The organism is Micromonospora sp. WMMA1949, from assembly GCF_027460145.1.
Lineage (GTDB): Bacteria > Actinomycetota > Actinomycetes > Mycobacteriales > Micromonosporaceae > Micromonospora.
In genome coordinates, this window is sequence record NZ_JAPZBG010000001.1 from 2,964,617 (window position 1) to 3,187,320 (window position 222,704).

A 222,704-nucleotide genomic window follows, 5' to 3' on the forward strand; every position below is an offset into this window, starting at 1 on the left:
CCGCGAGGCCCGGTACGAGGCGCTGATCGCGGCCGCCCACCGGTACGACGCAGCCGGGGTGCTGCTCGGGCACACGCGCGACGACCAGGCCGAGACCGTCCTGCTGGCGCTGGCCCGAGGTGCCGGACCGCGCGGGCTGTCCGGAATGCCGGAACGGCGCGACGTTGACGGGGTGCCACTGCTGCGTCCGCTGCTCGACGTCCCACGCGCCGACACCCGGGCCGCCTGCGTCGCGCTCGGACTCGACCCGTGGGCGGACCCGCACAACGCCGATCCGGCGTACGCCCGCGCCCGGGTCCGGGTCGACGCGCTGCCCGCACTCGTCGAGGCGCTGGGGCCGGGGGTGGTGGCCAACCTCGCCCGTACCGCTCACCTGCTCGCCGCCGACAACGCCGCGCTCGACGCGCTCGCCGACGCCGCGCTCGCCGACGTCCGCACCGCTGACGGCGCTCTCTGCGTCGCCGGGCTCGCCGGGTTGCCGGCCGCCGTGCGTACCCGGGTGCTGCACGCCTGGGCCCGCGAGCTGGGCGCGGCGCCGGCCGCGCTGTCCCACAGTCACGTGGCAGCGCTGGACGCCCTGGTCACAGCCTGGCACGGACAGGGCCCGGTGCATCTACCCGGCGGCCACCAGGTGAGCCGTCGCGCCAACCACCTGACCCCCTGACCGGTGATCCAACCGGTTCGCGCCGCCACGTCGGGGAGGTGGCGGCATCAACCACGCCCTGATGCCACCACTCCCGCCCCGCCTCGCCCACCCCGCCCGACCCGGCGGTGATCAAGGACTTTGTGTCCACTTCACACCGCCGGCAGCCCACAAACCCCTTGATCACGGGTGCGGCGCGGGGAGCGGGCACACCCGGGAGCGGTGATCATGAGGTTGGCGGGGAGGAAACGGACGAAAATCGCGGTCAACTTCATGATCGCCGGGGCGGGCCGGGGGTGGGGGGTCAGGCGGTTGTGCGTTCGCGGAAAGTGGTGCGGTAGGCCAGGGGGGTGGTGCCGACCCGGCGGGTGAAGTGGTGCCGCAGCGCCGCCGCGTCGCCGAAGCCGGCCTGCTCGGCGACGCCCTCCACGCTCAGCGTGGTGTCCTCCAGCAGCTGCCGGGCCAGCAGCACCCGCTGGTTGGTCAGCCAGTCGTGCGGGGTGGTGCCGGTCTCGGCGCGGAACCGGCGCGCGAACGTCCGCGGGGCCATCCCGGCGCGCGCGGCAAGCTCGTCCACTGTCAGCGGCCGGCGCAGGTGCCCCATCAACCACTCCAGCACCGGTTCCAGGGTGGCTGCCTCGGGCGCCTTGGGGATCGGCGCCTCGACGTACTGCGACTGGCCGCCGTCGCGGTGCGGCGGAACCACCATCCGGCGGGCCAGCCGGGTCGCCACCGCGGAGCCGTGCTCCTGGCGTACCAGATGCAGGCAGGCGTCGATGCCGGCGGCGGTCCCGGCGCTGGTGAGCAGCCGGTCGTCCTGTACGTAGAGCGAGTCGCACTGGACCCGGGCGGCCGGGAAGCGCCGCTGCAGTTCGTCGGTGTACCGCCAGTGGGTGGTGCAGTCCCGCCCGTCGAGGACGCCCGCCTCGCCGAGGACGAACGCGCCGGCGCAGACGCTGAGCAGCCAGGCGCCCCGGTCGGCGGCGCGGCGCAGGGCGGCGAGCACCGGTTCGGGTACCGGGGTGCCGTCGGCGTGCGCGGGTACCGCCACCAGGTCGGCGTCCCCGACCGGGCCGAGGTCGGCGGTGGGGGTGAGCAGGAACCCGGACCGGCTGCGGACCGCGCTGCCGTCGGCGGTGCACACGTCGAACCGGTATTCGGGGAAGCCGTCGGCGGTGCGGTCGGTGCCGAAGACCTCGGCGAGCACGCCGAGTTCAAACGCGGCGACCTCGTCCATGGCGATGACGGCGACCGTACGGAGCATGTGACGAGGGTAACCCGACAGGTGGCAGTAAATCGATGCCCGATGACTTTCCTGCCACTGTCCGCATCGGTCGGTGGCCCGCAGAATCAATGGTGTCCGGTGCGCACCGGCGGCGAAAACAGTCTCGACCACGCGAAAGTGAGCGCCGCCATGACCGTTCTGCTGCTCCTGCTCTTCCTGCTCCTCCTCGTCGGTGCCAGCGCTTTCGGGCTCACCGCCGACACCCGCGACTCGGCCGACTGGAAGCCGAGTGACGACGGGCAGCGCTGGCGCTCCCGTACCTGCTGAGGTGATTTATTCAGTTCGCGCCGAAAATCCCCGGCGGGACCGCGCCAAAAGGGGCGGCCCCGCCGACGGCGGCGTGGGGGCGTACGGCAGGCTAGGAGCATGGCTGACGGCTCCTGGTACGACGCCGACATCGACCACGTGATCATCTCGGAGGCGCAGATCCGCGACAAGACCGCGGAGCTGGCCAAGCAGGTCTCGGCGGACTACGCCCACGTCGAGGACGGCCTGCTGCTCGTGTGTGTGCTCAAGGGAGCGGTCATGTTCATGGCCGACTTCGCCCGCGCGCTGGGCCGCCAGGGCCCGCCCGCCGAGCTGGAGTTCATGGCCGTCTCGTCCTACGGCCAGGGCACCACCTCGTCCGGCGTGGTCCGCATCCTCAAGGACCTGGACCGGGACATCGCCGGCCGCCACGTGGTGGTTGTCGAGGACATCGTCGACTCCGGCCTGACGCTGTCCTGGCTGCTGCGCTACCTCGAGTCGCGCTCCGCGGCGAGCGTCGAGGTGGTGGCGCTGTTCCGCAAGCCGGACGCGGTCAAGGTGCAGGTCCCGGTCAAGTACGTCGGGTTCGACATCCCGACCGAGTTCGTCGTGGGCTACGGGCTCGACTTCGGTGAGCGGTACCGCGAGGTGCCCTACGTCGGGGTGCTCAAGCCCGAGGTGTACGCGCGGGCCTGACGTTGCCGAGCCCTTCGTCAGCTGACGTTCAGCGGGCTCTCAGCCTTCCGGTCTACGGTAGGGACCGGTGACGTGGAGGCACCCTCCACGCCCGGCCCCTCGAACCGCGTGACCGTGCGGTGTGGGCGGGCCGGGTGGGAGCTCCCCGCCACGCCGGCTCAAACCCGGGTTCGCCCTACGCGTAAGTGCCGGGCTCGCAAGCTCACGCATCGCGCGCGCCGAGGTTCCGAATGTGCGCGACTGCGGGGCTCGCAAGCTCACTCCTCGCGCGTACGGTGTACCGTCGAATGACCGTGGTGCGGCAGTTTGCGTGCCCCGGGGGTCGGGCCGGCCCGCACGGCGGCCCCGGCCGCCGCTCAAGGCGGCGACACCATTCAGACGGTCAGGACGTCGATCAGGAGGATGCGGGCGCCTCGGCACCCGACTACAGCATGGAACGTACGCGTTTCTTCCGCCGACCGGTGGTCTGGATCATCCTGGTCATCCTCGGCGCCGTTGTGCTCAGTCAACTGTTCACCGCTGGTCCCAGCTACCACCGGGTGGACACGTCCGTCGCGCTCGACCAGCTCAACAAGGGTGGCATCGAGAAGGTCGTCTTCCAGGACAAGGAGCAGACGCTCCAGCTCGACCTGAAGGACAAGGCCAAGTTCGACGGCGACACCACCACTGACAAGATCGAGGCGCAGTTCCCGTACGAGGTCGGCGGCCAGGTCTGGAACCAGGTGCGCGAGGCCGAGGCGGCGGACCGCATCACCGGCCCGGTCGACACCAAGGTGTCGTCGGACAGCATCTGGGTCAGCCTGCTGGTCAACCTGCTTCCCATCGCGCTGCTCGTGCTCCTGCTGCTGTTCTTCATGTCGCAGATGCAGGGCGGCGGCTCCCGGGTGCTCAACTTCGGCAAGTCCAAGGCGAAGATGATCACCAAGGACACGCCGAAGACCACCTTCGCGGACGTCGCGGGTGCCGAAGAGGCCGTCGAGGAACTGCACGAGATCAAGGACTTCCTGCAGAACCCGGCGAAGTACCAGGCCCTGGGCGCCAAGATCCCGAAGGGCGTGCTGCTGTTCGGCCCGCCCGGTACCGGTAAGACGCTGCTGGCCCGCGCGGTCGCCGGCGAGGCCGGGGTGCCCTTCTACTCCATCTCCGGCTCCGACTTCGTCGAGATGTTCGTCGGTGTCGGCGCCAGCCGCGTCCGCGACCTGTTCGAGCAGGCCAAGTCGAACGCCCCGGCGATCGTCTTCGTCGACGAGATCGACGCCGTCGGCCGCCACCGCGGCGCCGGCATGGGCGGCGGTCACGACGAGCGGGAGCAGACGCTCAACCAGCTGCTGGTCGAGATGGACGGCTTCGACACCAAGGGCGGCGTCATCCTGATCGCCGCCACCAACCGGCCGGACATCCTCGACCCGGCGCTGCTGCGCCCGGGCCGGTTCGACAGGCAGATCCCGGTCGACGCCCCCGACATGGAGGGCCGCAAGGCCATCCTGCGGGTGCACGCCAAGGGCAAGCCGTTCACGCCCGACGTCGACCTCGACGCGGTCGCCCGGCGTACCCCGGGCTTCAGCGGCGCCGACCTGGCCAACGTGATCAACGAGGCCGCGCTGCTCACCGCCCGTAAGGAGCAGCGGGCGATCACCAACGACTCCCTGGAGGAGTCGATCGACCGGGTGATCGCCGGCCCGCAGCGCCGGACCCGGGTGATGAGCGACCAGGAGAAGAAGATCACCGCGTACCACGAGGGTGGGCACGCGCTGGTCGCCTGGGCGCTGCCGCACGCCGCGCCGGTGCACAAGGTGACAATCCTGTCCCGGGGCCGCTCGCTGGGTCACACGCTCGTCCTCCCGACGGAGGACAAGTACACCCAGACGCGGGCCGAGATGATCGACACCCTGGCGTACGCGCTGGGTGGCCGGGCGGCCGAGGAGCTGGTCTTCCACGAGCCGACCACCGGCGCCGGCAACGACATCGAGAAGGCCACCCAGCTGGCCCGCGCGATGATCACGCAGTACGGCATGAGTTCCAAGCTCGGTGCGATCAAGTACGGCACCAGCGGCGACGAGCCGTTCCTCGGCCGCAACATGGGCCACGAGCGGGACTACTCCGACGCGGTGGCGGCCGAGATCGACGGCGAGATGCGCGCGCTGATCGAGCTGGCCCACGACGAGGCCTGGGAGATCCTGGTGGAATACCGGGACGTCCTGGACACCATGGTCCTGGAGCTGATGGAGAAGGAAACCCTCTCCACCGCCGACATGGCCCGCATCTGCGCCCGGGTCGTCAAGCGCCCGCCGATGGCCCCGTACCACGGCTTCGGCAAGCGTCAGCCCTCCACCGAGCCGCCGGTGCTCACCCCGGCCGAGAAGGAAGCGCTGGCCGCGCAGGCCCGCGCCGACGCCGCCGCCTCGATCGGTGGTTCCAGCAACAACTCGGACGGTACGCACTGAACAGCGATCCGACGACGGCCGGCTCCCCGCACAGGGAGTCGGCCGTCTCCGCGACCGAGCCCGACGGGGACGACGCGCTCGACTACGTGGCCGCGCGCCTGATCAGCGGCAAGCTCACCGGTGGCCCGGTGGAGGACACCGTCGACCTCGCCCGGATCGAGAAGGCGGTCCGCGAGATCCTCATCGCGGTCGGCGAGAACCCGGACCGCGACGGCCTCCAGCAGACGCCGGCCCGGGTGGCCCGCGCGTACGCCGAACTCTTCGCCGGCCTGCGGGTCGACCCGGCGCAGGTGCTCCGCACCACGTTCGAGGCCAACCACGAGGAACTGGTGCTCGTGCGGGACATCGACGTGATGAGCCTCTGCGAGCATCACCTGCTGCCGTTCCGGGGCAGCGCGCACATCGGCTACATCCCCGGCCCGGACGGCCGGATCACCGGCCTGTCGAAGCTGGCCCGGCTGGTCGAGGTGTTCGCCCGCCGGCCGCAGGTGCAGGAGCGGCTTACCTCGCAGATCGCCGACCTGCTGATGTCCAGCCTCGCCCCGCGCGGCGTGATCGTCGTGCTGGAGTGCGAGCACATGTGCATGGCGATGCGCGGCATCCAGAAGTCCGGCGCGAAGACCATCACGTCCGCCGTGCGCGGCGGCCTCCAGAACGACGCCAAGTCGCGAGCCGAGGCGATGGCACTGATCATGGCCCGCTGACCCCGACCACCACCGACGGCCGCGTCCTCCCGCCCGGGAGACGCGGCCGTCGTCAGTCCGGCAGCATGGCCAGCAGCAGCCCGGCGGCGGTGAGCACCGCCGGGACCAGGCAGACCAGGGCGCCGAAGCGGGGCGTCCGGTCCACCCGATCGGTCGGACGGGGGCGGAAGACGCGCCCCACCGCGAGCCAGCCCAGCATGAACGCCACGGCCGGCAGCGGCAGCCCCACGAGCAGGGCCAGCACCGTGACCGGCCCCAGACCGGCGACCGCGTACAGCACGAGCTGGAGCAGCGGCACCACGAGCGCCAGCGGCCCGTACACGAGCAGGTTGCGCGGACGGGCCGGCCACCGGGCCAGCCGCGGCAGGCCGCGCGCGCTCAACGTGTCGTCCGCCGCGTCCGCCCAGTCCCCGGCCGCGCGCAGCGCCGCCAGCACCGCCGACGGCCCACCCGCCATCGACCGGGCCGCCTCGGTCACCTCCGGCGGTGTCGGGACCAGCGACATCGCCGGTACGCCCAGCTCACGCAGCCGGGACTGCTGCGGCGCCAGCCGTTCCCGTACCGCTGTCAGCTCCTCGCGGGCCGCGGCCACCGACCGCGCCTGCTCCCCGGCGGCGGTCGCCGCCGCCCGGCGTACGCCGTCGAGCGCCCGCGCTGCCGCGACGTACTCCGCCCAGGCCGACTCGGCGGGGTCCGCCACAGTGTTCGGGCCACCCGAGCGGGGTCCCGGTACGGACGTGCCGGTCTCGCTCATGCGCCCCCCTCCCCGGTGCGGCCCGCCGCCTGCGGGTCCGGCTCGATCGACGCGCTCGCCGTGACCGCGGTGCCGAACGGTACGAAGACGGTGCCCTGCTCGTCCGGGCCGTCCCACAGCATCGCGCGACCGGGCCGGGGCCGCCACCAGACCGGACGGTCGAACAGCTGCTCCAACCGGCCGCCGGGCACGTCGGTGACCGCCACGGCGGTGAGCTTGTCCACCTCGCCCTCCGGGCCGAGCAGCCCGGCGAGCGGCGCCGGTGTCCGCCACCAGCCGAGCAGGTGCCGGCCGGCCGGCGGGCCCTCCAGCAGCAGCGTCCGCAGCAGGTCGGGCGGCAGCTCGCCGGCGTCCGGCACGTCCAGCCCGAACACCACCAGGTAACCCGGCTCGTCCGACTCCATGGCGGCCCGCAGGCCGGCCGCGTCGACGGTCTCCACCCGGTGGCGCCCGGACAACTCGGCGGCGAGTACCCCGGCCGGCTCGGCCGACCCGTTCGCCAGGGGCGCCAGCACGAACCGGGCGGCGCCCGGTTGCGCCGCCGCCGCGCTGCGCACCGCCGTGACCAGCAGGCGCTCGGCCTCCTCGTCCCGGCCCAGGACTGCCAGGTTCCGTCCCGCGCCCGGACCCAGGGGCACCGTCACCGTGGACCGCCGTACGTCCACCGCCCGGCCCAGTAACGCGGCGGGCGCGTGGGCCCGGCCGGCCAGGGCGGCCCGGTGCCGGGGATCGTTTGTGAGCAGCGGGCGGGCGTACCCGGCGAAGACCACCGGCGGTGTCACCGACTCGCCCCGCGCCTCCCAGAGCCGTCGCCGCAGGCCGGCCAGGACCTCGGGATCCTCGTACGGATCCGGGAAACGGATCATCCGCTCGTGCCCCCGGGTCGCGCCGCGCGGGCCGCCCAGGCCACCCGCCGTGTTCACCACCGCGCTGCCCACCGGCAGGCCGGCCGCCGAGTCGTTCGCCGGTTCCAGTACCGCCGAGCCGCCGGGCAGCGCCACCCGCACCGGGAACTGGCCGAGCAGCGGGTCACGCGGACCGCCGATGCCCAGGTCACCCTCGCCGGCCAGCACCAGGTGGATCCCGTACGACCGGCCGGCGCGGGCGAGCGCGTCCAGCCGGGCCAGCAGGTCGGCGGCGAGCCGGTCCCGCTCGCGCAACGCCAGCGGGAAGTTGTCGACCACGCAGACGATCCGGGGCAGCGGCTGGTGCTGGCGCAGCTCGGTGTAGCGCTGCCCACCGGCCCGCCGGGACGCCTCCTCGCGGCGGCGCAGCTCCGCCTCCAGCTCACCGAACAGGTCGGCCACGTACTCCCGGTCGGCGGCCATCCCGGCGGCGCGTACCTGCGGCACCCAGGAGCGGTCCCGTTCGGTCTGGAGGAACTCCACGAAGGACTCGCCGTCGGCCAGGTCGGCCAGGTAGAGCACCAGGTCGTCCGGGCCGTACCGGGCAGCGAGCCCGAACAACGCGTCGGTCAGGAACGCCGACCGGCCCGCCTGGCCCCGGCCGCTGACCAGCCAGTGCGGCGTCAGCTCGGTGAAGCCGAGGCTGACCGGGCGCCCCGCGGCGTCACCCACTGTGGTGCTCAGGCCGTCGGCCGAGCCGGCCGTCCAGAAACCGTCCGCCGGCAGCAGGTCACGCAGGGAGAGGCGGGAGCCGTCCTCGATCTGCCGGGCCAGCCGCGCGCACACCGCCGCGACCAGGTCGGCGGGCGGATCGTCGTCGAGGAACACCGGCGAGTTCAACCCGCCCGGCGGCTCCGCGCCGGGACTGCTGAAGCCGGCGCCGGGCGGGTCGCCGACCAGCGCGTACGCGGTGCGGACAGTGACCGCTGTGGCGTGCGGCAACGGGATGCCGTCCGGCCAGCCGGCGAGCACCAGATGCAGCCCGGCGCGGGGCCCGCCCTCGGCCAGTCCGGCGAGCCGGTCCAGGTCGGCGGTGGTCGTACCGTCCGGCAGCGCGGCGACCACGAGCAGCAGCGTCCGGTCGTGCCCACGCTGGCGGGCCGTTCCGGCGGCCACCCACTGCTCCGCCTCGGCCAGCACCGCCCGCATCCCGGCGAGGTCGGTGGCGGGCGGGGGCAGCAGGCCGGCGTCGGCGAGCGGTGCGTATTCGGCGAGCGTCGTACCGGAACCGCCGTCGACGGCGCGGGCCAGCAGCGCGCCCGCCGGAGTCGCGGCGAACACCCGCAGCAGCAGCGCGCGGAGAAGCCCGGCCACCCGGGCGTCCGAGGCGTCGGCGTCGAGGCACAGGTGACCGCTGCCGAGCAACGGCACCAGCGCGGGGAAGCGGGCGTCGTCGAGCGGCGACGCGGTACCGACCCGGACCAGCGGCGGCAGACCGTCACCCGGTGGAGTCGTCGCGGTCAGCGCGTCCAGCGGTGCGCCGGCCCAGCCGGGCGCCGCCAGCTCCGCCGCCGCCCGCAGGCGCTCGGCCAGCTCGTACTGCCGATGATGGTCGGCCGGTGCGGGCCGGATCTCGTCGAGGATGCCCGCCGCCGCCGTCGCGGCGGCCTCGGCCCGGCGGTGCAGCGCGGCGGCCCGACCGGCGCGCGCCTTCGGAGTCGCCACCGCGTCCACCTCTCTTTCCGAGGCCGACATGTCCTCCCCGAGGAGTGACGGTAACCCAGGCGGCGGCTGTCCACCGGGATGTCGGTCGGCGCGGTGAGCTGGTCGGCGGTGAGCAGCCTCACCCCGCCGCCGGGCGGCGTCCGCCCGGCGGTTCGCCACGATCCGCCGCTTCCAGGCATTGGGTACGCGAGGCGCAGCCGATAGCCTCAGGAGGTGGAATCAGTGCAGCCCCCCGCCGGTTCCCAGGTGTCCCGAGTACCGGCGCAGCGAACCCCGCCGGAGCAGTTGGCGCCCCCCGCCCCCGCTCCCGCCCCGGTACGCCCCAAGCGCCCGGTGCGCAGCGTGCTCGCTGTCGTCGCGGGGGTGGTGGCGCTGCTGTGCACTGTCGGCGGAGTGGTCGGGTTCGTGCTGTACGACCGCGCAACCGCCCCCGACCGGAGCGCCCCTGACGTCGTGGTGGACAACTACCTCCGGGCGTTCCTCGTGGACCGCAACGACACGAAGGCCGAGGAATTCGACTGCGCCGGAAGGGCTGACGCGGACGCATTGCGAGCGCTTCGCGACGACCTCGTAGCCCGGGAGCAGCGCTTCAACACGACAATCTCGGTGAGCTGGGGCCCGCTGGCCGTCCAGCAGTCCCGCGAATCCGCAGTCGTTGAGGTCGAACTCATCATCTCCGCCTCCGTCGAGGGCATCTCGCAGAGCGATCGCCAGAGGTGGCGTTTCGAAACGAGACGCGAGGACGGGTGGGGCGTCTGCTCGGCGCAGCGCGTCGGCTGACGTCGGCTACTCCAGCCAGAGCAGGTGCACCGGCACCTCCAACGTGGTCGGTGCCTGGCCGCGCCAGGCCCACCGGTACCACTCCAGCTCCGGGGCCACCCGCACGCAGATGTCGCCGTCCGCGCCGGAGTAGGTCTCGGTGACGGCACGCAGGTCGCGCCGTTCCACGCCGTTGTCCACGTGCACCACGCGCCGCCCGGTCACCGCGTCGGCCTCGAAGACCGGGGTGGGCGGCCGTCGTTCCGGCACGTCCAGCGAGACCAGCCGCAGTCCCGGGGCGGTCGCCCCGGTCGGCGTGCGTCGCTCGCCGATGGTCTCCACCCAGACCCGTTCCACGGGCACCAGCGGGGCGAAGACCTCGACCTGCTCGGCCTCGGCCCGGTACCACTCGTGTTCCGGGATCACCGGCACGTAGGTGCGGCTGCCCTGCACCACCCGCTCGTCGGCCCGCAGGTCGCCGCGCCAGCCGAGGCCGGGCAGACCGACGAGCACGCGGCGGCCGCGCAGGTCGGTCCCGCCCGTGGCGGGCACGGTCTCCACCGGCCTCGGCGGCAGCGGCGCCCAGTCCGGCCGGTCCGCGAAGGGGTCGGGGAGGGGATTGCTCATCCGCCCGGCCTTACCCGGTCTCGCCGAGGGGCGCGCCCCGCTTGCGCATGAAGGGCACCGGGTTGTCCGCGCCGTTGCTGGACCGGTCGCCGTTGCGGTGCACCTCGAAGTGCAGGTGCGGGCCGGACGAGTTGCCGCTGCTGCCGGAGAGCCCGATGACCTCGCCCGCCGCGACCGATTGGCCCGGCACCACCCTCGGTCTTTCGACCATGTGGCAGTAGCGGGTGATGAACCCGCCGGCGTGCAGGATGTCCACGAACCACCCGCAGCCACCCTTGTCCGGCCACCCGTCCCGGTCGCAGTCGCGCCGACCGGAGCGGTCGGGGTCGCAGCGGGCCACCAGCACCCGGCCCGCCGAGGCGGCGTGGATCGGGGTGCCCTTGTCGGCGGCCAGGTCCACGCCGTGGTGGCTGGGACGGGCGGTGGTGCGGAAGCCGGAGACCACGCCGCCGGGCAGCGGCGCGGTCCAGCCGGAGGCGGCGATCCGGTCTCCGGCCGCGGCGTCGCACACCGCCTTGCCGGCGATCTCCACGGTCCGGGCGGCGCCGCCGGCGAGCGCGTCGACGATGCGCCCGGCCAGCTCCTCGTGCTTGGCGTAGGCGTCGGGGTAGGCGCTGACCTGGACCTTCTGGGCGACCACCGTGAGCGGACGCTGCTGCCAGTTCGGCACCTTCTCCATCTTCTGGTAGAACTTGCGGGCCGCGTACGAGGGCGTCATCCGCTGCTCGACGCTGCCCCATCCGGGCCGCTGCTGGAACAGACCGAGCGAGTCGTGGTCGGCGCCCACGCCCTCGTGGGGGAGCGCGAGCGACGCCGGGACGGTGCTGTTGGCGAGGTTGCGCAGCGCTGATTCCTGCATCGCGGTGGCCAGCGCGATCACCCAGCCGCGAGCGGGGAGCTTCATGTCCTGGCCGACCTTGATGATGACCGCGGCGTTGCGCAGCTGACGCTCGCCGTACTCGGCGAAGCGCGGCATGTCGCCGGTCAGGTTCACCTGGTAGGCCGGGTCGCAGTTCAGGGCCGCGAGCTTCGGGTCGTCCTCGTCGCCGCCCAGTTCGGTGAGGAGGAAGGCACCGGCGCCGCCGACACAGCAGAGCAGGGCGAGCACGCTCGTGACGGCGGTGGCGACCACGCCCAGGCGCAGCTTCCGGCGCACCTGCCCGGCGACGGTCGGGCCGGCGGTCACGACCGCTCCCAGTCGATCGCGTCCACCAGCCAGGGCCCGTCCGGAGCGACGAGCTCGAGCCGGAGCGTGCCGTTGTCCAGCGGGACCAGCGCCTCCACGAAGGACTCGGTACGGGGCCGGAGCGTCGGAGCGCCTGTGGTCCTCCGGGCGGGCACGGTCTCCGGGTCGGCGCCGGTCATCTTCTCGGCCAGCGCCGGGGTGGAGAGCGGTCGCAGGCGGGCCTGCCAGGCGTCGCCGCTGCTGCCCGGTCCGCTCAGCCACGCGGTGGTGAACCGACCGGCGACCTCCTCCGGCGTGTCCTCGCCCGCTCGGGTCTTCGGAGCGACGGCGGTCGGCGGGCTGGCCAGCACGCCGTCGTCACCGGCCTCCGGGTCCGCGGTGCTGATCGGCTGGGTGGGTCGGCTGGTCAGGCCGAGGTTCGGATCGCCGGGTCCGGCGACCAGGCGGGCCGCGCCGATCACCCCGAAGACCAGCACGGCGATCACGAGGGCGACGCCGATCCGGGACCGGAGGATCCGGGTGAAGAGGAATTCCAGCGCGCGTCGCACCGGACTCACCGAGCCTCGGAGCGGATGCGCGGTGCCGGCCGGGCCGGGGCGGTGCCGCGGCCCGCCGAGTCCGGCCGGTAGACGGCGTAGGAGGGCGACTCCTCCGGCACGTCCGGCTCGGTCCAGGTCGACGGCGCGCGCCGGGGCCGGGGCGTGGCGGCGGGACTCCCACCCGGCCGCTCGGGTGTGGGCACCTCCGCCGGCCGTTCCCGCCCGTCCGGTCGTTCCCGTTCGGCGGGTGTGGCGCTGTGTGCCGGATCCTCGTGCCGAGCCTCCGGCCGGAGCCTGCGCTGGTCGGCCGCGACGGCGCGGCGCTTGCCGATGGCCGGTTCGTTGGTGCCGCCGGGCTCGGCCACGTCCAGCCGGGCGGCGATCCGCATGTCCCGGAAGAACCGGCGGTGCCAGGAGCCGGCCGAGCTGACCGCCTCGCTGCTGTCCTTCCCGCCAAGCTGGGTGATCCGGCGGTACGGCCGCAGCAGCAACCAGCCGACCACCCCGCAGAGCCAGACCAGGACCACCTGGAGCCAGCCGGGCAGCGTGGCGGTGTTCATGATCAGGTCGACGGCGAAGAGGTAGATGGCCGCGCCGGTGCCGAAGATGGCGATGTTGAAGACCGCGGCGACCACCGCGTTCGCCAGCCGCCGGAGGCCGGCGCTGGCCGGGCGCATCAGGCCGACGGTGCCGAGGATCGGCGCGGCGATCACCGCCCAGCGGAAGATCAGGAAGCCGAGCAGCACCAGCAGCGAGGCGGTGAGGTCGAACATGGCGAACAACACGGAAGCCAGCACCGCGATGAACCCGGCGCCGATCCGGTCCATGTCCTTGGTGCCCTTGAGGTACTCGTACGCCTCGGGGTCCTCGGTCTCGATCTGCTGGGCGACCCGTGCCCACTGCTGTTGCTTGGCCTTGATCGTGCCCTCGCGGGTCGCCGGGTTCTGACGGAGCTTCTCCGACTCCTCCCAGGTGAGGGACTTAGCGTCGTAGAGCGCTTGGCCGTACTTTTTCGCGGTCTCGCTGTCCGCCGAGCCGAGCACACCGCGCAGCCAGTTCCGGTAGAGCATCGTCTCGGTCGCCGTGTCACTGGCGCGGACGGCGGGTGGCCGCTTGTCGACGCAGGCGCTGGGGTTCGGCAGCACGCACTTGTCCGGCGGCACGGTCTTGGAGGAGGGGCCGACCGCGTCGTGTACCACGCCCAGCGTGGTGATCAGCGTGTTGTCGGCGATGTTCGCGGACTTCACCGGCCAGGCGGCCAGCGCGGTCACCGCCACCATCACCAGCAGCGCCCAGCCCGCGGTGGTCATCGCGTTGCTCATGTCCGACTGGCGGGAGCGCCAGAGCAGGTAGAGCCCGACCACGCAGACGGTGATGATGCCGAAGACGCTGAACACCTTCTGGTAGACGGCCTTCGTGGCCTGCTCCACCAGCGGGTCGGCCCAGCTCCACATCGTCCGCGGATCCCAGGCGCGCTCGCGCAGCGCGTTCGAGGCGCCGATCACCGCGTTGGCGAACATGAACTCGCCGTTGGCGACCATCGTGGTGAACCGGTAGTCCGGATGCAGCACCGAGGAGGCGCAGCCGCCGTCGACGTCGTACGTGTTGTAGCTGTAGCCGGCGTACCCGTAGTCGCTGTAGAGGCCCTTCGGGCCGGGCTCCTTCGCGGAGTCGGGCCGGGACGCGAACCAGCCGGCCAGGCCTGAGTCCGGCGCGGCGGGCACCGGTGCGTTGCGGCACTCGACCTGGTCCTCGCTGACCGCCTTGAGCTTGCCGACGCAGGACCGGAAGTCGGCCTGCCACTCCTTGGTGGTGCACAGCTCGGCGCGCGCCTGGGTGACCGGCGCGGCGGCGTACGCCGGTGTGGCCGCCCCGATCACCGGCCAGGAGATCGTGGCCCCGGCGAGTACGCCGAGCGCGAGGAGGAGCGCCGCAATCCGTGCCCGGGCCCTCGCCATGTCACGCCTCCAGATCAGCCAGGACGGTCGGCAGTATCCCGGCGGCCTGGGCGACCGCGGCGGGGGTGGTGTCCAGGTGCTCCAGCAGCCCGTCGACGTACGACACGTCGACCCGGACCTTCTGCACGCGCCCGTCGACGTCACGCATGACGAACTCGCGGAAGCCGAGCCGGTTGGCCGATCCGCTGTCCGCCTGGGAGAGCGAGGCGAGTGTCGCTTCGTAACCGTCATCGACGGGCACCCGCAGCAGGCGCAGCGCCTCGGAGGCGATCTCGCTGTCCTCGGCTATCCGGCCGACGAAGACGGTGGAGACGAGGTTCTGTACGTCGAGGCCGAGGATGTCCTTCGGGTTCTGCGAGGCGACGAGTGCGGCGAGGTTCCACTTGCGGGAGTCGCGGGCGAGCCGGACCAGGAACGAGCGCCCGGACCGCCAGCCCTCCATGAAGTGCGCCTCGTCGAGGCCGACCAGTTTCCGGGAGGACATCGACCCGCCGTAGCAGCGGCGTACGGCGAGCCGGTGCGCGGTGTGCAGCATCGGCAGCGCGAGCGCCTCCTCGGCCGACCAGTACTCCCGCTCGATCTTGAGGTCGGGAAGCCGCAGGCCGGCCATGGTGATGACGGTGAGCGCGGCGTCGGCGCCGAGCAGCCCTTCCGGCGGCCGGCCGAAGAAGAGCATGGCCAGCGGCATCTCGGCGGTGTCGAGCAGCAGGTGGGCCAGCTCGCGGCCGGCGTCGTCGTCGAGCCCCTGTAGGCAGGTCACCACGTCGTCGAGCGTGGAGGTCTCCTCGGCGGGCACCTGGCGTACGGCGTGCCGGAACAGCGTGGCGGTGGACGCCTCCCGGGCCACCTGCGGCGGCACCAGCATCATGCAGATGTCCTGCACCAGCATCCGGCGCTCGGCGCGGGCGTTCGACACGGCGATCTCGAACTCCCGGTCGCCTGCCGCCCCGGCGCCGAACTCGCTGCGCAGCGGCGTCGGGATCAGCGCGTACGGCGCCAGCGTGCCCTGTTCCGAGCCGGTCAGGTTGAGCACCCGGGAGTACGGGGCCAGCTCGGGCATGGCGCAGAGCCGGGCCAGCGGGCCGGACGGGTCGAGCAGCGTCACCTGCACGCCGCGCCGCGCGGCCAGGTAGCCGAGCGCGCCGAGCAGCGTCGACTTGCCACCGCCGGGCTCGGCGACGAAGACGGCGAGGCCGGAGCGCTCGCGTACCTCCATCGGGAAGTGCAGGTCGAGGAAGACCGGCCGGCGGCAGGTGCCGGCGGTACGCCCGATCAGGTCGCCGCGCCGGTCACCGACTGTGGACGCGGCCTGCGGCAGCGCGGCGGCGAGCAGGTTGACGGGCATGCGCCGGACGTAGCCGGTGTTGGCGATGGGCTCGCCGGGGATGAACTCGCGGGCCAGCCAGTCCTGGTTCTTCGGGTGCTGGAGCGAGATTCGCAGCTCGCGGGAGTAGAGCTGGATGAGCCGCCGGGCCCGTTCCAGGCACTCCTCCCGGGTACGGCCGCCGACCGCGATCCGGTGCCAGCCGTGTGCCCGGGCCGAGTCGACGGGCAGGCCGGTGGTCATCTCGTCGCCGATCACCAGCGCGCGCTTGGCCAGTCGTTCCAGCTCCGGCGGCGCGTCGATGCCGTGCTCGGCGTAGTCGAGCTGCTGCGAGCGGATCATCCGGAGCCGGTGTTCGAGGTTCCGGAACGAGTCGTTGGGGCCGAGGATGTCGACCCGGGTGGACAGCTCCATCGGCCACGGCAGCCGCTCGTGGAAGTGCAGCCAGGGCTCGTGCCGCTCGGGGATCTCCAGCGGCTCCATCCGGCCGACCGCGAGCACGGCGACGTGGCGTTCCTCGCCGGTCATCCGGTTGACCAGCTTCACGGTCGAGCCGTACGGGGTGCGGTAGCGCTCGACCTGCTCGGTGAGGGCCAGCAGGTCGCCGCGTTCCCACCGGCCGTTGGTGATCGGGGACAGGACGCCGGGTGGCGCCATGCACAGCGCCACCGAGCGGTAGAGCAGCCATTCCAGTTCGGGCGCGGTGACCCGCCGTCCGCGCATGCCGAACGCGCCGAGGACCTCGTCGAACTGCTCGACGGTACGGCTCAGCCGGCGCCGCTCGCCGTCGGCGGTGCCCCGGCCGAACGTACGCAGCAGGCGCTCGGTGAGCGAGTCGCCGAGCGACCGGCGGGCGAAGGTGACACCGAGGTACGTCTGGCCCTCGGCGTGGTTGACCGCCATCAGGTGCCGCTGGGCGGCGACCAGGTGATCGGCCCAGCCGGTGGTGCCCGGCACGTCGGGCAGCGGGGCGGCGGTGTGCGCGTCGATGGTGCGGGCCCACTCGTCGGCCGGGAAGGGCCGGGTGGTGCGGCGCAGGTGCAGCCGGAACCCGGCCAGTCCGGCGTACTGCTCGGAGATCGCCGAGAGCAGCGCCTCGCGTTCGGCGTCGGGCCGGAACGCCCACCGCACCTCGGGCAGCCAGTACCAGGCGGTGACCGTGTTCGGGGTGAAGGTGAGGTGGCCGGCGATCTCGGTGATGGCCAGCTCGACCGACGGGTCCCGGTCACCGAACTTGATCTTCGGGGCGCGGACCCGGACCGGCTTGGTCGGCCGGTTGCGGCGCTCCGGCGTGCGCTGCCGGGGCGGCGCCACCTCGCGCTGGGTGGCGCGGCCGACCTCACGGGACGGTGCCGCGCCGGACGCGATCGGCTCCGCGGGAGTGACATCCGGTTCCCGGTGGTCGGCGGGAGCGGGTACGGGTGCGGGGATCGGTGGTGGCGGCGGAAGCACCGGCTCGGGCTCGGCCGGGGGACGGACCGCGGGCAGCCGGTCGCCGGCCTGCTGCGGCACCCGGCTCCGGGAGGGCGGCGGCGGGGCGAGCGCGGCCGGCGGGTCGGGCAGGGCCGGCTCGACCGGCAGCGGTGCGGGCTCGGGCCGGGGACGGCCGACCGCGCGTACCCCTGGGGCCTGCTCGCGGACCGGTGGGTCCGGTTGGGGCCGGGGTGCCGGCTCGATCGGCACGGCGGGCTGGTGCGGGATCGGCAGGGGCTCGCGGCCGACGCCGCGGCGCGGCGGCGCCACCACCGGCTCGACCGGCGGGGGCGGCGTCGCGGCGGGTCGCCGCCGGGGCTGCGCGCCGCCGAACAGGTCGAGGAAGGGCGAGTCGATGTCGCCGTCGGGGCGTACCGGCTCGCGCGGGGTGATCGGTCGCGGCGGCTGGAAGACGCCGACGCGGCTGTGCCCGGGGCTGGTCACGAGCGCGCTGTCGAGGACGACCTCGTCCAGATCCTCGTCCGGTGGGTAGTCGAACGATCGCGCACGGTTACCGTTGGGCCCGGCCGGGCGCCCGGCCGGGGAACCCGGCGTGGAAGAGCGACTCATGCGACCGCCTCACCCGCGTCGTTCGTCTGCACGGTTGTCGTACGCCCGGTCATGCCAGTTCCTCCCGGATCCTGATCCGGCTCGCGACGAGCCGCGGGTCCCGCTGCTCGGTGGCCGGTTCCCGGGTGCGTCGCCAGTCGGTCAGCGCGGTCCGGATGACCATGCGCGCGGGCCGGTCCGGGTCGACGTACCGGAAGATGAACGAGGTCGTCACGATCGCCAGCGAGATCTCCCAGGCGGGGAACAGTTCGACCTGGAGCGTGAACAACCAGTGGATGAACATGTAGAGGGGTACGAGCAGCATGAACAGGCCGTACTGGGCGTACGGCAGGTGGACGGGAAGGGTGTACCCGGGCGGCCCCAGATAGACGAGGCGTGCCCGGTAGATGTCGTCGTCGGTGCGCAGCCGCATCGTCGCCCAACGCCCTACTCGAAGATCAGGTTGATCAGGTAGTCGCCGACGAAGAAGAGTGTGGCCGCACCGGCGATGAAGGCCAGGCCGATGATGGCGATGGCCGAGCTGGTCAGCACCTTCGAGATCTCACCACGGCTGGCACGGCCGATGAAGATCACGCCGAGGACCGCGAGCAGGATCGGCGCGATCTTGCTGGCGAAGAAGGTGACGACGTTGTCGGTGTCGATGCCCTTCGGGGCCGGCTCGGCGAGTGGAGTCGACGCCAGGGTGTGGAGCGCGTGGTCGACGGCACTGGACGCCGTAGCCATGAGCTCGATGGCGATCACTGGAAACCTCCCCAAGGTCGCGGCCGGCGGCGCCGCGTTGGTGCAAGTAGGCAAGCCTGGCGGGATGGTGCTCGTCAGAGACAGCGCCGTCAACGCTGAGTCCGTCACCCACCACGCAGAGTGGTGAGTTTTGGGGGGATTCTTCCCGCTTCGGCCCTCCCTCCAGGCTTCGCCATCTCGATGCTGGGCAATTCCAAAGCGTACGGCCCGGCCACCTTTGCGACAAGCCGCGAAGAGTGGACCTCCGATGACCCGGATGACCGATCGTACACCTGTTCCAATGCGCACGTCAGGGGTGCCGCGTCACGCGCTCGCCCGGCGGCCGGAAGCCCTGCCGGCGAACGGTACTGTCGGGTCCGTGACCGATCTGGTACGGGCGGAGACCCCGGTGGTGATGGGCGTCCTCAACGTCACGCCCGACTCCTTCTCCGACGGCGGCAGATACGCCGATCTGGACGCTGCCGTCGCACACGGGGTGCGACTGCGCGGAGAGGGTGCGGACCTGATCGACGTGGGTGGCGAGTCCACCCGGCCCGGCGCCGACCGGGTCGACGCGGAGACGGAGACCGCCCGCGTGCTGCCGGTGGTCCGCGAGCTGAGCGCCGCCGGCATCCCGGTCAGCATCGACACCAGCCGGGCCCGGGTCGCCGAGGCCGTGCTCGCCGCCGGGGCGTACGTGGTCAACGACGTCTCCGGCGGCCTCGCCGACCCGGACATGGCCCGGGTGGTCCGCGACGCCGGCTGCCCCTGGGTGCTCATGCACTGGCGGGGGCACTCCCGGGGGATGCGCGAGCTGGCCACGTACACCGACGTGGTGACCGAGGTCCGGGACGAGCTGAGCCGGCGCGTCGACATCGCGCTCGCCGCCGGGGTGGCCGCCGACCGGATCATCGTGGACCCGGGCCTTGGCTTCGCGAAGACCGCCGCCCACAACTGGGCGCTCAGCGCCCGCCTGACCGAGCTGGTCGACCTGGGCTTCCCGGTGCTGTTCGGGGCCAGCCGCAAGTCCTACCTGGGCCGGTTGCTCGCCGACCCGGCCGGCGAACCCCGGCCCACCGCCGGGCGGGAGGCCGCCACCGTCGCGACGAGCGTCCTCGCCGTCGCGGCCGGCGCCTGGGGGGTACGCGTGCACGACGTCCGTGCCACCGCCGACGCGCTCGCCGTCTGGCGCGCCACCGGCAGCCCTCGGCTCGCCGGCTCGACCGGCGCACGGCGTACGACAGCGCCGCCCACGGAAGCGGCCACCGGCGGCGCACGGCCGGCGGAAGCGACCACCGGCACGAGCGGAGACGACAGATGACCGACCGGATCGAACTGACCGGCCTGCGCGCGCACGGCCGCCACGGCGTCTACGACTTCGAGCGCGCCCAGGGACAGGAGTTCGTGGTCGACGCGGTGCTCGAACTCGACCTCGGCCCGGCCGCGCGCTCGGACGAGGTGACCGACACCGTGCACTACGGCGAACTGGCCGAACGTCTGGTCGCGGAGATCACCGGCGAGCCGGTGAACCTGATCGAGACGCTCGCCGACCGGCTGCTCGCGGTCTGCCTGGCCGAGCCGCTGGTGGCCGCCGCCACGGTGACCGTGCACAAGCCGGAGGCCCCGATCCCGCACGCCTTCCGGGACGTGGCGGTCACGATGCGGCGTACCCGATGACCCGGGCCGTGCTGTCGATCGGCAGCAACCTGGGCGACCGCCTCGGCCACCTGCGTGCCGCGGTCGCCGCCCTCGGCGACCGGGTGCTGCTGGTCTCCGGGGTCTACGAGACTCCACCGTGGGGGGACGCCGACCAGCCCGCGTACCTGAACGCGGTGGTGATGGTCGCGGACCCGGCGGCGGCGCCGGAGGACTGGCTGGCCCACGCCCGGGCCGCGGAGGCGGCGGCCGGGCGCGCCCGCGACCCCGAGCGGCGGTACGGGCCGCGCACGCTGGACGTGGACGTGATCGCCGTCTGGGACGACGCCGGCGAGCCGGTGCTGCGCGACGATCCCGAGCTGACCGTGCCGCACCCCCGGGCCCACCTGCGCGCCTTCGTGCTGCGCCCGTGGATCGACATCGAGCCGCACGGCCGGCTGCCCGGGCACGGCTGGCTGACCGACCTGCTCAACGCCGAGCCGCTGGCGGGGGACGCCCTGGAACTGAGCCCGCGACCCGATCTGACGCTAGAGTCGGAGACATGACCCGCTGGAGCGCGGCCGCGCAGTCGCGAGCTGAGGACCCGCGGTGAGCACCGCCCGCTCCCCGCAGGAGCCCGACCGCTTCCGGATGGGTCCGACCCGGGCCTCCACGCTGGTGGTGGCCGGCCTGGCCGCCGCCGCGGTGGCCTGGCTGCTGATCAGCGGCTTCTACTACGACTTCGCGCCCGACCTGCCCTGGCTGCCGGTGATCACGCTGGCCGGGCTCGCCGTGCTGGAGGGCTACGCGGCGGTGAACACCCGGGGCCGGATCGAGCGGCGGCCCGGCCGGGAGCCGGTCAATCCGCTGCTCGTCGCCCGGTTCGTGGTGCTGGCCAAGGCGTCCGCGCTGGCCGGGGCCATCTTCGCGGGTTTCTACGCCGGCCTGACCGGCTGGCTGTTCGTGGAGCGCACGAACGCGGCGGAGGGCGACCGGCCCGCCGCGCTCGGCGGCCTCGTCGCCGCGCTGGCGCTGGTCGCGGCCGCGCTCTGGCTGGAACGCTCCTGCCGGGTCCCGGAGCAGGAGGACGACGAGGACCGCGAGCCGGGCGACCGGGAGACGCCCCGCGGGCGTCTCTGAGGGTTCCCCCCACCCCGGCCCGGCGGTACCGTCCCTGGCGACCGGAGAGCGACGGCTGCCACGGTCCGCCCGCCCGTGGGCCGGACGCGGCCACCTGGGGAGGCGCGAGCCAATGGCGTACGACGATGCGGGCCGGACAGCGCCGCCGGAGACGTCCTCCGGAGTGCCCGCTGCCGTCCTGGAGAACGTCTTCGACGACCCGGCGCACGGCGAACCCGGCCGGGACCGGATCGCGGTGCACGTGGTCTGGGAGTTCGTGCTGCTGGCCGGCCTGGTCGCGATGGCCTGGCTGCTCTGGCGGGAGGACGCGGACGCGCTGCGCGGCGGTGCCCTGAAGACGCTGCTCGTCGACGTGGCGGCGCTCGGCCTGCTCACCCTCGCCGCCGGCCTGAGCCTGCGGGCCGGCGCGGTGAACCTGGCGATCGGCCCGGTGGCGCTGGCCGCCGCGCTGCACTTCGCCGAGCAGGGCGACCGGGGCATGCGGGAGGCGCTGCTGCCGGCGCTGGCGCTGGCGGCGGCGGCCGGGCTGGCGCTCGCCCTGGCCGTGGTGGTGCTGCACGTGCCCGGATGGGCGGCGAGCCTGGCCGGCGCCGCCGGGGTGATCGTCTACCTGGAGCGCCGGAGCGTGCCGGTGGCGGTCCAGAGCGACTACGACCCCCGCCGCAACGCGCTGTACTTCTTCGTCGGCTTCGCCGCGGTCGCCGTCCTCGGTGGTCTGTTCGCCGCGATGAAACCGGTACGCCGGCTGATCGGCCGGTTCCGCCCGGTCGCCGACCCGGCCCGGCGGCGCGGCGCGGTGGCCGCCACGGTGACCGCGTTGGCGCTCGTCGGGTCGACGGTGCTGGCGATGCTCGGCGGCGTGCTGATCGCGGCGAACGGGGACGGTGAGGTCACGCCCGGCACCGGGCTGGACTGGACCGTGCTGGCGGTCGGCACGGTGATGCTCGCCGGCACCAGCGCGTACGGGCGGCGCGGCGGCATCTTCGGCACCCTGTTCGCGGTCTGCCTGGTGGTGGTGTTCCTGGCCTGGACCGTCCCGCAGGGCTGGTCGGTCGGCCGGTGGGCGCTGGGCGGCGCGGTGCTCGGCGCCGGGCTGCTCGTCACCCGGCTGGTGGAGACGTTCGGCCGCCCCCGCCCGGCGCCCCCGGCGGCCGTGGCACCGGGCCCGGTCCGCCCGCTCCGCGACGGCGTGACGAGCGGCGGCTGGGGGATGACCCCGGCGCCCGAACCGGCCGACGCCTGGCCGTCGGTGCTGCCGGTACGCCAGCACGACACCCCGGTGGAGGCGTGGGAGGCGCCGCGCTGGGACAGCGAGCCCCGGCGCTGGGACTCCGACGACCGCTGACCCCGCCGATGGCCGTGCGTCCGGCGCGCCCGGGCTGATCTCTCCGGTTAGGCTCGGCGGCATGACCGATACTCCTGCCCCCGGCGGCCGCACCTTCGACGAGCTCGACAAGCTCTCCACCGAGGAGCTGCGCGAGCAGGCGTTCAACCTGGCGCGCGAGCGCCGCGACGTGGGCTTCTTCTGGTCGGTCCTGCGGCACCTGCCCAACGCCGACGAGGCCGCCGCGCTGGACGGCGCGCCGAACTCGATCGGCCCGACCATCGACGAGGCGAACGCGCTCTGGCGTGAGCTGACCGGGCACGGCTACGACGAGTCCGCGCCACTGCTGCGCGCCGCCTTCATCGACTACCTGATGAAGCACTGAGGTCGATGACCGCCCGTCGGCCGACGGCGGCCGACCGGTTGCGCAGGTTTGCCCGGCGGGACCGGCCGGGAACTGACCGCCGCATGGCTCTGAGCAACCGCCCCCGCACCGTCTCCCGGTACGGCTCGGCCGCCGGCACCGGCACGCTCGCCGCGTTCCTGCTCGTCGCCGTCGGCGGCAGTCCGATGTACGTGGACTGGGCGCAGCGCGGCACCGACCCGACCGGCGCCGGTGGCTGGTTCCTGCGGCTGCTCGCCTGGCCGTCCTGGCGGTGGCAGGCCGACGAGGGCGTGTTCGCCACCAACCTGCGGGCGATTCTGCTGCTCGTGCTGGCGGCGGCGCTGCTGTACCTGCTGCCCGGGCCGCAGACCGACCGGGTGACGTCCTCGGGCAGCCAGTTCCTGTCCGGCTGGGGTGCGTACGCGCTCGCGGGCGGGCTCAGTGCCCTGCTCGCCACGCTCCTCGGCCCGCACGGCTCGCTGTTCGCCGCGTTCCAGGCCGCCAGCACCGGCGTGACGTACGGCTTCTTCGCGGGCTGGATCGTCGGGCTGGCCAGCCTCGGCGGACGGGCCTGAGCTCAGTCCACAGCGCCCAGCGTCAGCACCCGGCTCCGGGCGAGCAGCCCCACCGCGCGGCCCTCCTCGGTCACCACCGCGTGTTCGGCGCCGGAGGTGAGCAGCGCGCCGAGCGCGTCGTACGCCGAGTCGCCGAGCGCCACAGTGGGCAGGCCGGTGCCGGCGTCGGCCGGGAGCGGGTCGAGCACCGCGTGGGTCACCGGGGTGACGGCGAGCCGCCGGATGCCCCGGTCGGCGCCGGCGAACTCCCGGACGAAGTCCGAGGCGGGCGCGCCGAGCAGCGCGGCGGGCGTGTCGTACTGCTCCAGCCGGCCGCCCTCGGACAGCACCGCGATCCGGTCGCCCAGCCGGACCGCCTCGTCGAGGTCGTGGGTGACCAGCACGATCGTCTTGCGCACCTCGGCCTGCAGCCGCAGGAACTCCTCCTGCAGGCGGGTCCGGACGATCGGGTCCACCGCCGAGAACGGCTCGTCCATCAGCAGCACCACCGGATCGGCGGCGAGCGCGCGGGCCACGCCGACCCGCTGCCGCTGCCCGCCGGACAGCTCGTGGGGGTACCGCCTGCCGAACTGCGCCGGGTCCAGACCGACGAGTTCCAGCAGCTCGCCGACCCGGTCCCGGGTCCGCTGCTTCGACCAGCCCAGCAGGCCGGGCACGGTCGCCACGTTCGCGGCGACGGTCTGGTGCGGGAAGAGGCCGACGTTCTGGATGACGTATCCGATGCGGCGGCGCAGCGCCACCGGGTCGACCCGTGTGACGTCGTCGTCGCCGAGCAGGATCCGCCCGTCGGTCGGCTCGATCAGCCGGTTGATCATCCGCAGGACCGTCGACTTGCCGCAGCCGGACGGGCCGATCAGCACCACCAGCTCGCCGGCCGCGACCTCCAGGCTCAGCTCGCGTACCGCCTCGGTGCCGTCCGGGTAGCGCTTGCGGATGCGCTCCAGGGTGATCGACGCCGCGCCGCCTCCGGCGGTGCTCCCCGGGGTACCGTCCACGTGTGTCCCTCCACCTGAGCTACCGGGCCGACCCGGGTAATCCGTGGTTCTCCTGGCAGTACGTGCGGGACAACTCTGACACGATCCTCGCCGCGCTGCGGGAGCACACCTGGCTGACCGCGCGGGCCGTGGTGATCGCCGCGCTGGTGGCGCTGCCGCTCGCGGTGCTCGCGTACTGGTTCCGGTCGCTGTCGGCACCGATCCTGGCGGTGACCGGGGTGCTCTACACCGTCCCGTCGCTGGCCCTGTTCGCGTTCCTGGCGCCGTACCTGGGCATCGGCGCGATCACCGTGCTCACCGTGGTCGCGCTGTACGCGTTGCTGGTCATCGTGCGCAACGCGCTGGCCGGGCTGAACCAGGTGCCGCCCGAGGTACGCGAGGCCGCCGAGGGCATGGGGTACGGCAGGTGGGGGCGGCTGTTCCGGATCGAGCTGCCGCTGGCGCTACCCGGCATCCTCACCGGCGTACGGCTGGCGACCGTGTCCACCGTCGCGCTCGTCACCGTCGGCGTGGTGGTCGGCCGGGGCGGGCTCGGTCAGCTCATCTTCGCCGGCTTCCAGAACAACTTCTACAAGGCACAGATCATGGCCGGCACGGTGCTGTGCGTGCTGCTGGCGCTGGTGCTCGACCTGGTGCTCGCCGGCGTGGGCCGCCTGCTCACCCCCTGGCTGCGCGGGAGGTCCGCCCGGTGAACCCCGTCGAGCAGGCAGTGGTCTGGCTGAACGACCCGCTGAACTGGACGAACCCCGGCGGCGTGCTGGACCGCCTCGGTGAACACCTGAGCATGTCCGCGCTGGCGGTGCTGCTGGGCTGCCTGGTGGCCTGGCCGATCGGGCTCTGGCTCGGGCACAGCGGCCGGGGCGGCGGGCTGGTGCTGCTGGTCTCCAACGTCACGCTGGCGATCCCGACGCTGGCGCTGCTGACCATCCTCCCGTTGACGTTCCTCGGCTTCGGCCGGCCGGCCGTGGTGGTGGCGCTCGCGGTCTTCGCGGTTCCGCCACTGCTGGCCAACGCGTACACCGGGGTGCGGCAGGCCGATCCGGAGGCCCGGGACGCGGCTCGGGGAATGGGCCTGTCCGGCGGGCAGGTGCTGCGCCGGGTGGAGCTGCCGCTCGCCGTGCCCTACCTGGCGGCCGGCTTCCGGACCGCGGCGGTGCAGGTGGTGGCCACCGCCGCGCTCGCCTCCTTCGTCAACGGCGGCGGGCTGGGCCAGATCATCCGGGCCGGGTTCGGGCTCGACATCGCCGCCGGCGGCGGTCAGATCATCGCGGGCGGGGTGCTGGTGGCCGGGTTGGCGCTGCTCGTCGAGGGGCTGCTCGCGATCGTGGAGCGGATGGTCACGCCGCGTCCGCTGCGCCGGGTCCGCCGCCGGGCGAGCCGCCGCGCGACGGCGGCGACGACCGGCGGTTGAGCCGCCGGTGACGATCGGGTGACGAAAACCGCTCCGAGTTTGTCGGTCGGGTCCGGAAGATATTGGCTGGAGTCGCGGGTGGCCGTCCGGATCGCCCGTCGGACACGCGGCCGGCCCGAGGGGGTCGCGCCGGGACACGGAAGGCGGGCACTGATGCGCGCGCGTACGACACTGGCCGCGGGGGCGCTCGGCGCACTCACCGCGGCTGTTCTCCTCACCGGCTGCGGCGACGCCGGCTCGTCCGGCACCGACGCGCCCGAGCAGGGCGCCTCGGGGGCGGGCTGCGCTCCGGTGGCGGGCGACCAGCTCGTCGTCCTGACCGACGACAAGAAGCTCCAGAACACCGACAACGTCATCCCCGCGATCAACGCGAAGGCGGCCACGCCGCAGCTCGTCGCCGCGCTGGACAAGGTCTCCGCGAAGCTCGACACCCCGAAGCTGATCCAGCTCAACCGGGCGGTCGACGTCGACCGCAAGACGCCGCAGGTCGCGGCGCAGGAGTTCGCCTCCGCCAACGGCGTGACCGACGGGATCGAGAAGGGTCCGGGCGGGCAGATCACCGTCGGCGCCGGCAACTTCAGCGAGAGCCAGACCATCGCCGAGCTCTACAAGATCGCGCTCACCGCGGCCGGCTACCAGGTCAAGGTGCAGACCATCGGCAACCGGGAGCTGTACGAGCCGGCCCTGGAGAAGGGGCAGATCCAGGTCGTCCCGGAGTACGCCGCCACCATGGCGGAGTTCCTGAACACCAAGGCCAACGGCAAGGACGCCCAGCCCGTCTCATCTCCGGAGCTGGACAAGACGGTCGCGGCGCTGAAGACCGAGGGTGACAAGGCTGGCCTGGTCTTCGGCCAGCCCTCCCAGGCGCAGGACCAGAACGCGTTCGCGGTCACCAAGGCGTTCGCCGACAAGTACGGCGTGTCCACGCTCTCCGAGCTGGCCGCCAAGTGCTCCGGGCAGGCCACCGTGCTGGCCGGGCCGCCGGAGTGCCCGCAGCGGCCGAAGTGCCAGGCCGGTCTGGTCGAGGTCTACGACTTCAAGGCCGGCTCGTTCAGCTCGCTGGATGCGGGCGGCCCGCAGACCAAGAACGCACTGAAGACCGGCTCGGCGAGCGTCGGCCTGGTCTTCTCCTCCGACGCCGCTCTGGCCACGAGCTGACGCGCCACCGCCGGCCGGCACGACGTGTGCCGGCCGGCGGCAGGGCGGCCCTGTTCGGCGGGCCGCGCATCGAATGGTGCCGACCCGTTCCCATCAGGGGGAACTCTCGGTAATCTGCTCAGCCATGCCCGCCCCGGTCGCGCCCGCCGACAAGAGCACGCCCGCCCTGCTCACCGTCCTGTTCTGGGTCGGTGTGGGGCTGGCGCCCCTGGCGGCGCTCATCCTGCTGATCGCCGACGGCAACGGCTCGCTCCGGTTCGGCGCCGTCCTGGCGATCCTCGCCGTCGTGCTGATCGGCCTGTCCATCGCGCTGCGACCGGAGAGCGGTTCCGGGGGCGCCGCCTCCGAGGAACTGCGCGAGGAGCTGGCGCAGCTCCGGCGGGAGTTGCGAGCCGAGATCGTGGCGGCGGCCCAGCGTGGCAACCAGGCGCTCGACCAGGCACGGCGTGCCGAGGAGGCGGCCGGCGCGGTCCGGCACCGGCTCGACGCGGCCGCCGCCGGACTGGCCTCCGCGCCCGTGTCCGCGTCCGCTGCGCCGGAGCGTCCGAGCGGTGCGGCCCGGGTGCCGGTCGCCGGCACGGCCGCCGCGGGGCGGGCGCACCCAGCCGGCCGGGACGAGGACGAACCGGCCCGGGCCGCGTACTCCGGCGGCCGCTACGGAACCGACCACGACGTCGACCTGCCCCGCGCGGGCGGCTACGACTCCGAGGTGTCCCGGTCGGGCCGTCACGACATCGATCCGCCCCGGACCGGCCGCTACGACGCCGAGCCCTCCCGAGCGGGTCGCTACGACGCCGACCCGCCTCAGGCGGGCCGCTACGACCTCGACCCGCCGCGAGCCGACCACGTCGACGCCGAGCTGCCCCGGGCCGGCCACTACGACGCGGACCCGGCACGGACCGGCCGGCACGACGCCGAGCCGGCGCGGGCCACCGTGCGTCCGGAGCGGCCCGCGAGCGGGGTGTACGGCGCGGCGCGGGTGTCCGAGCCGGTGGCCCGGCCGGAGACCCGGCCGGTGGGCGTGGTCCACCACACCGAGACGGTGCACGTCACCACCCGGCACACGATCGTCGGTGGCGGTGAGCCGGCCGGAACCCGGTACGGCGGATTCCCCGGTGGCTGGTCGGACGAGGACCGTTCCCGGGGCGCGGACCCGGCCGACCAGTGGCGCGCGGGACACCGCGAACCGGGCGACCGGCCGGGCCGTCGCGCCGCCTCGGACGACGGTGGCTGGGGCACCGGGCCGGGCGACGACGGGCACTCGTGGACCGACGCCGGGCGTCCGGGCACCGAACATCCGTGGGCGGGTGTCGCCCGGACCGCCGACGGCGAAGAGGGCTGGTCCGGGCGTACCGCCGGGGAACAGGGCTGGTCCGGGCGTACCTCCGGGGGTGGCTGGTCGGGCGACCGGAGCCGGACGGCGGCGGAGGAGCAGCGGCAGTGGCCCGGCGGCGGGGACGACCGGGCAGGCCGGTCGGCGAGCACCTGGCCGGCGGCGGGCGCACCGGACACCCCGGGAGGCCGGGCGGGCACCGACGGCGACCAGTGGCCCGAGATGCGTGCCGGCAACCGGTGGGCGGCGGTCCGCGACGACGGTGACGGCCGGGAGGTCCGGCTCGGGGAACGGCGGGCCGCGGTGCACGCCGACGGCGGCGGCACCGAGTACCGGGTCGAGGACCGGTGGGCATCGGTGCGCGCCGGTCGGCCGGACGCGAGCGCGCCGGACGGAACCGACGACCGCTGGTCCGGGGAGAGCCACCCGGCGCTGCCGGCCGGCGGGGTGCCGGTGCCGGACGAGTGGCGGCCGCCGACGCAGCGCAACGGCCAGCCGGAGTGGCGCCAACCGCCCCCGGAATGGCGTCAGCCCGAACCCGAGTGGCGTCAGCCGGAACCGGAGTGGCACCGATCGGAACCGGAGCGGCATCAGGCCGAGCCCCACTGGCGTCAGCCGGAGACGCGGCAGACCGAGTCGCAGTGGCGTCGGCCCGAGCCGGAATGGCGGCCGGCGGAGCCGGAGTGGCGCAGCCCGGAGCAGGGCGGACACGGCCGGCCGCACCGGGACACCGCCGCCGACCGCTGGCGCTGACCGCGCCCGTTCACCGCCGTCGGCCGCCCCGAGGGGACGGCCCCGATCACTTGTCGATGTCGCCGACCACGAAGAACATCGACCCGAGAATGGCGATCAGGTCGGGCACCAGGCAGCCGGGCAGCAGCGACGACAGCGCCTGCACGTTCGCGTACGAGGCGGTGCGCAGCTTCATCCGCCACGGCGTCTTCTCGCCCCGGGACACCAGGTAGTAGCCGTTGATGCCGAGCGGGTTCTCGGTCCAGGCGTACGTGTGCCCCTCCGGTGCCTTCAACACCTTCGGCAGGCGGGTGTTCACCGGCCCGCTGATCCGGTCCACCCGGTCCAGGCACTGCTCGGCGAGGTCGAGCGAGACGTACACCTGGTCGAGCAGCACCTCGAAGCGGGCGTGACAGTCACCGGCGGTCTTCGTCACCACCGGCACGTCGAGCTGGTCGTAGGCCAGGTAGGGCTCGTCGCGGCGCAGGTCGAGGTCGAGCCCGGAGGCGCGGGCGACCGGCCCGGACGCGCCGAACGCGGCGGCGTCGGCGGCGGACAGCACGCCGACCCCGACGGTACGGGCCAGGAAGATGTCGTTGCGCCGGATCAGGTTGTCGAGGTCCGGCATCCGGCGGCGTACCTCGGCGATGGCGGCGCGGGCGCGCCCGGTCCAGCCGGACGGCACCTCCTCCTTCAGGCCGCCGACCCGGTTGAACATGTAGTGGATCCGGCCGCCGGAGACCTCCTCCATCACGGCCTGGATGGTCTCCCGTTCCCGGAACGCGTAGAACATCGGCGTGATCGCGCCGATCTCCAGCGGGTACGAGCCGAGGAACATCAGGTGGTTGAGCACCCGGTTCAGCTCGGCCAGCGCCATCCGCAGCCAGGTGGCGCGTTCCGGCACCTCCATGCCCATCAGCCGTTCGACGGCGAGCACCACGCCCAGCTCGTTGGAGAACGCGGACAGCCAGTCGTGCCGGTTCGCCAGCACGATGATCTGCCGGTAGTCGCGTACCTCGAAGAGCTTCTCCGCCCCCCGGTGCATGTAGCCGACGATCGGCTCGGCGGCCACCACCCGCTCCCCGTCGAGCACCAGCTTCAGCCGCAGCACACCGTGCGTCGAGGGGTGTTGCGGCCCGATGTTCAGCACCATGTCGGTGCCGAGCTGCTCACCCCCGGCGCCGGTACCGACTGTCAGCTCGCGGAGGTCGGCGGCGTCCGTGGTCATGCCCGTCATCGTGCCACGACCGCGTCGAGCGCGACGCCGACCGGCTGCCGCAGCCACAGGTGCCCGCCGAGCCCGGCCGGGTCGGTCAGTTCGGCCGCCGCCGACGCCGCGGCGAGCGCCCGCAGGTAGCCGGCCGGGTCGCGGCCGGCCAGGCTCAGCGGCGGTCGCCCGCCGTCGGCCCCGAGCGCCCGCAGCGCCTCCCGCTGGGAGACCAGGGAGTACGCGCACCGCGCGACCCGCTCACCGGCGGAGGCGACCGAGTCCATGGCGACGTGCGCCGTCACGTCGCACGACCCGTCCGCAACCGGCGGCACCTGCCGCCCACCCCGGTACCCGGTGAGTGTCCCGTCCAGGGGACGCGAGTCCCGCAGATGCCCGTAGTCCACCGCGAGCGCCAGCCCGCGCGCGACCTTCCCCACGGCCTCCGCCCAGGCCCGATCCCGTCCCACCCCGATCTCCCCCCGCCCACCGGTCGCGCCCGCGCCCCCGACCTCGCCGACGGCGTTGATCAAGGAGTTTGTGTCCTGATCCGGGCCCTCCGCCGCCACAAACTCCTTGATCACCGGGGTGGGGGCCGGGGTGGGGGCCGGGGGCCACCAGGCGGTCAGCCAGGTGGTGTCGGTGGGGGACGGGGCCGGGCCCACCGTCTCCTCGCCGGTTTTCGGGTTCACCAGGAGGAGGCGCCAGCCTGCCGGGGTCTGGACCGCCACGTCGAGGGGGACGTTGTCCAGCCACTCGGTGGCCAGGAGCAGGCCGGTGATGCCGTCGGGGATGTCGGGGCGCCAGTCGATCTCCGGGGGCAGGTCCGGCGGGCGGGTGGCCCGCTCCACAGCTACCGGCCTGATCCGGGCGGCCAGTGCGGGTGCGGCCTGGGTCAGCAGGGCCCGGAGCAGCTCGCCCTGCCCCGCGCCCACGTCCACCACGTCCAGCCGGGCCGGGTGCCCCAGCGCCGCGTCCACCAGCTCGAGCTGCCGCGCCAGGCAGGCGGTGAAGACGGGTGAGGCGTGCACACTCGTGCGGAAGTGCGCGGCAGGCCCGGCGCCGGAGACGAAGAAGCCGTCCGGCCCGTACAGCGCCCGCTCCATCGCGTCGCGCCAGCGCAGCGGGGTGGTCACCGTGCCGACCCTACGGGACGTACCCGAAAGGGCGGTTTGCCCGCCACCGGGGCGACCGCTTCGGGCGGTCGGTGAAGGTTTTCACACCTTCTTGTTTCCGCTCTGTCACCCGGGCGCATACTTGCCATCGACCGGTACCCCCTTCGAGGACTGGATCGCTGCCATGAGCGCACCGCTGCGCCCCCGGGCCACCGCTGCCCCGCTCGTCTTCCCGCGTACCCTCGCCGTCGGCGTCCTCGGCGCCGGCCGGGTCGGCGCCGTGCTGGGCGCGGCCCTCGCCGCCGCCGGCCACCGGGTGGTCGCCGCGTCCGGCGCCTCGGGCGCGACAGGGGCCCGGCTGGCGCTGCTGCTGCCGCAGACCCCGCACCGCACCGCGTCCGAGGTGGCGCGTGCCGCCGCCGATCTGCTGATCGTCGCGGTCCCGGACGACGCACTGGCGGGCGTGGTCGCGGACCTGGCCGCGACCGGCGCGCTGCGTCCCGGCCAGGTGGTGGCGCACACCTCCGGCGCGCACGGGCTCGCCGCGCTGGCCCCGGCCGTCGAGGCGGGCGCCCGGCCGCTCGCGCTGCACCCGGCGATGACCTTCACCGGTACGCCGGACGACCTGTCCCGCCTGCCCGGCATCTCCTACGGGGTGACCGCCCCGGCTGAGCTGCGCCCGTTCGCGGCCCGGCTGGTGGCCGACCTGGGCGGCGTACCGGAGTGGGTCGGGGAGAACGACCGGCCGCTCTACCACGCGGCGCTGGCACACGGCGCGAACCACCTGGTCACGCTCGTCAACGAGGCGGCCGACCGGCTGCGCGACGCCGGGGTGGAGCGGCCGGAGAAGGTGCTCGCCCCGCTGCTGCGGGCGGCGCTGGAGAACGCGCTGCGGCTGGGCGACGACGCGCTGACCGGCCCGGTGTCGCGGGGTGACGCGGGCACCGTACGCCGGCATCTGGACCGGCTGGCGCGGACCGCGCCGGAATCCGTACCCGCGTATCTGGCGTTGGCACGACGGACGGCTGATCGTGCCGTCGCGGTCGGCCGCCTTCGCCCGGCGGACGCCGCCGTGCTGCGGAATGTGCTCGACGGAATCGAGGTGGCGGCCTGATGGCCGAGGTGCTGCACACGCGCAAGGAGCTGGCGGCGGCCCGGGAGGCGATGGCCGGCCGGGTCGGCGTGGTGATGACCATGGGCGCGCTGCACGCCGGGCACGAGGCGCTGCTGCGCGCCGCCCGCGAGCGCGCCGGCCACGTGATCGTCACGATCTTCGTGAACCCGCTGCAGTTCGGCCCGAACGAGGACTTCGACCGCTACCCGCGCACGCTCGACACCGACCTGGAGATCTGCCGCCGGGCCGGGGTGGACGTGGTGTTCGCGCCCTCGGTGACCGAGATGTACCCGGAGGGCCGCCCGACGGTACGGCTCGACCCGGGGCCGCTCGGCGAGGACCTGGAGGGCCTGAGCCGCCCCGGTTTCTTCCACGGGGTGCTCACCGTGGTCATGAAGCTGCTCCAGCTCACCCGCCCCGACCTGGCCTTCTTCGGCGAGAAGGACTACCAGCAGCTCACCCTGGTCCGCCGGATGGTCCGCGACCTCGACGTGCCGACCGAGATCGTCGGCGTGCCGACCGTCCGGGAGCCGGACGGGCTGGCCATGTCGAGCCGCAACCGCTACCTGTCGGCGCCCGAGCGGCAGACCGCGCTGAGCCTGTCCGCCGCGTTGCGGGCCGGTGCGGCGGCGGCCGAGCGGGGCGAGGACGCGGGTGCGGTGCTGGCCGCCGCGCACCGGGCCTTCGACGCGCCGGACGCCCGCCTGGACTACCTGGTGCTCACCGACACCGAGCTGGAACCCGGTCCGGTCGCCGGTCCGGCCCGGCTGCTGGTCGCGGCCTGGGTCGGCGCCACCCGCCTGATCGACAACACGGCGATCCACCTCGCGCCGCGTCCCTGAACCCCACCACGAATGCGGAAAGGCACCCCGATGTTCCGGACCATGCTCAAGTCGAAGATCCACCGCGCCACCGTGACCCAGGCCGACCTGCACTACGTCGGCTCGGTGACGGTGGACGAGGATCTGCTCGACGCGGCGGACCTGCTCCCCGGCGAGCAGGTGGCGATCGTGGACATCACCAACGGCGCCCGGCTGGAGACGTACGTGATCCCGGGGCGGCGGGGAAGCGGCGTGATCGGCATCAACGGCGCCGCCGCGCACCTGGTGCACCCGGGTGACCTGGTCATCCTGATCTCGTACGGGCAGATGGACGACGCCGAGGCCCGCGCGTACCGCCCGAAGGTGGTCCACGTCGACGCGGAGAACAAGGTCGTAGACCTCACCACGGACCCGACCACGGCCGCCCCCGGCACCGCAGGCGCCCCCATCCCCAACCCCCTGGCCGCCGCGCGCTGACCCTCCCGGCCGCCGCCGCCCCCCTCTCGCCGTTGATCTTGCACATTCGGCCCTCTGTGCGGGCGGTTCGCCCCTTTCGCCGGGGCAGCAAGTGCAAGATCGGCGGGGCGAGAGGGGGCCGCGGGCGGGGCGGACGGGCGGGGAACGCGGTCTGTCACCGGAAGGTCATTTTCGGCTACCCTGGGCGGACCGTCGGGGATCGACGGTCGTCGGCTGGGGGAGGCCGCGATGCGCCGTGCGATGAGCTTCCTGGTCGCCGCGATGGTCGCGAGCGCCGCCCTGACCGGCTGCGCCGGCACCGGCGGGCTGGACGGCGACCTCACCGACGACTGGTCCGTGATGTCCGCTCCCGTGCCGTTCACCCCGGCTGCCGGGGTCTGCCAGGTCGCCGACTTCACCGCGAGCGTCGGCCTGGCCGCGTACGCGCCGGTCGGTTGCGAGCTGCCGCACCGGGTGGAGACCGTGCACGTCGGTGCGTTCACCGCCGACCGGCCTGCCCCGCCACCGCTCGCCTCACCCGAGATGCGCGCCGCGTTCGCCGACTGCGACAAGCGGGCCACCGGGTACGTGGGTGACGACTGGCGTGCCGGGCGGCTCCGGCTGGCGGTGGCGGTGCCGACCGGCCTCGGCTGGACGGCCGGCTCCCGCTGGTACCGGTGCGACCTCACCGAGCTGACCACCGTCGAGGCGGCGGCCACCGTGGTCACCCGGACGGGCAGCCTGCGTGACGCGCTCAAGACGCCGTCCCCGCTGCGGCTGGGCTGCCAGCGCACCGGGCGGGACGCGGGCCGGGTGCAGAGGCTCACCCCGGTCGACTGCACTGTCGCGCACGACGCCGAGTTCGTCGGCGTGTGGGCCGCGCCGGACCGCCCGTACCCGAAGAAGCCGGAGGACTGGGTTCCCCTCTACGACGGCTGTTTCGGCGTGATCGCCCGCTACGCGGGGGTGCCCGCCGACGCGTTCCTGCGCTACCGCAGCGACGTGGTGGTCCGGCCGCCCGCCGCCGGCCGCTGGGCGGTCGGCGACCGGGGCGTGCGCTGCTACCTGTGGCTCAGCGACCGTACGGTGACCACCTCCCTGAAGGGCGCCGGACCGACCGCCCTCCCGCGCCGGACGAGGTAGCCGAGCGCACTCGTCACGCCCCCCGCGCCCGAGCCGAGTTCGCTTCGGGTTGACTGTGCTCATGGACGTACCGACCGTCGACCTGCCGGCGCTGCCCCGTCTGCTCGCCGCGCCCGCCCCCGGCTGGGTGGAGACGACAGACGTGATCGTGGTCGGCTCCGGCGTGGCCGGGCTGACCGCCGCGCTGCACCTGCGCGAGGCCGGCCTGCACGTCACGGTGGTCACCAAGGTCGACATGGACGAGGGCTCCACCCGCTGGGCGCAGGGCGGTATCGCCGCCGTACTGGACCCGGCGGACACGCCGGACGCGCACGCGTACGACACGGAGGTCGCCGGCGTCGGCCTGTGCGACCCGGCGGCGGTCCGCGCGCTCGTGGCCGAGGGACCGACCCGGCTGCGCGAGCTGATGCGGATCGGGGCGGAGTTCGACCGCAACCCGGACGGCTCGCTGATGCTGACCCGCGAGGGCGGCCACCGCGCCGACCGGATCGTGCACGCGGGCGGCGACGCCACCGGCGCGGAGGTGCAGCGGGCGCTGCACGACGCGGTCCGCCGCGACCCGTGGATCCGGCTGGTCGAGCACGCCCTGGTGCTGGACCTGCTGCGTGCCCCCGGCGACGGGCCGGGCGGGCTCGGCCCGGCCTGCGGCATCACGCTGCACGTGCTCGGCGAGGGCAGCGAGGACGGCGTCGGCGCGATCCTCGGCCGCGCGGTGGTGCTGGCCACCGGCGGGATGGGGCAGATCTTCGCCGCCACCACCAACCCGGCGGTCTCCACCGGCGACGGGGTGGCGCTGGCGTTGCGCGCGGGCGCGGCGGTCACCGACGTGGAGTTCGTACAGTTCCACCCGACCGCGCTGATCGTGCCGCCCGGCGGGCCGGGCGCGGGGCTGGCCCAGCAGCCGCTGGTCTCCGAGGCGCTGCGTGGCGAGGGCGCGCACCTGGTCGACGGCGACGGTAAGCGGTTCATGGTCGGTCAGCACGAACTGGCCGAGCTGGCGCCCCGGGACGTGGTCGCCAAGGGCATCCACCGGGTGCTGCTCGCCAGCGGCGCGGACCACGTGTTCCTGGACGCCCGGCACCTGGGCGGCGACTTCCTGGCCCGGCGGTTCCCCACCATCGTGGCGTCCTGCCTGGCCATCGGCGTGGACCCGGCGACCGATCTGATCCCGGTCGCGCCGGCCGCGCACTACGCCTCCGGCGGCGTCCGGACCGACCTGCGCGGCCGCACCTCCATCCCCGGCCTGTACGCGTGCGGCGAGGTCGCCTGCACCGGCGTGCACGGCGCGAACCGGCTGGCCAGCAACTCGCTGCTGGAAGGGCTGGTCTTCTCCCGCCGGATCGCCGAGGACATCGCCGCCGGACTGCCCGAGCAGGCCCGGCCGGCGGAGACCGGCGCCTGGGTGGGCGGGCCGGGCGCGCTGGTGCCGGCGACCGGTACGGCGGAGCTGCAACGGGCGATGACGCGCGGCGCGGGCGTGCTCCGGTCGGCGCGGACGCTGGAGGCCACCGCCGCCGCGCTCACCGGGCTGGGCGCGGGGCGGGGTGTGCCGCGTACCGCCGACTGGGAGGCGACGAACCTGCTGACGGTGGCGTCGACACTGGTCGCCGCCGCGTACGCGCGCCAGGAGACGCGGGGCTGCCACTGGCGGGAGGACTTCCCGACCGCCGACGAGCGGTGGCTGGGTCACCTGGTGGCCGAGGTGGGCACGGACGGCATCGTGGCGGAGCGCTGGGAGGAGATCAACCAATGAGGGAGTCGACGGAGCGGGCGTTGCGGGACGGCGGCCTGGACCCGGAGCGGGTCCGGCACGTCATCGTCGACACGCTGCACGAGGATCTCGGGCCCGACTTCCTCGACGTCACGAGCGTCGCCACCATCCCGGACGAGCAGCGGGACACGGCCGATCTGGTCGCGCGCGCCGACGGCGTGGTGGCCGGGCTGCCCGTCGCCGCCGCCGTGTTCGAGCTGGTCGGCGAGGTCACCGGCGCGGGCCGTACGGTCGAGGTGTCGCTGGTTGCAGGCGACGGGCAGCGGGTGGCGCGCGGCGACGTGCTGGCCACCGTGTCCGGGCCGACCCGGCTGCTGCTGACCGCCGAGCGGACGGCGCTGAACCTGCTGTCCCGCATGTCCGGGGTGGCGACGCACACCCGGGCCTGGGCCGACGCGCTGGCCGGCACGAAGGCGATGGTGCTGGACACCCGCAAGACCACGCCGGGCCTGCGGGCGCTGGAGAAGTACGCGGTCCGGGCCGGTGGCGGCACCAACAAGCGGATGGGCCTGTACGACGTCGCCATGATCAAGGACAACCACAAGGTCGCGGCGGGCGGGATCGGTGCCGCGTTCCGGCGGGTCCGGGAGGCGTTCCCCGACGTCGCGGTGCAGGTCGAGGTGGACACGCCGGCCGAGGCGGTGGAGGCGGTCGAGGCGGGGGCCCGGTTCCTGCTGCTGGACAACATGACCCCGGCGCAGCTGCGCGAGGTGGTGGCGTCGGTGGGCGACCGGGCGGAGCTGGAGGCCACCGGCGGGCTGACGCTGCCGATGGCGGCCGAGTACGGCGCGACGGGCGTCGACTTCCTCTCCGTCGGCGCGCTCACCCACTCCTCGCCGATCCTGGACATCGCCCTCGACCTGCGCGACGTCTAGGCTGCCGCTGTGCTGCTCTGCATCGACATCGGAAACACGAACACCGTGCTGGCGACCTTCGACGGCGACAAGCTGGTGCATTCGTGGCGGATCAAGACCGACGCCCGTTCCACAGCGGACGAGCTGGGTCTGATGTTCCGGGGACTGCTCGCCGGGGACGCCGTGGAGATCACCGGCGTGGCCGCCTGCTCGACAGTGCCGGCCGCGCTGCGCTCGCTGCGCACCATGCTCGACAGGTACTACGCCGACCTGCCCAGCGTGATCGTCGAGCCGGGTGTGCGGACCGGCGTGCAACTCGCCATCGACAACCCGAAGGAGGTGGGCGCGGACCGGGTGGTGAACACGCTGGCCGCGTACACCCTCTACGGCGGGCCGTCGATCGTCGTGGACTTCGGTACGACCACCAACTTCGACCTGGTCAGCAGCCGGGGGGAGTTCCTCGGCGGTGCGTTCGCGCCGGGCATCGAGATCTCCTTCGACGCGCTGGCGGCCCGGGCCGCCCAGCTGCGCAAGGTGGAGGCGACCCGGCCGCGCTCGGTGATCGGCAAGAACACCGTCGAGTGCCTCCAGGCCGGGCTCTACTTCGGCTTCGCCGGGCAGGTGGACCGGATCGTCGAGCGGATGTCCGAGGAGTTGGGCGGCGTGAAGGCGGTCATCGCCACCGGCGGCCTGGCCTCGCTGGTGCTCGGCGAGTGCCACACCATCACCCACCACGAGCCGATGATCACGCTGATCGGCCTGCGGATGGTCTACGACCGCAACGTCTGAGGTGCAAGGAAGGGCCCCCTGTTAACGCCTCCGGTAGAGGAGGGGCCCCTTCTCAACGCCGCCGGGCCCGGAGCACCATCGTTCGATACGGCAGCTCGACCGTCTCCCGGCCGGCCAGGTCGGGATGGGTCGCGAACAGTTCGGCCAGCTCCGCGTCGACCCGTCGCCGCTCGTCCGCGTCGGCGGTCAGCCAGAACGAGCGGGTGTGCAGCATGCTCACCACCCCGTCCGGCGTCAGCGTGGTGGCGTGCGCGAACTCGCCCACCTCGATTTCGGTGAAGGCGGCGCCGAAGTCCGCGTACCGCTGCGTCACGTCGCCCGCGTTGTCGCCGAGGTGGGCGATCCGGGTCAGCTCCGCCACCCAGCCGACCCGCTCGTCCCGGATGTTCCAGACCGGCGCGAACGTGCCGCCCGGGCGCAGCACGCGGGCCACCTCGGCGTGCGCCCGCTCCCTGTCGAACCAGTGGTAGGCCTGCCCGACCAGCACCGCGTCCGCCGACCCGTCCGGCAGCGGCACCGCCTCGGCGCTGCCGGCGAGCGCCGTCGTGCCCGGCGTCGCGTCGGCCAGTTGCGCGCGCATCCCCGGGTCGGGTTCCACGGGTACGACCTGAGCCACCGGCCCGGTCAGCGCCAGGAGCCCGCGGGTGAGGATGCCGGTGCCGGCGCCGAGATCGACCACCCGGGCGTCGTGCAGCCCGTCCAGCGCCCAGCGCAGCGCGGCCTCCGGATAGCGGGGACGGAACCGGTCGTAATCGGCCGCGGCGGCGCCGAACGACAGGGCCGCAGTGGGGTCGGTCATGGCGGGCAGGTTATCCCGTAACGGCCGCCACGGCGCTTGAGTACGCTCATGTGCTGACCCCGCCGATGTTCCCAAGGCCTGAGGAAGCGTGCCGTGACCGAGCAGAACGCCCTGCCAACAGACCCCGCCGACGACCTTCCCGAGCAGATGAAGGTCCGCCGGGAGAAGCGGGACCGGATGCTCGCCGAGGGCGTCGAGCCTTACCCGGTGGGTTTCCCGCGGACCACCACGCTCGCGCGGCTGCGGGAGCGCTACGCCGACCTGCCCACCGACACCGCCACCGGCGACCGGGTCTCGGTCACCGGCCGGGTGATCTTCATTCGCAACACCGGCAAGCTCTGCTTCGCGACGCTGCGAGACGGTGACGGCACCGAGGTCCAGGCGATGCTCTCGCTGGACCGGGTCGGCGCCGAGCGGCTGGCGGACTGGAAGCGCCTGGTCGACCTCGGTGACCACGTCGGCGTGACCGGCGAGGTGATCACCAGCCGGCGCGGCGAGCTGTCCGTTCTCGCCGAGGAGTGGGCGGTCACCGCGAAGGCGCTGCGCCCGCTGCCGGTGGCGCACAAGCCGCTCAGCGAGGAGTCCCGGGTCCGGCAGCGCTACGTGGACCTGGTGGTCCGGCCGCAGGCCCGGCAGATGGTACGCACCCGGGCCACCGCCGTCCGCAGTCTGCGCGACACCCTGCACGGGCAGGACTTCCTCGAGGTCGAGACGCCGATGCTGCAACTGCTGCACGGTGGCGCGGCGGCGCGCCCATTCGTGACCCACAGCAATGCGCTCGACACGGATCTGTATCTGCGAATCGCGCCGGAACTGTTTCTCAAGCGCGCGGTGGTCGGTGGCGTGGACCGGGTCTTCGAGATCAACCGCAACTTCCGTAATGAGGGGATCGACTCTTCGCACTCGCCCGAGTTCGCGATGCTGGAGGCGTACCAGGCGTACGGCGACTACCACACGATGGCGGAGCTGACCCGAAATCTCGTACAGCAGGCCGCAGTGGCGGTCGCCGGCTCGACGGTGGTGACCCACGCGGACGGGCGTGAGTTCGATCTGGGCGGCGAGTGGCGGTCGGTGTCGCTGTTCGGTGTTCTTTCCGAAGCGCTCGGTGAGGAGGTCACCGTCCGCACCGAAAGGGCACGCCTGGTCGAGTACGCGGACAAGGTCGGCCTCTCCGTCGACCCGAAGTGGGGACCGGGCAAGCTGGCCGAGGAGCTGTTCGAGGAACTGGTCGTGCCGTCGCTTCAGGCGCCCACGTTCGTCATGGACTACCCGGAGGAGACCAGCCCTCTCACCCGGGCCCACCGCAGTGAGCCGGGCCTGGCCGAGAAGTGGGATCTCTACGTGCTCGGATTCGAGCTGGGCACCGCGTACTCGGAACTGGTCGACCCGGTCGTCCAGCGCGAGCGGCTGGTGGCCCAGGCGCAGCTCGCGGCACGTGGCGACGACGAGGCGATGCGACTGGACGAGGATTTTCTCCGAGCGATGGAGTATGGAATGCCGCCGTCCGGTGGCATGGGAATGGGAATCGACCGGCTGCTGATGGCACTGACGGGGCTCGGAATTCGGGAAACCATCCTGTTCCCGTTGGTCCGGCCCGAGTAGGCGCTCCCCGCAAGCCTTCTCCGGCTCGTTACCCGGTCCTATTGACGGAACAAGCGCCGGACGGGTTATTGTGCTCGGTGTATTGCAGGTGTACAACCCTGCTCGAAAGGAATGTGGGACGTGGCCAAGCAGATCATTCACAAGCTGGTCGATGACCTGGACGGCGGGGACGCTGACGAGACCGTCAAGTTCGCGCTCGACGGGGTGCAGTACGAGATCGACCTCTCCGCATCCAACGCCGGGAAATTGCGCGACGTATTCGCGCCGTACATCGCGAGCGGAACGAAGGTCGGTCGCGGCGGCGTGGTCGTGGGTGGCCGGGCCGCTCGGGGCCGGGGCGGCGCGACCGCCGACCGCGAGCAGAACCGGGCCATCCGCGAGTGGGCCAAGAAGGCCGGCAAGGACATCTCCGACCGGGGCCGCATCCCGCAGGAGATCGTGGACGAGTACCACGCGAAGGCGGGGCACTGACCCGACCCTCGACACGGGCGACGCGACGCCGGACCGGAGTGCCATTCCGGGCCGGCGTCGCCGTATCCGCTCCGCCGTCCTGAGCGTGCTCGGTCGTGCCGGATGTCCGGTCCGGCCCACTCGGCGCGAGGGCCGCGGCAGTCGGGAAGAAATCCCCGCCCACGGCGGTTGTCCACAGGCGGTGGAGATTTCATCCACAGGCTGTGGACGACCCGGCGGACGCCTCGGTGCCGCCTCCGGTCCACTCGACCGGCCGTTCGGGTGCCGGTCGAATTTCGCTCTGCGCGTACAGGCAGGGGCCCCGGAACACCTCCTGAGCGTGGACGGTTGTCAGAAACGACGTCGGAACGGTCATTCGCGGGGGCACACGACCTCAGCAGAGACGGTCCGCGGCGATAGAGTAAGGAGGCACGGACGCCCGTCCCGGACGTCCGCGCACCGGCCCCGCCGAGATCTGACCATCAAGGCGCACGGCACGTGAGGAGCACGAGGGCATGTTCGAGCGGTTCACCGACCGAGCGCGACGGGTTGTCGTCCTGGCCCAAGAAGAGGCCCGGATGCTCAACCACAACTACATCGGTACGGAACACATCCTGCTGGGCCTGATCCACGAGGGTGAGGGTGTCGCGGCAAAGGCCCTGGAGAGCCTCGGCATCTCCCTGGAGGGCGTGCGTCAGCAGGTCGAGGAGATCATCGGCCAGGGCCAGCAGGCGCCGAGCGGGCACATCCCGTTCACGCCGCGGGCCAAGAAGGTGCTGGAGCTGTCGCTGCGCGAGGCGCTGCAGCTCGGCCACAACTACATCGGCACCGAGCACATCCTGCTCGGCCTGATCCGCGAGGGCGAGGGCGTCGCCGCCCAGGTCCTGGTGAAGCTGGGCGCCGACCTGAACCGGGTCCGCCAGCAGGTCATCCAGCTGCTCTCCGGCTACCAGGGCAAGGAGCCGGCCGCCGCCGGTGCCGCGCCGGGTGAGGCCGCGCCGTCGACCAGCCTCGTGCTGGACCAGTTCGGCCGCAACCTGACCCAGGCCGCCCGCGAGGGCAAGCTCGACCCGGTCATCGGGCGCGAGAAGGAGATCGAGCGGGTCATGCAGGTGCTGTCCCGCCGCACCAAGAACAACCCGGTGCTGATCGGCGAGCCCGGCGTCGGCAAGACCGCCGTGGTGGAGGGCCTGTCCCAGAAGATCATCAAGGGCGAGGTGCCCGAGACGCTGAAGGACAAGCAGCTCTACACGCTCGACCTCGGTGCCCTGGTCGCCGGTTCCCGCTACCGCGGTGACTTCGAGGAGCGCCTGAAGAAGGTGCTCAAGGAGATCCGCACCCGCGGCGACATCATCCTGTTCATCGACGAGATCCACACGCTCGTCGGTGCGGGCGCGGCCGAGGGCGCGATCGACGCCGCCAGCATCCTCAAGCCGATGCTGGCCCGCGGCGAGCTCCAGACCATCGGCGCCACCACGCTCGACGAGTACCGCAAGCACCTGGAGAAGGACGCCGCTCTGGAGCGTCGTTTCCAGCCGATCCAGGTGGGTGAGCCGTCGCTGGCCCACACCATCGAGATCCTCAAGGGCCTGCGGGACCGCTACGAGGCGCACCACCGCGTCTCCATCACCGACGCCGCACTGGTCGCCGCCGCGACGCTGGCCGACCGGTACATCTCCGACCGGTTCCTGCCGGACAAGGCGATCGACCTGATCGACGAGGCCGGCGCCCGGATGCGGATCCGCCGGATGACCGCGCCGCCGGACCTGCGCGACTTCGACGAGCGCATCGCCCAGGTGCGCCGCGACAAGGAGTCCGCGATCGACGCGCAGGACTTCGAGCGGGCCGCCCAGCTGCGCGACACCGAGAAGCAGCTGCTGGGCCAGAAGGCGCAGCGGGAGAAGGAGTGGAAGGCCGGTGACCTGGACGTCGTCAGCGAGGTCGACGACGAGCAGATCGCCGAGGTGCTCGGCAACTGGACCGGCATCCCGGTCTACAAGCTGACCGAGGAGGAGACCTCGCGCCTGCTGCGCATGGAGGACGAGCTGCACAAGCGCGTCATCGGCCAGGAGGACGCGGTCAAGGCGGTCTCGAAGGCGATCCGGCGTACCCGGGCCGGCCTGAAGGACCCGAAGCGCCCGTCCGGCTCGTTCATCTTCGCCGGCCCGTCCGGCGTCGGTAAGACCGAGCTGTCCAAGGCGCTCGCCGAGTTCCTGTTCGGCAGCGAGGACGCCCTCATCCAGCTCGACATGTCGGAGTTCCACGACCGGTACACGGTGTCCCGGCTCGTCGGTGCCCCTCCCGGCTACGTCGGCTACGACGAGGGCGGGCAGCTGACCGAGAAGGTGCGTCGCCGGCCGTTCTCGGTGGTCCTCTTCGACGAGATCGAGAAGGCCCACCCGGACGTGTTCAACACGCTCCTCCAGATCCTGGAGGACGGGCGCCTCACCGACGGCCAGGGCCGGATCGTGGACTTCAAGAACACGGTCATCATCCTGACCACCAACCTCGGTACGCGTGACGTCGCCAAGGCGGTGTCGCTGGGCTTCCAGGCCTCTGAGGACTCCGAGTCGAACTACGACCGGATGAAGCAGAAGGTCAACGACGAGCTCAAGCAGCACTTCCGGCCCGAGTTCCTGAACCGGATCGACGACACCATCGTCTTCCACCAGCTGCGTCAGAACGAGATCCTGTCGATCGTCGACATCATGATCGCCCGGATCGAGACCCAGCTGCGGAACAAGGACATGGGTCTGGAGCTGACCGACAACGCGAAGAAGTACCTCGCGAAGAAGGGCTTCGACCCGGTGCTGGGCGCGCGGCCGCTGCGTCGCACGATCCAGCGCGACATCGAGGACAACCTGTCCGAGCGGATCCTGTTCAACGAGCTGACCCCGGGGCAGATCGTGGTCGTGGACTGCGAGGGCGACCCGGAGGACATCGACAAGTCCAAGCTCGTCTTCCGGGGCGCGGACCGGCCGGACGCCGTGCCGGACGCGGTCCCGGCGGACCTCGGCGGCACCGCCGCCACCGGCGCGGACGACGCCGCGTAACTCCGCACAGTTCGAGGGCGACGGCCCCGGTAGGCGAAAGCCGCCGGGGTCGTCGCCTTTCCGTGCCCGCCGCCCCGGCCCTTGCCCCCGTTGATCATGAAGTTGACCGCACTTGGCGCCCCATTTGTCGCCGCTAACTTCATGATCAGCGGGGCGGGGCGGGGCGGGCGGGGGTGGGGCGGAGGCGGGAGGCGGGGCGCCGTCAGGGGAGGGGGACGGCGGGGCCGTCGCCGGCCAGGCGGAAGGACTCCTCGCCCACCGGTTCCACCAGGCCGTCGGTGACCAGGCCGGCCAGCGCACGGGCCCGCTGCACGTCGTCGTGCCACACCTGGTCCAGCCGCTGGTGCGGCACCGGGCCGGTCGACTCCCGCAGCACCGCGAGCAGCAGTCCGCGTACCTGCCGGTCGGTGCCGGCGTAGCGCTGCGGCCGTCGGGTCGGCCCCACCGGGGCGGCCTGCCCGGAAGCCCGCCAGGCGCAGCTCGACTCGACCGGGCAGATCGCGCAGCGCGGCGCGCGGGCGGTGCAGACGACGGCGCCGAGTTCCATGAACGCGGCGCTGGCAAGCGCGGCGGCGGCCGGCTCGATCGGCAGCAGTTCCTCGGTGGCGACCAGGTCGGCGGGGCGGGTGGTGGGGCCGGCGTCGGGTTCACCGGCGATCGCCCGGCACACCACGCGCCGGACGTTCGTGTCGACCACGGGGTGTCGCTGCCCGTACGCGAACGCGGCGACCGCGCGGGCCGTGTACGTGCCGACACCGGGTAGCGCCAGCAACTGGTCGAGCCGGTCGGGCACCACGCCGCCGTGGCGCTCCACGATCGCCGTCGCGCACTCGCGCAGGCGTACCGCCCGGCGGGGGTAGCCGAGCCGTCCCCACATCCGGATCGCCTCGGCCGGGGTGTCCTCGGCGAGCGCGCGCGGCTCGGGCCAGCGGGCCAGCCACGCCTCCCACGCGGGCACCACCCGGACCACGGGGGTCTGCTGGAGCATGACCTCGCTGACCAGGATCGCCCAGGCGCCGATGCCGGGCTTGCGCCAGGGCAGGTCGCGGGCGTTGCGCTCGTACCACCGGCTGACCTGGGTGGCGAATGTGGGCTCGGACATGGCGTCGCCGATCATGTCACGGCCGTCTTTCCCGCAGGATGGGCGGGCCGGGTGGCCGGGCGCGATCGATCATGGGCGACGGGGCAGAATGTCCGAATGAACGAGCTCGCGATCACCGTCATCGGCCGGGACCGGCCGGGCATCGTGGCCGACGTCGCGGAGGTTCTCGCCCGGCTCGGCGCGAACCTCACCGACTCCACGATGACCCGGCTTCGTGGACACTTCGCGATGACCCTGATCTGTGTGGGCCCGGCCGCCGCCGACGTGGAGGCCGCGCTGGCCCCGCTGGCCGCCGACGGGCACCTGCTGGCCACCGTACGCGCGGTCACGCCCGACGGCGGCAGCGAGCCGACAGGGGAGCCGTACGTGCTGGCGGTGCACGGCGCCGACCGGATGGGCATCGTCGCGGCCATGACCCGGGTGCTGACCGACGCGGGCGGGAACGTGACCGACCTGAGCACCCGGCTCACCGGTTCGCTCTACGTGGTGGTCGCCGAGGTCGAGTTGCCGCCGGGCGTGTCGGACGAGGTGGCCGGCCGGCTCACCCGCGTCGCCGCGGAGCTGGGTGTGGGGGTCAGCCTCCGCCCGGCGGACACGGATCTGCTGTGACCGGGCCGGAGTACGCGGGCCTGGGCGGCTGGACCCCGGAGAAGCTCGGTGTCCCCGGTGCGGTACGCCCGGTGGTCACCGCCCCGGAGCCGGTGCTGAGCCAGCCTGGTCCGGAGGTCGACCCCACGTCGGCGGAGGTGGTGCGGCTCGCCGCCGATCTGGTGGCCACGATGCGCGTCTCGCCCGGTTGCGTGGGCCTGGCGGCGCCGCAGGTCGGGGTGAGCGCGCAGGTGTTCGCGGTGGACGTGACGGGCCATCCGAAGGCGGTCACCGTGCACGGCACGTTCGTGCTCTGCAACGCTCGCGTGGTGGAGGCGTCCCGGTGGAAGGCCGGGCGGGAGGGCTGCATGTCGGTGCCGGACCTGACCGGCGACGTGAAGCGGGCCAGCCGCCTGGTGGTCGAAGGCGCGCTTCCCGGCAGCGGCGAGCCGGTCCGGCTGGTGACCGACGGCTTCGAGGCGCGGGCTCTCCAGCACGAGATCGACCACTGCGCCGGGCTGCTCTTCCTCGACCGGGTGGCCGGTGCGCACGCGATCTACCAGCGCAAGGTCTACCTCTGACGGTGGCGGCCGGAATCCAGTGTGGACGTATGCGGCCGTACGGCGGCGGGTTCCCGGCGCGTCGGACCGGCGAGCCGTGCGCCGCGCGGCTACGGTAGGCGCATCATGCGTCTGACGGTCGGCCCCCTGCCCCCTGCCGTGTACTGGCGGCGTCGTGCCGTCGTGCTCGGAGCAGGGCTGCTCTTCCTGATTGTCCTGCTGTATTCCTGCACCGGTACGGACCGCAACACCGGCGCTCCGGGCACGGACCCGTCCCCGAGCGGCTCCGCCGGCGCTCAGCCGGACCCGTCCGGCTCGGTGCTGACCCCGCAGTCGGGCAGCCCGTCACCGACACCGGGTGAGGCCGGCGGCGGTGGCGCGAACAACGGCGGCGGAAACACCGGCGGCGACGCCACCGGCGACGGCGGGAACACCGGCGGGGGCGCGAACAACGGGGGCGGCACCGGCAACGGCGGCGCCACCGGTCAGCCGGTCTCCGACGACGGCACCTGCACCGACTCCGAGCTGCTGGTGACGCCGGTCGCGGTGCCGCCCACCGCCCAGCGGGGCACAGTGGTCACGCTGCGCCTCAAGGTCAAGAACGTGTCGAACCGTACGTGCAGCCGTGACGTCGGCGCCGACCTGCAGGAGCTGTACGTCAAGTCGGGCGCGGAGAAGATCTGGTCGTCGGACACCTGCGGCACCGGCAAGGGCTCGGACGTGCAGTCGTTCACGCCGAACTTCGAGCGCTCCTACGAGCTGGGCTGGAACGGCAAGCTGGACAACAAGTGCGCGAGCGGGCTGGCGAACGGCGACTTTGCGGCGATCGGCGCGTACCAGGTGTTCGCCCGGGTCGGCACCAAGATCAGTGAGCCGGTGAAGCTGACCATCACCGGCTGAGCCGTCGCTCAGACGTACCGTTCGAGGATGCTCGCCTCGGCGAGCCGGGACAGGCCCTCGCGGACGCCACGGGCACGGGCGTCGCCCACACCCTCGACCGCCTGGAGGTCTTCCACAGTCGCGCCGAGCAGCCGCTGGAGGCTGCCGAAGTGCACCACCAGCCGGTCGACCACGGCGACCGGCAGCCGGGGCACCTTGGCCAGCAGGCGGAACCCGCGCGGGCTGACCGCCGCGTCGAGCGCGTCGGAGGCGGACGGGTAGCCGATCGCCTTCGCCACCGCCACGAGGTCGATGAGCTCGGTGGCGCTGAGCAGGTCGAGCTCCACGAGCGCCTCGTCGAGCGTGCGCGACTTGCGGCCGGTCGGCAGGTAGTCGCGGATGACCAGGGTGCGGTCGGCGTCCACGCCGGCCATCAGCTCGTCGAGCTGAAGTGCCAGCAGACGGCCGTCGGTGCCCAGCTCCACCACGTAGCCGGCGATCTCGTCGGCGATCCGCCGGACCATCTCCAGCCGCTGCACCACAGCGACCGCGTCGCGGACGGTGACCAGATCCTCGATCTCCAGCGCGGAGAGCGTGCCCGAGACCTCGTCCAGCCGCAGCTTGTAGCGCTCCAGCGTGGCGAGCGCCTGGTTGGCGCGGGACAGGATGGCCGCCGAGTCGTCCAGCACGTGCCGCTGGCCGTTGACGTAGAGGCTGATGATCCGCATCGACTGGCTGACCGAGATGACCGGGTAGCCGGTCTGCCGGGCCACCCGCTCGGCGGTGCGGTGCCGGGTGCCGGACTCCTCCGTCGGGATGGACGGGTCGGGCATCAGGTGTGCGCCGGCCTGCACGATGCGGGTGCCGTCACTGGAGAGCACCACCGCGCCGTCCATCTTGCACAGCTCGCGGACCCGGGTGGCGGAGAACTCCACGTCCATCGGGAAGCCGCCCGTGCAGATCTGCTCGACCACCTTGTCGTAGCCCAACACGATCAGCGCACCGGTGCGGCCGCGCAAGATCCGCTCCAGGCCGTCGCGCAGGGCGGTGCCGGGAGCCATCAGGGCGAGGTTGGCGCGCAACGGATCGGCACCGGCCCCGCCGCCGACGCTTCCGTTGACGCTCACGCTGATGGCACGAGCGGGGTTGCCGCTCACGGCGCCGGTACGGGCGTGCGGCGTCGCCGTTGCGGGCTTGGTGGCATCGCGGTCGATCGGCACGGGCACAGTCTACGGACTGCCATGCGGTGGGTGCTCTCGTGGTTACTGTGATGTGTCACGATGCCCGGCTCGGGAGGCCGATTGCGCCCTGCGTGGCCTGCCCCGAAACGCCCGGAGCCTCCCACCGTGTCACTCCGCCGACGCGCGGGCGGCCGCCTGGAGGGCGGCACGCACGTCAGTGACCTCGATCACGCGCATGTTCTCCGGCCCGGCGCCGCTGCTCTCCGGCCCGCAGCCGGGCGGCACGAGGGCCAGCCGGAAACCGAGCCGGGCGGCCTCGGCCAGCCGCCGGGGCACCGCACCGACCCGGCGGACCTCGCCGGTGAGCCCCACCTCGCCGATGGCCACCAGATGCGGGTTGAGTGCCAGGTTGAGCCCGCCGGAGGCGACCGCGAGCGCCACCGCCAGGTCGGCCGCTGGCTCCACCACCCGGATGCCGCCGACAGTGGCGGCGAAGACCTCCCGGTCGTGCAGCGTGAGCCGCTCGGTGCGGCGCTGGAGGACGGCGAGGACCATCGCGAGCCGGGCGCTGTCGAGGCCGGAGACGGTACGCCGCGGTGAACCGGCCACCGTGGCCCCGATCAGCGCCTGCACCTCGGTGACCAGCGCCCGGCGCCCCTCCATCGCCACCGTCACGCAGGTGCCCGGCACCGGTTCGGAGTAGCGGGTCAGGAACAGGCCGGACGGGTCGGCCAGGCTGCTGATGCCGCCCTCGTGCATCTCGAAGCAGCCCACCTCGTCGGCCGCGCCGAAGCGGTTCTTCACGCCGCGCACCATGCGCAGCGAGGAGTGCTTGTCGCCCTCGAAGTGCAGCACCACGTCGACCAGGTGCTCCAGCACCCGGGGACCGGCCACCTGGCCGTCCTTGGTGACGTGCCCGACCAGCACGGTGGCGATGCCGCGTTCCTTGGCGACGGCGACCAGGGCGGCGGTGACCGCGCGGACCTGGGTGACGCCGCCCGGCACGCCCTCGGTGCCGGTGGTCGAGATGGTCTGCACCGAGTCGAGCACCAGCAGCCCCGGCTTGACCGCGTCGAGGTGGCCGAGCACCGCCGACAGGTCGCTCTCGGCGGCCAGGTAGAGCTGGTCGTGCAGGGTGCCCATCCGCTCGGCGCGCAGCCGCACCTGGCTGACCGACTCCTCGCCGCTGACCACCAGCGACGGGCAGCCGGCACCGGCCGCCCACTGCTGGGCCACGTCGAGCAGCAGCGTCGACTTGCCCACGCCGGGCTCACCGGCGAGCAGCACCACAGCGCCGGGGACCAGCCCGCCGCCGAGCACCCGGTCGAGTTCGCTGACGCCGGTAGGACGCGCACGGGCGGGCGCGGCGCTGATCGTGGCGATCGGCCGGGCCGGCTCGGCCGGCATCCGCGAGCTGACCACCCGGCCGGAGACCATCGGGCCGGTGACCGTGCACTCGACCACCGAGCCCCACTCGCCGCACTCGGGACACCGGCCCACCCACTTCGGGGGCTGGTGGCCACAGGCGTCGCACTCGTAGGCCGGGCGGGGTTCGCGGGTGGCGGCGCGACCGCGGCCGGCGCCGGCACGGGAGGGAGTCGATCGGGGCGTGGTCACCACCGGACGCTAACCGGCCCGTACGACGAAAGCCCACCCGGAACGGCGACACCGCCGGCGTGGCGCTGGCCACGACGGCGGTGCCGACGGAAGAAGGGGAGAGGTCAGTGGCCGCCCTCGACGCCGCTGTCCTCACCGACGTGCCGCGGCTCCACGATCTTCGACGGCGTGGCCTCCGGGGTCAGCGGGATGCCGATCGGCGCCGGGGTCGTGACGACCTTGCCGTTGCCGAAGTCGAAGGTCAGGTTGACCTGCTGGCCCACGAGCAGCTTCTGGTTCAGGCCGATGAGCTGCAGGAACCGCGGGTTACCGGCGTTGAGCTGCGCGTAGCTGAGCGCCGGGATCTCGATCCGGGCCGGCTGGCCGGCGGGCGCGGACTCGCTCGGCGACGGGCTGGCCGACGGCGACTCGGACGTCTCCAGCGACTGGCTCGGCGACGCGCTCGGGTCGGTGGCGGTCGGCGAGGCGGTGGCCGGCTCGGTGGGCGAACCGGTCGGGGTGGCCGCGCCGCTCTCGCCCGCGCCGGAACCGGTGAGCACGATCTCCCGGGCGCTGTCGGTGGTGACCGTCACGGTCACCGGCTTCTCGCTGTCGTTGTAGATCACCACGTTGACCGGCGCGTTCGACCCGGCCTCGTAGCCCTTCGGGCCCGGGAACTGCACGTAGAGCCCGCGCACCTTGTAGAGGTTGTCGGAGGTCTGGACGTTGACGCCCTGTACCGACGGGATCTTGTTGGCGGTCTCGGAAATCTGCCCGGCGCCGCACCCGGACAGCAGCAGGCTCGCCGCCGCCGTGCCGGCCAGCAGCAGGGCCGGCCCCCGGGAACCCCTGATCGAGCGCGTCACGTCGGTCCTCCTCGTCACGATCCCCGCCCGGTCGACCCCCGGGCACGGGGTGGCCATACCCGCGCAGACCGCGCTCCAGGGTAGTTGGAGCTGATCGAGGCCCGCACGCGGACCCGGCAATACCACCTCGGGAGGGACTGCTCAGACCACCCGGCCGCTCGTCACCAGCAGCACCACATCGATCAGCGCCACCACCAGCACCGCCCGGAAGGCGGTCGCCGAGCGTCCGGCGGTCGCGCGTCCCGCGTACCAGCCGACGGCCGGCACGGCGACGGCGGCCGCGACGGCCGACAGGCCGGTCCACGACGGCGGCCCGGGCGGGCCGAGGACCAGCGCGACGGTGGCCGCGAGCAGCAGCCCGGCGGCGGCCAGCCGGCTGCCCGCCGGCCCGAGGCGGTGCGGCAGGCCGCGTACCCCGGTCCGGGCGTCGTCGGCCAGGTCGGGCAGCACGTTGGCGAAGTGCGCCCCGGCGCCGAGCAGCGCGGCGGCGGCCACCAGCCAGGCCGGGGGCACCGGTGAGCCGGGCAGGGCGAGCACCACGAACGCGGGCAGCGCGCCGAACGAGACCGCGTAGGGCAGCACCGACACCGGCGTCGACTTCAGCGGCCGGTTGTAGAGCAGCGCGGAGACCAGGCCCAGCGTCGCGCAGGCCGCCGCGGCCGGACCGCCGGCCAGCGCCAGCACGGGCACGGCGACGGCGGCGACCACGGTGGCGCGGGCCAGCGTCGGCCGGGCGACCTCGCCGGTGGTCACCGGTTTGTCGGTACGCCCCACCGCCGCGTCCCGGTCGGCGTCGATCAGGTCGTTGCTCCACCCGACCGCGAGCTGGCTGGCCAGCACCGTCAGCGCCACCGCCACGACACCGGTCGCGGAGTGCCCGGCACCGGCGGCGAGCAGCGCGGCGACCACTGTGACCGCCGCCGCGGGTTCCGGATGGCTCGCCCTGACCAGCCCTAACACCCGTGTCGACATAAGGGAAGTCTGGTCGTTACCGGGCAGTCGTGCCACGCTCGACGCATGCCCGACGCGTCGCCGGTGTCCACTCCGTACCGGGTGCTGCCGCCGAACGACCCGCGGCAGTACGACGACCTGGCCGGCGAGTGGTGGCGGCCGGACGGCGCGTTCGCGATGCTGCACTGGCTGGCGAGGGCCCGGGCGGCGCTCGTGCCGGCGGCGTCCACGCCCGACGACCTGCTGGTCGATCTGGGCTGCGGGGCCGGGCTGCTGGCGCCGCACCTGGCCGGCAAGGGCTACCGCCACGTCGGGGTGGACCTGACCCGCTCCGCGCTCGACCAGGCCGCCGCGCACGGTGTGACAGTGGTCCAGGCCGACGCCACGGCGGTGCCGCTGGCCGACGGCTGCGCGGCGGTCGTCTCCGCCGGTGAGCTGCTGGAGCACGTGCCGGACTGGCGGCGGGCGGTCGCCGAGGCGTGCCGGCTGCTGCGTCCGGGCGGCCTGCTGGTGCTGGACACGCTCAACGACACGCTGCTGGCCCGGCTGGTGGCGGTGGAGGTGGGCGAGCGGCTGCCCACGGTGCCGCGCGGCATCCACGACCCGCGGCTGTTCGTCGACGCCCGCGCCCTGGTCGCCGAGTGTGCCCGGCACGGCGTGTCGCTGACGGTGCGCGGGGTCCGGCCGGAGCTGGGCGGCACGCTGGCCTGGCTGCTGCGCCGCGTGCGCGGTGGCGCCGACCGTCCGGGCAGGACCGAACCACGCATCGTGCCGACCCGGTCGACGGCGGTGCTGTACCAGGGCTGGGGGCGCCGGGGCGGGTAGCTGGGGCGGCCCGGGGTAAAGGACGCCGAGAAGGGGGCGACATGACTGTGCACGCGCTGGAGGCGGCCCGCCGGTTGGCGCCGCGACTGGCCGCTCGCGCGGCCGAGCACGACCGCGACGGTTCGTTCCCGGTGGATGACTTCGCGGACCTGCGGGCGGCCGGGCTGTTCGGCCTGATGGTGCCCCCCGAGCTGGGCGGTACGGGTGCGAGTTTCGCCGAGTACGCCGCGGTCGCCACCGAACTGGCCCGGGGCAACGGCGCCACCGCGCTGGTGTTCAACATGCACGCCTCGGTCACCGGCGCCCTGGGCGCGGTCACCGAGGAACTGGCCGAGGCGCTCGGCGTACCGGAGGAGGCGCTGGCGGCGCGGGACCGGCTGCTGCGCGCGGCCGCCGACGGCGCCTGGTACGCGGTCGCGATGAGCGAACGCGGCGCCGGCGCCCGGTTGTCCCAGCTCAGCACCGTCTACGAGCCGGTCGAGGGCGGCTGGCACATCAAGGGCAGCAAGACGTTCTGCTCCGGCGCCGGCCACCCCGACGGTTACCTGGTGGCCGCCCGCAGCGCCGCCGACCAGTCGGTGGTGTCGCAGTTCCTGGTCCCGGCCGGGGACGGGATCACCGTCGAGCCCACCTGGGACTCGCTCGGCATGCGAGCCACGTCCTCGCACGACGTGCACCTGGACGTGACGGTGCCGGCCGACCGGCTGCTCGGCGGCGTCGAAGGGCTGGCCCTGGTGGTCGCCCAGCTCATGCCGCACTGGCTTGTGGCGAGCTACGCGGCGGTCTACGTCGGCGTGGCCCGGGCCGCCATCGACGCCGCAGCCGAGCACCTGAACGCCCGCAACCTCGCCGGCCTGCCCGCGGTACGGGCCCGCCTGGGCCGGGCCGACGCGGCCACCGCCGCCGCCGAACTGGTGGTCGCCGAGGCGGCCCGCCGGGTCGACGAGGCGCCCGGCGACGCCGAGACGAACCGCTGGGTGTGGCGGGCCAAGCTGCTCGCCGGCACCACCGCCGCCGAGGTGGCGGCCTCCATGTTGGAGGCGGCGGGCACGTCGGCGACCCGGCGGGGGCATCCGCTGGAGCGGCTCTACCGGGACGCCCGCTGCGGCTCGCTGCATCCGGCCACGTCCGACGTGTGCGCCGACTGGCTCGGCATCGCCGCACTCGGCGGCGACCCGGACCGGGACAGCGCGCTCCCTCGTTGGTGAGCGCGAGGAGTGAGCCGGTTTTGCGAGCCCCACAGTCGCGAACGAAGAGCGGCACTGTGAGCGCGAGGAGTGAGCCGGTTTTGCGAGCCCCGCAGTCGCTAACGGAAGGCGGCACGGTGAGCGCGAGGTGCGAGTGAAGGGCGAGGGGTGGGGGACGTGGGCACACCGGTGATCGCGGGTCTGGGTACGGCGCAACCGCCGGCCGCGATGCAGGACGAACTGTGGACGGGCTTCTTCGCGGGGCACTTCCAGGGGAACACCAGGGCGCTCGCCGAGCGGATCTTCGCCAACTCGGGCGTGACCCGGCGGCAGGCGGCGGTCAATCCGCTGCTGGAGGACGTCTCGGAGTGGCCGACCGAGCGCCGGATGCGCCGCTACCAGGTCGAGGCGCTGCCGCTGGGCAAGGAGGCGGTCAGCCGGGCACTCACCGCCGCCGGCCTGGACGCCGCCGACATCGGCCTGTTCATCGTCTGCTCGTGCACCGGGTACGCGACCCCGGGGCTGGACATCATGCTGGCCCGGGACCTGGGCATGTCCCCGAGCACCCAGCGCATGTTCGTGGGGCACATGGGCTGCTACGCGGCCCTGCCCGGGCTGGGTGCGGCGAGCGACTTCGTCACCGCCCGCGGGCGGCCCGCGCTGCTGCTCTGCGCGGAACTGACAAGCCTGCACATCCAGCCGCCGGGTGCCCGGGTGGACACCCAGCAGATCGTCTCCCACGCGCTGTTCTCGGACGCCGCGGTCGCCGCCGTGGTCGTCCCCGGCGGCCGGGGGTACGCGCTGCGCGAGGTCACCTCGGTCACCGACACCTCCACCGCCGACCACATGACCTGGGACGTCACCGACACCGGTTTCCGGATGGGACTGTCGCCGAAGGTGCCGCAGGTGCTCTCCCGGCACGTGCAGACCCTGGTCGACGAGCTGCTGGCGCGGCACGGGTGCGCGCGTTCCGACGTGGACGGCTGGGCGGTGCACCCGGGCGGGCCGCGCATCCTCAACGTGGTGGAGCGTGAGCTGGCCCTGCCGCCGGACGGGCTCGCCGCGTCCCGGGGGACGCTCGCCGACCACGGCAACTGCTCGTCGCCCACGGTGCTGCTGATCCTGGACCGGTTGTGGCGTACGGAGCCGTCGCCGCCGCGCTGGGTGGTGATGCTCGCGTTCGGGCCGGGCCTGACGCTCTACGCGACGTTGCTGGAACGGGTGGGCTGACGGCTCGCCCCGCCCGTGCCGCGCGGATACGCTGCCGTCATGGCCTCCGACGAGCGGGACGGGCGGGTACCGCTGACCGTCCTGACCGTTCTGGCGTTGACGGCCGGCGCGGCCTGGTGGCGGTGGGCGGCACCGGAGCCGGGTGCGGTCACCGCAGTGTCGGCGCCGCCGCCCGCGAGCGCCGAACCGATCGCCCGCACCTGGCGGGTCGACCCGTCGACCGGGGACGCCTGGCTGTCCCGCCCGGGGGGCGACCCCACGCTCCGGGCGCGCCGCGCACCGGCCACCGACCCGGACCGGTCGGTGATGGTGCGGGTGGAGCCGGACGGCACCTCGCGTGTGCTCCAGGTGTCGCACGTGGTGTGGCGGGAGACGTCGGACCTGACGCCGGACGGGCCGGCCGTCATCCGGCAGGTGAACCCCTCGCGGGGTGACGAATACCGGCTGTCAGTGAGCTGCTCCGGGGACGGGTCGATCGCCGTGCAGCTGTCCGGCGCCGGGACCGGCGACGCGCGGCGGCTGCTCCGGTGCGGCGGGCGACTGGAGCTGCCCTTGCTGGGCGGCACCGGCGCGCCGGTGCTGGTGCGGTTCAGCGGTGTACGCGGCCGGGCCGAGCTGAACGCCCGGCTCGAAGCGCTCTACTGACCACCGCTGTGGGCGCCCCGCTCGCGTCCTCGGCCCGGCGGCTCAGCCGCCCAGCCGGGCCAGGTCGGCGCCGTAGTTCGACAGCGGGCCCAGCTCCGGCACCACCCGGACCAGCGAGCCCTGCCGGTCCACGAGCACTGCGGCGGCGGTGCCGGGGTGGGCGGACAGGTGCAGGTAGGAGCGCAGCCCGCCGGCTGGGTCGCCGAGCGGGCGTACCCCGGGGACGCTCGCGGGCCCGGCGCTGCGGCCCTCGGTCACGGTGACCACCGTGACGCCGGGCGGCGCGGCGCGCGCGGCGATGCCGACCTGCTCGGCGCAGGCGCAGGCGTCCACCAGGATGATCATGGCGGGCAGCAGGCTGCGCAGGGGTACCGGTGTGTCGTCGGCGCCGACCAGGTCCAGCGCGGGCAGCGGGCCGACCGGTTGCGGTGCGGCGGTGGAGCGGGGCAGCACAGTCGGCGCGCCGGAGCGGGTGGTGCGCGGCCAGGTGACTGCGGCCAGCCCGGCGAGCGTGACCAGTACCGACACGAGCAGGATCAGCACCGGCAGCCCGAGGCGGGCCGGAACGCCAGGCCGGCCGGAGCCCTGCCGCGTGCGGCGCAGCTCCCGGCGGACCTGCCGGGCCTCGTCGGCGAGCGCCGAGGCGTCGTCCGGGACGACCACCCGGCCCCACTCCGGGGGCAGGCCGGGCAGCCCGTCCGGCGGCCCCTGGCCGTCAGCGTCAGGCACGCCCATCGGACCCCCAGGAACGTCTCGGTGAGCGGACGTCACGTCCCTCACCAGCGTCCCGCACCGGCCGCCGTAACGCCACACCTGGGCGCGGACGGTCTTGCGGAGCTACCATGGAAGGAGCGCATCGCCCTAGATCTGGACGCTCCCGTCACCCCTTACCGGGTTGTCACGTGTTCCTCACGGAGCGTGTCGAAAGCATCGGTTTGACCGCCTGTCAAGCTGAAGAAATACCTCTCACAGGGCCCCTGAGCTGCGCCAACGATCAGGACAGCGGTGAGACATCGGTGCCTGAGCGTGTTACCCTAGACACAGCGAAAGGGGTTTCGAACCTATGGTTTTCAGTGTCGGCGAGACCGTTGTTTACCCCCACCACGGGGCCGCACTCATCGAGGCAATCGAGACTCGGGTCATCAAGGGCGAGCCCAGGGAATACCTCGTCCTGAGGGTCGCACAGGGTGACCTGACGGTCCGGGTGCCCGCCGAGAACGCCGAGATCGTGGGTGTGCGCGAAGTGGTTGGCGAAGAGGGCCTGGGCAAGGTCTTCGACGTGCTCCGTGCACCGCACACCGAGGAGCCGACCAACTGGTCGCGGCGTTACAAGGCGAATCTGGAGAAGCTGGCCTCCGGTAACCCGCTGAAGGTGGCCGAGGTCGTCCGCGACCTGTGGCGCCGGGAGCGGGAGCGGGGCCTGTCGGCGGGCGAGAAGCGGATGCTCGCCAAGGCCCGTGACATCCTCGTCGGCGAGGTCGCGCTGGCGGAGAAGAGCACGAAGGACGAGGCCGAGACGCTGCTCGACAAGGTGCTGACCGAGGCCTGATCCACGCCTCTGCCTCTACCCACCCCGCAGCGAACGAATCCGAGGACCGCGACGTGACCGCGCAGCTCAATCCGCGCGGTGACGTCGCGGTCCTCGTTCCTGCGGCAGGTGCCGGAGTACGCCTCGGACCCGGCGCCCCCAAGGCACTCCGGTTGCTCGCCGGCGAGCCGCTGCTGGTGCACGCGGTCCGCCGGCTCGCCGCCGCGCCCTCGGTGCACACGATCGTGGTGGCCGCACCGGCGACCGAGGTCGAGGCGGTACGCGCGATGCTCGCCCCCGTCGCCCCGGTGACGGTGGTTCCCGGTGGCGCCGAACGCCAGGAGTCGGTGGCAGCGGCCCTCGCTGCCGTTCCCGCCGGTCCGGAGATCGTCCTGGTGCACGACGCGGCCCGTGCGCTCACCCCGCCCCACCTGGTCGAGTCGGTGGCGGCGGCGGTCCGCGACGGGCACGACGCGGTGATCCCGGTGCTGCCGGTGGTCGACACGATCAAGGAGGTCGACGCGGCCGAGCGTGTGCTCGGCACCGTCGACAGGTCGGCGCTGCGGGCGGTCCAGACGCCGCAGGGCTTCCGCCGCTCGGTGCTGCTCACGGCCCACCGGTCGGCGGGCGACGCGCTCACCGACGACGCCGGGCTGATCGAGAAGCAGGGCGGCGCGGTCATGTGCGTGCCCGGCTCCGAGCTGGCCCTGAAGATCACCCGCCCGTTCGACATGGCCCTCGCCGAACACCTCCTGACCACAGGCGCCTGACGGCCGTCGTCCACCCGGCTCCCGGGATCCGCGGCGCGTACCCTCTGGTCATGATCGTTCCTCGGGTGGCTGTCGGCACCGACGTGCACGCGTTCGCGGCCGGGCGGCCCTGCTGGGTCGCGGGCCTGCACTGGCCGGACCAGGACGGCCTGGCCGGTCACTCGGACGCCGACGTGGCGGCGCACGCCGCCTGCAACGCCCTGCTCTCCGCCGCCGGTCTCGGTGACCTGGGCGCGAACTTCGGCGTGGACCAGCCGGAGTGGGCCGGCGCGCCCGGGGTGGCGCTGCTGACCGAGAGCGCGCGCCGGGTACGGGCGGCGGGCTTCCGGATCGGCAACGTGTCCGTGCAGGTCGTCGGCAACCGCCCGAAGATCGGGCCGCGCCGGGAGGAGGCGCAGCGGGTGCTCTCCGAGGCGGTGGGCGCGCCGGTGACCGTCTCCGCGGCCACCACCGACGGCCTGGGCTTCACCGGGCGCGGAGAGGGGCTGGCCGGGATCGCGGTTGCCCTGGTCTACGAGGCTCCGGCCGACTGACGCGGTGACCGGGGACGCCGGCCACCGCGTCACCCGATCAGTCGACGTCGGTGCAGACGTTGTGAGTCGTGCCGTGGAGCATCGTGATGGTCTTGTCGTAGGTGGGGGAGAACTCCACCCGGAACTGACCGTCGACGATCCACAGCCCCTTCGGCAGCGTGCCGGCGTTCTCCCGGAAGCCGAGCAGCACCGGCCCGGTCACGTACCAGGTCATCGAGCCGTCGGGGCGGTAGACGACGAGCGAGGTGCCGCTCGCGTCCGCCGTCGAGGTGGCACCGGTCTCCAGGTTCGTCACCCGGTTGATCAGAGCGCCGGTGAACAACTCCCGCTTCGGCGCGCCGTCCGGATAGGTCTCGATCGTCAGTTTCCGCACCTCGTCCACGATCGGCTCGACCCGTACCGCGAACTCGCACCGCGCGCCCGCCGGCATCTCGAACGGCTCCTGGGGTGCGGGTTCCCAGGCCCCGGGGGCGGGATGCCGCTCCGGGGCAGCGGACGCCGAGCCTGGTAGGGCCGCGACCACCGCCACCACGACGCTCGCCACCGCGATACTCATCCTGAACCGCATGTTCCACTCCATCCCTCGCTGGTCCGGGCGGCGAGCATCGCCGGGCCCGCTCACCACCGGCTCACCGCGCCGCGCGGCAGGCGTCGGGCGAACGGACCCGGCCGGCCGGGTTCCTCACCACGCGATCACCGTCGGGCGACAACCCCGGGCCGGTACCGGGTCGTCCTGTTCGGTATGGAGTTCCGCCTGCTCGGGCCGTTCGAGGCCCGCCACGACGGCCGGCCGGTCGAGGTCGGCAGCCGCCGCCAGGAGCGTTGCCTGCTCGGGGTGCTGCTGCTCGACGTGGGCCGGGTGGTGCCGACCGACCGCCTCATCGACCTGCTCTGGAACGGCCGGCCGCCGGCCACGGCGCGCAGTGCGGTGCAGACGTACATCGGGCGGCTGCGGGGCTCGCTCCATCCGTACGGGGTGCTGATCAGCACCCGGGGCGAGGGCTACGCGGTGGAGGAGGACGGGCACCGGGTCGACGTCGACGAGTTCGCCGAGTTGGTCCGGGCGGCCGGGCGGACCACCGACCCCGCCGAGCGGGTGCGGTCGCTCGACCGGGCGCTCGCCCTCTGGCGCGGGCCGTTGCTCGCCGACGCGGCGGACGACGAGCTGCGGGACCGGCTGCACGGCACGGTCGAGGAACTTCGCCTCGTCGCCGTGGAACTACGGGCCGAGGCCCAGCTCGCGCTGGGCCGGCACACGCGGGCGATCGCGGACCTGATGCCGCTGGCCGCCCAGCACCCGACGCGGGAGCATCTCGTGGCGGTCCTGATGACCGCCCTCTACCGGGGCGCCCGGCGGGCCGACGCGCTGCGCCTCTACCGCGCCACCCGGGACCTGCTCGCGGCCGACTTCGGCGTCGAGCCGGGACCCCGCCTCCGGGAGGTGCAGCGCCGGGTGCTCGCGGGCGACGACCGGCTGGACCGGGCCGCCCGGCCGATGCACGAGATCCGGGTCGGCGACGAGAGCCTGCCGTGGAGCGTGGGCGGCCATCCGGCCCTGGACTTCTGCAACACCCTCGCCGGGTGGGGGCACGAGCCTCCGATGCCCGGCGCCGAGTGGCTGCGCGGCTACCGCACCCTTGCCGTCTGGGCCGGCCATGTCGGGCTGGTGGACGAGGTCTCGACGAACCGCCTGCTGCACCTCGCGCGCCGTGACCCGGGAGCGGCGGAGGAGGTGCTCGACGAGGCCCGTACGCTCCGCGCGGCGCTCTACGCCAGCCTGGTCGACCCGGACGACGGCCCGGCCTTCGAGACGGTCGCGCGGGCCGCCGAGGCCGCCGCCCGTACGCTCGTCTTCCGGCGTGAGGCCGACGGACGCGGCCGCTGGTGGCCGGACCTTGCCGCCGGGCTGCGGCTGCCGGTGCACGCCGCCGCGTTCAGCGGCGCACAACTGCTCGCCGATCCGGCCCGGTTCACGGTGCGGGTCTGCCCGGACCGGCGGTGCGGGTGGCTGTTCCTGGACGAGAGCGGACTGCGCCGGTGGTGCAGTCTGGGGACGTGCGGCGGCCGGGCGGGCGCGTCCTGCCGGAGTGCCTGACGCCGGGCACCCTCGGCGCGCGGTGGGGCCGGGCGGATACGCTCGCCGGGATGCCGAGTGACGCCGCTCCCGACCAGTCCGCCGCCGACGGCTACCTGCAACGTGCCCACCTGCTTGCCGAGCTGGGGCGCTACGACGAGGGGATCGGCGAACTCACCGCGCTGATCGCGACCGAGCCGGCGCACGTGCCCGCGTTGACCATGCTGGCCCGGATGCACCTGGCCGCCGACCGGCCGGCCGAGGCGCTCGCCGTCGCCGAAACCGCAGTCGAGAAGGCAACCGCCGGGCCCGAGGCGGTGCCGCTGCTCGTGGCGCGCGGGTTCGCGCTGCTCGACCTCGAACGCTGGAAGCCCGCCGCGGCGACCGCCGACGAGATCCTGGCCCGTGCGCCGAGTGACGCGTACGCGCAGCGCAGCGCCGCCGCCATCCTCTCCGCGTCGCGCAACGGGCAGGCGGCGCTGGACGCGGCGTGGCGGGGTGTCGAGCTGTCGCCGGACGAGCCGGAGGCGCACCTGGTGCTCGGCCTGGTCGCGGTGCGGCTGCAACTGTTCGACCTGGCCGAGCGGGCCTACCGGGAGGCGCTGCGGCTGGACCCGGAGCTGGGTGAGGCGGGGCAGGACGTGGGCGTGGCCCGGCTGGAACGCCGCCGGTACGCCGAGACGCTGGATTACCTGACCGCGATGGCGGACCTGCCCGTGGCGCGGCCCGACCCGGCACGGACCGTGGACGACGGCATCCGGCGGCTCCTGCTGTCGGTGGCCGGTTTGTCCCTGGTCGCGAGCGTGCTGGTCGGCGCCCTGGCCCCGGCCTCGCCGGGCGCGTCCCGGCTGTTCGCGGTGCTGGCGGTGGGCGGGGTGGCGGTGCTGCTGCGGCGCCCGGCGACGTGGCGGCCCGGCCTGCGGGAGGCGATGGCGCGCGGCCTGGTCGTGCCGGTCTACGCGGCTGCCGCCGCGGTGGTGCTGCTGCTCGCGTACGCGCTGGTCGGGGGCCCGTGGCCGCTGGTCGGGGCGATCACCGCGTCGGTGGTGGCCGGATTCACCGCTTTCGCTCGCCGGTGAGAGGGTAGGAGGACCGGAAACACCGGCTGAAGGAAGCGGGACTCAGTGCTCACCGTCAACGCCTACGCGGCGACGTCCGCGACCGAACCGCTCGCTCCGACCACCATCGAGCGGCGGGATCTCGGACCGGACGACGTTCTCATCGACATCAAGTTCTCCGGCATCTGCCACTCCGACATCCACACCGCGCGCAGCGAGTGGGGCCCGACCCGCTACCCGATCGTGGTGGGTCACGAGATCGCGGGCGTGGTGCGGGAGGTCGGCTCCGCGGTCACGAAGTTCGCCGTCGGCGACCGGGTCGGCGTCGGCTGCCTGGTCGACTCCTGCCGGGAGTGCGACAGCTGCCGCAAGGGGCTGGAGCAGTACTGCCTCAAGGGAAGCACCGGCACGTACGGCGGGGTGGGCCGGGACGGCGAGCCGACCCAGGGCGGCTACTCGCAGGCCATCGTGGTCACCGAGGACTTCGTGCTGCGCATCCCGGACGGCATCGAGCTGGACGCCGCCGCGCCGCTGCTCTGCGCCGGCATCACCACGTACTCGCCGCTGCGGCACTGGAACGCCGGGCCCGGCCGCCGGGTGGCGGTGATCGGCATGGGCGGTCTCGGCCACATGGCCGTGAAGCTGGCCCACGCGATGGGCGCCGAGGTGACGGTGCTGTCGCAGTCGCTGAAGAAGCGGGAGGACGGGCTGCGGCTCGGCGCCGACCACTACCACGCGACCTCGGACGAGGAGACGTTCCGTGAGCTGGCCGGCTCGTTCGACCTGATCATCAACACGGTGAGCGCGACCCTCGACATGGACGCGTACCTGCGGCTGCTGGCGGTGGACGGCACGCTCGTCAACGTGGGCGCCCCGGAGAAGCCGCTGTCGGTGCACGCGTTCTCGCTGATCCCGGGCCGGCGGTCGTTCGCCGGGTCGAGCATCGGCGGCATCGCGGAGACCCAGGAGATGCTCGACTTCTGCGCCGAGCACGGGCTGGGCGCCGAGATCGAGGTGATCGGCGCCGACAAGATCAACGAGGCGTACGAGCGGGTGCTCGCCTCCGACGTGCGCTACCGCTTCGTCATCGACGCGTCCACGTTCTGACGACCACGTGCGAAGGGGCCGCGTCCGTGCCGGGCGCGGCCCCTTCTCGCGTACGTCAGGACTTGCGCGCCCAGGTCCAGGCGTAGCCGTCGTCCTCGCAGGCGGCGGCCGCGTCGCAGAGGTCCAGCGGGCGGAACGTGTCCACCATGACCGCCAGCTCGTCGAAGAACTCCGCCCCGATCGACCGCTCGGCCGCGCCCGGCTGCGGGCCGTGGGTGAACCCGGACGGGTGCAGCGAGATCGAGCCCTGCTCGATGCCGGAGCCGCGCCGGGCCTCGTAGTTGCCGCCGGTGTAGAACAGCATCTCGTCCGAGTCGACGTTGTGGTGGTTGTACGGCACCGGGATGGCGGCCGGGTGGTAGTCCACCTTGCGCGGCACGAACGAGCAGATCACGAAGTTCGGGCCCTGGAATGTCTGGTGCACGGGCGGCGGCTGGTGGATCCGCCCGGTGATCGGCTCGAAGTCGTGGATGGAGAACGCCCACGGGTACATGTGCCCGTCCCAGCCGACCACGTCGAACGGGTGGTTGGCGTAGACGTACCTCGTCCAACCGCGGCGGTGTCTGACCAGCACCTCGACCTCCTCGCCGTCGACGAGCAGCGGGGTGTCCGGTCCGCGGACGTCGCGCTCGCAGTAGGGCGCGTGCTCGAGGAACTGCCCGCGTACGGAGAGGTAGCGCTTGGGTGGCCCGATGTGGCCGGACGCCTCGACGGCGAGCAGCCGGGTCGGTTCGTCACCGGTGGGCACCAGGCGGTGGATGGTCGAGGTGGGGATGACGACGTAGTCGCCGGCGACCGCGTCGAGCACGCCGAACGGCGACTCGACCCGCATCGACCCGGCCTCCAGGTAGAGGCAGTGGTCGCCGGTGGCGTCGCGGAACAGCGGCGACGGCCGGTCGGCGAGCACGTACGCGATCCGCACGTCGTCGTTGGCGAGCAGGTACTGCCGGCCGAGCACCGGGTCCGCGCCGGTGCCGTCGAGCTTGTGCGTGCGCAGGTGGCGCGGCTTGAGCGGCAGGTTCGGCAGGCGGGTGACGGTGGGCGGGGCGTACTCCTGCGCGGCGAGGATCGCGGTCGGCGCGTGCCGGTGGTAGAGCAGCGACGAGTCGGAGGAGAAGCCCTCCTGGCCGACCAGTTCCTCGGCGTAGAGCGTGCCGTCGGGCTGGCGGAACTGGGTGTGGCGCTTGCGCGGCACGTCGCCGACGCTGCGGTAGTACGGCATCTCGCCTCCCGATATGTCCCGTTCTCCGGCCGGTGGCGTCCGATAATCGGACGCGGTTGTCCGTTCCTCGTAGCGTCCCGTACATTCTTGTCTCGTGTCAACGCAGGTGCCCCGCCTCCTCTCCGGCCTGGTGGACGACGCCGCGGTCTTCCCGCCCGGCAACGCCCCGCTGCCCGACGCGGTGACCGCGCACCGCACCCACCGCACCGCCTGGTACGCCGACATGGTCGGGCCGCTGCTGCTGCCCGCCTCGGAGATTCAGCGCGGGTCGCTGAGCGGCCTGGTGGACGCGACCGAGGGCCTGGTCATCGGCCTGATCGGCGACACCGGCCTGGACCAGCTCCCGCAGGCGCTGGAAGCGCTCGCGCCCGACGGGGTGACCGCCCGGCAGATCGAGGCGCCGGTGGCCAAGCGCGGCGAGGACCCGCAACCCGGGCTGGCCGAGCTGATGACACTCGCCGGCCGGCTGGACGGCACCGGCGTGTACGCGGAGATCCCGCTGACCTTCGGGCTGATGGGCGCGCTCGACGCGCTCGCCGAGGCACGCGCCGGCGGGCTGCCGGTGGCGGCCAAGTTCCGTACCGGCGGGCTCGCCGCCGAGCTGTTCCCCACCCCGGTCGAGCTGGCCGCGGTGATCTGCGCCTGCCGCGACCGGAAGCTGCCGTTCAAGCTCACCGCCGGCCTGCACCACGCGATCCGGCACCGCGACCCGGAGACCGGCTTCACCCACCACGGTTTCGTCAACGTGCTGGGCGCGACGCTCGCCGCCGTCGGGGGCGCCGAGGTGGACGGCGTGGCCGAGCTGCTCGCCGCCACCGACCCGGTACGCGTGGTCGAGCCGGCCCGGGCGCACCGCGACGCCGAGCGCCCGCTCTGGGTGGGGTACGGCTCGTGCAGCATCTCCGAACCACTGACCGATCTGATCCGGCTGGGGCTGGTGAACGGAGGCTACGAGGCATGACCTGGGTACCAGGAGCGGCGGGGTCGCCGTACGGGGTGACGAACCTGCCGTACGGCGTGTTCCGGCACGGCGAGGGTGAGCCGCGCATCGGCGTCCGCATCGGCGACGTCGCGCTGGACCTGGCCGGCGCGGAGGCGGCCGGTCTGGTGCTGGCCGGCGGCGCGCTGGGTGAGCCGACGCTCAACGCCTTCATGGCGCTCGGCCGCCCGCAGTGGACGGCGGTCCGGCAGCGGGTCGTCGAGCTGCTCACCGACCCGGAGCACCGGCCGGCGGTCGAGCCGCTGCTGGTGCCGCTGCGTGAGGTCGAGATGGCGCTGCCGTTCGAGGTGGCCGACTACGTCGACTTCTACTCCTCGGAGCACCACGCCTCGAACGTCGGGCAGATCTTCCGGCCCGGGCAGCCGCCGCTGCTGCCGAACTGGAAGCACGTGCCGATCGGCTACCACGGCCGGGCCGGCACCGTGGTCGTCTCCGGCACCCCTGTGGTACGCCCGACGGGCCAGCGGGCCAGCGCGCAGGGCCCCACCACGGGCGCCTCGGTCCGGCTGGACATCGAGGCCGAGGTGGGCTTCGTGGTGGGTGTGCCGAGCCGGCTCGGCGACCGGGTGGCGGTGGCCGACTTCGCCGACCACGTGTTCGGCGTGGTGCTCGTCAACGACTGGTCGGCCCGGGACATCCAGGCGTGGGAGTACCAGCCGCTCGGACCGTTCCTCGGCAAGTCGTTCGCCACCTCGGTCTCGGCCTGGGTGACGCCGCTGGAGGCGCTTGCCGACGCGTTCGTACCGGCGCCCGACCAGGACCCGCCGGTGCAGGACTACCTGCGCGCCACCCCGCACCTCGGGCTGGACCTGACGCTGTCGGTGCAGTGGAACGGTGAGCGGGTCGCCGAGCCGCCGTTCGCCGGCATGTACTGGACCCCCGCCCAGCAGCTCGCGCACCTCACCGTCAACGGCGCGTCGCTGCGTACCGGCGACCTCTACGCCTCCGGCACCGTCTCCGGTCCGGAGCGCGGCCAGGTCGGGTCGTTCCTGGAGCTGACCTGGGGCGGGTCCGAGCCGGTCAAGTTCGCCGACGGCAGCGAGCGGACGTTCCTGGAGGACGGCGACACGGTGACGATCACCGCCACCGCGCCCGGCCCGGACGGCACCACTGTTGCGTTGGGCGAGGTCACCGGGACGATCCTGCCGGCCCGCTGACATCCGGCCTTCCGATGGCCCCGGTCGCACCCGTAGTGCGACCGGGGCCGTTTCCTTCGGCGTTGATCGCTCCGGATCACGTACGCCCCGGGCGGCGCCTCCAGGTCGAGTCGGAGTGCTGTCGGCACCGGGTCGGGGGGCGTACCGGGGCAAGCCGAACAGGAAGGACCGAGCATGACCGAGTTGACCGGTGCCGTCTGGCGTACCAGTAGCCGCTCGAACGATCAGGGCCTCTGCGTCGAGGTGGCGACGAACGTGGTCGCCGCGCACGGCGTGGTGGGCGTACGCGACTCGAAGGACCCGGACGGCCCCGCGCTCACGGTGAGCCCGCCGGGCTGGGCGGCGTTCGTCACCGCGCTGCGGGCCGGCACGATCGGCGGCTGACCGCTCGTGCGCCACACCGGTGCCCCGGCCGGGGCACCGGTAGTGGAAATGTCACCGGGAGGCTCCCCGTTTCCCGTCACGGCCCGTACCGTGTACGACACGGGAGGTGCCATGTCGACGGTGACCGTTTCCGCATTCATCGAAGCGCAGGACGCCGACCTGTGGCGGCTCCTCACCGACCTCCCGGCCCGCGCCGACTGGCTCTCGGCGGTGGACGCGGTCGAGGTCCCCGGCCTCGGTGGGTTCGGGCCGGGCAGCGTGTGGCGGGAGATCCGCGTCCGGCCGGACGGCGGCACCGAACCCGAGGAGTTCGAGGTGATCGAGGCGGTCGCGCCCGGCCGCCTGGTGCTCGGGTCGCGCGGCGCGGGCGCCGACTACCGGATCACCTGGACGCTGCGCACCGTCGAGCGACGGCGGCGCGGCTGCACCGAGGTCACCGTCGAGCACGAGGCGGTGCCGACCCGGGCGTACGGGCGGGTGCTGGCCCTGATCCTCGGCGGCCTGGCCGCCCGCGCGGTCGAGGGCGCGCTCCGGCGTGACCTGGCCGACCTGGCGCTGGCCGCCGGCACCGCCCGGTCCACCGAGGCCGCCTGAGCCGACCCGGCCGCTCCCCGTACCCGGTCCGCACGCGGCCGGTAGGGTGCCGGGGCGGAGGTGACGGATGGCGAAGGCCGCGAGGCGGCGGGCCGTGGTGGCGCTGGTGGCGGTACTCGCCGTCGCGGCGTCGGTCGCCGTGGTCGTCCGGGTGCTGGCGCCCGCCGAGGTCGACACCCCGGCCCGGAAGCCGTACCCGGCGGCGCCCGCGCCGACCGCCGGGGTGCTCGCGCGGCTGCCGGTGGCGCCGCTCGTCGTGGACGGCCGGCTCCGCGTCTACGCGGGCGCCCGCCAGGTGTACGCGGACCAGCCGGCCACCGGTCGGCACCGGGTCACCCCGTTCTGGTCCTTCCGCCGCTGGCCGGCGACGCTGGTCGGAGTGCTCGCCGAGGGGACCACTGTGGTCAGCCGCTGGTCCGACGGCAGGCTGGTGGCGCTGGACGCGCGTACCGGGCGGGTCGCCTGGCGGGCCGACGGCCCGGAGCCTCGGTCGGTGCCGGAGCCGAGGCGGACCTACGCCGGCACGGTCTGGGACCCGGCCGGGCTGCACGTGGCGCGTTCCGCCGGCCGGTCCGTGCTGGTCTCGGCGGGTCCCGGCGGGCTCGGCGGGTACGACCTCGCCGACGGTCGCCGGCTCTGGCGCGCCGACGTGACGCCTGACTGCCGGACCGACGTGGGTACGACAGCCAGCGGCGAACTGGTCGGGGTGGACCGCTGCGACGGTCCGCCCGCGGTCGAGCTGCGGGACGCGGCGACCGGTACGGTGCGGACCCGCTGGCGGCCGCCGGACGCGCCGGAGCAGCTCGTGGTCACGCCGGTCGGCTGCCCGTACGGGCACTCCGGCTGTCGCGGGCTGCGTACCGCCGGGCCGGACGGCGCGGGCAGCCGGGGCTGGCTGGTGACCGACCCGGGCGAGCCGGCCGCCGCGCCGGGCCTGGACCACCCGGACACCGTGCTGGACGGCGAGCGGGCGGTGGACACGTCCGGCCCGGTGGTGGTCGGGCGCTCGGCGCGTACCGGCGAGGAGCTGTGGCGCCGGGCGGACATCCATCCGGCCCGGGTGCTCGCGACCGAGCCGGGGCGGGTGCATCTGCTGACCGACCGGCGGGAACTGGTCACCGTGGACCCGCTGACCGGCACCACCCGGTCCAGTTTCGTGCTCGACCTGGGACGGGACGGGATCGGCTGGAAGCCGGGCCGGGCGTACGCGGTGGACGGCTACGTCGCGGTGGAGCGGCTGCGGGAGACCGCCGCGCCGGAGGACGACGACCAGGGCTACTTCCTGATGGCCGAGCCGGTGCTGCTCGCGGTGACCTGATCCGGACGTCCGGCGCCGGTCCGTAGGGGGGGTTGACGGACCGGCGCCGGGCGCGCCCGGTCAGGCCAGCGCGGCCTCGGCGGCGGCCAGGAACGCGTCGTTCTCGGCCGGGGTGCCGATGGTGACCCGTACCCCGTCGCCCGGGAACGGCCGGACGATCACGCCACGCGCCTCGCACGCCCGGCCGAACTCCACCGCCCGCTCGCCCAGCGGCAGCCAGACGAAGTTGGCCTGGCTGTCCGGCACGTCCGGCACGAACTTGCGCAGCGCCTCGGTGACCCGGTCCCGCTCGGCCACGACCAGCGCGCAGCGCCGCTCCACCTCGTCGGCCTGCGCCAGCGCGGCCAGCGCACCGGCCTGGGCGGCCATGCTGGTGGAGAACGGGGTGACCACCTTGCGCACCGCGGCGGCCACCTCCGGCGCCGCGACCAGCCAGCCGATTCGCAGGCCGGCCAGGCCCCACGCCTTGGACAGCGTGCGCAGCACCGCCACGTTCGGCCGGTCCAGGTAGGTCAGGCCGTCCGGCACCTCGGGGTCGGTGACGAACTCCCGGTACGCCTCGTCGATCACCACGAGCACGTCGTCCGGCATCGCGTCGAGGAAACGGTCCAGCTCGGCCCGGCGCACCGCCGTACCGGTCGGGTTGTTCGGGTTGCAGACCAGGACCATCCGGGTCCGATCGGTCACCGCCGCGGCCATCGCGTCCAGGTCGTGGCCGTGGCCGGCGTCGTTCGGCACCCGCACGCTGGTCGCGCCGCTGGTCGCCGCGATGATCGGGTACGCCTCGAAGGAGCGCCACGAGTAGAGCAGCTCGTCACCGGGCAGGCAGGTGGCGCGCACCAGGTGCTCGGCCAGCGCCACCGAACCGCAGCCGGTGGCGATCCGGTCGGCGTCCACGCCGTACCGCTCGGCGAGCGCCTGACGCAGCGCCACCACGCCCATGTCCGGGTAGCGGTGCGAACCGGCCACCGCCTCGGCGACCGCCTCGACCACGCCCGGCAGCGGGCCGTACGGCACCTCGTTGCTGGCCAGCTTGATCGCCTCCGCCAGGCCCAGCTCGCGGGCCAGGTCGGCCGGGCTGCGGCCGGGCACGTAGTTCGGCAGCGCGTCCAGGTCGGCGCGGGTGAGCCGCAGCGCGGGCTGCTGGCGTCCGGTCTCGGTCATGGGGTGTCTCCCGGGGTGTCGGCGCTCTCGGGCGGGGCGGTACGGGGGTCACGCTTGCGGGGAAGCTGGACCACCACCGTCTGCGCCCGCTTGTCGTGCAGGGCCTGGCGCAGGGGGTGGTCGAACAGGGGCGATACCGCGTCGATGAGCTGGAGCACCAGGCCCAGCCCGCAGCAGTACCAGAGCAGCGTCGGCAGGCCGAGCGTGCTCCAGCGCCGGGTGGCCCGGCCGAAGCCGAGCGGCTGGTCCGCCTCGACCGGCAGCGCGCGAATGCCCATCAGCCGCTTGCCGAAGGTCTGACCGCGCGCCGCCATCGACGGCACCTCGTACGCGTACCAGAGCGCGGTGGCGATCACCAGGATGGCGATCTGGAGGCCGCCGGCCTGCTCGTCGATCTGGGGCAGCCCGTCCGTGGACGTGTCACCGTTGAGCGCCCGGCGCACCGATTCGCGCAGGTACGGGGAGACCGCCTCGACGTAGCGCCAGACGAACCAGCCGTTGACCACGGCGTTGAGCAGGAACACCACGCCGAAGTCGATCAGGCGCGCGACCAGCCGGGCGCCGTACGACGCCAGCGGCAGCCCGTGCGGACGCGGGACCGGCTGCGCACCTGGCCAGTGCGGGTACGGCCAGCCCGGCGGCGGTCCCTGCGTGCCCGGCTGACCCGGCTGGCCCGGCCACGGGTTCGCCGGACCCGGCTGCCCCGGCCACGGTCCTGCCTGACCCGGCTGACCCGGCTGGCCCGGCCACGGGCTCGGTCCGCCCGGCGTGCCGGACGTCGGCGTCGCGTCGGGACGGCCGCCGGTACGCGCGGCCTGGTGGTCGGCGGCGGGCGCCGCGGTGGCCGGCGCGGGCTCGGGTTCGGCGGGCGGCGGGCCGTCGGGCGGGGTGACGTCGACCGGGATCGGCGCGCCGATCCACCCCTCGCCGTCCCACCAGCGGCGGGTCTCCGGATCGGCGGGGTCGACGTACCAGCCAGGTTCCAAACTCACGATGCCGTCCTTGTTCCCGACTGCGGGGCTCGCAGACCCGGCTCACTCCTCGCGCTCACAATGCCCCCTCAGTTCGCGACTGCGGGGCTCGCAGACCCGGCTCACTCCTCGCGCTCACGGGCCAACCTTAACGACGACGGTTCCGGCGAACTTGTCGTGGAGGCACTGCTGCCAGGGCTTGTCCCAGAGTTGCCAGAAACCGTCGAGGTAGCTGAGGAACGGCACGAACATCCCGCCGGCGAACTCGACGACCCAGCGTTTGCCGAGCATCCCCCGGGTCAGGGTGGTGTCCGGCTGCAGCGGCACGATCCGCAGCTTCATCACCTTCTTGCCCAGCGTCTGCCCGGTCCGGCGGGCGTACTCGACGTGGTAGAGCCAGTAGAAGGCGAGCATCAGCAGCAGGACCCCGAGCTCGGCGGCGAACAGCGGCAGGAGCAAGCCCGTCCAGAGTTCGGCCGGGTCGGGGCCGTTCGGGCCGGCCTGCTCGATCTCGTCGATCATCCGGAAGACGACGAGGAAGAAGACGGGCACGAACAGCACCAGCGTCACCGCCATGGCGACGGCGGTGTCGATCAGGTAGGCGAGCAGCCGGTCACCGAAGCCCGCCAGCGGCTGCCCGTTCGGCGCCACCGGAGGCGGGAGGGGCATCGGGGCGTACCCGGGCGGGGGGTAACCGGGCGGCGGGTAGCCGGGCGGCGCGAAGCCGCCGCCCGCGGGTGGATGTCCGGCGGGCGGCGGCGTCGGGTTCGGAGCAGGCTGGGTCACGCGGACAGTGTTACAGGTTCCCGCGCTTCTCCTGCTCGCGCTCGATCGCCTCGAACAGGGCCTTGAAGTTGCCCTTGCCGAAGCCGAGCGAGCCGTGCCGCTCGATCAGCTCGAAGAAGACGGTGGGGCGGTCCTGCACCGGCTTGGTGAAGATCTGGAGCAGGTAGCCGTCCTCGTCCCGGTCGACCAGGATCTTGCGGGACTGGAGCTCCTCGATCGGCACCCGGACGTTGCCGATGCGGGCGCGCAGCTCCGGGTCCTCGTAGTACGAGTCCGGGGTGTCCAGGAACTCGACGCCCGCCGCCCGCATGGCGTCCACGCTGGCCAGGATGTCGTTGGTGGCCACGGCGATGTGCTGGGCGCCGGGGCCCTGGTAGAACTCCAGGTACTCGTCGATCTGCGACTTCTTGCGGGCCACGGCCGGCTCGTTCAGCGGGAACTTCACCTTGCGGGTGCCGTTGGCGACGACCTTGCTCATCAGCGCCGAGTAGTCGGTGGCGATGTCGTCGCCGATGAACTCGGCCATGTTCGAGAAGCCCATGACCCGCTTGTAGAACTCGACCCACTCGTCCATCCGGCCCAGCTCCACGTTGCCGACCACGTGGTCGACCGCCTGGAAGAACCGCTTCGGCTGGAGGCCGGCGTCGATCATCGGCTGGCGGTCCACGATCGGGCCGCGAGCGACGAAGCCGGGCAGGAACGGGCCGGTGTAGCGGGACCGGTCGACCAGGCTGTGCCGGGTGTCGCCGTACGCGGCGATGGACGCCATCCGCACGGTGCCGTGCTCGTCGCTGACGTCGTGCGGCTCGACCAGGCCGGTCGCGCCCTGCGCCACGGCGTGCGCGTACGCGGCGTCCACGTCCGGCACCTCCAGCGCGATGTCGGAGACACCGTCGCTGTGCTTCGCCACGTGCTCGGCGCCGTCGGCGTCCGGGCGGACCGCGCCGGTCAGCACGAAGCGGGCCGAACCGCTGGTGAGCACGTACTGCGCGTGGTCGCGGTAGCCCTGCTCCGGCCCCCGGTACGCCACGCAGGTCATGCCGAACGCGGTGGAGTAGTAGTGCGCGGCCTGCTTGGCGTTGCCCACCAGGAAGTGGACGTGGTCCATGCCCTTGACCGGGAACGGGTCGCGGGTGATGTCGTGGTCGACTGCGCCGACGAGAGCGTCGACGTCGACCTCCTCGGTCGACTGGGGTCGGTCGATCGCCTGGGTCATGGTGGCCTCCCTCGCGTACCGGCCGGCCTCGTAGGCCGCCGTGGATGTGCTCTTCCGGCGAGGATCTACGGACTGCGGTGAGTTGGGCAACAGTTGGCGTTATTCCTGGTCAGGTTGTGCATTCGGTACCGTCGGACACCATGAACACTGGTCAGGATGTACAGCTCGACGAACTGGACGCCCGCTTGATCGAACTGCTCGCGGAGGAGCCCCGGATCGGCGTGCTGGAGTGCTCCCGGCGCCTCGGTGTCGCCCGGGGCACGGTCCAGGCCCGGCTCGACAAGCTCGTCGGCCGGGGCGTGGTCACCGGGTTCGGGCCGGACATCACGCCCGCCGCGATCGGCTTCGGGGTGACCAGCTTCGTCACGCTGGAGATCAGCCAGCGGCACGGCCACGACCAGGTCACCTCGCACCTGGCCGCGATCCCCGAGGTGCTGGAGGCGCACACCATCACCGGCTCCAGCGACCTGCTCTGCCGGATCGTCGCCCGCTCGAACACCGACCTCCAGCGGGTCATCGACCAGATCGTCGCCTCCGAGGGCATCCGGCGCGCGTCCACCATCATCGCGCTGGCCGAGCAGATCCCGTACCGCACGCTCCCGCTGGTCCGCTCCGCCGCCCGCGGGTAAGGAAGGGCCCCCTGTTAACGCATTCGGAGGTGGAAGGGCCCCTTATTAACACCCCGGACCATGCAAGAAGCGCCGCGACACGCACCGCACGCGGCACGAGGGACCGGTGATCGTCGCTACCGTGTGCGGTGTGAAGGGCCTAGGGATACGCGGCTGGTTGCTGCTCGGGCTCGTCACCGTGGTCGTCCTCGCCGCGACAGGCGTCTGGAACCCGTTCCCGGCGCTCTGGGACTGGGTCGACCGCAGCAAGCCGATCAGCGAGCCGGACGTGGTCTGGCAGCAGCGCGTCGGCGGCACGCCGCGCAGCGTCACCATCGCCGGCGACACCGTGATCGTCGAGCAGCGCACCCGCATCGAGGCGCGCAACCTCGCCGACGGCGGCCAGCTGTGGGAGCGCAAGGCCGACTGGTCGGCGGTCGCGGGCAACGGCCGGGAGTCGGTCGTCGCCGTGGGCAAGCTGCTCGACAAGGGGTACGAGGTGCTCGACCCGGTCAGCGGCGTGACCCGCCGCCGCGACGACCGCGCGATTGCCGTCTGGACCTACCGGAACCTGCTGCTCGACGCGTACTGCGTGCAGGCCACCGACTGCACGCTGCGCGCCTGGGACCCGCGCGGCACCGCTCCGCTGTGGAGCGCGTTCCTGCCCGGCGTGCACAGCGGCGTACTCGCCGACAACCCGGAACTCCTCGGCACCCGGCGGCTCGGCGCCACCCGGATCGACGGCGGGGTGGCCGGGCCGGAGTCCGTCCCGCCGCTGCTCGGCTTCCCGGTCGACGGCCGGGTGCACGTGGTGGACACCGCCACCGGGCGGGTGCTCCAGAACGTCCAGCCGGGCCGGGAGGAGCGGCTCGCCGTGGTCGGCGGGCGGCTGCTGCGGATCGCGGCCACCTCCCGCGACGGGAGCTGCTACTACGCGGTCACCGCGGTGGACCCGGCGACCGGCCAGCAGGTGTGGCGGCGTACCGGGATCAACCTGCGCACCGCCGACTACGCCGGCTGCGTGCAGCGGGAGGATCCGCAGGGCGGTCGCAACGTGATCATCGGGGTCGCCCCGGACGGGCGGGAGGCGGTGCTCGACGGGTACGACGGCCGGCTGCTGCAGGTCGGCGCGGACGGCGAGAAGCTGCTCGCCGTGGACGACCGCTACGCGGTGGTGCGCAGCGCCGACAAGGACTCGCTGCTGGGCCGGGAACTGTCGGCCGACCGGACCCGCTGGACCCGGCCGGCGGGCGGCAAGAGCGGTGCGGCGCTCACTCCGTACGCGGCGGTGATCAGCGAGGAGAAGCCGTCCCGGCTGATCGCGGTCGAGCCGCGGGAGGGCCGGGTGCTGGTCGAGCTGCGGACCTCGGCGAACGCGCTGGCGGTCGGCCCGAACGGCATGATCATCGGCGAGGGGCGGGAGATCGGGTACGTCCGCTGGGGCGCCGGCACGGGCGAGGCGCCGGGGCCGGGCCAGGACGGCGCTCCGGTGGCGCCGGACCCGGACGGAAGCTGGCGGCCGCCGAGCGACCAGGGCAGTTGCGGGCCGAAACGGGAACTCTGCGCTGACGGCAAGTGACACCGGGTGAGAGCGTCGTCCCACGACCCACCTGCGGGTGTCACCGATCGACGGCTCTGCCCTAGGCTTTTCGGTCATGAGCAGTGCCGCCGCCTTCTCGTACGCACCCCTGCTGCCGACCGGTCCCGACCTGACGGAATACCGCCTGGTCACCGACGAGGGCGTGGACGTCGTCAACGGCCCGGGAGGCCGCCGGTTCCTGACTGTGGATCCGGGCGCGCTGACCGCGCTGACGGCCGAGGCGATGCACGACATCGCCCACTTCCTGCGCCCGGCCCACCTGGCTCAGCTCCGCTCGATCATCGACGACCCGGCGGCCTCGCCGAACGACCGCTTCGTCGCGCTCGACCTGCTGCGCAACGCCAACATCGCGGCCGGTGGCGTGCTGCCCATGTGCCAGGACACCGGCACCGCGATCGTGATGGGCAAGCGCGGCCGGCACGTGCTCACCGACGGCACCGACGCGGAGGCGATCTCGCGCGGCGTCTACCAGGCGTACACCCGGCTCAACCTGCGCTACTCCCAGCTCGCCCCGCTGACCATGTGGGACGAGCGGAACACCGGCAGCAACCTGCCCGCCCAGGTGGAGCTGTACGCCGAGGACCCGGACGGCCACGCCGACGCGTACAAGTTCCTGTTCATGGCCAAGGGCGGCGGCTCGGCCAACAAGTCCTACCTCTACCAGGAGACCAAGGCGCTGCTGAACCCGACGCGGATGATGCAGTTCCTGGAGGAGAAGCTGCGGCTCATCGGCACCGCTGCCTGCCCGCCGTACCACCTGGCCATCGTCATCGGCGGCACCTCCGCCGAGTACGCGCTGAAGACCGCGAAGTACGCCTCCGCGAAGTACCTGGACGCGCTGCCCACTGAGGGCTCGATGAGCGCGCACGGCTTCCGTGACCTGGAGCTGGAGGCCGAGGTGCTGGAGCTGACCCGCAACTTCGGCATCGGCGCGCAGTTCGGCGGGCGCTACTTCTGCCACGACGTACGGGTGGTCCGGCTGCCCCGGCACGGCGCCTCCTGTCCGGTGGCGATCGCGGTGTCCTGCTCCGCGGACCGGCAGGCGGTGGCGAAGATCACCCCGTCGGGCGTCTGGCTGGAGCGCCTCGAGACCGACCCGGCCCGCTTCCTGCCCGACGTGACAGACGAGACGCTGGACACCGAGGAGGTGGTCCGCGTCGACCTGAACCGGCCGATGGCCGAGATCCGCGCCGAACTGTCGAAGTACCCGGTGAAGACCCGGCTGTCCCTGACCGGCCCGCTGGTCGTGGCCCGGGACATCGCCCACGCGAAGATCGCCGAGCGGCTGGACGCGGGCGAGCCGATGCCGCAATATCTGCGCGACCACGCGGTCTACTACGCCGGCCCGGCCAAGACCCCCGAGGGCTACGCCTCCGGCTCGTTCGGTCCCACCACCGCGGGCCGGATGGACGCGTACGTGGAGAAGTTCCAGGCGGCCGGCGGCTCGATGGTGATGCTCGCGAAGGGCAACCGGTCCGCCCAGGTCACCCGCTCCTGCCAGGCCCACGGCGGCTTCTACCTCGGCTCGATCGGCGGCCCGGCCGCCCGGCTGGCGCAGGACTGCATCAAGCACGTCGAGGTGCTCGAATACGCCGAGCTGGGCATGGAGGCGGTCTGGAAGATCGAGGTGGAGGACTTCCCCGCCTTCATCGTCGTCGACGACAAGGGCAACGACTTCTTCGCCGAGGTCACCAAGCCGGTGCTCACCGTCGGCCGGCGCTGAGTTCGGACGTACGCGAGGGGCGCCCGGGAGTGAACCCGGGCGCCCCTCGGCGTGTCCGTCGTGCATCGACATCGGTGCGCCTGCCGACCGAGCGGCCGACAGGCGCACCGCCCCCGTCGGATGTCGTCACCGACAACCCGCGACGAGTCTGGGTGCCGTCGCTATCGGATCGCTATCGCCTCGACGAGGCGTTCGGTGACCGTAGGGCTACGCTGCTGGAAGTTGCATGCGGCGGGCGGGGGCGCGGGTGCGGTTCGGGATCTTGGGACCCTTACGGCTTGGCGGTGGCGAAGCCACAGTTACCGCGGGCCGGGACCGGACCGTGCTCGCCATGCTGTTGCTGCGCCCGGGCCGTGTGGTGCCGGTGGAGGACCTGGTCGACGCCGTCTGGGAGGAACGCCCTCCGGCCACCGCGCGGACCCAGCTCCAGATCTGTGTGTCGCGACTGCGGCAGCGGTTCGCGGCGCTCGGGCTGCCGGCTGACACGATCGTCACCGACCCGGCCGGCTACGGCTTGCGGGTGGGGCCGGACGACCTCGACGCGGAGACGTTCGCCCGTACCGTCGAGGCGGCCCGAGCCGAGGCCGCCACCGGCCGGCTGACCGACGCGCGGCACCGCTTCCGGGCCGCCCTGGATCTCTGGCGCGGCCCGGCGCTGGCGGGCATACCCGCCCAGAGTGTGCGGCGGCGAGCCCAGGCGCTCGACGAGCAGCGGCTCGCCGTGCTGGAGGAGTGCGTCGACGTCGAGCTGCGGCTACGCCGAGCGGCGGAGCTGGTCGACGAGCTGACCGAGGCGGTCGACCGCAACCCGCTGCGGGAACGGCTCCGGGGGCAGCTCATGCTGGCCCTCTCGACGGTCGGCCGCCACGCGGACGCGCTTGCCGTCTACCGGGAGGGCCGGCGGATCTACGCCGAGGAACTGGGCATCGAGCCCGGCGCGGCGTTGCAGGAACTGCACCAGCGGCTGCTCGCCGGTGACCTGGCGCTGGGCGGGCCGGAGAGCCGGACCGGCGCCCCGGTGCGGGCGCTGCCACGGGCGATCGGCGACTTCACCGGACGGCGGCAGACCGTGGCCCGGCTGGTGAAGGAGATCGAGGAGGAGGCAATCCGCGTCCAGCTCATCGACGGCATGGCGGGCAGTGGCAAGACGACGCTCGCCGTCCAGGTGGCCGGCGCGGTCGCCGACCGGTTTCCCGACGCGCAACTCTTCATCGACCTGCACGGGCACAGCGAACGCAGCCCGGTGGCCACGACCGCGGCCGTGGCCACCCTGCTCCGGCAGCTCGGCGTACCCCCCGAGCGGGTGCCGGTCGACCTGGCGGACCGGCTGGCGACGTGGCGTTCGGAGCTGGCCGGCCGGCGGGCCGTGGTGGTGCTCGACAACGCCGCCGACGCCGGCCAGGTCGCGCCGTTGCTGCCCAACGGGCCGGACTGCCTGGTGCTGATCACCAGCCGCCGCCGGCTGGTCGGCCTGGACGCGGGCCGGCCGTCCTCGCTGCCGGTGCTCGACAGCGACGAGGCGGTCGAGCTGCTGGCCCGGGTGGCCGGCGTGGAGCGGGTCACCGCCGAGCCCGAGGCGGCGGCGGAGGTGGCCCGGCGCTGCGGTCATCTGCCGCTCGCCCTGCGGCTGGCCGGGGCCCGGCTCGCGCACCGGCCGCGCTGGCGGGTGGCCGATCTGGCCGAGCGGCTGGCCGGGGCGTCCGACCCGCTGGCCGAGCTGGTCGCCGGCGAACGCTCGGTGGCCCGGGCCTTCGCGCTGTCGTACGAGCAGGTGTCACCGGTCGCGCAGCGGGTCTTCCGGCTGCTCGGGCTGCACCCGGGCGTCCACGCCGACAACCGGGTGCCGGCGGTGCTCGCGGAGCTGCCGCTGCCGGCGGCCCAGGACGCGCTCGACGAGCTGGTCGACGCGCACCTCGTCGAGGAGACGGAACCGGGCCGCTACCGGCTGCACGACCTGATCCGGGAGTACGCCCGGATGCTCGGCGCGCAACGCGAGTCGCCCGAGGAGCGGAGGGCGGCGACGGCCCGGCTCCTCGACTTTCACCTGCACGTCGCCGCGATCCTCGTGAAGTCGCTGGAGCCGGTCGTCCTGCACCCCCTGCCGGAGCCGGTGCGGCCCGACCTGGTGGCGGCGGCCACCGGCCTCGGCCGTCAGTGGCTGGAGGAGAACAGGCCGACCATGACGGCGCTCGTCCGGCTGGCCGAGAACGAGGGTTTCCTCCGGCAGTGCTGGCAGCTCGCCCGGGTCGGCTGGGCGATGAACTTCTACGGCGGTCATCTCGACGATCTGGTGGAGACACACCAGATCGGACTGCGTGCCGCCGAGCGTCTGGGTGACGACGAGGCCGTGGCGACGATGCTCAACTATCTGGCTTCGGCGGACTACCGCCGGGGGCGGTTCGCCGAAGCCGTCCGGCGGATGGAGGTGGCGGTCGGCATCTACCGGCGGCTCGGCCGCCCGGACGAGTTGAGCAGGGCGCTCGGCAACCTCGGCACGGCGTACGGAGTCGACGGGCATCCTCGGCTGGCCATCGAGGTGTTCGAGTCGTTGGCGGTGCTCACCCGCCGGCTGGCGGACCCGACCGCGCTGATCAACTGGCTCAACAACCTGTCGTTCACCCTGATCGGGATCGGCCGCTACGACGAGGCCGCGCGGATATGCCGCAACCAGATGGCCCTGGCTCGGCAACGCGGCGACCTGCGGCAGCTCGGCAATGCGATCGGCCACCTCGGCATGGCGCGGCACCGGCGTGGGGAGTGCGGCCCCGCGCTCCGGCTCCTGCGTGCCGCCCTGGGACTCAAGCGCCGGGTGGGCAACCGCTACGGCGAGGGTGAGCTGCTCAACGAGCTGGGCGCGCTGGAGCGCGAGGAGGGCCGGCCGGAGTCGGCCGCCCGGCTGCACTGGGAGGGGCTCGTCGCCATGACCGACGCGGGGGATCTGGTCGGGCAGTGCGCGTCCCGGAACCTGCTGGCCCGGGCGATCCTCGACCAGGGCGACGTCGCCAGCGCGCTGGACCTGCACCGTCGGGTGCTCAGCGACGCCACCCGGCTCAGCGCCCGCTACGAGCAGGCCCGCGCGCTCGACGGCATGGCCCGCTGCCTGCGGCACACCGACGCCGACCAGGCCCGCCGGTACGCCGGCCGCGCGCTGGCGCTGTTCCGCCAGGTCGAGTCGCCGGACGGGCGGGAGACCGAGGAGCTGCTGGCGGAGCTGGGCTGAGGGCCGCGCCACTTTCCCTGCACACCGCCGGGAGGCGCGGCAGGATGGTAGGCGTGACGACTCCAGAGGCGACCGGCTACCGGATCGAACGCGACTCGATGGGCGAGGTGGAGGTGCCCGCCGAGGCGCTGTGGCGGGCGCAGACCCAGCGCGCGGTGCAGAACTTCCCGATCTCGGGGCGCGGGCTGGAACCGGCCCAGATCAAGGCCCTGGCGCAGATCAAGGGGGCGGCAGCCCTGGTCAACGGGGAGCTGGGGGTGATCGACGCGGACGTGGCGCAGGCGATCGCCACCGCCGCCGCGCACGTGGCCGAGGGCGGCTACGACGACCAGTTCCCGGTGGACGTGTTCCAGACCGGCTCCGGCACCTCGTCCAACATGAACACCAACGAGGTGATCGCCACCCTGGCGAGCCGCGAGCTGGGCCGGGACGTGCACCCGAACGACCACGTCAACGCGTCGCAGTCCAGCAACGACGTCTTCCCCACCTCGATCCACCTGGCCGCCACCCAGTTCGTGGTGGAGGATCTGATCCCGTCGCTGAAGCAGCTCGCGGGCGCGCTGGAGGAGAAGGCGGCCGAGTTCGAGACGGTGGTCAAGGCCGGGCGTACCCACCTGATGGACGCCACGCCGGTCACGCTCGGGCAGGAGTTCGGCGGCTACGCCGCGCAGGTCCGCTACGGCGTCGAGCGACTGGAGTCGGCGCTGCCCCGGCTGGCCGAGCTGCCGCTGGGCGGCACCGCCGTCGGCACCGGCATCAACACGCCGCTGGGGTTCGCCGACCGGGTGATCGGCAAGCTGCGGGAGTCGACCGGTCTGCCGCTGACCGAGGCGCGCAACCATTTCGAGGCGCAGGGTGCCCGGGACGCGCTGGTGGAGACGTCCGGCCAGCTCCGTACCATCGCGGTCGGCCTCTACAAGATCGCCAACGACGTGCGCTGGATGGGCTCCGGGCCGCGCGCCGGGCTGCGTGAGCTGCGAATCCCCGACCTCCAGCCCGGGTCGTCGATCATGCCGGGCAAGGTGAACCCGGTGGTGGCCGAGGCGATGCGGCAGGTCTGCGCCCAGGTGGTCGGCAACGACGCGGCGGTGGCGTTCGCCGGGTCGCAGGGCGACTTCGAGCTGAATGTGATGCTGCCGGTGATGGGCCGCAACCTGCTGGAGTCGATCAAGCTGATCGCCGCGTCCAGCCGGCTGTTCGCGGAGCGGCTGGTGGCCGGCCTGGTCGCGGACGCCGAGGTCTGCCTGGCGTACGCGGAGGGCTCGCCGTCGATCGTCACCCCGCTCAACCGCCACCTCGGGTACGACGAGGCCGCCTCGATCGCCAAGGAGGCGCTGGCCAAGCAGGTGTCCATCCGCGAGGTGGTGATCTCGCGGGGTCACGTCGACTCGGGCACGCTCACCGAGACCCAGCTGGACGAGGCGCTGGACCTGCTCCGGATGACCCACCCCTGAGGGCGGCGCCGGTAATTGCCTCGACCCGTCACCGTGCGCGCGGCATGATCCGACCGTGCGTGACGACGGTGGCGTGTTGCTGGAGACCGCGCGGCTGACGCTGCGCCGGTTCACGACGGACGATGTGGACCGGCTGGTGGCGCTGGACGCCGACCCGGAGGTCATGCGCTTCCTGACGGGCGGCGTGCCGACCCCGGCCGGGACGTTCCGGGACGAGGTGCTGCCCCGGGTGCTCGCGCAGTACGACAGGTTCCCCGGGCTCGGCCGCTGGGCGACGCTCGACCGGTTCACCGGCGAGTTCCTCGGCTGGCACTCGCTCGACCCGTCCGACGACGGCGCCGAGGCGGAACTGGGCTACCGGCTGCGCCGCGCGACGTGGGGGCACGGGCTGGCCACCGAGGGCGCGCGGGCGCTGGTGCGCCACGCGTTCGACACGGTCGGCGTCCGCCGGGTGTGGGCGCAGACGATGGCGGTGAACGACCGTTCCCGTGCGGTCATGGCCCGCGCGGGGTTGCGCTACGTCCGCACGTTTCACCTGGCCTTCGACGACCCGATCCCGGGTACGGAGCACGGCGAGGTGGAGTACGAACTGCGCCGCGACGCCTGGCCCGCGATCCGTCAGGAGTGGGACGCGGCGGCCCTGCGGGCCCGGTAGGCGCTCACCGCGGCCCGGTTGCCGCAACCGGCGTCGCAGAACCGGCGGGACCGGTTCCGGGACAGGTCGACCAGCACGTTGTCGCAGTCGGGGTGGTCGCAGTGCCGCAGCCGGCTCAGTTCGCCCATCCGGACCAGGTCGGCCATCGCCATCGCGGCTTCGACAGCCATCCGGGTCGCCAGCGGTGCGTCCTGTGGTACGGCGTGCACGTGGTACGGCTCGTCGTCGTGCCGGACGAGTTGCGGCAGGGCGTGCGACTCGCGCAGCAGTCCGTTGACGATCGCCACCACCTCGTCGATGTCGGCGTACCAGATGCGGCGCAGCCGGGGCCGCAGCGCGCGGACCTGGCGCAGTTCGGTCTCGGAGTGCTCGTGTCGGCCGCTCCACCCGTGCATGGTGAAGAAGCCGTCGAGGGCGGTCACGTCGGGCAGCCCCTCCCGGCCGTTGCCGGCGGTGTTCACCAGCGCGGCGGCGGCGACGAGCGCGCATTCGGTGTCATGAGCAAAAAGCAACTTGACTCCTGTCAGGGGCTCCGCCTAGCGTCATCAGCATAACCTTCCTTCACTCATGACCGGGAGATGCCGATGCGGGAACGGTCAAGCGTCGGGCTCGGCCTGGCACTGCTGTCCGCGATCACGTTCGCCACCTCGGGCACCTTTGCCCGTCCGCTGATCACCGGTGAGTGGTCGGCGGTCGCTGTGGTGATCGCCCGGGTCGGCATCGCCGCCCTGGTGCTCGCCGTCCCAGCGGTGCTGGCACTGCGCGGCAGGTGGGCGGTGCTGCGCCGCAACGCGGGCACCGTCGTGCTGTTCGGGCTGCTCGGCGTGGCCACGGCGCAGGCGTGCTTCTTCAACGCGGTCCGCTACCTTCCGGTCGGCGTGGCGCTGCTGCTGGAATACCTCGGCATCGTGCTCGTGGTCGGATGGATGTGGCTGGTCCACGGGCAGCGCCCCCGGCTGCTCACCGTGGCCGGCTCGGTCACCGCCCTGTGTGGACTGGGACTCGTCCTCGACCTCACCGGCGCCGCGCGACTGGACCCGGTGGGCGTGCTGTGGGGCCTGGGCGCGGGCGTCGGGCTGGCCGGTTACTTCGTCATCGCCGGCCGGATCGACGCGGGCCTGCCCTCGGTGGTGATGGCCAGCGGCGGCATGGCCGTCGGCGCGCTGGTGCTGCTCCTGCTCGGCGGCCTGGGAGCGCTGCCGCTCGCGGCCGGCACCGCCGACGTCACCTTCGGCGGGCACCGGGTGAGCTGGCTGGTGCCGATCGCCGGGCTGTCGCTCATCGCCGCAGTGATCGCGTACCTTTCCGGGGTCGCCGGCACCCGGCTGCTCGGTGCGCGGCTGTCCTCCTTCGTGGGGCTGACCGAGGTGATGTTCGCGGTGCTGATCGCCTGGCTGGTGCTCGACGAACTGCCCAGCCTGATCCAGCTGGCCGGCGGCGTGCTCATCCTCGGCGGCGTCGCGCTGGTCCGGGCGGACGAACTGCGGGGCACACCGTCGGCGCCTTCGCCAGCCGAGCCGGTGCTGGCAGGCGACCGATGAGCGAGCCGCGTGGCGCTGTCGTCTTCGACGCGGACGAGACACTCGTCGACCTGCGCCCGGCGGTCACCGGTGCCCTCGTCGCCGTACTGGAGGAGATGCGGCGGCGGACGCCGGCGGCGGCCGGGGTGGTGCTCGCGGACCTGGAGGGGGACTGGGGTGCCGTCTTCGGCGCGCTCAGCGCCGCCCCGGTGCAGGAGATCCGGCGGGCCGCGCTGGCCCGCTCGCTGGCCCGGGCCGGGCTGGAGGCGGACCTGGACGAGTTCGCGGCGTTGTTCTTCGCCCGCCGGTACGCGCTGAGCCGGCCCTTCCCCGACGCGCTGCCCGCGCTGGCGGCGCTGCGCCCGCACCACCTGCTGGGCTTCGCCACGAACGGCAACAGCCGCGCCGAACGCTGCGGCCTCGCCGGGCAGTTCGCCTTCGAGCTGTACGCGCACGAGGGTGGCCTGCCCAAGAAACCGGCGCCGGAGTTCTTCGCGGCGGTGGTGGCGGCGACCGGGCTGCCCGCCGCGCGCATCGTCCACGTGGGCGACTCGCCGGCACACGACGTGGCCGCCGCCCAGCGGGCCGGGCTGCGCGCGGTCTGGCTCAACCGGGCCGGGCTGCCCCGCCCGCGCGGCCTCGAACCGGATGCCGAGGTGTCCACCCTGGCCGGACTGTCCACGGTGCTCGACACCTTGACAAACGCGAATGCCTAGTTGAGGCCGATAACGGACGTCGATCTGGCGGAACCGGCTCCCGTGATGTGGGATGACACCACGTCCCTCAACGAGAGGATCTGATGTGGTGAGCAAGCGCTTCACCGTCGGCGCGGTCGCGGCTGCGGCCTCGCTGGCACTCACGGTGACCGGCCTGAGCATCCCGGCGAACGCCGCGCCGTCGGAGTTCCGGACCTTCACCGTGCTGGCCGAGAGCGGCGTCTCCAGCGACGCCGCGGTCGCCGCGATCACCGCCGCCGGCGGCAAGGTCGTCGCCCGCACCGACGACGTCGGCCTGTTCCAGGTCACCAGCGACCGGGCGGACTTCGCCAGCCGGGCCACCGCAGCGGGCGCGCTCGTCGGCGCGGCCGAGGAGAAGGCGATCGGCCGCAAGCCGAAGCTGGACCGGGTCGAGCAGGAGCACCTGCTGGCCGCCGCGGCGACCAAGGGCAAGGCCGCCAAGGGCAACGGCAAGAAGATGGACCCGCTCGACGACAAGCTCTGGGGTCTGGACATGATCCGGGCCGACAAGGCCCGCAAGATCGAGCCGGGCGACCGCCGGGTCACCGTCGGCATCCTGGACACCGGCGTCGACGCCAGCCAGCCCGACCTTGCGCCGAACTTCAACTGGGCGCTGTCGCGCAACTTCGCCCCGGACATCCCCGAGGTCGACGGCCCGTGCGAGGTGGCGAGCTGCCTCGACCCGGTCGGCACCGACGACGGCGGACACGGCACGCACGTGGCCGGCACCATCGGCGCCGCCGCGAACGGCTTCGGCCTCTCCGGCGTGGCCCCGAACGTCTCCCTGGTCGAGCTGAAGGGTGGCCAGGACAGCGGCTACTTCTTCCTCAACCCGGTGGTGAACGCCCTGGTGCACGCGGGCCGGTCCGGGCTGGACGTGGTGAACATGTCCTTCTACGTCGACCCGTGGCTCTACAACTGCACCGCCAACCCGGCCGACTCGCCGGAGGCGCAGGCCGAGCAGCGCACCGTCATCGAGGCCATGAAGCGGGCGCTCAACTTCGCGCACCGCAAGGGCGTCACGCTCGTCGGCTCGCTCGGCAACAACCACGAGGACCTGGGCGCGCCGCGCACCGACGTGAGCAGCCCGGACTACGGCGCGGACCCGTACCCGCGCCCGATCGACAACGCGACCTGCTGGGACCTGCCGGTCGAGGGTCCGCACGTGATCGGCGTGTCGGCGGTCGGCCCATCCGGCAAGAAGTCCGACTACTCGAACTACGGCACCGAGCAGATCTCGGTGGCGGCGCCGGGTGGCTGGTTCCGCGACGGCTTCGGCACCGACACGTACCGCACCGACGCCAACATGATCCTCTCCACGTACCCGAAGAAGGTGCTGCAGGAGGAGGGGTCGGTCGACGAGAACGGCAACATCGTCGCCGGCTTCGAGAACTCGGTGTTCAAGCAGTGCACCGCCAAGGATGAGTGTGGCTACTACACCTACCTGCAGGGCACCTCGATGGCATCGCCGCACGTCTCGGGCGTGGCGGCGCTGATCGTCAGCAAGCACGGCAAGAAGGAGGGCCGCAACGGCTACGGCATGGCGCCGAACCTGGTCGAGCAGCACCTCTACCGGACGGCGGCCGAGCACGCCTGCCCGGAGCCGCGGCTGCAGAGCTACACCAACGAGGGCCGGGACGCCGAGTTCGACGCGTACTGCGCGGGCTCGCTGAACTTCAACGGCTTCTACGGCTACGGCATCGTCGACGCCTACGCCGCCGTGAAGACCCCGGTCAAGCCGAACATCCGGCCGTAACGAGCGTTTCTCCGAGGTGGCGGTGTCCGGTGGTCCCGACGCCGCCACCTCGGCGTTCCGGCCCGCTTCACGGCCGCCACCCCCGGGCCACCAGTGCGGCGCGGATCTCCCGGACCAGGACGGGGAACTCCTTGCGCAGACGGCGGCCGGTCACGTGCAGCACCAGCCAGCCGGCCGCGACGAGCTGGTTGAGCCGCCGCCGGTCGAGGTGCGTCCGGTCCGCGTCGGCGTGCCATTGACCGTCGTACTCGACGGCGACCCGGAACTCCGGCCAGGCCAGGTCGGGGTGCAGGATCAGCCCGGTCGACACCCGCACCGGATACTGGGCCACCGCGCGAGGCAGGCCGGCGAGGACGAGACGGACCCGCAGGTGGGACTCGGGCGGGGACTGGGCCAGCCCGTCGGTCAGGCCGAACACCCAGGCCGCCCGCCGCCCACCGGGGCGGGATGCGTTCCGGGCCGCCTCGCTCGCCAGCGCCGACCGGTTCACCGAGCCGGTACGCAGCAGCCCGTCGATGATGCCGACCGCCTCCACCGGATCGGCCCAGACCGCAGTCTCCCAGGCGCAGGCGGCCGGCTCGGTGCGTGGCGGAGGCCCGGTCAGGATCATCGCCGCGCCGGGAGGCGACTCCGCGAACGGGTTCGATGCGGCGGCGGAAGCCGCCGAGACGGTCCGGCCGTGCGGTCCGGGCCCCCTCGCGGCGCTGCCGACGGGGACCAGAAGACCGCTGCGTGTGCTCGACATCGGGGCGTGGTGCACCCGGACACCCGGCTGCGAGTCGGCCCGGACCGTGGCCGGCAGGAGCACGTGCACGTCGTCGGTGAAGCCCGCGGCGTGCTCGACCCCGTGCAGGTAGGCAGCCGACGGACCGGCTATGGCCGCGCCGGGTGGCAGGCGCAGCAGCGCCGCGCGGCAGGCGAGCGCGTGGTCGCGGTCTAGTCGCGCGTCGGCGTAGACGTCCTGCCGGAGCCGGATCCAGGAGGCGCCGCGTAGATGATGCCGGGACAGCAGCCCGCGCCGGATCGCTTCCGAGCCCCGGAAGACCTGCCAGGCCAACTCCGGCGGTCGATGAGGATGAGGTGGCATGGGACGAGCGTGGCGGCGCACGGGTCGAGATCGGTACCCCTGTGGACAGCCGCCACCGTGCCGTCCTCCGCGCCCTGTGGACAACCCCCGCACGGCCCTGTCCGCGTGCTATAGACCCTCGGCCTGTCCATGATCGGCTCCAGCTCGGGGAGGTGGTGGTGTCCGGGGCGTGTTGATGCAGCCACTTCGCCGAGCTGACGTCGGGGCCGGTCAGGAGAGCGCGGCGGCAACCGCCTCGGCGGCTGCGGTGACCTGGGCGCCGACGTCCGCCACGTCGAGCGGGGTCAGCGACACCACCCCGACGCTGCCCTCCAGACCCGGTACGCCGAGCACCGGCGCCGCCACCCCGTACGCGCCCGACTGAAGCTCACCGCTGGTGCTCACCGGCCCCGGATCACCGGCCCGCCCGGCGAGCACCGCCCGGCCGGCGGCCCCGCGTTCCAGCGGATGCCGGGTCCCCGTCCGATACGCCACGTGGAAGGACGTCCAGCTCGGCTCGACCACAGCGAGCGCGACACCCTCGCCGCCCTCGACCACCGTCAGGTGGGCGGTCGCACCGGTGCCCTCGGCGAGCCGGCGCAGCGCCGGCAGCGCACCCTCGGCCAGCAGCGGCTGGGCGCGGCGGGCCAGGTGCAGCACGCCCACGCCGATGCGCAGGCGGCCCTCACCGTCGCGCCGCAGCATCCCGTGGCCGGTCAGCGCGCCGACCAGCCGGTAGACGGCCGCCCGGCCGATGCCCAGCCGGTGCGCCGCCTCGGTGACCGTCAGCCCGCCCGGCGCGTCCGCGACCAGGTGCAGCAGCCGCAGGCCCCGGTCCAGGGTCTGTGCCGTCTCTCCCGCGCGCGCCGCCGTGTCCACAGCACGCAGCGTACGACCCGGCTCCGGCCAACCCGGAAATGTGCGGACGGCTACCCTTGGGAGGTGACGCTACGCCTGTATGACACCGCCACCCGATCGGTGCGGGACTTCGTCCCGCGGGAAGCCGGCAAGGTGGGGGTCTACCTGTGTGGTCTCACGCTCCAGGCCCCGCCGCACATCGGCCACCTTCGCTCCGGCGTCAACTACGACGTGCTGCGCCGCTGGCTGCTCGACAAGGGCTTCGAGGTCACGTTCATCCGCAACCTGACCGACATCGACGACAAGGTCCTGGCCAAGGCGATGGAGCAGGACCGGCCGTTCTGGTCGATCGCGTACACGAACGAGCAGATCCTCGCCGCCTCCTACCGGGCGCTCAACGTGCTCCCGCCGACGTACGAGCCGCGGGCCACCGGGCACATCCCGGAGATGCACGAGCTGATCGCCCGGTTGATCGAGACCGGTCACGCCTACCCGGCCACCGACGGCTCCGGCGACGTCTACTTCGACGTGGCCTCCTGGCCGGCGTACGGCTCGCTGTCCGGCCAGTCCCCGGCGGACATGCAACCGGCCGGTGACGCCCCCGACCGGGGCAAGCGGGACCCGCGAGACTTCGCGCTGTGGAAGGGCGTCAAGCCGGGCGAGCCGGCCGACGCCTCCTGGCCGTCGCCGTGGGGTCGTGGCCGGCCCGGCTGGCACATCGAGTGCTCGGCCATGTGCTGGCGCTACCTGGGCCCCGAGTTCGACATCCACGGCGGCGGGCTCGACCTGACGTTCCCGCACCACGAGAACGAGATCGCCCAGTCCCAGGCCGCCGACCTGCCGTTCGCGCGCTACTGGGTGCACCACGGCCTGCTCGGCATCGGCGGCACCAAGATGGGCAAGTCGCTCGGCAACACGCTCGACCTCGACTACGTGGCGTCGCTCGGGGTCCGCCCGGTGGAGCTGCGCTACTACTACGTCGCCGCGCACTACCGGTCCCGCATCGACTACTCGGAGGACGCGCTGCGCGAGGCCGCCGTGGCGTACCGGCGGATCGAAGGCTTCGTGCAGCGGGCGGCCGAGCGGGTCGGCGGCGGCCGGCCCGGCGGCCTGCCGGCCGGTTTCACCGCCGCGATGGACGACGACCTCAACACCTCGGCGGCGCTGGCGGCGCTGCACGAGGTGGTCCGTGACGGCAACACCGCGCTGACCGCCGGGGACGATGTGACCGTCCGCACGACGCTCGCCGCCACCCGGGCGATGCTGGATATCCTCGGCGTCGACCCCCTGGACCCGGCCTGGACCGGCGGCGGCCGCGCGGACGACCTGCGCGGCGTGGTGGACTCCCTGATCGCGCTGGCCCTGGAGCAGCGCGCGCAGGCCCGCGGCCGCAAGGACTGGGCCGCCGCCGACGCCGTACGCGACCAGCTCAAGCAGGCAGGCGTGGTCGTCGAGGACACCCCCCAGGGCCCGCGTTGGACTATTGGAGAGCAGGACTGATGGCCGGCAACTCGCAGCGCCGTGGCCGGCGACTGACGCCGAAGGCGGGTGCCCCCAAGGGCACCGGTGGCAAGAACAAGGACTCGCTCGCCGGGCGGGGCCGCACTCTGCCCGCCGACGAGCGGCCGTGGCACAAGGCGTACTCGGGCACGGAGAAGCTGCCCCAGCGCACCGCCTGGAAGCAGGACAAGGAGCGCCGCGCCGCCGCCGAGGAGGGCCGCGCGCCCAAGATCGGCCAGCCCGGCACGAAGGACACCACCTGGGGCAAGGGCGGTGGCCGGGGCACGCCCACGACCAAGGGCCGGGGCGGCAAGCCGGCCGCCGGCCGGGGCGGTCCCCGGGTCGCGCCGGGCCGTAAGGCCAACCCGGCGAAGGACAGCCCGGAACTGCTCGTCGGACGCAACCCGGTGCTGGAGGCGTTGCGCACGCAGGTGCCCGCGACCGCCCTCTACACCGCGCACGGCATCGACATCGACGACCGGGTCAAGGAGATCGTCCGCACCGCCGCCGACCGGGGGATCGCGATCCTCGAGGTCAGCCGTGCCGAGCTGGACCGGATGACCGGCGGCGTGCTGCACCAGGGCGTCGGTCTCCAGGTGCCGCCGTTCGCCTACGAGCCCTTCGACGACCTGGTCGCCGCCGCGCTGGAACAGGCCGCCCCGCTGCTCGTCGCGCTGGACGGCGTCACCGACCCGCGCAACCTCGGCGCGGTCATCCGGTCGGCCGCCGCGTTCGGCGCGCAGGGTGTCTTCGTACCCGAACGGCGTGCCGCCGGGATCACCGCGACCGCTTGGCGGACCAGCGCCGGCGCGGCCGCGCGCGTGCCCGTCGCCCAGGTCACCAATCTGACCCGGTCGCTCAAGGCGTGCAAGGAGGCCGGCTTCGTCGTGGTCGGCCTGGACGCCGACGGGCAGACCGACCTGTACGACCTGGAAGCAGCCGTCGGCCCGCTCGTCGTGGTGGTCGGCTCGGAGGGGCGCGGGCTGTCCCGCCTGGTCGGGGAGACCTGCGACCTGACCGTCAGCATCCCGATGGTCTCCGACGTGGAGTCGCTCAACGCCAGCGTCGCCGCCGCGGTCACGCTTGCCGAGGTCGCCCGCCGCCGGTCCGTCGAGGTCTGATCGAGAGTACGAAGAAGGGGCGGTCCGCCGTGGCGGGCCGCCCCTTCTCGCGTACGTACGTCAGATCCGCTGGCCGGTGGCGGAGTGGAAGACGTGGCTGCGACCGGTACGCGGCTTGACGAACACGGTGTCACCCATGTTCGGCATGCTGCGCCGGTCGGTGCGGACCACGAACCGCTCGTTGTGGCCCTCCAGCGCGGCGTGGCCGTAGACGTTGGCGTCCGAGCCGAGGTCCTCGACCAGCTCGACCACGACCGGCATGCCGCCCTCGGACGGGCTGACCAGGTCGCAGTCCTCCGGCCGGAAGCCGACGGTGACCTTGCCGTCGCCGCCCTCGGCGCTGGCCGCCTGGACCTGCTCGCGGGTCAGCGGCACGATCATCTCGGCGAACGCGCCGCCCTGCTCGGTCAGCTTCACCGTCTTGATGTTCATGGCGGGGGAGCCCATGAAGCCGGCGACGAAGACGTTGGCCGGGGTGTCGTAGAGCGCCCGCGGGGTGTCCACCTGCTGGAGCACGCCGTCGAGCATGACCGCCACCCGGTGACCCATGGTCATGGCCTCGACCTGGTCGTGCGTGACGTAGACGGTGGTGACGCCCAGCTTCGCCTGCAGCGAGGCGATCTGGGTACGGGTCTGCACGCGGAGCTTGGCGTCGAGGTTCGACAGCGGCTCGTCCATGAGGAAGACCTGCGGCTCACGGACGATCGCGCGGCCCATGGCGACACGCTGGCGCTGACCGCCGGAGAGCGCCTTCGGCTTGCGGCTGAGGAACTCCTCCAGCTGGAGCAGCCCGGCCGCCTCCTTGACCCGCCGGTCGATCTCCGACTTCGAGGTCTTGCGCAGCTTGAGCGCGAACGCCATGTTCTCGTACACCGTCATGTGCGGGTAGAGGGCGTAGTTCTGGAAGACCATCGCGATGTCGCGGGCCTTCGGCGGGAGGTGGGTGACGTCCCGGTCGTCGATGTAGATCGCGCCGTCGTCGACGTCCTCCAGGCCGGCGAGCATCCGGAGGCTGGTGGACTTACCGCAGCCGGACGGGCCGACCAGGACGAGGAACTCCCCGTCACCGATCTGGAGGTCGAGCTGGTTGACGGCGGGGCGCTCGGTGCCCGGATAGATCCGGGACGCCTTCGCGTAGGTGACCGTAGCCATGATGGAGCGCTTCCTTTCACCGGCAGGAACGTGCCGGACGATCCGAGTGAAGGAGCGACCGGCGCCCAAGGCACCGGCCAACGGGGTCGTCGCTCAGGCAGCCGAGGCCGGCCGGAGTGTCGTCCGTGTCACTGCACGGTAAACGGCTTTCGCGATCGTGCCAAGACGTGGCGCTCGGGATGGGATGGACGGCATACACATAACGGTCAGTCGGGCACTGCGAGGCATCAATCTCCCGGTTGGGAGCGTGACCAGGTGATGATCCATCGGCCGCGCCGGTCGGGATGCCGACGTTTTCCGTGCTCGGGAGCCCTGCGAGGCGGGATTTCCGGGGGCAAGTCGCTATGCTGAGCGCGACGCACGCGCCCCTGTAGCTCAGCTGGCCAGAGCACTCGCCTTGTAAGCGAGATGTCGCCGGTTCGATCCCGGCCGGGGGCTCCACTTCCATCAGGCGTTTCGCGGCGGTGGCCGCCGCGAGACGGCCCGATGACAGCAACGCTGACAGCAACGCGGTTCATGACAGCCGTCCGTCGAGCTTGCCGAGCGCCTGACGCATGGCATCAAGGTTGGCGTGAGCGTAGACCTTGAGGGTGATCTTCACGTCCGCGTGCCGGGCGATGGCTTGGACGACGTGCGGCGGGACGCCCAGCTCCATCAGCAGCGACACGACCGTGTGCCGCAGGTCGTGCAGGCGGACACCGGGCAAACCGGCGGTCTCCCGAAGCCGAGCGAACGAGCGGCTGAGGTTGGTCGGCTCCATCGGCGTACCACGCTCGGAGGGGAAGACCAGGTCGTAATCCTCCCAGACGTCGTGCCATCAGCTTCGTGGGAGGGCTGTGCTTCGCGAACGAGGAGTCGGGACCCGGACCGCGCTTTAGGTTGACAAGGCTGCACTTGTGACTCATGCTCTACCTGAGCACTCAATCGGAGGAAGGTGAGGGCGTTTGGCTGAGATTGCAGTGTCGAGCACCGTCCAGGAGCGGATCGCTCTGCTCAGCCTGGCGTGGGGCATCTCCGAGGGCGAGGCGGTTGAGCGGCTCCTGAATGAGTTCCAGAAGTCGGGGCAGCGCCGGCTCGCCCCGAATGCCGACAAGCGGATCCCCGTCCACGCCGTCTACGAAGGGTCCCGGACGGAGGGGCTTTTTGACCCTGGTTCAGAGGTTCTTGAAATCACAAGCGGGGCCCTCGCTGGAAAGCGGTTCAGATCGCCCAGTGGGGCAGCCGCCGCGGTGGTGGGCACAGCGAACCCGAGAGTTAGGCCCAACCGAAACGGCTGGGCCTTCTGGGTGTGCACGGACACGGGCAGCATCCTTCAGATGATCCGACGCGAACGATGAGGCAAAAGCCGGCACTGCTGCCAGCGTGATTCCGGACCGTGCTCCGCTACCCCACCTGCCGGTGCGCCCCGGGGCTATGAGGGCGCCAAGCAGTTCCCTGTGAAGCAACTTCGCCGCCGACGAATGACCCCAGCGCTGTCCGACCCACGTCTCTGGAGACCGCGTCATGACAACCCCCGCAGTGCCGACCCAGGTTGGAGTTTACATCGATGGCTACAACCTCTACTACGGCGGTCGTGGCCTCATGGGTGGCCCGGGGCAGCCTGGCTGGCGATGGCTCGACCTCCGTCAGCTCGCGAAGTCCCTCGTTGCCCTGCACTCTGGTTGGGCTGGTGCCCAGGTTGTCCGTGTCGTCTACTGCACCGCACGTATCGACGGCTCTACCAACCCAAGCGGCGCTCGTGACCAGAACGTGTACCTGCGGGCGTTGCGGGCGGCCAGCGCCGTAGATGAGATCGAGATGGGGCGATACGTCAACCGGGTGGCAACAAGCCCGCTCGCGACAAAGGGCCCCAAGGGTCAACCCATCATCACCACCGCCAAGTGGCCGATCATGGTACAGGATGGCGCAGGCCAGCCCGTACAAGGGGCGCGGTTCATGGTGCAAGTTGCCCGGCGGGAGGAGAAGGGCTCGGATGTCAACGTAGCGTCGCACCTGCTGCTCGACCTGCTTCATCGACGCGTCACCGCAGCGGTGGTCATCAGCAACGATAGCGACCTGGCCTTCCCCGTCGCACAGGCTCGTGACCTTATCCCGGTAGGGTTGATCAACCCGACTAAGAACTACCCAGCGGGTGCCCTGAGCGACAACCCAAGCAGAGGGGTCGGCGGCCACTGGTGGTACCAGCTCACAGCTGCAGACCTGACCGGGGCGCAGTTGCCGAAGCAGGTCGGTGCGATCCAGCGGCCCTCTGGGTGGTAAGCCTGCTACCTGGAAAGGCGGAAGGCTGGCGAGAAAGTTTGCCAAGCTGAGCTTGAGGTGAGAAGCTTGGCGTACATACCGCCCGACCCCTTCGTGGGTCGGGTTTAATTTTGCCCGGTGTGGCTAGGGTCAGCGGATGTGCGGCCTCCCGGGCATCGCCCACAGGCAGATGTCCAGGTGCCGCCTAGCGCAGCCGGCCCAGCGGAAATGCTGTAGACAGCAACGCTGACAGCTACGGCGTCGGACAGCGGCGCACCATGGAGTGCGGGGACGGACGGTACTCCGAGCTAACGACCGTCCCCGGACAACGACGGCCGCGCTGCACATAGCTTGTAAGCGAGATGTCGCCGGTTCGATCCCGGCCGGGGGCTCCAGTTCCACCAAGGCACCTCGGTGCCGCCGTCGCCACGAGACGCACGGCCGCTCAGTCGCCGGATGTCGACGCCGCCGTCACGATCGGACGTCCGTGGCCGCCTGACAACGCGATCGCAGTGGCTCGATGAAGCGGCTAACGTGCGGGGATGGGTCACGATGATGGCGGCTCGCACCCTCTGCCCGAGGTCGTCGGAGTCGAGATCGTCGAGGTGCTGGACTGGTACGACGGACCGCTGGACGGCCTGGCCCGTCATGGGGGTCAGTTGTTCTGGTTCTCGGCCGGGCCCGACTGGGTCCCGGGCCGGCCTCGACCGCTCGTCCTGTATGCGGTCACCGCAGACCAGGCGGCTCGGTTGCGTGCAGAGGCCCAGCAGTCCGAGCCGCACGCAGCCGCGGTTCCCGCTGATGGCGACGCCTTGGAGCTGTCGGGTTGGTTCATCGCCTGAGCCGGCGCCGTGGGTGACGGTTCGGGCTGGACGCTCGTCGAGCGGTACTGGGATTCTGCTCGGATGAGCCAGGAGCAAGCGCAGGTCCTGTCCCGTGGTGCCAACTGGGCAGTCGTGCAGCTGCCAGGTCGGACCTTTCCCGGCCTTCACGTGCAGGGCGATACGTTTGCCGCCCTCTGGACGCAGCTCGCCGGAGCGGCTCGCATGCTCCGCGAGGATCCCGGGAACGGCGAGGCTCTCGACGACCTGGACGATGCGGTCCGAGGGGCGGCGGAGTTACTTCGTTTCTACGAGGCGGCGCTCGCGGAGCGAGGCATCCAGCGGCCGTACTGACAGGCGGCCGCCACTGACCCGAGAGTGGTCAGGTAGTCCCACGGCTGTCGGCCCCTGCGGGCTCCCAGAGCTGGACCACGTTGCCCTCTGGATCTCGAAGGCTCGCGAACCTCCCGTTCGGATACTCCTCGGGGTCCACCTCGACGTCGATCCCCGCATCGCGCAGCTGGTCGACCATCGCGTTCAGGTCCGCGACGCGGAAGTTGAGCGACCAGGAGTGCTCGGAGCCGCCGAAGTGCTCGGAGTCCGCCGGCATGGCAGCCAGGACGGTAGGGCCGGGCTGCTGCCACCAGGAAGACACGTCGTAGGACTCGGGCGCCAGATCGACCCCGAGATGGGTGGCGTACCAGTGGTTGATCCGGTCCGGGTCGTGGGCGCGGAAGAAGACGCCACCGATGCCCGTCACGCGTTCCATGGTCTTCTCCCCGCTGGGCGCTGTCCGGCCGAGCCTGCCGGGTTCAGGCTAGAGAGGCCCCCGGCATCTGACGAGCAACCTTCCCGGCGCAGGAGCGAAAGTCGCGGAGGTCGATGCCACGCAGGCCGTCAGGCACTCGCGCCGCCGTAGCATGGCGCGGTGAGGCGCTTCGGGTTGTCGTCCGAGCTGGCCGGTCGGTGGGACGGCCTGGTCGTGCACGCCGAACGGCCGTCGCGCCCGGGCCTTCGTGTCGAGGCTGCCGGTGGCCGCCGACTCCTGATCCGCCAAGCCGACCGGGTCGTCCTGCTGGGTCGGCAGCGGGCCTGCGCCCTCGGCGTCTTCTACGCCCGTACGGGCCTGTACCGGTCGCCGCTTCCCCCGGTCGCCGCTGCGCACCCGCGCCTGGCCGCTGCCTGGCGGACCGGCAGCCTGGGACCGGTACGCGACGGATCTGGCACCGGGTTGGGCCACGAACGTCAGTCCCAGAAGTTGAACAGCAGCTCGCCGACGGTGGCCGGTTTCCAGTAGCCGATCTGGTCGTGTTCGACGCGGTCGAGGGCGCTCAGGTCGGCCTGCGACAGCGGGGTCTGGAGCTGGCCGGCGGTGAGGGCCCGGGCGTCGGTCAGGTCGGCGAGGGCAGCGGCGAGGCCGGGATGGTCGACGAAGGTGAGGGTGGCGTCGTCGCCGGCTCGGGGGCGGGCGAAGGCGATGAACGGCACGGTGACGTGCCGCAGCACCGCGACCGCGTGTCCGGCTTCGGCGATGTCGACCGCGTGGAAGCTGGGCGCGACGCGGGCGGGTGCGACGCCGGTGACGGTGGCGCCGATGGCTCGGGCGGCGTGGTGACACACGGCGGTGAAGGCCCTGACGTCTGCTCGTTCGCCGGGTGCGTTGAAGCCGGTGGCTCCGGCGGAGAGTCTCATGGTCTGGCTCCGTGGTCGTCGCAGTCGCTGGATATCGATTGTCTGCCTGGGACGCCTGCGCCACCCTCTCCGCATGCTTGAGACGCGCGTCCTCGGCGAGGACGACTGGAAGGTGTGGCGGGAGCTGCGGCTGGCCGCGCTCACCGAAGCCGGGTACGCCTTCGGAGCCCGGCTGGCGGACTGGCAGGGCGACGGTGACCGCGAGGAACGCTGGCGCGGGCGGCTGGCCGTCCCCGGGTCGTACAACGTCGTGGTGCTGCTCGACGGGCAACCAGTCGGGATGGCCAGCGGGATGCCGACCGAACAGGACGGGGTCGTCGAGCTGATCTCGATGTACGTCGCACCGGCCGGGCGCGGCCGGGGCGTGGGCGACCATCTCGTGCGGGCGGTCGAGCAGTGGGCCCGGCTGGCAGGAGCGCGGACGCTGCGGCTCGCCGTAGCGGAGGGCAACCCGAACGCATGGGCCCTGTACCTGCGCAACGGCTTCCGGGACACGGGCGACGTCGGCGGCCTGATGCCCGACGGCGTACGCCGCGAGCACATCATGACCAAGAGCCTCGTGGACGAGCCGTAGGCGGCCGGGGTGCGGACCGCGCAGTACGCTGGCCGGCGATGAGTCGCGCCGTCGAGGAGTCCAACCGGGCGATGCTGCGCGCCCGGGACGCGATGGACCGGGCGTACGCGCAGCCGCTGGACATCCCCGCGCTGGCCCGGATCGCGCACGTCTCGGAGGCGCATTTCATCCGTACCTTCCGGGCCACCTTCGGCGAGACACCGCACCGCTACCTGCAACGCCGCCGGGTGGAACGGGCCATGTACCTGCTGGTGCGCACCGACGAACCGGTCACCGAGATCTGCCACCTCGTCGGTTTCGGCAGTCTCGGCACGTTCAGCCGCACGTTCCACGGCATCGTCGGTGAGTCGCCCTCGGCCTACCGGCGCCGCAAGGCCGCGCCGGCCGACGTCCCGAGCTGCTTCACCAAGGCCTGGATGCGCCCCAGCGCCACGGCGGACGAGCCGGCCACGACGGGCGAGCCGGCCACCGCCGTCGAGACGAAGCGCGCCGCCGCCGAGGTCAGCGCCCCCGTACCTGCCGCCGCACGATGACCCAGAGCCGGTCGCCGAGCCGGCTGCGTCGTACCCAGCGCAATCCGCCCAGCCGGCTCTTCGTCGGCGTACGCGGGCGCGGCGGCGCGGTGACCCGGGCGTAGGTGGCACCGGTCGACGGCCTGGTGAAGCCGGGTTCGAGCCGTTCGGAGGCGACCGCCAGCGCGGTGAACTGGGCCAGCACCCGGGGATCGGGCCGGCCGCCTCGGGCGGCGGTACGAAGATCCCGCTCCACGGCCGGACGCCGGATCAGCTCGGTGAGCGGCCCGTGGACGGTGTCCAGCAGGTCGGCCACGGCGGCGACACCGTCGCCCTCCCAGATCCGGGTGGCCCGGGACGGCCCGGTGGCGGCGCTGACGAACGGCACGTCCGCCCATTCCGGTACGAGCCGGGCGATCAGCGCGGTGTGTGGCAGGCGCGCCCGCTTCTCCGCCACGGTGAACGCGAAGCTGGCCGCGACGAAGCCGGGCGCCAGGAACGGGGTGACCATCCCCGTGGTGTACGCGGAGGTGCACCACCGGCGCATCCGCTCGACCAGGTAGAGGTAGTCGATCAGGTGCTCGTCGCGCAGGCCGATGCCCCGGGCGTGGGTCAGCAGGGCGGTGACGCGGTCCCGTTCGGCGGCCAGCGCCTCCGGTGCCGCCGCGGCGTTCGGTACGCCGGCCAGCAGCTTGGTCAGGCCCGCCTGCTCGGGCGTGGGCGCCGGGTCGGCGTCGGCCGGGGGATACCAGTAGCCGACCACCAGTTCGCCGGCCGCGCCGGTGAGGCTCGGCGCGCGTACCACCTCGGGCAGCCGGGTGCGCACGGCCGGCCGGGCCAGGTAGTTCGACGGGAACTGGTGGTCGTGCAGCGCGGCGAGCCGTCGCGCCCGGTCCGTCAGGCCGACGCCGAGGACGGCGGCCGGGGGCGCGGCCGGTACGAGGCGGTGCGGCAGATCCAGTCCGCGCCGGTCCCGTACGCGCCGGACCAGCTCGCGGGCCACGTCGCCCTCGGCGGGGGTGTCGTCGTTCGTGGCGAGGTTCGGCGTACGGCCGGCGGCGACGAGCGTCGCGGCGATGAGCCGGGAGTCCTTGCCGCCGGAGAGGCCGAGCGTGACCTCGCCGTCGTGCAGCCGGTGCAGGCCGGCGACGGCCCGGGTCAACGCGTCCGCGGCCCGGTCCAGCCGCTCGTCGATCGGCCGGTCCCGGTCGGCGAGGCCGCTGCGGACCACGTCGTCGGTGGCGTACCGGATCTCGGTGTCGAACCGCCAGCCGCCGTCGGCCCGGCGGCGGCCGGTGATCCGCTCGCCCGGCCGCAGCAGCCGGATGCCTTCCAGCGGGCAGAGGTCGCCGCCGAAGTGACCGGTGAGCAGGTACGACGCCCAGCTGGCCGGATCCGGGCGGGCCGGCCGGTGCAGGAAGGCGGCGAGCAGGCCGGGCCGGTTGCACCAGGCGGTTACCCCGTCGGCCGTGCCGGTGAACACCCGGGCCATGCCCAGCCAGTCCTGTTGCAGGGCGAGGCGGTCGTGGTCGAGGGCGAGCAGCGCGAACGGCGGTACGACGTCGCGGTGCACGTCATCGCCGGTGAGCAGGCGTCGGGCGAGCACCACCGGGTCGTCGCCGTCGGCGCCGACCGGGATGCCCACGGAGACGGCGGAGAGGGTGCCGTCGGTGGCGACGGGCGGCCACCGGTAGCCGCCCGGCTCGGCCGGGTGCATCACCAGCACGCCCCGATCCGTGTCGCCGAGGCGGCGGCGGTGCCAGCTGTCCGGCACCAGCTCGGCGGCGGCCCTGTCGAACCGGTCGACGGCGGCGTCGTGGCGGGACTGCGGAAGGGCACTCGTGGCGGCCCAGGCCAACATCAACTGCATCGACTTCCCCCGATGTCGTCGCGAGGACGTTAACAGCGGATGACGCAGCGATGTCCCCGAATGGACAAACGACGCAAGCCGGACCAGGTGCCGGGTTGCGGAACTCGCGCAGTTTTGGATAAGCAGCAGGTCGGGGCGCTGCTCTAGCGTCGTCGGCATGACGATGACTTCGACTTCCCGCTCCCAGATCTACGTCCTCGACCAGGACGAGGCGCTCGACTTCTACGTCGGCAAGCTCGGCCTGGAGGTCAGCACCGACCAGGACCTCGGCTTCATGCGCTGGCTCACCGTCAACGTGCCCGGTGACCCGGGCCGGGAGATCCTGCTGGAGAAGCCGGGCCCGCCGGCCCTGGACCCGAAGACCGCCGAGCAGGTCCGGGAGCTGCTCACCAAGGGCGCCGCGGGCGGTTTCCTGTTCTTCACCACCGACGACGCGCACAAGACGTACGCGGACCTGGTCGCGAAGGGCGTCGAGGTGACCGACGAGCCGACCGACCGGCCGTACGGGATCGATTTCGGCATCCGCGACCCGTTCGGCAACCGCATCCGGATCGGGCAGATGCACCAGCGTCCGTGACCCGGCGGGCCACCCGGACGGCGGGCGGCGGGCTAGTCTCGCGGTCCCCGACCGTGGAGGTGCCGATGCCCAGCCGCCTGCTCTACCTGGTCCGCCACGGCGAACAGGACCGGCCGGAGGAGGAGGCGGACACCGGACTGTCCGAGCGCGGGCGGCGGCAGGCGACGCTCCTGGGCGAGCGACTGCGCGGGGCCGGTCTCACCGCCGTACACCATGGGCCGGCCCGCCGGGCCGCGGAGACCGCCGCGCTGGTCGCGGCGTCGCTACCAGGTGTTCCGGTACGCGAGGACGACCGGGCCGGCGACCACATGCCGCACGACACCGACCCGGCCGGCCTGCCGGAGCGGTTCGCGGCGTTCCTGGCCGGCTTCACCGAGCGGGAGCGGCGCGACGGGCCGCGCGTGACAGCGGAGGCGGTGGCGCGGTTCGCCGCCGCCCCCGCGGAGGGTGACGTACGCGAGTTGGTCGTCACCCACAACTTCCTGGTCGCCTGGCTGGTGCTGCACGCGCTGGAGGCGCCGCCGCACCGCTGGATCGGGCTCAACCACCAGAACTGCGGGCTCACTGTGATCCGTTACAGCTCGGGCGGCCCGCCGACGCTCGTCGCGCTCAACGACGTCGCCCACCTGCCGCCCGAGCTGCGTGCCACCGGCCTGCCCGACGACTACCGGTTCTGACCTGGCGCTCAGGCGATCAGCTTCACCACGGCGTCGGCGACGGCGCGGGCGGACTGCGGGTTCTGGCCGGTGACCAGCCGCTCGTCGACCACCACGTGCTCGGTGAAGTCCGGTGCCGCCACGTGCTGCGCGCCCGCTTCGGTGAGCTTGTCGGCGAGCAGGAACGGCACCTCGTCGGTGAGGCCGACGGCCGCCTCCTCGCTGTTGGTGAACCCGGCGACCCGCTTGCCGGCAATCAGCCGGGAGCCGTCGGTGAGCGTGAGGTTCACCAGCGCCGACGGGCCGTGGCAGACGGCGGCCACCACACCGCCGCGCTCGTAGACCGAGCGGGCGATCCGGGCCAGGTCGGGGTCGTCGGGGAAGTCCCACATGGTGCCGTGACCGCCGGCGAAGAGGATCACGTCGTACCCGGCCGGGTCGACGTCGGCGGCCTTCGGGGTGTCGGTGACGCCGGCGGTGGCGAGGAAGTCGTTCTGGGTGGTGTCGTTCTCGTCCCGCCCGTCGACCGGCGGCTCGCCGCCGGCCACGGAGACCAGGTCGACGTCGTAGCCGGCGGCCCGGAACACCTCCCACGGCTCGGCGGCCTCGCCGACGTAGTAGCCGATCGAGCGGCCGGTGCGGCCCAGCTCGGAGTGACTGGTCAGGGCGATGAGTGCGCGAGTCATGCCTTCCATGCTGGCCCCGCCGCCGGCCGGCCGGCCATAGGCCGATGTCACAGCCGGAACGGGTTTGAAGTCGGCGCCGGTCAGCCGGTGGCGCCGTTGAGCAGGTCCACCACCTGCGCGGTGACGGCGGGCGGCGTGGCCTGCGGCGGGCAGTCCACGTAGCTGACCTGGTTGGGCCCGACGGTGAGCCGGTAGCTGAACGCGTCGGCGCACATGGTCGCCGGAGCGGTGACGGCGGCTTCGGCGGCCAGCCGGGGGTCGGCCGCGAGTTGCCGCAGCCGGGTGAGCTTCTCCGCGGCGAGCTGCCCCTCTCGGGAGGCGCCGGCGCGGTCGGTGCGGGTCCAGTGGCCGTCCGGCCCGACCCGGACGGTGTCGGTCAGCCCGGCGATGCCGCCCGACTTCACGAGCACGACCTCGGTGGCCAGCGGCGAGGGCCCGTCCGTGACGACGGGTGGCGCGTCGGTGCGGGCGCAGCCGGCGAGCGGGACGAGAAGGGCGGCGACGGCCGCCACGGCGGGGGCAGCTCTCATACCGGTTCGGACGCGCGACGGGACCACCCGGTTCCGGTCCACCGGTCCTCCTCATCCGTTCGGTCAGTGTCTCCGGCGGGTTCCCGCCAGCCTCTTTCACGTTCGTCGATGTATCGCTATATCTACATCAGTGACTACCCCCGTCACAACATTCGCCTTCCAGGAGGGCCCGTGAAAAGATCCGTCGCCGCCGTCAGCGCAGCGCTGCTCACCAGCAGCGTGCTGGCCTGCGTCACCACCTCGGCGCAAGCGGCAGCGCCAACCGCCCCCAGCCCCGAGACCTCGGCCGCGGCCAAGGCCGCGAGCCTGCTGCGCGCCAACCCCGGCGTCGTTAAGGGCGCCGGCGGTGAGGCCTATCAGGCCGTCCGCACCAAGGTCGACCCCTCCGGGGCGGCGCACACCCGGTACAGCCGGACCTATCAGGGTCTCCGGGTGTACGGCGGTGACTTCGTCATCCACACCGCCCCCAACGGCACCATGACCAGCGCGTCGGTCAGCCTCGACGCCCCGCTGACCCTGAGCACCACCGCGAAGGTCGGCGCGGAGGCGGCCAAGGCCAGCGCCCGCAAGACGTTCTCCGGCTCGCTCACCTCGGTCGGCACGCCGGAGTTGTTCGTCGACGCCAGCAGCGGCAAGGGCCGCCTCGCCTGGGAGACCGTCGCGACGGGCTGGAAGGCGGACAAGCAGACCCCGTCGAAGCTGCACGTCGTCACCGACGCCACCACCGGCAAGGTGATCGGCTCGTACGACGAGATCGAGACGGTGGCCGGCACCGGCCAGGGCATCTACACCGGCTCGGTCACCATCGACACCACGCTCTCCGGCAGCACGTACCAGATGATCGACCCGGTACGCGGCAACGGCCGTACCTGCGACATGAACAACGGGACCTCCACCTGCACCACGTTCACCGACGCGGACAACGCGTGGGGTAACGGCGCCACCTCGAACCGGCAGTCGGCCGCCGTGGACGCCCACTTCGGCGCCGCCAAGACGTTCGACTACTTCAAGAACGTGCACGGCCGCAACGGCATCTTCGGCAACGGCCAGGGCGTGCCGAGCCGGGTGCACTACGGCAACAACTACGTCAACGCCTTCTGGGACGGGGCCCAGATGACCTACGGCGACGGCTCGGGCAACTCCCGCCCGCTGGTCTCGCTGGACGTGGCCGGGCACGAGATGAGCCACGGCGTCACCGAGGCGCTGGCCGGGCTGGTCTACTCCGGTGAGTCCGGCGGCCTCAACGAGGCCACCAGCGACATCTTCGGCAACATGGTGGAGTTCTACGCCGCCGCGCCGAGCGACCCGGGCGACTACCAGGTCGGTGAGAAGATCAACATCAACGGCAACGGTACGCCGCTGCGCTACATGTACAACCCGTCGCTGGACGGCTCGTCCGACTCCTGCTGGTCCACCAGCACGAAGAACAAGGACGTGCACTACTCCTCCGGCGTCGGGAACCACTTCTTCTTCAACCTCGCCGAGGGCACCGGCGCCACCGCGTACGGCACCTCGCCGGTCTGCGGCTCGGCCCCGGCGGTCACCGGCATCGGCCGCGCCAAGGCGGAGAAGATCTGGTACCGGGCGCTCGACGTGTACTTCACCTCGAACACCTCGTACGTCAACACCAGCAACCCGGCCAACACCGCCCGCGCGTACACCCTGCGGGCCGCGACCGACCTGTACGGCAACTGCTCCACCGAGTACAAGACCGTTCAGGCCGCGTGGACCGCGGTGAACGTGGCCGGCAACGACGCGCCGTGCAGCTCGACCGGCAACGACTTCTCCGTCTCGCTCTCGCCGACCTCAGGGTCGGTGACCGCGGGTGGTTCGGCCTCCGCCACCGTCGCCACGTCCACCACCAGCGGGACCGCGCAGACCGTGACGTTCTCCGCGTCCGGCCTGCCGACCGGCGCCACCGCGTCGTTCAGCCCCACCTCGGTGACCACGGGCGGCTCGTCCACGCTCACCGTCTCCACCAGCTCCAGCACCCCGGCGGGCACCTACTCGGTGACAGTCACCGGCAGCGCGGCGTCGGGCACGAAGACCGCCACGTACTCGCTGACCGTGAGCAGCGTCGGCGGCGGCTGCACCGGCGCCGGCCAGAAGCTCGGCAACCCCGGCTTCGAGTCCGGCAACACGGTCTGGGCCACCACCTCCGGCGTCATCGGCCAGTACGGCTCGCAGGGCCAGCCGACCCGCACCGGTACGTGGAACGCGTGGCTGAACGGCTACGGCAGCACCCGCACCGACACGCTGTCGCAGTCGGTGAGCCTGCCGAGCGGCTGCTCCGCGTACTCCCTCTCGTTCTGGCTGCACATCGACTCGGCCGAGAGCACCAGCAGCGTCCAGTACGACAAGCTGAACGTGCAGGTGCTCAACTCGTCCGGCTCGGTGCTGGCCACGCTGGCGACCTACTCGAACCTGAACAAGGCCAGCGGCTACAGCCAGAAGTCGTTCAACCTGGCCGCGTACGCCGGGCAGACCGTCACGCTGAAGTTCACCGGCACCGAGGACAGCTCGCTGCAGACCTCGTTCGTGATCGACGACACCGCGCTCAACGTCTCCTGACCTGACCGCCCGACCCCGGGGCCCGGCGGCCACCCACGCGGGTGGTCGCCGGGCCCCGCCCGTTACGGTCGGCCCATGTCCGACGCGGAACTGACTGTCACCCTGGACGGCCCGGTGGCCACTGTCGTCATCCACAACCCGGCCCGGCGCAACGCCATGACCCCGGCCATGTGGCGGCAGCTCCCGGTGCTGCTCGACGGCCTGGAGGCCGACCCGGCGGTACGGGTGCTGGTGCTCACCGGAGCAGGCGGGACCTTCTGCGCCGGTGCCGACCTGGGCGACCTGGACGAGCTGCTTGCCGCCGGTGACGGCAGCATCGCGGTGGCTGCCGAGGAACGGCTCGCCGCGTTCGGCCGCCCCACTGTGGCCGCGATCGAGGGTGCCTGCGTGGGCGGCGGCTGCCAGCTCGCCGTCGCCTGCGACCTGCGGCTGGCCTCGGCGGACGCCCGGTTCGGCGTACCCCCGGCCCGGCTCGGCCTGGTCTACCCGGCACCGACCACGCGGCGGCTGGCCGCGCTGGTCGGGCCGTCCGCCGCGAAGCACCTGCTGTTCACCAGCGAGCTGGTCGACGCCGAGCGGGCGCTGCGGATCGGCCTGATCGACGAGGTGCTGCCGGCCGGCGAGCTGGCCGGGCGGGTGACGGCGCTGACCGCCACCATCGCCGAGCGCTCCCGGCTCACCGTGGCCGCCGCGAAGGAGATCGTGGACGGGCGCGCCGACGCCGACCGGCTGGCCTGGTGGCACGCCCAGGTGCGGGACAGCGGCGAGGCCCGCGAGGGGGTGGCGGCGATCAACGAGCGCCGGCCGCCGCGCTTCGGCTGGACCCCGCCCGCCGTCTGACCGGACCGCCAGCGCCCGCCATGCCGGTCAGCGGTCACCGCGCCGACCGGCTCTGACTGACCTGGGCCAGTAGTTCGTCCACCGACCACTGGTCGGAGGCGTGTTCGCCGTGCTTCTCGGCGAGGACCCGACCGTCGGGTGCGATCAGGAAGTCGGCCGGCAGCCCGAGCCGCCCGCCGTGCGGGGAGGCGGACGGCAGCCGCTCCCGGCCGCGCAGGACGTGCCAGGTGCCGGTCACCACGGCACGCAGGATCGGCAGCCAGGCACGCGGGTCGAGCAGCGACCGCCGCGCCGACTCCACACCGAACTCCCGGTAGAGCCGCCGGTCCGGATCGGCCACCACGGCGAACGGCAGGTCGGTGACGTGCTCGCGCAGTTCGTCGGCGGGGGAGTGGAAGAGCACCACCTCGCGTACGCCCGCCGCCTCGATCTCGGCGTGCCGGCGGACGATCGAGCGCAGGTGGAGGTTGCAGACCGGGCAGCCGGCGAATCGCCGGAACTGGAGGTGGACCAGGCGGTCCGGATCCGGCAGGTCGATTCCGGTGCCGGTCACGCTGGTCAGGTGGCGGGGGGTGACGACGTCCATGCGCGCTCCCGTTGTAGGCGTACGACGTACTCCTACAACCGTAGGCGTATCTTGTACGCTGTCAAGGCCATGCCCCGTCCCCGTTCCCTGACCCCGGCCCAGCTCGCCGACGCGGCGCTCGCGGTGCTCGACCGGGACGGCCTCACCGGCCTCACCATGCGCGCGGTCGGCGCGCAGCTCGGCACCAGCACGATGGGCCTCTACCGCTACGTCGCCGACCGCGACGAGTTGGAGGCGCTCGTCGTCGAGCGGGTCCTCGAACCGGTCGACACCCGCCCGCCGCCCGACGTCCCGTGGGCGGACGGCATCCGCGACCTGGCCGAGCGGGTACGCCGCGCGGTCGGCGTCCACCCGGCAGTGGTGCCGTTGCTCCCCGCGTACCGGCACCGCTCGCCGACGATTCTGCGCTGGGGCGAGGCGGTACTCGCGGTGCTGACCGGGGCCGGCTTCACCGGCACCGGACGGGTGATCGCGTTCCGTGCCCTGCTCGGCTACGTGATCGGCGCGATCCAGATGGAACACCTCGGCGCGCTCGCCGGTCCCGGCACGGCTGTCATCGCGGCGCTGCCCCGCGACGAGTTCCCCCTGCTCGCCGAAACCGCGCGCGCGGCCGGCGCGGTCGCACCGGAGGACGAGTTCGGTGGCGGGCTGGACCTCCTGCTCGACGGCCTGGCCCGGCGCCTCGGCAGCTAGACGGGACCGGCGGGCGCGGCGCCGGGGCGTACCCCCGACACCGCCCCCTGTGCCCGCCGGCCGTCGGTCACCGCGCCAGCGCGGCCCAGCTCGGCGTCACCGGCTCCCGCCGCAGCGGCATGCCCGCCTCGGCCGGGGTCCGGTCACCCTTGCGCTGGTTGCACGCGTAGCAGGCGGCGGTGGTGTTCCCCCAGGTGTTCCGGCCACCGCGCGAGCGGGGCAGGATGTGGTCGATCGTGCTCGCCGTGCCGTCGCAGTAGGCGCACCGCCGCCGGTCGCGCGCCAGCACCCCGGCCCGGGACCAGGCCGGGCCGGCGCTGAACCGCCAGCGGGTCACCACGTACCGGACGAGGCGGACCACCCGCGGCAGCGGGAAGACGCCGATCACCCGGTCGGGCTCGGCCTCGTGGATCTCGGCGACCCGGCGGCAGAGCATCCGGATCGCGTGTTTGACGGTGACCCGGTGCAGCGGGCCGAGGTCGGCGTTTATGACGAGGACGGCGTCCACCGGGCTCTCCCTTCACGATCGGCGGTACGGCGACGAAAAAGCCGCCCGGTCCACGGGGACCGGGCGGCGACGACGGGACGCGCGACGCGCGTCAGTCGTGCCCTCCGGGCCAGGGACCGTGTTCCCGGCAGCCGTCGCCGAGCAGCCACGACGTCATCGTGGTGGCGTATCGCAGCGACATCGACGGCTCCTGGAACGGTGGTTGACCTTGCGCGCTCACGGTAGATCGATCCGGGAGTCGGGGCCAACGTATTTCGATCCGTCGTCGGCGGGCCGCCGCTGCCGTCCGGCCCGCCCGGCACGTCTCGCGGCGGTGAGCGGCCGGTCGATCCGGGCGGTCATCTGCACCACCAGCTCGCTGTCCAGCAGCGGGCGGTTCACCTCGGCCGCCACCGACAGCGTGGGCGTGGAGATCGACCGCCAGATCGCGGTGAGCCCGGCGCCGAGGCCGACGAGCGCCACCGCAGCCCGGGTGGTGGGGGAGCCGGCCGCGGCGGCGGCGCTGACCCCCACGACCGCGAGCAGCACCACCAGCAGTGGTGCCAGCACCGGCCAGAAGATGCCCCGGGCCGCCTGCGCCACCAGCTTCCGGTCCCGGATGACGACGTTGCGGGCGATCACCGCCCAGTTCTCCTCGTCCAGCAGGTCGCGCGGGTGCAGGCCGCCGGTCAGCACGTCCTGCCACAGGTCGCCCTGGTTGCGCAGCTCGCGGGCCAGCTCGGCGAGCCCGGCCTCGCCCGGGTCACCCACCGTGGCCCGGCCGACAGCCGTGGCCCAGGCGGCGAGTGAGCGGCGCACCACGGCGGCCGAATACGGCGGCAGCACGCTCGCCAGCTCGTCCAGCCACCTGCTGATCTGGAGGTGCCGGCCACCGAAGCGCGCGGCGAGCTGGTCGGCGTCGCCACGTCGCACGGTGTCGGCGAGCGAGCGCCCCAGCCGGTACGCCACACCCACCCGGTGGTTCGTCGCCATCGTCCAGCGCAGCACGTCGATGTTGAGGTCGTCGAGCGCGCGCAGCAGCGGCTCCCGGTCGGCGCCGGTGGCGCCTCGGGCGGCGGCGGTGGACGGCACCGTACGGCCCGCCGGGGTCAGTGGCGCGATCTGCGCCAGCGCCACGTCCACGCCGTCCAGATACATGCCGAGCCGGTGCCATCCGGCCAGCTCGGTCAGGTTCGACAACTTCGGCGGCGCGGCCACCGGCCGGTTCCCGCCGTCGGTCAGGTCGGCGGTCTGCGCGTGGTGGTAGGCGTCCGCCATCGACCAGCCCAGTCGCAGCGCGGTGACCACCGCGGTCCGTTCCTCCCGCGGTGTCCCGTGCTCCTCGTCGCGCCGCTCCCGTGTCGCGGTGCTCACCGCCCGACCTCCCGTATCACCGGATCAGTCGAGCGTAGAACCGTTTTCGACCGCTTAAGGGCTTTTTGCAGGGGTGCGACCGGCCAGCAGGCCGCGCGGACGGATCGACCGGACCGGCTCGGCCGCCGCCCCCTCGGCCCGCAGGATGTGGTTCGCCGCGATGATGCCGGTGGCCGCCGACCGTTCCATCAACGCACTCGGGAACTCCGTGCGGATGCCGTCCCCGGCCAGGTAGAGGCCCGGCGCGTCGGTCTCCACCCCGGGACGCCAGGCGTGGCTACCCGGCGTGAACGCCGGCGCCTGCGCCTCCACCCGGGCGCGCAGTTCGCGTACCCGCAGGTCGGCCACCTCCGGCCAGAGCGCGGTCAGCTCCCGCAGCATCCGCGCGGCCAGCTCGTCGGCGGGCACGTCCGGCTCGCAGGCGTACGCGTGCAGCTCCACCACCGAGCCGCCGGTCCGCTCGGCCCAGCGGCGCGGTTCGTCCTCCAGCCGGTGGTAGAGCGTCACCGAGTCCAGCGTGGGCTGCCGGGAGACGCCGCTGAACACCGCCCGGTCGGCCCGGACGTCCCCGTCCATCCAGTACCGCGCGACCGCGTACGGCGGCCCGGGCGTGCCGAACGCGGGCATCCGCGCCACCAGCTCGGGTGCCGCCGCGACCAGGCCGGGCGAGGCGCCGACCAGCGCGGCGAGTGCGGGCGGATCCACCGCGAGCACCACGTGCGGCGCCTCCCAGACGTCACCGTCGGCGCCGGTCACCCGCCACCCCGCCGGGGTACGGTCCAGCCGGGCCGCCGCCGCGCCGGTCGTCACCCGGCCGCCGTGCTTCTCCACGTGCCGGGTCAGCGGCTCCCAGATCGCCGTGCCGTAGTCCCGATCAGGGCAGTCGAACGCCAGCCCCTCCGGATTGCCGAGCAGGTAGAAGTGGAACTGCGCGATCATCTCGGCGGCCGACATCTCCGCCTCGTGGTTGAAGAACGAATGGGAGAAGACCTCGAACAGCATGGCCCGCGCCCGGTCCGGCAGCCGCAGCGAGGCGAGCAGTTCGTCAGCCGTGCGCTCGTCGAACTCCTCGTAGGTACGTACCGGGTCGTAGGTGAGCAACGGCAGCGCGGCGTCCCGGTCCATCGTGCGCAGGTCCGCCAGGCGCAGGCTCGGGCTGCGCAGCAGCAGCGCCAGCAGGTTCGCCGGCGGCGCCGGCGGCAGCTTGCCGAACTCCTCCGTCGGCCACTGCTCGGACAGGATCGGGTAGCCCGGGATCGGCTTGAGAAAACCCAGTTCCGGGTCGACCCGGCGCAGGATCGACCGCCAGTTCCAGTACTGCCGGAAGAACGCGTGGAAGCCGTGCTCGTTGCGCTGGACGCCGTCGGGCAGCTCCTCCGGCCACGCGCCGAGCCGCCCGCCGAGGTGCGGCGCCGCCTCCAGCACCGTCACCGCCACGCCGCGCTCGGCCAGCACCACAGCCGCCGACATGCCGGCGATGCCGCCGCCCACCACCAGCGCCGGGACCGGTCGCGGCACGCGGTCCGCGCCACCGCCGCCCGGGTCCACCACGTGCTCGCGTACGCCGATCAGGCGACCTACCACTTGCGACAGACTCACGGGGGCATCCTTCAGTCGGTGGTCCCCCCAGTCTGCCCGAGGTGAAGGGAAGGGGCCCTTGTTAACGCATACGGATGTGCGGGGACCCTTCTTAACGCCGGGCGGTTCGCGCGCTGCCTGCGCCGCGTGGGGGTGGAGGGCAGGTGTTAACAAGGGGCCCTTCCTCTACCGGAGGCGTTAACAAGGGGCCCTTCCTTTCACGGCAGGCAGCGGCGGGGGCGGTCGGACGGGGGCCAGACGTACTCCAGGTCGGGGGAGACGTCGGTGAACAACCGTGCATAGTGGGCGGGGTCCTTGCGCAGCAACGAGGATCGGTGGCTGCGGTGCAGGTCGTCGCGGCCCAGCCAGGGCGGCAGCTCACCGGCGGCGGCCAGCTCGTCCTGGGTGCGGATCAGCGAGATGCCGCAGGCGGCGGCGAGGTCGGTGGCGAGCGTGCCGGCACAGGTGTCGGCCCGGCCCGGCTCGCACCACACCGCGCACATGTCCAGCCCGTACCGGGTCAGCGCCTCCTCGTACCCGGCCCACATCTTCACCGCCGGGTGGTTGCGCCAGCCGTAGTCCGGCCGGGTCAGCCCGCGCAGCACCTGGATCGTCTCCACGCGCTGTTTGCCCAGCCGCTTCTGGTCCAGCGTGCGCGCGCTGGCCAGGAAGTCCGGATACGGCAGGAACGTCTGCATGCCGGTGCTCTACCCGTACCCGGCCCCACCATGCGTTCATGATCGCCGGGGCTGCGCGGATCGCGAGCGGCTGACTACGATCCGGGCATGGCCGAGCCTCTGCGCGACCGCGCGCGCCGCGCGACCGGCTGGCGGCTCCGGATGAACGGTGACGAACGCCCCCACTACGTCGTCTGCGGCTCGGACCCGCTCGCCTACTGGGTGGTCCGGTCGCTGCTCGCCACCGACAACGCCGACGGCCGGGTGCGGGTCACGCTCGTGGTGCCGGGCCGCCGCCGGTCCGAGGGCCCCGACGGCCGGGACGTGCCGGGGGTACGGGTGGTCACGGCGGAACGTCTCGACGAGGCCGCGTTCCGCCGGGCCGGGCTGGCCGGCGCGGCCGGGCTGGCCCTGTTGCACCAGGACGACGTGGGCAACATGCACGCCGCGCTCTGCGCCCAGGAGGTCGAGTCGCGGCTGCGCCTGGTGGTGCGGATGTTCAACACCAACCTGGCGGACGGGCTGCGGCAGCTCTTTCCCGACTCGGCGGTGCTCTCCGACGCCTCGATGGCCGCGCCCGCCTTCGTGGCCGCCGCGCTGGGCGAGGTGGCGCCGACGCACTTCCGGCACGCGGGGCGCACGCTCTACGTGGCCCGCCGCGACGACGTACGCCCGCAGGACGTGGTCTGCGGCCTGGCCGTGACCACGGATCCGGACCTGGTCCGGGTGCTGCCCGCGGACGAGGCGACGGCCGACGTGGTGCTGGCCGAGGCGACCGGGCGACCGGCGGGCACCGAGGTCGCCGCGCGGCGGCTGGTACGGGCGCGACGGCGCCGGCAGCCGATGGCCGTGCTGCTGCGCGCGGTCCGCCACTTCGCCACCCGCAAGATCGGTATCGCGGTGCTGGTGCTGCTCGGGGTGATCGCGGCGCTGGGCTGGCTCAACGCCCGGGCCGCGGACGTGAGCTGGAGCGAGGCGGTCTACCTGACGCTGGTCACCACGCTCACCGGGCAGGACCCGGACGTCAACAAGCCGGTCGCCGCGCAGGTGATGCAGGTGGTGCTCAACCTGGCCGGGCTGGCGCTGATCCCGCTGATCACGGCCGCCGTGGTCGACGGCGTCGTGAACGCCCGGCTGGCGTTGCACGCCGGCCGGGTCCAGCCGGACCGCTCCGGGCACGTGGTGATGGTCGGTCTGGGCAACATCGGCACCCGGGTGATGGCGCAGCTGCACGACTTCGGCGTCGAGGTGGTGGCGATCGACAAGAACCCGGACGCGCGCGGCGCCGCGCTGGCGCGTCGGCTGGGCGTGCCGGTGATCGTGGGCGACGCGGGCCGGGAGGAGACGCTCCGGTCCGCCTCGGTGGACACCTGCCAGGCGCTCGTCGTGGTGTCCACCGACGACGGGACGAACCTGCGGGCCGCGCTGATCGCCCGGTCCCTCGACCGGGATCTGCGGGTGGTGCTGCGACTGTTCGACGGCGACTTCGCCGAGCGGATCCAGCAGGCGTTCGGCATCGGCATCTCGCGCAGCGTGTCCTATCTGGCCGCGCCGGCGTTCGCGGTGGCCCTGCTGGACCGCGCGGTGGTCGCCACCATCCCGGTCGACAGGCACGCGCTGCTGGTCACCGAGGTGCCGGTGGTGGCCGGTTCGCCGCTGGACGGGCGTCCGCTGAGCGCGGTGGCCCGGCCGGGCGAGGTGCGCCTGCTCGCGCACGCCCGACCGAACCAGAAGGCCGACTGGTCGGCCGACCCGCGCATGGTGATCCAGGCCGGCGACCGGCTGACCGTGGTGGCCCGGCGGTCCGGGCTGACCGCGCTGCTCCGGGAGACCACGCCCGCGCCGCCACCGGCGCCCACCGGTCCACCCGCCGCACGCCGCCCACAGGAGTGACCGGCTGCGTCAGGCAGGTCGACGACGGCGGCGGATCGCGTACCCGAGTGCGCCGAGGGCGAGCACGCCGAACCCGGCGAGCACGCTCGGCAGCGGCAGGTTGACCGCCAGCACCAGGCAGCCGACGAGCCCGAACGCGGCGAGCAGCCGTACCGGGACGCGTCGGGCCGGTTCCGGACCGAGGGTCAGCGCGGACGCGTTGGTGATCGCGTAGTAGACCAGCACGGTGCAGCTGGAGAAGCCGATCGCGCCCCGGACATCGCCGACGGTCACGACGGCGATCACCACGGCGGCCACCGCCAGTTCGGCGCGGTGCGGCACCCGGTGGCGCGGATGGACCGCCGCGAGCGCACCGGGTAGGTCCCGGCGGCGGGCCATCGCCAGTGTGGTCCGGCCGACGCCCGCCAGCAGCGACAGCAGCACCCCGGTCACCGCGACGGCGGCACCGGCCCGGACCAGCCAGGCCAGCCCCGGGTGCCCGGCGGCGGTCACCACCTCGACCAGCGGCGCGTCGGTGGCGGCCAGCCGGTCGGCACCGAGCACGCCGAGCGCGACCACCGCGAGCGCCAGGTAGATCGCCAGCACCGCGCCGAGCGCCAGCGGCACCGCCCGGGGGATGGTGCGCTCCGGGTCGCGTACCTCCTCGCCCAGCGTGGCGATCCGCGCGTACCCGGCGAAGGCGAAGAACAGCAGCCCGGCGGCGGTGAGCACACCGCGTACCCCGAGGTCGGCGGGGGCGGTGAGCCGGTCGGCGGCCACCTGCGGCGCGCCGGTCACCGCCACCACGGCGAGCACCGTCAGCACCACCGCGACGAGGACCCGGGTGGCGGTGGCGGTCTTGCCGATGCCGCGCAGGTTCACCGCTGTCACCGCCACCACCGCGAGGACCGCGACGAGCCGCGCCCGCCCCGGCCACAGGTACGCCCCGACGGTCAGTGCCATGGCCGCGCAGCTCGCGGTCTTGCCGACCACGAAGCCCCAGCCGGCCAGGAAACCCGCGAACGGGTGCAGCCGTTCCCGGCCGTAGACGTAGGTGCCGCCGGACTCGGGGTAGCGGGCGGCGAGCCGGGCCGAGCTGGTCGCGTTGCAGTAGGCGATGAAACCGGCGACCGCCAGCGCGACGAGCAGGCCGAGGCCGCCGGCCGCCGCGGCGGCCGGGGCGAAGACCACGAAGACGCCCGCGCCGAGCATCGAGCCGAGACCGATGACGACCGCGTCGGGTACGCCGAGTCGCCGCGCCAGCTGTTCCACCCCGGCAGCCTAGGGCGTGTCCTGTCGATCATGTAGTGGTTGATCGTTGACGATGTGCCGGTGGTGCGTCGTGGTGAGTTGACCGATGAGGCGTGGGCGGTGATCGCGCCGCTGCTACCGGAACCTGGTGGGGCGCGGGGGCGGTGGCGGGATCACCGTCAGGTCATCAACGGGATCTTGTGGAAGCTGCGTACGGGTGCGCCGTGGCGTGACCTGCCGGAACGCTTCGGGCCGTGGAAGACCTGCCACGAACGGCTGCGCCGCTGGACCGCTGATGGGACATGGGATCGGGTCCTGGCCGCGGCGCAGGTGCATGACGACGGCACGCCGGTGCAGTGGACGATCAGCATCGACTCGTCGATCGTGCGGGCGCACCAGCATGCCGCTGGCGCCCGCAAAAAGGGGGCTCCCCGGCAAGTGCGGCGACGCCTGGTGCGCAGGATGGCGAGGCCATCGGCCGGTCCCGCGGCGGGTTGAGCACGAAGATTCACCTCGCGGTCGACGGACGCGGACGGCCGCTGTCGATCCTGCTCACCCCCGGCCAAGCCGGCGACAACCCGCAGCTGTTGGCGCTGCTGGACGCGATCCGCGTCAACGAGCCCGGGCCGGGTCGGCCCCGCAAGCGACCGGAGGTGCTGATCGCGGACAAGGGCTATGCACATGACTCGACCCGGCGAGCCCTGCGACAACGCGGGATCCGGCACGTCATCCCGGAACGCAGCGACCAGGTCGCTCGCCGGGCCGCCAAGGGCAGCCACGGCGGGCGACCACCGGCCTTCGACAAGGCGATCTACAAGAAGCGCAACGTCGTGGAACGCTGCTTCAACCGGCTCAAGCAGTGGCGTGACCTGGCAACTCGATACGCCAAACGTGCATCCCTCTACCGAGCCGGCCTCGTCCTGATCGCTGCCGTCATCTGGCTCCCATGATCGACAGGACACGCCCTAGGAGCCCGGGGTGAACAGCGGGTGCCGTCGTCCGCTCAGCGCGGCGCGGACCAGGCGACCGGACGGCCCCGGTCACCGAGGCGGCGGGGCAGCGGCAGGTCGTCCCAGGGCACCCGGTGCAGCAGACGGTCCAGCAGCAGGCCGAGCAGCAGCCCGGCGACCGAGTCGGTCAGCCAGTGCCAGCCCAGGTAGACGGTGGTGCAGAAGACCACCGCCGGGGGCACCACCCGGACCACAGTGACCAGCCGGGGCGGGACGGTACGGCCGAAGGACCGCACGAGCGGGGCCAGCAGCAGAGCCAGTACGCCGTACCAGACGATCGCGTTGGCGACGTGACCGGACGGGTACGACTGCGCGAAACGCACCGGCAGGTCGTGCTGGAACAGCGGCAGCGTCTGTTCGGGCGACAGGAACGGCTCCTTGACCGAGGCGCTCGGCGCCGGGCGGGCCGTCCACACCTTCAGCGGGCCGATCGTGAAGAACGTGAGCACGAACCCGACCACCGGCGGCAGCAACGGCCGTACCGAGCGCAGCCGCAGCGCCAGCAGCACGCCCAGCCCGGCCGCGAGCAGCGTCAGCGGGGTGCCCTGGCCGAGCAGGTTCAGCGTGATCGCCACCCAGCGGGCGGCGGCCGGGCGGTTGTCGTCGGACCAGTCGGCCACCGCCCGGTCGAGCCCGAACAGGTGACCGGAGGCGAGCGCCACGGTGATCGCCACCACGGACGCGAGCAGCAGCCCGTCGAACCACCACCCGGCCGGCCGGACCGGCCGCAGCCGCAGGCCACCGCGTACCCCCGAGGTCTGACGCACGCGACCACGCTACCGGCCGCCGGCGGTGGCCGGGCGGCGCGGGCATCGGCGGCTGTGTGCCCAGCCACGAAGGGAAGCGCGGCGCGGGGGTCAGCGGTCACACTGGTTGCCGTGCGGATCACCTCGGCCCTCGTCGACCCGGCGCTGCTCGACCTCCCCTGGTCGACACCGCTGGAGCAGTGGCCTGCCGAGCACCTGGTGGCGCTGCCCCAGGGCATCTCGCGGCACATCGTGCGGTTCGTCCGGCTCGGCGGGTACGTCTACGCGGTGAAGGAGACCGGCGAGCGGGTCGCCGAGCGCGAGTACGACCTGCTGCGGGCACTGGAGCGGATCGACTTCCCGTCGGTCGAGGCCATCGCGATCGTGGCCGACCGGCAGACCGACGACGGCGAGCCGCTGGACCCGGTGCTGATCACCCGGCACCTCCAGTTCTCGCTGCCCTACCGGGCGCTGTTCTCCAACACGCTGCGCCCGGAGACGATGAACCGGCTGCTGGACGCGCTGGCCGCGCTCATCGTGCGGATGCACCTGACCGGGTTCTTCTGGGGCGACTGCTCGCTGTCGAACACCCTGTTCCGGCGGGACGCGGGCGCGTTCGCCGCCTACCTGGTCGACGCCGAGACCGGCGCGTTGCACCCGTCGCTGTCCAACGGCCAGCGCGGCGAGGACCTGGAGATCGCCCGGGTCAACATCTTCGGCGAGGCGCTCGACCTCCAGGCCGCCGGCCTGCTGCACGAGTCGATCGACCCGGAGGTGGTCTGCGAGGAGGTCGTGCAGCGCTACGAGCGGCTCTGGCACGAGATCACGTATGAGCAGCAGGTGGAGCGCGCCGCCCGGCACGACATCGAGCGCCGCATCCGCCGCCTCAACGAGCTGGGCTTCGACGTGGCCGAGGTGGCCATGTCGACTGTCGACAACGGGCGCTACCTGGTCCGGCCGAAGGTGGTCGACGCCGGCTACCACACCCGGCGGCTGCTGCGCCTGACCGGCCTGGACGCCGAGGAGAACCAGGCCCGCCGGCTCCTCAACGACCTGGACGCCTACCGGCTGGAGAGCGACCTGACCGACGAGCAGCAGGCGGCGCACCGCTGGCTGACCGAGGTCTTCGAGCCGGTGGTCCGGGCGGTGCCGGCGCACCTGCGGAACAAGCTGGAGCCGCAGGAACTGTTCGCCCAGATCATCGAGCACAAGTGGCTGCTCTCCGAGCAGGCCGGGCGGGACGTCGGAATGCGCCGGGCGGTGCAGTCGTACCTGGCCGACGTGCTGGTGCACCGGCCGGACGAGCAGGCCGTGCTCGGCGTCGAGGTGCCCACCACCTGACCGCTGGGCGGGTCAGTCCACCCAGTCGCCGCCGCGCATCACCCGTACCACGTTCAGGTCGTCGTCCAGCATCACCAGGTCGGCGCGCAGGCCGGTGCGCAGCGCGCCCACCCGGTCGCCGAGGCCGATCGCGCGGGCCGGGGTGGTGGCGACCATCCGGCAGGCGTCCGGCAGGGCCACGCCCGCGCCGACCGCGTGCCGCAGCGCCGCGTCCATGGTGAGGGTGCTGCCGGCGATCGCGCCGTCGCGGCTCAGCCGGGCCACCCCGTCGGCCACTGTGACCGCCTGGCCGCCCAGCTCGTACTCGCCGTCCGGCATCCCGGCGGCGGCCATCGCGTCGGTGATCAGCGCGGCCCGGTCCGGGCCCGCCACCGAGGTGGCGAAACCGAGCATGCCGTCGTGCAGGTGCACCCCGTCGGCGACCAGCTCGCACACCACGTTCGGGGCCTCCAGCAGCGCCACCACCGGGCCGGGCTCGCGGTGGTGCACCGGGCGCATCCCGTTGAACAGGTGGGTGCCGACGGTCGCGCCCGCAGCCACCGCCGCCCGGGTCTGCTCCCAGGTGGCGTCGGTGTGCCCGATCGCCGCCACCACGCCGCTCGCCACCAGCAACTCGATCGCCTTGGTGGCGCCGTCCCGCTCGGGCGCGAGCGTCACCATGCGTACGGCGCCGCCGCCCAGCTCGATCAGCTCGGTCAGCTCGGCGGTGGACGGGTCGCGCAGGAACTCCGGGTTCTGCGCGCCGCAGCGGTCGCCGGACAGGTACGGGCCCTCGTAGTGGACGCCGGCCAGCACGCCGGACTCCACCAGCGGGCGGAAGGCGGCGGTGGCGTCGCGCATCAGCTCGAACGGGGAACTGACCAGGCTCGCCAGCAGCGTGGTGGTGCCGTGAGCGAGGTGGAACGCGGCGGCCTGCCGCGCCGACTCCGGGTCGCCGGTGGTGAACGTGTGCCCGCCGCCGCCGTGGGTGTGCATGTCCACGAAACCCGGCACGATCCAGTGGCCGTCGCGCACCGACGGGTACTCGGCGACAGCGGTGATCCGCCCGTCCGCGATCTCCACGCAACCCTGCCGGATGACGCCGGTCGGGGTCACCACCTTGCCGGTCACGCGCCGGGTCATCGACTCTCCTTCGCCAGGGTGTCCAGGGCCAGCAGGGCGGCGCCCAGGCAGCCGGCCTCGTCACCGAGGTCGGCCGCGACCAGGCGCGGCTCGCGGTGGAACGTCAGCCGCTCGCGCAACGCCGTCCGCAGCGGGTCGAACAGCCGCGGACCGGCCTGGGCCAGCCCGCCGCCGAGCACCACTGTCGACACATCGTAGAGGGCCTGCCCGGTGGCGAGTCCGTCGGCGAGCGCCTCGACCGCGTCCTGCCACACCTCGACGGCGAGCGGTTCACCGGCGGCCGCCCGGTCGGCCACCTCGGCGGCGGTGGTGGGCGCGCCGGACAGCTCCGCGTACCGGCGCCCGATCGCCGAGGCCGACGACACCGCCTCCAGGCACCCGGCCCGCCCGCACCCGCAGCGCGGGCCGCCGGGGCGTACCAGGATGTGGCCGATCTCCCCGGCGGCGCCGTGCGCGCCGGTGGCGGCCGACCCGTCGACCACGTGGGCGGCGGCGATGCCGGTGCCGATCGCGACGAACAGCACGTGCCCGGCGTCCCGTCCGGCGCCGAGCCGCGCCTCGGCCAGGCCGCCGGCACGCACGTCGTGGCCGAGCGCCGCGGGCAGTCCCAGCCGCGTGCCCGCCAGGTCCCGCAGCGGTACGTCCCGGAAGCCCACGTTCGCCGACCAGACCGCCACGCCACGCGCCTCGTCGACCACACCGGGTACGGCGATGCCGCAGGCCACCGGGGTACGACCGTCGGCGCGGGCCTTGCCGGCGAGCCCCTCGGCCACGTCGAGGATCGTGCCGACCACGGCCTCCGGGCCGCGCTGCGCGTCGGTGGCGTGCCGTTCGGTGTGCACAGTCGTGCCGTCCGGCCGGACCAGGGCGCACTTCATCCCGGTGCCGCCCACGTCCAGCGCGACGACGACCTCGTCGCCGCGGCTCACGCCAGGACCACGGACCGGGTGAGATGGCGCGGCGCGTCCGGGTCGAGGCCGCGGGTGGTGGCGAGCGCGACCGCGAAGCGCTGGGCCAGGATCAGGTCGGCCATCGGGTCGACCGGGTTGCGGCCGGCGGACCAGCTCGTCAGCACCGTACGCCAGCCGTGCGTGCGGCTGTGCACGAACGCGGCGCCGGTGGCGGCCACGTCCTCGGGCAGGCCGTCCGGAATCTCGCCGAGCGCCCAGACCAGGCGGCCGGGCGCGGCGACCGAGATCGGGCCGTGGCGGTAGTCCATGGCCGGGTACGCCTCGGCCCAGAACGTGGCCGCCTCGCGGCACTTCAGCGCCGCCTCCTGGGCCAGCCCGACGGTCCAGCCGCGGCCGAGGAAGGTGACCTGCTCGATGCCGGCCGGGTCGATCGGCAGCGGGGCCCGTACGGCCACCTCGGCGTCGGCGGCCAGCCGCCCGAGGTCCTCGCCGAGGTGGGCGCGCAGCAGCGCGAGCGCGGTGGTGGCGAAGCGGGTCTGCACCACCGCCCGCTCGTCGGCGAAGGGCAGCGCGACGGTGGCGTCGGCGAGCGTCACGGCGGCCGAGTCCGGGTCGCCGACCAGGACCGTGGTGGGGATCTCCCCGCGCAGCGCGGTGAGCAGGTCGAGCACCTCGGTGGTGGTGCCGGAGCGGGTGATCGCGATCAGCCGGTCGTAGCGGCGGCCGGCCGGGAACTCGCTGGCCTGGAAGGCGTCGGTCTCGCCCTGGCCGGCGGCCTCGCGCAGCCCGGCGTACGCCATGGCCATGAACCACGACGTGCCGCAACCGACCACCGCGACCCGCTCGCCGGGGCGCGGCAGGCGCTCGGCGACGGTCGGAGCGAGTCGCGCCGCCTCCCGCCAGCAGTCGGGCTGGCTCGCGATCTCCGCGTGCACGTACGCCATGACAACTCCTCGCCGGGAAAAACCCTTGCGCAATACGGCGCGATACTGCCGTCTTTCGCGCGTCATTCTGCGCGAAGCGGCGTGGTTGTGGCAACTGTCTCCAAGTTCGCGCAGCGAAGGCTTTTGCGCGGACTGAGTTTCGCGCACTAGTGTGCACGCAACCGATCACCGTTCACGCATAGTCAGGGAGGCCCCAGCGGTGGACCGCTACGCGCGCTGGAACGCGCTGCTGGAGATGCTGACCGACAGCGGCCGGGTCACCGTCGAGGAGGCGGCCGACCGGCTGGACGTCTCCCAGGCCACCATCCGGCGTGACTTCGACCAGCTCGCCCAGCAGCAGATGATCACCCGCACCCGGGGTGGCGCGGTCGCCAACGGCGTCTCCTACGACCTGCCGCTGCGCTACAAGACCGCGAAGCACTCGGCCGAGAAGCAGCGGATCGGCACGGCCGCCGCCGCCCTCGTCTCCCCGGGCACCGTGGTCGGCCTCAACGGCGGCACCACGAGCACCGAGGTCGCGCGGGCGCTGGCCGTACGCCCCGACCTCAACACCAGCGCGGAGGGCGCCCAGCTCACCGTGGTCACCAACGCGCTGAACATCGCCAACGAGCTGCTGGTGCGCTCGCGGATGAAGGTGGTGGTGGCCGGCGGCGTGGTCCGGCCCAAGTCGTTCGAGCTGGTCGGCCCGCTGGGCGGGGCGCTGCTGCGTGAGGTCACGCTTGACGTCGCGCTGCTCGGCGTGGACGCGATCGACCCGCAGCTCGGCGCCGCCGCGCACCACGAGGGGGAGGCGGCAATGAACAGTCTCATGGTCGCCCGCGCCAAGCGGGTCGTCGTGATAGCCGATTCCTCGAAGCTCGGTGGGCACGCGTTCGCCCGGATCTGCCCGGTGGACCGGGTCGAGACGCTGGTGACCGACTCCGGCGCGTCGCCGGACGTGGTGGCGGCGTTCCGCGACGCCGGAGTCCACGTCGTCTGCGCCTGACGCGCAAGGAAGGGCCCCTTCTTAACGCCTGCGGTAGGGGAGGGGCCCCCTTTTGACACGCCTTGACACGCCGACACTGCATACCGGGTATTGCCTTCCGGTGCATACCGCGTATGGTGTCGCTGACGCCTACTTATCGGGGGAGGTCAGCTGTGTCGGCTGTCCTGGAGATCGAAGGTCTCCGCAAGACGTACCGGAGCCGGAAGCGCGGGGTTCGCCACGCGCTCGACGGCTTCGACATGCGAGTGGAAGCCGGCCAGGTGCACGGCTTCCTCGGCCCGAACGGTTCGGGCAAGACCACCACGCTGCGTACGCTGCTCGGCCTGATCAAGCCGAACGGCGGCCGGATGGCGATCCTCGGTCAGGAGCTGCCGCACGCGCTGCCGGCCGTCGCCGGGCAGGTCGGTGCCATCGTGGAGAGTCCGCAGTTCTTCCCGCACTTCAGCGCGCGGGACACGCTGGGCCTGCTCGCCCAGGCGGGTGAGCTGCCCAAGCAGCGCGTGGACGAGGTGCTGGAGCTGGTCGGGCTGCGCGACCGGGCGGGTGAGCGGGTCAAGACCTACTCGCTCGGCATGAAGCAGCGCCTCGCGGTCGCGTCCGCGCTGCTCAAGAACCCCAAGCTGCTGATCCTCGACGAGCCGGCGAACGGCCTCGACCCGGGCGGCATCCGGGAGATGCGCGGGCTGATGCGGGAGCTGTCCGAGGCCGGGATGACTGTGGTGCTCTCCAGCCACATCCTGGGCGAGATCCAGCTCATCTGTGACTCGGTCACCATCATCTCGCTCGGCCGCCGGGTCGCGTTCGGGCCGGTCGACCAGGTGCTCGCGGCCCACTCCCAGGGCGCCGTGCGGGTACGCCTGGAGGCGGTCGACGACCTGCCCCAGGCCGCCGACGCGCTCAGCCGTGCCGGGGTCGGCGTGACCGCCGAGCCGGACCACCTGATGCTGTCCGGTGTGGACAAGCCGGCCACCGTCAGCCGGCTGCTCGCCGAGCAGGGCCTGTACGTCAGCGAGCTCACCCCGGTCGCCGTCGACCTGGAGAGCGTCTTCCTCGAACTGACCGCCACCGCGCCGGTCCCCGGCCAGCACCGTCAGGTCGATCAGTCCGCCAAGGTCGACCAGACCGGCACCGCAGGAGGTTGGGGCGCATGACCCTGTTCGTCACCGAGCTGCGCCGGCTCGGCAAGCGCCGGGTGACCCGGCTGATGCTCGTGCTCCTGGTGCTCGGCCTGGCCACCGTCGCGACCGCGTTCAGTTTCTCCAGCGAGAAGCTCTCGCCCGTGGTGGTGGCCGAGGCCGAGGCCAAGGCGAACAACGACTACCAGTCCGCGATGACGGACTGGAAGCGTAACGTCGCGGAGTGCGAGGCGGCCCAGGCGCGCGGCGAGAAGACCGAGGAGCGGTACGGCCCGAACTGCGGCAAGGACTACCAGCCGCAGCCCGACATGTTCGAGGCGAAGTGGTACCTGCCGTACCAGTTCGACTTCCGGGCCGAGTTCCCCATGTTCATCGCCGTGTTCGCCGCCTCCGTGGCGCTGTTCGGCTTCATCGTCGGCGCCTCCTTCGTGGGCGCCGAGTGGAACACCGGCGGGATGATGAACCTGCTGCTGTGGCGACCGAAGCGGCTGACCGTGCTGGGCACGAAGCTGGCCGCCCTGCTGACCACGGTGTTCGGCCTGACCGTGGTGCTCGGCGCGCTCTGGACGGCGGCGTTCTGGCTGATCGCCGGCCAGCGGGGCAGCACCGCGAAGATGACCGCCGGGGTGTGGCAGTCGATCGGGCTGGACGGGCTGCGCGCGCTGGGCATGACGCTCCTCGTGGCGGCGGTCGGGTTCGCGCTGGCCTCGCTGGGCCGGCACACGGCGATGGCGCTCGGCGCGGCGGTGGGCATCTTCGCGGTGAGTGAGATCGGCATCCGGATCGCGGTCGCCGTGCTCGGGGTGCAGTTCGGCGACCGGTACGTGCTCTCCACGTACGCCCAGTCGTGGTTCCTGAAGCAGGCGGAACTGTTCGACTACGACACCTGTCAGTTCTCCCAGGGCGCCTGCGAGCCGGCCACGTACGTGGTCACCTGGCAGCAGTCGGCTGTGGTGTTCGGCGTGGCCCTGGTGGGCGCGGTCGTGGCCGCGTTCTGGACGATGCGGCGGCGGGACATCGCCTGACCTGGTCCGCGCCGCCGGCTCCCCCCGGCGGCGCGGACCCCGCGTCCGATGCGGCCGGGGGCGGCCCTGGTTACGCTGGGGCTCCCCCGGCCGGCGCGCTCCGCGTGCCGGTCACCCGCCGTCGGAGAGGAGCGCCATGTCCGCCGACGCCTCGCAGCGGGCCGCCGTCGACCCGTCCGGCCCGGCAGCGGGTACGCGCCACGCGGGCGGGACGGTTCCGCCACCGCGCACCGCTCCGCCCGTCGAGTCCACCGCACCGTCGGAGCCGTCGGAGTCCGTTCGGCCCGGGTCGCCGCCTGTCGAGTCCACCGCGCCGGTCGAGCAGCCCGGTCCGGAAGCGGCGGATACGGCCGCCGCGGGCACGACGCCGGCCGGCCTCACCGAGCGGGAGCAGCGGATCCTCGCCTTCGAGGCGCAGTGGTGGAAGCACGCCGGCGCCAAGGAACAGGCCATCCGGGACACGTTCGGGCTCTCCGCGACCCGGTACTACCAGCTGCTCAACGCCCTGCTCGACCACCCGGCCGCGCTCGCCGCCGAGCCGGTGCTGATCGGCCGGCTGCGCCGGCTGCGCTCGTCGCGTGCCCGTAACCGGCGACGCTGACCGGCCTCACTTCTCGTACGTGCGCAGCCCGTTGCCGATGGCGAAGAACGTCGGCGCCCACTCGCCGATGAAGATGCCCCAGCGGTCCGCCCGCGCCACCCCGGCGCGCTCCATGTGCTTGGAGAGGAACCAGCTGGTGACCGAGAGGCCGATGCTGACGAATCCGGCTAGGTAGGCGTGCTCCGCCCGGATGCCACCTTCGTGCAACCGCTCCAACATGTCGTACCCCCTGTCACCGGGACCGACCCGGTCGCGTCCGACGCTACCGAAGGTCCGGAGAAGATGACGCACGGTTATCGCGATCGGGGTCGGCGGCGGATGACCGGGCGCGGTCCGGGTAGGCGGCCGGCGACGACGAACGGAGGCCGACGATGGGGGCACCAGACCGCCGGTACGCGATCGGCAGCAGCCCGGCCCGCCCGACGGCGGAGGCGCCGGTGATGCGGGTGCGTTCCGCGTCCGACCCGGCGCCCGGTCGTCCGGAGAACGAGGACGTGGTCTTCCGGTTCGGCCCGCTCGTCGGCGTCCTCGACGGGGCCACCGTGCCCGAGGGATTCGACACCGGCTGCGTGCACGGTCCCGCCTGGTACGTCCGGCACCTGGCCGCCCGGATCGGCCTGGCGGTCGCGGCCCGCCCCGCGGCCACGCTGATGAGCAGCCTCGCGGCGGCGATCCTCGCGGTACGGGCCGACCACGGCGGGATGTGCGACCTCGATCATCCGGGCACCCCGTCGTCCACCGTCTGCCTGCTCCGGCACAGCGGCGACCGGGTCGACCACCTGGTGCTCTGCGACAGCCCGCTGGTGCTCGACACCGGCCGGGGGATCGAGGTGGTCACCGACGACCGGCTCGCGGACGCGGTGGCGGACCTGCGCCGCAGCGCCGCCGCGCTGCCCGACGGCGACACCGACCCGGCCACCCGGTTCCGGCGCGCCACGACCGTGCAGCGCACCCGGATGAACCGAACCCACGGCTACTGGGCGGCGGCGAGCGATCCGGACGCGGCGTACCACGCGCTCACCGGGACGCTTCCGCTGCGCGGTCCGGGAGCGCTGCGCCGGGCCGCGCTGCTCAGCGACGGGGCGTCCTGCGCTGTCGACCAGTTCGGCCTGTTCGACTGGGCCGGGCTGCTGGAGTTGCTGGCGGTGGAGGGCCCGGAAGGGCTGATCGACCGGGTCCGCGTGGCCGAGCGGGACCACCCGGACCGGCTGCGCCGGCGCAAGCGCACCGATGACGCCTCGGTGGTGCTCTGCGAGTTCGGCCCGTCGACGTGACCACACTCACCCCGGAACGACCGGTCGGATGACAACGCAGCGTGAGGCGGGAACACCCCGGGGGTACGACCGGACGAGGCGATCGGCCATAGCGGCAATCCCTCCCCAAAGCGGTGGACGACCCGGACGGCGGGCGGCAGACTGCGCGACGTGACGGGTGCGGTACGGCTGGAGCCGGTAGACGAACGGAACCTGGAACCGTTGCTCTCCGTAGCGGCGGCTGAGGCGGAACCGGAGGACGTCATGCCTCCGGTGGACGCCCCGGCGGGCTGGTCGCTGGCCCGCCGTGACGCGTTCCGCGAGTTCCACCGCGCCAGCCTCGGCGGGCTCAACGGCCCGACCGGCACGGCCATGTACGCGATCGTCTCCGGCGGTGAGGTGGTCGGCATGGTGCGGATGACCCGCCGGGACGAGCCGGGCACCGTGGAGACCGGCATGTGGCTCGGCCGGTCCGCGCGAGGCCGGGGCCTGGGCGCCGCCGCGCTGCGGCAGTTGCTGCACGCCGCCGCGGCGGCCGGGATGCACACGGTGGTCGCGGACACCACGCCGGACAACGCGGGCGCGATCTCGGTGCTGCGCAAATGCGGCGCGGAATTACGCGAGGAAGACGGAAAACTGCACGCCCGAATGTCGCTGGATTCCGCCCTGCCGATCCGCTGACCCGCTTCTCTCCGCATTCATCCCGGCTGCGTTTCTCCTGCTCAGCAATGCCTCACTGGGCGATTTCGCACTCCTGCGGAAATGTTTTTTCAATGGGATGACGGGTACTGCCCGCCTCTCCGGGAGCGCGACGCCCGCCTCCCGGGGAGTGCGAAGGAGTGCGGATGAAAAGCGGAGCACGAGTGGCGTTGGCGGTGGGGTTCGGCTACCTGCTGGGTCGCCGCAGGAAGATGCGTACCGCGCTGACGCTCGCCGCGGCGGTGGCCGCCGGGCGGGCCAGCCAGCGCCCGGGGGGCCTCAAGCAGCTCGGCGCGAACCTGGTCGCCGCGAACCCGCAACTGCGTAACCTCGGCGGGCTGGGCCCGCCGCTGGTGGCCGCCGGGCGGGCTGCCGCGACCGCCGCCGCCGGCAACGGCATCGACGCCATCGGCGGACGCCTGCGCGGGGGCGCCGACGCGTTGCGCCGCAGGAGCGGCACGGGTCGGCCGGACGCCGAGCGTTCCGCGCCCGACGAGGAGCCGGAGCTGGACGACCAGCCCGACGCGCCGGTGCCCGCCCGAGCCGATCGGGGGCGGTGAGTCGTGGCGACGAGCAACCTCACCGACCGGGTACGCGACGAGATCGGCGGCGAGCTGCGCAACCTCGCCACGGCCCTCGGTGAACGCGCCGTGCAGGCGGTCACCGATCGGGTCACCGACGCCACCGGGCGGCTCAGCGAGTACGCGAAGCAGGGCGGCGACCCGGGCCTGGTCGCCGCGGCCACCGGCGCGCAGCGGCTGGCCGGTGGCGCCTCCCCGGTGAAGGCCATGTTCCATGCCGGCGTGGCCGGCGGTAAGGAGAAGCTGATGGCGGCGTTCGGTCGCAAGGGTGGCCGGGACGGCGGCAAGACGCTCAAGGTCACCAACATCGTCGAGACAATCGAGGTCGGCGTGCCGGTCCGGGTCGCTTACAACCAGTGGACGACGTTCGGTGACTTCCCGAGCTTCATGAAGAAGGTCGAGCAGGCCGACTGCGACGCCGACGAGAAGATGACCTGGAAGGCGCAGGTGCTCTGGTCGCACCGGACCTGGGAGTCGACGATCGTCCGGCAGATCCCGGACCGGTTGATCCACTGGCGGTCCAAGGGCGAGAAGGGCTCGGTCGACGGCACTGTGAGCTTCCACGAGGTCGCCCCGGAGCTGACCCGGATCCTGGTCGTGCTGGAGTACCACCCGCAGGGCTTCTTCGAGCACACCGGCAACCTGTGGCGCGCCCAGGGCCGCCGGGTCCGGCTGGAGCTGAAGCACTTCGTCCGGCACGTGATGACCCGGACCGTGCTCGACCCGGACGCGGTCGAGGGCTGGCGCGGCGAGATCGAGGACTCGCAGGTCGTCAAGGACCACGAGACCGCGCTGCGGGAGGAGCGGGGCGACGCCGGGGCGGCCGACGACGAGTACGCCGCCTACGACGAGGGCGAGGACTTCGACGACGACGAGTACGCCGACGAGCCGGTCCTCACCGCGCCGGAGCGTGCCCGCAGCAGGCCGGTACGCGCACAGCGTGAATCCGAGCGCCGCCGCCGCGTCCCGGAGCGGCCCCGCCGCCCCGCCGCCCGCCGCCGCGACGACAGCTGACCGCCGCCTCGACGAGAGCTGACCGTCGGGCGGCCCGTCAGGACCGGTCGGCGGCGTACGTCTCGAGGTGCGCGAGTTGCACCGGGTCCAGCGAGGGCCGGACACGGTTCCGGGCCGCCTCGACGTGCGCGGCGTTCACCGTGCTCGCCTCCAGCGACTCCCGCATGGCGGCCAGCGCCGCCTCCCGGATCAGCGCGGCGCAGTCGGCGGCGGAGAAGCCGTCCAGTTCGGTGCCGAGCGCGTCGAGGTCCACGTCCGGGGCGAGCGGGACGTCCCGGGCGGAGGCGCGGAGGATCTCCGTGCGGGCCGGGCCGTCCGGTGGCGGCACGTAGACGAGGCGTTCCAGCCGGCCGGGGCGCAGCAGCGCCGGGTCGACCAGCTCCGGCCGGTTGGTCGCGCCGACCACCACCACGTTGCGCAGCGCCTCCACGCCGTCCAGTTCGGTGAGCAGCGCCGCCACCACCCGGTCGGTCGTGCCGCCGTCGGTGGCCTGCCCGCGTACCGGGGCCAGCGCGTCCACCTCGTCGAGGAAGACGAGAGTGGGCGCGGCCTGGCGGGCGCGGCGGAACAGCTCCCGGACCGCCCGTTCGCTCTCACCCACCCACTTCGAGAGCAGCTCCGCGCCCTTCACCGACAGCACGTTGGCCCGCCCGGACCCGGCCAGCGCGGTCACCAGGTAGGTCTTGCCGCAGCCGGGCGGGCCGTAGAGCAGCACCCCACGCGGCGGCGTCACGCCCAGCCGGGCGAACGTGTCCGGATAGGTCAGCGGCCAGAGCACCGACTCGGTGAGCGTCTGCTTGACCTCGTGCAGCCCGCCCACGTCGTCCAGCGTCACCGACGCCAGCTCCAGCGTGGACGCCGACATCGTGGTCGGGCGGACCACCTCCAGCGCGGCGGTGAAGTCGGCCATCGCCACCGTCGGCGTCTCCGCAGTCTTCTGCCGCAGCGCCGCGCGGACCCCGGCCTCGCGCACCAGCGCCGCCAGGTCCGCCGCGACGAACCCGGGCGTACGGCCGGCCACCTCGTCCAGCCGGACGTCACCGGCGAGCGGCACCTCACGGGTCAACACCGTCAGCTGTTCCCGGCGCAACGCCGCGTCGGGCAGCGGCACGGTGATCCGCAGCGCGAGCAGGTCCGGGCCGCGCAGCGCCGGGTCCACCGCCTCGGGGCGCCCGCTGGTGCACACCACTGCGGCGCCGGCCCGCAGCGTCTCGGCCACCACCTGGCGGAACACAGTGGCCAGCGGACCCGGCTCGTCGGCCGGGGCGATCGACTCCACGTCGGTGACCAGCAGCACGGCGGGACCACCGGCGCGTACGGCCGAGGCCGCCTCGCGCAGCCGGCGGGCCGCCGCGTCGTTGCTGAGCGCTGCCAGTTCCGGTGCCCAGAGCGGCCGGACGCCCGCACCGACCTTGGCGGCGACGGCACGCACGAGCGCGGACTTGCCCGAGCCGGCCGGGCCCTCCACCAGCACGCCGAGCGAGACGGTGGTGCCGAGCCGGCCCAGCACCTCGCGGTGGTGGAAGCCCAGGTCCAGCAGTTCGGTCAGCTCCTCGGCCTGGGCGCGCAGGCCGGGCAGCTCGTCCACGTCGGGCGCGTCCTCCGGGCCGAGCAGGTCCCCGGCGGCTTCCGTTCCGCCCGACGCGGCGGAGGGGGCGGCGTCCTGCGCGGTGGAGGCCGAGGTCGCCGGGCCGGAGCCGCGGGTGGCGGGGCCGTGTTCCCAGCCCACCACCGTGTCCATGGTGACGAGCGCGCCGACCGCCGGTTCGGCCGACACGACGGTGAGCAGCGTGCTGGTCCAGGCGTACCCGACGGAACTGGCGAGACTGCGCCGCGCGGCCTCGATCAGGCCGCGCACGGCGGCGTCCGGCAGCACGTCCTGCGGCAGCAGCGAGACGTCGTCCCCGGCGGTGACCACCTTGCCGAGCAGCGCGAGCCGCAGCATCTCCGGCGGGACCGCGGCGACCACCGCGGCCGGGCCGGACAGGGTGAGCCGGCGTGCCGGGGTCGCCGGTATCGGGCTCACCGTGACCTGGCCGCCGGCCCGCAGGCCGAGATTGCCCAGGAGCAGGTCGTCGGCGTGCAGCAGGGCGCCGCTGGTGCTCGCCTCGGCGGCGGCCGCGATGCCGGCGGTGACGCGCCGGCCGGTGAGGCGTACCGGGTCGCCGGGGCGCAGCGCCAGCGCGGTGAGTACCTCGGGGTGCAGGCGCACCACGCCGCGACGGGCGTCGAGCGCGGCCGGCCGCAGCGTCGCGGTCAGGGTCAGGTCGGGTTCGGCCACCCGCCGACAGTAGCCGCCCCGATCATCGGGTGCCGGGTCAGCGCGGGCCCGGGTCGTCCAGCAGCGAGGGGTCGCGGCGGATCATCTCGGCCAGCCGGGCCGCCGGGTCGGTCTCCAGCGGGTCGTGGCCGGGTGCGGGCACCGTCTTCACCGACATGGGCCACGCGGGCGGCGGCGCGGGCGGTGCCGCCGCGCCCACCGTCACGGCCGTGCCGGACCAGGAGACCCGCAGCGGGTACGCCTGCTCGCCCAGTTCCACGCGCAGCGTCACGGCGAGCCCGGGGTGGTCCGCCACCACCCGCCGGACCGCCTCGGCGACCTCCTCGACCGGGTCGCGCCGCACCGGCGCCTCACCACCGCGCAGCCGGTACGCGCCGTGCCCCGCCCGCCCGTCGCCCGGCTCGTCCGCCGCCTCCGCGGGCACGTCCCGCTCGGGCGTCCCGCCCGGCTCGCCGGGCATCGGCGCCCGGCGGCGCAGCGCCTCCTCGCGCCGTGCCATCCGGGCCAGTGTCTCGTCCAGATCACCTCTCATGGCGTCCACCCCTTCGCCAGACAACGGATCGAAACGACTGCCAGTTCTCAGCCTGCCCGGGATCGGGTGGCCCGGTCCAGCGCGCGGTCCAGGACGACGAGCAGGGCGTCCCGCACCGAGAGGCGGTCCCGGGCGTCGAACTGCACCAGCGGCACGTGCTCGGCGATCGCCAGCGCCCAGCGGATCGACGGCAGGTCCAGGGCCAGCCGGCCGTCGAAGGCGTTGACGCCCACCGCGAACGGCAGCCCGGACCGCTCGAAGAAGTCGATCGCCGGGTAGCAGTCGTCGAGCCGGGCGCTGTCCACCACCACGAGCGCGCCGAGCGCGCCCCGGGCCAGGTCGTCCCACATGAACCCGAAGCGCGCCTGGCCGGGCGTACCGAAGAGGTAGAGCTTCAGGCTGCGGTCGATGGTCACGCAGCCGAAGTCCATGGCCACGGTGGTGGTGGTCTTCCCGTCGACCCCGCCCGGGTCGTCGATGCCGATGCCGGCGGTGGTCATCTCCGCCTCGGTGGTCAGCGGCGCGATCTCGGAGATCGCGCCGACGGTGGTGGTCTTGCCGACCCCGAAGCCGCCGGCGATGAGGATCTTGACCGGGATCGGCGGCCGGGGCGCCGGCACCCGGCTGACGATCGGAGCCGGTTCGGCCGGCGGCGCGCCGGGCGGCAGGTACGGCAGCGGCGGGGTGGGCGGGGGCGGCGTGGCCCGGCCGATGAGCGGCGCCGGGCCGCCGTAGCGGCTCGGGGCGCTGTTCGCGGCCGGACCGCCCGTGGCGGCCGCCGGCCATTCAGGAGATCGCACGAAGTCCATCAATCACTCGCAGGATGATGTCGGGATCGAGGGCGTCGTCGACGTCCGCGACGTGCACGTCGAGATGGCCGGCGGCCCGGAGGTCGCCGACCAGCACCCGGGTCACCCCGAAGTGCATCCGGGTCCGGGCGGAGATCTCGGCCACCGAGACAGGCTCGGCGCAGATCGCGACGATCGCCGCCAGTTCCGGGGCCAACCGGGCGGTCACCGCCCACGATGTGCTGCCCGGACGAGCGGTGACCTGGGTCTCCAGGCCGATCGCCGGGTCGCCGTCCACCCGTCCGGAGGTCAGCACGAAGGGGCGTGGGCCGGTCGGCTCCCCGTCGCCCGCGTCCGGCTCCGGCGCTGGAGCGGACGCGTTCAGGAAGGGGCGGATCCGGACGCCGGGCTCCGGCTCCGGGTCCGCGCCGGCGGCCCCTGGGATCATTGCTGTACGGCGTTCTTCAGTTCGGCTATCAGGCGCGGACTCAGGGCACCGCCGGCGCGGCCGGCGAACAGCGTCATCTCGTACGCCACGGTGCCCAGGTTCGCCGTGCGGTCGGCGACGACGCCGAGTACCGAGCCGCTGCTGATCGCGCTGATCAGCAGGTATCCCTCGGCCATGTCGACGATCACCCGGTTGAGCGCGCCTAGTGCGTACCAGCTCGCGGCACCCCCGGCGAGGCTCGTCATGCCGGAGACCACCGCGGCGAGTCGTTCCGCGTTGGACCGGTCCTTGATCGCGGACATGGCCATCAGCAGCCCGTCCGAGGAGACCGCGATCGCCTCCATCACCCCGGCGGTGCTGGAGGTGAACGAGTCGAGCAGCCAGTTGAAGGTGCGTGCCTCGGGACTGAGGTCCCCTGTGGTGCTCTGTTCGACGTTCTCGTGGAGGAAGGGGCTGGTCACCGTGATGGGTCCTCTTCGTAGCGGCGGTCGGTACTGACTTCGCGCAGAGCACGGGCGACGCCCGCCTCGAACTCGCTGATCCGGTTGCGGACCTCGACGGGGTCGCCGGGGTCGGAACTGGTGGGTGGCACGGACTGGGTCGGTGCCACGGACAGGTTCGCGCCCGGCACCCGGCGGCTGAGCCGGGGCCGTTCCGCCGCCGGGGGCGTGGGATCGACCGCGCCCTCGGCCCGTCGTACGCCGTCCTGGAACGCCTCGACCAGTGCTCGGACGCTCGACGGATCCGCCGGTACGCCGATCAGCGGCCCGCCGGTGGCCGGTCCGGCCGGACCGGCGGGTGGGGCAGGTGGAGCAGGTGGGGCGGCCGGCAGGTTCGCGCCGGGTACCCGTTGCCGGATCGGCGACCGGGTACCGGGCCGGCCGGCGGGCGGGCCGACCGGGTTGGGTCCGGTCGGCGCCGGCACGGCGGCCGGCCCGGCCGGTGCGGGCGGGCGGGCGGCACCGGGCGGCGGCGCGAGCGCCGGACGGTGCTGCGGCGCGACCCCCGGACCGTGCTGCGGTGCCAGGGCCGGACCGTGCTGCGGTGCGAGCGCCGGGCGGGTGGCCGGCGGTGACAGGGTCGGGCCGGTCGCCGGCCCGGCGGCCGGGGGAGCGGCCGGGGCCGGGCCGGCGACCGGGGTCGGCGGGGCGAGGTGCGCGGGACGCGCCGGCGGTACGGCCGACGGCGGCCAGACCGGCGGCGGACCGCCCGCGCTCGGGCCCTGGTCCTCGGCGGGCTCCGCGGTGTCGGCCTGGTTGCCGAAGGCGTTCCACGGGTCGCCGCTGGACATGCTGCGGGTGGCACGGCTGAGCAGTTCGGCGTCGAAGCCGGTCGGCGCCTCGGCGGCCGGTGGCTCCGGGGCGTGGGTGCCGGGCACGGCGGCCCGGCCGGCGCCGACGCCGACCGGCTCGGGCCGGCGGATCACGAGCGAGGCGCCCGGGATCTCCAGGGCCGCGGTGACGCCGCCACCGGGGGTGTGGCTGAGCCGGACGCTCCAGCCGTGCCGGCGGGCCAGCCGGCCGACCACGAACAGGCCGAGTACCTCGGTCGGGGCGAGGTCGAGGCGTTCCCGCCGGGTGAACCGGGCGTTCTCCTCGGCCATCCGGTCCCCGGTCAGGCCGATGCCGTGGTCGACCACGACCAGCCGGGCTCCGCCGTCGGTCAGCTCACCGGTCACCACCACGCGGGTGTGCGGCGGCGAGAACGAGGTGGCGTTCTCCATCAGCTCGGCGAGCGTCAGCACCAGGTCGCCGGCGATGGCGGGGGCCGCCGCCACGCCGGGCGGGACCTCCACGTCGACGCGGGTGTAGTCCTCGATCTCACCGAGCGCGAGCCGGACCACGTCGGCCAGCGGGACCGGCGCCACGTGACCGTCCGAGCCGGTGGCGCCGGAGAGCACCACCAGGCTGCCCGCGTTGCGGCGCAACCGGCTGGAGATGTGGTCCAGCCGGTAGAGGTGCTCCAGGCGGCCCGGGTCGGTCTCCTGCCGTTCCAGCCGGTCGATGAGCGCGATCTGGCGGCCGACCAGGTTCTGCGTACGCCGGCCGACGTGGCCGAACATCTGCGCCACGTTGCGCCGTCCGGCGACCTGCCGCTCGACCAGGCGGGCGGCGGTGTGCTGCACCCGGTCGAACGCGCGGGCCAGCTCGCCGATCTCGTCCCGGGCGCTGACCTCCACCGGGTCGAGGCGTACCGGGGGGACCGTTTCGGACTCGTCGTCGGCGACCCGGGTCAGCTCGGCCTCGGTGACCCGGGCGACCCGCTCGGCGGAGCGGGTCAGCCGGCTCAGCGGCCGGGCCACCGTCCGCGCCACAGTCATGCTCAGCAGCACCACGACGAGCAGGATGGCCGCCGCCGCCAGGCTGACCAGCCAGGCCGCGGTCAGGGCCTCCCGTTCCCGGGCGCGGGTCTCCGCGATGACGTCCGCGACGACCTTCTTCTCCACGAACTGGCCCAGCGTGATCATCGACCGGGCCGAGGGGAACAGCACGTCCAGCGGCACCGGCGCGATCGCTCCGACCGGGTCCCGGAGGCTGTCCACCAGGAACGTCGGGCTGGTCCGGGCGGCCACCGCCGCGTCGTCCAGCTCGGCCACCTTCAGCTGCTCGGGCGTGATCAGCTTGCGGAACCGCCGGTTGTCGACGTTGAGCCCCGCCATGCACGCCACGAACGACCGCGCCACCAGCGGATCGCCCGTCGCCTTGACCAGCACGATCTGAGTGGTGCACGAGCTCAGTGCCTCGTCGACGCGCAGCAGCGCGTCCAGGGCGAGCACCTGCCGTCCGGCCGCGGTGTCGGTGTCCACCTGGAAGGGCAGCCGCAACGCGTCGATCAGGGCGGTGTCGACCTCGCCGAACACGGTCAGGATCTGCTGCGGCGTGGCCCGGCCGGCGAGCGTGGCGTTCCGGACGTCCTCCAGCCGGCGTACCCCGTCGAGGCTCTCCCGGACCGGCGCGGGCAGCGACTCGGCGCGCAGGTCGGCGACCCGGTCGTCGACGGTGGCCGACTTCTGGATCAGCTCGGTGCGGCTCACCCGCCCGAGCAGCAGACCGACCGAGAGCAGGCGTTCCTGCTGCATGTCCTGGACCAGGCTGCCGACCCGGCTGGCGATGCGGACGGTCTCGGCGGTGTCGGCGGCCCGCTGGGCCGTGGACACCCGGTCGATGACGACCGGTACGGCCAGCCCGACCATGCTGAGCAGGGGGATGATCACCAGCAGGGCGAGCTTGCCCCGGATGCGTAACTTACCGAGCAGCATCGAACGGCCTCCACCGATCGGCGTCGCCACCGTGTCCCACCGCGACCGGCTGGCGGTCGGCGTCGGACGCGGCGGGCGGCGGGGCGGCGTGGACGGTCGGCGCCGGTCCGGCAGCGACCGGCTCCCGTCCGGTCGGTGCGGTGCCCCGGGACCGGTCCCGGCGCGCCGCGACCACGTGCAGCGCCACGATCCCGGCGATCAGCGCCACCGCCGCCCCGGCGGCGATCCGGCCGAGCAGCCGGTCCCGCTCGAGGGCCTCGAGCCGCTCTCTCAGCAGCTTGTCGAGCTGGTCGAGGATGACGGTGCGGAGCTGCTTGGCGGCGTTCTGCGCGCTGAGCCCGGCGCGGGTGAGCTGGTCGGTGCCCGGGGCGGACCGGCCGGCGCCGGGCGCCGAGTAGACCGAGAACGTCTCGAGTGAACGCTGGTAGGTGTCCAGCGGGGTGAGCACGTTGGCGCCCAGTTCGGTGCTCTCCGAGTTGTCCACCGCCGACCGCAGGTCCGCGACCAGGTCGGTGGCGGGGCCGAGCGCGGCGACCCGCAGTTCGGCCAGCTCCGCGCCCGTCCGCGCGCGGTCGGCGGCGGGGCGCTTGGCGGACAGCCGGGCCAGGTCGACGAGGCGGCCGGCCAGCACCGTCGCGGTGGGCAGGTCCCCACCGATGCCGTCCTGGAGGAAGAACGAGTCGGAGCGGGGGTCGCGGATCAGGCCGGAGCTCTCCCGCACCTTGCGGTAGAGCGCCAGGAGCAGGTCGGACGCCTCGCCGTAGGCCCGGTACGCCGACTCGGCGTCACCGAACCCGCGGTCCGGCAGCGCCTCCAGCTTGGCCCGCAGCCCGGCCCAGCGCTCGTGGGTGCGCAGTTCGTCGCCGACGGCGCTGTCCACCGCCGCGACGCCCTCGATGGCGGTGGCGAGCGAGGCCCGGGAGACGGCCCCCTCGGCGACGGCGATGGCCTGGGCCTCCACCAGGGAGTCGGTGATCGGCCCGAGGGCCCGCAGGTAGCGGACGCCGAGGCGTTCCCGGCTCACCAGGTCGTGGTCGTCGGCGTAGTCGCGTTCGGCCTGGACGAAGATCAGCCCGAGCGGGGCCAGCAACGCCAGCACCAGAACCAGGGCGAGCGTACGGCCCGGTACGGCGGGCCGCCGACGGACCCGCGGCGCGGGGACTGTCATGGTGTGTCTCCTCCGGCGACGGCGGGGCGATCGGTGCCCCGGGAGGTCGCCGTACGCAGTCCCGTGCACCGGACCGGAAAAGTAGCCGAACCGGACGCGGGTGAGACCTCGGCCGATGAGTCGGCTTCACGTCAGTCCATTTTGGGTGACCGTGTGTCAGGGCGAAAGGTACGTAGCGTGTGATCGTGTTGCCGAGAAATGACATCGACGATGGTTTGCGCTGTAGATGTGAATTCACATGATCCGAATTCGCCGCGCTGGGATGCTCTGGACCTTTGGCGGATGACGCACGCTACGCGACGAACGGTGCAACCGGACAGACGTACGGCGGATCTCAGCGAATGCTCAGCCGCCGGCCCGTACCGTGTGCGCATGAGATCAACCGCCGCGCGGCTCCGGCGCGCCCTGGCCGGCCATCCGCGCCGCACCGTCGCCGCCGTGGTGGTGGTGGTCGTCCTCGTCGCCGCCGCGCTGGTCTGGGCGGCCCGGCCGCAGGGCTCGGACTTCCGGACCGAGTCGGCGCTGGTGACCGTACGCTCCGGCCCTTCCGGGGACGAGCCGGTGGACCTGGACACCACGCTCTACCTGCCGGAGGGCGCCTCGTCGTCGAACCGGGTGCCGGCGGTGCTGCTGGCGCACGGCTTCGGCGGGACCAAGGACTCGGTCCGCTCCGACGCCGAGGACCTGGTGGCCCGCGGGTACGCGGTGCTCACCTGGACCGCCCGCGGCTTCGGGCGCAGCGGCGGCCAGATCCACCTGGACAACCCCGACTACGAGGTGCGGGACGCGCAGCGCCTGCTCGACCGGCTGGCGCAGCGGCCGGACATCCGCCTCGACGCGGACGGCGACCCTCGGGTCGGTGTGGTCGGCGGCTCGTACGGCGGCGGCCTGGCGCTGCTGCTGGCCGCGCAGGACCAGCGGGTCGACGCGATCGTCCCGATGATCACCTGGAACGACCTGTCCCGCGCCTTCCTGCCGGAGAGCACCGGCCGGCAGCCCACCGACGGCGTGTTCAAGAAGGGCTGGGCCGGCATCTTCTTCGGTGGCGGCGGCAACGCCGGCTCCGGTCCGGCCGGGCTCTCCGGGGCCACCGCCGCCGCGCCGGAGGGCGCGCCCGAGTCCGCCGGTCCGCCGAGCCCGCAGCCGGGCGCCGGCCCGGGCACCGGCTCCGGTCGCGCGCCGGCCGGCGCCGCCGACCCGTCCTGCGGCCGCTTCGCCGCCGACGTCTGCGCCGCGTACCTGCGCATCGCCACCACCGGCCGGGCCGACGCGGCGGCGGTCGAACTGCTGCGCCGGTCGTCGCCGGCCGGCGTGCTGGACCGGATCAAGTCCCCGACGCTGCTGGTCCAGGGCGAGGCGGACACGCTGTTCCCGCTGGCCGAGGCGGACGCCAACGCCCGGGGCATCGCCGCGGCCGGCACGCCGGTGCGGGTCGCCTGGTTCACCGGCGGCCACGACGGCGGCTCCGGGCCCACCTCCGACTCGGACCGGGTGAAGTTCCTGACCGCGCAGTGGCTCGACCACTACGTCAAGGGCGACGGGGCGGCCCCCGGCGACACGTTCACGTTCTCCCGGATCGCCGGCTTCGACGCGCTCGACCGGGGCCTGGTGGCGACCGGCTTCCGCATCGCCGACTACCCCGGCCTGGCCGGGCAGGAGCGCCGCGAGGTGACGCTCGCCGGGCCGCCCCAGCCGGTCGCCGTACCGCCGAACGGCAACCCGGCGGCGATCTCCTCGGTGCCGTTCGCGGGCGCGCTCGGCTCGCTGCTCGACGGCGTGGCGGGGGACATCCCCGGCCAGCACGCGCGCTTCGAGTCGGCGCCGCTGGACGAGCCGGTCGACGTGGTGGGCGCGCCCACGGTGCGGATCAGGGCGGCCTCACCGACCGGTGAGGCGGTGCTGTTCGTGAAGCTCTACGACGTGGACCCGCAGGGCGCGTCCACGCTGCCGTCCGGCCTGGTCGCGCCGGTGCGCCTGACCGGCCTGCCGGCCACCGTCGAGGCGGCCACGCCGGTCACCGTCACGCTGCCGGGGATCGTCCGGCGGGTCGAGGCCGGGCACCGGCTGCGGCTCGTGGTGGCGACGTCGGACCAGGCGTACGCCTCGCCGGCCGAACCGGCGGTGCTCACCGTGGCGCTCGCGGACGGACCGCTCGCGCTGCCCACCGTCGACGCCACGCCGATCCCCACCACCGCCACGATCTGGCGCTGGGCGCTGGCCGGCCTGCTCGCCGTGATCGTGGCCGGGCTCGTCGTGGTCGTGCTGCTCACCCGCCGCCGGCACCGCCGCCAGGACGACTCCGTGCACCCGGAGTACGCGGGTGTCCCGCTCGCCGTGCGCAACCTGCGCAAGGAGTACGCGGACGGTTTCGTCGCGGTCTCCGACGTGGACTTCGAGGTGCACCCCGGTCAGGTGGTCGGCCTGCTCGGGCCCAACGGCGCGGGCAAAACGACCACGCTGCGGGTGCTGATGGGGCTGACCCAGCCCACCGCCGGGGAGATCTACGTCTTCGGTCACCGGCTGGTGCCGGGCTCACCGGTGCTGTCCCGGATCGGCGCGCTGGTCGAGGGGCCGGGCTTCCTGCCCCACCTGTCCGGCCTGGACAACCTGAAGGCGTACTGGCGGGCGACCGGGCGGCCGTGGGAGGACGCGCACTTCGACGAGGCGCTGGAGATCGCCGGACTGGGTGACTCGGTGCACCGGCGGACGAAGAAGTACAGCCACGGCATGCGGCAGCGGCTGGCCATCGCCCAGGCCATGCTGGGCCTGCCCGAGCTGCTCGTGCTGGACGAGCCGACGGACGGGCTGGACCCGCCGCAGATCGCCGAGATGCGCCGGGTCCTCCAGCGTTACGCCACCGACGGCCGGGCGGTGCTGGTCTCCAGCCACCTGCTGGCCGAGGTGGAGCAGACCTGCACGCACGCGGTGGTGGTGAACAAGGGGCGGATCGTGGCGTCCGGCCCGGTGGAGGACATCGTCGGCGAGTCGCCGAGCGTGCTGTTCGAGGTGAGCGACCCGGGCGCGGCGCGTACGGTGCTCGACCGGCTCGACGGCGTACGGGTGTTGCCCGACACCGAGGGCGGGCTGGTGGTCGACACGAACGGCACCGCCCGCAGCGAGGTGGTGGCCGAACTGGTCCGGGCCGGCATCGGGGTGGACCGGGTGGTGCCCCGGCGCCGCCTGGAGGACGCGTTCCTCGCCCTGGTGGGCGAGAACTCTCGGGGAAGCGGGGACCGGTGATGGCGGGTTCGTCTGTGGCATCGTCGCCTGGTGGCGGCACGTCCGGTACGGCGGCGCCGGGCCCCGGCGGCGCGGCGGCCGGTTACCGGCCCTCGGCCACGCTCCCGTTCGCGGCGGAGTTCCGGCGGCAGGCGTCGCGCCGGCGTACCCAGCTCGCGCTGGGCTTCATGGTGCTGCTGCCGCTGATCATCCTGGTGGCGTTCCAGTTCGACGCCGGGGACGACGACGGCGGCGGGCGGGGCGAGTTCTCCAGCCTGGCCGACCTGGCCACCTCGGGCGGGCTCAACTTCACCCTGTTCTCGATCCTGGTGTCCGCGTCGTTCCTGCTGGTCGTGGTGGTGGCGCTGTTCTGCGGCGACACGGTGGCGAGCGAGGCGAGCTGGGGCAGCCTGCGCTACCTGCTGGCGGTGCCGGTGCCCCGGGCCCGGCTGCTCGCGGTGAAGCTGGTCGTCGCGCTCGCGTACTCCGGACTGGCCCTGCTGTTGCTCGCCGGCACCGCGCTGCTCGCCGGCACGCTTCGGTACGGCTGGAAGCCGCTGAGCAGCCAGGTGTCGGCGGAGCTGGCCCCGGCCGACGGGTTGCTGCGGCTGCTCGGCGTGCTCGGCTACCTGGCGGTCGTGCTGCTGGTGGTGGCCGGGCTGGCGTTCCTGCTGTCGGTGACCACCGATGCCGCGCTGGGCGCGGTCGGCGGGGCGGTGCTGCTCTGGATCCTGTCCAGCATCCTGGACCAGATCACCGCGTTGGGCGGGCTGCGGAACCTGCTGCCGACCCACTACAGCAGCGCCTGGCTGGGGTTGCTGTCGACGCCGATGCAGACCGACGACGTGGTCAAGGGTGCGTTCTCGGCGGTCGTCTACGCCACGTTGTTCTGGGGCGTGGCCTTCTGGCGTTTCACCCGTAAGGACGTCACGAGCTGAGGTGACCCGGGAGGGGGTCGCGTCAGCGGCGGCCCGGCCCATATCATGGGAGCGTTCCCATGCAATTGTCCCGCCTGCAAAGAAATCGATTAACATCGATACGTGTGGTCGCCATCCTGGAGCCGTCAAACACTCGTCCCAGGAGGTCACACATGATCCCGACCCAGCTCAGCGGCCCTGTCCTGTCCCTGTTCCGCGCGGTTGTGGGGTTGCTGTTCCTATGCCACGGCGCGGCGTCGATATTCGGCGTCCTCGGCGGCAACCGAGGCTCCGGCGAGGCCGTCCCGTTCGCCACCTGGCCCGGCTGGTGGGCGGCGCTGATCCAGCTCGTGTGCGGCGGGCTGGTGCTCGTCGGCCTGTTCACCCGGCCGGCAGCGCTGCTCGCCTCCGGCTCGATGGCGTACGCGTACTTCGTGGTGCACCAGCCGGACCACCTGATGCCGATGCAGAACGGCGGCGAGCTGGCCGCGCTCTTCTGCTGGTCGTTCCTGCTGGTCGCGGTGCTCGGCCCGGGAAGCTGGGCGCTCGACGCGCTGCTGAGCCGCCGGCGTGCCACCACGGCGGAGCCCACCGCGGCCCCGGCCTCGGTGCCGGTCTGAGCCGTCGCCCGCTCACCAGATCCCGGCCGGGTGCTCCCGTGCCGGGGTCTGGGGCTACAGCGGATTGACCGGCGGAGTCGTGGGCGACGGCGGGGCGGCCGGAGTGGGTGCGTCGGTGGACGGCTTGCTGCGCTTCCACGCGCTGACACCCAGCCGGCCGGTGTTGCCGAGGTCGATCGGCCCGCTCAGGGCGACCGGGTACGCCGGCCGGCCGACGATCGGGGCGACGTCGAGTTCGGTGCCGTTCGTCGCCGGCACCGTCGCGTCGGTGACCAGGTTCCGCCAGATCAGTGCCGCGCCGGCCCGCTCGCCGGGGGCCAGCACGATCCGGGTGGGCGGGGCGTCGAAACCGGAGGTGATCGGCTTGGCGCCCGGGATGATCCGCACCGTGACCGGGTCGCCGTCGGCGTCCCGGAGCGCGACCGCCGGATAGCCGCGCAGTTCGTACGGCCGGTCGCCGCAGTTGACCAGCTCCAGGCCCAGTGCCCGCAGCCCCATCGCGGCGCTGACCCCGCGTTCGGTGATCGCGATGCCCTCCGGGGAGCAGGTGGCGGCCGGGGTCGGCTCGGCGGAGGGGGAGGCCGGGCGTGGCGGCACCGTGGGCAGCGCGTCGGCAGGTCTCTGGGCGGGGGCACAGGCGGCCATCAGCGTCACGCCGGCGAGGGCGCCGATCAGGCGCGCCGTTCTCCGCATCCGGCGATCATGCCACTCGGCCGCGTTCGGCGAGGACCGCGTCGAGCAGGCCCGGGTAGAGGCGGTCCAGCTCCTCGCGGCGCAGCCGTACGTAGCGGGTGGTGCCGGCGACCCGGGTGCGGGTCAGGCCGGCCTCCCGCAGCACCTTGAGGTGGTGGCTGCGGGTGGCCTTGGAGACGCCGAACTCGAACGACCCGCAGGCGTGTTCACCGCCCGGCGCGAGCGCGCGCACGATCTGCAGCCGGACGTCGTCGGCCAGCGCCGCCAGGACGGCGGTGACCGGCACCTCGCGCAGCTCGGGCTCGTGCAGCTCCATGTGACAACGATAACCCATGTTCGACAATCGTCGAACAAGTTCCTAGAGTCGGGGCGTTGGTTCGACGGTACTCGAACATAGGAGCTGCGATGCGTTCCCGTCACGCCACCCTCCCGATCTTCGCCGCGGTCAGCTGGGGCCTCATGTTCCCGGTGCTCGCCAGCGCGCTCACCCGCGTGGACGCGCTCAACCTGACCGCCGCCCGGTACGTGCTCGCCACCGCCGTGCTGCTCGCCCTGCTGCTGGCCCGCGAGGGGGTGGCCGCCCTGGCCACCCAGCGGCGCGGCCTCGAGGTGGTGCTCCTCGGCGCGCTCGGCTTCGCCGGGTTCAACACGCTGATGAACCTCGCCCTCGGCCACGCCGCGCCGCAGCAGATCGCGCTGTTCGCGGCCACCGTGCCGCTGGTCACCCAGTTCGTCCGCTGGGCGCGCGACGGCGTCCGCCCGCGTCCGGCGCTGCTCGGCATCTCCCTCGTCGCCCTGGCCGGTGTCGGCCTGGTGATCACCCGCGGTCGGCTCGACGGGCTGGGCCAGTTCGGCTGGGGCGGGCTGCTCATGATCGGCGCGGTGCTCGGCTGGGCGTTCTACACCCACGGCGCGAGCCGGTTCCCCGAGTGGTCCGCGCTGCGCTACACCACGCTGACCGCCGTCGCGGGCATGGTCGCGATGATCGGCGCCAGCGCCGTCGCCGACCTCACCGGACTCCAGCACGCGCCGTCCGCCGCCGACCTCGCCGCTGTCGCTCCCCAGCTCACGTACGCGGTGCTGATCGCCGCCGTCCTCGCGGTGCTGGCGTGGAACACCGGCGTCCGGCGGCTCGGCCCGGCCAACGCCGCGCTGTTCATGAACCTGGTGCCGGTGGCCACGTTCGCGGTGCAGATCGTGCGCGGATACCGGCCGGTCGCGGTGGAACTGGTGGGTGCCGGGCTGACCGTCGCCGCCCTGGTGGCCGCGAACCTCGTCACCCGTACCCCCTCGGCAGCGGTGACCACGACGGCGCCGGACCCGGTCGCGGTGGTGGACCGGCCCGCGGTGGTGGACCCGGTCGCGGTGGTCGGACGTTGAGCCGGCCCACACCGTGGGATCCCGAGGTGGCGCGGCCGTGAGCAGCGCATAGACTCGGCGGCACAACTGAATACCTCATCCAGAGGGGCTGAGGGATACGGCCCGACGACGCCCCGGCAACCACCCGCACGCTCGACGACGAGCGACAGCGGGCAGGTGCCAATTCCGTCCCCGCCGCACCCGGCGATGCGGGGAAAGATGAGAGGAACTCCTCGACATGACGTCGACGCTTCCCGTCGCCACCGGAATCGACACCACCCTCAGCCCGGCCCGCGCCCTGGTCTGCCGTGCCTGTTCGGCGCGCTACCCGCTGGCCGCCCAGCACGCCTGCTACGAGTGTTTCGGGCCGCTGGAGGTGGACTACGACACCGCCGCCCTGGCCACCGTCACCCGTGAGCAGATCGAGGCCGGTCCGGCGAACATCTGGCGGTACGCCGCACTGCTGCCCGCCGGTCAGGACCCGGCCACCCGCGTCACGCTCGACCCGGGGCTGACCCCGCTCGTCGCCGCCCCGAACCTCGCGGCCGAGCTGGGGCTGAGCGCGCCGCTCTGGGTCAAGGACGACAGCGCGAACCCCACCCACTCGTTCAAGGACCGGGTGGTCTCGGTCGCGCTCACGGCGGCCCGGGCGCTCGGCTTCAGCCGCTACGCCTGCGCCTCCACCGGCAACCTCGCCAACTCCGTCGCCGCGCACGCCGCCCGGGCCGGCGTGCCGTCGATCGTCTTCATCCCCGGCGACCTGGAGCAGGGCAAGGTCGTCACCACCGCCGTCTACGGCGGTGACCTGGTCGCCATCGACGGCTCGTACGACGACGTGAACCGGCTCTGCGGCGAGCTGGTGGAGACCGACGAGTTCGAGGACACCGCGTTCGTCAACGTCAACGTGCGGCCCTACTACGCGGAGGGCTCCAAGACGCTCGGCTACGAGGTGGCCGAGCAGCTCGGCTGGCGGATCCCGGCCCAGGTGGTCATCCCGATGGCCAGTGGTGAGCTGCTCACCAAGATCGACAAGGCGTTCACCGAGCTGGTCGAGATCGGGCTGGTCGAGGCGCCGGCCGGTGGCTGGAAGGTGTTCGGCGCGCAGTCGGCCGGCTGCAACCCGATCGCCACCGCGCTGCACGGCGACACCGACACGATCACGCCGGTCAAGCCGACCGGCATCGCCAAGTCGCTGAACATCGGCGACCCGGCCGCCGGGCTGTACGCGCTGGAGGCGGTGCGCCGCACCGGCGGCTGGATGGACTACGCCGACGACGACGAGATCCGCGAGGGCATCCGGCTGCTCGCCCGTACCACCGGGGTGTTCGCCGAGACGGCGGGCGGCGTGACGGTGGCGGTCCTGCGCAAGCTGCTGAAGTCCGGCCGGCTCGACCCGTCCGCCGAGACGGTCGTGTTCAACACCGGCGAGGGCCTGAAGACGCTGGACGCGGTGGCCACCCAGGTCGGGCCGACCCACCGCATCAAGCCTTCCCTCCGCGCCGCCCGGGACGCCGGCCTGCTGTCCTGACCCGGAGCCGGCACCTCGGCCGGGTGGAGGAGGCGGGCTCGCCCGGGTGGGGGATCGGGCGGGATCGGTGGGTAACCGGTGATGTGCGGTGAGTGCCAGAAAACCACCCTCAAGGACTTGACGGCAGGAACCGGACGGCGCAAGATGCTTCGTGCGGGAGGGCATCCGCCGGAGACTTTTCAAGTTCTTGCGACCCAACGCCGGAGGCGTTGTGCGGACGTCCCTCCCGACCAACGTCCGAAGAGGCCAGCGGAAAACCGCTGGCCTCTTCGCTGTGTCCGGCGCACCCTCGGTGACATGACGCTGACCGTGACGCCGCTGGACCCCACCGACCGGCAGACGCTCGACGCGGTGTACCGGATCGCGTGCGCCGCCCAGGCCGTCGACGAGCCGGACCTGCCCGACCCCTGCCGCCGGCGGTTCGAGGCGCCGCTGTCGCACCCGATGCCCGGCATCGACACGCGCTGGCTGGTGGCCCGCCTCGACGGGGAACCCGTCGGCTGGCTCCGGCTCTACCTGCACACGATCGACAACACCGAGAACGCGAGCGTCGAACTGACAGTCGACCCGGCGTACCGGCGGCGCGGCATCGGCCGCGTGCTGCACGAGCACGGCGTGCGGCTGCTCCGCGAGCACGGCGGCAAACGCCTTGTCGGCTCGACCACCGCCGCCCTGCCCGGCGAGGAGGACCGGGTCTTCCCCGGCGCCGCGTTCGCCGCCGCCATGGGCGCCAAACCGGCGCTGGCCGACGTCCGCCGTCGCCTCGACGTGGCCGGACTCGACCGTGACCGACTCGCCGCGCTGCTGGCCGAGGCCCGCGCCGCGGCGACCGGATACCGGCCGGTGCGGTGGCGCGACCACACCCCCGAGGAGTACGTCGCGGATGTCGCCCGCCTCCAGGGCCGGCTGCTGCTCGACGCGCCCATGGGTGAGCTGGACTGGGAGCCGGAGCAGGTGGACGCGGCGCGGGTGCGGGACGCGGAGCGGGCGCTCGATGCCCGGGGCGTACGCCGCTACAACACCGGGGTGGTGCACGAGGCGTCCGGCCGGCTGGTCGGCTGGACCCAGCTCGCCCTGGACGCGGGCAGCACCGGCCACGCCTGGCAGGAGATCACCATCGTCGACCCCGGCCACCGCGGCCACCGGCTCGGCCTGCTCTGCAAGGCCGAGAACCTGGAGTACGCGCTGGCGCACGAACCGGCGTTGTGGGCCGTCGACACCTGGAACGCTGTTGCGAACCGGCACATGGTCGCGATCAACGAGCAACTCGGGTTCCGCCCGGCCGCCGGTTCCGTCGACTGGCAGTTGACGATCTGAGTTGTGACACGCCCCTACTGATCTGGTGCCTTTCTGTTGCATGATGGCGGGCATGACGGAGACCCCGCACCCCCTGTACGACAGGCACCGCGAGACCCTCGACCGGGCGCTGACCGCCATCGCGGATCGCGGGTACTGGTCGGCCTACCCCGAGTCGCCCAGCCCCCGGGTGTACGGCGAGACCGCCGCCGCCGACGGCAAGGCCGCCTTCGAGGCGTACCTGGGCGGGGACTTCCCGCTCGACCAGGCCGGTGACGGCACCACGGTGGCCACCGAGGCCAGCCCGTTCGGGGTGACGCTGGACGTGCGCTACCCGCACGCGGGCGCCGACCAGTTGGTGTCCGCCGCGAGTACGGCGCTGCCCGCCTGGCGCGACGCCGGCCCGCAGACCCGGGTCGGTGTCTGCCTGGAGATCCTGGACCGGCTGCACAAGAACATCTTCGAGCTGGCCAACGCGGTGCAGTTCACCAGCGGCCAGGCGTTCGTGATGGCGTTCCAGGCCGGTGGCGCGCACGCGCTGGACCGGGCGCTGGAGGCGGTCGCCTACGCGTACGCCGAGATGAGCCGCCACCCGGGGACCGCCGGGTGGGAGAAGGCCGCCGGCAAGGGCGACCCGCTGCGGATGACCAAGACGTTCCACGTCGTGCCGCGCGGGGTCGCGCTGGTCATCGGCTGCAACACGTTCCCGACCTGGAACTCGTACCCCGGTCTGTTCGCCTCGCTGGCCACCGGCAACCCGGTGGTGGTGAAGCCGCACCCGCGCGCGGTGCTGCCGCTGGCGATCACGGTGAAGTACGCCCGTCAGGTGCTCGCCGAGGCCGGGTTCGACCCGAACCTGGTGCAGCTCGCCCCCGAGACCGACGGCGAGAAGCTCGCCACCACGCTGGCCCTGCACCCGGCCGTCAAGATCGTCGACTTCACCGGCTCCACCGAGTACGGCGACTGGCTGGAGGCGAACGCCCGGCAGGCCGCCGTCTACACCGAGAAGGCCGGCCTGAACACGGTGGTGATCGACTCCACCGACGACTTCGCCGGGCTCTGCCGCAACCTCGGCTTCACGCTGACGCTGTACAGCGGGCAGATGTGCACCACCTCGCAGAACCTGCTCATCCCGCGCGACGGCATCGCCACCGACCAGGGGCACAAGAGCTTCGACGAGGTGGCCGCCGGAATCGCCGGCGCGGTCGCCAAGCTGACCGCCGACCCGGCCCGGGGCGTCGAACTGACCGGCGCGATCGTCAACGACGGCGTGCTGGAGCGGCTGGACGAGGTCACCAAGGTCGGCGAGCCGGTGCTGGAGTCGCGCACCGTCGAGCACCCGTCGTTCCCCGGCGCGGTGGTGCGTACGCCGACTGTGGTGAAGCTGGACGCCTCCGACACCGCCACGTACTCGCGGGAGTGGTTCGGGCCGATCTCGTTCGCCATCGCCACCGACTCGACCGAGCACAGCCTGCGCATCCTGCGCGAGACGGTGGGGGAGAAGGGCGCGCTCACAGCGGGCGTCTACTCCACCGACGAGGCGGTGCTGGACGAGGCCGAGAAGGCGGCGATCGACGCCGGGGTGCACCTGTCCTGCAACCTGACCGGCGGTGTCTTCGTCAACCAGTCGGCCGCGTTCTCCGACTTCCACGGCTCCGGCGCGAACGCGGCGGCCAACTCGGCGCTGACCGACGGCGCGTACGTGGCCAACCGGTTCCGGATCGTGCAGAGCCGCCGCCACGCCTGAAAGGAGGGGCCCCTTCTTAACGCCTCCGGTAGAGGAGGGGCCCCTTTTTAGCGCCGCGATCAACGCCGCGCCGGCTCAGGCGGACCGGCGCATCTGGAGTTCGTGCAGGCCGGTGATCCGGGGGTGCGGCACCCGTACGCCGGTGTCCACGAAGCCCAGCTTCTGATAGGCCCGGTAGGCGCGTTCGTTGCCGACCACGACCTCCATCATCAGCTCGGGCCGTCCGCAGGCGCGCGACCAGGCGGCCACCTCGTCGACGAGCGCCGCCAGCAGGCCGGTGCCCCGCCGGGCCGGGGTCACGTAGACCGCGTAGACGAGCGTCAGGCCCGGCTCGTCCGGTGCGGCGATGCCGCCGGCGTGGCCCACCAGACGGCCGCCCGGGTCGGCCACGAACTGCGCGGTGTGGTCGCCCCGGGAGACGGCCGCGACCCGGGCCGCGTACTCCGCGTGCGGCAGGGCGGCGGCCTCGGCCACCGTCTCCAGGAACGCCAGCGGGGAGTCGGCCAGCATCTCCAGCCGGAGCGCCCGCATCCGGGCGGCGTCGGCCGGCCGGACCCGGCGGACGGTGGTCGTGGTGGTCGCGCTGGTCATGCCGCATGCATACCGGACGGCCCGCCGAGGGTGTGCGACAGGCCCGGGTACGCCCCGGAATATGCCCGATTTGTGGTCGTGCGCCGCCGTCACGCCTCGTGTAGCGTGCGATTTCGGTCACTGAATTCAGCGTCACCTATCGCTGAACCGGTGCGCCGCCGGTGCCGGTCCGCCGGTCTCCGGGTGTTGGAACGCCGCGCAGAGTGAGGAAGTGCACCGTGGCACAGGGCACCGTGAAGTGGTTCAACGCCGAAAAGGGCTACGGCTTCATCGCCGTCGACGGCGGGCAGGACGTCTTCGTCCACTTCTCCGCGATCGAGATGGACGGCTACAAGGCGCTGGACGACGGCCAGCGGGTCGAGTTCGAGATCGCGCAGGGGCAGAAGGGTCCGCAGGCCGAGCGGGTCCGCGTCATCGCCTGACCCGTGGCGGGCGGTGCTCCCGCGGCCGGACCCGGACCGGGGGCTGCGGTGCGGCCCACCACCATGGAAGATCATGAGCCGTTCCAGCCGTAGTCGCTGAGGAGGGCCCATGTCCGATCTGCCCCCGTCGGGTGCCACCGAGCCGGCGGCGTCCGGCCCTCCGGCCGACCCGACCGCACCCCCGCCTCCTGCCGCCGATTCGGCATCGGGGCCGTCGGGGACCACCGGAGGGGCCACGCCCGGCTCCGGCGCGTCCGGCGTCGACCCGTGGGCCGGTCACACCGGTCCCGTGCCGATCGTGCCTGCCCAGCCGGGGTACGACAGCCCGCAGCCCGGCGCCCCGAACCCGGCCGGCCAACCCGCCTGGGGCGCCCCGGCCGGCTCGTACGCGCCGGGCCCCCCGCCGCCCGGCTCGAACGCCCCGGGCACGCCAGCACAGGGCTGGACCGCGCCCGGTACTCCGCCGCAGGGCTGGACCGCGCCGGGCACCCCACCGCACGGCTCGAGCGCGCCGGGTACTCCGCCGCACGGCTGGAACACGCCGGGAACCCCACCGCAGGGCTGGAATGCGCCGCCGGGCACCCCGCCCCCGGGCTGGGGCGGCCCCGCGTACCCGGCCTATCCGATGCCTGGCGCGGCGTACCCGATGCAGGCCGGTCCCGGCGCGTACGCCGGCTGGTTCCCCGGCATCGACCCGCAGGATCCGCTCGTCAACCCGCCGCACGCGGGCATCGGTCCCTGGTTCGCCCGCTGTACCGCCGCGCTGCGGCGCGGCTGGCGGCAGCTGCTGCCGATCGTGCTGCTCACCCAGGTGCTCCCGGCTTCGGTGATCGGCGTCCTCACGCTCGTCTTCAGCCCCGAGGGCGAGCTGGCGACCGCACCGGACGGCGCACCGGCGCTGCCGGCCGGCTTCTGGGGGCAGATGTTCGCCTTCTACGGCGTGCTCCTGGCCGCCGGGCTGGTCTTCGGCCTGCTCCAGGCGACGGGCTGGGCCGCCGGCACCTGGGTGGTCGCCCGTCAGGCGGCCGGTGAGCCGACCGGACTCGGCACCGCCTTCCGGTACGGGATGCGCCGTGCCCTCGGCCTGTGGGGCTGGACCCTCCTGGTCTCGCTGCTGGCCATGCTCGGCACCTGTTTGTGCCTGCTGCCCGGCATCTACGTCACGTTCGCGCTGGCCCTGTTCGGCCCGGTCTACCTGTTCGAGCGGCGGGAGCCCATCGGGCGGGCGTGGCGGATGTTCCACAACCGGTTCGGCATGGTGCTGGGCCGGGTCGCGCTGGTGATCGCGGTGCTCCTCGCGGCGACGGTGCTCGACGCCGTGGTGGGCGCTATCAGCGGGGCGGCGTTCGGTGTCGAGCCGATGAACGCCGTCGGCACCGCGATCGGCGCCGTGGTGCTGGCCGTGTTCGGCGCCCTGCTGGCCACTCCGGCCTACCTGGCGCAGCAGGTCGGGCTGGTCGTCACGTACGCCGAACAGCGGGCTCAGGAAGGCCCGGTGAACGCGGCCCGGCTGGCGGCGGAACTCGGCTGAGCGGGGCTGTCGTGCTTGCACTCGGCTAGGGAGAGTGCTAAACAAGTCATTGGCACTCGCGTACGGTGAGTGCCAGAAGGTCGGGGCGGTAGGGCCACGGCCGCGCCGGTGTCCGAAGGGGCGCCGGAGCGGTACGAGGCCGGTCGTCGCGGGCTGTCCGGCCCGACCGAGGAGACGTCGTCGTCGCCAGGTGGCGACGTCCCCAAGGTGCGTACACCAGACGGCCCATCCGGGCATCCCGGGTGGCCCGTGAGTGTCCAGGAGGACAACGCCGTATGGCCAAGATGATCGCGTTCGACGAAGAGGCGCGCCGCGGCCTCGAGCGGGGCATGAACCAGCTCGCCGACGCCGTGAAGGTGACCCTCGGCCCCAAGGGCCGCAACGTCGTGCTCGAGAAGAAGTGGGGTGCCCCCACCATCACCAACGATGGTGTGAGCATCGCCAAGGAGATCGAGCTCGAGGACCCGTACGAGAAGATCGGCGCCGAGCTGGTCAAGGAGGTCGCGAAGAAGACCGACGACGTCGCCGGTGACGGCACGACGACGGCGACCGTCCTGGCCCAGGCCCTGGTTCGTGAGGGTCTGCGCAACGTGGCCGCCGGCGCCAACCCGATGGCCCTGAAGCGGGGCATCGAGGCGGCCGTGGCCAACGTCTCGGAGGAACTGCTCAAGCTCGCCAAGGACGTGGAGACCAAGGAGCAGATCGCCTCCACCGCCTCCATCTCCGCCGCCGACCCCAGCGTCGGCGAGATCATCGCCGAGGCGATGGACAAGGTGGGCAAGGAAGGTGTCATCACCGTCGAGGAGAGCAACACCTTCGGCCTGGAGCTCGAGCTCACCGAGGGCATGCGCTTCGACAAGGGCTACATCTCCGCCTACTTCATGACCGACCCGGAGCGTATGGAGGCCGTCTTCGACGACCCGTACATCCTGATCGTCAACAGCAAGATCTCGTCGGTGAAGGACCTGCTCCCGATCCTGGAGAAGGTCATGCAGTCGGGCAAGCCGCTGCTGATCATCGCCGAGGACCTGGAGGGCGAGGCCCTGGCCACCCTGGTGGTCAACAAGGTCCGTGGCACCTTCAAGTCGGTCGCCGTCAAGGCGCCGGGCTTCGGTGACCGCCGCAAGGCCATGCTGACCGACATCGCCATCCTCACCGGTGGCCAGGTCATCAGCGAGGAGGTCGGCCTCAAGCTGGACGCGACCGGCCTCGAGATGCTGGGCCGCGCCCGCAAGGTCGTCGTGACCAAGGACGAGACCACCATCGTCGACGGTGCCGGTGACGCCGAGCAGATCCAGGGCCGGGTGAACCAGATCCGGGCCGAGATCGACAAGAGCGACTCCGACTACGACCGGGAGAAGCTGCAGGAGCGTCTGGCCAAGCTGGCCGGCGGTGTTGCGGTGATCAAGGTCGGCGCGGCCACCGAGGTCGAGCTGAAGGAGCGCAAGCACCGCATCGAGGACGCCGTCCGCAACGCGAAGGCCGCCGTCGAGGAGGGCATCGTCCCGGGTGGTGGCGTCGCGCTGGTGCAGGCCGGCAAGACCGCCTTCGACAAGCTGGACCTGGCCGGTGACGAGGCGACCGGCGCGCAGATCGTCAAGATCGCGCTGGACGCCCCGCTGCGGCAGATCGCCGTCAACGCCGGCATGGAGGGTGGCGTCGTCGTCGAGCGGGTCCGCAACCTCGACCCGGGTCACGGCCTCAACGCCGCGACCGGCGAGTACGTGGACCTGCTGGCCGCGGGCATCATCGACCCGGCCAAGGTGACGCGTTCCGCGCTGCAGAACGCCGCCTCGATCGCCGCGCTGTTCCTCACCACCGAGGCCGTCGTGGCGGACAAGCCGGAGAAGACCCCGGCCGCCCCGGCCGGCCCGGGTGGCGGGGAGATGGACTTCTGAGTCCAGCTCCATCCAGTACGCCGAAGGGGGCGGGCCGCGTCAGCGGTCCGCCCCCTTTCCGCGTACGTGTCAGGTGGGCAGCGGGCGCTGGTTGCGCCGCTTGTGCGCCCTGTCGTACGGCGGTGGCAGCCGCCTCGGCTCGTCCACCGGTTGCCGTGGCTCCTCCACCGGTGGCCCGTCGGCGCCGGTCAGTTCGGCGAGCTGTTCGGCGTCGCCGATGTCGAGCCGGTCGAACGGGAGCTGGCCGGGAAGCTCGTCGGCCGGGCGCCGGCCCGCCGTGGGATCCTCGGCCCGTTCGTCATTCGTGGTCATGCACCGCCTCCTCTGCTCCGACCGTAGAGCCCGGTCGATGGCGAAGGAGGCCGAATGGCGCTATTGACGTCTATGCCCTGTTAATGGCTTTCCGGTACAGGAAGAACACCCGCTCGATCCGGGCCCCCGCCGCGTTCGAGTAGAACGGCACCGGCCCCACCCAGCCGATCTGCGCCGCGGTGATCCCGGCGGCCGCCTGGTCACGCAGGCAGCGGCGTAGCAGCACACCGCCGATCCCGGAGCCCTCCGCCGCCGGTGCGGTGCCCATCGGCCCGAACCAGCTGGGCCGCGCCGACCCGTACGCGGCGAACCCGAGGATCTCGCCGTCCCGCTCGGCGACGTGCACTCCCGCGTCCGGCCGCCCCACCGAACCGGCCAGCTCACCGTCCCAGGTGCCGCCGAACGTGGACCTGGCGAACGCGGCCAGCGCCGGCAGGTCGTCGGAGCCGGCTCGGCGTACCGTCACGCCCCGCCCGGCCAGCCGCTGCTCGGCGGCCCCGGTGGAGCGCAGCGCCGCCGACCCCTCGGACAGGTCGGCGGTCATGTTCCAGGCGGTACGGTCCTGCCGGTAGCCGAGCCGCTGCGCGGCGCAGACCGCCGGGGTGTAGCGCACGTCGATGCCGGGCCAGGCGTAGTGCGGCGGGTTTCCGGCGAGCAGCACCTCGTCCGCCCCGAGCGCGCCGAGCCGGCTCTCCGCCTCGGTCAGCAGCGCCCCGCCCACGCCCTGGCGGCGCTCCGTCGGCGCGACCGCGACCAGGTCGACGTGGCCGAGGCGCGGATCGGCCGCCGACAGCGACCCGATCAGGACGCCGACCAGCGCGCCGTCGCGTACCGCGCCGAGGCGCAGCACCGGGCGGTCGGCCCCGGCCCGCTCGGCCACCGTGACCACCACGGCCGACGCCTCGGCCGCGTCCTCCGGCAGGTCGAGCGACAGCCGGCACAGCTCGACCACCTCGGGCAGCCGGTCCCGGCCCAGCTCGATGATCTCCACGTCCATGGACGCCGACAGTAGGGCATCGGCAGACCAATGGACAGGGTTGTTAACCGCTGGCCCCGGACCGGGCGGCGCGCACCGCCGCGTACGCGTCCACCAGCCCGGCGCCGGAGACGTCCTGCGGTCCGCCGCAGGTGTCGGCGGGCGACGCGACCGGCTGCGCGGTGTCGCGCAGGATGGCCCGGGTCCGTTCCAGGTCCCCGACCAGCGCCGGGTTCGCCGACCACATCAGCGCCACCACGCCCGCGACCTGGGGCGTGGCCATCGAGGTGCCGTCCAGGGTGGCGTACCCGCCGCCGGGCATCGCGGAGAGCACCGCGGCACCCGGTGCGACCAGGTCCGGCTTGGCCCGGCCGTCCGGGGCCGGGCCGCGGCTGGAGAACTGCGTGACGCGGCGCTGCCGGTCCACCGCCCCGACGGTCAGCACGTCCGGGTACGGCGCGGGCGGGTCCGCGATCGAGCCGCACGACGGGCCGGTGTTCCCGGCCGCGGCCACCACCAGGATGCCGGCCGCGGTCAGCGCGGCGGTCGCCGGTCGCAGTGCCCCCGGGTCGCACCCCTCCACCGGCGGGCAGCCCCACGAGTTGGTGAGCACGTCCGGGGCACGCGCGGGACGGCCGTCGGTGAGCGGGTCCCCGCCCGGCGGGAACGGGGCCAGCATGAACTGGAGACAGTCGAGGTAGCGGGCCGGGCTGCCCATGTTGCGGTCCAGGTTGACGCAGCCGACCCAGCTCGCACCCGGCGCCACGCCGATCCCGTTCCGGCCCACCGCGCTGCCCAGCGTGTGGGTGCCGTGGCCACCCCGGTCGGCCGGGGCGCGGCGGCCCTCCCACGGGTCGTACCAGGAGTCGTCGCCGCCCCGGAAGCCGTCCGCGAGCGCCGGGTGCCGGCCGTCCACCCCGGAGTCGGAGCTGCCCACCACCACGCCGGACCCGGTGACCCCCAGCTCCGACCAGACCCGGTCCGCGCCGACCAGGGAGACGTTCCAGGCCGGGCCGGCCGGCGCCGGCTGGTCGCCGCGCGCCTGGGGTGCGAGTGCGGGCAGCGGGCGTACCCGTTGGCTCACCAGCACCCGGGCCACCTCGGGACGGCTGGACAGCCAGGCCCGCACCGCCGGGCCGCCGTCCGTCTCGATGGCGTTGACCAGGTAGTACGGTGTCGGGTTCAACCGCATCCGGGTCAGCGTGCCGCGCAGGTCGCCCTGCGTGCGGTCGGCGGTGGCCACCAGCCGCCGGTAGACCTCCGTAGCCCGGGCGTCGCGCCCGGCCCGGCCCGGCGTCCCGGCCGGCAGGCCGGTCAGGTCGGCCTGTTCGCGCAGCACCACGAGCAGCCGTTCGCCGTACAGTCCGGGCTGGCCGGGGACGACGTACACCACGGCGACGGCGGCGAGCAGCGCGGCGGCGGCCAGCGCGGCCGGACCGCGCCGGGGCGCGCGGGCGCGGGACCGGGCGAGCAGCACGCCGTACCCGACGGCGAGGACGACCGCGACGGCGAACGCCACGCCGGTGCCCACCGCGACCCAGAACGGCACGTCGCGGGTGGCGGCGAGCAGGATGCTGATCTCCTCCGGGTCGGTGAAGGCGAGCGGCCCCAGCAGGGCGAGCCCGACCAGCAGGCGCACCGGTGCGGGCCCGGCCGGCCGGCCGGCGTGCCGCGCCGCCGCCTCCAGGGCGGCCAGCACGAAACCGAGCGGCGGCAGCAGGACCAGCGCCGGCAACTGCACGCCCGACTGCCCGGCACCGGCCGCGAGCGGCGTCAGCGCGACGCCCGCGACCAGGCCGCCGACGAGCACCAGCCGGGCCGGTCCGGGCCCGAAGGCGGCCCAGAAACCGGTGCCGAGCAGCGCCCCGGCGAGCGCACCCAGCGCGGCGGCGGCCAGGCCGGCGAGCAGCGTCTCCAGCGCTCCGCCCAGCGCGCCCACCCACGCCCAGGGCAGCAGCACCGCCAGACCGGCCGCGATCGCCAGCAGCGACACCGTCCCGAACCGGCCCTCCGGGACCGCGTCCACGACGACCGGCGGCCGGACGCGGCCGAGACGGACGGCGACGAGCGCGAGCACCGCGGCGGTCAGCGCGAGCGCGCCCAGGTACGCCTCGTGGTGCACCGGCGGCACCGTTCGCAGCAGCGTGGTCGCGCCGAGCGCGACCACGGCGGCGGTCCAGGCCCGGCCGGTGACCCGCAGCGCGGGGGACCGCGGCGCGAGCGCCAGCGTCAGCGCCGGGGCACCGGCCAGCAGGACGGTGGCCACCGCGACCACCGGCCAGGCCGCCACCGGGCGGTCCGCGCCGATGACCAGCGCCACCTGGTCGACCAGCCAGCCGGTGATCTGGCCGGGCACGGTGAGAAGCACGATCCACACCCCGGTCGCCACCGCCGCGACGACCGGCCACGGCCCGGTCTCGCGCGGTGCCGACGGCGGTACGGGGGCGGGCGGCGGACCGGTCAGCATGGTCATCACGGTACGGGCGGGCCGTGTCGCCGCGCGTCCAGGACGGTTACCGTGGACTGGTGCGTGACCCGAGTGTGTCCCGATCCACCGCAGGCCAGCTCTCCGCCGAGCGCCGCGCCGACGACCTGCGCCGCCTCCGGGCCGAGCGGTTCGACGTGCTGGTCATCGGCGGTGGCGTGACCGGAGCGGGCGCGGCGCTCGACGCCGCCTCCCGTGGGCTCAAGGTCGCCCTGGTCGAGGCGCGTGACTACGCCGCCGGCACGTCCAGCCGGTCCAGCAAGCTGATCCACGGCGGCCTGCGCTACCTGGAGCAGCTGGAGTTCCACCTGGTCCACGAGGCGCTGACCGAGCGCGGCCTGCTCGCCACCCGGCTCGCGCCGCACCTCGTCCGGCCGGTGCCGATCCTGGTGCCGCTGCCCGCCGAGGGCGGCGCGCGTGACCTGCCCCGGCGGATCTTCCGCCGCTCCTACTACGGCCTCGGCGTGGCCGCGTACGACGCGTTCGCCGGGATCTTCGGCGGCGGGCGTGGCATGCCGCTGCACCGGCACCTCACCCGCGAGGGCACCCGCCGGATCTTCCCCAGCCTTCGGCCGGACAAGCTGGCCGGCGCGATCCGCTACTACGACGGCCAGGTCGACGACGCCCGCCTGGTGGTGACGCTGGCACGGACCGCGGCGAGCCTCGGCGCGACAGTGGTGACCAGCGCCCGCGCGGTCGGCCTGACCCGGCAGGCCCGGGAGGTCACCGGCGTGCGGGTCCGCGACCTGGAGGCGCCCGCCGGCTCGCCGGACGCCGAGTTCGAGGTACGCGCCCGCACCGTGATCGCCGCCACCGGCGTGTGGAGCGACGACATGTCGCGGATGCTCAACGACGTCGGGCTGCGCCCGAAGCTGCGGGTCCGGGCCTCCAAGGGGGTGCACCTGGTGGTGCCCCGCTCGGCGATCGTGGGCGAGACCGGCCTGATCCTGCGTACCGCGACGAGCGTGCTGTTCGTGATCCCCTGGGGCGGGCACTGGATCATCGGCACCACCGACACGGACTGGCAACTCGACAGGTCCCACCCGGCCGCCACCGCGAGCGACATCGACTACCTGCTGTCGCAGGTCAACATGGTGCTGGACCGGCCGCTGACCACCGCCGACATCGAGGGCGTCTACGCCGGGCTGCGTCCGCTGCTCGCCGGCGAGGCGGACTCCACCTCCAAGCTCTCCCGGGAGCACGCGGTGGTGGAGCCGATGCTCGGCCTGCTGCTGGTGGCGGGCGGGAAATACACCACCTACCGGGTGATGGCCTCCGACGTGGTCGACCGCGCGATGCACCGGCTCGGCCGGACCCGCCCCTCGCGTACCGCCGACCTGCCGCTGCTCGGCGCCGACGGGTACGTGGCCATGTGGCGGGACCGGGCCGACCTGGCCCGCCGGCACGGGGTGGCGGTCGGGGTGGTCGAGCACCTGCTGGAGCGCTACGGCACCCTCACCCTGGACCTGCTCGCCCTGGTCGACGCCGATCCGCTGCTCGGCTCGCCGCTGGCCGGCGCACCGGAATACCTGGCCGCCGAGGTGACGTACGCGGCCCGGGCCGAGGGCGCGCTGCACCTGGAGGACGTGCTCACCCGGCGTACCCGGATCTCGATCGAGACCAGCCACCGCGGCCTGGAGTCGGCGGAGCACGCCGCCGAGCTGATGGGCGCGGTGCTCGGCTGGGACGAGGCGACCCGGGACCGGGAGGTCGCCCACTACCGGGCGCGGGTGCTGGCCGAGCGGGAGTCGCAGCTCATGCCGGACGACATCGCGGCCGACGCGGCCCGTCTCGGCGCGCCCGATGTGCGTGGATTCGCAGCAGACCGTGGGACCGACGGCCCGGGCGTTGAACTTCCGGCCTCCCCCAGGTAGGCGATCCCCGACCCGGGCCACTCGGCCGGTAGTGCGCGCTACCTACGGAAGTGTAGGTTTCCCCGCGTGGTTCGCCCATCCTGGTTGCGCGTCCCCGCTCTGTCCGTCGTCGTCCTGCTGGCGCTGACCGGCTGTTCCTTCGGCCGGGCCGAGGGTGCCACCACGCCCGGAGCGGCCGGCACGGCCAGCCCGACACCCGCGGGTAAGCGCGTCTCCCTGGTGCAGCGGCTCGGCGACGGCCCGGTCCGCAACCTCGACGTCGACCCGTCCGGCCGCTGGCAGTGCCGCGACTGCGCCGGTGACGGCGTGGACGCCACCGGCACGCTGAACCCGGAGCAGACGAAGCGGCTCCAGCGGATGCTCGCGGACCCGGCGATCGCGAAGGAGACCGACCAGGCCCGCAGCTACAAGCAGGGCTGCATCGGTGTGCTCACGTCGACGCTGCTCGTGCCGCCGGACCTGACCGTCACCATCCAGGACTGCCCCGGCGAGCCCAAGCCGACGGTGGCCTACGACGTGCTGCTGCTCGTCACCCAGGCCACACCGGCCGAGGACAAGAGCTAGAACACCTTGCCGGGGTTGAGCAGCCCGGCCGGGTCCAGCGCCGCCTTGATCGCCTGGTGCACGCGTACGCCCACCGGGCCGATCTCGCGGGCCAGCCAGTCCCGTTTGAGCAGCCCGACGCCGTGCTCCCCGGTGCAGGTGCCGCCCAGTTCCAGCCCCAGCCGCATGATCTCGTCGAAGGCCCGCCGCCCCCGGGCCAGGCTCGCCGGATCGGCCCGGTCGACCACGATGTTCGGGTGCATGTTGCCGTCGCCCGCGTGGCCGACCACCCCGATCGGGACCTGGCACGCCTCGGCGATCCGGGCCACCCCGTCGAGCAGCTCCGCCAGCCGGCCGCGCGGCACGGCCACGTCGTCGATGACCAGGCCGCCGTTGCCACCCGGGAACGTCTCGGCCGCGAACCGCTCCATCGCCGGGTGGGCCAGCCGCCGCGCCTGGAGCAGGGCCGCGGCCTCGGTCGCGTCGGTCGCCGCGTAGACCTCGTCGGCGCCCGCGGCGGTGCACACCTCGGCCAGCCGGGCCAGGTCGTCGGCGGCCCGGACGCCGGTGTCCACGGCCGCGAGCAGCAGCGCCTCGGCGTCGGTGCGCAGACCCATCGGCCGGTACGCCTCGATCGCGCGCAGATGGGTCCGGTCCAGCAGTTCCAGCAGGCTCGGGGTGAGCCCGCGCTCGGCGATCCCGGCCACCGCGCCACCGGCCGTCGCCACGGTGGGGAAGACCGCGACCAGTGTCAGGGACTCCTCCGGGGCCGGGCGCAACGCCACGGTCACCTCGGTGATCACGCCGAGCGTGCCCTCCGAGCCCACGAACAGGCGGGTCAGGTCGTACCCCGCGACCCCCTTGGCGGTGCGCCGCCCGGTGCGCAGCACCTCACCGGAGGCGAGCACCACCTCCAGGCCCAGCACGTACTCGCTGGTCACGCCGTACTTCACGCAGCACATGCCGCCCGCGTTCGTGGCCACGTTGCCGCCGATCGTGGACGACTCCCAGGAGCCGGGGTCCGGCGGATACCAGAGGCCGTGCTCCCGTACCGCGCGGGCGAGCGCCGCGTTCACGACGCCCGGCTGCACCACGGCGATCCGGCCGACCGGGTCGATCTCCCGGACCGCGTCCATCGCCACAGTGCTCACCACCACCGCGCCGGCGACCGCGTTCGCCGCGCCGGCCAGCCCGGTCCGCGCGCCCTGCGGCACCACGGGTACGCCGTGCCGCCCGGCTGCCCGGACCACCGCCACCACCTCGTCGGTGTCGCGGGGACGCACCACCGCCAGCGGGGTGCCGGAGTCGCACAGGTCGGCCTCGTCGCGCTCGTGCCCGGCCAGCAGGTCCGGGTCGGTCAGCACGGCGGCGTCACCGAGCGCGGCCCGCAGGTCGTCGAGGAGGGGATGGGCGGCCATGCCGGGAAGGCTACCGGCGTAGCGTCTGTTGCCGTGCTCTACCTGGACCCACCCGCCGTGCCCTGGCGCGGCCGGCTCTGGTCGCACCTGATCAGCGACGTCTCGTACGCCGAGCTGCACGCGTTCGCCGAGATGCTCGGCGCGCCCCGGCGCGGCTTCGACCGGGACCACTACGACGTGCCCGCCGAGCGGTTCCGGACGGCGGTCTGGCTCGGCGCTACGGTCGTGCCCTCGCGGGAGATCGTCCGGCTGCTGCGGGACGCCGGTCTGCGCCGCCCGAAGCACCGCGTCTCAGCCGAGACCGGCCAGCTCCCGGGACAGGTTGGCCCGGGCCGGAGCCTCCCAGCGGGCGTGCGGCTCGGGTAGGCGGTAGAGCGCCGGCAGGGCGAGCAGGTGCCGCAGCACCGCGGCCCGCCCGGCACGGAAGTCCGGTTCGGGCACGTGCGCGTACTCGGCGCGGATCGCGTCGGCGTACCTGTCGTAGCGCTCCGCCGGGGCGGCCAGCACCGACAGGTCCGCGTCGCAGAGCAACGCGCCGTCCGGGTCGTCCGGCCCGACCACGTGACCGGCGGTGAGCAGCACCAGGCGGCGTACCCCGGTCACCGTCGCGGCCGGGAGCCCGGCGGCGGCCAGCAGCTCGCCGGCCAGGTCGGCGCTGGCCCGCTCGTTGGCGTCGCCCGCGGCGCGCGGGTCGTAGACCGCGTCGTGGCACCACGCCGCCAGCCGGACCAGGCCGGGGTCGCGGGCCAGACCGGCGTACGCGTCGACCACGTCGAGCACCGCCCGCAGGTGCGCCTCGTCGTGGTAGCGCCGGTGCGGCTCCCGCCAGCCCGCCAGCAACCGGGCGCCGGCCCGGTCGACTCCCGCCGGATCGGTCGCGCCCGCCGCCCGTGCCGTGTCGCGCCACCGGGCCGTCAGGTCGTCCATCGGGTGCAGTCTGCCCCACTCCGCGATCGGACCGGGGATTCAGCGGGATTGTCGCGGGTAGTACCCGCCATGGCCCGGGACCGACGACTGCCGTTCCTTCGTCGCGGCGATCAGCGTGAAGGCCCGGGTGACCGTGACGGCCAGCGGATCGCCTCGGCGATGGAGGAACTGCGGCACCGCAGCAAGGCCACGCTGCACGACCGGCTGCACCGGGTCCGTACCGCGTTCGGCCTGGCCGTGCAGGCCGGGCTCGCGGCCGGCCTGGCGTACCTGATCTCCCACCGGCTGCTGAAGAACCCCCAGCCGGTCTTCGCCCCGATCTCCGCGGTGGGCACGCTCGCCGCCTCGGTGGGGCAGCGGTTCCGGCGTACGGTCGAGCTGATCGTCGGGGTGGCTGTCGGCGTGCTCGTCGGCGACGCGCTCATCTACTTCGTCGGCACCGGCGCGTGGCAGCTCGCGCTCGTGGTGACCTCGGCGATCCTGCTGAGCATCTTCGCCGGGGCGAGCGTCGCCATCGTGATCCAGGCGGCGGCCACCGCCGTGCTGATCGTGACGCTCAGCCCGTCCACCGAGAACCTGGAGTTCCCCCGCTTCATCGACGCGTTCCTCGGCGGCGGCATCGCGCTGCTGGTCACCGCCATCCTGCTGCCGCTCAACCCGCTGCGGGTGATCAATCGGGCCGCCCGGCCCGCACTCGACCTGCTCGCCGACCAGCTCGACGCGGGCGCCGAGGCGCTGCGCAACCGGGACCGGGGCGCGGCCCAGCGGGCCCTGTTCCGGCTGCGCGAGAACAAGGAGGAACTGGCCGCGCTCTCCGAGGCGATCGAAGGTGCCAAGGAGACGAGCACGCTCTCCCCGGCCCGCTGGCACCGGCGCGGCGAGCTGACCCACTACGCCGAGGCCGCCGAACCGATCGACCGGGCCATGCGCAACAGCGGCACGCTGATCCGCCGCGCCGTCACCATGATCGAGGACGACGAGCCGGTCCCCGAGCCGATGCCGGACGCGGTCGGTCACCTGGCCGAGTCGGTACGCCTGCTCCGGCAGGAGTTCGCCGCCGGGCAGGAGCCGGAACAGGCCCGGGAACGGTCGCTGCGCGCGGTGAGCGAGGCCGGCCGGGCGTACGCCGAGGGGGTGGGCTTCTCCGGCAGCGTGGTGATCGCCCAGGTACGGACCACGGCGAGCGACCTGTTGGTGGCCTCCGGGATCGAGCAGGACGAGGCGAACCGGCTGGTGCGGCAGGCGTTCGGCGAGAACCGTCAGGGCGAACCCGCCGCCCAGAACCCCGCCGCCCACCCACCCACCGCCCCACCCGTCGGCTGACCCGCGCTGTCGCCCCGCCCCCGCCCCGCCCCCGCCCCCGCCCCGCCCACGTTGATCAAGGAGTTTGTGGCCTCTCTGGAGATCAACCAGCACGAAAAGTCCTTGATCAACGCACGCGGTCCGGGGTGGGCCGGGGCGCGGGGTGGGTGGGGCGAGGCTGGGGAGATCTTGGTACGAGGGCGCCCCTCCAGGGGCGCTTCCGTACCAAGATCTGGGGGCGCAGGGCTAGGGGAGGGTGGTCAGGGCCGCCAGGAGGGTGTCTACCTCGGCCTCTGTGGTGCCCAGGCCCAGGCTGGCTCGTAGGGCTGTCGGTGGCAGGTCGGTCCGGCCGGTACGGGCGGCGGCCTCGGCCAGCAGGCGCCGGGTCAGCGGGTGGGCGCAGAACAGCCCGTCCCGTACGCCGATCCGGTGCCGGCTCGCCAGGTGGGCGGCCACCTCGGCGGAGTCCCGTCCGGCGACCACGAAGCTGACGATGCCCACCCGGGGTGCTTCGGGGGAGAACATGCGCAGCTCCACCACGTCCGGCAGCGTGGCCAGCCCGGTACGCAGCCGGGCCAGCAGCGCCTGCTCCCGTGCGTGCAGCGCGTCCCGGTCGGCCGCGCGGAGGGCCTCGCAGACCGCGGCGAGCGCCACCGCGCCGAGCAGGTTGGGGGTGCCGGCCTCGTGCCGTGCCGGGCCGGTCGTCCAGCGCACGTCGTGCGTCGCGGCGCCGACGTGGCTGGTGGCGCCGCCGCCGGCCAGGTACGGCGTACCGGCGTCCAGCCAGTCCGCGCGCCCGGCCAGCACGCCCGCGCCGAACGGGGCGTACAGCTTGTGCCCGGACACTGCCACGTAGTCCACGTCCAGCGCGGTCAGGTCGACCAGTGCGTGCGGGGCGAGCTGCGCGGCGTCGACCAGGATGCGGGCGCCGTACCGGTGGGCCACCCGGGCCAGGTCGGCGACCGGCAGGCACTCGCCCGTGACGTTGCCGGCGCCGGTGACCGCGACCAGCACGGGCAGGCCGGGGCGGGCGTCGCGGGCGAGTTCGCCGAGCGCCGCCGCGAGGGACCGGACCGCGCCGGCCGGGCTGTCCGGCACCGGCAGCCGTACCGAGCCGCGCGGCCAGGGCAGCAGGTTGGCGTGGTGCTCGCCGCCGAACGTGATCACCGTGGTGCCGGCCGGCAACGCCCGGGCCAGCAGGTTCAGCGCGTCGGTGGTGTTCCGGGTGAAGATCACATGGTCGTCGGGGCGGGCGCCGAGGAAGTCGCCGACCGTCTGCCGGGCCCACTCGTAGGCCAGCGTGCACCGCCGCGACAGCGCGCCCGCGCCGCGATGCACGCTCGCGTACCAGGGAAGAAGCCCAGCCACCGCGTCGGCCGCGGCTCGCGCGCACGGCGCGCTTGCGGCGTGGTCCAGGTTGATCTCCCCCGGTACGCCGAGCACGCCGAGCGGGTCGGGGCGCACCGGCGCGGGCAGCACGGACAGCGGGGGTACGAGGGTGAGGGTCATGCCGGAGCCTCCCGGGTCACAGGGGACCCCGGGGTGCCGGGACGGGGTCCGCGCTTGCCCGGAGCGCGGAGCGGCACCGGGCCCGGTCATCACCCGGGGCACCCCACCGCGAACCTCGACGAGGGTTGCCGGCCAGCAAGCCGGGGCTTGACGCTGGCGCTCGTGACCTGTTCGGGAGCATAACGGCCTCGATGCGACCGGACCAGTGGGTCGTGGGTGACTACGCTGACCGCATGGCCGACACCCCGCCCGGCGCAGCGCCGCCGCCACCGCACGCGCCGTTCGCCCCGCACGCGGGGGCGCCGACGCCCGGGATGCCGCGGCGCCGGATCGGCTGGCGGCGGGTGCTGGTGCTGGCCGGGGTGGTGCTGCTGATCGCGGCCGGGGCGCTGTTCATGGTCTTCACGCTGGGCGAGAGCCTGGGCGCGGAGGCGCTGCTGGTGGGCCTGGTCGCGGCGATCCTGCCGGTGCCGGTGCTGGTCGCCTGCTTCCTGTGGCTCGACCGCTACGAGCCCGAGCCGCTGAAATACCTGATCTTCTGTTTCGCCTGGGGTGCCTTCGTCTCCACCGCGATCTCGCTGCTGGTGAACACGACGGGCGCGCGGCTGTTCGACGACTGGGGGCTGCCGGCGGCGCTCACCGCGGTGCTCGTCGCCCCGTTCATCGAGGAGCTGACAAAGGCGGCCGGCCCGCTCCTGGTGCTGATCTTCCGGCGCCGGGAGTTCTCCGGGATCACCGACGGCCTGGTCTACTGCGGGCTCTCCGCGGTCGGCTTCGCCATGGTCGAGAACATCCTCTACCTGGGCGGGTACGGCTACCGCACCGGCGTGGAGCAGTACGGTCCGGCGACCGGCGCGCAGCAGGTGATCGCGATCTTCATCGTCCGGATCCTGCTGTTCGGCTTCGCCCACCCGCTGTTCACCTCGATGACCGGCGTCGGGCTTGGTGTCGCAGCGCGTACCGCCGACCGCCGGGTGCGGGTGCTCGCGCCGCTCGCCGGGCTGCTGCTGGCGATGATCCTGCACGGCACCTGGAACCTGCTGCCCTCGCTGGCCCAGGCCACCGGACAGACGGTGATCGTGCTGTACGGCTACATCGGCGTGATGGTGCCGATCTTCTTCGCCATGGTGGGGCTGGCGATCTGGCTGCGCGCCTGGGAGGGCCGGCTCACCGAGCGCACGCTGCCCGACTACGTCCGCGCGGGCTGGCTCACCCCGCCCGAGGTGGCGGCGCTGGGCAGCCTGGGCCGCCGGCACGCGGCGCGTACCTGGGCCCGGCGGGTCGCCGGTGACGGGGGAGTACGCGCGATGCGCGGCTACCAGTTCGCCGCGACCCGGCTGGCGCTGCTGCGCGACGGCATGCGGCGAGGGCTCGACCGCAAGCCCGCCGAGCAGGAGCGGACGGCACGGGAGGAACGGGAGCTGCTGGACGCGATCACCGCGTACCGGTCGTTCTTCGTCGGTCGTGACCCGCAGGCGCCGGTCGGGGTGTGGGACGGTCAGCGCTACCACCTGCGGTTCCCGGACGGTTCGCAGCGGCCGGTCGAGGCGCCGGACGACCCGGTGGTGCCGATCCCGGTGGTGCTGGCCCCGCCGCCCGCCTTCCCGCCGAGCGGCTACGGCCCCGGTGGCTGGCCCGGTCCGGGTGGCGGCCAGGGCCCGGGCGGCTGGCCCGGTCCGGGCGCGCCCTGGCGCTGAGAGCAGGTCCGGGGCCGGTCAGCTCATCAGGCCGGTCAGGAAGTCGCCGAGACCCTGGGCGATGGCCATCAGCGCGCCGCCGATGCCCTTGAACACCTGCGCCGCCCCGTCCGGCCGGAACGCCATGAAGTAGATCAGGAACGCGAGGAATCCCCAGGCGAGGATCTTCTTGATCACTACCGGCATGGTGTCCCTCCCCAGGGCGCGCTGAGGTGCCTGGGCTTCCCGCCGGGCAGCGCCGCAAACGGCGCCGCCGGAGAGCTACCGGTGCCGCCGCGCGGCTACAGGTAGAGACCGGTGGAACCGGCGGCGGTGCTCTCCACCCGCTCGGCCGCCACGGCGTGCACGTCCCGCTCGCGCAGCAGCACGTACGCCCGGCCGTGCAACTCGACCTCGGAGCGGTCGTCCGGGTCGAACAGCACCCGGTCACCGGCCACTATCGCGCGGACGTTCGGCCCGACGCCGACCGCTGTGGCCCAGGCCAGGCGCTTGCCCACGGCTGCCGTCGCGGGGATCACGATGCCGGCGGTCGAACGGCGTTCCCCCTCCGCGCCCTCGGTACGCACCAGCACGCGGTCGTGCAGCAGGCGGATCGGCAGCCCGGCGTCGAGACTCTGGTCGGCGGTCACGCGAAGACGCTACCGCGTGGCCGACTGTCGATCCCGGCGTGGTTGGCGCGAGTGCCGGGCGGGCAATGTGTGGCCGAGTCGCCCTAGGGTGGGGCGTACGGACGTATCCTGTGCCCCCTGCGACCTGATGGGGCCGACTTTGCCGGAGGTGCGCTTGAGCCGCATGGAGCGGATGCGCGGACGGCTCCGCCGTGCGTACGAGTCGGGCCGGGAGGCGACGCGAACCCGGCGGGCCGCGGCGGAGGCGGCGGAGGCGGCGGACGGGGGCGTGGCCACGCCGGCAACCCCGGGGCCGCCCGCCGCGCCGGAAGCGACGGTGGTGGGCGCCCAGCCGCCGGCGGCGATGCACTCCTCGACGGTGAGCCGGGACGACACGGAGGTGCCGCACGCGCTGCGCATCGCCGCCGCGTGGTGCTGGCGCCTGATCGTGATCGGCATCGTCACCTGGGCCCTGCTCAAGATAATCGGCACGATCAGCATCGTGATCATCCCGCTGACCGTCGCGCTGCTGCTCTCCGCGCTGCTCGCACCGGCGGTCGGCTGGCTGCTCCGGGCCCGGCTGCCCCGCTCGCTGGCGACAGCGGTGGTGCTGGTCGGTGGCCTGGCCGCCGTCGTCGGCACGCTGACGCTCGTGGTGAACGAGTTCATCAAGGGCGTACCGGAGCTGAGCCAGAAGTCCTCCGAGGGCGTCCGGCAGATCCAGGACTGGTTCAAGACCGGGCCGCTGCACCTGTCCGACAGCCAGCTCGACCGCTACATCAACGAGGCGCAGAACTGGATCAACGGCAACACCGAGCGGTTCACCAGCGGTGCGCTCAGCACCGCCGCCACGCTCGCCGAGGTGCTCACCGGCACCGTCCTGGTCCTGTTCGCCACGTTCTTCTTCCTGCGCGACGGCAACAACATCTGGCGGTTCCTGGTCCGGCTGCTCCCGGTGGCCGCCCGCTGGAAGGTCGACGACGCCGGTCGCGCGTCCTGGGCGACGCTCGGCGCGTACGTGCGTGCCACAGTCCTCGTGGCCTTCATCGACGCGGTCGGCATCGGCATCTTCCTGGTGCTGTTCGACATCCCGTTCGCGTTCCCGCTGGCCGCACTGGTCTTCCTGGGCGCGTTCATCCCGATCGTCGGTGCGTTCCTGTCCGGCGTGGTGGCCGTGCTGGTGGCGCTGGTCGACAGCGGCCCGGTGACCGCCCTGATCATCCTGGGCGCGGTGATCGGCGTACAGCAGGTCGAGGGCCACGTGCTCCAGCCGCTGATCATGGGCCGCGCGGTGGCCATCCACCCGCTCGCCGTGATCATCGGCATCGCCGCCGGAGTGGTGCTCGCCGGCATCGCCGGCGCGCTGGTCGCGGTGCCGCTGATCGCCGTCCTGAACACCGCGGTGCGGCGGCTCGCCGCGCGTACCGTGCCGGACACCCCGCCGGACGCGGTGGTGGTCGCCTCCCAGGCGCCCTGACCCGCCGGCATCCCTGGACGCCCGCGTCACCCCATCCGGGGAGGCGCGGGCGTCAGCTCTTGGCGAGCCGTTCCAGCGCGCCCCGGGCCACCTCGGGACGGGTGGTGTACCAGAACGGCGGCAGCGAGCGGCGCAGGAACGGGCCGTACCCGCGTGCCGTCTCCAGCCGCGAGTCGAGCACCGCCACCACGCCCCGGTCGCCGGTGGCCCGGATCAGCCGGCCGACGCCCTGGGCCAGCCGGACCGCCGCGATCGGCACGCTCACCGCCGCGAAACCCGAGCCGCCGCCGGCGTCCACCGCCGCCGCCCGCGCCGCCGCGAGCGGCTCGTCCGGGCGGGGGAACGGCAACCTGTCGATCACCACGAGCTGGCAGGCGTCGCCCGGCACGTCCACCCCCTGCCAGAGCGACATCACCCCGAACAGGCAGCTCTCCCGCACCTCGCGGAACCGGCGTACCAGCAGCGGCAGCGCCTCCTCGCCCTGGAGCAGCACCGGCAGGTCGGTCCGCGCGCGGACCAGCTCCGCCGCCTGCTGCGCGGCCCGTCGCGACGAGAAGAGCCCGAGGGTACGACCACCGAGCGCCTCGACCAGCGCCAGCAACTCCTCACCTGCCGGGCCGGGCAGCCCGGAGACGCTGGGGCGGGGCAGGTGCGCGGCGACGTACAGGATGCCCTGCCGGGCGTAGTCGAACGGCGAGCCGACGTCGAGCGAACTCCAGCCCGGCCCCTCGGTGGCCGGTACGGTGCCGATCGACGCCCGGCTGCCCTCGGCGGCGGCCACCGGCGTGACCGGAGAGCGGCTGGCGGCGGCAGCGGTGGCGATCGCGGCGGCGGCCGGGGACGGCGGTGCGGGCGGCGGCGCGTCCAGCCCCAGCGCCCGGGCCACCGTGTCGAAACGCCCGCCCAGCGCCAGCGTCGCCGAGGTGGCGACCACTGTGCGCTCGTCGTACAGGTGGGTGGCGAGCGTGCCCGCCACCGACAGCGGCGCCACCACGAGGGCGCGGCGGCTGCCGTTGTCCGGCTTCTCGACCCAGGCGACGTCGTGGTCGGCCTCCTCCAGCAGCCGCTGGGCGGTGGTGGACAGCTCGTCCAGCACGGCCTTGGCCTGCTGCTTGCGGACCGGATCGGGGTCGTCGGCCTTCACGTCGCCGATCGCCTCCAGCGCGGCCCGGGTCGCCGAGTCCAGCAGCGTGCACGCCTCGCGCAGCGCCGGCGGCAGACCGGCGGTGAGCCGCCCGGCCAGCGCCTCGGCCAGTCCCACCGCCAGCGCGTCACCGGCTTCGGTGAGCCGCTCGGCCACGTCGGGGCGCAGCAGCGGCCGGGCCCGCCGGGTGGACCTGTCGATCAGCTCCGGCACCAGCTCGGCCTGGGCGGCGGACGAGACCCGGTCGGCCAGTTCGTGCGCCTCGTCGACCACGAGCAGCTTGTGCGGCGGCACGATGTGGCGCCCGGCGAGCATGTCGACGGCGAGCAGGCTGTGGTTGGTGACCACGATGTCGGCCTCCCGGGCGCGCGCCCGGGACGCCTCCGCGAAGCACTCCTGCCCGAACGGGCAGCGGCTCGCGCCGACGCACTCCCGGGCCGGCATGGAGACGCTGCGCCACACCTGGTCGTCCACGCCCGGGTCCAGCTCGTCCCGGTCGCCGGTGGCGGTCTCCTCGGCCCAGTCCCGCAACCGCTGCACCTGCTTGCCCAGGCGGCCCGCCTCACCGAGCCACTTGGTGCCGCCGTTGCCGGGGCGCGGGGCGTCGAACAGCGCGTCGTCCGGTTCGTCCTCGACCGAGCTGTCCAGCCGGGCCAGGCACAGGTAGTGGTGGCGCCCCTTCAGCACGGCGAACGTGGGGCGGCGGCCCAGCACCGGCTCGACCGCGTCCGCCAGCCGGGGCAGGTCGTGCTCGACGAGCTGGGACTGCAACGCCAGCGTGGCGGTGGAGACCACCACCGGCCCGTCCACGGTCAGCGCCGGAGCGAGGTAGGCCAGGGACTTGCCGGTGCCGGTGCCGGCCTGCACGAGAAGGTGCTCGCCGGAGACGATGCTCTGCTCGATCGCCTCGGCCATCTGCTGCTGACCCGGCCGGGTCGCGCCGCCGGGAACCGCGCCGACCGCGGCGGCCAGAAGCTCCCCGGCACCGGCGCGGCCACCTCGGCGCTTCTTCGGGACGGCCGGGCCGGTGGCGGTGCGGGACGGGGTCACCGTGCGACCGTACCCGCCGCCCCCGACGGGGGTCCGGCCACTCCGGCGGCGTGGCGGGACGGTGGGTCGCGTCCGGTTACCTCCCGATCGCGTGGCGTGCCCGGAATCGGTTAGGGTGCCAGGCATGCCGAGCGATGTGGTCCGCGTGATCTACCGCAAGTACGACGGCAGCGCCCACCGCGACTACCCGGCCCGCCGGCTCGCCGAGGACGACCTCGGCGTCTGGCTCGGCGTGCCCGCCGGCACCGAGTCCGTCTACCACGGCCGCCCGTCCGTCGAGCAGATCCCGTTCGTCCTGCTGGTGCCGCACCACGGCTGGTGGACCGGCATGTTCAACCCGCCGCCGCGCACCAGCGAGGTCTACTGCGACATCGCCACCCCGGCCCGCTGGGAGGGCGGGGAGACCGTCCACCTGATCGACCTCGACCTGGACGTGGTGCGCCGCCGCGAGACCGGCTTGGTCGAGCTGCGCGACGAGGACGAGTTCGCCGTGCACCGGGCCCGCTGGGGCTACCCGGACGACGTGGTCACCGAGGCCGAGGCCGCGTCCCGCTGGCTGCTCGGCGCGCTCGGCGACGGCACCGAGCCGTTCGCCACGTCGTACCGGAAGTGGCTGGCGCTGGTGGTCTGAGCCGGCTCACCAGCGCGGCGGCCAAACGGCGTCCGGCCCCAGCGGCGGCAGCTCGCTGACCTTGGCCGGGTTGAGCTGGTTGAACACGCCGGTGACCCGCCCCTCGTGGACGGCGAACGAGGTGACCATCCGGATGGGCCGCCCGTCCCGGTGGAAGAACTCCGACTGCCAGCCGAGCGTCCCGTCCACCAGCACCGGCCGCCCGCGCAGGCCACCCCGCTGCCGGGCCTGGCCGTACAGGCCGAGGAGCAGGCGGGCGACCGAGTCGACACCGACCACCGGCCGGCGCCCGGCCGGGAAGTGACCGCCGGCGTCGCCGATCGACACCACGTCCGGGGCGAGCACGCGGACCAGCTGCTCCAGCTCACCCGACTCCACCGCGGCGGCGAAAGCGGCGAGCACGCGCCGCTGCTCGGCGAGGTCGGCGCTGTGCCGGGGCACGTCCGGCCCGTGCACCGCCCGCCGGGCGCGCGACGCCAGCTGACGGGCCGCCTCCGGCGTCACCGCGAGCACGTCCGCCACGTCGGCGAATGGCACCGCGAACACGTCGTGCAGCACGAACGCCACCCGCTGCTCCGGCGTCAGCCGTTCCAGTACCACCAGCAGCGCGGTGCCGAGCTGATCGGCCCGCACGGCCCGCTCGGCCGGGTCGGGCGCGAACCCGTCCGCCGCCGGCACCGCTGTGACCACCGGCTCGGGGAGCCACACTCCCGGGTACGCCTCCCGGCGCACCCGGGCGGAGCGGAGCACGTCCAGGCAGATCCGGGAGCAGGTGGTGACGAGCCAGCCGCGCAGGTCGCGTACGTGGGCGCGCTCCTCCGGGTCGCTCAGCGCGCCGGAGAAGCGCAGCCAGGTCTCCTGCACCGCGTCCTCGGCCTCGCTGCGGCTCCCCAGCATCCGCTGGGCGACCGCCAGCAGGCGCCCTCGTTCCGCCTCGAACTCCCCCGCAAGCTCCTCCACACCCCCATTCTCCCGCCCCACCCCCACCCCACCGCCCCCGCGCCCTTACCTGGGCTCGCTGATCTTGCACTTGCCGCCCCGACAAAGGGTGCTTTCCGGGCGTGCAGGCGGCCGCAACTGCAAGATCAACGGGCCGGGTCAGGGGCGTGGGGCGAGCGGGGAAGGGCGCTGGGGGTGAGGATCGGGGGATGAGTGAGGTGGTGGGGCCCGAGGGCGGGCGGATGCGGGAACTGCTTCGGGTGGGGCCGGGAGCGGTGGACCTGACGGCGATCGACCCCCGGTCGACGCCGGGGCTGCCGGCGGCGGCCGGGCGCGGGCCGGCGCGCAAGGAGTGGGCGCGGGCCCAGGTCGAGCTGGTCGGCGCGGAACTGGGCCGGCAACAGGAGATGCTGTACGCCTCGGCGCAGGGCGCCGCCGGACCGGGCAGCGCCACCAGCGCGCCGGCCCAGGCGGACGCCGGGCTGGAGGGCGACCGGCCGCGCCGGGTGCTGCTGGTGCTCCAGGCGATGGACTGCGGCGGCAAGGACGGCACCGTCAAGCGGGTGGCGGGCGCGATGAACCCGCTCGGGCTGCACATCCGCTCGTTCGGGCCGCCGACCGAGGAGGAGTTGCGGCACGACTTCCTGTGGCGGGTACGCCGGGCGCTGCCGCCACCCGGGTACGTGGGCGTGTTCAACCGCTCGCACTACGAGGACGTGCTCATCGCCCGGGTCGAAGGGCTGGTCGACGAGGCGACCTGGCGGTCCCGGTACGCGATCATCAACGACTTCGAGCGGGAACTGACCGAGCAGGCGGTCACAGTGGTGAAGGTCATGCTGCACATCTCGTACGCCGAGCAGGGCGAGCGGCTGATGGAGCGGCTCACCGACCCGGCGAAGTTCTGGAAGTTCAACCCGAGTGACCTGGACACTCGGGCACGTTGGGACGATTATCAGGCCGCGTACGCCGAGGCCCTGGAGCGTTGTGGCACGGACGCCGCGCCGTGGTTCGTGGTGCCGGCGGACCGCAAGTGGTACCGGGACTGGGCGGTCGCCCACCTGATGCGGGAGACGTTCGACGGCTTGGATCTGGGGTATCCGCCTGCCGATTTCGACGTCGAACGGGAGCGTGACCGGTTACGGAACCAACTCAGCCGTTGATCAGGTGAACAGAAGGTGAACGAGCGGTGAATCGGGCCTGACCAGGGGTGGGCCGATCGAAAGTGGGTTCGGCGCGGTCCCTAGCATGCGCAGAGCAGACGCCCGGGCGGCGACGGCCACCCTTCCACCGACACGACGAGGTCCGTGCTGTGAAGTTTTCCTTCCGTCCCACCGAGGGCGCCTTCTACGAGCTCTTCACCAGGGCTGCGCAGAACCTGGTGAAGGGGACCGACCTGCTCAACGAGCTGGGTCTGCCCGGTGCCGACGTGCAGTCGATCAGCGAGCGGCTGACCGACATCGAGCACGACAGCGACCAGATCACGCACGAGCTGTACAAGAAGATCAACTCCACGTTCATCACGCCGTTCGACCGCGAGGACATCTACCGGCTGGGCTCGCTGCTCGACGACGTGATGGACCACCTGGAGGCGGTCGGCAACCTCCTCTACCTGTACGGCCTGACCAAGCTCCCGTCGCTTCCGCGCGAGCTGCACGAGCTGGTGAACGTGCTCGACCTGCAGGCCAAGCTCACCGCCGAGGCGATGCCCCGGCTGAAGTCGATGAAGGATCTCGAGGACTACTGGATCGAGTGCAACCGGCTCGAGAACGACGGCGACCAGGCGTACCGGATGCTGCTGGTACGCCTCTTCTCCGGTGAGTACGACGCGCTCACGGTGCTGAAGATGAAGGAGGTGGCCGACGAGCTGGAGGCCGCCTGCGACGCCTTCGAGCACGTCGCGAACACCGTCGAGACCATCGCGGTCAAGGAGTCCTGATCCAGTGAGTCCCGAACTCATCGCCGTGCTGGCGGTGATCGCGGTCGCCATGGCGTTCGACTACACGAACGGCTTCCATGACGCGGCCAACGCGATCGCCACCAGCATCTCGACCCGGGCGCTGACCCCCCGGATCGCGCTCGCGCTGGCCGCCGTCGGCAACTTCGTCGGCGCGCACTTCGGTGCCGGCGTGGCCAAGACGGTCGGCGACGGCCTGGTCACGTTGCCGACCGGGGTGGAGAGCCTCGGCGTGGTCTTCGCCGGCGTTCTCGGCGCGATCATCTGGAACCTGATCACCTGGTACTTCGGCCTGCCCTCGTCCTCCTCGCACGCCCTCTTCGGCGGACTGGTCGGCGCCACCCTGTTCGCCGCCGACGGCATCGTCCAGTGGGCCACCATCATCGAGAAGGTCCTCATCCCGATGGTGCTGTCGCCGGTGGTCGGCCTGGTGCTCGGCTTCCTGGTGATGCTGGCGATCATGTGGCTGTTCCGGAAGGGGCAGCCCGGCAAGCTCAGCCGCGGCTTCCGCTGGGCGCAGACCGCGTCCGCCGCCGCCATGTCGGTCGGCCACGGCATGCAGGACGCCGCCAAGACCATGGGCATCATCGTGCTGGCGCTCTACACCGGTGGCTTCCAGGAGAGCAAGACCCACATCCCGGGCTGGGTCTTCTGGACCTCGGCCGCGATGCTGGCGGCCGGCACGTACGCGGGTGGCTGGCGGATCATCCGGACGCTTGGTCGGAAGATCATCGACCTGGGGCCGGCGGAGGGCTTCGCGGCCGAGACCGTCGCCAGCGCGGTGCTCTACTTCAACGCGCTGGTGCTGAAGGCGCCGATCTCGACCACGCACACGATCACCTCGGCGATCATGGGTGTGGGCGCGACGAAACGGCTGTCCGCGGTGCGCTGGAACGTGGCGGGCAACATCGTGATCGCCTGGATCATCACGTTCCCGGCCGCCGCCGCGATCGCCTGCCTCGCGTACCTGCTGGTCCGGCCGCTGTTCTGAGCTCCGGTCCGCGCTCCGCGCGACGACGTCGAAGGGTTCCCCGCCGTGGCGGGGGACCCTTCACGCGTAGGAGACGCCGATCCGGGCCTTGATGTCGTCGATGAGGCCCATCACCTCGAGCGTGGCGGCGTGCGGCACCAGCGGGCTCTCCGTCAGCCCGGCGGCCAGGCAGCGCTGCACCTCGATCGCCTCGTACTGGTAGCCGCCGCCGGTCAGGTCCGCCGGGATCGTCTCCGGTTCGGCGCCGGCCCGGTGCAGCACCGCGTGCGCCGGCCGGAAGAACAGCTCGGGCAGGTCGATCCGGCCGGTGGTGCCGGTGATCGACGCGGTGATCGCTGTCGCGCCGACCATGCCGCAGCTGAGCGTCGCCACCGCGCCGGAGTCCCAGCCGAGCACCATGCCGGTGTTCTCGTCCACCGCCTCCGGGGTCAGCTTGGCCCACGCCTGCACGTGCTGCGGCACGCCGAGCACCAGGTGGGCCAGGCTCAGCGGGTAGACGCCGAGGTCGAGCAGCGCGCCGCCGCCGAGCGTGCGGGCCCGCATCCGGTGCTCCGGCGGGAACGGCCCGGCCACGCCGAAGTCGGCCCGTACGTGCGTCACCTCACCGATCGCGCCGTCGCGGATCAGCTCCAGCACGCGCAGGATCAGCGGGTTGGTCCGCATCCACATGGCCTCCATGAGGAACAGACCCCGGGCGCGGGCCGTCTCCACCAGGTCGGTGGTGGTCGGCAGGTCCAGCGTGCAGGGCTTCTCCACCAGCACGGCCTTGCCGCCGGCCAGGCACGCCAGCGCCGCCTCGTGGTGCGCGGCGTGCGGGGTGGCCACGTAGATCGCGTCCACGTCCGGGTCCGCGGCCAGTTCCGCCCATGAGGCGTACGCACGCGGCACGTCGTGCCGGCGCGCGAACAGTTCGGCGCTCTCCCGGGTACGCGAGCCGACCGCCACCAGTTCGGCGTCCGGCACCAGCCGCAGATCCTCGGCGAAGCGAGCGGCGATGTTTCCGGTGGCCAGGATTCCCCAACGCGTCATGCCCGGCACGCTATCCCGTACCGCTCGGAGGCCGGGAGGGTGATCCACCGGTCGGGACGGCTCAGCCATGGGCGTCGGCGGCGGCCCGGGCGGCCCGTTCGATCATCGCCCGCCGCGTCGCCAGCGTCGGCGGTTCCGGTTCCAGGTGCGCGTACGCGGCCCACGCCCCGATCGAGCCGTCGAGCTGCTCGCGCAGGATGTCGGCGTGCCCCGCGTGCCGGTTGGTCTCGGCCACCACGTGGACCAGGATGTTGAACAACTTGACGTCCGGGCGGGGCCACCACGGCACGTGGCCGGGAGCGTCGATGGCGAGGGCGTCGATCGTCGCGTCCGCGTGCTCGGCCACCCGCCGGTAGCGGCCGAGCACCTCCTCGCGGCTCTCGTGCTCGGTCGCCCACATGTCGGCGCCGTCCGGATCCGGGTCGTCCCACCGGGGCAGCGGCTCCGGGGAGGGTCTGCCGAACACCTCGCCGAAGTATCGAGCCTCCGTGAACGACAGGTGCTTGACCAGGCCGAGCAGGTTGGTGCCGGAGGCGGTCAGAGGGCGGCGTACGTCGTACTCGGACAGCCCGTCGAGCTTCCACAACAGCACCTCGCGGATCTGGCGCAGGTCGTTGTGCAGGTACTGCTTCGCGAAGTCGTCGATCACAGGTCACCACCCTGCCAGGCGTGGCCGGCCGCCGTAGCCCCGTGCCGGCGGCCCGCTGGGCCGCCCGGAGGTGCGCGACGGTCTCTGTCGCTGAGCCCTCGAACCGTCCATCTGAACGTCGGACCGGCGCACACGGAGCGTGCAGATTGCACAGCGTCACGGCGGTTGTCTGTCACTCGTCAGGGCCGAGTGTCCAGAAGGGACTTACCGGGCATAAACCCACCTTGCTCCCGGCTCGGTGAAGGTCCTCCCGGCCCCTTTGCTCTGCAGCCTTTTGCGCACCGCTCGCGGAGGGTCACCGTTGCGGATCCGGCTGCAGAGCAAAGGCGGCGGAGGAGCGTGCCAGTGGCTGGGCGAAAACTACCCAGTGTGATTGGGGCGCCGGTGTGTGGAGCGCGGGTTCCGCGGGTGCCGGCGAGCACGACCGGACTGTCCACCGCGTCATGCCCGGCACGCCATCGCCTCGTGCACCGGAACCGGCGGGTGATCCACCCGTCGGGCCGTCAGGCGTCTCCCGTGCCATCGCGCCCGGCCCTGGATGCTCCGGGCAGCGGCGTGGACACCAACCGCTGGCTGGCCCGGGCCGGACGGCCGTTCATCGTCTCCACCGCGACCTCGCGGCTGGCGACGAGATGGAAATCCCCGAACAGATGGTCCAGCCAGTCGGTGGTGTGGTGCCGGCACACCGCCCCGTCGTCGGTCTCGAAGATCCCGTAGGTGCCGTACTTGGCTGCGAATCGTTCGTACCGGGAACGGTTACGGTGATCCTCCTGCAGGCACAGGTCACTGACGTAGATGAGCCCGCCCGGCCGTAGCACCCGACGCAGCTCCGCCACCAGCTCCCGCTGTCCGGCGTCGTCGGGTATGCACGTCAACACCGCGAACAGCAGCACCAGGTCGACGCTGTCCGCCTGGTGGTCGAGCTGCGGAGGATTGGTGAGAACCGTGAATCGCGCGCCGGGCTGCTCGTTCTTCGCGCGGCTGACGAGACGGGGCGCGACATCCACTCCCTCGACATTCTCGAAGCCCTGCTGCACGAGCAGCCCTGCCAGCCGGCCGTAACCGCACCCGTAGTCGAGAACGCGTGCCCGCCGATCGATGCCGTCCAGCCACGAAAGTGCGACCGGGTGGCCGAAAGTCTTCGCGGCACCCTTGGAGTTCCAATACCCCGCCTGGTTGTTGAGATCCGTCATCCGAGGAGTATCGGCGCAATCGGAGGAGGGCGGCGTCGGGCGGCGGGGCGGCGTCGCCCGTTACGGCACTAGGCTCGGGCGCATGACGATCGACGGCTTCGCCGCACCCCCCGCCCTGGTGGAGCACGCCCGCCGATTCCGGGCCGAGGGCGCCGTGCCGGCCGTGCCCCGGGTCGCCGCCACCGTGCTGCTGCTCCGGCCGTCCGGCGACGGATTCGAGGTCTACATGATCCGCCGGGTGGCGGCGATGACGTTCGGCGGCATGTACGCCTTTCCCGGCGGCGGGGTGGACCGCTCCGACTCGGAGGCGCACCTCGGCTGGGCCGGCCCGGAGCCGGCGGTCTGGGGGGAGCGGCTCCGGCTCGATCCGGCCGCTGCGCAGGCGGTGGTGTGCGCCGCCGCCCGCGAGGTCTTCGAGGAGGCGGGTGTGCTGCTCGCCGGGCCGGACCCGGACAACGTGGTCGGCGACGTGAGCGGCGACGACTGGGAGGCAGCCCGGCAGGATCTGGAGGGACGGCGGGTCGGCTTCGCGGACCTGCTGGCCGGGTGCGGCCTGACGCTCCGGTCCGACCTGCTGCTGCCGTGGAGCCGCTGGATCACTCCGGAGTTCGAGCCGCGCCGCTTCGACACGTACTTCTTCGTCGCCCTGCTGCCCGAGGGGCAGCGGACCCGGGACGTGTCCGGCGAGGCCGACCACACGCTGTGGCTGCGCCCGGCGGACGCGCTGACCCGGGCGGAGGCCGGCGAGCTGACCATGCTGCCGCCGACCATGGCCACGCTCGCCGAGGTCGTCGCCGCGGGCGACCTCGACGGCGTGGCCCGCGCCGCCGCGGAGCGCGATCCGGGTACGCCGATCCTCCCGTACATCGAGGGACTGGACGGCGCCGAGCCCAGCTTCCGCCTCAGCCGAAGCGGCCGGTGATGTAGTCCTCGGTCTTCTTCTGGCTCGGGTTGCTGAAGATCTTCTGGGTGTTGTCGTACTCGATCAGGCGGCCCGGGTCGCCGGTCTTCTCGATCGAGAAGAAGGCGGTCCGGTCCGACACCCGCGCGGCCTGCTGCATGTTGTGCGTGACGATGATGATGGTGAACTTGTCCTTGAGCTGGAACATCAGGTCCTCGATGGCCAGCGTGGAGATCGGGTCCAGCGCCGAGCAGGGCTCGTCCATCAGCACCACCTGCGGCTCGACAGCGATGGTGCGGGCGATGCAGAGCCGCTGCTGCTGACCGCCGGACAGGCCCGCGCCGGGCTTGGCGAGGCGGTCCTTCACCTCGTCCCACAGGTTCGCCGAGCGGAGCGCCCGTTCGGCCGCCTCCTCCAGGATCGACTTGCGCCGTACGCCGTTGAGCCGCAGGCCCGCCACCACGTTCTCGAAGATGCTCATGGTGGGGAACGGGTTCGGCCGCTGGAAGACCATGCCGATCATCCGGCGGACCGCGGTGACGTCCACGTCGCGGTCGTAGATGTCCTGGTCGTCGATGGTGAGGTTGCCCTCGACCCGGGCACCGGGCAGCACCTCGTGCATCCGGTTGATCGACCGCAGGAAGGTGGACTTGCCGCAGCCGGACGGGCCGATCAGGGCGGTGACCGTCTTCGGCTCGACGGTCAGGTTGATGTTCTCGATCGCCTTGAACCCGCCGTAGTAGGCGGTCACGTTCGTGGCTTCGATGCGCTTGGCCATGGTGGCGGTACCTCCGGGGTTCATCGGCCGAGCCGGTTGCGACGGGACAGCAGCTTCGCCGCCACGGTGAGGACGAGGACGAGGGCGACCAGGGTCAGCGCCGCGGTCCACGCCCGTGCCGGCGAGTACCTCGACGCCTCACCGGCCTGCTGGTAGACGAAGAGGGCCAGCGACGACTGGTTGTTCTCGAACGGGTTGAAGTTGATCGCCGCGCCGCCGCCGGCGACGAGCAGCACCGGCGCCGTCTCACCGGCGGCCCGCGCGATGGCGAGCATGATGCCGGTGACGATGCCGGGCAGCGCGGTCGGCAGCACGACCCGCAGGATGGTCTTCCACTTCGGTACGCCCAGGGCGTACGCGCCCTCGCGCAGCGGCGCCGGCACCAGCCGGAGCATCTCCTCGGTGGAACGGACCACAGTGGGCAGCATCAGCACGCTCAGCGCCAGCGCGGCGGCGAAGCCGGAGAAGCCCGGCCGGCCGTCGTTGAACCACGGCGAGACGATCAGCACCCAGAAGGCCAGCACGAACAGGCCGGTGACGATCGACGGGATGCCGGTCATCACGTCCACGAAGAAGCGGATGGTGAACGCGAACCGGCCCCGGCCGTACTCGACGATGTAGATCGCGCAGAGTACGCCCAGCGGCACCGTGATCAGCGTGGCGATGCCGACCTGCTGCAACGTGCCGACGATCGCGTGGTACGCGCCGCCGTTGGCGTCCCGCGACCCGATGTTGTTCATCGAGGTGCCGAAGAAGTTCGCGTCCAGTCGCTCGGAGCCCTTGCTGACAAGCGTCCAGACCACCGACGCCAGCGGCAGCACCGCCAGCACGAACGCCGAGTGGATCAGCGCGCTCCAGGTGCGGTTGCGGGCCGACCGGCGGCCCTCCACCGCGTTCGCCGCGACGAACAGGCCGGCCAGGTAGAGCAGCGCGCCGACCACCACGACCAGGACCGGGCCGCCGATGCCGGCGCCGTACACGATGCCCGTCGCGAGCAGCAGCGCCGCGACGGCGACGGCCGGAGCAGCGTACGCGGGAAGACGCTTCGCCCGCAGCGTGGCCGGCTGGGCCGGCGGGCGCGGGCGGCGGGGGGTGAGGGTGGTGGTCATGCGGCCGACTCCGTGAACTCGCGCCGCCGGTAGATGATCGCCCGCGCGGTGATGTTGACGATCAACGTGATCGCGAACAGCACCAGGCCGGAGGCGATCAGCGCGCCCCGGCCGGTGTCGTTCGCCTCGGCGAACCGGTTGGCGATGTTCGCGGCGATCGAGTTGCCGCCGCTCTCCAGGATGTTGAACGAGATGGCGTACGTGGATCCGAGCGTGAGCGCCAGCGCGATGGTCTCGCCCAGCGCCCGGCCCAGGCCCAGCATCACCGCGGCGATGACGCCCGGACGGCCGTACGGCAGGACCGCGGTGCGGATCATCTCCCAGCGGGTGGCGCCGAGCGCGAGCGCCGCCTCCTCGTTCGCGGTCGGGGTCTGCCGGAACACCTCGCGGGACAGCGAGGTGACGATCGGCAGCACCATGATGGCGAGCACCACCGAGCCGAGCAGGATCGAGTTGCCGTACGGGCCGTCGCCGAAGATCGGGATCCAGCCGAAGTACCTGTTCAGCCACGCGGACACGTCGGCGACCGGCTGGGCGAAGTAGTCCCGCCCCCAGAGGCCGAAGACCACGCTCGGCACGGCTGCGAGCAGGTCGATCAGGAAGCCCAGGGCGTTGCCGAGCCGCCGGGGCGCGTAGTGCGACAGGTAGAGGGCGATGCCCAGCGCGACCGGCACCGCCATGAGCAGCGCCAGCAGCGAGCTCAGGACGGTGCCGAAGGCGAGCGCGCCGATGCCGAACTGCGGCGGGTTGTCGTTCGGGAACCAGCCCTCGAACGTCCAGAACGACTCGGTGTTCGCCCGCAGCGCGGGGACGGCCTTGGCGACCAGGAAGATCGCGATGGCCGCGATGACCACCAGGACGGTGGTGCCGGCGGCCAGGGTCAGGCCGCGGAACGCCCGTTCCGCGCCGAAGGCGCGGGCCCGGGGGAGGGCGCCGCCGCCGCCGAGGCCGCCGTCCGGGCGGCCCGGGTTACCGGGGCGCTCGGCCACACGCGCCGAGGCACCGGCGGGTCCCTCGTGGCTCGTGGCCACGGGAGTCCCGCCGGTGCCGGCGTGGGCCGAGCGCTGAGGGGTGTCACCCATCTGCTCGCTCGCTTCGTGTTGAGGAGGTGTCGGCCGGAGCGTCAGGAGAGGCTCTGGACCGCGGCCTCGACCTTGGTGCGGACGGTCTCGGGCAGCGGCGCGTAGCCGAGCTCGACCAGCTCCTTCTGCCCCTCGGCGCTGGCGGCGTGGCCGAGCAGGCCCTTGACCAGCGGCAGCTTGTCGGCGGCGAGGCCCTTGCTGCAGACGATCTCGTAGGTCGCCAGGACGATCGGGTACGCCCCGGCCTCCTTGGTGTTGTAGTCGATCGACATCTTCAGGTCGTTGCCCTGACCCTCGAACTTGGCGCCCGCGATGGTCTTGCCGGCCGAGTCGCCGGTCAGCTCGACGAACTCGCCGTTGCCGTTCTTGATCTTCGCCATCTTCAGGTCGGAGTTCTCGGCGTACGACCACTCGACGTAGCTGATGGTGCCGTCGGTGCTCTTGACCTTGCTGGCCACACCGTCGGACTTGGCCGCGCCGACGCCGCCCGGGGCCTTCCACGCCTTGGAGTTGCCGAGCGTCCAGTCCGCCTCGGCGGTCTTGGAGAGGTACTTGGTGAAGTTGTCGGTGGTGCCCGACTCGTCCGAGCGGTGCACCGCCTGGATCGCGGTCGACGGCAGCTTGGCGTCCGGGTTGTCGGCCTTGATGGCCGCGTCGTCCCACTTGGTCACCTTGCCGGCGAAGATCTTCGCCAGGGTGGCCGGGCTGAACTGGAGGTTGTCCGCGCCGCTGACGTTGTAGACCACGGCGACCGGGCCGATCACCATCGGCAGGTTGAGCGCCTGGCCGCCGACGCACTTGGCGTCGGCCTGCGGCTGCTCCTCCGGCTTGAGGGGGGAGTCCGAACCGGCGAAGTCGGCGGTGCCGGCGATGAAGGCCTGGATGCCGGCGCCCGAGCCGCTCGGCTCGTAGTTGATCGTGGTGCCGGCGCACTTCTGCTGGTACGCCTTGATCCACTCGGCCATGGCGTTCTTCTGGGCCGAGGAGCCCTGCGCGTTCAGCGTGCCCTTCGCGCAGTCCACCGCGGCGGTGGAACCGGAGGCGCTGGCAGGCTCGTTGTTGTCCGAGCCGCAGGCGCTGAGACCGAGAACCGCGGTAAGAGCGAGACAGGCGATGGCGCCGTGCCGCTGGAGCTTCACTTCAGGGGTTTCCCTTCACGTCTTTGGTCAGGTCGCCCGGAGTGCCGGGGGCCGGCGCTGACCGGCTGACACGAAAGGTAGGAGGGCCAGGTGGACGGTTCGCCGGACGTAAGTGAACGCGCGGTGAACACGTTCAGCCGACGAGATGGCCGCACGCTGAGGAAGGGTTGTCCATTTCGTGAACTAGCAGCCCGGTATCGCCTTTGTGGCGGCTTTCCGGGGCCGGAGAGCGCTCAGCCCAGCTGGTAGTTGACGTGCGCGGACCAGCGCGCGAAGCCGAGGCGCTCGTAGAGCGCGACAGCGGCGGTGTTGCTCTCGTCCACGTAGAGCATCACCCGGTCCAGCCCGCGCTCGTCGCGCAGGTGGGTCAGGCCGGCGGCGGTGAGCACGCGGCCCAGCCCGCCCCGGTGCGCGGACGGGTCGACGCCGAGCACGTACACCTCGCCGATGCGGGCCGAGCCCGGCTGCTCGTGCACCTTGGTCCAGTGGAAGCCGAGCAGCCGTCCGGTGGCGGAGTCGACGGCGAGCAGGAATCCGGCGGGGTCGAACCACGGCTCGGCGATGCGGACGCGCAGGTCGTCGAGCGTCCACCTGCCCTGCTCGGGGTGCTGGGCGAAGGCCGCGTTGTTCACCGCCAGCCAGGTCTCGTCGTCCTCGCCGGGACGGAACGCGCGCAGCGTCACGCCGTCCGGCACCACCGGCGGCGGCAACTCGGCGGTCAGCGGGCGGCGCATCTGCCAGAGCACGCGCGCCCGGGAGAAGCCCAGGTCGACAGCGAGCGCGGCGGCCGACGGGTGGTCGCCGTGCGCCCAGGCGCGCAGCGGTCCGGACGCGGCATCCACCACGCCACGGGCAAGTGCCCGGCCGGAACCCCGCCGCCGGTACGCCGGGTGCACGACCATCTCCACGCCGACACCCTCGGCCGGGGCGGTGGTGTCGAGGTGCGCGTACCCGGAGAGGGTGCCGTCGGTGGTCCGGGCGGTGAGGTGCACGGCGGGCGCCTCGGGATCGCGCAGCCGCAGCAGCACGTGCTCGTCGAGCGGGTCGGCGCCGTCGGCGTCCCCGGCGGCGCGGGCCAGCGCCAGCACCTCGGTGACCTCGTCCGGCGTCAGGCGGTCCGCCCGTCCGATCCGGTCGGCCGCGGTCGTCGGCTCGGTGCTGCTCATCTGAGTCACGGTAGCGGCAGGCGGGCCGCGGTTCGCGCCGGACGACGACCGGGATCGGTGGCGCTCGTCACGGGCTTCCGACGGGCAGCGGCTCCAGTTCGAACCGGCTCACCATCTCGGGCAGCAGTTGCTGCAACGCCGTGACGGTGCCGGAGCGGTCCCCGCCCGCGTCGTGCATGAGCACGATCGCGCCCGGGCCCATCTGCGTGCGGATGGTTGCCTCGATCGCTCCGGGTCCCGGTGCCTTCCAGTCCGACGGGTCCACGCTCCAGTGCACCGGGGTGAGGCCCAGGTCGGCGCAGGCCGCCATGACCGAGGGCGTCCAGGCCCCGCCCGGCTGGCGGTAGTACGTGATCCGCGCGTCGGGCGCGGCGGCCAGGATCGCGTCGTTGGTGCGCAGCAGGTCGGCCCGGATCGTCGCCGGGGAGCGCTTGCCCAGGTTGACGTCGTGCTTCCAGGAGTGGTTGCACAGGGTGTGGCCCTCGGCCACTATCGACCGGACCAGATCCGGGTGGGCCTCGACGTTCTCGCCGACGACACAGAAGGTCGCCCGTACGCCGTACTGGGCCAGCAGCGCGAGCACCTGCGGGGTCCAGCGGGGATCGGGGCCGTCGTCGAAGGTCAGCGCCACCCGGGCGGAGCCGGTGGCGAGCATGGCGCCGTACGGGCCGTCGCCGTCCGGTGGAACGGGTGCGGCATCCGGCTCGGTGTCGGGGCTGGGCCGAGGGCCGGCCGTGCCGCCCGGGAAGTCGGTGCTCGGTGGCTGGTCGCCGTAGCGCGGCCCGGTGAGCGACGTGGCGACTCCGGCGGCCGACGGATGCGGGTCCGGCACCAGGCTGCGGCCCAGCGCGAACGCCGAGCCGAGCAGGCCGGCCAGGACGACGGTCACGAGCCCGGCGGCGCGCAGCGTCGAGCCCCGCATCAGCGGCACCGGCCTTTCGTCGCCCCCGTGTTCACCGCACGCACCGTCGCCCCCTTAGCCCGACAATTCCGGCAGCCAGGATATGGCTGACTGATCGGGCAAAAAGGGCATACGCGAAAAGTGCCCTCTAGCGGGGTGGAGCGTGGGCGGTCAGACCGGCAGCGGGGCGGGCTCCGACTCCGGCAGCGAGCGCGACGGCGGGACGACGAACTTGTAGCCCACCTGGCGGACGGTGCCGATCATCGACTCGTACTCCGAGCCGAGCTTGGCGCGCAGCCGCCGTACGTGCACGTCCACCGTCCGGGTGCCGCCGAAGTAGTCGTAACCCCAGACCTCGCGCAGCAGCTGGTCCCGGGTGAAGACCCGCCCCGGGTGCTGGGCCAGGAACTTCAACAGCTCGAACTCCTTGTACGTGAGGTCGAGCGGCCGGCCCTTCAGCTTGGCGGCGTACGTGTCCGGGTCGATGTTCAGCTCGCCGGCCCGGATCGAGCCGCCGGCGCCGGCGGTGGCGTTGCTGAGCCGGCCGACAGCGAGCCGCAGCCGGGCCTCCACCTCGGCCGGCCCGGCACCGGCCAGGATCACGTCGTCGACGCCCCAGTCCGCGTTGAGCGCGATCAGCCCCGCCTCGGTGACGACAGCGACGAGCGGCACGCCGAGCCCGGTGGCGTGCAGCATCCGGCAGGTGGCCCGCGCCTCGCTCAGCTCGGAGCGGGCGTCCACCAGGACGGCGTCCGGCGTGGGGCCGGAGACCAGCGTGCGGACGTCACGGGGTGCGGTGCGAACCGAGTGCGGCAGCAGGTCGAGTGCCGGCAACACCGCCGACGGCTCGCCGGCCCGCGCGGTCACGAGCAGCAGGAGCTCCACGATCACCTCCGTCCCGGCGGCCCTTCGGCCGCGCGCGACCAGCGACACGCCCGGGTGGGGGCGGCACTGTGAACTTGCGTGGGTCCCGGCGTCGTCGACGGGCGGGTAACGGCCTGAGCGTAACCGATGGACCGGGCGTCACCTTCGCGCGATTTACCGTTTGCCCTTTCTGCCCTCGATCGCGGTGCAGGTTTTAACGTCGCCGAAACCGGGACCTCCGCCGAGCCGCCCGGGTCTGGCACGATCGGGGCGTGTTTCCCTCCACCTCGCGCGACACCGGCCGTGACCCGTGGACCGACGAGCCGCCTACCGGCGCGTCCGCCCCCGCTCGTGGCTACCCGCCCGCCCCGCGCACCGGTCCCGCTCAGGAGGAGGGCGACCGGCCGGAACGCAAGGGCCCACGCCGGCTGCGCAAGGGCGGGCCCAGCCGGCGTCCCGACGACGAGTCCGACGAGGAACCCGAGGAGGAGGTGCCGCCGGTCCCGGTCCGCCGCCCGTTGGCGCTCACCGTCGCCGGCTTCGCCGCGCTGCTCGGCGTCGGCCTGGTGCTCGGCGCGCAGACCTCCGGTCCGGGGCACCGGCTGCCGTTCGCCGCGATCATCTTCGGGGTCCAGCTGCTGTTCGTCCTGGCCTGGACGATGGCCATGCGACCGCCCGCGCTGCTCGTCGTCGCGCTCGTCAGCGCCGCGACGGCGGCGATCGCCGACGTCTCCGCCGTGCAGTCGGACATCGCCGGCCTGGCCCCGCTCGGCTACGCCGCGGCCGCCGGGCTCCTGCTCGCCGTGCTGGGGCAGCTCGTGCGGCGGGTGGACCGGGTCCGGGTGACCGACTCGCTCGGCGGCACCCTGCTCATCGTGGTGGGCGTGGTCGCCTTCGCCACGCTCATCGTGCTCAGCCGGATCCCCAAGGGCACCCAGGCGATCACGGTCTGCCTCACCGCCGCCGGTGTGGCGTTGCTCGTCGCCCGGCTCACCGACGCGATCGCGCCGTGGCCGCGGCTCGCCCCGCAGGTGCCACGCGGCGCGGCCGGCGTGGTCGTCGGCGCCATGCTCGGCACGCTCACCAGCGCCGTGCTCGGCAGCTACCTGGTCGGCTTCACCCCGACCAGCGCCGCCCTGGTCGGGGTGGTCAGCGCGGCCACCGCCGTTCTGGCCGACCTCGCCGTCGGGTACGCCGAGGCGGGCCGGCTGATGGCCGGTGAGCCGCCGACGATGTGGGTGGCCCGGCACATGCAGGGACCGCTGGGCGGGTTCGCGCTGGCCGCGCCCGCCGCGTACGCCATGTGCGTGCTGTTCCTCTGACGCGGTTGGGGAAGATTCGCCTCGGGTAAGTACGGTTGCGCCGCGAGGCGCGGTGACGGCGGCGAGGACGGGAGGCGGCGTGGCAGAGGCGTATCCGGCGGAGGGCCGACCCCGGCGACGGGGCCGGAAGGTGCTGATCGGCTTCCTCGTCCTGCTGCTGGTGCTGGCCGGGCTGCTCGTCGTCGCCGACCGGGTCGCCGCCGGAGTGGCCGAGCGGGCCATCGCCGACCAGGTCCGGCAGGAGATCGCCAAGCAGGACGCCCAGTCCGCCGCGCCGCAGGTCGAGGTGGGTGGCTTCCCGTTCCTCACCCAGGTGCTCGACGGCCGGTACGAGCGCATCTCGATCCAGCTCACCGACGTGCGCGGCGACGTGCAGGGCGACGCCGTCGAGGTGCCGAAGCTCGACGTGGACGCGCGCAACGTGACCGCCTCGCTGGACACGCTGCGCTCCGGCCGGGGCGACGTGGTGGCCGAGAGCGTGGACGGGCGGGGCACCGTCACCTACGAGAGCCTGGCCAAGCTGCTGGACCGTCCCGGGCTGACGCTGGGCGAGCGCAACGGCAAGCTCGCCGTGACTGCCCCGGTGGACATCCTCGGCATCAAGCTCACCGTCAACGGCACCGCCGACGTCACGGTGGCCGGCAACAAGGTGGCGCTGCGCTTCAACGACCTCAGCGCCGACGGCCTGCCGAACGTGCCGCTGGCGCGGGCCGCGCTGACCCGGTACGCCCAAGGCATCTCGATCGACGTGCCGCTGCCGGAGCTGCCGTTCCAGCTCAACCTGCGCAAGGTGGAGCCGACGCCGGAGGGCTTGGTCGTGACCGCGGACGCGGCGAACGTGCCGATCAACTCCGCCGGCTGAAAGCCGCACGCGGCCGGCCCGGGGAGCGGGCCGGCCGTCCCGGATGCTGGTCGGCCTGGTGGCAGCTGTTGCCCGGGCTGGTAATCTCCCTGCCCATGGGGACCCTCCTCACCAAACGGCGCGCGGTCGACCTGTGCCGCGTGGCCACCTGCCTGTGTCGCCCCGTCATCTGACGGCGGGGCTGTCTCCGGCCGCCTGAACGGCGGCCACCCAGGGTCCACGAACCTTCCCCGGTTCCCCCTCCTCAACGCCCGGCAGCGGCGCCGTCGCACGTACCCGTGATCCGTTCCTAGCTCAGGGTCCGCGTGTGGTGCGACAACCATCGGCATCGATCTCCACGCGCAGACTCACCAAACCATCCTCACCAGGGAGTGATCTGATGAGTCGCGACACCGCACTCGTCTCGGCCGAGTGGGCCGAGAAGAACCTCGGCGCCCCGGGCGTCGTCTTCGTCGAGGTCGACGAGGACACCTCGGCCTACGACACCGGGCACATCGCCGGTGCCGTCAAGCTCGACTGGCGTACCGACCTGCAGGACCAGGTCCGCCGGGACTTCGTCAACAAGAGCCAGTTCGAGGCGCTGCTGTCCGACCGGGGCATCGCCAACGACGACACCGTGATCCTGTACGGCGGCAACAACAACTGGTTCGCCGCGTACGCGTACTGGTACTTCAAGCTCTACGGCCACGGCGACGTCAAGCTGCTCGACGGCGGCCGCAAGAAGTGGGAGCTGGACGCCCGTCCGCTCGTCACCGACACGGTGGAGCGGCCGAAGACGCAGTACGTCGCGCAGGAGCCGGACACCTCGATCCGCGCGTTCCGCGATGAGGTGGTCGCCGCGATCGGCACCAAGAACCTGGTCGACGTGCGCAGCCCCGACGAGTTCGCGGGCCGGCTGCTCGCCCCCGCCCACCTGCCGCAGGAGCAGGCGCAGCGGGCCGGCCACATCCCGACCGCGATCAGCGTCCCGTGGTCCAAGGCGGCCAACGAGGACGGCACGTTCAAGTCCGACGACGAGCTGCGCAAGATCTACGCCGACGCCGGGCTGGACGACAGCAAGGAGACGATCGCGTACTGCCGGATCGGCGAGCGCTCCTCGCACAGCTGGTTCGTGCTCCAGGAGCTGCTCGGGCACCGCAACGTGAAGAACTACGACGGTTCCTGGACCGAGTACGGCTCGCTCGTCGGCGTGCCGGTGGCGCTCGGCGACGAGCCGGGGGAGGCCTGATGACCGCCGCTTCCGCCGCCTCGACGGCTGCCGCCGGCTGCGCCGCGCCGGACCAGTCCGCCCCCCTCCCGGCGAGCCTGGACCTGGAGAAGGAGACCGTCATCACCGGCCGCGTGCTGGCCGAGTCCGGTGAGGTCGTGCCGGGCGCGTACGTGCGCCTGCTCGACTCGACCGGCGAGTTCACCGCCGAGGTGGTGACGTCGCCGGCCGGGCAGTTCCGGTTCTTCGCCGCGCCGGGCTCGTGGACGCTGCGTGCGTTGTCCCGCCACGGCAACGGCGACACCGCCGTGGCCGCGGCCCGCGGGATCAACGAGGTGACCGTCTCGGTCGCCGCCTGACCCACGCTGGAGATCGTGGCCCGCCGCCCTCCCGGGTGGCGGGCCACGAGCCGTTGCGGGCAGGTGGCCGAGGTGCGGCCGGGCACCTCGCGGACGCGTGACACCATGGCCGGGTGACTGCCGTCGAGACGGGCTACGCCCCGCCCACCCCGCCCGGCCGGCCCGGCCCCGGTGGCCGACGCGGGCTGCGCCGGCTGGTGGCCGCCACTGTGGCGTGGGCCGTGCTGCTCGCCGGCCTGACCTGGTGGTCGGTGCGTACCGACCCGCCGACGGTCAAGGAGCAGCGTTCGCTGGACCAGGCCGGCCCAGTGGTGGACCGGGCGATCGGCGAGCTGACCGCCGCCGTCGGCGTCGCGGGCGTACCGGCGCTCCTGCCGGACCGGCTCGAGCGTGGCTGCCGGATCACGCCCATGGACGACGGCGTGACGCTGGAGCGCGGCGTGGAGGTGGCGGTCGGCGGCGGTGACGTACGCGAGGTGCTGCGCGGCATCGCCGACCGGTTGCCGGCGGGCTGGCGGGCCGGCGTGTCGACGCTCGACGGCGAGCCGCTGCTGCGCGCCGACGCGGGCGAGTTCGTCGCGGTCGAGGGCCGGGCCGGTGGTCCGGGCCGGGTGCTGCTCACCGCCGCGACCGGCTGCCGCCCGACGGGCTCCGGCTACCGGGCCCCGTCCGCCGACGCCGCCGCCGAGTCGGCGGTGCTGGCGTCGGCGCTGGGCCGGTGGGGTGGCGCGACCGGGCCGGTGCGGGTGCTCGCCGCGCCCTGCCCCGGTGGCGGGACCGTCCGCACGGCCCGGGCCGAGGCGACCGTGCCGGCCGATCAGCCGCTGGCCGCCGCGTTCGGCGCCGGCGCCGCCCCGGTGGTGGACTCGGCCGACGCGTACGCCCGCCCGGGCGACCCGGCGGTGCTGGCGCAGCGGGCCGGCGAGCGGGTCCGGGTGGCGGCGACCACGCCCTGCCCCGCCTGACGTCAACCGCCGGGCAGGGTGAGCGCCGGTGGTGACGGCTGTTCGGAGTGCGGCTCCCGGCTGCGGCCCAGCGCGTCCACCCGGCCCCAGCGGCCCGGGATGTCGAGCAGTTCCACCCGGCCCATCCCGGGCGGCACCGCCGGGTCGATGATCAGGTGGTCGCCCTGCGGTTCCAGGCCCAGGATCACCCGGAGCAGCAGCAGCGGGGTGCCGGCGGACCACGCCTGCGGGCTGCACGCGGTGGGGTACTCCACCGGGTAGTCGGTGAGGCCGCGCTCGTAGCCGGCGAACACCTCGGGCAGTCGCCCGTCGAAGTAGTGCGACGCGCTGAGCAGGGCGTCGCAGATCCGGCCGGCCTCCTGCCGGAAGCCGTACCGCCACAGGCCCCAGGCGATGATCGAGTTGTCGAACGGCCACACCGTGCCGACGTGGTAGCCGACCGGGTTGTACCGGCCCTGGTCGTCGGCGAGGGTGCGGACGCCCCACCCGGAGAACAGGCGCGGGCCGAGCAGGTGGGCGGCGACGGCCGGGGCCCGTGACTCGTCGACGATGCCGCTCCACAGCAGGTGGCCGATGTTGGACGTGAGCGCGTCCACCTGGCGGCCCCGCGGGTCGAGCGCCAGCGCGTAGTACTCCCGGTCCGGGATCCAGAAGTCACGGTTGAACCGTTCCTTCAGCGCCGCCGCCTCGTGTTCCAGCCGGTCGGCGTACGTCGGGTCGTTCCAGTAGGTGCGGGCCAGCCGGGCGCCGCGCAGTTTCGCGTCGTACGCGTACCCCTGAAGTTCGCACGTGGCCCGGGGGAACTCGGGCATCTGCCCGTCGGCGTAGGAGATCGCGTCCGGCGAGTCCTTCCAGCACTGGTTCGGCAGGCCGGTCTCCGTGTTGCGGGACATGTACCAGACGTAACCGGTGCCGAGCAGGTCGCCGTACGTGTCCAGCCAGGTCAGCGCCGCCCGCGTCTCGTGCTCCAGCTTGCGCACGAGGTCGGCGTCCCCGGTCCACCGCTCGTACTCGTCGAGCAGGATCACGAACAGCGCCGTGGTGTCGGCCGCCCCGTAGTACGGCGAGTGCGGCTGCTCCTCGAAGCCGGCGGTCTCGCCGTAGCGCAGCTCGTGCAGGATCTTGCCGGGCTCCTCGTCCCGGAAGTCGTCGACCCGGCTGCCCTGAAGGCCGGCGAGCATGACGATGGTGGGCTTGACCATCTCGGGCAGGAACGGCAGCACCTGCAGCGAGGTGAAGATGCTGTCCCGGCCGAACAGCGTCATGAACCAGGGCAGGCCGGCGGCGAGCAGCCGGACGCCGAGCGTGATCGACTCGTACCGGAGGGCGGCGAGGTCGTTGAGGCTGCGCCGGTACGCCCCGGCCAGCGGCTCGCAGTCGCAGCCGAGCTTCGGCGCGCGACTGATCAGGGCGCTCTGTTCCGTCTCGATGTCGGACGCCGTGCGTTGGCCGCCCAGCGGCAGGATGGCGCGGATGTCCTCGCCCCGCGCGCCGTAGATGACCGTGTCGATGTGCAGCCGGGTGGTCCACTCGCCGTGCGGGCCGACCCGGATCCGGAACGTCATCCCGCTCTCGTCGACCTCGGCCGGCGCGCTGCTGGTCACCAGCGTCTCGCGGTGGAACGCCTGCCGGCGGTAGGTCAGCCGCAGCGCGTTCGTCTCCACCGTCGGCGTGGTGCGGCCCTTCTTGTCCCGCTGGTGCTTGATCTCGAACAGGTCGGCGAAGTCGGAGCCGATCTCCAGCCGGAGGTGAAACTCCATCTCCTGCTCGGAGTGGTTGAGCAGGGTCAGTTCCTCGTCCAGGCTGCCGCCGATCGCGCGGCTGCGGATCACCGAGACCTTCGCGTCCAGGTAGTGCGTCGGCTCGCCGGGGACCAGGAAGTACCGCGTCTTGTACGACAGCGAGTCGTCGATGGAGAGGGCGTGCAGGGGTTGCCCGTCGAGGGTGAGGATCCAGGTGGAGAGGAACCGGGTGTCGAAGGAGAACAGCCCGGTGGGGAAGTCGTACGACGGCCGGATGTTGCCGCGATCGTCGCTGACCAGGAAGGTGTTGCCGTCGAGGATGCTGACCCGGTCCTTCACGCCAGCCGCCGGACGTGTTCGCGGGCGGCGTCGCGCGGATCCCGTACGTCGGGCCGGGCCGGCAGGAACCGGCGGAACGCCAGGAACAGCACGACGTGCCCGCTGAACGTGGCCTCGTTGCGCAGCACTGCGGCCATGCCGGCCTCCCGGCCGGTGACCAGCTTCTCGAACAGTTCGGTGGAGAGGGTGAGCACGCCGTCGGCCGGCCGTTGCTCCTCCCGGCTCACCTGGGCCGATCCGGGGGCCAGCGTCACGTACCAGTGTTCGGTGCGGTTGCCGTCGGCCAGGTCGATCTGGAGCGTGCCGCCGATCGGGCTGTTCAGCACTGACGCGGCGCGCGCCGGCAACGACGCGAAGAACTGTTGGATCGCCTCACTCACGTTCACATAGTAGGCGCAATCCGGACATGTCGGGTCAGGATCGGCTCACCGGTCAGAGTGGACGAACCGAGTGGGTCGCTCAGTAGACGAGCGCCTGCGCGCCCTCGGCCATCGCTTCCTCGACGAACACCGCGGCGCCCGCGATGCGTACGCCGGGGATGACATCGTCCGGGCCGATGTCCCGCCGCGCCGCGCACTGGGTGCAGGCGGTCACCCGGCCCGTGGTCAGGACCACGTGCAGCAGCTCGCCCAGCGGCGCGGAGTGCGGCAGCTCGAACGTCTCCGCCCGCCCGGGGAGCGCGAACCAGGTGGATTCACCGGTGAGCCAGAGCGACACGTCCACCCCGGCCGCGGCTGCGGTCGAGGCGACTGTGAACGCCTGGGCGCAGCGTTCCGGGGAGTCCGCGCCGGCGGTGGCCTTGACGACGAGAGTGCGCGCCATGCCGCCAGCATAGGATGGTCCGGATGGTTACCGAGATCGGGTTCGTCAGCCTGCTGGTCGCCGGCTTGGGCGCGCTCGCCGGTGGCCTGGTCTATGTGGCAGTGCGAATCGCTAGAGGTAAATGGTGAGCGCGAGGAGTGAGCCGGTTTTGCGAGCCCCGCAGTCGCGAACGAAGGTGGCGCTGTGAATAGTGAGAATCCGCTTCAGCCGCCGTGGTTGAACGCGCCGCCGGTCGAGGAGTACCCGTACGAGGAGAGCCACGACCTGCGCGTCGGCCCGAAGCTGCACCCGAGCCTGGACGGCCTGCTGCCGTACATCGGGGTGTGGCGTGGCCGGGGCCGGGGTGGGTTCCCGACGATCGAGGACTTCGACTACGCGCAGGAGATCCGGATCAGCCACGACGGCCGGCCGTTCCTGTTCTACGAGTCGCGGGCGTGGATCCTGGACGAGCAGAGCCGCCCGGTGCGTCCCGCCGGCCGCGAGGTGGGCTGGTGGCGTCCGGTGCTCGACGGTGAGCGGGTGACCGACGAGCTGGAGGCGCTGATGACCACGCCGACCGGCGTGATGGAGCTGCACATCGGCAAGCGCAAGGGCACGCAGATCGAGTTCGCCACCGACGCCGTCGTGCGTACCGCCACGGCGAAGGAGGTCACCGCCGGTGCCCGTCTGTTCGGCATCGTCGAGGGCGCCCTGCTGTACGCCCAGGAGATGGCCGCGGTGGGCCAGCCCCTGAGCCCGCACCTCTCCGCCCGCCTAACCCGGGTGGCCGGCTGACGCCCCGCCCCCTGTTCTCGTCGATCATGAAGTTGGCGGCGACAAATCGGTCACCCGACGCCGCCAACCTCATGGTCAACGGGGTGGGGGCGGGGGTGGGGGGAAGTTCAGGAGGGCCTGGATGCGGGGGGTCAGGGGGGAACTCGGACGGGGGGTTCCGTTCAGGGCTGTGACCTCGGCTACGCCGCGGAGGGAGCTGGTCAGCCAGATCGCCTCGGCGTCGTGCAGGTCCGCCACGGTGGGCAGGTGTTCGGCGGGGGTCAGGCCCAGCTCCGCCGCCCGTTCCAGCAGGTGGTTCGCGGTCACGCCGGGCAGGATTCCGGTCTGTGCCGCCGGGACCGTGGCGAGGGTGCCGTCGCGCAGCCACACCACGTTGGCGGTGGGCCCCTCCAGCACGTAGCCGTCCGTCGAGACCCAGAGCACGTCGTCCACGCCGGTCCGCTGCGCCCACCGCCGGGCGGCGGTGCTCAGCGCGTACGAGGTGGACTTCACACCGCTGGGCAGCCACCCCAGCTCGGGGCGGGACCGGGCGGCCACCCCGAGCGGCAGCGTGGCCACGGTCACCCCGTCGCGCCGGGCCAGCCGGGCGGACGCGGGCACCTCGCCGAGCGTCGCGTACACCGTGGGCGGCCCACCGCCCTCCGGCCCTCGCGTGCAGACCAGCCGCAGCGCGCCCTCGGTCCGGGCGGGCCAGCCGGCGCAGACCGTGTCCAGCAGCTCGACGAGCGCGGCGTCCGGCGGCAGCGGCAGGTCGATCGCCGCCGCACCGGCCCGCAACCGGGTCAGGTGGGCCTCGCGCAGCCAGGGACGGCCGTCACGCAGGTGCAGGGTCTCGAACAGGCCGTCGCCGTGCAGGACGCCCCGGTCGTCGCCGCGCAGCACCGGCTCACCCGCCGGTACGAGCCCTCGGCCGAGTACCGCCACCCGTGTCGTACCCACTGGCGCAGCGTAGTGGCGTACCCCGGCGGCGGACCGCGTGGTGCGGCGGCCGAACTATGATCGAAGGGTGTCCGAATCCTCCCTCGCGGAAATGCTCCGCTCGCGCGGGCTGCGGCTGACGGCGCAGCGGCAGCTGGTGCTCCAGGCCGTCCTCGACCTGGGGCACGCCACCCCGGAGCAGGTGCACACGGCGGTGCGCGAGGTGGCGGCCGGCGTCAACATCACCACCATCTACCGCACGCTCGAGCTGCTGGAACGGCTCGGCCTGGTGACGCACACGCACCTGTCGCACGGCTCGCCGACCTACCACGCGGCCGGCGAGCACCAGCATGTGCACCTGGTGTGCCGGGAGTGCGGGGCGATCGACGAGATCTCACCCGAGATGCTCCGCCCGCTCGCCGACCAGCTGGCCGAACAGCGGGGGTTCACAGTCGACATCGGGCATGTCGCGCTCTTCGGGGTCTGCGGCCGCTGCGCACAGAACGGGGAACGCACATGATCGACATCGCGGGCGCGGTGACCACCGACGCCATCGACGAGCAGACCCGGGACCAGCCGGAACCGGCCCACCGGGCGGCGGGCGTCGGCCCGGTGGCCGCCCACTACGGCGACCCGATGCGCGAGCAACGGCTCCTGGCCACCGGCGTGGGCCTGGTGGACCGCTCGCACCGGGGCGTGATCGCGGTACCCGGCGAGGAGCGGATCAGCTGGCTGCACACCCTCACCAGCCAGCACCTGGCCGCGCTGGCGCCGTGGCAGGGCACCGAGCTGCTGGTGCTCTCCCCGCACGGGCACGTCGAGCAGCACGCGATGGTCGCCGACGACGGCGAGACCACCTGGCTGGACACCGAGCCGGGAATGACCGAGGGCCTGCTGTCGTACCTGGAGAAGATGCGGTTCTTCAGCAAGGTCGACCCGCGCGACGCCACCGCCGACCACGCGCTGCTGTCGCTGGTCGGGCCGGAGACGCCCGGCGCGCTCGACACGCTCGGCGTCACCGGGCTGGCCGCCCCCGACGTGGCAGCGGTGCCGGGTCCGAAGTTCCGTTCCGGTGAGCTGCCCGCGCGGCCCTCGGTGGTGTACGACGTCAAGCCGCTGCCGGCCGGCGGATGGGCGCGGCGGGTGGCGCTCGGCGTCGACCTGCTGGTGCCCCGCGCGGCCATGGACGGGGTGGTGGCGGAGCTGCGGGGCGCCGGAGTGCCGGTGGCGGGGCTGTGGGCGTACGAGGCGATCCGGGTGGCTGCCAAGCGGGCCCGGGCCGGGGTGGACACCGACCACCGGACGATCCCGGCCGAGGTGGACCTGATCGCCCCGGCCGTGCACCTGGACAAGGGTTGCTACCGGGGGCAGGAGACGGTGGCCCGGGTGCACAACCTGGGCAAACCCCCTCGCCGGCTGGTCCTGCTGCACCTCGACGGCGTGGCGAGCGACCAGCCGCCGGTGGCCGGTACGCCGGTGACGCTCGACGGGCGGACCGTCGGCTTCGTGGGCACCGCCGTGCAGCACTTCGAGCTGGGTCAGGTGGCGCTGGCCGTGCTGAAGCGCAACACGCCCGACGACGCGCGTCTGCTGGTGGGTGAGAGCGCCGCCGCCATTGACGTGTAAGGAAGGGGCCCCTATTAACGCCTCCGGTAGAGGAAGGGCCCCTTCTTAACGCCGCTCGCACCGGAAATCCTCCGGTCGACCCGGCGTCGGGCGCCGGTCTAGGATCCGGGCATGACGACAGGGACGTTGATCACGGTTGCCCCCACCGGCGCGGAGTCGGCGAAGGCGGAGGTGCCGGCGCTGCCGGTGACGCTCGACGAGCTGCTGCTGACCGCCAAGGAGTGCGAGGCGCTCGGCGCCGCCGTGATCCACGTCCACATCCGCGACGACGACGCGCGGCCCACGCTCGACCAGGGGCGGCTGCGCGACACGGTGGCGGCGCTGCGGGAGGGCACCGACCTGATCGTGCAGCTCTCCTCCGGCGGCGCGGTGACCGACCCGGAGTCGGCCCGGCTGGCGGTGCTCGACGCCGCGCCCGACATGGCCTCCTGCACCATGGGCACCGTCAACTTCGGCGACGACGTGTTCCTCAACCGGTGGGAGTTCATCGTCGACCTGCACACCCGGATGCAGGAGCGGGGCGTCGTCCCCGAGTACGAGATCTTCGACCTGGGTCACCTCACCGCGTTGCAGCGGCTGCTCGGCAAGTACGGCCTGCCGCACGGCGGGCACGTGCACGTCGACTTCGTGATGGGCGTACCGGGTGGCATGCCCGGCACCACGGCGACCCTGGTCGCCGCCCAGCAGATGCTGCGTGACCTGCCCGAGGGCACCACGTTCTCGGCCACCGGAATCGGGCGCAGCACCATCCCGGTGATGCTGGCCTCGCTGTCGACCGGCGGTCACCTGCGTGTCGGCATGGAGGACACGGTCACGTACGCCAAGGGACGCCCGGTGGAGTCCAACATGCAGCTCGTCGCGCGGGCGGTGGGCTTCGCCCAGCTCGCCCAGCGCCCCCCGCTGACCACCGCCGAGGCCCGTACGCTGCTCGGCGTCCCGGCTACCGCCCGGTAAGCGGCGCACCCGGCTCCGACCCCGTACCGGCCCGGTCGACGTCGCAGGTCACCCCGCCGCCGACCGGGCCCGTCCCCTCGGTACCGTCCATACCGTGGGAAAAACGTACGAGGGCGGCGTGCCGCTCGCCGAGGTGGTCCGGTCCGGCTTCGTGGAGGGCGTCCACCGGGGTTCCGTGGTGGTGCTCGACGCCGCCGGTGAGCCGGTCGCCGGGGCCGGCGACGTCACCTCGCCGATCTTCCCCCGCTCGTCGAACAAGCCGATGCAGGCGGTCGGGATGCTCCGGGCCGGGTTGCCGCTGACCGACCCGGCCGACATCGCGCTGGTCGCGGCGAGCCACGCGGGCGAGGAGTTCCACGTCGAACGGGTCACGGCGCTGCTGCGGGACGCCGGCCTGACCGAGGAGGCGTTGCACTGCCCGCCGGACCTGCCGTTCGGTGAGGCCGCCCGGGAGGCGGTGCTGCGGGCCGGCGGCGGTCCGGCACGGGTGCTGATGAACTGCTCCGGCAAGCACGCCGGCATGGTGCGTACCTGCCTGGCCGCGGGCTGGCCGTTGGACGGCTACTGGCGGCCCGAGCACCCGCTCCAGGAGTGCCTCACCGCCACGATCGAGGAGATCACCGGTGAGCGGGCGGCGGCGGTCGGGGTGGACGGCTGCGGCGCGCCGGTGCTGGCCGTCTCGCTGACCGGGTTGGCGCGGGCGTTCCTGCGGCTGGTCGACGCCGAGCCCGGCACCGTCGAGCGGACCGTGGCGGACGCGATGCGCACGTACCCGGAGTTGGTCGGCGGCACCCAGGCGGAGGACACCCGGCTGATGCGGGGCGTACCCGGTCTGCTCGCCAAGATCGGCGCGGAGGGTGTGATCGCGGCGGCGATCCCGGAGGTCGGCGCCGTCGCCCTGAAGATCGACGACGGCGCGGCCAGGGCTCGCATGCCGGTGCTGGCGTCGGCCCTGACCCGCCTGGACGTGCGCGCCCCCATCCTCACCGAGTACGCCGAGCCACCCCTGCTGGGCGGCGGCCTTCCGGTAGGCGCCATCCGCCCGCTCTGGTGACCCCGGCCCCGCCCGCCGGCCCCGCCTGCCTAGCCTCGCCGATCTTGCACATTCGGCCCTCGGCCTGCCGGTGATGCCCGGTTTGCCGGGGCAGCAAGTGCAAGATCGCGCGAGCCGAGCCGAGCCCGAGGCGAGGCCGGCGGGCGGGCGGGGGATCAGGGGAGGAAGGACTGGAGGGCGGCGTTCGTCTCGGTGGGGCGCTCCAGGGGGAGCAGGTGGGCCGCGTTCGGCACGTCGGGCATGCGTACGCCCTGGGGGGCCTCGTCGGCGATGCGGTCGGCCAGGCGGCGGATGTCGGCCAGGTCGTCGGCGCCGGTGCCGACCAGCACCGGTACGCGCAACTCGCCCAGCCGGTCGATCGCCGGTGGGTCCAGCTCGCCCACCTCGATCGCGCTCAGCGCCTGCTCGGCGGCGAGCGCGCGGCGGTCCATCTCCTCGGCGAACCGGATCAGCTCCGGGTCGACGTCCTCCGGGCGGCGGGTCGGGCCGACCACCCAGAACCGCACCTCGCCGGCGGCGGTGGCGGCGAAGTCCTCCGGGTCCACGTCGCCGACCAGTTCCTCCCAGAGCTGCTCGGTCTCCTCGGACCACTCGTTGCCGGAGACCGGGGCGCCGAACAGCGCCAGCGCCGAGACCCGCTCCGGGCGGGCCAGTGCGGTGTCCACCGAGACCCGGCCCCCGAACGAGCAGCCGACGAGCGCGGCCCGCTCGATGCCCAGCGCGTCGAGCAGCCCGATCACGTCGTCGTGGTGGGCGAACGGCGTGGGCGGCAGCTCCGACTCGCCGTAGCCGCGCAGGTCCAGCGCGATCACCCGGTGCCGCTGGGCGAGTGCCGGGACCTGCCCGCGCCACATCCGCCGGTCGGCGATGCCGGCGTGCAGCAGCACCACGGCGGTACCGGTGCCGCTCTCGTCGTACGCGAGCTGGGCGCCGTTGATATCGATCTTGGTCACGGGAGGGAACGGTACGGACCGGACATGCCCCTCCGCAACCCGTCTTCGGTGACCCCGCTAACTCTGGCTAGCGTTTTGCTTGCAGGAGTTAGCGGCCCGAGCTAGCGTTGAGTCATGGCCACCAGCAAGGACCTTCCCGATGTCGGCGGGTTCATTCGCGACCTGCGGCGCAACGCGAAGATCTCGCTGCGTCAGCTCGCCGAGCAGGCGGGCGTCAGCAATCCCTACCTGAGCCAGATCGAGCGCGGGCTGCGCAAGCCGAGTGCCGAGGTGCTCCAGCAGCTCGCCAGCGCGCTTCGGGTCTCCACCCCGGCGATGTACCTGCGTGCCGGGCTGCTGGACGACAAGGAGGGCCAGGGCGTGCTCGCGGCGATCGCCGTCGACCCCGAACTGACCATGGCCCAGAAGCAGTCGCTCACCCAGATCTACGAGACGTTCCGGCGCGAGAACGCCCGCCTGGCCGAGGCGACCGAGGCGGCCACGACGGCGGACGCGGCCACCACGACCGAGACGGCCACCGCGCCGGAGGCCCCGGCGACCGTGGCGGCTGCCGCGACCGGTCCGGTCACGCCGGAGGGCACCCCGACCGAGGCGGTCCTCGAATCGGTAGCCGTCACCGAAGCGGGTGCCGCGCCCGCGCCGACCACCGCCGCCCCTGAGCACACGACCGCCCGCCGGGCGGCCCGGAAGGCCGCCGGTGCGGCCGAGGAGGAACAGTCATGACCACCCAGCCGAAGACCAACCGCATCCCCGCACCCCTCTACGCCGCCGCCGGCGCCGGTGAGCTGGCCCTGGAGCAGCTGCGCAAGCTGCCCACCGTGGTCAGCGGCCTCGGCACCCGGGTCGTGACCGACCTCGGCGGCAAGGCCGTCGTCACCGGCTTCGAGCTGCGCCAGAAGGCCACCGAGACGCTGAAGACCGCCAACCAGACCGCCACCGGGCTGCGTGAGCGGGCCGTCGCCACCGACCTCGACCAGCTCCGCGAGGCCGCCAACCTGGAGAAGCTGCGCGAGGCCGCCAACCTGGAGAAGCTGCGCGAGGCCGCCAACCTGGAGAAGCTGCGCGAGGCCGCCAACCTGGACAAGCTGCGCGAGGCCGCCACCCGCAACGCCGCCGTCGTGGTGGCCGGGGCGCACGCCGCGCAGGAGCGCGCGCTGGCCGCGTACGCCGAGCTGGTCGCCCGCGGTGAGCGCGTCGTCGGCGCCGGCGTGCTGGAGGCCGCCGACACGGTGAACGCCGACATCGCGGCCACCGAGGCCACCGGCGTCGACGTGGCCCCGAAGACCGACGAGACCCCGAAGCCCGAGGTGGCCGCGAAGCCGGACACCGCCGCCGCGACGACCGAGGTGCCCAGCCCGGCCGAGGTGGCCGAGGCGGTGGCCGCCAAGCCGGCCGCGGTGAAGCGGACCCGCGCTACCAAGGCGACCGCGACCAAGGTCGCCGGCAAGACGACCGCCGCCAAGGCCGCGAAGCCGGCCACCCCGTCGGCGAAGCTGCCGAAGACCACGAAGCGGACCCGCCCGGCCGCCGAATGATCTGATGCTCCACCGGGACCCCGGACAACGTCCTGTCGGACGTTTCCGGGGTCTCGGCATAAGCTTGCTCCCATGGCCACCGCCGCGCCGATCTTCGCGTTCGCAGTCCAAAGCGTGATCCAGCTGATCCTGCTCGTCTTCGCCCTGGTCGTTCAGGGCGTGGCGCTGGTGCACGCGGTCACCCAGCGCGGCGACGGGTTCGCCGCGATCGGCACGCTGCCCAAGGGTGGCTGGATCGCCATCCTGGCGGTCTGCCTGGCGCTCACCCTGCTCGGCTTCGGCCCGATCAGCCTGTTCGGACTGATCGGCATCGCGGCCGGTCTCATCTACCTGCTCGACGTGCGGCCCGGCCTGCGTGACCTGCACGACGGCCGAGGGTCCTGGTGAGAGGTTTCCGCTGGCCTCCGCCGCCGGACGGCGGTCCCCGCACCTGGGGGCCCGGCCCCGGCGCGCCCCGGACCGGACGGCCCGCGCTGCCCGAGCCGGAGACGGAACTGGTCGCCACCCCGCACGGCGTGAGCCTGGAACGGCTGGTCACCGGCGCCGGTGAGCCGGTGACCGTGTTCGCGCACGGGCTGGGTAGCGGCATCGCCACCACCCGCCCGTTCGGCAGCGGCGTCACCGGGCGGCGCGTCTTCTTCCAGTTCCGCGGGCACGGCCGCTCCGACTCCCCGCCCGGGCCGTGGAGCTACCTGGATCTCGCCCGCGACCTGCGCGCCGTCGCCGACCTGAGCGGCGCCACCCGGGCGTTCGGCGCCAGCCTCGGCGCGGGCGCGCTGTGCCGGCTGCTCGCGGAGAGCCCGGAACGCTTCGAGAAACTCGTCTTCTTCCTGCCCGCCGTGCTGGACACGCCGCGCGGCGAGGCGGCCCGCGCCCGGCTCACCGGCCTGCTCGACGCGGTGGCGGACGGCGACGCCTCGGCGCTGGCCGACGCGGTGTCGCTGGAGTTGCCGCCGTCGGTGCGCAACACCCCGGCCGGCTGGGCGTACCTGCGGCAGCGGCTCGACCAGCTGCTGCGCGACGGGCTCGCGCCGGGGCTGGCCGACCTGCCCGCCCAGGCCCCGCTCGACGACGCCGGGTCACTCGCCGCGGTCACCGCGCCGGCCCTGGTCATCGCCGCCGCCGAGGACGACCTGCATCCGGTCGCCGTCGCCGAACGGCTCGCCGCCGCGCTTCCAAACGCCACCCTGCACGTGTACGACCGCCCCGGCGTGCTCTGGACCGAACGCGCCGACCTGCGGGGGCGCGTCTCGGAGTTCCTGAACGGGTAACGTCGCCCACCATGGGCGTCACACACCACGGCCGTACGCACCGTCTCGACCTCGCCGACCCGACCCTGCGCGAGTGGACCTGCCGGGTGCTGGCGGCCGATCCGGAGCAGGGCATCGTGCTGGACCGGTCCGCGTTCTACCCGGGCGGGGGCGGCCAGCCGCCGGATCACGGGGTGCTGCTGTGGCAGGGCGTACAGACCCGGATCGTCGGCACCCGCAAGGGCGACGACCTGTGGCTGATCCCGGCCGAGGGTGACCCGCTGCCGCCGGTCGGCACCGAGGTGGCCGGCGCGGTGGAGGACGCCCGCCGGACCATGCTGATGCGTACCCACTCCGGGCTGCACGTGCTCTGCGGCGTGGTGTTCCGTGACTTCGGCGCGCTCGTCACCGGCGGCAACATGGAGCCGGGCGAGGCGCGGATGGACTTCAACCTGCCCGAGGTGCCGCCGGACTTCAAGGCGCGCATCGAGGAGCTGGTGAACGCCGAGGTGGCGGCCGACCGGTCGGTGGCGGTGCGGGTGCTGCCGCGCGCCGAGGCGCTCGCGTTGCCGGACATCATCCGTACCCAGTCGAACCTGATCCCGCCGGAGGAGCAGGAGGTGCGGATCGTCGACATCGTCGGGCTGGACGTGCAGGCCGACGGCGGCACGCACGTCGCCTCCACCGCCCAGATCGGCAAGGTCCAGGTGGTCAAGGTGGAGAGCAAGGGGCGGGCCAACCGCCGGGTACGCGTACGCCTGGCGGACTGACCCGTCCGGTCAGCGCGGCAGGTGGGCCGCTCGGACGGCGAGCAGCCAGCGTTCGGCGGTCTCCTCGTCCGGGCGCTCCGGCAGCGGCGAGCGGACCCTGTCGAACTCCGCCTCGGCGGCCGCCACCAGGGCCTGCGCCTCGTCCAGCGCGCCACCGGCGACCCGCTCGCCGAACGCGCGGAACCACTCCGGGTCGGCGAGGCGGATCTCCAGCACGCCCGTCGCGTACAGCACCCGGCCCTGGTGCAGCAGCCGGGCCAGGTGCCGGGCGTGCTTCGCCGAGCGCCGCCGCCCACCGGCGTCGGCGGGCCGGCCCGCGAGCTTGCGGAACTGCTGCGAGGCGTACCCGAGGTAGGCGTCGCGGACCCGGGGCGCGCTGAGGAACGCCGACCGGATCGCGATCAGCTCCTCGCCGAACTCGGTGCGTGTCTCGTAGCAGTCGTCGGGCAGCCACATCAGCTCGGTGGCGGTCGGGTTGCCGCTCAGCGCCAGCAGCGCGTACTTGCGGGCCTCGTGCAGCGTGACGTCCGGGTCGGTGGTCACCACCGACTCGCGTGGCGGGCGCAGGCCGTGGAGCGCGACTGTGGGCGCGGCGAACACGCCGAGCCGGTCGGTGTCCGAGCCGGGTCCGGCCAGCCCGTACGCGACTGAGCCGACGATCCCGGACAGCAGCAGGTGCATACCGGTGATGATCGCCCATCCGGTTCGTTCGGGAAACCGGACTTCCGTTGTCAGGTATCGCTGACACGGTGGTCCCATGAACTCACCACTGACCGGAACTGTCGCGCTCGTCGCGGGCGCGACCCGGGGCGCCGGCCGGCAGATCGCCGTGCAGCTCGGCGCCGCCGGGGCCACCGTCTACGCCACCGGCCGCACCACCCGCGAGCGCCGCTCCGAGATGGACCGGCCGGAGACCATCGAGGAGACCGCCGAGCTGGTCACCGCCGCCGGGGGCACCGGCATCGCCGTCGCTGTCGACCACCTCGACCCCGAACAGGTACGCGCCCTGGTCGAGCGGATCGACGCCGAGCAGGGCCGCCTCGACGTGCTTGTCAACGACGTCTGGGGCGCGGACCCGCTGATCACCTGGGAGAAGCCGGTCTGGGAGCAGCCGCTCGACGCCGGTTTCCGCACGCTGCGGCTGGCTGTCGACACGCACATCATCACCAGCCACTTCGCGCTGCCGCTGCTGATCCGCAACCCGGGCGGCCTGGTCGTCGAGGTCGGCGACGGCACCAAGGAGCACAACGACACCGAGTACCGCCTGTCGGTCTTCTACGACCTGGCGAAGGTGTCGGTGAACCGGCTCGGCTTCAGCCAGGCGCACGAGCTGGCCCCGCACGGCTGCACCGCCGTCGCGCTCACGCCGGGCTGGCTGCGTTCGGAGGCGATGCTCGAACACTACGGCGTCACCGAGGCCACCTGGCGCGACGGCGCGGCTACCGAACCGCACTTCGTCATGTCGGAGACGCCGGCGTTCGTCGGGCGCGCGGTCGCGGCCCTGGCCGCCGACCCGGACCGGGCCCGCTGGAACGGCAAGTCGCTGGACAGCGGCGGCCTGGCCCAGGTGTACGGCTTCACCGACGTCGACGGCAGCCGCCCGCACTGGGCCCGCTACTACGAGGAGGTGGTCAAGCCGGGCAAGCCGGCCGACCCGGACGGCTACCGCTGACCGTCTGACGGCGGATCGGTGTAGAGCGCCGCCGCGCGGCGGGCCGCCTCGGCGAAGCGGGCCCGCAGCCGCGGCGGCGCCAGCACCTCCGCCTCCGGGCCGAGCGCCAGCAACTGGGTGTACGCCACGTCGATCGACTCGACCGGCAGCCGCAGCACCAGCCGGCCCTGCTCGTCCGGCGGCCCGGCCGCGTTCACCGCCTCGGTGTAGACGAACGGCGCGTCCACCAGGTGCCGCAGCGCCCGCAGCCCGGCCGGGCCGAGCCGCACGGTGACCCGCTCCCGCAGCAGCTCGCGCAGGAACGCGCCGGCCTGCTCCCGCCAGTACGCCCCGAGGTCGAAGTCCCCGTCCCGCTCGAAGCCGTCGGCGCTCACGTCGACCGCCACCACCCGGTCCACCCGGTACGTCCGCCAGCCGTCGCCGACCCGGCCGACCAGGTACCAGACCCCGTTCTTCAGCACCAGCCCGTACGGCGCCAGCACGCGGGTCACCTCCCGGTCCCCGCGCCGGTAGCGCAGCTCCACCATCCGGTCCCGCCAGACCGCCCGGGCCAGCTCGGCGAGCGTCGGCGGCGCCGGGGTCTCCCGGAACCAGCCGGGCACGTCCAGGTGGAACCGCTGCCCGGTACGCGCGGGCGCGTCCCGCAGGCTCGGCGGCAACGCGGCCAGCACCTTCAGTTCGGCGGCGGCCACCGCGTCCGCCAGTCCCATGTCCCCGGCCGGTCCGGGCAGCCCGGCCAGGAACAGCGCCTCGGCCTCGTCCCGGCTCAACCCGGTCAGCCGGGTCCGGTAGCCGCCCAGCAGCCGGTAGCCGCCCGCCCGGCCCCGGTCCGCGTACACCGGGACACCGGCGGCGGAGAGCGCCAGCACGTCCCGGTAGACGGTCCGCTCGGACACCTCCAGCTCGCGGGCCAGCTCGGCGGCGGTCATCGTCTCCCGCGACTGGAGCAGCAGCACAAGCGAGATCAGCCGGGACGCACGCACCGGCCCATTGTGGTGCACCGGCCCACTAGGCTGTGCCGTCGTGAACGCCTCCCGTACGATCGCGCCGGTCACCGGCGCGGCCACCCGCTTCCTCGGCGGCGCCGGGCTGCTGCTGCGCGGCTTCGGCATGTACGTCCGCAGCCCGAAGCTGATGCTGCTCGGCGTGATCCCGGCGCTGATCACCGGAGCGCTCTACGTGGCCCTGTTCGCCACGCTGCTCTACTTCGTGGACGACCTGGCGGGCTGGCTCACCCCGTTCGCCGACGACTGGTCGTCGACCTGGCGCGGGCTGCTGCGGGTCGCCGCCGGCCTGGCGGTGGTCGGGGTCGCCGGGCTGGTCGGGGTGCTCACGTTCACCGCCGTCACGCTCGTCATCGGCGACCCGTTCTACGAGGCGATCTCCGAGCGGGTCGAGGACCGGCTCGGCGGCACCCCCGGTGCGGTGGACGTGCCGTTCTGGTCCTCGCTGCGGCGCAGCGTCGCCGACTCGCTGCGCCTGGTGGCGCTGTCCGCGCTGATCGGCGTACCCCTGTTCGCCGCCGGTTTCATCCCGGTGGTGGGACAGACGGTGGTCCCGGTGGTCGGTGCCCTGGTGGGCGGCTGGTTCCTGGCACTGGAACTGGTCGGCGCGCCGTTCTACCGGCGCGGGATGCGGCTGCCGGACCGGCGGGCGCGGCTGCGGGCCGACCGGCCCACGGCGCTCGGCTTCGGGGTGGCGGTCTTCCTGTGCTTCCTGATCCCGCTCGGCGCGGTGCTGGTCATGCCGGCCGCCGTCGCCGGGGCCGCGCTGCTGGCCCGCCGCTCGCTGGGCCAGCCCGTCGAGGAGAGCTGAGATGGACACCGTCCTGATCGAGGGGGACATCACCGCGCAGCAGGTCGACGCGATAGTCAACGCCGCCAACTCGTCGCTGCTGGGCGGCGGGGGCGTGGACGGCGCGATCCACCTGCGCGGCGGCCCGGCGATCCTGGAGGAGTGCGAGGCGTTGCGCGCCTCCCGCTACCCGCGCGGGCTGCCCACCGGCCAGGCGGTCGCCACCACCGCCGGCAACCTGCCGGCCCGCTGGGTGGTGCACACCGTCGGGCCAGTCTTCTCGCCGCGCGAGGACCGCTCGGCGCTGCTGCGCGACTGCTACGCCAACAGCCTGCGCGTCGCCGACGGGCTGGGCGCGACCCGGGTGGCGTTCCCGCTGATCTCCGCCGGGATCTACGGCTGGCCGGTCGACGACGCGGTGGCGCAGGCGCTCACCGTGCTGCACGCGGCCACCCCGGAGCACGTCACCGAGGCGCGGCTGGTGCTGTTCGGCGCCGACACGTACGCGACGGCGGTGCGGGTGGCCGCCGGGCTCACGTGAGTTTGCGCCGGCACGACCACTGGCTGTCCACCGGCCGGTAGCCGAGCCGCTCGTTCACGGCCAGCATCGGCGCGTTCGCCTCGTCGTTCGAGGTGTACGCGGTCCGTACCCCGCGCGCGGCGGCGGCGTGCAGCGCGGCCTGCTTGGTGAGCCGGGCCAAGCCCCGGCCCCGGTACGCGGGCAACGTGCCGGTGAAGTCCGACCACATCCGGTCGCCGTCCCGCTTCACCAGGCTCAGCGCGACGAGTTCCCCGTCCACCTCGGCGAGCGTGCTCGCCTCCCGGTCCAGCCCCGGGTTGTCCCAGCACTCGTGCCGCCACAGGTCGAAGCCGAGCGCATCAGTCGGCACGTCCCCCGGCTCGTCCCGGGACGACTCGGCGTCGACCCGGTGGACCATGCGCGGGTCGAGCCCGGCGGCGGACACCAGCCGTACGCCCGGCGGCGGCTGCGGCATCGGCGGGGCGGTGGTCAGGTCCAGCGCCGAGTAGCGCAGTTCCCGGCTGGCGGTGAAGCCGTGCCGCTGCGCGAACGGCAGCGACTCGGTACGCGCGTGGGTGAGCACCCGGGTGGTCCCGAGCGTCCGCAGGTGGCCGAGCGCGGTGTCGAACAGCGCGGTGCCGGCGCCTTGGCGGCGGTGCTCCGGATGCACGTGCAGCAGGGCGATCTCGCCCACGCCCGGTGTCGAGGTCTGTGTGTTGCGGTACGCCGACACCCAGCCGACGATCTGCCCGCCCGCCTCGGCGACCCAGCCGGCCCAGCCCTCACCGGGCGGCGGCTCGGCGATCATGCGGCGGGTCGACTCGACGCCGCGCACCAGGTAGGGGTAGACGAGCGCGCGCAACGCCACCACGGCGGGCGCGTCGTCGGGACGGGCGGGACGGATCTCGGCTGCACTCATCGGGCGGACCCTAGACCCGCCGCCACCCGCCCCGCGACCGGTTAACGCGGAGCGGGCTGTTAATAAGGGCCCCTCCTCTACCTGAGGCGTTAAGAGGGGCCCTTCCTTACGCGGACTCGCGCAGCACCAGCTCCGTGGGGAGCATCAGCGCCTGCTCGACCGTCTCGCCCGCCGCGATGCGCAGCAACTGCCGGGTCATCGACCGGCCCAGCTCCACTATCGGCTGCCGCACTGTGGTCAGCGGCGGCTCGGTGTAGGCGGCCGTCTCGATGTCGTCGAACCCGATCACCGCCACGTCCTCGGGCACCCGCCGCCCGGCCTCCCGCAGCGTGCGCAGGGCGGCGTGCGCCATCAGGTCGGAGGCGGCGAACACGGCGTCCAGTTCCGGGTCGGCGGCGAGCAGCTCCCGCATCGCGGCGGTGCCGGACTCCCGGGTGAAGTCGCCGTACGCGACCAGCTCCGGCAGCCCGGCCTCGGTGATCGCGCTGCGGTAGCCGATCAGCCGCTCGATCCCGGCCACCATGTCCTGCGGCCCGGCGATGGTGGCGATCCGCCGCCGCCCGCTCGCGATCAGGTGCTGGACCGCCGTGCTCACGCCGCCTTCGTGGTCGACGTCCACGTACGGCACGTCGGCGCCGTCCAGTGGCCGTCCGCTGCACACCACCGGAATGCCGAGGCGGGCGAGCCGGCCGGGCAGCGGGTCCTCGCCGTGCAGCGAGGCGAACAGCACCCCGTCGACGTGCCGCCCGGTGGTGTACCGCTCGACCCGTTCGTGCCCGGCCGGTGAGCCGGCGAGCATCAGCACGAGCTGCTTGTCCGCCGCCTCCAGTTCCTGCGCGGCGCCCCGGATGATGCCCGGGAACACCTGGTCGTCGGAGAAGACCCGGGTGGCCGCCTCGGGCAGTACCAGCGCCACCGAGTCGGTCCGCTGGGTGACCAGGCTGCGGGCGGCGAGGTTCGGGACGTACCCGAGTTCCTCGACCGCCCGGCGTACCGCCTGCCGGATCGGCTCGGCGACAGTGGTCGAGCCGTTCACCACCCGGGAGACGGTGGCCCGGGACACGCCGGCCAGCCGGGCCACCGCCTCCAGGGTCGGTCGCTGTGCCGTCGTCATCCCCGTAACCACCACCTCGTCACAGCCCGTTCCGGGCGATCACCTCCTGGTACCAGCGGGCACTGCGCTTCGGTGTGCGCCGCTGGGTCAGGTAGTCGACGTGGACGATCCCGAACCGCTTCCGGTAACCCTCGGCCCATTCGAAGTTGTCCAGCACCGACCATACGAGATAACCGCGCAGGTCCACGCCCCGGGCGATGGCCTCGTGCGCCGCGCGCAGGTGCCCGTCGAGATAGGCGACCCGGTCGGCGTCGGCCACCCCGCCCTGCTCGTCGACGTCGGTGTCCGGAAACGCCCCGCCGTTCTCGGTGATGACCAGGGGCAGCCCGGGGTAGTCGGCGGCCACCCGTTCCAGCAGCCGGGTCAGCCCGGCCGGCTCGATCGACCAGCCCATGTCGGTCAGCGGCCCGGCCGGCGGCAGGAACTCGACGGTCCCGGCGGTGCCCGGGTACGCGTCACCACCGGCGCCGCCCGCCCGCCCGGCCACGTAGGTGGGCGCGTAGTAGTTCAGGCCGAGCAGGTCCAGCGGCGCGGCGATCAGCTTCTCGTCCCCGTCCCTGATGAAGTCGGGCGCGACGATTCGGCTGACGTGGGCCAGCACGTCCGCCGGGTAGCCGGCGCCGGTGAGCGGGTCCAGGAAGATCCGGTTGTGCAGGCCGTCGACGACCCGGACCGCCTCGGCGTCAGCGGCGCTGTCCGCGTCCGCCGGCTGGACGTCGGCCAGGTTGAGCGTGATCCCGAGCGTCTCCGCGCCGGCCGCGCGCAGCGCCCGTGCCGCCAGGCCGTGGCCGAGCAGCAGATGGTGTACGGCCCGGAACGCGTCACCGGCGTCCCGCCGCCCCGGCGCGTGCACGCCGGAGCCGTACCCGAGGTAGGCCGAGCACCACGGCTCGTTCAGCGTGGTCCAGGTGCGGACCCGGTCGCCGAGGCGGCCGTGCACGGCCAGCGCGTACTCGGCGAAGTGCTCGGCGGTCTCCCGGACGGTCCAGCCGCCCCGGTCCTCCAGCGCCTGCGGCAGGTCCCAGTGGTAGAGCGTGACGATCGGGTCGAGGCCGGCGGCCAGCAGCGCGTCGGTCAGCCGGTCGTAGAAGTCCAGCCCGCGCGGCTCGACCGGGCCGGTACCGTCCGGCCGCACGCGGGGCCAGGACACCGAGAACCGGTACGCCCGCAGCCCCAGCTCGGCCATCAGCGCGACGTCCTCGGCGTACCGGTGGTAGTGGTCGCAGGCCACGTCGCCGGTGTGGCCGGCGAACACCGCGCCCGGCGTACGGCTGAAGGTGTCCCAGATCGACGGACCGCGACCGTCGTCGCGGGCGGCGCCCTCGATCTGGTACGCGGCGGTGGCCCCGCCCCAGACGAAGCCCTCCGGGAATCGGACGTTGCTCATGCCTTGACCGCACCTTCCATGATGCCGCCGATGATCTGGCGGCCGAAGACGATGAACACCAGCAGCAGCGGCAGCGTGGCGATGGCCGTGCCGGTGAACACCTGCGACATGTCCTGGTAGTACCCGTCGGACAGCGCCCGCAGCGACAGCTGCACCGTCGGGTTCTCCGGGTCGTTCAGCACCGCGTACGGCCACAGGAAGTCGTTCCAGGTGGTCATGAACGTGAGCAGGCCGAGGACGGCGGCGGCCGGGCGCAGCGCGGGCAGCACCACGTTCCAGTAGATCCGTACGGTGTTGCAGCCGTCCATCCGGGCCGCCTCGATCAGCTCGGTGCTCACCGCCTGGCCCGCGTACTGCCGCATCATGAACACGCCGAAGCCGGTCACCAGCGCCGGCACGATCACGGCGGGCAGCCGGTCGTTCCAGTTCAGCTTCGTCATGAGCAGGTAGAGCGGGATCACGCCGAGCTGGGTGGGGACCATCATGGTGGCGACGATGACCAGCAGCAGCGCGTTGCGCCCACGGAAGCGCAGCTTGGCGAACGCGAACCCGGCCAGCGTGGAGAAGAACACCACCGAGATCGTGACCGTGGTGGCCACGATCGCCGAGTTGATCAAGCCGGTCAGGAAGTACGCGTCGGTGTTGTCGAACAGCCGGGCGATGTTGGCGCCGAGGTTGCCGCCGGGGGTGAGCGGCGGCGGCACCTGGCCCATCGTGTCGCTGGTCCGGCTGGCCACCACGAACATCCAGTAGATCGGGAAGATCGACAGGACGGCCGAGAGCGTCAGCGCCAGGTAGGTGAGCCGGCTGGCCGACCAGAGGCGGGTCATCGGGAGACCTCCTTGCGGGAGCCGCCGCCGAGCCGGCGCAGGAGCAGGACGTTTATCGCCGCGACCACGGCGATGAGCGCGAACAGCAGCCAGGCGACGGCGGAGCCGTAGCCGAAGTTGTAGTGCGGCGCGAAGGCGTTCTCGAACATGTACATGGTCACCGTCTGCGACTCGCGCAGCGGCCCGCCGCGGATCGCGTTGGTGCCGGAGTTGAACATCCGGGGCTCGGTGAAGAGCTGGAGGCCGCCGATGGTGGAGATGATGACCGCGAAGATGATCGTCGGCTTGAGCAGCGGCACCGTGATGGACCAGAACTGCCGGGCCCGGCCGGCCCCGTCGATCGCCGCCGACTCGTACAGGTCGCGGGGGATGGCCTGCATGGCGGCCAGGAAGATCAGCGCGTTGTAGCCGGTCCAGCGCCAGTCGACCATGGTGGAGATGGCGACCCAGGCGGCGAAGCGGTTCGCCTTCCAGTCGATCGCGTTGATGCCGACGTGGTCGAGCAGCCAGTTGATCATGCCGAACTCGCGGCCGAACAGCACCGCGAACACGATCGCCACGGCGGCGGTCGAGGTGACGTTCGGGATCAGCACCGCCATCCGCCAGGTCGTCCGGGCGCGGAGCTGCCGGTTGAGCAGGTTGGCCAGCCAGAGCGCGGCGAGCAGCTGGGGCACCGTGGAGATCACGAAGATGCCCAGCGTGTTGACCACCGAGTGCCAGAAGTCCGAGTCGGCGAGCAGCTGGGTGTAGTTGTCGAAACCGATGAAGGGGTGCTCGGCGCCGAGCAGGTCCCAGTCGTGCAGCGAGACCCAGAACGTGTACGCCAGCGGGTACGCCCCGAAGACGCCGAACAGCAGGAAGAACGGGGCGATGAACAGGTACGGCGAGTACTTCGTGTCGAGTCGGCTGAGCCGGTTGCCCAGGCCGGGACGGGTGGGGCGGGGTGCCGGTGCGACCGGCGGGCGGGCGTCGAGCTGGACGGCCATGACCCGGGACTCCTTTCCGCCGTGCGGGCGGCCCCCGTGGCCGGGTGGCCGCCCGCACGCGCTGCTCGGGTTACTTGGCGGCGGCCTTCTCGGCGTTGGCTACCGCGTCGGTCCAGCCCTGCTCCGGTGAGCGCTTGCCCAGCTCCACGCTGCGGACGGCGTTCTCGACCTCGGTGCGTACGGCCTGGTTCTTCGGTCCCATGTAGACCGGCTTCAGGCTCTTGGCGCCCTCGGCGAAGATCTTGCCGACCGGCGCCTCGGAGAAGTAGGCGTTCTTCGAGTCGATGATCGCCGGGTCTTCCAGCGCCTGCGGCGAGGAGGGCAGGGGACCCTTCGCCTTGAACGCGCCGATCTGACCCTTGGCGCTGGTCAGGAACTTGGCCAGCTCGATCGCCTCGGCCTGGTGCTTGCTCTGCTTCGGCACGGCGAGGAACGACCCGCCCCAGTTGCCGCCGTTGCCGGGGATCTGGGCGATGTCCCACTTGCCCTTGGCGCCCGTGCCCGCGTTGCCCTCGATCACGCCGGTCATCCAGGCCGGGCAGGCGATGGTGGCGAACTTCGACTGCTTGAACGCCGACACCCACTCCTCGGACCAGGAGCCGTACTTGCCGGACAGCCCGGAGTCGATGATGTCCATCGTGGTGTCGTACGCCTGCTTCACCGCCGGGTTGCTGCCGACGACCAGGTTGTTGCTGGTGTCGTAGTAGCTGTAGCCGCTGCTGTTGCCGGCGGTCTGGAGCAGGATCGTGTTGAAGGTGTTCGTCGCGGCGTCCAGGAACGACGCGCCCGTCTTCTTCGCGGTGAACTGCTCGCCGACCTTGATGTAGTCCTGCCAGGTGGGCCAGAGCTTGGACACGGCCTCGCGGTCGGTGGGCAGACCGGCCTTGGCGAACAGGTCGGTGCGGTAGCACATCGCCATGCCGCCGACGTCCGTGCCGAGGCCGATGAGCTGCTTGCCGTCGGCGGTGAGCCCCTGGTTCCACTTCCAGTCGAGGAAGTTGCCCTTCAGGTCGGCCGCGCCGTGGTCGAGCAGGTTGACGAAGTTCTGCGGGTTGGCCTTGTACTCGACGAGCAGGCCCTCCTCGATGGCGACCACGTCGCCGGCGCCCTTGCCCGCGGCGAGCCACTGGGTGAGCTTCGGGGAGTACTCGTCGAGGTTGCCGCCGGTGCCCCGCTCGACGATCTTCACGCCGGGGTGGCTGGCCATGTACTCCTGGTAGAGGTCGGCGTAGCCGAACTGGCCGAAGACGTCGACGGTGAGCGTTATCGGCCCGTCGGCGGCGGCATCGTCGCCGCCACCGCAGGCGGTGGTGCCGAGCAGCGCGGTGGCGGCGACCACTGCAACCGCCGCCAAGCGGCGGCGCGTGAAGGTGAGCATGCTGTCCCTGACCTCTCGGGTCGTCGAAACGGGTGGTGGAAGGCGGTTCCGGAACTAAGAGAGCGCTCTCACGACAGCGTGGGGGAGGGCCGTGGACCTTGTCAAGAGAGCGCTCTCAGAGCGGTCCGAAAAAGAGAGGGGCGGTGGCCGCCCCTCTCCGCCAGGTGCCCTGGTCAGCCGACCCGCAGGCCGCCCAGCAACGTACGGTCGCCCGCCACGTCCAACGCGTCGAAGCTGATCCGGCCCATCAGCGCCAGCAGCAGATCGCTCGCCGTGCCGGCCACCTGCGCCCGTGCGCGGTGGTCGTCGTGGTCGAGGATCGTCGCGGTGTCCAGCAGCGCGACGCCCTCACCCCGCAACCGCAGGTACCACTCCTGCGCGGCATCCGTCGCGTTCAGCTGCACCACGCCGTGCCACTGCCCGGGCTGCGTCCGCCGGCCCGCCGGCAGCCAGGTGTCCAGCACCTCGCTCACCCCGTCGGCCGCGAGCTTCGCCTCGATCGGATCACCCGCACCGATCGCGAGCTGGGCGTCCCAGCGGTGCACGGCGGTCTCGTGGGCCAGCCGGCGGGGCCAGAAGGCCGCCTTTTTCGGCTGCGGCGCGAAGTTCCACGCCGGCGACTCCGGGTCCGTCGCCTCCAGCAGCGCGCTGATCCGTTCGTACTCCCGGGTGTACCACTGCGCGGGGGTGAGGTCCGCCGGCGGCTCCGGGTCGTGCCGCTCGGGACGGGTCGGGACGCCGGCGGTCAGCACGGTGCCCGCCCAGACGTACGTGCGGGTCAGGTGATGAGCGAGATCGGTGACCGTCCAGCCGGGACAGGACAGCACGGGTGTCTCGGGCGGCGCCTCCGTAACCGCCGCGGCGAAGGCGGGGCCCTCCGTGCGCAGCGCGCCGATCCAGAAGTCCTTCGTGTGGTGCAGTCTGCTCATCGCCATCCTCCCGGGGGTGACCGGGCCACCAGTGGGTGCTCCGGCTACCCCTCAGCCTAGGGTGAAAGGCGTGTCAGACGTCTACGCCGAACCGGCTACTGCCGGTGACCCGACCGACCCGGCCACCCTGGCGCGCTACACCACGCTCCGGCTCGGCGGACCCGCCGGGCGGCTGGAGACCGCCGAGAACGCCGCCCAGATCGTACTAAAAGTGCAGGAAGCGGAGGCCCGAGAGCAGGCCGTGCTGGTGCTGGCGGGCGGCAGCAACGTCGTGATCGGCGACCAGGGCTTCCCCGGCACCGTCGTGCTCGTCCGCTCCCGGGGGTTCCAGGCCGTTGCCGAGGACGGCGACACCGTCACGGTACGTGTCGAAGCCGGCGAGCCGTGGGACGACCTCGTCGCCGCCACCGTCGAGCGCGGCTGGTCCGGGCTGGAGTGCCTCTCCGGCATCCCCGGGTCGGCCGGCGCGACCCCGATTCAGAACGTCGGCGCGTACGGCCAGGAGGTCGCCGAGACGATCGTGGCCGTCGAGGCGTACGACCGGACCCGCCGCGAGGTGGTGCGGATCGCCGCGGCGGACTGCGGATTCGTCTACCGGGGCAGCATCTTCAAGTACAGCGACCGCTGGGTGGTGCTCACCGTCGACTTCCGGCTCACCCGGTCCCCGCTGTCCGGCCCGGTCCGCTACGCCGAACTGGCCCGGGCGCTCGGCGTCGAGGTGGGCGACCGGGTGCCGCTCGCCGACGCCCGCGCCACGGTGCGCAAACTGCGCGCCGGCAAGGGCATGGTGCTCGACCCGGCCGACCCGGACACCTGGTCGGTGGGCTCGTTCTTCACGAACCCGGTGCTCCCGGGCGAGGTCTTCGAGCAGCTGCGGGAACGCGCCGCCGACCTGGGACAGCCGCCGGGCTGGCCGGGCGCCGACGGCACGGTGAAGGTCAGCGCGGCGTGGCTGATCGACAAGGCCGGGTTCGGCAAGGGGTACGCGGGCCCGGAAGGCGTCGCCATCTCCAGCAAGCACACGCTCGCGCTGACGAACCGCTCCGGCACGGCCAGTACGGCCGCGCTGGTGACGCTGGCCCGCGAGATCCGCGACGGCGTGCAGTCCCGCTTCGGCGTAACCCTGCACCCCGAGCCGGTCCTCATCAACTGCACCATCTGACCCACCCCCGCCCGCCTCACCCGCGATCTTGCACTTCCGGCCCTCGTTCCGGGGCGCGTTAACCCGTTTTGCCGAGGCAGGAAGTGCAAGATCAACGCACCGAGGGCCCGGGGAGGGCGGTGGTTTTGCCGATCTTGGAGTTGTGGCACCTCGCGAACTGCGTTTACCGGGCATTCGAGGCGCCACAAGTCCAAGATCGACGGGGGGCGGGGCGGGGCGGAGCGGGGAGGGGTGGCGGGCTGGGGGCTTGGGTCAGCGGGGAGCTACGGCGGGCCAGGGGAGCGTGAGGTAGCCGTGGCGCCACGTGCGCGGGGTGTCCTGGATCGGCCAGCCTGACTCCTTCACCGCGTCGACGGTGCGCAGCCAGCGCTGACGAGGGCCGAACGGGGCGTACCCGGCGGCCGAGCGCCAGCCGTGCTCCAGCGCCTCGATCAGGTCGTGGACGCGTTCACCCGGCACGTTGCGGTGGATCAGGGCCTTCGGCAGCCGCTCGGCGAGCGTGGCCGGGCTCTCCAGCGTGGAGAGCTTCGCCGCCAGGGTGAGGGTGCGCGGGCCGGTGGCGTCGAGCAGCACCCAGGAGCCGAGCCGTCCAAGCTCGTCGCAGGTGCCCTCGACCAGCAGCCCGCCCGGCGCGAGCCGCCCGGTGACGGTACGCCAGGCGTCGGCCACCTCGCTCTCGTCGTACTGGCGGAGCACGTTGAACGCCCGTACCAGCGCGGGGCGCAGCCCGGCCAGTTCGAAGCCGCCCCGGGCGAACGTCAGCCCGGGCGGGTCGGCGGCGGGCTGGGCGGCGGCCACGCGTACCGGATCGATCTCCAGGCCGACCACGCGCACGTCGGCGCGGACCCCGGACGCCAGCCGGGCGCGCAGCTCGACCGGGGTGACCGGGGTGGCGCCGTAGCCGAGGTCCACCACCAGCGGATCGGCGGCGGCGCGCAGCGCGTCGCCGCAGGTCTCGACGATCCAGTTGTCCACCCGCCGGAGCCGGTTGGGGTTGGTGGTCCCCCGGGTGGCCACGCCGAGCGGACGCTCCATTAGGACGTCCGGTGCACCTTGTGTTGCGCGGCCTGGGCCAGCGGGCGCACCACGAGCTGGTCGATGTTGACGTGGTGCGGGCGGGTCGCGCACCAGGCGACGCAGTCGGCGACGTCGTCGGCCACCAGTGGTTCGGCGACTCCGGCGTAGACCGCCTCGGCCCGGTCGGCGTCACCGCCGAAGCGGACCAGACCGAACTCCTCGGTCTTCACCATGCCGGGGTCGATCTCGATCACCCGGACGGGCCGGCCGCACAGTTCGAGCCGGAGCGTGCCGGCGATGGCGGTCTGCGCGTGCTTGGCGGCCGTGTAGCCGCCGCCACCCTCGTAGACCACGTGCCCGGCGGTGGAGCTGACGATGATGACGGTGCCGGCGCCGGAGCGCTCCAGCGCCGGGAGCAGCGCCTTGGTGACGCGCAGCGTGCCGAGCACGTTGACGTCGTACATCCATTGCCAGTCGCCCACGTCGGCGGTCTCGACCGGGTCCAGGCCGCGGGCGCCGCCGGCGTTGTTCACCAGCAGCGTGACCGGTCCGGGGGCGGCCTCGGCGGCGGCAGCCAGGCCGGCCACCGAATCGTCCGAGGTCACGTCGCAGGCCACCGCTGTCGCCGCGCCGCCGTCCGCCTCGATCTGGGCGACCAGCGCGGCCAGCCGGTCGGTACGCCGGGCGGCGGCCAGCACGTGGAATCCCTCGGCGGCGAGCCGGCGGGCGGTGGCCGCGCCGATCCCGCTGGACGCCCCGGTGACGATGGCGACTGCAGTCATCCGGCCATTGTCTCCCGTCGCCGGGCCGGTCGGCGGGATGAGGTCCGTCACGCCCGGGACCCGGCGGAAAGCATTTCCGTACCCCGATGGGGAAGATGACATCCGGCACACGGGTTGACCGAGAAGCGCCGGTCGTGCGGGACGGCATCAACCGTGACAGAGGGAGCGGACGTGGCGGAATTGCACACCGGTGTCGGTCGTCAGCGAGGTGCCCTTCCGTGGCCGCGGCCGCGACGTATCGCCACCCTGTCGGTGCACACGTCGCCGCTGCACCAGCCCGGTACGGGCGACGCCGGTGGCATGAACGTCTACATCCTGGAGGTCGCCCGGCGGCTGGCCGAGGCCGACGTCGAGGTGGAGATCTTCACCCGGGCCACCGCCGGTGACCTGCCCCCGGTGGTCGAGGTGGCGCCCGGCGTGTCCGTCCGGCACGTCACCGCCGGGCCGCTGGAGGGGCTGACCAAGGAGGAACTCCCGGGTCAGCTCTGCGCCTTCACGGCCGGGGTGCTGCGGGCCGAGGCCGCCCGCCCGCCGGGGCACTACGACCTGATCCATTCGCACTACTGGCTCTCCGGCCAGGTCGGCTGGCTGGCCAAGGAACGCTGGGGCGTGCCGCTGGTGCACACCGCGCACACCCTCGCGAAGGTGAAGAACGCCCGCCTCGCCGCCGGGGACCGCCCCGAGCCGAAGGCGCGCGTGATCGGCGAGGAGCAGGTGGTCACCGAGGCGGACCGGCTGGTCGCCAACACGCGGGTCGAGGCCCGCGACCTGCTCGACCGGTACGCGGCCGAGCCGGACCGGGTGGCGGTCGTGGAGCCCGGTGTCGACCTGGACCGGTTCCGTCCCGCCGCGGGCGACCGGGACGCCGCGACCCGGGCCGCGCGCCGCCGCCTCGGCCTGCCGGTCGACGGGTACGTGGTCGCGTTCGTCGGCCGGATCCAGCCGCTCAAGGCGCCGGACGTGCTGGTCCGGGCCGTCGCCGCGCTCCGCGAGCGCGATCCGGCGCTGGCCGACGAGCTGACCGTGGTGATCTGCGGCGGTCCGAGCGGCAGCGGCCTGGACCGGCCCACCGCCCTGATCGAGTTGGCGCACGCGCTCGGCGTGGCCGACCGGGTGCGGTTCCTCCCGCCGCAGACCGGCGCGGACCTGCCCGCCCTCTACCGCGCCGCCGACCTGGTCGCGGTGCCCTCGCACAACGAGTCGTTCGGGCTGGTCGCGCTGGAGGCCCAGGCGTGCGGCACGCCGGTGCTGGCCGCCGCCGTGGGCGGCCTGGTCACGGCGGTACGCGACGGCGTCAGCGGCATGCTCATCGACGGGCACGACCCGGTCGACTGGGCGCGGGCGTTGGCCCGGCTGCTGCCCGACCGGTTACGCCGTGCCGCGCTGGGCCGGGGCGCCGAGCGGCACGCCCGGGATTTCTCCTGGCACCGCACCGCCTCGGGCCTGCTCGCGGTCTACGGGGAGGCGATCACCGAGCACCGGGCCCGGCTGGCGCGGCGGCTCGGCGAACCGGCCGCCCTGTGCTCCTGGTGATCTCCACCGGCCACCGGGCGGCCCCGGTACACCGGTCGTAGAGTGGGTGCGATGAGCCGCAGGAGTGAGGTCGCCGCGCTGATCGAGTCCGTCTGCGCGGAGCGCGAGCTGGAGTGGGATTCCACCGGCGAGGCGTCGTACGCGGTGACGCTGCCCGGCACGCACAAGCTCAAGACGATCTGCAACCTGATCGTGGGTGAGCACGCGCTGCGGGTCGAGGCGTTCGTGATGCGCCAGCCCGACGAGCGCCGCGAGGAACTGTGGGCCTGGCTGCTCCAGCGCAACGCCCGCATGTACGGCGTCTCGTTCTCCATCGACGCGGTCGGCGACGTCTACCTGACCGGGCGGGTAAACCTGGCCGGCGTCGACGCCGACGAGCTGGACCGGCTGCTCGGTTCCGTGCTGACGTACGCCGACGAGTCGTTCGACAGCATGCTGGAGATCGGCTTCGGCACCGCCATCCGCCGCGAGTGGGAGTGGCGGGTCAAGCGTGGCGAGTCGACGGCGAACCTGGCCGCGTTCGCGCACCTTTTCGAGCCCTCCGCCACTGCCGGATCGTCCGCCGGAGGTTCAGAGCCCTCCTGACGGGTATGCCGCCCCGCGCGGTGCGGAGCACTGGGACCCACCGCGGGCCGAGGACGGACTGTCGAGGAGCGTGTCCCATGGCTCAGCGCAACAGCTCAGGTCGCGGCACGACTGCGACCCGGACCAAGCGGCAAACCGGCAACCAGACGCCGAACACCCCGAGGGTGTCGGAGTCCGAGATCTCCCGGATGAAGGTCGACGACCTCCGCAGCCAGCTCAAGCGGCGCGGGGTCGCCGGGATCTCCGCGCTACGGAAGCCGGAACTGGTGAAGACCCTGGCGCGGACCATGCGCGGGGAGGGCGGCGCCGCCCGGCGGAGCGCCGGCCCGGCCGGCCGGCCGTCGGCGACCCGCAAGAGCACCGCCGCGAAGAAGACCACGGCGGCGAAGCGGACCACGTCGGCCCGCCGGAGTGCCACGTCGCCGGCAAAGGCCGCGCCGGCCGCACGCGCCACCGGTGCCAGGGCCAAGGCCACGGGTACGCGCAAGGCGGCGCCCGCCCGGGCGAAGGCGACCTCGTCGCGGGCGACGACGGCGCGTGCCAAGGCAGCTCCGTCCCGCGCGAAGGCGGCCCCGGCTCGGGCCACTGCCGCGTCCTCCCGTGCGAAGGCCGCGCCCGCTCGGGCGAAGGCGACGCCGTCGAGGGCGAAGGCGGCTCCGTTGAGGGCGAAGGCCGCTCCGTCGCGTGCCAAGGCCGCTCCTTCGCGTGCCAAGGCTGCTCCGTCGCGGGCCAAGGCGGCGCCGGCGCGGAAGGCGTCGTCCGCCCGGGCGCAGGCGGCGCCGACCCGAGGCCCGGCGTCCAGCCGGTCGATCGGGTCGTCGCAGCTCATCACGTCGCTCGCGGACCGGCCGGAGCGTCCGGGCCGGAGCCTGGTCACCCGTAACCACGAGGTGATCCAGCGCTGGGCGCGGGCGCGGGGTGCGAAACCCGCCACCATCGCCGGCACGGAGCGCGAGGGCCGGGCCGGGGTGCTGACGTTCAACATCCCCGGGTACCGGGAGAGCAGCCGGATCCGGGAGATCACCTGGGACGACTGGTTCCGCACGTTCGACCTGCGGCGGCTGAACCTGATCTACCAGGAGCAGATGCGGGACGGCCGGCAGAGCAACTTCTTCCGGACCGAGAACCCGAATCGCGAGGACGGCTGAGGTTTACGGGAATGGCGGCCGGGAACGCCGTGTTTGCCACTCCAGGGACGACAACAGGGACAGCCGGGTTTCCGACACGGGCGCTGTGACGGGCAAGACAGCGTTCTGGGTTGAATCCGGAATCCGGGCGAACTAACTTTATTGCACCGCGTCACGCTTGTTTACGTTCGGGGGAGCGGCGGATCGATCAGATCCGCGCAGGCGAGACGCGAAGATCGGGTGGAGCACGCCGTTGGGGGACGGTGCCACCCGTGGAACCGGCGGCGCGAGCGGGCGACGCTTACGGGGGTGAGTGTCGCCCGCCGCCGCCGGGCGTACGGTACGAGCGCCCATCTCGACGGGGGTCGGGGTGGGCGCTCTGCCGTTGCCTCTCCTCTGCCGTTGTCGCCGCCCCTCAGCGGACGGACGTGACCGGTTCCGCCGCCGCACGCAGCGCGGCCACCCGCCGTTCCCGGCGCGGCCCGGCCAGCAGGTGCCCGGCGGCGGCCAGCAGCCCGAGCGCGCCCACCACCAGCCAGTGCCGCTCGCCCAGGTGTTCCAGGCTGAGCCCACCGAGCGCCGGCGCCACGAACGACGCGGCCGGGAACGTCAGGTAGAACACCGACTGGTAACGGGCGCGCAGTTCGGGCGGCGCGAGGTCCGCGTTGATCTGCGCGTTCGGCGGCGCGGCGAGCATCTGCCCGACCGTCCAGACCACCGCCGCGCCGAGGTAGAGCGGCAGCCCGTCGGCCACCGTCAGCGCGCCGAACCCGAGCGCCATCAGGCCGGTGGAGACGGCCAGCACGCTCGACTTGCGGTACGGCTCGATGAGCCGGGGCACGAACAGCTGCCCGGCCACGATGAGCGCCCCGCCGAGCGCGACCACCAGCCCGTACGCCGACGGGCGCAGACCGTCCTCGCGCATCGCCAGCGGCATGATCGTCGAGGTCTGCATGGTCAGCACGGCCAGCAGGAACGTGAGCCCGACGAACACCAGGAACGTGCGGTCGGTCAGCGCGGTGTGCAGCCCGGGACGGCGTCCCACCACCGCCCGTGGCGTGAGCGCCGGCCGCCGGGTGAGTGTCTCCGGCACCTTCAGCGCGATCACCACCGCCGCCGCCAGCGTGGCTCCGGCGTCGACCAGGAACAGCGCCGTGAAGCTCGCCTCGGCGAGCAGACCGGCCAGCAGCGAGGCCACCGCCATGCCCAGGTTGAACGCCCAGAACTGGAGGTTGAACGCGCGGGAGCGGCGCGCCTCGGGCACCACGTCCACGATGGCGGCCACGAACGCCGGGCTGGGCATCGAGTGCACCACCCCGACCAGCGTGGCCAGCGCGGCGATCACCGCCAGGTGCGTGGTGAACGCCAGCGCCGCCATCAGTGCGGCGGCGGCCAGGTGGGCGGCGAGCAGCGTGGCCCGGCGTCCCCAGCGGTCGGCGAGGACGCCGCCGAGCAGCGTGCCGGCCGCGCCGCCGATCCCGTACGCGCCGACCACCAGCCCGGCCAGCGACGGCGGGGCACCCCGCGCGGCGGTCAGGTACAGCGACAGGAACAGCAGCGCGAACGCGCCTGCCCGGTTGATCAGCAGGCCGGACCAGAGGTACCAGAACGTGGCCGGCAGTCCGCCGGCCGTGTCGTCCCACCAGCGCCGCAGGCCGCGCACCCGTCCTCCAGAAAGGTTTCCTTACCGATTCCGTCCCGTACGGTATCCACAGGCCTCGGGGCGGTCGCGTCGGGGCGTACTCAGGAACCGGCCCGGACCGGCGCGGCGGGTGCGGTCGCCGCGGCCTCGCCCGCCTCGGGCGCCGGGGTGGGGGTGGCGGTGACCGGCGTGACCGGGGTGCCCACGGTGCGCAGCGCGACCGCGCGGCGCTCGCGGGCCGGGCCCGAGATCAGGTGGGCGACCGCCGCCACGACGCCGATGCCCGCACAGCCGAGCCAGAGCGCGCTGTTGCCGGCGTGCTCGCGGACCAGGCCGCCGAGGATCGGCGCGGCGGCGCCCGCGAGCTGCCAGGACAGCGAGAAGACGCCCTGGTAGCGGCCGCGCAGCGCGGCCGGGGACAGCTCCGCGATCAGGGTGGCGTTGGACGGGGAGTTCAGCATCTCGCCGAGGGTCCAGATCAGCACGGTCAGGCCGTAGAGCCAGACCGTGTCGGCGAGCGCGGTGAGCCCGAAGCCGGCGCCCATCACCAGCGACGCGAGCGCCAGCACGTGCGAGCGGCTGCGGCCCTTGATGAGCCGGGGTACGAACAACTGGCCGACCACGATGAGCACGCCGTTGAGCGCGATCACCGACCCGTACGTGGCCGGGCTGAGCCCGGAGTCGCCCATGGCGATCGGCAACATCGAGATGTGCTGGAGGAACACCAGCGCGGCGAGCAGGTTGAGCGCGACGAAGCCGAGGAACACCCGGTCGGCGAGGATGGTGCGCAGCGCTCCGGCCGGTGCCGGCATCCCCTTGACCGGGAGCACGGTGACCGGGCCGCGGGTCTCGCCCACCTTGGCGAAGATGATCAGCGCGGTCACCAGCGTGGTGGTCGCGTTCACCAGGAACAACAGCAGGTAGCTGCCCTGGGCGGCGAAGCCGGCGAGCACGGCGGCGCAGGCGAAGCCGAGGTTGATGGCCCAGTAGTTCAGCGAGAAGGCGCGCAGCCGGTCCTTGTCCGGCACCACGTCGACCATCATCGCGCCGAAGGCCGGGCGGGCCGCCTCGGCGAACGCGCCGAGCAGCAGCGCGCCCACCGCCACCGCCCAGAGCGGCCGGGCGAGGCCCAGCGCGATCATCATGCCCGCCGCGCCGACGTGGGCGGCGAGCAGCGTGGGTCGCCGTCCCCAGCGGTCGGTCAGGGTGCCGCCGATGGTGGTGCCGACCGCGCCGCCGGCGCCCCAGAGGCCGATCACCAGTCCGGCCTGGGCGGCGGAGAAGCCGCGTTCCTGGGTGAGGTAGATGGCCAGGAAGATCAGGACGAACGAGCCGAGCCGGTTGATCAGCGTGCCGGCCCAGAGGTACCAGAACGTCCGTGGCAGGCCACCCGCCGTGTCCTGGAACCAGCCTCGTACCGTCCGCATCCCGATGCCCCCGTGTGGTAATGACCGATCTGTTTAAAGCGCCTTACAACCTAGTGCCGGGCCGGAGTCGTGGTCATCAGGTTTTCCACGTGGTGGTCGTCACCACCGGTCGCCGCGTGTCCGCTTGCCCGGTACGGCAGGATGATCGGCATGACTGCGAGCGAGGGGCCCACCGTCGGGACGCTGGTCCTGCTGCGGCACGGCGAGAGCGACTGGAACGCGAAGAAC

Annotated in this window: 219 protein-coding genes, 1 tRNA gene, 2 pseudogenes and 2 riboswitches (2 of these 224 running past the window's edge); of the genes and pseudogenes, 127 read left to right on the forward strand and 95 right to left on the reverse strand. The window is 73.2% G+C overall.

Going from position 1 to position 222,704, the window contains the following annotated elements:
• Positions 1 to 664, forward strand: the 3' portion of a protein-coding gene (tilS, locus tag O7607_RS14000) for a tRNA lysidine(34) synthetase TilS (protein ID WP_269706976.1). Its footprint begins 266 nt before the window's first position; only the last 664 of its 930 coding nucleotides appear in the window; its start codon lies off the left edge, out of view; its stop codon occupies positions 662 to 664.
• A gap of 283 nt (positions 665 to 947) precedes the next feature.
• Here tilS and O7607_RS14005 read toward each other — a convergent pair whose 3' ends face one another.
• The gene (locus tag O7607_RS14005; protein WP_269703637.1) at positions 948 to 1,907 is read right to left on the reverse strand and encodes a GlxA family transcriptional regulator; all 960 of its coding nucleotides are present in this window, start codon (positions 1,905 to 1,907) and stop codon (positions 948 to 950) included.
• A 42-nt stretch (positions 1,908 to 1,949) separates the two neighbouring features.
• Here O7607_RS14005 and O7607_RS14010 point away from each other — a divergent pair, with 42 nt between their 5' ends.
• From O7607_RS14010 to folE, 4 genes are all read left to right on the forward strand, one after another.
• Positions 1,950 to 2,195, forward strand: coding sequence for a hypothetical protein (locus tag O7607_RS14010; protein WP_269703639.1), 246 nt, complete (start codon positions 1,950 to 1,952; stop codon positions 2,193 to 2,195).
• Between the two features lie 99 nt (positions 2,196 to 2,294).
• Positions 2,295 to 2,870 carry a hypoxanthine phosphoribosyltransferase gene (hpt, locus tag O7607_RS14015; protein WP_013288988.1) on the forward strand — a complete coding sequence of 192 codons (576 nt, stop codon included), beginning with the start codon at positions 2,295 to 2,297 and terminating at the stop codon, positions 2,868 to 2,870.
• Between the two features lie 431 nt (positions 2,871 to 3,301).
• On the forward strand, positions 3,302 to 5,314 hold the full coding sequence (gene ftsH, locus O7607_RS14020) for an ATP-dependent zinc metalloprotease FtsH (RefSeq protein WP_269703640.1): 2,013 nt from the start codon (positions 3,302 to 3,304) through the stop codon (positions 5,312 to 5,314).
• An 86-nt stretch (positions 5,315 to 5,400) separates the two neighbouring features.
• Positions 5,401 to 6,018, forward strand: a complete 618-nt coding sequence (gene folE, locus O7607_RS14025) for a GTP cyclohydrolase I FolE (protein ID WP_269703641.1) — start codon at positions 5,401 to 5,403, stop codon at positions 6,016 to 6,018.
• Between the two features lie 52 nt (positions 6,019 to 6,070).
• Here the strand turns inward: folE and O7607_RS14030 are convergent, their stop codons facing one another.
• Together O7607_RS14030 and O7607_RS14035 are read right to left on the reverse strand one after the other, a co-directional pair.
• Positions 6,071 to 6,772 carry a hypothetical protein gene (locus O7607_RS14030; RefSeq protein ID WP_269703642.1) on the reverse strand — a complete coding sequence of 234 codons (702 nt, stop codon included), beginning with the start codon at positions 6,770 to 6,772 and terminating at the stop codon, positions 6,071 to 6,073.
• On the reverse strand, positions 6,769 to 9,351 hold the full coding sequence (locus tag O7607_RS14035; protein ID WP_269706977.1) for an FtsK/SpoIIIE domain-containing protein: 2,583 nt from the start codon (positions 9,349 to 9,351) through the stop codon (positions 6,769 to 6,771). Before O7607_RS14035 ends, O7607_RS14030 begins: the two co-directional genes overlap by 4 nt.
• Before the next feature lie 213 nt (positions 9,352 to 9,564).
• On the opposite strand from O7607_RS14035, the gene O7607_RS14040 reads away from it, so the two are divergent.
• The gene (locus tag O7607_RS14040) at positions 9,565 to 10,122 is read left to right on the forward strand and encodes a hypothetical protein (RefSeq protein ID WP_269706978.1); all 558 of its coding nucleotides are present in this window, start codon (positions 9,565 to 9,567) and stop codon (positions 10,120 to 10,122) included.
• Positions 10,123 to 10,128: 6 nt separating this feature from the next.
• Here the strand turns inward: O7607_RS14040 and O7607_RS14045 are convergent, their stop codons facing one another.
• The 7 genes and pseudogenes from O7607_RS14045 to O7607_RS14075 all read right to left on the reverse strand — a co-directional run bounded on the left by O7607_RS14045 (position 10,129) and on the right by O7607_RS14075 (position 18,519).
• Positions 10,129 to 10,728, reverse strand: a complete 600-nt coding sequence (locus O7607_RS14045; protein ID WP_269703643.1) for a hypothetical protein — start codon at positions 10,726 to 10,728, stop codon at positions 10,129 to 10,131.
• Between the two features lie 10 nt (positions 10,729 to 10,738).
• Positions 10,739 to 11,914 carry a M23 family metallopeptidase gene (locus O7607_RS14050; protein WP_269703644.1) on the reverse strand — a complete coding sequence of 392 codons (1,176 nt, stop codon included), beginning with the start codon at positions 11,912 to 11,914 and terminating at the stop codon, positions 10,739 to 10,741.
• On the reverse strand, positions 11,911 to 12,471 hold the full coding sequence (locus tag O7607_RS14055; RefSeq protein ID WP_269703645.1) for a hypothetical protein: 561 nt from the start codon (positions 12,469 to 12,471) through the stop codon (positions 11,911 to 11,913). Before O7607_RS14055 ends, O7607_RS14050 begins: the two co-directional genes overlap by 4 nt.
• The gene (locus tag O7607_RS14060) at positions 12,468 to 14,411 is read right to left on the reverse strand and encodes an MFS transporter (protein ID WP_269703646.1); all 1,944 of its coding nucleotides are present in this window, start codon (positions 14,409 to 14,411) and stop codon (positions 12,468 to 12,470) included. The genes O7607_RS14055 and O7607_RS14060 overlap by 4 nt, the downstream gene beginning before the upstream one ends.
• A gap of 1 nt (position 14,412) precedes the next feature.
• A pseudogene (locus O7607_RS14065) lies at positions 14,413 to 17,253 on the reverse strand (ATP-binding protein); the annotation flags it as partial.
• A 574-nt stretch (positions 17,254 to 17,827) separates the two neighbouring features.
• On the reverse strand, positions 17,828 to 18,190 hold the full coding sequence (locus O7607_RS14070) for a hypothetical protein (RefSeq protein ID WP_013288977.1): 363 nt from the start codon (positions 18,188 to 18,190) through the stop codon (positions 17,828 to 17,830).
• A 14-nt stretch (positions 18,191 to 18,204) separates the two neighbouring features.
• Positions 18,205 to 18,519 (reverse strand): hypothetical protein, encoded by a 315-nt coding sequence (locus O7607_RS14075; RefSeq protein WP_013288976.1) that lies wholly within the window; start codon positions 18,517 to 18,519, stop codon positions 18,205 to 18,207.
• 358 nt (positions 18,520 to 18,877) lie between these two features.
• On the opposite strand from O7607_RS14075, the gene folP reads away from it, so the two are divergent.
• The 7 genes from folP to O7607_RS14110 all read left to right on the forward strand — a co-directional run bounded on the left by folP (position 18,878) and on the right by O7607_RS14110 (position 23,557).
• The gene (gene folP, locus O7607_RS14080) at positions 18,878 to 19,819 is read left to right on the forward strand and encodes a dihydropteroate synthase (protein WP_269703648.1); all 942 of its coding nucleotides are present in this window, start codon (positions 18,878 to 18,880) and stop codon (positions 19,817 to 19,819) included.
• Positions 19,816 to 20,175 carry a dihydroneopterin aldolase gene (gene folB / locus O7607_RS14085; RefSeq protein ID WP_269703649.1) on the forward strand — a complete coding sequence of 120 codons (360 nt, stop codon included), beginning with the start codon at positions 19,816 to 19,818 and terminating at the stop codon, positions 20,173 to 20,175. Before folP ends, folB begins: the two co-directional genes overlap by 4 nt.
• Positions 20,172 to 20,699, forward strand: coding sequence for a 2-amino-4-hydroxy-6-hydroxymethyldihydropteridine diphosphokinase (gene folK, locus O7607_RS14090; protein WP_269703650.1), 528 nt, complete (start codon positions 20,172 to 20,174; stop codon positions 20,697 to 20,699). The genes folB and folK overlap by 4 nt, the downstream gene beginning before the upstream one ends.
• An 85-nt stretch (positions 20,700 to 20,784) precedes the next feature.
• On the forward strand, positions 20,785 to 21,273 hold the full coding sequence (locus tag O7607_RS14095) for a DUF3180 domain-containing protein (RefSeq protein WP_269706979.1): 489 nt from the start codon (positions 20,785 to 20,787) through the stop codon (positions 21,271 to 21,273).
• 112 nt (positions 21,274 to 21,385) lie between these two features.
• Positions 21,386 to 22,618, forward strand: coding sequence for an ABC transporter permease (locus O7607_RS14100; protein ID WP_269703651.1), 1,233 nt, complete (start codon positions 21,386 to 21,388; stop codon positions 22,616 to 22,618).
• Between the two features lie 61 nt (positions 22,619 to 22,679).
• Positions 22,680 to 22,982 carry a hypothetical protein gene (locus O7607_RS14105; protein ID WP_269703652.1) on the forward strand — a complete coding sequence of 101 codons (303 nt, stop codon included), beginning with the start codon at positions 22,680 to 22,682 and terminating at the stop codon, positions 22,980 to 22,982.
• Between the two features lie 83 nt (positions 22,983 to 23,065).
• Entirely contained in the window at positions 23,066 to 23,557 is a 492-nt protein-coding gene (locus O7607_RS14110) for a hypothetical protein (protein ID WP_269703653.1), read from the forward strand.
• A gap of 2 nt (positions 23,558 to 23,559) precedes the next feature.
• On the opposite strand, the gene O7607_RS14115 is transcribed toward O7607_RS14110, so the two are convergent.
• Positions 23,560 to 24,552 carry an ABC transporter ATP-binding protein gene (locus O7607_RS14115; RefSeq protein WP_269703654.1) on the reverse strand — a complete coding sequence of 331 codons (993 nt, stop codon included), beginning with the start codon at positions 24,550 to 24,552 and terminating at the stop codon, positions 23,560 to 23,562.
• Positions 24,553 to 24,554: 2 nt separating this feature from the next.
• Here O7607_RS14115 and O7607_RS14120 point away from each other — a divergent pair, with 2 nt between their 5' ends.
• The 4 genes from O7607_RS14120 to O7607_RS14135 all read left to right on the forward strand — a co-directional run bounded on the left by O7607_RS14120 (position 24,555) and on the right by O7607_RS14135 (position 29,207).
• Positions 24,555 to 25,244 carry an ABC transporter permease gene (locus O7607_RS14120; protein WP_013288967.1) on the forward strand — a complete coding sequence of 230 codons (690 nt, stop codon included), beginning with the start codon at positions 24,555 to 24,557 and terminating at the stop codon, positions 25,242 to 25,244.
• A complete protein-coding gene (locus tag O7607_RS14125) occupies positions 25,241 to 25,963 on the forward strand; it encodes an ABC transporter permease (RefSeq protein WP_269703656.1) in 723 nt (240 codons plus the stop codon). The genes O7607_RS14120 and O7607_RS14125 overlap by 4 nt, the downstream gene beginning before the upstream one ends.
• A gap of 153 nt (positions 25,964 to 26,116) precedes the next feature.
• Positions 26,117 to 27,121 carry a glycine betaine ABC transporter substrate-binding protein gene (locus O7607_RS14130; protein ID WP_091425701.1) on the forward strand — a complete coding sequence of 335 codons (1,005 nt, stop codon included), beginning with the start codon at positions 26,117 to 26,119 and terminating at the stop codon, positions 27,119 to 27,121.
• Positions 27,122 to 27,245: 124 nt separating this feature from the next.
• Positions 27,246 to 29,207 carry a hypothetical protein gene (locus tag O7607_RS14135; protein ID WP_269703657.1) on the forward strand — a complete coding sequence of 654 codons (1,962 nt, stop codon included), beginning with the start codon at positions 27,246 to 27,248 and terminating at the stop codon, positions 29,205 to 29,207.
• Positions 29,208 to 29,253: 46 nt separating this feature from the next.
• Here O7607_RS14135 and O7607_RS14140 read toward each other — a convergent pair whose 3' ends face one another.
• Together O7607_RS14140 and O7607_RS14145 are read right to left on the reverse strand one after the other, a co-directional pair.
• Complete coding sequence (locus O7607_RS14140) at positions 29,254 to 30,423, reverse strand: NADH-quinone oxidoreductase subunit D (protein WP_176722867.1); 1,170 nt, start codon at positions 30,421 to 30,423, stop codon at positions 29,254 to 29,256.
• Positions 30,420 to 31,499 (reverse strand): SAM-dependent methyltransferase, encoded by a 1,080-nt coding sequence (locus O7607_RS14145; protein WP_269706981.1) that lies wholly within the window; start codon positions 31,497 to 31,499, stop codon positions 30,420 to 30,422. The genes O7607_RS14140 and O7607_RS14145 overlap by 4 nt, the downstream gene beginning before the upstream one ends.
• A gap of 193 nt (positions 31,500 to 31,692) precedes the next feature.
• Here O7607_RS14145 and O7607_RS14150 point away from each other — a divergent pair, with 193 nt between their 5' ends.
• The 7 genes from O7607_RS14150 (at position 31,693) to O7607_RS14180 (ending at position 38,456) form a co-directional block, all read left to right on the forward strand.
• Positions 31,693 to 32,622 (forward strand): Rossmann-like and DUF2520 domain-containing protein, encoded by a 930-nt coding sequence (locus O7607_RS14150; RefSeq protein WP_269703658.1) that lies wholly within the window; start codon positions 31,693 to 31,695, stop codon positions 32,620 to 32,622.
• A complete protein-coding gene (gene panC / locus O7607_RS14155) occupies positions 32,622 to 33,464 on the forward strand; it encodes a pantoate--beta-alanine ligase (RefSeq protein ID WP_269703659.1) in 843 nt (280 codons plus the stop codon). The genes O7607_RS14150 and panC overlap by 1 nt, the downstream gene beginning before the upstream one ends.
• Positions 33,465 to 33,494: 30 nt before the next feature.
• Complete coding sequence (gene panD / locus O7607_RS14160; protein ID WP_269703660.1) at positions 33,495 to 33,920, forward strand: aspartate 1-decarboxylase; 426 nt, start codon at positions 33,495 to 33,497, stop codon at positions 33,918 to 33,920.
• Positions 33,921 to 34,148: 228 nt separating this feature from the next.
• Positions 34,149 to 35,042 (forward strand): septum formation family protein, encoded by an 894-nt coding sequence (locus tag O7607_RS14165; protein WP_269703661.1) that lies wholly within the window; start codon positions 34,149 to 34,151, stop codon positions 35,040 to 35,042.
• Positions 35,043 to 35,103: 61 nt separating this feature from the next.
• A complete protein-coding gene (locus O7607_RS14170) occupies positions 35,104 to 36,795 on the forward strand; it encodes an L-aspartate oxidase (protein WP_269703662.1) in 1,692 nt (563 codons plus the stop codon).
• A complete protein-coding gene (gene nadC / locus O7607_RS14175; protein ID WP_269703663.1) occupies positions 36,792 to 37,688 on the forward strand; it encodes a carboxylating nicotinate-nucleotide diphosphorylase in 897 nt (298 codons plus the stop codon). The genes O7607_RS14170 and nadC overlap by 4 nt, the downstream gene beginning before the upstream one ends.
• 9 nt (positions 37,689 to 37,697) lie before the next feature.
• Positions 37,698 to 38,456 (forward strand): type III pantothenate kinase, encoded by a 759-nt coding sequence (locus O7607_RS14180; protein ID WP_013288955.1) that lies wholly within the window; start codon positions 37,698 to 37,700, stop codon positions 38,454 to 38,456.
• A 52-nt stretch (positions 38,457 to 38,508) separates the two neighbouring features.
• On the opposite strand, the gene O7607_RS14185 is transcribed toward O7607_RS14180, so the two are convergent.
• Positions 38,509 to 39,255 (reverse strand): class I SAM-dependent methyltransferase, encoded by a 747-nt coding sequence (locus tag O7607_RS14185; RefSeq protein WP_269703664.1) that lies wholly within the window; start codon positions 39,253 to 39,255, stop codon positions 38,509 to 38,511.
• Positions 39,256 to 39,348: 93 nt separating this feature from the next.
• Here O7607_RS14185 and lysS point away from each other — a divergent pair, with 93 nt between their 5' ends.
• The 3 genes from lysS to O7607_RS14200 all read left to right on the forward strand — a co-directional run bounded on the left by lysS (position 39,349) and on the right by O7607_RS14200 (position 44,360).
• Positions 39,349 to 40,857, forward strand: coding sequence for a lysine--tRNA ligase (gene lysS, locus O7607_RS14190; protein WP_269703665.1), 1,509 nt, complete (start codon positions 39,349 to 39,351; stop codon positions 40,855 to 40,857).
• A 120-nt stretch (positions 40,858 to 40,977) separates the two neighbouring features.
• Complete coding sequence (locus tag O7607_RS14195; protein WP_332367310.1) at positions 40,978 to 41,328, forward strand: histone-like nucleoid-structuring protein Lsr2; 351 nt, start codon at positions 40,978 to 40,980, stop codon at positions 41,326 to 41,328.
• A gap of 494 nt (positions 41,329 to 41,822) precedes the next feature.
• Positions 41,823 to 44,360 (forward strand): ATP-dependent Clp protease ATP-binding subunit, encoded by a 2,538-nt coding sequence (locus O7607_RS14200; RefSeq protein WP_124779086.1) that lies wholly within the window; start codon positions 41,823 to 41,825, stop codon positions 44,358 to 44,360.
• 202 nt (positions 44,361 to 44,562) lie between these two features.
• Here O7607_RS14200 and O7607_RS14205 read toward each other — a convergent pair whose 3' ends face one another.
• Positions 44,563 to 45,462 (reverse strand): A/G-specific adenine glycosylase, encoded by a 900-nt coding sequence (locus O7607_RS14205; RefSeq protein WP_269703667.1) that lies wholly within the window; start codon positions 45,460 to 45,462, stop codon positions 44,563 to 44,565.
• 96 nt (positions 45,463 to 45,558) lie between these two features.
• Between O7607_RS14205 and O7607_RS14210 the strand changes: the two genes are divergently transcribed.
• The 3 genes from O7607_RS14210 to O7607_RS14220 all read left to right on the forward strand — a co-directional run bounded on the left by O7607_RS14210 (position 45,559) and on the right by O7607_RS14220 (position 47,510).
• Positions 45,559 to 46,071 carry a glycine cleavage system protein R gene (locus O7607_RS14210; RefSeq protein ID WP_013288949.1) on the forward strand — a complete coding sequence of 171 codons (513 nt, stop codon included), beginning with the start codon at positions 45,559 to 45,561 and terminating at the stop codon, positions 46,069 to 46,071.
• Positions 46,068 to 46,631 carry a peptide deformylase gene (locus O7607_RS14215; RefSeq protein WP_269703668.1) on the forward strand — a complete coding sequence of 188 codons (564 nt, stop codon included), beginning with the start codon at positions 46,068 to 46,070 and terminating at the stop codon, positions 46,629 to 46,631. The genes O7607_RS14210 and O7607_RS14215 overlap by 4 nt, the downstream gene beginning before the upstream one ends.
• A gap of 105 nt (positions 46,632 to 46,736) precedes the next feature.
• Positions 46,737 to 47,510, forward strand: coding sequence for a hypothetical protein (locus tag O7607_RS14220; RefSeq protein ID WP_269703669.1), 774 nt, complete (start codon positions 46,737 to 46,739; stop codon positions 47,508 to 47,510).
• A gap of 8 nt (positions 47,511 to 47,518) precedes the next feature.
• On the opposite strand, the gene disA is transcribed toward O7607_RS14220, so the two are convergent.
• From disA to O7607_RS14240, 4 genes are all read right to left on the reverse strand, one after another.
• Positions 47,519 to 48,709: a DNA integrity scanning diadenylate cyclase DisA gene (gene disA / locus O7607_RS14225; RefSeq protein WP_013288946.1), complete on the reverse strand. Its 1,191-nt coding sequence runs from the start codon at positions 48,707 to 48,709 to the stop codon at positions 47,519 to 47,521.
• Between the two features lie 129 nt (positions 48,710 to 48,838).
• Positions 48,839 to 50,287: a DNA repair protein RadA gene (radA, locus tag O7607_RS14230; protein WP_269703670.1), complete on the reverse strand. Its 1,449-nt coding sequence runs from the start codon at positions 50,285 to 50,287 to the stop codon at positions 48,839 to 48,841.
• A 104-nt stretch (positions 50,288 to 50,391) separates the two neighbouring features.
• Entirely contained in the window at positions 50,392 to 51,132 is a 741-nt protein-coding gene (locus O7607_RS14235; protein ID WP_269703671.1) for a hypothetical protein, read from the reverse strand.
• A 141-nt stretch (positions 51,133 to 51,273) separates the two neighbouring features.
• Positions 51,274 to 52,104 (reverse strand): UbiA family prenyltransferase, encoded by an 831-nt coding sequence (locus tag O7607_RS14240; protein WP_269703672.1) that lies wholly within the window; start codon positions 52,102 to 52,104, stop codon positions 51,274 to 51,276.
• 45 nt (positions 52,105 to 52,149) lie between these two features.
• Between O7607_RS14240 and O7607_RS14245 the strand changes: the two genes are divergently transcribed.
• The 4 genes from O7607_RS14245 to O7607_RS14260 all read left to right on the forward strand — a co-directional run bounded on the left by O7607_RS14245 (position 52,150) and on the right by O7607_RS14260 (position 55,970).
• Positions 52,150 to 52,908, forward strand: a complete 759-nt coding sequence (locus O7607_RS14245; RefSeq protein ID WP_269703673.1) for a methyltransferase domain-containing protein — start codon at positions 52,150 to 52,152, stop codon at positions 52,906 to 52,908.
• A gap of 41 nt (positions 52,909 to 52,949) precedes the next feature.
• Positions 52,950 to 54,116: an acyl-CoA dehydrogenase family protein gene (locus O7607_RS14250; RefSeq protein WP_269703674.1), complete on the forward strand. Its 1,167-nt coding sequence runs from the start codon at positions 52,950 to 52,952 to the stop codon at positions 54,114 to 54,116.
• A 147-nt stretch (positions 54,117 to 54,263) separates the two neighbouring features.
• A complete protein-coding gene (locus O7607_RS14255; RefSeq protein WP_269703675.1) occupies positions 54,264 to 55,325 on the forward strand; it encodes a type III polyketide synthase in 1,062 nt (353 codons plus the stop codon).
• 39 nt (positions 55,326 to 55,364) lie between these two features.
• Positions 55,365 to 55,970, forward strand: a complete 606-nt coding sequence (locus O7607_RS14260; protein ID WP_269703676.1) for a hypothetical protein — start codon at positions 55,365 to 55,367, stop codon at positions 55,968 to 55,970.
• 42 nt (positions 55,971 to 56,012) lie between these two features.
• Here O7607_RS14260 and O7607_RS14265 read toward each other — a convergent pair whose 3' ends face one another.
• Positions 56,013 to 56,705: a hypothetical protein gene (locus tag O7607_RS14265; RefSeq protein WP_269703677.1), complete on the reverse strand. Its 693-nt coding sequence runs from the start codon at positions 56,703 to 56,705 to the stop codon at positions 56,013 to 56,015.
• A 328-nt stretch (positions 56,706 to 57,033) separates the two neighbouring features.
• Here O7607_RS14265 and O7607_RS14270 point away from each other — a divergent pair, with 328 nt between their 5' ends.
• The 3 genes from O7607_RS14270 to ispF are packed head-to-tail and all read left to right on the forward strand — an operon-like array spanning position 57,034 to position 58,801.
• On the forward strand, positions 57,034 to 57,519 hold the full coding sequence (locus tag O7607_RS14270; protein ID WP_013288937.1) for a CarD family transcriptional regulator: 486 nt from the start codon (positions 57,034 to 57,036) through the stop codon (positions 57,517 to 57,519).
• A 53-nt stretch (positions 57,520 to 57,572) separates the two neighbouring features.
• On the forward strand, positions 57,573 to 58,268 hold the full coding sequence (ispD, locus tag O7607_RS14275; RefSeq protein WP_269703679.1) for a 2-C-methyl-D-erythritol 4-phosphate cytidylyltransferase: 696 nt from the start codon (positions 57,573 to 57,575) through the stop codon (positions 58,266 to 58,268).
• A 50-nt stretch (positions 58,269 to 58,318) separates the two neighbouring features.
• Complete coding sequence (gene ispF, locus O7607_RS14280; protein ID WP_269703681.1) at positions 58,319 to 58,801, forward strand: 2-C-methyl-D-erythritol 2,4-cyclodiphosphate synthase; 483 nt, start codon at positions 58,319 to 58,321, stop codon at positions 58,799 to 58,801.
• A 37-nt stretch (positions 58,802 to 58,838) separates the two neighbouring features.
• Here ispF and O7607_RS14285 read toward each other — a convergent pair whose 3' ends face one another.
• Entirely contained in the window at positions 58,839 to 59,369 is a 531-nt protein-coding gene (locus O7607_RS14285; RefSeq protein WP_269703683.1) for a hypothetical protein, read from the reverse strand.
• 174 nt (positions 59,370 to 59,543) lie between these two features.
• Between O7607_RS14285 and O7607_RS14290 the strand changes: the two genes are divergently transcribed.
• From O7607_RS14290 to O7607_RS14300, 3 genes are read left to right on the forward strand one after another with little or no spacing between them, the layout of a single operon-like run.
• Positions 59,544 to 60,896, forward strand: coding sequence for a BTAD domain-containing putative transcriptional regulator (locus O7607_RS14290; RefSeq protein WP_269703685.1), 1,353 nt, complete (start codon positions 59,544 to 59,546; stop codon positions 60,894 to 60,896).
• A 50-nt stretch (positions 60,897 to 60,946) separates the two neighbouring features.
• The gene (locus O7607_RS14295; protein WP_269703686.1) at positions 60,947 to 61,954 is read left to right on the forward strand and encodes a tetratricopeptide repeat protein; all 1,008 of its coding nucleotides are present in this window, start codon (positions 60,947 to 60,949) and stop codon (positions 61,952 to 61,954) included.
• 45 nt (positions 61,955 to 61,999) lie between these two features.
• Positions 62,000 to 63,040 (forward strand): NAD(P)-dependent alcohol dehydrogenase, encoded by a 1,041-nt coding sequence (locus tag O7607_RS14300; protein ID WP_269703687.1) that lies wholly within the window; start codon positions 62,000 to 62,002, stop codon positions 63,038 to 63,040.
• A 55-nt stretch (positions 63,041 to 63,095) separates the two neighbouring features.
• On the opposite strand, the gene O7607_RS14305 is transcribed toward O7607_RS14300, so the two are convergent.
• Positions 63,096 to 64,262 (reverse strand): homogentisate 1,2-dioxygenase, encoded by a 1,167-nt coding sequence (locus O7607_RS14305; protein WP_269703688.1) that lies wholly within the window; start codon positions 64,260 to 64,262, stop codon positions 63,096 to 63,098.
• 94 nt (positions 64,263 to 64,356) lie between these two features.
• Between O7607_RS14305 and O7607_RS14310 the strand changes: the two genes are divergently transcribed.
• The 5 genes from O7607_RS14310 to O7607_RS14330 all read left to right on the forward strand — a co-directional run bounded on the left by O7607_RS14310 (position 64,357) and on the right by O7607_RS14330 (position 68,715).
• Complete coding sequence (locus O7607_RS14310; protein ID WP_269703690.1) at positions 64,357 to 65,223, forward strand: hypothetical protein; 867 nt, start codon at positions 64,357 to 64,359, stop codon at positions 65,221 to 65,223.
• Complete coding sequence (fahA, locus tag O7607_RS14315) at positions 65,220 to 66,419, forward strand: fumarylacetoacetase (RefSeq protein WP_269703691.1); 1,200 nt, start codon at positions 65,220 to 65,222, stop codon at positions 66,417 to 66,419. Before O7607_RS14310 ends, fahA begins: the two co-directional genes overlap by 4 nt.
• Positions 66,420 to 66,593: 174 nt before the next feature.
• Positions 66,594 to 66,803 (forward strand): DUF397 domain-containing protein, encoded by a 210-nt coding sequence (locus O7607_RS14320; RefSeq protein WP_269703692.1) that lies wholly within the window; start codon positions 66,594 to 66,596, stop codon positions 66,801 to 66,803.
• A gap of 111 nt (positions 66,804 to 66,914) precedes the next feature.
• On the forward strand, positions 66,915 to 67,397 hold the full coding sequence (locus tag O7607_RS14325) for an SRPBCC family protein (protein WP_269703694.1): 483 nt from the start codon (positions 66,915 to 66,917) through the stop codon (positions 67,395 to 67,397).
• A gap of 67 nt (positions 67,398 to 67,464) precedes the next feature.
• A complete protein-coding gene (locus O7607_RS14330; RefSeq protein WP_269703696.1) occupies positions 67,465 to 68,715 on the forward strand; it encodes an outer membrane protein assembly factor BamB family protein in 1,251 nt (416 codons plus the stop codon).
• A 60-nt stretch (positions 68,716 to 68,775) separates the two neighbouring features.
• Here the strand turns inward: O7607_RS14330 and hisC are convergent, their stop codons facing one another.
• The 4 genes from hisC to hppD all read right to left on the reverse strand — a co-directional run bounded on the left by hisC (position 68,776) and on the right by hppD (position 72,852).
• The gene (gene hisC, locus O7607_RS14335; RefSeq protein ID WP_269703698.1) at positions 68,776 to 69,879 is read right to left on the reverse strand and encodes a histidinol-phosphate transaminase; all 1,104 of its coding nucleotides are present in this window, start codon (positions 69,877 to 69,879) and stop codon (positions 68,776 to 68,778) included.
• Positions 69,876 to 70,871, reverse strand: a complete 996-nt coding sequence (locus O7607_RS14340) for an RDD family protein (RefSeq protein WP_269703700.1) — start codon at positions 70,869 to 70,871, stop codon at positions 69,876 to 69,878. Before O7607_RS14340 ends, hisC begins: the two co-directional genes overlap by 4 nt.
• Positions 70,872 to 70,985: 114 nt before the next feature.
• Positions 70,986 to 71,636, reverse strand: coding sequence for an RDD family protein (locus tag O7607_RS14345; RefSeq protein ID WP_269703703.1), 651 nt, complete (start codon positions 71,634 to 71,636; stop codon positions 70,986 to 70,988).
• Positions 71,637 to 71,646: 10 nt separating this feature from the next.
• Positions 71,647 to 72,852, reverse strand: a complete 1,206-nt coding sequence (gene hppD, locus O7607_RS14350; protein ID WP_013288921.1) for a 4-hydroxyphenylpyruvate dioxygenase — start codon at positions 72,850 to 72,852, stop codon at positions 71,647 to 71,649.
• 140 nt (positions 72,853 to 72,992) lie between these two features.
• On the opposite strand from hppD, the gene O7607_RS14355 reads away from it, so the two are divergent.
• The 6 genes from O7607_RS14355 (at position 72,993) to O7607_RS14380 (ending at position 82,112) form a co-directional block, all read left to right on the forward strand.
• Positions 72,993 to 73,481 (forward strand): Lrp/AsnC family transcriptional regulator, encoded by a 489-nt coding sequence (locus O7607_RS14355; RefSeq protein WP_269703705.1) that lies wholly within the window; start codon positions 72,993 to 72,995, stop codon positions 73,479 to 73,481.
• Positions 73,482 to 73,638: 157 nt separating this feature from the next.
• Positions 73,639 to 75,039: an outer membrane protein assembly factor BamB family protein gene (locus O7607_RS14360; RefSeq protein WP_433496217.1), complete on the forward strand. Its 1,401-nt coding sequence runs from the start codon at positions 73,639 to 73,641 to the stop codon at positions 75,037 to 75,039.
• Between the two features lie 76 nt (positions 75,040 to 75,115).
• Positions 75,116 to 76,783: a fumarate hydratase gene (locus tag O7607_RS14365; protein WP_269703707.1), complete on the forward strand. Its 1,668-nt coding sequence runs from the start codon at positions 75,116 to 75,118 to the stop codon at positions 76,781 to 76,783.
• A gap of 247 nt (positions 76,784 to 77,030) precedes the next feature.
• Positions 77,031 to 80,003, forward strand: coding sequence for an AfsR/SARP family transcriptional regulator (locus tag O7607_RS14370; protein WP_269703709.1), 2,973 nt, complete (start codon positions 77,031 to 77,033; stop codon positions 80,001 to 80,003).
• Positions 80,004 to 80,047: 44 nt separating this feature from the next.
• On the forward strand, positions 80,048 to 81,457 hold the full coding sequence (locus tag O7607_RS14375) for a class II fumarate hydratase (protein WP_269703711.1): 1,410 nt from the start codon (positions 80,048 to 80,050) through the stop codon (positions 81,455 to 81,457).
• 55 nt (positions 81,458 to 81,512) lie between these two features.
• Entirely contained in the window at positions 81,513 to 82,112 is a 600-nt protein-coding gene (locus tag O7607_RS14380) for a GNAT family N-acetyltransferase (protein ID WP_269703714.1), read from the forward strand.
• On the opposite strand, the gene O7607_RS14385 is transcribed toward O7607_RS14380, so the two are convergent.
• The gene (locus tag O7607_RS14385) at positions 82,076 to 82,624 is read right to left on the reverse strand and encodes a CGNR zinc finger domain-containing protein (protein ID WP_269703716.1); all 549 of its coding nucleotides are present in this window, start codon (positions 82,622 to 82,624) and stop codon (positions 82,076 to 82,078) included. The two genes, O7607_RS14380 and O7607_RS14385, sit on opposite strands and share 37 nt — an antisense overlap.
• A 66-nt stretch (positions 82,625 to 82,690) precedes the next feature.
• Here O7607_RS14385 and O7607_RS14390 point away from each other — a divergent pair, with 66 nt between their 5' ends.
• From O7607_RS14390 to O7607_RS14400, 3 genes are all read left to right on the forward strand, one after another.
• The gene (locus O7607_RS14390; RefSeq protein WP_442929484.1) at positions 82,691 to 83,653 is read left to right on the forward strand and encodes an EamA family transporter; all 963 of its coding nucleotides are present in this window, start codon (positions 82,691 to 82,693) and stop codon (positions 83,651 to 83,653) included.
• Positions 83,650 to 84,348 (forward strand): HAD family hydrolase, encoded by a 699-nt coding sequence (locus O7607_RS14395; RefSeq protein WP_269703720.1) that lies wholly within the window; start codon positions 83,650 to 83,652, stop codon positions 84,346 to 84,348. Before O7607_RS14390 ends, O7607_RS14395 begins: the two co-directional genes overlap by 4 nt.
• Positions 84,349 to 84,436: 88 nt before the next feature.
• Positions 84,437 to 86,125, forward strand: a complete 1,689-nt coding sequence (locus tag O7607_RS14400; RefSeq protein WP_269703722.1) for a S8 family serine peptidase — start codon at positions 84,437 to 84,439, stop codon at positions 86,123 to 86,125.
• A gap of 67 nt (positions 86,126 to 86,192) precedes the next feature.
• Here the strand turns inward: O7607_RS14400 and O7607_RS14405 are convergent, their stop codons facing one another.
• Together O7607_RS14405 and O7607_RS14410 are read right to left on the reverse strand one after the other, a co-directional pair.
• Positions 86,193 to 87,212, reverse strand: a complete 1,020-nt coding sequence (locus O7607_RS14405) for a hypothetical protein (RefSeq protein ID WP_269703723.1) — start codon at positions 87,210 to 87,212, stop codon at positions 86,193 to 86,195.
• A 210-nt stretch (positions 87,213 to 87,422) separates the two neighbouring features.
• Entirely contained in the window at positions 87,423 to 88,070 is a 648-nt protein-coding gene (locus O7607_RS14410) for an IclR family transcriptional regulator (protein ID WP_269703724.1), read from the reverse strand.
• Positions 88,071 to 88,133: 63 nt separating this feature from the next.
• On the opposite strand from O7607_RS14410, the gene cysS reads away from it, so the two are divergent.
• Both cysS and rlmB read left to right on the forward strand, forming a co-directional pair.
• Positions 88,134 to 89,549, forward strand: a complete 1,416-nt coding sequence (cysS, locus tag O7607_RS14415) for a cysteine--tRNA ligase (protein ID WP_269703725.1) — start codon at positions 88,134 to 88,136, stop codon at positions 89,547 to 89,549.
• Positions 89,549 to 90,670, forward strand: coding sequence for a 23S rRNA (guanosine(2251)-2'-O)-methyltransferase RlmB (gene rlmB, locus O7607_RS14420; RefSeq protein WP_269703726.1), 1,122 nt, complete (start codon positions 89,549 to 89,551; stop codon positions 90,668 to 90,670). The genes cysS and rlmB overlap by 1 nt, the downstream gene beginning before the upstream one ends.
• Positions 90,671 to 90,730: 60 nt before the next feature.
• On the opposite strand, the gene O7607_RS14425 is transcribed toward rlmB, so the two are convergent.
• The gene (locus tag O7607_RS14425; RefSeq protein ID WP_043327950.1) at positions 90,731 to 91,822 is read right to left on the reverse strand and encodes an ABC transporter ATP-binding protein; all 1,092 of its coding nucleotides are present in this window, start codon (positions 91,820 to 91,822) and stop codon (positions 90,731 to 90,733) included.
• A 364-nt stretch (positions 91,823 to 92,186) separates the two neighbouring features.
• Here O7607_RS14425 and O7607_RS14430 point away from each other — a divergent pair.
• Positions 92,187 to 92,263, forward strand: a tRNA-Thr gene (locus O7607_RS14430).
• Between the two features lie 73 nt (positions 92,264 to 92,336).
• Here the strand turns inward: O7607_RS14430 and O7607_RS14435 are convergent.
• Entirely contained in the window at positions 92,337 to 92,612 is a 276-nt protein-coding gene (locus O7607_RS14435) for a tyrosine-type recombinase/integrase (protein WP_269706983.1), read from the reverse strand.
• 154 nt (positions 92,613 to 92,766) lie between these two features.
• On the opposite strand from O7607_RS14435, the gene O7607_RS14440 reads away from it, so the two are divergent.
• The 4 genes from O7607_RS14440 (at position 92,767) to O7607_RS14455 (ending at position 95,235) form a co-directional block, all read left to right on the forward strand.
• A complete protein-coding gene (locus O7607_RS14440; protein ID WP_269703727.1) occupies positions 92,767 to 93,159 on the forward strand; it encodes a hypothetical protein in 393 nt (130 codons plus the stop codon).
• Between the two features lie 166 nt (positions 93,160 to 93,325).
• A complete protein-coding gene (locus O7607_RS14445) occupies positions 93,326 to 94,081 on the forward strand; it encodes an NYN domain-containing protein (RefSeq protein ID WP_269703728.1) in 756 nt (251 codons plus the stop codon).
• Positions 94,082 to 94,602: 521 nt separating this feature from the next.
• Positions 94,603 to 94,902 (forward strand): hypothetical protein, encoded by a 300-nt coding sequence (locus O7607_RS14450; RefSeq protein WP_269703729.1) that lies wholly within the window; start codon positions 94,603 to 94,605, stop codon positions 94,900 to 94,902.
• Positions 94,903 to 94,965: 63 nt separating this feature from the next.
• Positions 94,966 to 95,235 (forward strand): DUF6959 family protein, encoded by a 270-nt coding sequence (locus O7607_RS14455; protein ID WP_269703731.1) that lies wholly within the window; start codon positions 94,966 to 94,968, stop codon positions 95,233 to 95,235.
• Between the two features lie 28 nt (positions 95,236 to 95,263).
• Here the strand turns inward: O7607_RS14455 and O7607_RS14460 are convergent, their stop codons facing one another.
• Positions 95,264 to 95,650, reverse strand: coding sequence for a VOC family protein (locus O7607_RS14460; protein ID WP_269703733.1), 387 nt, complete (start codon positions 95,648 to 95,650; stop codon positions 95,264 to 95,266).
• Positions 95,651 to 95,809: 159 nt separating this feature from the next.
• Between O7607_RS14460 and O7607_RS14465 the strand changes: the two genes are divergently transcribed.
• Complete coding sequence (locus O7607_RS14465) at positions 95,810 to 96,178, forward strand: hypothetical protein (protein ID WP_269703735.1); 369 nt, start codon at positions 95,810 to 95,812, stop codon at positions 96,176 to 96,178.
• On the opposite strand, the gene O7607_RS14470 is transcribed toward O7607_RS14465, so the two are convergent.
• Positions 96,127 to 96,573 (reverse strand): hypothetical protein, encoded by a 447-nt coding sequence (locus O7607_RS14470; protein ID WP_269703737.1) that lies wholly within the window; start codon positions 96,571 to 96,573, stop codon positions 96,127 to 96,129. The genes O7607_RS14465 and O7607_RS14470 overlap by 52 nt on opposite strands.
• 73 nt (positions 96,574 to 96,646) lie before the next feature.
• Between O7607_RS14470 and O7607_RS14475 the strand changes: the two genes are divergently transcribed.
• Positions 96,647 to 97,147: a GNAT family N-acetyltransferase gene (locus O7607_RS14475; RefSeq protein ID WP_269703738.1), complete on the forward strand. Its 501-nt coding sequence runs from the start codon at positions 96,647 to 96,649 to the stop codon at positions 97,145 to 97,147.
• 38 nt (positions 97,148 to 97,185) lie between these two features.
• Positions 97,186 to 97,680: a helix-turn-helix domain-containing protein gene (locus O7607_RS14480; protein WP_269703740.1), complete on the forward strand. Its 495-nt coding sequence runs from the start codon at positions 97,186 to 97,188 to the stop codon at positions 97,678 to 97,680.
• Here the strand turns inward: O7607_RS14480 and O7607_RS14485 are convergent.
• A complete protein-coding gene (locus O7607_RS14485) occupies positions 97,649 to 99,529 on the reverse strand; it encodes a hypothetical protein (RefSeq protein WP_269703742.1) in 1,881 nt (626 codons plus the stop codon). The genes O7607_RS14480 and O7607_RS14485 overlap by 32 nt on opposite strands.
• Before the next feature lie 157 nt (positions 99,530 to 99,686).
• Between O7607_RS14485 and O7607_RS14490 the strand changes: the two genes are divergently transcribed.
• Positions 99,687 to 100,106, forward strand: coding sequence for a VOC family protein (locus tag O7607_RS14490; RefSeq protein WP_013475052.1), 420 nt, complete (start codon positions 99,687 to 99,689; stop codon positions 100,104 to 100,106).
• Positions 100,107 to 100,171: 65 nt separating this feature from the next.
• Positions 100,172 to 100,783: a histidine phosphatase family protein gene (locus O7607_RS14495; RefSeq protein ID WP_269703744.1), complete on the forward strand. Its 612-nt coding sequence runs from the start codon at positions 100,172 to 100,174 to the stop codon at positions 100,781 to 100,783.
• Positions 100,784 to 100,791: 8 nt separating this feature from the next.
• Here O7607_RS14495 and O7607_RS14500 read toward each other — a convergent pair whose 3' ends face one another.
• Positions 100,792 to 101,448, reverse strand: a complete 657-nt coding sequence (locus O7607_RS14500; RefSeq protein ID WP_269703746.1) for a type 1 glutamine amidotransferase domain-containing protein — start codon at positions 101,446 to 101,448, stop codon at positions 100,792 to 100,794.
• An 80-nt stretch (positions 101,449 to 101,528) separates the two neighbouring features.
• Positions 101,529 to 101,960, reverse strand: a complete 432-nt coding sequence (locus O7607_RS14505) for a hypothetical protein (RefSeq protein ID WP_043327954.1) — start codon at positions 101,958 to 101,960, stop codon at positions 101,529 to 101,531.
• 189 nt (positions 101,961 to 102,149) lie between these two features.
• Here O7607_RS14505 and O7607_RS14510 point away from each other — a divergent pair, with 189 nt between their 5' ends.
• The gene (locus O7607_RS14510; RefSeq protein WP_269703748.1) at positions 102,150 to 104,549 is read left to right on the forward strand and encodes a M4 family metallopeptidase; all 2,400 of its coding nucleotides are present in this window, start codon (positions 102,150 to 102,152) and stop codon (positions 104,547 to 104,549) included.
• A gap of 75 nt (positions 104,550 to 104,624) precedes the next feature.
• Positions 104,625 to 105,389 (forward strand): enoyl-CoA hydratase/isomerase family protein, encoded by a 765-nt coding sequence (locus O7607_RS14515; RefSeq protein WP_269703749.1) that lies wholly within the window; start codon positions 104,625 to 104,627, stop codon positions 105,387 to 105,389.
• Between the two features lie 34 nt (positions 105,390 to 105,423).
• Here the strand turns inward: O7607_RS14515 and O7607_RS14520 are convergent, their stop codons facing one another.
• A complete protein-coding gene (locus tag O7607_RS14520) occupies positions 105,424 to 105,975 on the reverse strand; it encodes a peroxiredoxin-like family protein (RefSeq protein ID WP_269703750.1) in 552 nt (183 codons plus the stop codon).
• 69 nt (positions 105,976 to 106,044) lie between these two features.
• Here O7607_RS14520 and O7607_RS14525 point away from each other — a divergent pair, with 69 nt between their 5' ends.
• Positions 106,045 to 106,668, forward strand: coding sequence for a TetR/AcrR family transcriptional regulator (locus tag O7607_RS14525; protein ID WP_269703751.1), 624 nt, complete (start codon positions 106,045 to 106,047; stop codon positions 106,666 to 106,668).
• Positions 106,669 to 106,735: 67 nt separating this feature from the next.
• Here the strand turns inward: O7607_RS14525 and O7607_RS14530 are convergent, their stop codons facing one another.
• From O7607_RS14530 to O7607_RS14545, 4 genes are all read right to left on the reverse strand, one after another.
• Entirely contained in the window at positions 106,736 to 107,176 is a 441-nt protein-coding gene (locus O7607_RS14530) for an HNH endonuclease (protein ID WP_269703752.1), read from the reverse strand.
• Between the two features lie 216 nt (positions 107,177 to 107,392).
• Complete coding sequence (locus tag O7607_RS14535; RefSeq protein WP_269703753.1) at positions 107,393 to 108,529, reverse strand: hypothetical protein; 1,137 nt, start codon at positions 108,527 to 108,529, stop codon at positions 107,393 to 107,395.
• 54 nt (positions 108,530 to 108,583) lie between these two features.
• The gene (locus tag O7607_RS14540; protein ID WP_269703754.1) at positions 108,584 to 110,128 is read right to left on the reverse strand and encodes an FAD-dependent oxidoreductase; all 1,545 of its coding nucleotides are present in this window, start codon (positions 110,126 to 110,128) and stop codon (positions 108,584 to 108,586) included.
• Between the two features lie 197 nt (positions 110,129 to 110,325).
• On the reverse strand, positions 110,326 to 110,805 hold the full coding sequence (locus O7607_RS14545) for an MSMEG_6728 family protein (RefSeq protein WP_269703755.1): 480 nt from the start codon (positions 110,803 to 110,805) through the stop codon (positions 110,326 to 110,328).
• 87 nt (positions 110,806 to 110,892) lie between these two features.
• Between O7607_RS14545 and O7607_RS14550 the strand changes: the two genes are divergently transcribed.
• Entirely contained in the window at positions 110,893 to 112,677 is a 1,785-nt protein-coding gene (locus tag O7607_RS14550) for a potassium channel family protein (protein WP_269703756.1), read from the forward strand.
• Between the two features lie 9 nt (positions 112,678 to 112,686).
• Here O7607_RS14550 and O7607_RS14555 read toward each other — a convergent pair whose 3' ends face one another.
• On the reverse strand, positions 112,687 to 113,928 hold the full coding sequence (locus O7607_RS14555) for an APC family permease (RefSeq protein WP_269703757.1): 1,242 nt from the start codon (positions 113,926 to 113,928) through the stop codon (positions 112,687 to 112,689).
• A 99-nt stretch (positions 113,929 to 114,027) separates the two neighbouring features.
• Here O7607_RS14555 and O7607_RS30570 point away from each other — a divergent pair.
• Together O7607_RS30570 and O7607_RS14560 are read left to right on the forward strand one after the other, a co-directional pair.
• A pseudogene (locus tag O7607_RS30570) lies at positions 114,028 to 114,249 on the forward strand (transposase); the annotation flags it as partial.
• A gap of 14 nt (positions 114,250 to 114,263) precedes the next feature.
• Entirely contained in the window at positions 114,264 to 114,857 is a 594-nt protein-coding gene (locus O7607_RS14560) for an IS5 family transposase (protein WP_442929436.1), read from the forward strand.
• Positions 114,858 to 114,910: 53 nt separating this feature from the next.
• Here the strand turns inward: O7607_RS14560 and O7607_RS14565 are convergent, their stop codons facing one another.
• Positions 114,911 to 115,654 carry a phosphatase PAP2 family protein gene (locus O7607_RS14565; protein ID WP_269706984.1) on the reverse strand — a complete coding sequence of 248 codons (744 nt, stop codon included), beginning with the start codon at positions 115,652 to 115,654 and terminating at the stop codon, positions 114,911 to 114,913.
• 141 nt (positions 115,655 to 115,795) lie between these two features.
• On the opposite strand from O7607_RS14565, the gene O7607_RS14570 reads away from it, so the two are divergent.
• Positions 115,796 to 117,004, forward strand: coding sequence for a DUF4032 domain-containing protein (locus O7607_RS14570; protein ID WP_269703758.1), 1,209 nt, complete (start codon positions 115,796 to 115,798; stop codon positions 117,002 to 117,004).
• A 12-nt stretch (positions 117,005 to 117,016) separates the two neighbouring features.
• Here the strand turns inward: O7607_RS14570 and nagA are convergent, their stop codons facing one another.
• From nagA to O7607_RS14585, 3 genes are read right to left on the reverse strand one after another with little or no spacing between them, the layout of a single operon-like run.
• Positions 117,017 to 118,126 carry an N-acetylglucosamine-6-phosphate deacetylase gene (nagA, locus tag O7607_RS14575; protein ID WP_269703759.1) on the reverse strand — a complete coding sequence of 370 codons (1,110 nt, stop codon included), beginning with the start codon at positions 118,124 to 118,126 and terminating at the stop codon, positions 117,017 to 117,019.
• Positions 118,123 to 119,055 carry an ROK family protein gene (locus O7607_RS14580; protein ID WP_269703760.1) on the reverse strand — a complete coding sequence of 311 codons (933 nt, stop codon included), beginning with the start codon at positions 119,053 to 119,055 and terminating at the stop codon, positions 118,123 to 118,125. The genes nagA and O7607_RS14580 overlap by 4 nt, the downstream gene beginning before the upstream one ends.
• The gene (locus tag O7607_RS14585) at positions 119,052 to 119,981 is read right to left on the reverse strand and encodes an SIS domain-containing protein (protein ID WP_269703761.1); all 930 of its coding nucleotides are present in this window, start codon (positions 119,979 to 119,981) and stop codon (positions 119,052 to 119,054) included. The genes O7607_RS14580 and O7607_RS14585 overlap by 4 nt, the downstream gene beginning before the upstream one ends.
• 199 nt (positions 119,982 to 120,180) lie before the next feature.
• Here O7607_RS14585 and O7607_RS14590 point away from each other — a divergent pair, with 199 nt between their 5' ends.
• The 4 genes from O7607_RS14590 to O7607_RS14605 all read left to right on the forward strand — a co-directional run bounded on the left by O7607_RS14590 (position 120,181) and on the right by O7607_RS14605 (position 123,728).
• Complete coding sequence (locus O7607_RS14590; RefSeq protein ID WP_269703762.1) at positions 120,181 to 120,966, forward strand: DeoR/GlpR family DNA-binding transcription regulator; 786 nt, start codon at positions 120,181 to 120,183, stop codon at positions 120,964 to 120,966.
• Between the two features lie 152 nt (positions 120,967 to 121,118).
• Positions 121,119 to 122,117, forward strand: a complete 999-nt coding sequence (locus O7607_RS14595; RefSeq protein WP_043327969.1) for an ATP-binding cassette domain-containing protein — start codon at positions 121,119 to 121,121, stop codon at positions 122,115 to 122,117.
• A complete protein-coding gene (locus tag O7607_RS14600) occupies positions 122,114 to 123,127 on the forward strand; it encodes an ABC transporter permease subunit (RefSeq protein ID WP_269703763.1) in 1,014 nt (337 codons plus the stop codon). Before O7607_RS14595 ends, O7607_RS14600 begins: the two co-directional genes overlap by 4 nt.
• Positions 123,128 to 123,263: 136 nt before the next feature.
• Positions 123,264 to 123,728, forward strand: coding sequence for a DUF3263 domain-containing protein (locus O7607_RS14605; RefSeq protein ID WP_269703764.1), 465 nt, complete (start codon positions 123,264 to 123,266; stop codon positions 123,726 to 123,728).
• 6 nt (positions 123,729 to 123,734) lie between these two features.
• Here the strand turns inward: O7607_RS14605 and O7607_RS14610 are convergent, their stop codons facing one another.
• Complete coding sequence (locus O7607_RS14610) at positions 123,735 to 123,947, reverse strand: hypothetical protein (RefSeq protein WP_013288875.1); 213 nt, start codon at positions 123,945 to 123,947, stop codon at positions 123,735 to 123,737.
• 152 nt (positions 123,948 to 124,099) lie between these two features.
• On the opposite strand from O7607_RS14610, the gene O7607_RS14615 reads away from it, so the two are divergent.
• From O7607_RS14615 to O7607_RS14630, 4 genes are all read left to right on the forward strand, one after another.
• Positions 124,100 to 125,002, forward strand: coding sequence for a hypothetical protein (locus tag O7607_RS14615; RefSeq protein ID WP_269703765.1), 903 nt, complete (start codon positions 124,100 to 124,102; stop codon positions 125,000 to 125,002).
• Positions 125,003 to 125,152: 150 nt separating this feature from the next.
• The gene (locus O7607_RS14620) at positions 125,153 to 125,662 is read left to right on the forward strand and encodes a GNAT family N-acetyltransferase (RefSeq protein ID WP_194801874.1); all 510 of its coding nucleotides are present in this window, start codon (positions 125,153 to 125,155) and stop codon (positions 125,660 to 125,662) included.
• 164 nt (positions 125,663 to 125,826) lie between these two features.
• Positions 125,827 to 126,240 carry a hypothetical protein gene (locus tag O7607_RS14625; RefSeq protein ID WP_269703766.1) on the forward strand — a complete coding sequence of 138 codons (414 nt, stop codon included), beginning with the start codon at positions 125,827 to 125,829 and terminating at the stop codon, positions 126,238 to 126,240.
• 3 nt (positions 126,241 to 126,243) lie between these two features.
• Positions 126,244 to 127,275, forward strand: a complete 1,032-nt coding sequence (locus O7607_RS14630; protein WP_269703767.1) for an SRPBCC family protein — start codon at positions 126,244 to 126,246, stop codon at positions 127,273 to 127,275.
• Positions 127,276 to 127,312: 37 nt separating this feature from the next.
• On the opposite strand, the gene O7607_RS14635 is transcribed toward O7607_RS14630, so the two are convergent.
• From O7607_RS14635 to O7607_RS14665, 7 genes are read right to left on the reverse strand one after another with little or no spacing between them, the layout of a single operon-like run.
• Positions 127,313 to 129,556 (reverse strand): AAA family ATPase, encoded by a 2,244-nt coding sequence (locus O7607_RS14635; protein WP_269703768.1) that lies wholly within the window; start codon positions 129,554 to 129,556, stop codon positions 127,313 to 127,315.
• Positions 129,557 to 129,593: 37 nt separating this feature from the next.
• Positions 129,594 to 130,088 carry a hypothetical protein gene (locus O7607_RS14640; protein WP_269703769.1) on the reverse strand — a complete coding sequence of 165 codons (495 nt, stop codon included), beginning with the start codon at positions 130,086 to 130,088 and terminating at the stop codon, positions 129,594 to 129,596.
• 47 nt (positions 130,089 to 130,135) lie between these two features.
• A complete protein-coding gene (locus O7607_RS14645) occupies positions 130,136 to 130,897 on the reverse strand; it encodes a GTP-binding protein (RefSeq protein ID WP_269703771.1) in 762 nt (253 codons plus the stop codon).
• Positions 130,875 to 131,324, reverse strand: a complete 450-nt coding sequence (locus O7607_RS14650) for a DUF742 domain-containing protein (protein ID WP_269703772.1) — start codon at positions 131,322 to 131,324, stop codon at positions 130,875 to 130,877. Before O7607_RS14650 ends, O7607_RS14645 begins: the two co-directional genes overlap by 23 nt.
• Positions 131,321 to 131,785 carry a roadblock/LC7 domain-containing protein gene (locus O7607_RS14655; protein ID WP_013288866.1) on the reverse strand — a complete coding sequence of 155 codons (465 nt, stop codon included), beginning with the start codon at positions 131,783 to 131,785 and terminating at the stop codon, positions 131,321 to 131,323. Before O7607_RS14655 ends, O7607_RS14650 begins: the two co-directional genes overlap by 4 nt.
• Entirely contained in the window at positions 131,782 to 134,583 is a 2,802-nt protein-coding gene (locus tag O7607_RS14660; RefSeq protein WP_269703773.1) for a sensor histidine kinase, read from the reverse strand. The genes O7607_RS14655 and O7607_RS14660 overlap by 4 nt, the downstream gene beginning before the upstream one ends.
• A complete protein-coding gene (locus O7607_RS14665) occupies positions 134,570 to 135,751 on the reverse strand; it encodes a hypothetical protein (RefSeq protein ID WP_269703774.1) in 1,182 nt (393 codons plus the stop codon). The genes O7607_RS14660 and O7607_RS14665 overlap by 14 nt, the downstream gene beginning before the upstream one ends.
• Before the next feature lie 372 nt (positions 135,752 to 136,123).
• On the opposite strand from O7607_RS14665, the gene O7607_RS14670 reads away from it, so the two are divergent.
• The 3 genes from O7607_RS14670 (at position 136,124) to O7607_RS14680 (ending at position 140,507) form a co-directional block, all read left to right on the forward strand.
• The gene (locus O7607_RS14670) at positions 136,124 to 138,991 is read left to right on the forward strand and encodes an alpha/beta fold hydrolase (RefSeq protein WP_442929485.1); all 2,868 of its coding nucleotides are present in this window, start codon (positions 136,124 to 136,126) and stop codon (positions 138,989 to 138,991) included.
• Positions 138,991 to 139,908: an ABC transporter permease subunit gene (locus tag O7607_RS14675; RefSeq protein WP_269703777.1), complete on the forward strand. Its 918-nt coding sequence runs from the start codon at positions 138,991 to 138,993 to the stop codon at positions 139,906 to 139,908. Before O7607_RS14670 ends, O7607_RS14675 begins: the two co-directional genes overlap by 1 nt.
• A gap of 152 nt (positions 139,909 to 140,060) precedes the next feature.
• Positions 140,061 to 140,507: a DoxX family protein gene (locus O7607_RS14680; protein WP_269703779.1), complete on the forward strand. Its 447-nt coding sequence runs from the start codon at positions 140,061 to 140,063 to the stop codon at positions 140,505 to 140,507.
• 54 nt (positions 140,508 to 140,561) lie between these two features.
• Here O7607_RS14680 and O7607_RS14685 read toward each other — a convergent pair whose 3' ends face one another.
• A complete protein-coding gene (locus O7607_RS14685) occupies positions 140,562 to 141,200 on the reverse strand; it encodes a DUF4232 domain-containing protein (RefSeq protein WP_269703781.1) in 639 nt (212 codons plus the stop codon).
• Positions 141,201 to 141,207: 7 nt separating this feature from the next.
• Complete coding sequence (locus O7607_RS14690) at positions 141,208 to 141,516, reverse strand: ArsR/SmtB family transcription factor (RefSeq protein WP_269703783.1); 309 nt, start codon at positions 141,514 to 141,516, stop codon at positions 141,208 to 141,210.
• A gap of 89 nt (positions 141,517 to 141,605) precedes the next feature.
• Here O7607_RS14690 and O7607_RS14695 point away from each other — a divergent pair, with 89 nt between their 5' ends.
• The 4 genes from O7607_RS14695 to paaN all read left to right on the forward strand — a co-directional run bounded on the left by O7607_RS14695 (position 141,606) and on the right by paaN (position 147,130).
• Entirely contained in the window at positions 141,606 to 142,580 is a 975-nt protein-coding gene (locus O7607_RS14695) for a DMT family transporter (RefSeq protein WP_269703785.1), read from the forward strand.
• Positions 142,581 to 142,652: 72 nt separating this feature from the next.
• A riboswitch (SAM riboswitch) is annotated at positions 142,653 to 142,785 on the forward strand.
• 12 nt (positions 142,786 to 142,797) lie between these two features.
• On the forward strand, positions 142,798 to 144,087 hold the full coding sequence (gene thrC, locus O7607_RS14700; RefSeq protein ID WP_269703787.1) for a threonine synthase: 1,290 nt from the start codon (positions 142,798 to 142,800) through the stop codon (positions 144,085 to 144,087).
• 297 nt (positions 144,088 to 144,384) lie between these two features.
• The gene (locus O7607_RS14705; protein ID WP_269703788.1) at positions 144,385 to 145,404 is read left to right on the forward strand and encodes a GNAT family N-acetyltransferase; all 1,020 of its coding nucleotides are present in this window, start codon (positions 144,385 to 144,387) and stop codon (positions 145,402 to 145,404) included.
• 52 nt (positions 145,405 to 145,456) lie between these two features.
• Entirely contained in the window at positions 145,457 to 147,130 is a 1,674-nt protein-coding gene (gene paaN, locus O7607_RS14710; protein WP_269703790.1) for a phenylacetic acid degradation protein PaaN, read from the forward strand.
• Between the two features lie 75 nt (positions 147,131 to 147,205).
• Here the strand turns inward: paaN and O7607_RS14715 are convergent, their stop codons facing one another.
• Positions 147,206 to 147,721 carry a GNAT family N-acetyltransferase gene (locus O7607_RS14715; protein WP_269703792.1) on the reverse strand — a complete coding sequence of 172 codons (516 nt, stop codon included), beginning with the start codon at positions 147,719 to 147,721 and terminating at the stop codon, positions 147,206 to 147,208.
• A gap of 218 nt (positions 147,722 to 147,939) precedes the next feature.
• On the opposite strand from O7607_RS14715, the gene O7607_RS14720 reads away from it, so the two are divergent.
• The 3 genes from O7607_RS14720 to groL all read left to right on the forward strand — a co-directional run bounded on the left by O7607_RS14720 (position 147,940) and on the right by groL (position 151,572).
• Positions 147,940 to 148,143, forward strand: a complete 204-nt coding sequence (locus O7607_RS14720; protein WP_013288855.1) for a cold-shock protein — start codon at positions 147,940 to 147,942, stop codon at positions 148,141 to 148,143.
• 289 nt (positions 148,144 to 148,432) lie between these two features.
• The gene (locus O7607_RS14725) at positions 148,433 to 149,674 is read left to right on the forward strand and encodes a hypothetical protein (RefSeq protein WP_269703794.1); all 1,242 of its coding nucleotides are present in this window, start codon (positions 148,433 to 148,435) and stop codon (positions 149,672 to 149,674) included.
• Positions 149,675 to 149,949: 275 nt separating this feature from the next.
• The gene (groL, locus tag O7607_RS14730; protein ID WP_018787968.1) at positions 149,950 to 151,572 is read left to right on the forward strand and encodes a chaperonin GroEL; all 1,623 of its coding nucleotides are present in this window, start codon (positions 149,950 to 149,952) and stop codon (positions 151,570 to 151,572) included.
• A 69-nt stretch (positions 151,573 to 151,641) separates the two neighbouring features.
• Here the strand turns inward: groL and O7607_RS14735 are convergent, their stop codons facing one another.
• From O7607_RS14735 to O7607_RS14745, 3 genes are all read right to left on the reverse strand, one after another.
• Entirely contained in the window at positions 151,642 to 151,884 is a 243-nt protein-coding gene (locus O7607_RS14735) for a hypothetical protein (protein ID WP_269703796.1), read from the reverse strand.
• Between the two features lie 70 nt (positions 151,885 to 151,954).
• Positions 151,955 to 152,881 (reverse strand): GNAT family N-acetyltransferase, encoded by a 927-nt coding sequence (locus O7607_RS14740; RefSeq protein ID WP_269703798.1) that lies wholly within the window; start codon positions 152,879 to 152,881, stop codon positions 151,955 to 151,957.
• A gap of 43 nt (positions 152,882 to 152,924) precedes the next feature.
• On the reverse strand, positions 152,925 to 155,333 hold the full coding sequence (locus tag O7607_RS14745) for a S8 family serine peptidase (RefSeq protein WP_269703800.1): 2,409 nt from the start codon (positions 155,331 to 155,333) through the stop codon (positions 152,925 to 152,927).
• 68 nt (positions 155,334 to 155,401) lie between these two features.
• On the opposite strand from O7607_RS14745, the gene O7607_RS14750 reads away from it, so the two are divergent.
• Together O7607_RS14750 and O7607_RS14755 are read left to right on the forward strand one after the other, a co-directional pair.
• A complete protein-coding gene (locus O7607_RS14750) occupies positions 155,402 to 157,219 on the forward strand; it encodes a glycerol-3-phosphate dehydrogenase/oxidase (RefSeq protein WP_269706985.1) in 1,818 nt (605 codons plus the stop codon).
• Between the two features lie 66 nt (positions 157,220 to 157,285).
• Complete coding sequence (locus O7607_RS14755; protein WP_269703802.1) at positions 157,286 to 157,783, forward strand: hypothetical protein; 498 nt, start codon at positions 157,286 to 157,288, stop codon at positions 157,781 to 157,783.
• Here the strand turns inward: O7607_RS14755 and O7607_RS14760 are convergent.
• Positions 157,780 to 159,180, reverse strand: coding sequence for an FAD-binding oxidoreductase (locus O7607_RS14760; RefSeq protein ID WP_269703804.1), 1,401 nt, complete (start codon positions 159,178 to 159,180; stop codon positions 157,780 to 157,782). The two genes, O7607_RS14755 and O7607_RS14760, sit on opposite strands and share 4 nt — an antisense overlap.
• Positions 159,181 to 159,213: 33 nt before the next feature.
• On the opposite strand from O7607_RS14760, the gene O7607_RS14765 reads away from it, so the two are divergent.
• On the forward strand, positions 159,214 to 159,546 hold the full coding sequence (locus O7607_RS14765) for a DUF4031 domain-containing protein (RefSeq protein WP_269703805.1): 333 nt from the start codon (positions 159,214 to 159,216) through the stop codon (positions 159,544 to 159,546).
• On the opposite strand, the gene O7607_RS14770 is transcribed toward O7607_RS14765, so the two are convergent.
• Positions 159,472 to 160,107: an HD domain-containing protein gene (locus O7607_RS14770; protein WP_269703807.1), complete on the reverse strand. Its 636-nt coding sequence runs from the start codon at positions 160,105 to 160,107 to the stop codon at positions 159,472 to 159,474. The genes O7607_RS14765 and O7607_RS14770 overlap by 75 nt on opposite strands.
• A gap of 69 nt (positions 160,108 to 160,176) precedes the next feature.
• Between O7607_RS14770 and O7607_RS14775 the strand changes: the two genes are divergently transcribed.
• Entirely contained in the window at positions 160,177 to 161,430 is a 1,254-nt protein-coding gene (locus O7607_RS14775) for an FUSC family protein (protein WP_269703809.1), read from the forward strand.
• Between the two features lie 225 nt (positions 161,431 to 161,655).
• On the opposite strand, the gene O7607_RS14780 is transcribed toward O7607_RS14775, so the two are convergent.
• Positions 161,656 to 162,918, reverse strand: a complete 1,263-nt coding sequence (locus O7607_RS14780) for an aminotransferase class V-fold PLP-dependent enzyme (protein ID WP_269703810.1) — start codon at positions 162,916 to 162,918, stop codon at positions 161,656 to 161,658.
• Positions 162,919 to 162,963: 45 nt separating this feature from the next.
• Positions 162,964 to 163,086: riboswitch (SAM riboswitch) on the reverse strand.
• 23 nt (positions 163,087 to 163,109) lie between these two features.
• On the opposite strand from O7607_RS14780, the gene O7607_RS14785 reads away from it, so the two are divergent.
• Positions 163,110 to 164,615, forward strand: coding sequence for a PrsW family intramembrane metalloprotease (locus tag O7607_RS14785; protein ID WP_269703812.1), 1,506 nt, complete (start codon positions 163,110 to 163,112; stop codon positions 164,613 to 164,615).
• 18 nt (positions 164,616 to 164,633) lie between these two features.
• Here O7607_RS14785 and O7607_RS14790 read toward each other — a convergent pair whose 3' ends face one another.
• Both O7607_RS14790 and O7607_RS14795 read right to left on the reverse strand, forming a co-directional pair.
• Positions 164,634 to 164,801: a hypothetical protein gene (locus tag O7607_RS14790; protein ID WP_013288841.1), complete on the reverse strand. Its 168-nt coding sequence runs from the start codon at positions 164,799 to 164,801 to the stop codon at positions 164,634 to 164,636.
• Positions 164,802 to 164,896: 95 nt separating this feature from the next.
• Complete coding sequence (locus tag O7607_RS14795; protein ID WP_013288840.1) at positions 164,897 to 165,244, reverse strand: GroES family chaperonin; 348 nt, start codon at positions 165,242 to 165,244, stop codon at positions 164,897 to 164,899.
• 127 nt (positions 165,245 to 165,371) lie between these two features.
• Here O7607_RS14795 and O7607_RS14800 point away from each other — a divergent pair, with 127 nt between their 5' ends.
• Positions 165,372 to 166,700, forward strand: coding sequence for an AI-2E family transporter (locus O7607_RS14800; RefSeq protein ID WP_269703814.1), 1,329 nt, complete (start codon positions 165,372 to 165,374; stop codon positions 166,698 to 166,700).
• A 52-nt stretch (positions 166,701 to 166,752) separates the two neighbouring features.
• On the opposite strand, the gene O7607_RS14805 is transcribed toward O7607_RS14800, so the two are convergent.
• On the reverse strand, positions 166,753 to 168,894 hold the full coding sequence (locus O7607_RS14805; protein WP_269703815.1) for an ATP-dependent DNA helicase: 2,142 nt from the start codon (positions 168,892 to 168,894) through the stop codon (positions 166,753 to 166,755).
• Between the two features lie 124 nt (positions 168,895 to 169,018).
• Between O7607_RS14805 and O7607_RS14810 the strand changes: the two genes are divergently transcribed.
• Positions 169,019 to 169,525 (forward strand): DUF402 domain-containing protein, encoded by a 507-nt coding sequence (locus O7607_RS14810; RefSeq protein ID WP_269703816.1) that lies wholly within the window; start codon positions 169,019 to 169,021, stop codon positions 169,523 to 169,525.
• Positions 169,526 to 169,531: 6 nt separating this feature from the next.
• Here O7607_RS14810 and sigJ read toward each other — a convergent pair whose 3' ends face one another.
• Complete coding sequence (gene sigJ, locus O7607_RS14815; protein WP_269703817.1) at positions 169,532 to 170,485, reverse strand: RNA polymerase sigma factor SigJ; 954 nt, start codon at positions 170,483 to 170,485, stop codon at positions 169,532 to 169,534.
• A gap of 188 nt (positions 170,486 to 170,673) precedes the next feature.
• On the opposite strand from sigJ, the gene O7607_RS14820 reads away from it, so the two are divergent.
• From O7607_RS14820 to O7607_RS14830, 3 genes are all read left to right on the forward strand, one after another.
• Complete coding sequence (locus tag O7607_RS14820) at positions 170,674 to 171,624, forward strand: PPK2 family polyphosphate kinase (protein ID WP_269703818.1); 951 nt, start codon at positions 170,674 to 170,676, stop codon at positions 171,622 to 171,624.
• 149 nt (positions 171,625 to 171,773) lie between these two features.
• A complete protein-coding gene (locus O7607_RS14825) occupies positions 171,774 to 172,400 on the forward strand; it encodes a DUF47 domain-containing protein (protein WP_030504473.1) in 627 nt (208 codons plus the stop codon).
• 4 nt (positions 172,401 to 172,404) lie between these two features.
• Entirely contained in the window at positions 172,405 to 173,409 is a 1,005-nt protein-coding gene (locus tag O7607_RS14830) for an inorganic phosphate transporter (RefSeq protein ID WP_269703819.1), read from the forward strand.
• 60 nt (positions 173,410 to 173,469) lie between these two features.
• Here the strand turns inward: O7607_RS14830 and O7607_RS14835 are convergent, their stop codons facing one another.
• From O7607_RS14835 to O7607_RS14845, 3 genes are all read right to left on the reverse strand, one after another.
• Positions 173,470 to 174,438 carry a Gfo/Idh/MocA family protein gene (locus tag O7607_RS14835; RefSeq protein ID WP_269703820.1) on the reverse strand — a complete coding sequence of 323 codons (969 nt, stop codon included), beginning with the start codon at positions 174,436 to 174,438 and terminating at the stop codon, positions 173,470 to 173,472.
• Between the two features lie 61 nt (positions 174,439 to 174,499).
• Positions 174,500 to 175,087: a DinB family protein gene (locus tag O7607_RS14840; protein WP_269703821.1), complete on the reverse strand. Its 588-nt coding sequence runs from the start codon at positions 175,085 to 175,087 to the stop codon at positions 174,500 to 174,502.
• Between the two features lie 503 nt (positions 175,088 to 175,590).
• Positions 175,591 to 176,280, reverse strand: coding sequence for a class I SAM-dependent methyltransferase (locus O7607_RS14845; RefSeq protein ID WP_269703822.1), 690 nt, complete (start codon positions 176,278 to 176,280; stop codon positions 175,591 to 175,593).
• A gap of 82 nt (positions 176,281 to 176,362) precedes the next feature.
• Here O7607_RS14845 and O7607_RS14850 point away from each other — a divergent pair, with 82 nt between their 5' ends.
• Positions 176,363 to 177,202 (forward strand): NUDIX hydrolase, encoded by an 840-nt coding sequence (locus tag O7607_RS14850; RefSeq protein ID WP_269703823.1) that lies wholly within the window; start codon positions 176,363 to 176,365, stop codon positions 177,200 to 177,202.
• Here O7607_RS14850 and pstB read toward each other — a convergent pair.
• The 7 genes from pstB to O7607_RS14885 all read right to left on the reverse strand — a co-directional run bounded on the left by pstB (position 177,183) and on the right by O7607_RS14885 (position 184,247).
• Positions 177,183 to 177,959 (reverse strand): phosphate ABC transporter ATP-binding protein PstB, encoded by a 777-nt coding sequence (gene pstB / locus O7607_RS14855; RefSeq protein WP_269703824.1) that lies wholly within the window; start codon positions 177,957 to 177,959, stop codon positions 177,183 to 177,185. The two genes, O7607_RS14850 and pstB, sit on opposite strands and share 20 nt — an antisense overlap.
• A 20-nt stretch (positions 177,960 to 177,979) precedes the next feature.
• On the reverse strand, positions 177,980 to 179,068 hold the full coding sequence (gene pstA, locus O7607_RS14860; RefSeq protein ID WP_269703825.1) for a phosphate ABC transporter permease PstA: 1,089 nt from the start codon (positions 179,066 to 179,068) through the stop codon (positions 177,980 to 177,982).
• Complete coding sequence (gene pstC / locus O7607_RS14865) at positions 179,065 to 180,150, reverse strand: phosphate ABC transporter permease subunit PstC (protein ID WP_269703826.1); 1,086 nt, start codon at positions 180,148 to 180,150, stop codon at positions 179,065 to 179,067. The genes pstA and pstC overlap by 4 nt, the downstream gene beginning before the upstream one ends.
• A gap of 41 nt (positions 180,151 to 180,191) precedes the next feature.
• Positions 180,192 to 181,289, reverse strand: coding sequence for a phosphate ABC transporter substrate-binding protein PstS (gene pstS / locus O7607_RS14870; protein ID WP_269703827.1), 1,098 nt, complete (start codon positions 181,287 to 181,289; stop codon positions 180,192 to 180,194).
• 233 nt (positions 181,290 to 181,522) lie between these two features.
• Positions 181,523 to 182,455: a mycothiol synthase gene (gene mshD, locus O7607_RS14875; RefSeq protein ID WP_269703828.1), complete on the reverse strand. Its 933-nt coding sequence runs from the start codon at positions 182,453 to 182,455 to the stop codon at positions 181,523 to 181,525.
• A gap of 67 nt (positions 182,456 to 182,522) precedes the next feature.
• Positions 182,523 to 183,377, reverse strand: coding sequence for a polysaccharide deacetylase family protein (locus O7607_RS14880; protein WP_269706986.1), 855 nt, complete (start codon positions 183,375 to 183,377; stop codon positions 182,523 to 182,525).
• A gap of 150 nt (positions 183,378 to 183,527) precedes the next feature.
• A complete protein-coding gene (locus tag O7607_RS14885) occupies positions 183,528 to 184,247 on the reverse strand; it encodes a winged helix-turn-helix transcriptional regulator (RefSeq protein ID WP_176722767.1) in 720 nt (239 codons plus the stop codon).
• A 245-nt stretch (positions 184,248 to 184,492) separates the two neighbouring features.
• On the opposite strand from O7607_RS14885, the gene O7607_RS14890 reads away from it, so the two are divergent.
• From O7607_RS14890 to O7607_RS14910, 6 genes are all read left to right on the forward strand, one after another.
• Positions 184,493 to 185,542, forward strand: a complete 1,050-nt coding sequence (locus O7607_RS14890) for a hypothetical protein (protein ID WP_269703829.1) — start codon at positions 184,493 to 184,495, stop codon at positions 185,540 to 185,542.
• A gap of 79 nt (positions 185,543 to 185,621) precedes the next feature.
• The gene (locus O7607_RS14895; protein ID WP_269703830.1) at positions 185,622 to 186,404 is read left to right on the forward strand and encodes an LmeA family phospholipid-binding protein; all 783 of its coding nucleotides are present in this window, start codon (positions 185,622 to 185,624) and stop codon (positions 186,402 to 186,404) included.
• A gap of 95 nt (positions 186,405 to 186,499) precedes the next feature.
• On the forward strand, positions 186,500 to 186,577 hold the full coding sequence (locus tag O7607_RS30475; protein ID WP_311202345.1) for an Ms5788A family Cys-rich leader peptide: 78 nt from the start codon (positions 186,500 to 186,502) through the stop codon (positions 186,575 to 186,577).
• A gap of 206 nt (positions 186,578 to 186,783) precedes the next feature.
• Positions 186,784 to 187,632 (forward strand): sulfurtransferase, encoded by an 849-nt coding sequence (locus O7607_RS14900; protein ID WP_269703831.1) that lies wholly within the window; start codon positions 186,784 to 186,786, stop codon positions 187,630 to 187,632.
• On the forward strand, positions 187,632 to 187,970 hold the full coding sequence (locus tag O7607_RS14905) for a DUF1416 domain-containing protein (protein ID WP_269703832.1): 339 nt from the start codon (positions 187,632 to 187,634) through the stop codon (positions 187,968 to 187,970). Before O7607_RS14900 ends, O7607_RS14905 begins: the two co-directional genes overlap by 1 nt.
• A gap of 113 nt (positions 187,971 to 188,083) precedes the next feature.
• Entirely contained in the window at positions 188,084 to 188,935 is an 852-nt protein-coding gene (locus O7607_RS14910; protein WP_269703833.1) for a hypothetical protein, read from the forward strand.
• Positions 188,936 to 188,937: 2 nt separating this feature from the next.
• Here O7607_RS14910 and O7607_RS14915 read toward each other — a convergent pair whose 3' ends face one another.
• The 3 genes from O7607_RS14915 to O7607_RS14925 form a co-directional block, all read right to left on the reverse strand.
• Positions 188,938 to 191,016, reverse strand: a complete 2,079-nt coding sequence (locus O7607_RS14915; RefSeq protein ID WP_269703834.1) for an amylo-alpha-1,6-glucosidase — start codon at positions 191,014 to 191,016, stop codon at positions 188,938 to 188,940.
• Positions 191,013 to 191,402, reverse strand: coding sequence for an SCP2 sterol-binding domain-containing protein (locus O7607_RS14920; protein WP_269703835.1), 390 nt, complete (start codon positions 191,400 to 191,402; stop codon positions 191,013 to 191,015). Before O7607_RS14920 ends, O7607_RS14915 begins: the two co-directional genes overlap by 4 nt.
• 73 nt (positions 191,403 to 191,475) lie before the next feature.
• Positions 191,476 to 191,838, reverse strand: a complete 363-nt coding sequence (locus tag O7607_RS14925; RefSeq protein ID WP_121686554.1) for a DsrE family protein — start codon at positions 191,836 to 191,838, stop codon at positions 191,476 to 191,478.
• A 23-nt stretch (positions 191,839 to 191,861) separates the two neighbouring features.
• Between O7607_RS14925 and mtfM the strand changes: the two genes are divergently transcribed.
• Both mtfM and O7607_RS14935 read left to right on the forward strand, forming a co-directional pair.
• Positions 191,862 to 191,966: a small membrane protein MtfM gene (gene mtfM / locus O7607_RS14930; RefSeq protein ID WP_013288813.1), complete on the forward strand. Its 105-nt coding sequence runs from the start codon at positions 191,862 to 191,864 to the stop codon at positions 191,964 to 191,966.
• A gap of 55 nt (positions 191,967 to 192,021) precedes the next feature.
• The gene (locus O7607_RS14935; protein WP_026268511.1) at positions 192,022 to 192,612 is read left to right on the forward strand and encodes an FABP family protein; all 591 of its coding nucleotides are present in this window, start codon (positions 192,022 to 192,024) and stop codon (positions 192,610 to 192,612) included.
• A gap of 75 nt (positions 192,613 to 192,687) precedes the next feature.
• Here O7607_RS14935 and O7607_RS14940 read toward each other — a convergent pair whose 3' ends face one another.
• Positions 192,688 to 193,551 (reverse strand): aminotransferase class IV, encoded by an 864-nt coding sequence (locus tag O7607_RS14940; RefSeq protein ID WP_269703836.1) that lies wholly within the window; start codon positions 193,549 to 193,551, stop codon positions 192,688 to 192,690.
• 91 nt (positions 193,552 to 193,642) lie between these two features.
• Here O7607_RS14940 and O7607_RS14945 point away from each other — a divergent pair, with 91 nt between their 5' ends.
• The 4 genes from O7607_RS14945 (at position 193,643) to O7607_RS14960 (ending at position 197,164) form a co-directional block, all read left to right on the forward strand.
• Positions 193,643 to 194,050 (forward strand): Fur family transcriptional regulator, encoded by a 408-nt coding sequence (locus O7607_RS14945; protein ID WP_269706987.1) that lies wholly within the window; start codon positions 193,643 to 193,645, stop codon positions 194,048 to 194,050.
• Positions 194,047 to 195,156, forward strand: coding sequence for a CAF17-like 4Fe-4S cluster assembly/insertion protein YgfZ (ygfZ, locus tag O7607_RS14950; RefSeq protein ID WP_269703837.1), 1,110 nt, complete (start codon positions 194,047 to 194,049; stop codon positions 195,154 to 195,156). The genes O7607_RS14945 and ygfZ overlap by 4 nt, the downstream gene beginning before the upstream one ends.
• A 111-nt stretch (positions 195,157 to 195,267) precedes the next feature.
• Entirely contained in the window at positions 195,268 to 196,110 is an 843-nt protein-coding gene (locus O7607_RS14955; RefSeq protein ID WP_269703838.1) for a 3-keto-5-aminohexanoate cleavage protein, read from the forward strand.
• A 94-nt stretch (positions 196,111 to 196,204) separates the two neighbouring features.
• Positions 196,205 to 197,164: an asparaginase gene (locus O7607_RS14960; RefSeq protein WP_269703839.1), complete on the forward strand. Its 960-nt coding sequence runs from the start codon at positions 196,205 to 196,207 to the stop codon at positions 197,162 to 197,164.
• A gap of 155 nt (positions 197,165 to 197,319) precedes the next feature.
• Here O7607_RS14960 and O7607_RS14965 read toward each other — a convergent pair whose 3' ends face one another.
• The gene (locus O7607_RS14965) at positions 197,320 to 198,117 is read right to left on the reverse strand and encodes an alpha/beta fold hydrolase (RefSeq protein ID WP_269703840.1); all 798 of its coding nucleotides are present in this window, start codon (positions 198,115 to 198,117) and stop codon (positions 197,320 to 197,322) included.
• Between the two features lie 114 nt (positions 198,118 to 198,231).
• Between O7607_RS14965 and O7607_RS14970 the strand changes: the two genes are divergently transcribed.
• From O7607_RS14970 to O7607_RS14990, 5 genes are all read left to right on the forward strand, one after another.
• Positions 198,232 to 198,840, forward strand: a complete 609-nt coding sequence (locus tag O7607_RS14970) for a helix-turn-helix domain-containing protein (RefSeq protein WP_269703841.1) — start codon at positions 198,232 to 198,234, stop codon at positions 198,838 to 198,840.
• Positions 198,837 to 199,652: a hypothetical protein gene (locus O7607_RS14975; RefSeq protein ID WP_269703842.1), complete on the forward strand. Its 816-nt coding sequence runs from the start codon at positions 198,837 to 198,839 to the stop codon at positions 199,650 to 199,652. The genes O7607_RS14970 and O7607_RS14975 overlap by 4 nt, the downstream gene beginning before the upstream one ends.
• A 72-nt stretch (positions 199,653 to 199,724) precedes the next feature.
• Complete coding sequence (locus tag O7607_RS14980; protein WP_262013214.1) at positions 199,725 to 200,039, forward strand: DUF2516 family protein; 315 nt, start codon at positions 199,725 to 199,727, stop codon at positions 200,037 to 200,039.
• On the forward strand, positions 200,036 to 200,923 hold the full coding sequence (locus O7607_RS14985; RefSeq protein ID WP_269703843.1) for an alpha/beta fold hydrolase: 888 nt from the start codon (positions 200,036 to 200,038) through the stop codon (positions 200,921 to 200,923). Before O7607_RS14980 ends, O7607_RS14985 begins: the two co-directional genes overlap by 4 nt.
• 11 nt (positions 200,924 to 200,934) lie before the next feature.
• Complete coding sequence (locus O7607_RS14990; RefSeq protein WP_269703844.1) at positions 200,935 to 201,672, forward strand: alanyl-tRNA editing protein; 738 nt, start codon at positions 200,935 to 200,937, stop codon at positions 201,670 to 201,672.
• A 9-nt stretch (positions 201,673 to 201,681) separates the two neighbouring features.
• On the opposite strand, the gene O7607_RS14995 is transcribed toward O7607_RS14990, so the two are convergent.
• The gene (locus O7607_RS14995; protein WP_269703845.1) at positions 201,682 to 202,353 is read right to left on the reverse strand and encodes a nucleotidyltransferase domain-containing protein; all 672 of its coding nucleotides are present in this window, start codon (positions 202,351 to 202,353) and stop codon (positions 201,682 to 201,684) included.
• Positions 202,354 to 202,429: 76 nt separating this feature from the next.
• Between O7607_RS14995 and O7607_RS15000 the strand changes: the two genes are divergently transcribed.
• Positions 202,430 to 203,344: an SDR family oxidoreductase gene (locus O7607_RS15000; RefSeq protein ID WP_269703846.1), complete on the forward strand. Its 915-nt coding sequence runs from the start codon at positions 202,430 to 202,432 to the stop codon at positions 203,342 to 203,344.
• On the opposite strand, the gene O7607_RS15005 is transcribed toward O7607_RS15000, so the two are convergent.
• Positions 203,335 to 204,327 (reverse strand): helix-turn-helix transcriptional regulator, encoded by a 993-nt coding sequence (locus tag O7607_RS15005; protein WP_269703847.1) that lies wholly within the window; start codon positions 204,325 to 204,327, stop codon positions 203,335 to 203,337. The genes O7607_RS15000 and O7607_RS15005 overlap by 10 nt on opposite strands.
• A gap of 40 nt (positions 204,328 to 204,367) precedes the next feature.
• On the opposite strand from O7607_RS15005, the gene O7607_RS15010 reads away from it, so the two are divergent.
• On the forward strand, positions 204,368 to 205,159 hold the full coding sequence (locus tag O7607_RS15010; RefSeq protein ID WP_269703848.1) for an EI24 domain-containing protein: 792 nt from the start codon (positions 204,368 to 204,370) through the stop codon (positions 205,157 to 205,159).
• 1 nt (position 205,160) lies between these two features.
• Positions 205,161 to 205,679, forward strand: a complete 519-nt coding sequence (locus O7607_RS15015) for an O-acetyl-ADP-ribose deacetylase (RefSeq protein WP_269703849.1) — start codon at positions 205,161 to 205,163, stop codon at positions 205,677 to 205,679.
• On the opposite strand, the gene O7607_RS15020 is transcribed toward O7607_RS15015, so the two are convergent.
• From O7607_RS15020 to O7607_RS15050, 7 genes are all read right to left on the reverse strand, one after another.
• Positions 205,672 to 206,577: a GNAT family N-acetyltransferase gene (locus O7607_RS15020; protein WP_269703850.1), complete on the reverse strand. Its 906-nt coding sequence runs from the start codon at positions 206,575 to 206,577 to the stop codon at positions 205,672 to 205,674. The genes O7607_RS15015 and O7607_RS15020 overlap by 8 nt on opposite strands.
• A gap of 106 nt (positions 206,578 to 206,683) precedes the next feature.
• Complete coding sequence (locus tag O7607_RS15025; RefSeq protein WP_269703851.1) at positions 206,684 to 207,691, reverse strand: LacI family DNA-binding transcriptional regulator; 1,008 nt, start codon at positions 207,689 to 207,691, stop codon at positions 206,684 to 206,686.
• Positions 207,692 to 207,710: 19 nt separating this feature from the next.
• Positions 207,711 to 209,078, reverse strand: coding sequence for a GH1 family beta-glucosidase (locus O7607_RS15030; protein WP_269703852.1), 1,368 nt, complete (start codon positions 209,076 to 209,078; stop codon positions 207,711 to 207,713).
• Positions 209,075 to 209,908, reverse strand: a complete 834-nt coding sequence (locus O7607_RS15035; RefSeq protein WP_269703853.1) for a carbohydrate ABC transporter permease — start codon at positions 209,906 to 209,908, stop codon at positions 209,075 to 209,077. Before O7607_RS15035 ends, O7607_RS15030 begins: the two co-directional genes overlap by 4 nt.
• On the reverse strand, positions 209,905 to 210,894 hold the full coding sequence (locus O7607_RS15040) for a carbohydrate ABC transporter permease (protein ID WP_269703854.1): 990 nt from the start codon (positions 210,892 to 210,894) through the stop codon (positions 209,905 to 209,907). The genes O7607_RS15035 and O7607_RS15040 overlap by 4 nt, the downstream gene beginning before the upstream one ends.
• Positions 210,895 to 210,964: 70 nt before the next feature.
• Positions 210,965 to 212,272: an ABC transporter substrate-binding protein gene (locus O7607_RS15045; RefSeq protein ID WP_269703855.1), complete on the reverse strand. Its 1,308-nt coding sequence runs from the start codon at positions 212,270 to 212,272 to the stop codon at positions 210,965 to 210,967.
• Positions 212,273 to 212,445: 173 nt separating this feature from the next.
• Positions 212,446 to 213,207 (reverse strand): maleylpyruvate isomerase family mycothiol-dependent enzyme, encoded by a 762-nt coding sequence (locus O7607_RS15050; protein ID WP_442929486.1) that lies wholly within the window; start codon positions 213,205 to 213,207, stop codon positions 212,446 to 212,448.
• A gap of 64 nt (positions 213,208 to 213,271) precedes the next feature.
• Here O7607_RS15050 and O7607_RS15055 point away from each other — a divergent pair, with 64 nt between their 5' ends.
• On the forward strand, positions 213,272 to 214,363 hold the full coding sequence (locus tag O7607_RS15055) for a UDP-N-acetylmuramate dehydrogenase (protein WP_269703857.1): 1,092 nt from the start codon (positions 213,272 to 213,274) through the stop codon (positions 214,361 to 214,363).
• Between the two features lie 252 nt (positions 214,364 to 214,615).
• Here the strand turns inward: O7607_RS15055 and O7607_RS15060 are convergent, their stop codons facing one another.
• Positions 214,616 to 215,398: a class I SAM-dependent methyltransferase gene (locus O7607_RS15060; RefSeq protein WP_269703858.1), complete on the reverse strand. Its 783-nt coding sequence runs from the start codon at positions 215,396 to 215,398 to the stop codon at positions 214,616 to 214,618.
• Complete coding sequence (locus O7607_RS15065) at positions 215,398 to 216,162, reverse strand: SDR family oxidoreductase (RefSeq protein WP_269703859.1); 765 nt, start codon at positions 216,160 to 216,162, stop codon at positions 215,398 to 215,400. Before O7607_RS15065 ends, O7607_RS15060 begins: the two co-directional genes overlap by 1 nt.
• 171 nt (positions 216,163 to 216,333) lie before the next feature.
• Here O7607_RS15065 and mshA point away from each other — a divergent pair, with 171 nt between their 5' ends.
• The 3 genes from mshA to O7607_RS30480 all read left to right on the forward strand — a co-directional run bounded on the left by mshA (position 216,334) and on the right by O7607_RS30480 (position 219,428).
• Positions 216,334 to 217,695 carry a D-inositol-3-phosphate glycosyltransferase gene (gene mshA / locus O7607_RS15070; protein WP_269703860.1) on the forward strand — a complete coding sequence of 454 codons (1,362 nt, stop codon included), beginning with the start codon at positions 216,334 to 216,336 and terminating at the stop codon, positions 217,693 to 217,695.
• Between the two features lie 51 nt (positions 217,696 to 217,746).
• Positions 217,747 to 218,280, forward strand: a complete 534-nt coding sequence (locus O7607_RS15075; RefSeq protein ID WP_269703862.1) for a YbjN domain-containing protein — start codon at positions 217,747 to 217,749, stop codon at positions 218,278 to 218,280.
• Positions 218,281 to 218,567: 287 nt separating this feature from the next.
• Positions 218,568 to 219,428, forward strand: a complete 861-nt coding sequence (locus tag O7607_RS30480) for a hypothetical protein (protein ID WP_442929526.1) — start codon at positions 218,568 to 218,570, stop codon at positions 219,426 to 219,428.
• A 394-nt stretch (positions 219,429 to 219,822) separates the two neighbouring features.
• Here the strand turns inward: O7607_RS30480 and O7607_RS15090 are convergent, their stop codons facing one another.
• Both O7607_RS15090 and O7607_RS15095 read right to left on the reverse strand, forming a co-directional pair.
• Entirely contained in the window at positions 219,823 to 221,070 is a 1,248-nt protein-coding gene (locus O7607_RS15090; RefSeq protein WP_269703865.1) for an MFS transporter, read from the reverse strand.
• A gap of 80 nt (positions 221,071 to 221,150) precedes the next feature.
• Positions 221,151 to 222,476, reverse strand: a complete 1,326-nt coding sequence (locus O7607_RS15095; protein ID WP_269703866.1) for an MDR family MFS transporter — start codon at positions 222,474 to 222,476, stop codon at positions 221,151 to 221,153.
• A gap of 150 nt (positions 222,477 to 222,626) precedes the next feature.
• Between O7607_RS15095 and O7607_RS15100 the strand changes: the two genes are divergently transcribed.
• Positions 222,627 to 222,704, forward strand: the 5' end (the start) of a protein-coding gene (locus O7607_RS15100) for a phosphoglyceromutase (protein WP_269703867.1). 690 nt of this gene lie beyond the right edge of the window; only the first 78 of its 768 coding nucleotides appear in the window; its start codon is at positions 222,627 to 222,629; its stop codon lies beyond the right edge, outside the window.

Excerpts from the sequence above, each read along its gene's own strand:
- paaN (WP_269703790.1), top strand. The coding sequence starts at position 145,457 with ATGACGGAGACCCCGCACCCCCTGTACGACAGGCACCGCGAGACCCTC.
- panD (WP_269703660.1), top strand. The coding sequence starts at position 33,495 with ATGTTCCGGACCATGCTCAAGTCGAAGATCCACCGCGCCACCGTGACC.
- O7607_RS14305 (WP_269703688.1), bottom strand. The coding sequence starts at position 64,262 with ATGCCGTACTACCGCAGCGTCGGCGACGTGCCGCGCAAGCGCCACACC.
- O7607_RS14550 (WP_269703756.1), top strand. The coding sequence starts at position 110,893 with ATGGCCGAGCCTCTGCGCGACCGCGCGCGCCGCGCGACCGGCTGGCGG.
- O7607_RS14295 (WP_269703686.1), top strand. The coding sequence starts at position 60,947 with ATGCCGAGTGACGCCGCTCCCGACCAGTCCGCCGCCGACGGCTACCTG.
- O7607_RS14785 (WP_269703812.1), top strand. The coding sequence starts at position 163,110 with ATGCGACCGGACCAGTGGGTCGTGGGTGACTACGCTGACCGCATGGCC.
- O7607_RS14615 (WP_269703765.1), top strand. The coding sequence starts at position 124,100 with ATGGGGGCACCAGACCGCCGGTACGCGATCGGCAGCAGCCCGGCCCGC.
- O7607_RS14975 (WP_269703842.1), top strand. The coding sequence starts at position 198,837 with ATGACCACCCAGCCGAAGACCAACCGCATCCCCGCACCCCTCTACGCC.
- O7607_RS14990 (WP_269703844.1), top strand. The coding sequence starts at position 200,935 with ATGGGCGTCACACACCACGGCCGTACGCACCGTCTCGACCTCGCCGAC.
- O7607_RS14740 (WP_269703798.1), bottom strand. The coding sequence starts at position 152,881 with ATGGACGTGGAGATCATCGAGCTGGGCCGGGACCGGCTGCCCGAGGTG.
- nadC (WP_269703663.1), top strand. The coding sequence starts at position 36,792 with ATGAGGGAGTCGACGGAGCGGGCGTTGCGGGACGGCGGCCTGGACCCG.
- O7607_RS14900 (WP_269703831.1), top strand. The coding sequence starts at position 186,784 with ATGAGTCGCGACACCGCACTCGTCTCGGCCGAGTGGGCCGAGAAGAAC.
- O7607_RS14100 (WP_269703651.1), top strand. The coding sequence starts at position 21,386 with ATGGCGTACGACGATGCGGGCCGGACAGCGCCGCCGGAGACGTCCTCC.
- fahA (WP_269703691.1), top strand. The coding sequence starts at position 65,220 with ATGACCTGGGTACCAGGAGCGGCGGGGTCGCCGTACGGGGTGACGAAC.
- O7607_RS14320 (WP_269703692.1), top strand. The coding sequence starts at position 66,594 with ATGACCGAGTTGACCGGTGCCGTCTGGCGTACCAGTAGCCGCTCGAAC.
- O7607_RS14475 (WP_269703738.1), top strand. The coding sequence starts at position 96,647 with ATGCTTGAGACGCGCGTCCTCGGCGAGGACGACTGGAAGGTGTGGCGG.
- O7607_RS14495 (WP_269703744.1), top strand. The coding sequence starts at position 100,172 with ATGCCCAGCCGCCTGCTCTACCTGGTCCGCCACGGCGAACAGGACCGG.
- O7607_RS14030 (WP_269703642.1), bottom strand. The coding sequence starts at position 6,772 with ATGAGCGAGACCGGCACGTCCGTACCGGGACCCCGCTCGGGTGGCCCG.
- O7607_RS15025 (WP_269703851.1), bottom strand. The coding sequence starts at position 207,691 with ATGACGACGGCACAGCGACCGACCCTGGAGGCGGTGGCCCGGCTGGCC.
- O7607_RS14640 (WP_269703769.1), bottom strand. The coding sequence starts at position 130,088 with ATGAGAGGTGATCTGGACGAGACACTGGCCCGGATGGCACGGCGCGAG.
- pstA (WP_269703825.1), bottom strand. The coding sequence starts at position 179,068 with ATGACCACCACCCTCACCCCCCGCCGCCCGCGCCCGCCGGCCCAGCCG.
- O7607_RS14660 (WP_269703773.1), bottom strand. The coding sequence starts at position 134,583 with ATGCTGCTCGGTAAGTTACGCATCCGGGGCAAGCTCGCCCTGCTGGTG.
- O7607_RS14375 (WP_269703711.1), top strand. The coding sequence starts at position 80,048 with ATGGTAGGCGTGACGACTCCAGAGGCGACCGGCTACCGGATCGAACGC.
- O7607_RS14450 (WP_269703729.1), top strand. The coding sequence starts at position 94,603 with ATGGGTCACGATGATGGCGGCTCGCACCCTCTGCCCGAGGTCGTCGGA.
- O7607_RS14290 (WP_269703685.1), top strand. The coding sequence starts at position 59,544 with ATGGAGTTCCGCCTGCTCGGGCCGTTCGAGGCCCGCCACGACGGCCGG.
- O7607_RS14110 (WP_269703653.1), top strand. The coding sequence starts at position 23,066 with ATGGCTCTGAGCAACCGCCCCCGCACCGTCTCCCGGTACGGCTCGGCC.
- folK (WP_269703650.1), top strand. The coding sequence starts at position 20,172 with ATGACCCGGGCCGTGCTGTCGATCGGCAGCAACCTGGGCGACCGCCTC.
- O7607_RS14545 (WP_269703755.1), bottom strand. The coding sequence starts at position 110,805 with ATGCAGACGTTCCTGCCGTATCCGGACTTCCTGGCCAGCGCGCGCACG.
- O7607_RS15060 (WP_269703858.1), bottom strand. The coding sequence starts at position 215,398 with ATGGAGCGTCCGCTCGGCGTGGCCACCCGGGGGACCACCAACCCCAAC.
- O7607_RS14425 (WP_043327950.1), bottom strand. The coding sequence starts at position 91,822 with ATGGCTACGGTCACCTACGCGAAGGCGTCCCGGATCTATCCGGGCACC.
- mshD (WP_269703828.1), bottom strand. The coding sequence starts at position 182,455 with ATGAGCAGCACCGAGCCGACGACCGCGGCCGACCGGATCGGACGGGCG.
- O7607_RS14285 (WP_269703683.1), bottom strand. The coding sequence starts at position 59,369 with ATGCGGTTCAGGATGAGTATCGCGGTGGCGAGCGTCGTGGTGGCGGTG.
- O7607_RS14515 (WP_269703749.1), top strand. The coding sequence starts at position 104,625 with ATGTCCGACGCGGAACTGACTGTCACCCTGGACGGCCCGGTGGCCACT.
- hppD (WP_013288921.1), bottom strand. The coding sequence starts at position 72,852 with ATGACCCAGGCGATCGACCGACCCCAGTCGACCGAGGAGGTCGACGTC.
- O7607_RS14490 (WP_013475052.1), top strand. The coding sequence starts at position 99,687 with ATGACGATGACTTCGACTTCCCGCTCCCAGATCTACGTCCTCGACCAG.
- ygfZ (WP_269703837.1), top strand. The coding sequence starts at position 194,047 with ATGATCGACATCGCGGGCGCGGTGACCACCGACGCCATCGACGAGCAG.
- O7607_RS14675 (WP_269703777.1), top strand. The coding sequence starts at position 138,991 with ATGGCGGGTTCGTCTGTGGCATCGTCGCCTGGTGGCGGCACGTCCGGT.
- O7607_RS14325 (WP_269703694.1), top strand. The coding sequence starts at position 66,915 with ATGTCGACGGTGACCGTTTCCGCATTCATCGAAGCGCAGGACGCCGAC.
- O7607_RS15040 (WP_269703854.1), bottom strand. The coding sequence starts at position 210,894 with ATGGCCGTCCAGCTCGACGCCCGCCCGCCGGTCGCACCGGCACCCCGC.
- O7607_RS14770 (WP_269703807.1), bottom strand. The coding sequence starts at position 160,107 with ATGGACGACCTGACGGCCCGGTGGCGCGACACGGCACGGGCGGCGGGC.
- O7607_RS14500 (WP_269703746.1), bottom strand. The coding sequence starts at position 101,448 with ATGACTCGCGCACTCATCGCCCTGACCAGTCACTCCGAGCTGGGCCGC.
- O7607_RS14140 (WP_176722867.1), bottom strand. The coding sequence starts at position 30,423 with ATGACGGGCATGACCACGGACGCCGCCGACCTCCGCGAGCTGACAGTC.
- O7607_RS30475 (WP_311202345.1), top strand. The coding sequence starts at position 186,500 with ATGGGGACCCTCCTCACCAAACGGCGCGCGGTCGACCTGTGCCGCGTG.
- O7607_RS14955 (WP_269703838.1), top strand. The coding sequence starts at position 195,268 with ATGACGACAGGGACGTTGATCACGGTTGCCCCCACCGGCGCGGAGTCG.
- O7607_RS14945 (WP_269706987.1), top strand. The coding sequence starts at position 193,643 with ATGCTCCGCTCGCGCGGGCTGCGGCTGACGGCGCAGCGGCAGCTGGTG.
- O7607_RS14905 (WP_269703832.1), top strand. The coding sequence starts at position 187,632 with ATGACCGCCGCTTCCGCCGCCTCGACGGCTGCCGCCGGCTGCGCCGCG.
- O7607_RS14130 (WP_091425701.1), top strand. The coding sequence starts at position 26,117 with ATGCGCGCGCGTACGACACTGGCCGCGGGGGCGCTCGGCGCACTCACC.
- O7607_RS14395 (WP_269703720.1), top strand. The coding sequence starts at position 83,650 with ATGAGCGAGCCGCGTGGCGCTGTCGTCTTCGACGCGGACGAGACACTC.
- O7607_RS14845 (WP_269703822.1), bottom strand. The coding sequence starts at position 176,280 with ATGACGGATCTCAACAACCAGGCGGGGTATTGGAACTCCAAGGGTGCC.
- O7607_RS15045 (WP_269703855.1), bottom strand. The coding sequence starts at position 212,272 with ATGCTCACCTTCACGCGCCGCCGCTTGGCGGCGGTTGCAGTGGTCGCC.
- O7607_RS14145 (WP_269706981.1), bottom strand. The coding sequence starts at position 31,499 with ATGGAGCGGGCGCTGTACGGGCCGGACGGCTTCTTCGTCTCCGGCGCC.
- O7607_RS14760 (WP_269703804.1), bottom strand. The coding sequence starts at position 159,180 with ATGGCCGCCCATCCCCTCCTCGACGACCTGCGGGCCGCGCTCGGTGAC.
- O7607_RS14685 (WP_269703781.1), bottom strand. The coding sequence starts at position 141,200 with ATGCGGAGAACGGCGCGCCTGATCGGCGCCCTCGCCGGCGTGACGCTG.
- O7607_RS30480 (WP_442929526.1), top strand. The coding sequence starts at position 218,568 with ATGCGCGGGGAGGGCGGCGCCGCCCGGCGGAGCGCCGGCCCGGCCGGC.
- O7607_RS15075 (WP_269703862.1), top strand. The coding sequence starts at position 217,747 with ATGAGCCGCAGGAGTGAGGTCGCCGCGCTGATCGAGTCCGTCTGCGCG.
- pstB (WP_269703824.1), bottom strand. The coding sequence starts at position 177,959 with ATGGCCAAGCGCATCGAAGCCACGAACGTGACCGCCTACTACGGCGGG.
- O7607_RS14010 (WP_269703639.1), top strand. The coding sequence starts at position 1,950 with ATGACTTTCCTGCCACTGTCCGCATCGGTCGGTGGCCCGCAGAATCAA.
- O7607_RS14625 (WP_269703766.1), top strand. The coding sequence starts at position 125,827 with ATGAAAAGCGGAGCACGAGTGGCGTTGGCGGTGGGGTTCGGCTACCTG.
- O7607_RS14645 (WP_269703771.1), bottom strand. The coding sequence starts at position 130,897 with ATGGACTTCGTGCGATCTCCTGAATGGCCGGCGGCCGCCACGGGCGGT.
- O7607_RS14520 (WP_269703750.1), bottom strand. The coding sequence starts at position 105,975 with ATGGACGTCGTCACCCCCCGCCACCTGACCAGCGTGACCGGCACCGGA.
- O7607_RS14835 (WP_269703820.1), bottom strand. The coding sequence starts at position 174,438 with ATGACGCGTTGGGGAATCCTGGCCACCGGAAACATCGCCGCTCGCTTC.
- O7607_RS15000 (WP_269703846.1), top strand. The coding sequence starts at position 202,430 with ATGAACTCACCACTGACCGGAACTGTCGCGCTCGTCGCGGGCGCGACC.
- O7607_RS14445 (WP_269703728.1), top strand. The coding sequence starts at position 93,326 with ATGACAACCCCCGCAGTGCCGACCCAGGTTGGAGTTTACATCGATGGC.
- O7607_RS14880 (WP_269706986.1), bottom strand. The coding sequence starts at position 183,377 with ATGCGGGGCTCGACGCTGCGCGCCGCCGGGCTCGTGACCGTCGTCCTG.
- O7607_RS14525 (WP_269703751.1), top strand. The coding sequence starts at position 106,045 with ATGCCCCGTCCCCGTTCCCTGACCCCGGCCCAGCTCGCCGACGCGGCG.
- O7607_RS14220 (WP_269703669.1), top strand. The coding sequence starts at position 46,737 with ATGCGTCTGACGGTCGGCCCCCTGCCCCCTGCCGTGTACTGGCGGCGT.
- O7607_RS14715 (WP_269703792.1), bottom strand. The coding sequence starts at position 147,721 with ATGACCAGCGCGACCACCACGACCACCGTCCGCCGGGTCCGGCCGGCC.
- O7607_RS14250 (WP_269703674.1), top strand. The coding sequence starts at position 52,950 with ATGACTGTGCACGCGCTGGAGGCGGCCCGCCGGTTGGCGCCGCGACTG.
- O7607_RS14060 (WP_269703646.1), bottom strand. The coding sequence starts at position 14,411 with ATGGCGAGGGCCCGGGCACGGATTGCGGCGCTCCTCCTCGCGCTCGGC.
- O7607_RS14265 (WP_269703677.1), bottom strand. The coding sequence starts at position 56,705 with ATGGGCGTGCCTGACGCTGACGGCCAGGGGCCGCCGGACGGGCTGCCC.
- thrC (WP_269703787.1), top strand. The coding sequence starts at position 142,798 with ATGACGTCGACGCTTCCCGTCGCCACCGGAATCGACACCACCCTCAGC.
- O7607_RS15095 (WP_269703866.1), bottom strand. The coding sequence starts at position 222,476 with ATGCGGACGGTACGAGGCTGGTTCCAGGACACGGCGGGTGGCCTGCCA.
- O7607_RS14365 (WP_269703707.1), top strand. The coding sequence starts at position 75,116 with ATGAGCAGTGCCGCCGCCTTCTCGTACGCACCCCTGCTGCCGACCGGT.
- O7607_RS14850 (WP_269703823.1), top strand. The coding sequence starts at position 176,363 with ATGACGATCGACGGCTTCGCCGCACCCCCCGCCCTGGTGGAGCACGCC.
- O7607_RS14245 (WP_269703673.1), top strand. The coding sequence starts at position 52,150 with ATGCCCGACGCGTCGCCGGTGTCCACTCCGTACCGGGTGCTGCCGCCG.
- O7607_RS14810 (WP_269703816.1), top strand. The coding sequence starts at position 169,019 with ATGCCGAGCGATGTGGTCCGCGTGATCTACCGCAAGTACGACGGCAGC.
- O7607_RS14260 (WP_269703676.1), top strand. The coding sequence starts at position 55,365 with ATGGCCTCCGACGAGCGGGACGGGCGGGTACCGCTGACCGTCCTGACC.
- O7607_RS14005 (WP_269703637.1), bottom strand. The coding sequence starts at position 1,907 with ATGCTCCGTACGGTCGCCGTCATCGCCATGGACGAGGTCGCCGCGTTT.
- O7607_RS14995 (WP_269703845.1), bottom strand. The coding sequence starts at position 202,353 with ATGCACCTGCTGCTGTCCGGGATCGTCGGCTCAGTCGCGTACGGGCTG.
- O7607_RS14820 (WP_269703818.1), top strand. The coding sequence starts at position 170,674 with ATGAGTGAGGTGGTGGGGCCCGAGGGCGGGCGGATGCGGGAACTGCTT.
- O7607_RS14735 (WP_269703796.1), bottom strand. The coding sequence starts at position 151,884 with ATGACCACGAATGACGAACGGGCCGAGGATCCCACGGCGGGCCGGCGC.
- O7607_RS14610 (WP_013288875.1), bottom strand. The coding sequence starts at position 123,947 with ATGTTGGAGCGGTTGCACGAAGGTGGCATCCGGGCGGAGCACGCCTAC.
- O7607_RS14485 (WP_269703742.1), bottom strand. The coding sequence starts at position 99,529 with ATGCAGTTGATGTTGGCCTGGGCCGCCACGAGTGCCCTTCCGCAGTCC.
- hpt (WP_013288988.1), top strand. The coding sequence starts at position 2,295 with ATGGCTGACGGCTCCTGGTACGACGCCGACATCGACCACGTGATCATC.
- O7607_RS14680 (WP_269703779.1), top strand. The coding sequence starts at position 140,061 with ATGATCCCGACCCAGCTCAGCGGCCCTGTCCTGTCCCTGTTCCGCGCG.
- O7607_RS14665 (WP_269703774.1), bottom strand. The coding sequence starts at position 135,751 with ATGACAGTCCCCGCGCCGCGGGTCCGTCGGCGGCCCGCCGTACCGGGC.
- O7607_RS14695 (WP_269703785.1), top strand. The coding sequence starts at position 141,606 with ATGCGTTCCCGTCACGCCACCCTCCCGATCTTCGCCGCGGTCAGCTGG.
- O7607_RS14650 (WP_269703772.1), bottom strand. The coding sequence starts at position 131,324 with ATGATCCCAGGGGCCGCCGGCGCGGACCCGGAGCCGGAGCCCGGCGTC.
- O7607_RS14600 (WP_269703763.1), top strand. The coding sequence starts at position 122,114 with ATGACCCTGTTCGTCACCGAGCTGCGCCGGCTCGGCAAGCGCCGGGTG.
- O7607_RS14585 (WP_269703761.1), bottom strand. The coding sequence starts at position 119,981 with ATGGCGTACGTGCACGCGGAGATCGCGAGCCAGCCCGACTGCTGGCGG.
- O7607_RS14330 (WP_269703696.1), top strand. The coding sequence starts at position 67,465 with ATGGCGAAGGCCGCGAGGCGGCGGGCCGTGGTGGCGCTGGTGGCGGTA.
- O7607_RS14095 (WP_269706979.1), top strand. The coding sequence starts at position 20,785 with ATGGGTCCGACCCGGGCCTCCACGCTGGTGGTGGCCGGCCTGGCCGCC.
- mtfM (WP_013288813.1), top strand. The coding sequence starts at position 191,862 with ATGGTTACCGAGATCGGGTTCGTCAGCCTGCTGGTCGCCGGCTTGGGC.
- folB (WP_269703649.1), top strand. The coding sequence starts at position 19,816 with ATGACCGACCGGATCGAACTGACCGGCCTGCGCGCGCACGGCCGCCAC.
- O7607_RS14970 (WP_269703841.1), top strand. The coding sequence starts at position 198,232 with ATGGCCACCAGCAAGGACCTTCCCGATGTCGGCGGGTTCATTCGCGAC.
- O7607_RS14150 (WP_269703658.1), top strand. The coding sequence starts at position 31,693 with ATGAGCGCACCGCTGCGCCCCCGGGCCACCGCTGCCCCGCTCGTCTTC.
- O7607_RS14775 (WP_269703809.1), top strand. The coding sequence starts at position 160,177 with ATGGCCCGGGACCGACGACTGCCGTTCCTTCGTCGCGGCGATCAGCGT.
- O7607_RS14045 (WP_269703643.1), bottom strand. The coding sequence starts at position 10,728 with ATGAGCAATCCCCTCCCCGACCCCTTCGCGGACCGGCCGGACTGGGCG.
- O7607_RS14165 (WP_269703661.1), top strand. The coding sequence starts at position 34,149 with ATGCGCCGTGCGATGAGCTTCCTGGTCGCCGCGATGGTCGCGAGCGCC.
- O7607_RS15065 (WP_269703859.1), bottom strand. The coding sequence starts at position 216,162 with ATGACTGCAGTCGCCATCGTCACCGGGGCGTCCAGCGGGATCGGCGCG.
- O7607_RS14405 (WP_269703723.1), bottom strand. The coding sequence starts at position 87,212 with ATGCCACCTCATCCTCATCGACCGCCGGAGTTGGCCTGGCAGGTCTTC.
- O7607_RS14270 (WP_013288937.1), top strand. The coding sequence starts at position 57,034 with ATGGTTTTCAGTGTCGGCGAGACCGTTGTTTACCCCCACCACGGGGCC.
- O7607_RS14185 (WP_269703664.1), bottom strand. The coding sequence starts at position 39,255 with ATGACCGACCCCACTGCGGCCCTGTCGTTCGGCGCCGCCGCGGCCGAT.
- O7607_RS14790 (WP_013288841.1), bottom strand. The coding sequence starts at position 164,801 with ATGCCGGTAGTGATCAAGAAGATCCTCGCCTGGGGATTCCTCGCGTTC.
- ftsH (WP_269703640.1), top strand. The coding sequence starts at position 3,302 with ATGGAACGTACGCGTTTCTTCCGCCGACCGGTGGTCTGGATCATCCTG.
- hisC (WP_269703698.1), bottom strand. The coding sequence starts at position 69,879 with ATGACCGAGACCGGACGCCAGCAGCCCGCGCTGCGGCTCACCCGCGCC.
- O7607_RS14800 (WP_269703814.1), top strand. The coding sequence starts at position 165,372 with ATGGGGCCGACTTTGCCGGAGGTGCGCTTGAGCCGCATGGAGCGGATG.
- pstC (WP_269703826.1), bottom strand. The coding sequence starts at position 180,150 with ATGGGTGACACCCCTCAGCGCTCGGCCCACGCCGGCACCGGCGGGACT.
- O7607_RS14470 (WP_269703737.1), bottom strand. The coding sequence starts at position 96,573 with ATGAGACTCTCCGCCGGAGCCACCGGCTTCAACGCACCCGGCGAACGA.
- O7607_RS14240 (WP_269703672.1), bottom strand. The coding sequence starts at position 52,104 with ATGTCGACACGGGTGTTAGGGCTGGTCAGGGCGAGCCATCCGGAACCC.
- O7607_RS14605 (WP_269703764.1), top strand. The coding sequence starts at position 123,264 with ATGTCCGCCGACGCCTCGCAGCGGGCCGCCGTCGACCCGTCCGGCCCG.
- O7607_RS14070 (WP_013288977.1), bottom strand. The coding sequence starts at position 18,190 with ATGCGGCTGCGCACCGACGACGACATCTACCGGGCACGCCTCGTCTAT.
- O7607_RS15030 (WP_269703852.1), bottom strand. The coding sequence starts at position 209,078 with ATGAGCAACGTCCGATTCCCGGAGGGCTTCGTCTGGGGCGGGGCCACC.
- O7607_RS14390 (WP_442929484.1), top strand. The coding sequence starts at position 82,691 with ATGCCGATGCGGGAACGGTCAAGCGTCGGGCTCGGCCTGGCACTGCTG.
- groL (WP_018787968.1), top strand. The coding sequence starts at position 149,950 with ATGGCCAAGATGATCGCGTTCGACGAAGAGGCGCGCCGCGGCCTCGAG.
- O7607_RS14670 (WP_442929485.1), top strand. The coding sequence starts at position 136,124 with ATGAGATCAACCGCCGCGCGGCTCCGGCGCGCCCTGGCCGGCCATCCG.
- O7607_RS15020 (WP_269703850.1), bottom strand. The coding sequence starts at position 206,577 with ATGAGTGCAGCCGAGATCCGTCCCGCCCGTCCCGACGACGCGCCCGCC.
- O7607_RS14205 (WP_269703667.1), bottom strand. The coding sequence starts at position 45,462 with ATGTCCGAGCCCACATTCGCCACCCAGGTCAGCCGGTGGTACGAGCGC.
- O7607_RS15050 (WP_442929486.1), bottom strand. The coding sequence starts at position 213,207 with ATGGCGATGAGCAGACTGCACCACACGAAGGACTTCTGGATCGGCGCG.
- O7607_RS15015 (WP_269703849.1), top strand. The coding sequence starts at position 205,161 with ATGGACACCGTCCTGATCGAGGGGGACATCACCGCGCAGCAGGTCGAC.
- O7607_RS14455 (WP_269703731.1), top strand. The coding sequence starts at position 94,966 with ATGAGCCAGGAGCAAGCGCAGGTCCTGTCCCGTGGTGCCAACTGGGCA.
- O7607_RS14135 (WP_269703657.1), top strand. The coding sequence starts at position 27,246 with ATGCCCGCCCCGGTCGCGCCCGCCGACAAGAGCACGCCCGCCCTGCTC.
- O7607_RS14105 (WP_269703652.1), top strand. The coding sequence starts at position 22,680 with ATGACCGATACTCCTGCCCCCGGCGGCCGCACCTTCGACGAGCTCGAC.
- O7607_RS14980 (WP_262013214.1), top strand. The coding sequence starts at position 199,725 with ATGGCCACCGCCGCGCCGATCTTCGCGTTCGCAGTCCAAAGCGTGATC.
- rlmB (WP_269703726.1), top strand. The coding sequence starts at position 89,549 with ATGGCCGGCAACTCGCAGCGCCGTGGCCGGCGACTGACGCCGAAGGCG.
- O7607_RS14460 (WP_269703733.1), bottom strand. The coding sequence starts at position 95,650 with ATGGAACGCGTGACGGGCATCGGTGGCGTCTTCTTCCGCGCCCACGAC.
- panC (WP_269703659.1), top strand. The coding sequence starts at position 32,622 with ATGGCCGAGGTGCTGCACACGCGCAAGGAGCTGGCGGCGGCCCGGGAG.
- O7607_RS14705 (WP_269703788.1), top strand. The coding sequence starts at position 144,385 with ATGACGCTGACCGTGACGCCGCTGGACCCCACCGACCGGCAGACGCTC.
- O7607_RS14925 (WP_121686554.1), bottom strand. The coding sequence starts at position 191,838 with ATGGCGCGCACTCTCGTCGTCAAGGCCACCGCCGGCGCGGACTCCCCG.
- nagA (WP_269703759.1), bottom strand. The coding sequence starts at position 118,126 with ATGACCCGGCGCGTGACCGGCAAGGTGGTGACCCCGACCGGCGTCATC.
- O7607_RS14170 (WP_269703662.1), top strand. The coding sequence starts at position 35,104 with ATGGACGTACCGACCGTCGACCTGCCGGCGCTGCCCCGTCTGCTCGCC.
- O7607_RS14780 (WP_269703810.1), bottom strand. The coding sequence starts at position 162,918 with ATGACCCTCACCCTCGTACCCCCGCTGTCCGTGCTGCCCGCGCCGGTG.
- O7607_RS14355 (WP_269703705.1), top strand. The coding sequence starts at position 72,993 with ATGAACACTGGTCAGGATGTACAGCTCGACGAACTGGACGCCCGCTTG.
- O7607_RS14210 (WP_013288949.1), top strand. The coding sequence starts at position 45,559 with ATGAACGAGCTCGCGATCACCGTCATCGGCCGGGACCGGCCGGGCATC.
- ispF (WP_269703681.1), top strand. The coding sequence starts at position 58,319 with ATGATCGTTCCTCGGGTGGCTGTCGGCACCGACGTGCACGCGTTCGCG.
- O7607_RS14480 (WP_269703740.1), top strand. The coding sequence starts at position 97,186 with ATGAGTCGCGCCGTCGAGGAGTCCAACCGGGCGATGCTGCGCGCCCGG.
- O7607_RS14200 (WP_124779086.1), top strand. The coding sequence starts at position 41,823 with ATGTTCGAGCGGTTCACCGACCGAGCGCGACGGGTTGTCGTCCTGGCC.
- O7607_RS14745 (WP_269703800.1), bottom strand. The coding sequence starts at position 155,333 with ATGACCATGCTGACCGGTCCGCCGCCCGCCCCCGTACCGCCGTCGGCA.
- O7607_RS14690 (WP_269703783.1), bottom strand. The coding sequence starts at position 141,516 with ATGGAGCTGCACGAGCCCGAGCTGCGCGAGGTGCCGGTCACCGCCGTC.
- O7607_RS15035 (WP_269703853.1), bottom strand. The coding sequence starts at position 209,908 with ATGACCCGCCTCTGGTCGGCCAGCCGGCTCACCTACCTGGCGCTGACG.